Here is a 227,036-nt window from a genome sequence, read left to right on the forward strand (position 1 = left end):
GGCTTCCGCTTCTGATTCTCCCCTTCCCTCTGGTTCAGGCTGGCAACAGGATGCACGACTCCGACATGAAACCCGTTCGCCGGGGATATTGGCTTGCCGGCATCGCCGCCGGGGCGTTCCTGCTGACCGCGACGCCGGCCGCCGCCGAGACGCTGCAGGGCGCGCTCGCCAAGGCCTATGAGAACAACCCGACGCTGACCGCCGCGCGCGCCGGACAGCGGGCGAACGACGAGAATGTCCCGATCCAGCGGAGCCAGGGCCTGCCGTCGCTTGGCGCGCAGGGCGATTATAGCGAAAATCTGGTGAAGCCCGGCAACAGCTTTTCCTCACCGACGCGGCTGATCGACGCCGGCGGCCGGCTTTCTGTCCCCATCTATCAGGGCGGCGCGGTGCGCAACGCGGTGCGCGCCGCACAATATCGCGTCGAGGCCGGGCAGGCGGACCTGCGCGCGACCGAGGCGAGCGTCTTCGCGCAGGTCGTCGGCGCCTATATGGACGTGATCCGCGACACCGCGATCGTCCAGCTCAATCAAAAGAATGTGTCGGTGCTCCGCACCAATTTGCAGGCGACCAGCGACCGGTTCGAGATCGGCGACCTGACGCGCACCGACGTCGCCCAGTCGCAGGCGCGACTCGCGCTCGCCGAGGGCGACCTGCGCAGCGCCGAGGCGAATCTGATCGCCAGCCGCGAAACCTATATCCGCCTCGTCGGCGAGGCGCCGGTCGACCTCCAGCCGCCGCCGCCGCTGCCCGGCCTGCCCGCCAGCGCCGAGGACGCGGTCACGATCGCGCTGCGGGACAATCCCGACATCGACGCGGCGGACCAGCTCGTCCACGCCGCGCGCGCCGACATCGGCGTCGCGCGCGCCTCGCGCATGCCCAAGCTCGACGGCACCGTCAGCGGCAATTACACCAATTTCCTCGGCTCGGCGTCGAGCGGCGTTCCCGGCGTCGGCGTGTCGCAGAGCCAGACCAGCGCCGCCGCCGGCGTCACGCTGACGCTGCCGCTGTTCCAGGGCGGGCGGCCGTCGGCGCAGGTCCGTCAGGCGCAGGCGCGCACGAGCCAGGCGATCGAGACCTATGTCGCGACCGAGCGCGACGTGATCGCGCAGACGCGCGGCGCCTATGCCGCATGGCAGGCGAACGAGCGCGTCATCGCCGCGACCGAGCAGGCGGTCGGTGCCAACGCGCTGTCGCTGGAAGGGGTTCGCGCCGAGAACAGCGTCGGCACCCGCTCGATCCTCGACATATTGAATGCCGAGCAGGAATATCTGAACGCGCAGGTCCAGCTCGTCTCGGCGCGGCGCAACAGCTATGTCGCGGCCTTCTCGGTCCTCGCGGCGATGGGCAAGGCCGAGGCGCGCGACCTGGGGATCGAGGGCGGCCCGCTCTACGATCCGGCGGTCAATTACGAGCGCGTGCGCGGCCAGATCTGGGATTGGGCCGACGATCCCGCGCCGCAGCAGCAGGCGACCGATACGCGCGCGGTGCCCGCCGCCGATGCCGGCGTCCCGGCCGACGCCAGCAACCTGCCGCACCAATAGGGCGTCCCAGCAGGGCGAAAACGGCCGACGACCCCGAAAACGCGGCAAAACGCAAATCCGGGGCGCCGGGCGTGAAATCCGCAATCTGGGGCTTGGCAAGCCCTGCCCCGGACCTTTATGATCGTGGTTAACGCCCGCCGCGCGGGTTCACCGAAGGGGGCAAGGATGGGCGATCTGTCGCGAGAGCCGTCGATGGAAGATATCTTGTCGTCGATCCGGCGCGTCATCGCCCGTGACGAGGCGCCGGGCGCCGCGCGCGCCGCGCGCACCCCGGCCGACGACATCCTCGACCTGCAGGAGGAAGAGGCAGCGGTGGACGCGCCTCAGGATGCCGCACCAGCGGCGCCGGGCGGCGAGGAACTCGTGTCAGCCGCCAGCGCCGATGCCGCGCGCCAGTCGCTCGACGCGCTGACCGCCGCCGTCGCGCCCGGCACGGCCACATCGCCCGCACCGCCGACCGGCGGCCGCACGATGGAAGAGGTGGTGATCGACACGCTCCGCCCGATGCTGAAGGACTGGCTCGACGCCAACCTGCCGGTGATCGTCGAGACGATGGTCGCAAAGGAGATCAGCCGGATCACCGGCCGCCGGCTCTAGGCCGTCTTCTCCGGGCGCTGGGACAGCGAAGGCGGACGCGACCTCGTCCGCCCGCTCTCAGGAGCGTTTGGCTGCGATATACCGCTCCACTTGATCTTCCAGCAGGTCAAGCGGCAATGCGCCTTCGCCCAGCACCGCCTCGTGAAATTCGCGGATATCGAAGCGGGGACCGAGTTCGCGTTCAGCGCGCGCGCGCAGTTCGGCGATCTTGAGCTGGCCGACCATGTAGCTCGTCGCCTGTCCCGGCCAGTTGAAATAGCGGTCGACCTCGCGCGCGATGTCGGTATCCGACACCGAGCTGTTCGACCGGAAATATTCGATGGCCTGCTCGCGGGTCCAGCGCTTGGAATGGATACCGGTATCGAGCACCAGCCGGATCGCGCGCCATACCTGCAACGACAGCATCCCGAAGCGGTCATAGGGGTCCTTGTACAGCCCCATCTCGTTCGCCAGCCGCTCCGAATAGAGACCCCAGCCCTCGACATAGGCGCCATAGCCGCCGAACCGGCGGAATTTGGGCAGCCCCGCCAATTCCTGCTGGCGCGCGATCTGGAAATGATGTCCCGGCGCGCCTTCGTGCGCGGCGATGGCGGCAACCTGCACCTTCTGCGTCTGGTTCATGTCAATCAGGTTGACGTAATAGATGCCGGGACGCGAACCGTCGGCGGACGGCGAATTGTAGAAAGCGGTCGACGCGGTCGCCTCGCGCCACTTCTCCACCGCGCGCACCTCCAGCGCCGCCTTGGGCAGGACGGAGAAATAGCGCGGTGCCGCCGCCATCGCCGCGGCGATCACCGCGCGCGCATCGTGCAGATACGCTTCGCGGCCGGCCTCGCTGTTCGGATATTTGAACTGGGGGTCGGTGCGGATGTGGTCGAAGAACTGCTCGAGCGTGCCGTCGAAGCCGACCTCGCGCTTGATCGCCTCCATCTCCTGCCGGATCGCCGCCACCTGCGCGAGGCCCAGCCCGTGAATCTGGTCGGCGGTGAGGTCGGTGGTCGTCGAACGCTTCAGTCGGTCGGCGTAATAGGCCTCGCCATCGGGCAGGCTCCACACGCCGAAATTGCCCTTCGATTGCGGCTCGATCTCGTCGAGCGCCGCGATCAGCGCGTCGTAGCCGCGTTGGAACGGCCCGGTCAGCGCGGCGCCGGCTTCCTGCAACAGCTTTTCCTTCACCGCGGCCGGTGCGTCGAGCGCGGTCACCTTCTTGCGGAAATCCGCCATCAGCGTCGAATCGGCGCCGCCATCGAAGGGCGCGCCGGTGATGACCTTGCGCGCATCGGCGCGCGCGGGCGCGAAATTGACCTTGTTCGGCACGATTCCCGCCGCGGCCTGTTCGCGCATCGACGCCGCGACCTCGCGCATCACGCGCTCTGTATCGCGCAGGCGGGCGATATAGGCTTCGGCGTCCGCGACGCTGTCGATCTTGTGGTTGTTGATGAGCAGCACGGGAATCTGGCCCGCCGGGCTGCCATTCGTCGTGACCGGGAACCGCAGTTTGCGGAACCGGGCCGATTCGCGGCCGCGTTCGACCTCATATTCGAACAGCCGGTAGCTGACCCGGGCGCGCTCGCCGAGCTGCTCGGGCCGGAAGCGGGCGTGCAGGTCCTGAAGCTGTCGCTCGGCCAGTGCCTGTTCGCGCACCGCGGCGGCATCGGTATAATCGTCGAGCCGCTCATAGTCGGTCTTGAACCCTAGCCGTGTCTGCTCCTCGGGACTCAGCTTCACCCGCTCGTCATAGGCGCGGTCGAGAAATTCGAGCAGCGCTTCGTCCTGGGTGCCCGCCGGCGCCACCTGCGCCAGCGCGGGGGCGATCGCGGGGCCGAACGGCAGCGCGGGGAACAGCAACAGAGCAAGGGCCAGACGCATCATATTCTCCTGATCGAATGGTATCGCTTGTAACCGCGCTTCGGCCCGGCGCAATTGCCGCTCGTCGAATTTGGCGGCAGTTCCGTCGCGTGCGCTGGCTTCGTCGTTTATCATGATGGTGTAAGCGTGTAGGTCGTTCCTTCACTCTTCAACCTGACGGGAGCCGATATTGAGCGCGAGCATGGACGACCCCGGCCTGAGTTCGAGGCCGCTTCGGATCGGTGAGGTCGCGCCCGATTTTCAGGCGCGCACGACGATGGGCGAACTGCGCCTGTCCGACTATCGCGGCCGCTGGGTGCTGCTGTTCTCGCATCCGGGCGACTTCACGCCGGTGTGCACCAGCGAATTCGTCGCACTCTCGCGCGCCGCCGATCGGTTCGAGGCGCTGAACTGCGCGCTCGTCGCGATATCGGTCGACAGCCTTTATGCGCATCTGGGCTGGATTCGCGCGATCCGCGACCATTTCGGCGTGACGGTCGGCTTTCCGATCGTCGAGGACCCGTCGATGGTGATCGGCCGCGCCTATGGGATGATCGCGGCGGACGCGACCGACGCGGCGACGCTGCGCGCGACCTTCTTCATCGACCCGGACGGCGTCGTCCGCGCCCGCATCTGCTATCCCGCCACCGTCGGACGGTCGGTCGAGGAACTGCTGCGCGTCGTCGCCGCGCTGCAACGGGTCGACCGCGACAATGTCGTGACGCCCGAAGGCTGGCGCCCGGGCGACGACGTGCTGCTGCCGCCCTGCCACGATCAGGCGTCGGCGTTTGATGCGGCGGAAGGGCCCTGCTGGTTCCACCAGACGCGGACCGACAGCGATGGAAAGACGGGCCGGTGACGCGCTTCACGGAGACCGAACTCGGCACGATCGCGGCGCTCCTGAAGGCGCTTGCGCATGACGTGCGGCTCAAGCTGGTGTACACGCTGCTCGAAAGAGGCGAAACGTCGGTGGGCGAGCTCGAAAGCCTGACCGGCATCGGCCAGCCGGGCCTGTCGCAGCAGCTTGCGATCCTGCGAAAGGCGGAGCTGGTCAAGACCCGCCGCGACGCGAAGCTCGTTTTCTACAGCCTCGTCCCCGAAACGCTGCAAGGCACGGCAAAATTGCTCCGCGCCCTGTCGGCTTCTTCGCCCGAAGCGCCCGGGCCGGAGCAGGCGCACGCGCGATCGCGCGTGCTGGGATCGGCGGCCAGCTTCGCCAAGATGGTTTGAGGTTTGTGGGGATTCGGATAGCGGCGGATCTTCTCGTCACCCTGAACCTGTTTCGCAATTATCCCCTTCCGACGGGTGAGCGTTCCCCGGCGAAAGCCGGGGTCCAGATGGCACAGCGCGGCCTCGCATGGACCCCGGTTTTCGCCGGGGATCACCAGCTTCCCTGTCTCAGGGGTATAAACGCCAACCTGTTTCAGGGTCCATGGCCCGCCCTCGACTGAAAGGCGGCGCAAAAGGGAAGGTCCGGCCAGGGATGCTGAAACGCGTTCAGCATGACGAACGGATGAGGCCGCGTGCCGAAGCCCGAAGCCACAAAGGACGCAGAATCACCATGCGCATGCGGGGCTTTTGTGGCTTTAAGCGATGGCGACGGAATCGAAGCCTGCTTCAACGGCCTCAGTCGGGCGGCCCAAAGCGGTCGCACAGCATGTCGATCAGCTTGCGGACGCTGTCATCGGCGAGGCTGTAGTAGATGGTCGTGCCACCGCGGCGGGTCTTGACCAGCCCGCCCTCGCGCAGCCGCCCCAGATGCTGCGACATGCTGGCCTGCGATTGTCCGCACAACTCGACCAGCTGCCCGACCGCATATTCCCCCTCCATCAGCCGGCACAGGATCAGCAGGCGCTGTTCGTGAGCGAGCAGCTTCAGCACGCTCGCGGCATGCGCAGCGTGCTGGGCGAGTTGGGCCAGGGGCGTGTCGAGCGGCATCATCTGGTCGCGGGCTTCCCGTCGTCTCGAAGAAGGATGTAGATCGCGGGAATAACCAGCACTGTCAGCAACGTCGAGGAGGTAAGGCCGAACAGCAGCGAAATCGCGAGACCCTGAAAGATCGGGTCGGTCAGGATCACCGCCGCGCCGATCATCGCCGCGAGCGCGGTGAGCAGGATCGGCTTGAACCGGATCGCCCCCGCTTCGAGCAGGACGTCGCGCAAGCCTTTGTCGGGCGTCGCGGCGTGGCGGATGAAATCGACCAGCAGGATCGAATTGCGCACGATGATGCCGGCCAGCGCGATGAAGCCGATCATCGACGTCGCCGTGAACGGCGCGCGGAACAGCATGTGGCCGATGACGATGCCGACCAGCGTCAGCGGCACCGGGGTCAGGATGACGAGCGGCAGGCGGAAGCTGCGGAACTGCGCGACGACGAGGATATAGATGCCCAGCAAGGCCACCATGAAGGCGCCGCCCATGTCGCGGAACGTGACCCAGGTGATCTCCCACTCGCCGTCCCACAGCAGCGCCGGGGCGCTTTCGTCGGCGGGCTGGCCGTTGAGGCGGATGGCGGGCTTCGTCAGCCCCTTCGCGGCCCAGTCATGGGCCTCCACCGCCCGATCGACCGCCAGCATGCCATAGATCGGCGCTTCATAGGTCCCCGCCAGTTCCGCCATCACCATGTCGGCATAGCGGCCGTCGCGCCGGAAGATGGCGGGGCTTCCCGCCTCGGCTCGCGCTTCGACCACGGCGCCCAGGTCGATGAGCTGGCCCCCCGGGGCCTGCGCGACGGGGGTGCTCGACAGCGCCTGCGTCCAGCTCCGGTCCTTCTGTTCGAGCGCGATAGTGATCGGAAGCGGCGTGCGCCCGTCGCCGCGCGGGGCATAGCCCACCGTCTGGCTGCCCATCAGCATGGCGATGCTATCGGTGACCTGCCGCTGCGACAGCCCGTAATAATCGACGCGGTCGCGCTGGATGTCGAGGCGGAGCCGGGGCCGCGGCGCGCCGAAGCTGTTGTCGACGTCGACGATGAAGGGGATGGATCGAAAGATCGCCTCCAGTTCGGTCGCCGTCTTTCGGCGCGTGGCGGCGTCCGGGCCGTAAACTTCGGCAAGCAGAGTCGCGAGCACGGGCGGCCCCGGCGGCGTTTCCACCACCTTGATCGAGGCGCTGTCCGGCAGCTTCAGCGCCTTCAACCGCTGACGCAGGTCCAGCGCGATTTCATGGCTCGACCGGCTGCGGTCGCCCTTTGGAAGCAGCGTCACCATCACGTCGCCCTGTTCGGGCTGCGCGCGCAGGAAATAATGGCGGACGAGGCCGTTGAAGTTGAACGGCGCCGATGTGCCCGCGTAAAGCTCCATCGCCATCGCCTCGGGCAGCGTGCGCGCGATCCCCGCGACGTCCTCCAGAACCCGGCCGGTGTTTTCGAGCGCCGTCCCCTCGGGCATGTCGACCACGACCTGAACCTCCGACTTGTTGTCGAAGGGGAGCAGTTTCACCGTAACCGCCTTGAAATAGAACATCGAGCAGGCGACGAGCGTCGCGACGCCGACCGCGATCAGGAAATTGCGCGCCGACCGCCGCGTGTCGATCACGCGATGCGCGACGCGGGCGTAAAGCTGCCCCAGCCTGCCGCCGCTTTCGTCATGGCCGTGGACCAGCGCCTTGCGGGCGAAGCGGATCATCAACCACGGCGCGATGACGACGGCGACGAAAAAGGAGAAGATCATCGCCGCCGAGGCGTTGACCGGGATCGGCGCCATATAGGGGCCCATCAGGCCGGAAACGAACAGCATGGGAAGCAGCGCCGCAACGACCGTCAGCGTCGCGACCACCGTCGGGTTGCCGACCTCCGCCACCGCCTCGATCGCTGCCTGGGCGCGGCTGCGACCATCATCCATCGCCCAGTGGCGCGCGATATTCTCGATCATCACGATCGCGTCGTCGACGAGGATGCCGATCGAGAAGATCAGCGCGAACAGGCTGACGCGGTTGATCGTATAGCCCATCAGGTTCGACGCGAACATGGTGAGCAGGATCGTCGTCGGAATGACCACGGCCGTCACCGCCGCCTCGCGCCAGCCGATGGCGAAGCCGATCAGCGCGACGATCGAAACGGTCGCCAGCGCCAGATGGAACAGCAGTTCGTTCGCCTTTTCGTTCGCCGTCTCGCCATAGTTGCGGGTGACGGCGACCTCGACGCCGTCGGGGATCAGCTTGCCTTTCAGGCCTTCGACGCGTTCGAGGATGGCGTCGGAGACGACAACGGCGTTGGCCCCCGCCCGCTTGGCGAAAGCGATGCTGACAGCGGGCGCGCTGTCCCACTTGCCGTCCCCGGTTCCATCGTCCGACTTCGCCCAGCGCCACGCCCGCGCCTGATCCTCACGCGGCCCCTGTGTGACGCTCGCGACGTCGCGAAGATAGACAGGAGCGCCGCCGGCGGACCGCACCGTCAGCAGCCCCACCTCTTGCGCCGACGCCAGCGTGCGGCCCGCAGTCACGCCGACCGCCTTGCCGTCCTCGCGGACGGTGCCGAGCGGAACGCTGCGGTTGGCCTGCGACGCCGCCTCGACCACGCTACCCAGCGGCACGCCATATTGGCGCAGCTTCGCGGGGTCGGGGGCGATGCGGATTTCCTCCGGACGGCCGCCGACGAGGAAGGTCAGCCCGACGTCGTCGACCTTGGCGACCTCGGTGCGCAGCTTCGCCGCCAGTTCGTAAAGGCTGCCGTTGTTCCATTGCCCCGCGGCGCCCGGCCTCGGCGACAGCGTCAGGACGACCGCGGGCACGTCGTTGATGCCGCGCACCGTCACCTTGGGATCGGGAACGCCGACGGGTTTCCGATCCCAATTGGCGCGCAGCTTCTCCTCGATGCGGATCGCGGCATCCTCGGGGTTCGACCCGACGAGGAAGCGCGCCGTCACCATCACTCCGTCGTCCTGCGCCTGCGTATAGACATGCTCGACACCGTCGACGCTCTTGACGATCGTCTCGAGCGGAATGCCGACCAGTTCGGTCGCATCGGCGGCGGAGAAGCCGGGGGCCATCACCTGGATGTCGACCATCGGTACGCTGATCTGCGGTTCCTCCTCGCGCGGGATGGAGAAGAGGGCGAGCAGGCCGACGGCGATCGCAGCGAGAAGGAACAGCGGCGTCAAAGGCGACGCGATCGTCGCCCTTGTCAGGCGGCCCGAGATGCCGAGGTTCATGGGCGCACGGCCTTGACGGGCTTTCCGGGAGCGAACAGCGTGTCGCCCGCCGCCACGCCGCTCAATATCTCGACCCGATCCGGATCGGTGGTGGGGGCGATCTGGACCGGGACCATGCTCAGCCGCTTGCCGCCGGTAACGAGCTGGACCTGATCCATGCCATAGCGCGTGGTGACGAAAGCACGCGGCACCACCAGCGCCCGACGCGTCCCGACCTCGACCGAGGCGCTCACGCGGCGGCCGATGAACCGGGTGTCGAGGCCGGGCAGCGTCGCATCGACGCGGACCCGCCCGCCGGTGATCGCGGGATAGACCTGCGTCACGCTGCCCTCGCGCGGCCCGGAAGGCGCGCCCGCATCGTTCGACCCCATATCGCCGACGATCACCCGAGCGCCGGGACGAACCTGCCCGGCGGCCGATTCGGGCAACATCAGGCGCAGCACCGGGGGGCCCGCGGTGACGGTCGCGATCGACATGCCCGGCGCGACGACCGAGCCCGCCGGAATATCGGCGCGAAGCACGCGACCGCTCGCGGGTGCGAGCACCGCGCCCTGCCCCGCGACGCTGGCGCTCGCGCCCTGCTGCGCGCGCGCCGCCGCGACCTGCGCATCGGCGGCGCGCGCCGCAGCCACCGCCTGATCGAGCCGCGCCTTTGCATAAACTCCGTGCCCGTAAAGGTCGCGGATGCGGGCAATATCGGCATTGGCGCGCGCGGCCTCGGCCTGGGCGGCGGCGACCTGCGCGCCATAAGCACTCGTTTCGTAACCGAGCCGCGAATCGACGATCATACCGATGCGCTGGCCCTTTTCGACCGTGTCGCCTTCGCGGACGGATAGGGTGACGAGCGTGCCGGCTATGCGCGCCAACGCCTCGGCCTGATCGCGCGTAGCAATCTCCGCGCCCACCGCCTTCATGTCGGCGATCTGGGCGTCCGCAAGGCGTAGGGTGGTACCGGCGGGAAGCGCCGCGGCCGCCGCGCCGCGCTCCGGTTCGCCGCCGCAGGCCGATAGCGCCAGAACGGCGCCCGCCAACCAATAGCCCTTGCCCATCCCGCTATATCCCTTCTCGCGGCGACATTCAGCCGCCGACCACCGGAAACCCGGCATTCCTCCACGCGGCGATGCCGCCTGCGAGATGCGTATCGATCGCGCTGCGCGCCCGCGCGCATTGATCGAGCGCCTGCCCGGAGCGCCGCCCGCCCGCGCATTGCAGCACGACCGTCCGCCCTTCGGGATCAGGGATATTACGAGGTGAAAAGCTCGACAGCGGCATGTTTACTGCGCCCGCGATATGGCCGGTCGCGAACTCGCCCGCCTCGCGCACGTCGATCAGGAGCGCCCGGCCGGCCTCCAGCATCGCGCGCAGCTCGGCGGGTCCGACCTCGCGGTGAGCGTCGCGCTTTCGCAACCCGAACATGGATTTTCCCCCTTTTGACTTGATAGTTGCATATAATATGTAAATCTTATATAGTCAACATATGGGACGGAGGGATTGCAGATGGACAAGCCGCTGATCGTGATATTGGGCGCCGGACTTGGCGGCACGCTCGCCGCATACGAGATCAGGGCGGCAGTCGGAAATCGCGCCGACGTGATGACGGTGTCCGACACGGATACATATAGTTTCGTGCCTTCCAACCCCTGGGTCGCGGTGCGCTGGCGCGAACCGGAGGCAATCCAGATCCATCTCCCGCCCGTGTTCGAAAGGAAGAAGATCGGCTTTTCCGCGGTGGGTGCCCGGCGGCTTCATGCCGAAGAGAAGCGACTCGAACTCAAGGACGGAACATCGGTCAATTACGACTATCTTGTAATCGCAACGGGTCCCGATCTCGCCTTCGACGAAATCGAGGGGCTGGGGCCGCAGGGCCATACCGCCTCGATCTGCCAGACCGCCCATGCCGCCGACGCGGCCGATGCGTTCGACGCCTTTGTCGCAAACCCCGGGCCGATCGTCGTCGGCGCGGTCCAGGGGGCTTCCTGCTACGGCCCGGCCTACGAATTCGCGCTGATCCTCGATACCGAACTCCGCCGCCGCAAGATTCGCGACAAGGTGCCGATGACCTTCGTCACCGCCGAACCCAATATCGGGCACCTCGGCCTCGACGGCGTGGGCGACACCAAGTCGCTGCTCGAAAGCGAACTGCGCGAGCGCCACATCAAATGGATCACCAATGCGCGCGTGACCGGGGTCGAGCCCGATGTCATGCATGTCGAAGAAGTGGGTGAGGACGGCGCGGTCAGGAAAACGCACGACCTGCCCTTTGGCTATTCGATGCTGCTCCCTGCCTTCCGTGGCGTCCCCGCCATCCGCGACATCGCGGGGCTGACCAATCCGCGCGGCTTCGTCATCGTCGACAGTTGCCAGCGCAACCCCGCCTTTCCCGAAATCTTCGCGCTCGGCGTCTGCGTCGCCATTCCGCCGACGGGTCCGACCCCGGTGCCGGTCGGCGTTCCCAAGACCGGCTTCATGATCGAATCGATGGTGACGGCGATCGCCGCCAACATCGCGGCAATCCTCGACGGCAAGGAACCGGCGGCCGAGGCGACGTGGAACGCCGTGTGCCTCGCCGACTTCGGCGACGGCGGCGTCGCCTTCGTCGCCCAGCCGCAGATTCCGCCGCGCAACGTCAACTGGTCGGCAAGCGGCAAATGGGTCCATCTCGCCAAGATCGGCTTCGAAAAATATTTCCTGCGCAAGATCCGCCGGGGCGAGAGCGAACCCTTCTACGAGAAGCTGGCGCTTCACGTCATGGGTATCCGCAAGTTGCGTTTCTGACTGTCCGCAAAAGAAGGAGTGCAAAGATGACCCTCGACCGTGCCGTGATGGCGTTCGCCGGATGCGTCGTGCTGATCGGCGTCGCCCTGTCGCTCACCGTGCATCCGTGGTGGATCGCGCTGACGGCCTTCGCCGGCCTCAACATGCTCCAGGCGAGCCTTACCGGCTTCTGCCCTGCCGCCCGGCTGTTCAAGGCGTTCGGCGTGCGTCCGGGGGCCGCCTTCCGGTGATGTCCGTGCGGTCGATCGCCCTCCCCACGCTGGCCGGCCTGCTCGCGAGCGTCGCCATGCCTGCGCAGGCGACGACGCTGCAAGAAGCGATCGCGGCCGCCATGACCCACGCGCCCGAGATCGAGGCTGCGCGCGCCGATGCCGACGCCGCCGACGCGCGCATTGCCGAGGCCAAGGGTCACGGCCTGCCCAGCGCGGTGCTGAGCGGGACGATCGGCCAGGGGCGGCTCGACCCACAGGGCTATTTCGGCCTTCCGGCGGCGACCGTCACTCCGCGCGCCGCGCAGCTCGTCATCGAGCAGCCGCTGTTCACGGGCGGCCGGGTCGGCGCGGGGATCGCGCAGGCGAAGGCGGGCAGCGAGGCCGCGCGCGCCGGCGAGGCGATGACCCGCAGCCGGATCGTCGTCGATACGGTCCGCGCCTATGGCGACGTACTGACGGCGCGGCACATGATCGCGCTCTACGAACAGATGGTCGGGCAGATGGAGGAAATCCAGCGTCACGCCCGGCTTCGTTTCGCTGCCGGCGAAAGCCCCAACACCGACGTCGCCCAGGCCGCCGCGCGCCTCGCCGAGGCGCAGGCGGCGCTCGAACGCGCGCGCGGCCTTGCCGTCTCGGCGGACGCGCGCTTCGCCAACCTGACCGGTCTTGCGCCGCAGAACCTGCGGCCGCTTCCGGCGAATCCGGCGATGCCCGCGTCGCTCGACGAGACCCTCGACAGTGCGCGCGCGAACAACCCCGCCCTTATTCAGGCCGAGGCGGCGCTGGAGGCCGCGCGCGCGGCGGCGCGGGGTGCACGCGCCGAACGCTTGCCCACGGTCGGAGCCTTCGCCGAAGGATCGACGCTGCGCGACCAGTTCTTCCCCGACTACCGCGCCGACGGCGCCACGGTCGGCGTGCGCGCGCGCTGGCAATTGTTCGCCGGCGGGCGCGTCGCGGCGAAGATCGCCGAATCGGACGGCGCCGTCCGGGCGGCCGACGCCCGGGTCCGCGCGGCGCGGTCCGCCGTCGACGAACAGACGATCGGCGCGTTTCAGGATGTTCGGACCGCCGAACTGGTCGAAGCCGCCGCCGCCCGGCAGCGGCTCGCCGCCGACCAGGCGCGCGAAAGCGTCCGCCACGAGGTTCGGGTGGGCATGAAACCCCAGCTCGACTGGCTCGACGCCGAGCGCGAGGCAACCGCGGCGGCGGTTGGCGAGGTCGTGACACAGGCCGACCGTATCGTCGCCGCCTACCGCCTCCTCGCGCTGATCGGACGCTGAGACGGGTCCGGGTCGATATTCCCGACCGCAATTGACGGATATCAATTCCTAAAGCGCGCGAAGGTGCAAGAGCGCCGCCATGATACAGAACCGATCCGCATCCTCATCCCTGATCTGGCGCCATGGACTGGCGATGGTCCTGATCGGATCGGTCACGCCATGGTCGAGCGCCGCGGCACAGGGCACGTCCGCGCCATCGGCGCCCGCGGTATCGCCCGCCTCGCCCGACCCGATCACCCCCTATCTGCACGCCCGCTATCGCCTCGAAACGGTCGATCAGGCGGACATCGCCCAGTCGGCCACAGCATCCACGCTGCGGCTGCGCGCCGGGCTGCGCACCGCGGTCTGGAACGGGCTGAGCGCGTTGGTCGAGGGCGAGGCGGTCGTGCGACTCGGCCCCAGGGATTATAACGACACGGTCAACGGCCGCACCGCCTATCCGGCCGTGCCCGACCCGACCGACGTCCTGCTCAACCAGGCCTATGTGCGCTGGCAGCCGGCGCGGGAACTCGACGTCGTCGCCGGACGGCAGACCGTCAATCTCGACAACCAGCGCTGGGTCGGCAGCGTCGACTGGCGCCAGAACGACCAGACGCTCGACGCGGTGCGGGTCGGGATCGCACCCGCGGCGGGCGCGCGGATCGACTATGTGCACAGCTGGCGGGTCAACCGCGTGTTCGGGCCCGATTCGCCGCAGGGAATCTGGCGCGATTCGAACATCCACCTGTTGCGCGGCTCGGCGACGGTGCCGACCGCCGGCACGTTGACCGCCTATGGCTATTGGCTCGACCTGCCCGCCGCGCCCGCCCTGTCGTCACGCACGCTGGGCGTCCGCTTCGCGGGCGATCATGCCATGGACGGCGGCGTCAAGCTGTATATGGCCGGCGAATATGCGCATCAGCGAAGCCATGGCGCCAATCCGCGCCGCATCGGCCACGACTATTGGCTGATCGAGCCGGGCCTCGGGGTCGGGCCGGTCGTCGCGCGCGTCGGCTATGAACGGCTGGAGGGCGACGGCACGACGGCGCTTCAGACCCCGCTCGCCACGCTGCATGCGTTCAACGGCTGGACCGACCGCTTCCTGACGACGCCCGCCGACGGTCTGCGCGACCTGTATGGCGATCTGCAATGGCGTCTGGGTCCGGTGTTCACCGATGCGCCGGCGACGCTGCGTTTGCAGTGGCACGATTTCAACGCGACGCACGGCGGCCGAAACTACGGTCGCGAAGCCGGGGCGTGGCTGACCGTGCCGGTGACGCGGCGGATCACGACCTCTTTCAAGCTGTCGCATTACGATGCGCAGCGATTCGCCAGCGACACCACCAAGGCGTGGCTGTCGATCGAGGCGCGTTATTAGAGACAGGCCCAGCCGGCACGATATTCCCCTTCCCCTTCAGGGGAGCGGGCGGGGTGGGGTCCTTCGGCCTATTGCGATCCCACCCCAATTCCTTCGCACCTTGCGCGACCCGATAGTCACTGGTCGTCGATGACCATGTCGGGCCGCGCAAGGGCGGTGAGCTTCGCGCGATCGACGATCCGCACCGTCGGTCCGTTGATCAGCGCCCCATGATCGGCCAGCGCGCCGCAGGCGCGCGACAGATTTTCCGGCGCCATGCCGAGCAGCGAGGCAATCACGCGCTTTTCGGCCGGCAGGGTGAATTGGGCCGCACCGCCCTGCGCCTTGCTTTCCAGCAACAGGAAATTGGCGAGGCGTTCGAGCGTCTGCCGGACCTTCATGTCGGTGAGGGCGCGAATCACGGTGCGATAGCGCAATGCGATTTCGGTCAGCGCGCTCTGCGCGAATGCGCTGTCGCGGACGATGGCGTCGCGCAGCAGCGAGGACGGGATCATCAATATGCGCGACGCCGACAACGTCCGCGCGGACATCAGATAGCGCTGATCGGTATAGGCCGCGGCCAGGATGAAGCTCGAAACCGGCCGCACCAGCTGAACCGTGACCTCGCGTCCCGCGCTCGCGGTATAGAGTTCCACCAGCCCGTCGACGAGGATATGCAGGAAATCGGCGCGCGCGCCAACCTCGAACAGACGAAGGGCGGGCGGAAACACCTGAAGGAAGGCGGCGGCAAAGACCGAATCGCGTAATTCGGGCTGCATCGCCGCAAACATCGGCAGGGTCGCGATTTCAGGGATTTCTTCGCTGCGCATCACCCTCGGCTACGTAGATGATTGCGCAATGTCAATCATTCGATTGACTATTATCACCCTATTTTCAGCTTTCGACGAAGTCTGGATTGCGCCGCATCAGGCGGGGGCGATTTTACCGCTGATGCCGACGAAGTTTGACGCAGGTCAACGGCGCTTTTCGGCCCCGTCGGCATGGGTACGGCCACCATATGCCCGAAGGGGAAAATAAAGTGGCATCGACAGCACAGGTGCAACCGACCCGAAGCCAGCAGAACGGCGCGCTGACGCTCAGCACCGTCGCCTTCACTGTGTGTTTCGCGGTGTGGACGATCTTCGCGATCGTCGGCATCGAGATCAAGAGGGAGCTCGGCCTCAGCGAGACCCAGTTCGGCCTGCTCATCGGCACGCCGATCCTGACCGGGTCGCTGGTGCGCGTCTTTCTGGGCGTGTGGACCGACCAGTTCGGCGGCCGGATCGTCTTTCCGCTGACCATGCTGGCATCGGCGGGGGCGACCTTCCTGTTGTCGCACGCCGCAACCTATCCGCTGATGCTGCTCGCCGCGCTGGGGATGGGTGTCGCGGGCGGCGGCTTCTCGGTCGGCGTCGCCTATGTGTCCAAATGGTATCCGCCCGAAAAACAGGGGTCGGCGCTCGGTATCTTCGGAATGGGGAACGTCGGGGCGGCAGTCACCAAATTCTTCGCGCCCTGGGTGATGGTCGCGCTCGGCTGGCAGGCTGTGGCGCAGTTCTGGGCGGCGGGGCTCGCCGCGGTCGCGGTGCTGTTCTTCCTGTTCGCGAAGGACGACCCGGCGCTCGCGGCCCGGCGACGCAGCGGCACTCCGCCGCGTTCGTTCCGGGAACAGCTCGCCCCGCTCAAGAATGAGCAGATCTGGCGCTTCTCGCTCTATTACTTCTTCGTCTTCGGCGCGTTCGTCGCGCTGGCGCTGTGGCTGCCCGAATATCTGATGGGAGTCTACGGCGTCGACGTGAAGGTCGCCGGCATGCTGGCGGCCGCCTTCTCGCTGTCCGCTTCGGTCTTCCGGGCCTATGGCGGCATGCTGTCCGATCGCTTCGGCGCCCGGCGCGTCATGTACATGACCTTCGGCATGTCGCTGGTGCTGCTGTTCATGCTCTCCTATCCGGCGACCGACTATACGGTTCACGGCATCCACGGCGACATCCGCTTCTCGACTTCGATGGGGCTCGTCCCCTTCGTGGTCGTGATCTTCATCCTCGGCTTCTTCATGTCGCTCGGCAAGGCGGCGGTCTACAAGCATATCCCCGTCTATTATCCCGACCATGTCGGCTCGGTCGGCGGTCTCGTCGGCATGATCGGCGGGCTGGGCGGGTTCGTGCTGCCGATCGTCTTCGGCGCCGTCAGCGACCTGACCGGCATCTGGACGAGCTGCTTCGTCGTGCTGTTCCTGCTGGTGGCGGTCGCCTTCATCTGGATGCACACGGCGGTCCGCCAGATGGAGCGCGAAGCCGCCGAAGCGACCACCCTGCCGCCTTTCCCCGAACTGGCGAAGGTCCATGCCGAGCGCGTCAAGGCGCAGCAGGCCGTTCACGCCGCGACCGGCTCGCCGCGTGTGCTCAAGGAGTGGCAGCCCGAAGACCCCGCCTTCTGGAAGGAGGTCGGCCAGAAAGTGGCGCACCGCAACCTATGGCTTTCCGTGCCCGCGCTGCTGCTGGCGTTCGCGGTGTGGATGGTCTGGTCGGTGGTCGTGGCAAAGCTGCCGCTGATCGGTTTCAACTACACCACCGACCAGCTCTTCTGGCTCGCGGCGCTTCCCGGCCTGTCGGGCGCGACCTTCCGCATCTTCTACAGCTTCATGGTGCCGATCTTCGGCGGCCGGCTGTGGACGACGCTGAGCACGGCATCGCTGCTGATCCCCGCGTTCGGGATCGGCTATGCGGTGCAGAATCCCGCGACGCCCTATTTCATCTTCCTGGTGCTGGCGCTGCTGTGCGGCTTCGGCGGGGGCAATTTCGCTTCTTCGATGGCGAATATCGGTTTCTTCTTTCCCAAGGCGCAGAAGGGCAGCGCGCTGGCCGTCAACGCGGGCCTCGGCAATCTGGGCGTGTCGGTGATGCAGTTCGGCGTCCCGCTCGTCATTACCGCGGGGGTGTTCGGCGCGCTCGGCGGCACGCCGCAGATCGCCACGGACGGCAGCCAGCTCTGGCTCCAGAACGCGGGCTTCATCTGGGTGCCCTTCATCATCGCCTCGACGATCCTCACCTGGCTGGGGATGAACGACATCGCCGACGCGAAGGCGAGCTTCGCCGAGCAGGCGGTGATCTTCCAGCGCAAGCACAACTGGCTGATGAGCTGGCTCTATACCGGCACGTTCGGGTCGTTCATCGGCTTTTCCGCAGGCCTTCCCCTGCTCGCCAAGCATCAGTTCCCCGATATCGACGTCCTGAAGTTCGTCTTCCTCGGCCCACTCGTCGGTGCGATCAGTCGTGCGGCGACCGGCTGGATTTCCGACCGCTGGGGCGGCGCACGGGTCACCTTGTGGGTGTTCCTGCTGATGATGGCCGGCGTCGTCGGCGTGATCTATGCGCTCGAAGCCGAAAGCTGGTGGGGTTTCCTCGGCATGTTCGTGTTCATGTTCGCTGTCACCGGGGTGGGCAACGCCTCCACCTTCCAGATGATCCCCAACATCATGCGGCTGGAGGTGCCGCGCCTGATGCCGCATCTGTCCGCAGCCGACCAACTGCGGCAGGCGGAGAAGGAATCGGCGGCGATCGTCGGCTTTACCTCCGCCATCGCGGCCTATGGCGCCTTCTTCATCCCCAAGAGCTTCGGCTCCTCCATTTCGGCGACGGGGTCGCCGCTGGCGGCGCTGATCGGCTTCCTCGCCTTCTATGCGAGTTGCGCCGCGCTGACCTGGTTCGTCTACACGCGGCGCGGCGGACTGCTGTATGATATCGAGCGGGGACGCGTTCCCGCCCCCGTCGCCCCATCCACCCTCACCCAGGGAGTTTCCGCATGAGCCAGCTGCTCGACCGCCTGACCTTCTTCCGCAAGACGAAGCAAAGCTTTGCCGACGGGCACGGCGTCACCACCAATCAGAGCCGCGACTGGGAGGACGGCTATCGCAAGCGCTGGCAGCACGACAAGATCGTGCGCTCGACGCACGGCGTGAACTGCACCGGCTCCTGTTCGTGGAAGATCTACGTCAAGGGCGGGATCATCACCTGGGAAACGCAGCAGACCGACTATCCGCGCACGCGGCCCGACCTGCCCAACCACGAACCGCGCGGCTGCCCGCGCGGGGCAAGTTACAGCTGGTACATCTATTCGGCGCAGCGCCTGAAATATCCGATGGTGCGCTCGCGCCTGCTCAAGCTGTGGCGCACGGCGCGCGCGATCCGCACGCCGGTCGCCGCCTGGGCGTCGATCGTCGAGGATCCGGCGAAGCGCAAGAGCTACACCGCGATCCGCGGCCATGGCGGCTTCGTCCGGTCGACCTGGGACGAGGTGAACGAGATCATCGCCGCCGCCAACGCCTATACGGTCAAGGCCCACGGTCCCGACCGCGTCGTCGGCTTTTCGCCGATCCCGGCGATGTCGATGGTCTCCTATGCCGCGGGCGCGCGCTATCTGTCGCTGCTCGGCGGCACCTGCCTCAGCTTCTACGACTGGTACTGCGACCTGCCGCCGTCCAGCCCACAGACCTGGGGCGAGCAGACTGACGTCCCCGAAAGCGCCGACTGGTACAACGCCGGTTTCCTGATGATGTGGGGCTCCAACGTGCCGCAGACACGCACGCCCGACGCCCATTTCATGACCGAGGCGCGCTACCGCGGCACCAAGGTCGCCGTCGTCTCCCCCGATTATGCCGAGGCGACCAAGTTCGCCGACCTCTGGCTCAATCCCAAGCAGGGCACCGACGCCGCGCTGGCGATGGCGATGGGGCATGTCATCCTGCGCGAATTCCACCTCGACCGGCAGGCCGAATATTTCGAGGACTACTGCCGCAAATATTCGGACATGCCGATGCTGGTCCGGCTTGTGCCCGGCAAGGGCGGGCTGGTCCCCGAACGGCTGGTGCGCGCATCCGATTTCGCCGATGCGCTCGGCGAGGCCAACAACCCCGAATGGAAGACGGTGGCGATCGACGCCAACACCGGCCGACCGGTGGCACCGCTCGGCTCGGCGGGCTTCCGCTGGGGTGAGCAGGGCAAGTGGAACCTCGAGGAAAAGGACGGACGGGGCGCGGACACGAACCTGCGCATGACCGCGATCCTCGATAGCGATCACGACGATGTCGTCGATGTCGCCTTTCCCTATTTCGGCAACCGCGAGCATGACCATTTCAAGGGCACCGAGCATTCAGACGTGCTGCCCCGCCGCGTGCCGGTGCGCGAAATGGCGCTGAAGGACGGCAAGGCCTATGTCGCCACGGTGTTCGACCTGTTTTGCGCGAATTATGGCCTCGACCGGGGGCTGGGCGGCGCGAATGTCGCGCGCGATTATGCGGAAAACATGCCCTACACGCCCGCGTGGGCGGAGCGGATCACCGGCGTGCCCGCCGACCAGATCATCACCATCGCGCGCGAATTCGCGCACAATGCGGAGATCACCAGGGGCAAGTCGATGGTGATCCTGGGGGCCGGCCTGAACCACTGGTACCACATGGACATGAACTATCGCGGCATCATCAACATGCTGGTGATGTGCGGGTGCGTCGGCCAGTCCGGCGGCGGCTGGTCGCACTATGTCGGGCAGGAGAAGCTGCGGCCGCAGACGGGCTGGACCGCGCTCGCCTTCGCGCTCGACTGGAACCGGCCGCCGCGCCACATGAACGGCACCAGCTTCTTCTATGCCCACACCGACCAGTGGCGCTACGAGACGCTGGACGTCGGGGAGATATTGTCCCCCACCGCGCCGGAGGGCGACTGGGACGCGAGCCTGATCGACTACAACGTCCGCGCCGAGCGCATGGGCTGGCTCCCGTCCGCGCCGCAGCTCAAGACCAATTCGCTGGACGTGGGCAAGGCGGTCAGGGCGTCGGGCAAGGAGGCGAAGGATTATGTCGCCGCGGCGCTGAAATCGGGCGAGCTGGAACTGTCCTGCCTCGACCCCGACAATCCGGCCAACTGGCCGCGCAACATGTTCGTCTGGCGCTCGAACCTGCTCGGCTCGTCGGGCAAGGGGCACGAATATTTCCTGAAGCACCTGCTGGGCACCGCGCACGGCGTCCAGGGCAAGGACCTGGGCGAGGCCGGCCGGCAGAAGCCCAAGGAAGTCGTGTGGCGCGACGAGGCGCCGCAGGGCAAGCTGGACCTGCTGGTCACGCTGGATTTCCGCATGTCGACGACCTGCGTCTATTCGGACATCGTGCTGCCGACCGCGAGCTGGTATGAAAAGGACGACCTCAACACGTCCGACATGCACCCGTTCATCCACCCGCTGTCCGCCGCGGTCGATCCGGTGTGGGAATCGCGCAGCGACTGGGAAATCTACAAGGGCATCGCCAAGCGATTCTCCGAGGTCGCGCCGGAGGTGCTGGGGGTCGAGCACGACGTGGTGCTGACCCCCATCCAGCACGACAGCCCCAACGAGATCGCGCAGCCCTTCGACGTCGCCGACTGGGGCAAGGGCGAAATCGAGCCCATCCCCGGCAAGACGATGGCGACCGTCGCGCTGGTCGAGCGCGACTATCCCAATCTCCACAAGCGCTTCACGTCGCTCGGCCCGCTGATGGAGAAGCTGGGCAACGGCGGCAAAGGCATCGGCTGGAACACCGACCACGAGGTCGAGAATCTGCGGGCGCTGAACGGCGCGGTGCTCGACGAAGGCGTGTCGAAGGGCCTGCCGCGGATCGACACCGCGATCGACGCGGCCGAGGTGATCCTGATGCTCGCGCCCGAAACCAACGGCGAGGTCGCGGTGAAGGCCTGGGGCGCGCTGTCGCAGAACACCGGGCGCGACCACACCCATCTGGCGCTGCCCAAGGAAGAGGAGAAGATCCGGTTCCGCGACATCCAGGCGCAACCGCGCAAGATCATCTCCTCCCCCACATGGTCGGGGCTGGAGAGCGAGCATGTCTGCTACAACGCCGGCTATACAAACGTCCACGAACTGATTCCGTGGCGGACGCTGACCGGGCGGCAGCAGCTGTATCAGGATCACAAGTGGATGCGCGCCTTCGGCGAAGGCTTCTGCGTCTATCGCCCGCCCATCGACACCAAGGCGGTGAAGCCGATGATCGACGAGGCGAAGGATGCGCCGCACGTCATCCTCAACTTCATCACCCCGCACCAGAAATGGGGCATCCATTCGACCTACACCGACAATCTGCTGATGCTGACGCTGTCGCGCGGCGGGCCGATCGTGTGGATGAGCGAGGTCGACGCCGCCAAGGCGGGGCTGGTCGACAACGACTGGGTGGAGGTTTTCAACAGCAACGGGGCGCTCGTCGCGCGCGTCGTCGTCTCGCAGCGCATGAAGGAGGGCACGCTGTTCATGTATCACGCGCAGGAGAAGATCGTGAACGTCCCCGGATCGCCGCTGACCGGACAGCGCGGCGGCATCCATAATTCGGTGACGCGCGCGGTCCTGAAGCCCACGCACATGATCGGCGGCTATGCCCATCTGGCCTATGGCTTCAACTATTATGGAACGGTCGGGTCCAACCGCGACGAATATGTGATCGTCCGCAAATTGCAGAAGGTCGACTGGCTCGAAGGGGCCCTCGCCGAAGGGGAGACGGTAGCATGAAGATTCGCGCCCAGATCGGCAAGGTGCTCAACCTCGACAAGTGCATCGGCTGCCACACCTGTTCGGTGACGTGCAAGAATGTGTGGACCAGCCGCGAAGGCATGGAATATGCCTGGTTCAACAACGTCGAGACCAAGCCCGGCATCGGCTATCCCAAGGACTGGGAGAATCAGAAGCGCTGGAACGGCGGCTGGGTCCGCACCGCGGGCGGTTCGATCCGCCCGCGCATGGGCGGCAAGTGGCGGTTGCTGGCCAAGATTTTCGCCAACCCAGACCTGCCCGAGATCGACGATTATTACGAGCCCTTCACCTTCGACTATGCCCACCTCCAGCAGGCGGGCGAAAGCAAGGCCTTCCCCACCGCGCGGCCGCGCAGCCTGATTTCGGGCGAGCGGATGGAAAAGGTGAAATGGGGCCCAAACTGGGAAGAGATATTGGGCGGCGAATTCGCGAAGCGGTCGGAGGATTACAACTTCGAGGGCGTCCAGAAGGAAATCTACGGCCAGTTCGAGAACACCTTCATGATGTATCTGCCGCGATTGTGCGAGCACTGTCTCAACCCGACGTGCGTCGCGGCCTGCCCGTCGGGCGCGATCTACAAGCGCGAGGAGGACGGCATCGTCCTGATCGACCAGGAGGCATGCCGCGGCTGGCGCATGTGCGTGTCGGGCTGTCCCTACAAGAAGATCTATTACAACTGGAAAACCGGCAAGTCGGAGAAGTGCATCTTCTGCTATCCGCGCATCGAGGCGGGACAGCCGACGGTCTGTTCCGAAACCTGCGTCGGGCGCATCCGCTATCTGGGCGTGATGCTCTATGACGCCGACCGCATCGAAGAAGCGGCGAGCGTCGAGGACGTCGAGGACCTCTATCAGGCGCAGCTCGACATCTTCCTCGATCCCCACGATCCGGCGGTGATCGAACAGGCGCGCAAGGACGGCGTCCCCGAAGCGTGGCTGGAGGCGGCGCGCCATTCGCCCGTCTACAAGATGGCGATGGAATGGAAGGTCGCCTTTCCGCTCCATCCCGAATATCGCACGCTGCCGATGGTCTGGTACGTGCCGCCGCTGTCGCCGATCAACTCGGCGGCGACCGCGGGGCAGATTTCGGTCAACAACGGCATGCCCGACGTCCGGTCGCTGCGCATCCCGCTCAAATATCTCGCCAACCTGCTGACCGCGGGCGACGAGGAGCCGATCGCGCGTTGCCTCGAACGGATGCTCGCCATGCGCGGCTACATGCGCGCGAAGACCGTCGAGGGCGTGCGGAACGAGGGCATCGCCTCGGCCGTCGGCCTGACCGGCGCGCAGATCGAGGAGATGTACAAGGTGATGGCGCTGGCGGACTATGAGGACCGTTTCGTCATTCCGACGGGCCACCGCGAGGATGCCGAGGACATGTTCGACGAGCGCGGATCGTGCGGTTTTTCGTTCGGCAATGGCTGTTCGAGCGGGACCAGCGAGACGAACCTGTTCGGCGCCCCGGCGCGCAAGAAGCTGCAAACGCCGACGGAGGTGTTCTGATGCGCGCGCTGCACCTCTTGTCGCTGCTGCTGCAATATCCGACGCCCGAACTGCAGGCCGTCTGCGGCGAGATCCGCGAGCGGCTGGCGGCCGACGCGGACCTGCCGCCGGACACCGTCCGCCAGCTCCATCCGCTGCTGACCCGGCTGGCCGCGAGCGACATCTATGCCGCGCAGGAAGCCTATGTCGAGCTGTTCGACCGCGGCCGGGCGCACAGCCTGCACCTGTTCGAGCATGTCCACGGCGAAAGCCGCGACCGCGGCCAAGCGATGGTCGACCTGCGCGAACGCTATCTGAGCGCGGGGCTGGAGCCGACGGGGAACGAGCTGCCCGACTATCTGCCGCTCTTCCTCGATTATTGCTCGACGCTGCCGCCCGAGGCGGCGCGCGAGGCGCTGGCCGAACCGGGGGTTGTCCTGGTCGCGCTGGCGGCACGGCTGGCCGAGCGCGAGTCGGACTATGCGCCGCTGCTCGCGCTGCTCTGCGACATCGCCGGCGTCGAGCAGGACGAGGACGCGCAGAAGGCGCTGTCGCCCGTCGACGACCCCGCCGACCTGGAGGCGCTCGACCGGCAATGGGCCGAAGAGGAAATCCGCTTCACCGCCGACGCCGCGCCCGACCCCAATGCCCCCTGCCCGCAGGTGGGCGGCATGCTGGACCGCATGCTTTCGTCCGCCCCGACGCCAGCAAGGAATTGAGCCATGGAAGCCTTTCTCAACAATCTGTTTTACGGCATCTATCCCTATATCGCGCTGGCGGTGCTGGCGATCGGCTCGATCATCCGGTTCGACCGCGAGCCCTATAGCTGGCGGTCGGGGTCGAGCCAGCTGCTGCGGCGCCGGCAGCTGATGTGGGGATCGGTGCTGTTCCATGTCGGGGTGCTGTTCATCTTCTTCGGCCATCTGATCGGCCTGCTCACGCCGATCGCGCTGTTCGATGCGCTCGGTATCAGCCACGGCGCGAAGCAGTTGCTGGCGATCGTCGCCGGCGGTGTCGCCGGGGTGATGGCGATCGTCGGCGCGACGATGCTGATCCACCGCCGCTTCTTCGATCCGCGCGTGCGCAAGGCATCGAATTTCAGCGACAATATGGTCATCCTGCTGCTGTGGATCCAGCTGGCGCTCGGCCTCGCCACCATCCCGCTGTCGGCGGGGCACCTCGACGGCAGCGAGATGGTCAAGTTCATGAACTGGGCGCAGGGCATCTTCACCTTCCGCGCGGGCGCCGCCGACTACATCGCCGACGTGCACCCGATCTTCAAGGCGCACCTGTTCCTGGGGCTGACGATCCTGCTGATCTTCCCCTTCACCCGCCTCGTCCACATGCTGTCCGCGCCGGTGCGCTATCTGTGGCGCGGCGGCTATCAGATCGTCCGGTCGCGGCGGAGCATGAGCCATGGCTGACACACTAGAACGCGCCGCGGTGCGGGTCGGCGGGGTGGAAATCCCGGTCGCCGCGATCGCCGCCGAAGCGCAGAACCACCCGGCGCAGGACGCCGACAGCGCGTGGACGGCGGCCGCCGAAGCGCTCGTCATCCGCCAGCTGCTGCTCGACGAGGCCGACCGCCAGGGCATCGTGGCCGACGAGCGCACCGACGCCGACGGCCGCACGCTGGCCGAGGAGGACGCCCGCATCGACGCGCTGCTGGCCGGCGCGGTGCGCGTCCCCCAGGCGACCAGCGTGGAGGCGCGCCGCTATTACGACCGCCACCGCGACCGCTTCGCCAGCGAGACGTTGATCGAGGCGGAGCATATCCTGCTGTCGGCCGACCCCGCCGATTCCTTCGCCTATGGGCTGGCGGTCGGCGACGCCCGGATGCTGATCCGCAAGATCGAGGCCGATCCCGCCTGCTTCGCCGCGTTGGCGCGCGAGCATTCCGCCTGCCCGTCGAAGGCGCAGGGCGGCAACCTCGGCCAGATCGGGCGCGGCCAGACGGTGCCCGCGTTCGAGCAGGCATTGTTCGGCCTTGGCGAAGGCGAATTGTGCCGCGAGCCCGTGCGCTCCCCCTATGGCGTGCATGTGGTGCGGGCCGGGCGGCGGATCGACGGGCAGCAGCTTCCCTTCGATGCGGTCGAGGCGACGATCCGCGACTATCTGGAGGAAGCGAGCACGCGCCGCGCCATGGCGCAATATCTGTCCATCATCGCCAGCGAAACGACGGTCGAGGGCGTCGCGCTGCCGATGGCCGACGGGCCGCTGGTGCAGTGACGATCGAGCGCATCCGCGACCGGCTGACCACGGCGCCGGACGGCGACCGCGGCCTGACCGACGCCATCGGGCGCCGGTTCGAATATCTGCGCCTGTCGCTGACCGACGTCTGCAACTTTCGCTGCACCTATTGCCTGCCCGACGGCTATCGCAAGCGGCACGGGCGCCCGGCCGACCTGTCGGTGACGGAGATGCGGCGCGCGGTCGACGCCTTCGCCCGGCTCGGGCTGTGGAAGGTGCGGCTGACCGGCGGCGAGCCGACGCTGCGCCCCGATTTCGAGGATGCGGCGCGCGCGATCGCGGCGGTGCCCGGCATCCGCCGGATCGCGATGACCACCAACGGCTATCGGCTCGCGGACCGCGCCGCCGCGTGGCGCGACGCGGGGGTGAGCGCGATCAACATCAGCGTCGACTCGCTCGATCCGGCCCGCTTCGCCGCGATCACCGGGCACGACCGGCTGGCCGAGGTGCTGCGCGGCATCGAGGCCGCGCGCGCGGCGGGGTTCGACAGCATCAAGATCAACGCGGTGCTGATGCGCGGGGTCAACGACGACGAACTGGCGGCGATGACCGACTTCATCGCCGAGCGCGACCTGTCGCTGCGCTTCATCGAGGTGATGCGCACCAACGACAACACCGCTTTCTTCAAGGCGCGCCACCTCGCCGGCCAGACGGTGATCGACCGGCTGGAGCAGGCCGGCTGGCGGCGGCTGCCGCGCGCGGCGGGCGCCGGGCCGGCGGTCGAATATGCGCACCCCGCCTCGCGCGGCCGGATCGGCATCATCGCGCCCTATGCCCGGGACTTCTGCGCCAGCTGCAACCGCCTGCGCATTGCGTCCGACGGCAAGCTGCATCTGTGCCTGTTCGGCGACGGGGGGCTCGACCTGCGGCCGCTTTTGCAGCAGGATGCCGACGCGGAGGCGCTGATCGAACGCATCCGCGCGCTCACCGCCACCAAGGCGCCGGCGCACCGGCTGCACCAGAACAACAGCGGCGCGACGCCGCACCTCGCATCCATCGGGGGCTGACATGACGGACGGAAAGGAAGCCCGGTTGCAGATCGAACTGTGCGGACGGCTGGCCGACCCCTGCGGGCGGGTCGTCGAGATCGCCGTTCCCGATGCGGGCCTGTCGGTGACGGCGATGCTCGCCGCGCTTGAGCAAACACATCCCGCGCTGCGGCAGCCGCTGGCGCGCGGCCGCATCCGCGCCTGCATCAACGAGGTCGTGGCGCCGCGCGACGCATGGGTCGCGCCCGGCGACCTCGTGGCGCTCTTCCCGCCGGTATCGGGCGGATGACCGGCGCGGTCGAACTGACGCCGGACGCGATCGACCCGGCGGCGCGGCTGGCGGCATTCACGGCCTCGCTCTCCGGCGAGGGCGCGGTCGTCAGCTTCACCGGCCACGCGCGCGCCGCGGCAAAGGACGGCGCGCCGCTCGCCTCGCTGGTGCTGGAAAGCTATCGCGGCGTGACGCTCGCCTCGATGCGGGCGATCGCGGCCGACGCGCGGGCGCGCTTTCGCATCACTCGCAGCCTCGTCGTGCACCGGGCGGGGCGCATCCTGCCCGGCGAGGCGATCGTCTTCGTCGCCACCGCCGCCGCGCACCGCCGCGCCGCCTTCGAGGCGGCGGACTATCTGATGGACCGGCTGAAGACCGAGGCGGTGTTCTGGAAGCGCGAGGAGGCGCCCGAGGGAAGCCGCTGGATCGAACCCACCGACGCCGACCTTTCGGCCGTCGCGCGCTGGGAAGCCGCAACATGGGAATGACGCATGCCCGGAATTGACGACAGCCTGACCTTCCACCCGCTGCATATCGCGGTGCTGACCGTGTCGGATACGCGCACGATGGAGACCGACACCTCCGGCGCGCTGCTCGCCGAGCGGCTGACGGCGGCCGGCCACAAGCTCGCCGCGCGCGCCATCGTCACCGACGAGGTGCAGGCGATCCGCGACCGGATGGCGGCGTGGATCGCCGACCCCGGCATCGACATCATCGTCAGCACCGGCGGCACCGGCTTCACGCCGCGCGACGTGACGCCCGAGGCGGTGATGCCGCTGCTGCGCCGGGTGATGGACGGGTTCAGCGTCGTCTTCCACCAGGCGAGCATGACAACCATCGGCGTATCGACGCTGCAATCGCGCGCCTTCGCGGGCCAGGCGGACGATACCTTCATCTTCTGCGTGCCCGGTTCGACCGGCGCCTGCCGCGATGCGTGGGACCTCGTGCTCGCCGCGGAGTTCGACAGCCGCCACCGTCCCTGTTCGATCGCCGGACAGGTGCCGCGCCTCGCCGGACTGTGCGCATGAACGACCTGTCGCACATCGATGCCGCCGGGCGCGCGCGCATGGTCGACGTCGGCGACAAGCCGGTGACGACGCGCCGGGCCGAGAGCCGGGGCGAACTCCTCTGCGCGCCGGCGACGCTCGACAAGGTGCGCGCCGGCGAAACGCCCAAGGGCAGCGTCATCGCCACCGCCGAACTGGCCGGGGTCATGGCCGCCAAGCGCACCGCCGAGCTGATCCCGCTGTGCCATCCGCTCGCGCTGTCGCAGGTGCTGGTGGAGATTGCCATCGACGACAGCCTGCCCGGCTTCAGCATCCGGGCGGAGGTGCGCACCAGCGGGCAGACCGGGGTGGAGATGGAAGCGCTGACCGCCGTTTCGGTCGCCGCGCTGACCCTGTTCGACATGCTGAAGGCGGTCGACAAGACGATGACGATCGAGGCGATCCGGGTGACGGCGAAGGATGGCGGGCGATCGGGCGCGATGCGCAAGCCATGACGGGTTTCGACGACGCGGTGGCGCGCATCGCGCGCGAGGTCCGGCCGCTCGCCGCCGAGCGGGTCGATCTGGCCGAAGCGGCGGGTCGCACGCTGGCCAAGCCGCTGCACGCGCGCGCCGCCGCGCCGCGCCGGGCGGTCGCCGCGATGGACGGCTATGCGATCGTCGACGCGGGCATGCAGCCGGGGGCGCCGCTGCGCGTGATCGGCGAATCGCGTGCCGGGGCGGGGTTCGCGGGGCGCGTCGCGCCGGGCGAGGCGGTGCGCATCTTCACCGGCGCGCCGATGCCCGACGGCGCCGACCGCTGCATCATGCAGGAATATGCCGGGCGCGAAGGCGACAGCGTCATCTTCGCCGAAGGATACGGCCCCGGCTGGCACGTGCGCGCGGCGGGAAGCGATTTCGCGGCGGGGGTGCTGCTGCTCGACGCCGGCACGGAACTGACGCCGCGCGCGATGATCGCCGCCGCCGCGGCCGACACCGCGCAGGTGGCGGTGATCCGGCAGCCGCGCGTCGCGATCGTCGGCACCGGCGACGAACTGGCGCCGCCGGGCAGCGCGCTGGAGCGCGAGGATGCGATTCCCGAAAGCGTGACCTTCGGCGTCATGGCGATGGCGCAGGCACAGGGCGCGCTGGTCGTGAGCCGCGCGACGGGCGTCGACGACCTGCCGACGCTCGAGGCGCTGGCCGACCGCGCGCTCGATCAGGCCGACGTGGTGATCGTCACGGGCGGCGCATCGGTGGGCGAACGCGATTTCGCCAAACCGATGTTCGCGCCGCACGGGCTGGACCTGTTGTTCGCCAAGGTCGCGATCAAGCCCGGCAAGCCCGTGTGGCTGGGCCGGGCGCGCGGCCGATGGGTGCTGGGCCTGCCGGGCAATCCGACGTCGGCGATGGTCACGGCGCGGCTGTTCCTGGTGCCGCTGCTCGCGCAGTTGCAGGCGCGCGGCGTCGAGCGGGCGCTACGCTGGCGGACGCTTCCGCTCGCCGCCCCGCTCCCCGCGACGGGCTCGCGCGAAACCTTCGCGCGCGCGCGATGGGACGAGGCGGGCCTGACGCCGCTCGGCAATCAGGACAGCGGCGCGCAGGCGGCGCTCGCCGTCGCCGACTGCCTGATCCGCTGCCCGCCGGACCAGGCGGCGCTGGAGCCCGGCGCACCGGTCAGCGCGCTGGCGTTATGATCCGCGCTTCGGCCGCCGCCAGTGCCGCCGCATCGTTGATGTTCGCGAAGGGATCGGGCCCGGCGGCGTCCCACGCCACTTCGGCCATCCCGACCTCTCCGGCAAAGCGCCGCAACGACTGGCCGCCGCGCGCGACATAGGCGTCGAGCGCGCCGCTGTCGGGTCGCCACAGCGCGGCGGTGGGATGCAGGCGCCCGCGGCTGACGGGAAGCGCGGCGCCGTGGCCGTCCAGCGCCGACGACAGGCGTTCAACCAGATCGTCGGGCAGGAAGGGCATGTCGCAGCCGATCATCAGCACGGCGGGGCGGCGCTGCGCGCGCGCATGATCGAACGCGCTCGCCAGCGCGCTGATCGGCCCGATATCGCGGTGACCGTCGAACAGGAGCGGACAGCCGGTGCCCCAATCGCCGTCGCCGGGCCGCACCGCCAGCGCGACCGCATCGCCGTGGCGGCGCGCCCACGCCACCGCATGGTCGATCAGCCGCAGCCCGCCGAGCATCCGCGCAGGCTTGCCGCCGCCGATGCGCGCGCCATCCCCGCCCGCCGCGATCACGATGGCGGGACGCTCAAAGGCCAAGGGACGGGACGGCGGCAAGAGGCATGGGAGCGGCGATCACCCTGCGATCCTTCCACGCCCGGTCGGAGCGGTCAACGGCGCGTGGGCCACGGTGGTGGGTTCAGTGGAATCCGTCGTCATTCCCCCATCCGTCACGCTGAACTTGTTTCAGCATCCACGGTCCGCCTTTTCGGTTTACGCGGTGCTTGTCGCGGGGTCAGATCAGGGATTCCGTCAGGCAAGTAAGGAGCTGTTCCCCGGCGAAAGCCGGGGTCCAGATGGCATAGTGCTGCGCCGCGTGGACCCCGGCTTTCGCCGGGGAACGGTTGCCTGTCGAAAAGGGATAATTGCCAAACAGGTTCAGCATGACGAGGGATAGCGGTGGCCCGCGCAAACCCGCTTCGCCGCCCGCCATATGCGAGCCGCTTGATCCATGTCACTCCGGGTGTCGCGCGGCGTGATAGGCGTGCCGCATGTTGATCGCGCCCACCCTTCCCCCGCGCCGGCGGTTCGAGCCGCTTCGGTCGCCTCCGCCCTCGCCGATACGGGTGATGATCCAGCCGATCCTGAACCGGATCGTCCGCGACGTCACGCGCACGCTTCCCGAACTGTTCGAGCGGCTCGGCCCGCATCGGCACAGCCGATTCCTGATCGACGCCCGCGACCTGCCCTTCGTGCTGCTGCTGCGGCCGGACCCCGACCGGCCGGAACTGGTCGCCTGGCCGCGCCGCGCCGAGCCGCCGCACGACACGCGCATATCGGGCCGCCTCCGCGACCTGTTGGGTCTGATCGACGCCCAGCGCGACGGCGACGCGCTCTTCTTCTCGCGCGACCTCGACATCGGCGGCGATCTGGAGGCGGTGGTGTGCCTGCGCAACGCGATCGACGATGTCGAGGGGTCGATCGCGGACCGGGTGGCCGACGCGCTGGGACCGGCCAGCCGGATCGCCTGGGCGTTGCTGCGCCGGCGCCACGCCCGGCCGAACCGCGGGGGCGGCCGATGACCGGCAGCCCGGAGCTCATCTGTCCGGCGGGAACCCCCGCGACGCTGCGCGCGGCGGTCGATGCCGGGGCGGACGCCGTCTATTGCGGCTTCCAGAATGCGACCAACGCGCGCAACTTCTCCGGCCTCAACTTCACGCCCGATGAGATGCAGGCGGCGGTCGGCTATGCCCATGCCAGGGGCGCGAAAGTGCTGCTCGCGCTCAACACCTTTCCCCCGGCGGGCCGGTTCGACCTGTGGAAGCAGGCGGCCGACGACGGGGCGGCGATGGGCATCGACGCCTTCATCGTCGCCGACATCGGGGTGGCGGCCTATCTGGCCGATCATCATCCCGGCTGCCGATTGCACCTGTCTGTGCAGGCGGCCGCCTCCAGCCCCGAGGCGATCCGTTATTATTGCGAGCGGTTCGGCGTCCGGCGCGTCGTGCTGCCCCGCATCCTGACGGTGCCCGAAATCCGCCAGCTCAAGTCCGAGATTCCGTGCGAGATAGAGACGTTCGTGTTCGGCAATCACGGCCTGATGGTCGAGGGCCGGTGCAGCCTCACCAACTATGCCGTCGGCCGCTCGACCAACATGGACGGGGTGTGTTCCCCGGCTTCGGAAGTCCACTATCAGCGGGCGGAGAACGGCGCCCTCACCGCGCAGCTGGGCTGTCACGTCATCGACCGCTTCGAGGCCGGGCAGCAGGCGGGTTATCCGACGATCTGCAAGGGGCGGTATCGCGCGCCGGTGCGCGACGATCCCTATTACGCCTTCGAGGAGCCCGTCAGCCTGAATCTGATGGACATGCTGCCCAGCCTGATCGGCGCGGGCGTCGATGCCTTCAAGATCGAGGGGCGGCAGCGGTCGCGCGCCTATGTCGGCGCGGTGGTCGGCGCCTTTCGCGCCGCGATCGACGCGGTGATGGCCGGGCAGACGCCGCCATCCGCCGACCTGATCGCGCTGACCGAGGGGCAGAAGCAGACCCACGGCGCCTTTGCGACCAAGAAATGGCGGTGACGGCGATGTCCACGGCGAAACTGACCCTCGGCCCGATCCTGTTCCACTGGGATGCGGACCGGAAGCGCGATTTCTATGCCCGGATCGCGGACGAGGCCCCGATCGACACCGTCTATCTGGGCGAGGTCGTCTGTTCGAAGCGCAGCCCCTTTTTCGACCGCCACTATCCCGAGGTGATCGAGCGGCTCGAACGCGCGGGCAAGCAGGTCGTGCTGTCGACGCTGGCGGAGGTGGTGCTGCCGCGCGAACGCCGGGCGATCACCGAATTGTGCGCGCAGACCGATTATCCGGTCGAGGTCAACAACGCCGCCGGCCTGTCCGCGGCGAGTGGTCGGCCGCACCGCATCGGGCCGATGATGAACGTCTACAACGAACGCTCGATGGCGTATCTCGCGCGCGCCGGGGCGGCGCATTTCACCCTGCCCGCGGAACTGCCGCGCGGCGCGGCCGAGGGGCTGGCGCGGACCGCCGCCGACCTCGGCGCAGCGACCGAGGTGCAGGTGTTCGGGCGCGCGTCGCTGGCGGTTTCGGCCCGCTGCTACCACGCGCGCGCGCACCGGCGCACCAAGGACGATTGCCAGTTCGTCTGCGGCGAAGACCCCGACGGCATGCCGCTGCGCACCCTCGACGGCCAGGCCATGCTGGCGATCAACGGCATCCAGACCCTGTCGCACAGCTATGTCAACCTGATCGCCGAGCTGGACGAGATGCGGGCGATGGGCATCGACCATTACCGCCTGATGCCGCACGGCGTCGACATGGTGGCGGTGGCGACGATCTTCGCCGACCGCGCCGCCGGGCGCACCGATGCCGCGCAGGCGGCCGAGCGGATCGAGGCCCTCGATATCGGGGCGCCCTTTTCCAACGGATTCTGGCACGGAATCGCCGGGCATCGCTATTGGCCGGCCCGGCTGCACGCCGCCTCGACCTGACGAAAAGGCGGCGACGGGAAAGAGCGAAAACGACCGGCGCGGAGCGTCCGGGCGGCCGCGCATCCTGCACTTGATTCATATCAATCGGACAGCGATTTGCGATTGCGAAAGCCGGCCCGTTGGGCGAGCGGCAGGGAGAAACATGCCGCGGGAAAGCCGATCATGACGAAGCGCGCGATGCTGTCGAAGGACCACCCCTGCCGCAGTTGCGACGTCAGCGCCGAGGCCCTGTGCCGCGCGCTGGATGTCGAGACGCTGGCCGATTTCCGCAACCAGGGGGGCCGGCTGCACCTGACCGCCGGGCAGACGCTGTTCCACCAGGGCGACCCCGCCGACTGCGTGTTCAGCCTGACCAGCGGCGTCGTCAAGCTTTACGCGATCCTGTCGGACGGACGCAGGCAGATCGTCGCCTTTCTGTTCCCCGGCGATTTCGTCGGCTTCGAGACGCAGCAAAGCCACGGCTTCGCGGCCGAGGCGATCGGCGACACGACCCTGTGCCGCGTCCTGAAGCGGCGGTTCGAATGGTTCGTCGATCACTATCCGGCGCTGGCCGAGGCGCGCTATCGGCGCGCGACCGCCGAACTGGCCATCGCGCAGGAAAGGATGGTGACGCTCGGCCGCCAGACCGCGGCGGAACGGCTGGCGGGCTTTCTGTCGGATATTCAGCGCCGCGCCGGATTCCGCGGCCGCGACGGGGCGAATCTGGTTCCGCTGCCGATGAGCCGGGGCGACATCGCCGACTATCTGGGGCTGACCAAGGAAACGGTGAGCCGCGAACTCACTAACCTGCGCAAGGCGCGGGTCATCCGCTCGCATTCGCTGACGCTGATCGAGATTCTCGACCCACGCGGGATCGGCGCGCTGGCCTGCGGCATCGCCGCCTGACCCCGACCGCAGGCCCCGCGTGACGCTCCGCGCGGGGCGTCAGGCCCGGCCGGTCAGCCGCATCGCGAATAGCCGCACTCGAGGCATTTGTCGCAGCCTTCGGTGCGCTGCACCGCCGCCGCGCTGCATTGCGGACAGATCGCGGGAACCGCGACCCGCGCTTTGGCCGGGGCGCCGTCGACCGGGTCGGGGCGCGGCCCCTCGCGGCCGCTCAGCGCCTCCAGATGCCGCTCGAACAGGTCGCCGATCGCCGCGAGGAGGGACGGAACGTAACGGCCCCCCATCCACGCTCCGCCCCGCGGATCGAACACCGCCTTCAGTTCCTCTGCGACGAAGGCGATGTCGCCGCCGCGGCGCAGCACCGCGGATATCATCCGGGTGAGCCCCAGCGTCCATGCATAATGCTCCATATTCTTGGAATTGATGAAGATCTCGAACGGGCGCCGCGTCCCGCCGCTGTCGATGTCGTTGATCGTGACATAGACGGCATGGGCGCTGTCGGGCCATTTGATCTTGTAGGTCGTACCATGGAGCGATTCGGGGCGCGGCTGCAATTCGGCCTCGGCCGCGGGCGCGGCGGGCGCCGCCGGGGCGACGCTCAGCACCGATCCGGTCGTGTCGTTCGGGCGATAGGTCGTCAGCCCCTTGCAGCCGAGCAGATAGCCCTCCGAATAGATGTCGACGAAGGCCTCGAAATCGATGTCCTCGGGGCAGTTGACGGTCTTGGAGATCGAACTGTCGATGAAGGGCTGCGCCGCCGCCTGCATCGCCAGATGATCCGACGGGTCGAGCGACTGCGCGCTGACGAACAGCGCGTCGGGCGGCGCCTCGTCGCCCTTCACCTGCTTCCACACGCGATAGCCGTGGTCCTCCACCGCCTCCTCGCGCGTCGAGCCATCGGCCTGACGGACCTTGCGGCTGTAGCTGTAGGCGAAGACCGGTTCGATGCCCGAAGAGACGTTGCCCGCGAGCAGCGACGTGGTGCCGGTGGGCGCGATCGAGGTGAGGCAGCCGTTGCGCAGGCCGTTTTCCGCGACCAGCGTGCGGGTCGCCTCGTCGAGCGAGCGCAGGTTCGGCCGGTCGAGGATCGCCGGATCGTAGAGCGGGAACCGCCCCTTTTCCGCCGCCAGATGCGCGCTCGCGCGATAGGCGGCCTGCTTGATGGTGCCCAGCCAACGCTGCGTCAGCGCGATCGCGTCGGCCGAGCCATAAACGGTGTTGCAGAACAGCAGCGCGTCGGCGAGCCCGGTGACGCCGAGGCCGATGCGACGCTTCGCCTTCGCCTCGGCCTCCTGCTGCGGCAGCGGATAGCGCGAGATGTCGATCACATTGTCGAGGAAGCGGACCGCGGTCGCGGTCAGCGCCGACAATTCCTCCTCGTCGAGCGCGGCATGCGCCGAAAAGGGCTGCGGGACCAGCCGGGCGAGGTTGATCGAGCCGAGCAGGCAGGCGCCATAGGCGGGCAGCATCTGTTCGCCGCACGGGTTGCTCGCCAGGATATCCTCGCAATAGGCGAGATTGTTCTGCTGGTTCACTCGGTCGATGAAGATGACCCCCGGTTCGGCGACGTCGTAGGTCGCCTGCATCAGCCGCCGCCACAGGTCGCGCGCGCCGACCGTGCGATGCACCGCGCCGCCGAAGGCGAGCGGCCATTCGCCGTCGCAGGCGAGCGCCTTCATGAAGGCGTCGCTGACCAGCACCGACAGGTTGAAATTGCGGAAGCGCGCGGGGTCGCGCTTGGCGTCGATGAACGCCTCTATGTCGGGATGGTCGATGCGCAGGCACCCCATCATCGCGCCGCGCCGCTGGCCCGCGGCCATGATGGTGCCGCACATCGCGTTCCAGCTGTCCATGAAGCTGAGCGGCCCCGAAGCCTGCGCGCCGACGCCGCGAACCGCCGCGCCGGCGGGGCGGATGGACGAGAAGTCCATGCCGACCCCCCCGCCCTGCTGCATCGTCACCGCCGCCTCGCGCAGATGCGCGAAGATACCGTCGAGGTCGTCGGGAATCGCCCCCATCACGAAACAGTTGAACAGCGTCACGTTGCGCGCCGTCCCCGCCCCGGCCAGGATACGGCCGGCGGGAATGAAACGGAAATCGGTCAGCGCCTCCAGAAACTCCCGCTCGCGGCGCGCCTGTTCGGCCGGCACCTCGTTCGCGGCGATGGCGCGGGCGACGCGCGTCCATGTCGCCTGCACGCTGTCGTCGCCGCCACCCTCGGTCGGCTGGAAGCGATATTTCTTGGTCCAGATCTGCTCTGCCAGTGATGTGTCGAACATGCCGCATTCGCCCCTTGGCTGTTGGAAGCGAAGAGTAGGATGTTTCGCTCCGGCCGAAATTGATCCAGCGCACTTCCGACATAAAAAGCGGCGAGCGCGCCGCCGGCGTACCGTTTCTTATTGCGAATCGTTCGCAAATATTATATCGGGAACGGACACCCCAGCAAAGGAAGGCAAGGCCATGGCTGCGCTTCGTCCGGTTTCCCCGATCGCCGACCTGTCCGATCCCCAAGCGTCGCTCGTCCCGGCGGCGCTGCGATGCTGGCGCGCGGCGCGCGATGCCGGCGCGCCGGTGCAGCAGCGCCTGCACAAGCTGTTGGCGCCGGCGCGCGGCGCGATGCTTGCCCCGGCATTCGACAGCCTGCTGATGCTGTACGAACTGGCGCTCGGCCGCCGCCTCTTCGCGGGCCAGTCGGCGGCCTTGTCCGCGGACGAGCGAATGCTGCTCGGCCTGCTCGACGGGGCAGGCGATCGCGGCGCGCGGTTCGCCGATACGGGGGCCGTGGCCGCGATGCTCGACAGTGCGGTGCGTTCGACCCGCGTGCTGCTGGCGCGGGCGCGCCGGGGTATCGGCGGAGCCGCCCTTCCCTGCTGATCCCGATTTGCGCACGGCGACGCCGGGATCGAAACCCGGCGCATGGCAACGCCGATTGCGATGGGCGCCATTTCGGGCCTATCATGCGGTATGTCCGGAAAACCTCCCTTCAAGATCAAGATCCAGTTCCTGTGCGGCGACGAAATCGCGATGGGCCCCGGCAAGGCCGATCTGCTCGAAGCGATTCAGGACCATGGTTCGATTTCAGCGGCCGGCCGCGCGCTGGGCATGAGCTATCGGCGCACCTGGCTGCTGGTCGACGTCATGAATCGCTGCTGGAACGAGCGGCTGGTCCAGACGGTGGCGGGAGGGAGCCATAACCGGGGTGCCCGGCTGACCGACACTGGACAGCAGGTGCTTGCCGCCTATCGGGCCATACAGGCTTCGGCACGCGCCAGCATCACAGGGCCGTCGTGCGATCGCCTGGCCGGGATGATACGGTCCGAACCGCTTCCCGCGGCACATCAGACCGAAAGTTCATAATCGCTGGCCGCAAGCCGTATCGGGCCGCGCAAGCCGCGGATCGGTGCGGAAGCGTTCGTCGGTGAGGCCATACAGGAAAGCGACGAGCGCCGCGATGTCCCGATCGGCCAGGGAGACCGGATGGCGGCGGATGGCGTCCTCCAGGCTGGTCGCCGTGCCGTCGTGCCACCACGGGCCGGTGATCGCGACGTTGCGCAGCGACGGCGTGCGAAAGCGCCCGCGATCCTCCTCCAGTCCCGTTTGCTCGACCAGCCCCGCGTCGGACGGGGCCGGATCGCCAAGCCGATGATAGGCGGCGTCGGTCAGGTGCGGACCCGCGTGGCACGAACTGCACCCGCTGGTCCGAAACAGGCGTTCGCCTTCGCGCTGCGGCCCGGTCAGCGCAGCGGCGTCGCCGCGGCGGAAGCGGTCGTAAGGCGCATCGGACGAAATCATCGTCCGCTGGAACGCAGCCAGCGCGGCGACGATGTTCGGAAGGGTGATTCGGGAATCGGGGAAGGCTTTGGCGAACGACTGGCGATAGCAGGCATCCGCCTTCAGCCGCCGGGCAAGCTCCGCCTCCCGTCCCTTCATCCCCATCTCGACGGGATTTTCGCCGAGCAGCGGGGTCAGCGCCTGGATTTCGAGGCTGGTCGCGCCGGGATCGGCATAGGTCAGCCGCGGCAGCCAGGCGACATTGGCGAGGCCCGGCGCGTTGCGCTTGCCCGCATGGTCGCCGACGCCGGGCCGCGTCGCGACGCTGTCCGCGAAGCCGTGCCGCTGCTCGTGACAGCTCGAACAGGCCAGCGTCCCGTCGCTCGACAGGTCCGCGTCATAAAAGAGCCGCCGGCCGAGTTCGACCTTGGCGGCGCTCATCGCATTGTCCGCGGGCACCGGTGGCGGATCGAACCCGGTGTCCTGCGGCCATTGCCAGCCGGGCGCGACGGCCGCGACGAGCAGCAGCGTCGCCGCGGCCCACAGCCGTCTCACGGTTGCGGCGTGACCAGCAGGGTCAGGCTGTCCGAACCGTTCGCCGCGACCTGAAGCGTATAGGTGCCGGGGGTCAGGCGATAGTCGACCATCTTGCGGACCCCCGAACAGGCCGGGCCGTGGCCGTGCGCGACCGACCGCATCGCCTTGCCGTCCCGGACCACATCGACCCAGGCCGCCGACCCGAGCGCGACGCGCCAGACGCCTTCGCGGGCGACCGTGAAGCGGAACAGCCCGCCATAGCTGACCGTTCCCCCCGGCTTTTCGGGGCGGACCGGATAGGCGACCTTCGGCGTCGGCAGCAGCGTCGCGCGGACCGCAGCCCCCGGCTTCAGCGCAGCCTTTGCCGCGGTCTTCGCATTCCCCGCCGCCTTCATCGCGTCGGGCGTCCGCCAATCGGCGAGCGAGGCGGGCAGCGCCGCCGGCGGCTTTCCGGCACAGGCCGGATCGGCGCCGGCCGGAGCCTGCGCCAGCGCGGTGCCGGCGGCCAGTGGGAGAGCCAGCGGGAGAACGAGGGAAAATAAAAGCAGAGAAGGGCGCATCACATCTTTCCTCCGTGCGATATCACTATATATGGCCGTATATAGTGATTCGGTGAGAAAAAAAGGGGTAAATCATGCGGACCATACTCTCCCTCCTGCTGTCGGCAGGCTGCCTCGCGACGTCGCAGGCGCAGGCGCAGGACCGGAATGCGCCGGACACCGGCGACGATCGCTTCGCCCTCGGGCAGATCGTCGTCACCGCGCCGCGAAGCGAAGGGATCGGCATCGACGGCGAAAGCCTGTCGCGCGAGGCGATCTACAAGTTCAACCGCACCGCGCTCGACGACGCGATCAATCTGATGCCCGGCGTCGTCGCGGGCAACAGCGGCGGCACGCGCAACGAACGCCTCGTCTTCGTCCGCGGTTTCGACCGGTTCCAGGTGCCGCTCTCGATCGACGGCATCCGCGTGTATCTGCCCGCCGACAACCGGCTCGACTATGGCCGCTTCCTGACCACCGACATCTCGGAGGTGCAGGTGGCGAAGGGCTATGCGTCGGTGCTCGACGGGCCGGGCGCGATGGGCGGCGCGATCAACCTCGTCACGCGGCGCCCGACCAAGGCGCTCGATATCGACGTGCGCGGCATGGTCACGTTCGACAACGACGCCGATTATGCCGGCTATTCGGCGTCGGCACTGATCGGGACGCGGCACGAGCGCTGGTATGCGCAGGCCAGCTATGCGCGCAGCTTCACCGACCATTGGGATCTGCCGGACAGCTTCACGCCGATCGTCCCGACGCTCGAGGACGGCGGCGAGCGCGATTTTTCGCGGACCCGCGACTGGCGCGCCAATGTGAAGCTGGGCTTCACGCCGAACGAAAGCGACGAATATGCGATCAGCTACACGCGGCAGGACGGATCGAAGAACGCGCCGCTGCACGTCAGTGATCTCGTCAACACGCCGCGTTTCTGGACCTGGCCGAAGTGGGAAATCGAATCCATCTATTTCCTGTCGACCACCGCGCTCGGCGACCGCGCGACGCTCAAGACGCGCGCCTATTACAACCGCTTCGATTCGATGCTGCGCTCGTTCAACGACCGGACCCAATCCACGCAGAGCCGCCCCTTCGCGTTCGACAGCCCCTATTTCGACAAGGCCTGGGGCGGGTCGGCGCAGCTCGATTTCCGGATGAGCGACGCCGACACGCTGCGGCTCGCCTTCCATTACCGTCACGACAAGCATGTCGAGGCGCAGACGAGCTTCTCGACGGCGGGCGTGCCGTCGACCGAGCCGCGGCAGACGCAGACCGAAAACACCTTCTCCATCGCGCTCGAAAACGAGCTTGCCCTGACGACGGCGCTTCGCTTCACGGTCGGAGGCAGCTTCGACTGGCGCGACCTCAAGCGTGCCGAGGAGTTCGGTTCACCACTCGGAACCTCGGGCACCCCGGCGGTCCTCTATCAATATCCGCGCCGCGACGCCGACGCCCGGAACCTGCAGGGCCGGTTCGACTGGGACGCGGGCGACGCGTTGACGCTGCACGCCAGCCTGTCGTCGCGTGCGCGCTTCCCGACGATCTTCGAGCGCTTCAGCCAGCGGTTCAACACCGCCATCCCCAACCCCGAACTGAAGGCCGAACGCGCGACCAACGCCGAAATCGGCGGAAGCTGGACGGCCGGCGGCGTGCGGGTCGACGGTGCGATCTTCTACAGCTGGGTCGACGAAGCGATCTTCGGCGTCCTGACGCCGGGCTACCCCTGCACCGCGTCGACCACGCCGCCCGCGACGCCGACTCCCGGCTGCGTGCTCACCAACCTCAACCAGAGCCGGAACGTCGGCAGCGGCGAATATTACGGCGCCGAAGCGTCGCTGTCGGCAACGCTCGCGCCCGGACTCGACCTCGGGGCCAATTACACGGTCATCAAGCGCGACCTGTCCTATGCCGCCAATCCGGGGTTCCGGCCCACCGGGGTGCCGACGCACAAGGGCCTGATCTATGCCGACTGGGCACCGCTGGCGGGCCTGCACGTCCAGCCGAGCGTCGAGATCGCATCGAGCCGTTGGACGCTGTTCACCGCAACGCCCGCATCGCAGCCGGCGCGCTATTACCGCACGGGTTCCTATGTGAACACGGCGCTGCGCATCGACTATGCCGTCACCGAGAAGATCGAGATCGGCGTCGGCGCGCGCAACCTGTTCGACGAGGAATACAGCCTGACCGACGGTTTTCCCGAGCCGGGGCGTTCGCTCTATCTGACGCTGCGCGCCCGCTATTGATCGGGGGCGATGAAGAAGAGGGCGCCGAAGGAGCGGTCTGGCTTGACGTCGGCGGCCGACCATTCGAATGTCGTCGCGGCGGTCTTTCGAGCCGCCGCGGGACAGAAGGCGACCATGTTGGCGGCGGCGCCCTTGTCGACGACCAGGCGATAGTGGGCGGCCCGGCCGTGCCGTCCGGCCGGTGCGGCCCAGCCGTGGGCGATCGTAAAGAGGTCGTAGGCCGGATGGCGGAAATAGGCCCGGCGCAGCGCGTCGTCGATGCAATAGGTCCGCGTCGCCGGGCCGCCGGGGGCTATCTCGGGAAATTCGGCGGAATTGATGTCGCTCCAGTAATCGGCGACCGGGACATAGCGGATCTCGACCCGCGTATCCCCCGGCTCGAAGCGCTGATCCCATTCGAAATCCGCCTGATAGCTCCAGTCCGCGGTGTCGAGCACGAGCAGGCCGTCGGCGTCGAGCATTGCCTGGGTGCGGGCCGGAAGGCGGCGCCACGGCGCTTCTTCGTCCAAATGGTAGAGCAGGGGCACGGCGGCATCGAGCAATTGCCGCGTCACGTCCCTGCCCCGATGCAGCGCACGCCCGCGGCCGGAGAGCGCCAGCGGCGCGCCGTTCACGCGCACCGACAGGTCCAGATAGTTGAGCGGACGCCGGTCGGCGGCAAGCCCGGCGACCTCGCCCTGCCCGTCGAGCCCGATGGCGTCGGGGCTGGCATCGACCGGCATGGCGGGCAGGACGAAGCGGAAATGGACGGTCCGGCGCGTCGATGCATGAAAGACGTAGACGAGCCGGATCGAATCGAGCGCGACATGCATCTCCTGCCGTTCGACACGCATGTCGGCCGGCAGGTCGAAGGCGGGCCCTTCGGCGGCATAGCCGGCACCGCGTCCGCCATCCTCCGCCCCGGCCGGCGCAGCGACCGCCGCCAGCGCGATCGCACCGCCGACCGCTATCCATCGGGCATGGGGCATTCGCTTTCCTCCGCATCGATCGGCGCCACGGGCTCATCGTAGCGCCTTCGCGATCCGCCGTCGCGGACGGGGCGGAACCCGATGCGGACGCACCGGCACGGCCGCTCCCCCCCTGAGGCGGAGGCCGCGAGTGCCGTAAAATCCCATGCCGGTTCCGCATGGTCCATGACAGCCGACGATCCCGCGCCCATGGTCGGCCAACGCGAGGACAGAGTTTAGCGGGGGAATCGAGATGCATGGCAAGCCGCACCGAACGACGACGTGGTACAGCGCGGCGCTGGGAATCACGGCCTGCGCGGGCCTGACCCTCTCCGGCTGCGGCGGCGCGCCCGCCGTCCAGCTGCCCGCCGACCGGACGGAAAGCGCCTCGCTCTGCTATGGCGCCACCATGGCGCTGGCGCAGGAAAAGGTCGGCAAGGGGTCCGTCCCGCTCGACACCGCGAGCCAGGCGCTGCATTTCGCGCTGCTCGCCGGGACGGACGGCGACCTCGACGACCCGGCCAAGGTCGTCGCCAGGATCGAGCGCATCGGCACGCGCGACAAGGGATTGCAGGACAGGTTCGTCGCCGACAAGAATGCCGCAAGCTACACCGGCCCCTGCGCCACGGCGTTCCCGGAAACGCAGGCGAACGCGTTCAAGGGCCTGCCGCCCGATACCCGCGACACGCGCATCCAATGCTATGTGCTGTCGACCGTGGTGCTTCAAATCTTCGCGCAAAGCGACATCGCGCCCGATCCCCGCACCGCGACCTGGGTCAAGCTCAACGGCCAGCTCGAGCAATTGTCGAACAGCGAAGTCTATCCGGCGGAGGATGACGATCATATCGGCGAGATCGCGATGCGCGCGCTGGCCAAGGCGGTGCGGTGGGGGCCGCCGGTTGACGCGATGGCCGCATGCGGCGACCGCTATCTGAAGGATTGAGACGCGCGAACGGGGCGCGGCCATGACCTATACGACCGTCTATGACATTGCGAGCGACAGCGTCGGCTTGCAGTTCCCGCTGATCGGGCTGGCATTCATCATTGCCGGCGCGGTGATGAAATGGGGTTTCGGCAAAGCGGGCTGGACAAGCTATCCGCTTATGGCGATCGGCGTCTTCACAGTCCTCGCGTCGGGCGCGGTGCCGTGGTGGGACCAGCGCCGCGTCACGCAGGCGGTGGCGAATGGAGAGGCCCGGCAGGTCGAAGGGCCGATCCATGATTGGCGCCTGGAACGCGTGAGCAGGAAGCGCAAGAGTTCGGACGCCCATGCTTACAGCCATTACGAATATTTTTCCGTCGGCCCCGTCGCGTTCCGCATCAATTGGGGCGCGTTGGAAGCGGGCTTCGCCAATCGCGGCAGCACCGAGGAGAAACCGGCGGTCCGGCTGACGAACGGGATGGCCGCGCGCATCCGGTATGTGCCGATCGACGGCCCCGACAAGCCGCCGCGCATCGTCCGTATCGACCTGGGCACCAGCAGCCCCGCCGATGCCGTGCGGCAAGGCGAAGGCGGCGTCGCCTTCCGCATCGTGCAGGGGCGCATCGCCGACGAAGCGAACATCCTGTCCGCCGACAGCAAGGCGCGGCTCGATGCCGTATTGACGGCCTTCGACCAGCGAAGCGGACATCCGCTGGTCATCGTCACCACGCCCTCGCTCGGCGGGATCGACATTGCCCGCTTTGCCGCGACGGTCGCCGACCGCCGCGGCATCGCGGACAGCGGCATCCTGTTGCTCGTCGCGCCGAACGAACGGCAGGCGCGGATCATGGTCGGGCGCGAGCTGTCGGACCGCCTGCCCGACGCCGCCGCGCAGCAGATCATGGACGGCGTGATCCTGCCCCGTTTCCGGCGCGGCGACATCCCCGGCGGAATCGAGGCAGGCGCGGTTGCCATCACCGGCCGGGTGACGGGCGGCGAGACGCGATGAGCCGGCTGTCGAGCCCGCCGGTGATCGTCGCCGCGCTGCTGCTGCTACTCGCGGGCGCGGGCGCGCTGGGCTGGCTGTGGCTGCGCGACGGCCGGATGACGCCCACCGCGATCGTCATCCTGTTCCTGCCGGTCGCGCTGCTGATCGGCGGCGTGACCGCGTGGGGGACCGACCGTTCGCAGATCGGCATCACGGCCTGGGCGCTCACCATGTTCGGGGCGCTCGTCCCCGCTGTTTACGTGATGCAAAGCGGCCCCGACAACTGGTTCGCGCAATGGCGGTTCATGGTGGCCTTCGGCGTCGCCTATTTCGCGATCATGGCCGTTTTCATGCTGTGGCTCGCCGCCTGGACGGCGTGGGTGCCGCCCGCGCCCGGCGCCATGCCGCTGCCCGAGCAGCGCCTGAAGCGGCGGATCGAATCGCTGGCGAATGCCGGGCTGAACCTTCACGTCGAGCGCCCGGCGGACCGGCCCGAACAATTGCTGGTGACGCGCGACTTTCGCGGCGGCAAGCGGACGATCGGGGTGCGGCTGACCTTCGTTTCCGCCGGTCATTGCGTGCGGGCGCGCGAGGTGTCGCTGGTCCGCGGCGACAAGCCGATGAACGCCGGCGAGGCGCGGATGAGCAGCAGCCTGCGCCCGCGCGACGGCACGCACCCCGACGCCGACATCATCTACGACGCCAGCCTGACGCTGACCCCGCCGAACGAAGCGATCCGGCGCCAGATTGCCCCGCGCATCGCCGACGATCGCGTCGAGATCGTGGGCGACAGCGAAGCCGCGGCGAACCCCGCCAATTTGGCGCATGTGCTGACCGAGGTGGTCCACCAGTCGGGGTGGGGATGGCAGGGCGTGTTCTTCGACTGGCAGCGGGGCTGCCGTTAGGGCGTCGGGCCGTAAATCCGCCTATCGTTCCGTTCGTGTCGAGCGAAGTCGAGACACCCATCAGCGTGGCGCAAGGCCGACAAGTGTCTCGACTTCGCTCGACACGAACGGGAAATGGATGGCATTCAACCCGCGCCGCGCAGATCCGACGGGGTCATGCCGAAGCGGCGGCGGAAGGTGCGGTTGAAGTAGGACAGGTCGCCGAAACCGCAGGCATAGGCGACCGCCGCGATCGTCCGTGGCGCCTGCCCCGGATGCAGCAGCAGGCGATGGGCGCGGTCGAGCCGTTCGCCCAGCACATGCGCCGAAAAGCTGCTTCCCTCATCCTGGAACAGGCGGCGGACATAGCGCGGGCTGATCCCGGCGCGCGTGGCCACACCTACGATGTCGAGACGCGGATCGCACGAGCGCACCGCGATGTCGGCCTTGATCGCCCGCAGTCGTGCGGCCTTGACGCCGGGCCGTTCCGGCGCGCCATCTTCGGCTGCCGTGGCGGCGACCGCGCCGATGAGGTCGCGGATATGCCCGGCCGTGAGCGCCGCCGCCACGCCCGACGCCGCGTCGGCGCGCAGGCGCAGCATGTCGACATAGGCGTGGAGCAGCCCCAGCAGATCGCTTTGCCGCGGGACGACCCGCATCGCCAGATCGTCCGCCCCCGACAGAAGCGCGCGCAGGTCGTCCTGCGCCACCGCGATGTTGGTGAAACGGCATCGCTTCCGACACTGGATGGTACTGACCTCTCCGCCGCGCACGAAGATCGAGTCGCCGACCGCCAGCACATGCTCGCGCCCGCGCTGGCGCAGTTCCAGCGGCGCATCGGCGGTGATCAGATAGAGCATCTCGACCGGATCGGCGGCAATCAGGCGGTGCGTCCGCGAGACCTGCACCGGCGATGCGGAAACCGAGGCATAGGCGGCTCCCGGCAGCGCGCACAATGTCCCTTCGGCGTGAAACGGCACGTTCCGGGCCGGTTCTATGTCGAGCCGGACCATCGCCTGCCCGAATAGCTCGCGCCACATCGGCAGCCGCTCGCGCTCCGGCACCGAGGCGGTGGACAGTATCTGGGAAAAACCGGCCGCGTCCATGTCCCCCTCCCGTCCGGCGCACCGTATCGCCGAAGTGCCGTCTGGTCCACCTCGCGTTCCTTCTGGTCCGAGACAGGCTTTCGCTGTCCATGGCATCACGGTGGGACAGGGAGACTCCGATGCACGAACATCCATTGCCCGATCCGACGCCCGCCGCCCCCTCGCGGGCGCCCGGACGCTGATGCGGGAACGGGTGCGTCGACAGCGACCCGTCGGCGTATCTGCTGGCCGGACAGGGGGACACTGCCGATCGGCTTCCCTCCACCCCGGTTCGGCCGCTCCCGTCGGGCCTGTCCGTGCCTTGTGCGGCACGGGCAGGCCCCTGATCCGAACAGGCTGGAGACAGATGCCATGACCCGCAAAGGGCGAACAAAGGCCGGATTTCCCAGATCGCCGACGCGGCGGTATCGGCGTATCCTGCTCGCCTCCGTGCTGGCTCTCGCGGCCACGCCCGCCGCGGCGCAGGACGGGCGGCCGCGCTGGTATGGCGTCGATCATGGCGCCCAGCAGGCGCGGCTCGTCTTTGGCGTGCCCGACGGCGGCATGACGTTGCTGAACTTCATCTGCGACAAGGGCGTTCCGGAGGTGTCGGCCTACATCACCCACCCGCCGGTGCGCCTCGCGGCCGGGACGAGCGTGCCGGTCCGCCTGAGCGACGGCAGCGCGACGCTGACCTTTCCCGCCACGGTTCAGCCGCCGGAGGCGGACGGCCTGCTGCGCCTGCGGGGGCAGGTGCCGCTCGACGCATCGTTCGAAGCGATACTGGCGGCGGACGACCGGATGTCGGTCAGCGTCGCCGGATCGTCGGCGCGCTATCCGCTGGACGGCGTCGCGGCGGCGGCGCGGCCGCTGATCGCACTGTGCGGCACCGCCGCGCGGGCGGCACCCGCCGCCGACCTGAAGGTCGCGGTCACGAACAGGAGCCGGCGCCGCCTCGAACAACTCGCGCTGCGCGCACCCGACGGCATCGAAAGCGATTCGGACGCCTTCGGCTATGACGGGCTGGCCCCGGGGCGCACGCGGACCTTCACCATCCCCGGCGGCGCGGGCGTCTGCACCTATGAAATCTCCGTCCTGTTCGAGGAAAAGGAAGAGGATTGCTGCAGCGACCCCATGCCCATCGCCCAGCAGAATCTGTGCGACGACCCGCGAATCATCGTCCATGACTGAGCGCGAGGCATCGTCATTGCGAGGAGCCGAAGGCGACGAAGCAATCTCCAGCTATCGTTCTGCCTCACCGATAGCTGGAGATTGCTTCGCTCCGCTCGCAATGACGTGGGAAAGCGGCCCCAAGCCTTTCCTCCGCCTCGGCGGCCTGTTTCTTTGCGCGCTGGCGCTGGGCGGCGTGGCCCCCTCGACCGCACAGCCGGCGCCGTCCGCCACCGTTCCAGCGAGCTTCGATTGCGGCAAGGCGACGCGCGCGGTCGATCGCTTCATCTGCGCCAACGCCGCGCTGCGCTGGCAGGACCTGGCGCTGTCGCGCAGCTATCGCGCCGTGCTGGCGAAACTGGCCGGCCCGGCGCGCGCGGCGCTGGTGGCGGAGCAGCGCGACTGGGTGGGCGAGCGCGACCGCCGCTGCGCCGCCGACCGCAGCTTCGCCGAGTTGAACGATGCCGCGTCGTGGGTCCACGACCAGGCCTATGACTGCATGACGGTCGTTTATCTCGGCCGCCGCCAGGAACTGGGCGACCGCGCCGCCGCGCCGATCGCGACGCGCGTGATCGGCGAGATCGACCTTGCTCCCCTCGCCCGCGCGCGGCCCGAACTGGCCGAGAACGGGCGCGTGCCGATCGCGGGGATGCGGCTGTCGCCCGACGGCAGCCATGTCGCGATCCTGCTGCCCAGTCAGGAACTCGACGGCCCCGACCAGTTGTGGCTCTATCGCGTGGCCGACCGCAAGCTGGTGCCCGTGACGCCGCCTCCCGACACGCGCGCGAAACATCCCGCCGACGCCGTGGCCCTGCTCACCGGCTTCGCCTGGCGCGGCGGGACGCTGTTCGCCATCGCCTCGCTGTGGGGTGACGGCAGCGACGGCCTCGACGGCCCACAGGCTTATTACGCCGCGACGGTCGCGGGCGGCCGACGCCTGCGCGACAAGCCGGCCGAAGCGGACAATCTGTGGGAATCGGTGACGGGCGGCCTCGTGTACCGCGAGGACGAATTTTCCGACGACCTCGACGCCGTGGACTCGCTGCGCGGCAATGCCGGCTGGCTGGTCTGGACGGCGGATCGCGGTCACGGCACCGTCGACCTCCATATCCGCACGCGCAAGCCGCCTGGCGCGCCTTATCTCGTCGCGTGGGGCGGTTGGGAACTGGCGTCCTTCCTGTTCGACGATGCACGCTCGCGCCTGATCTATCCCGCCGATATCGGGATCGCGCGGTTCGACATGGCGACGCGCACCGAGCGCCGCATCACGGGCACCTGGCGCGGCGACCTGCCCTATGCCGTGTCCGCCGATCAGGGCACGCTGCTGTGGGCAACGCGCAACGCCTGCGGCGACGAACATGAGGCCGACCCGAACGCGCCCGAACGCTTCTGCCTCGCCGCGATGACGGGCGGGGCTATATGAGCGATTCGGCCATATTCACCATCGGTATGTTCCTGCTGGGACCGGCGATCATCGTGATATTTTCGCTGTCGGCGAAGCTCGCGCTCCGGCGCCGCCCCGGTCCGGCGGCGAAGCTGGGGTGCGCCCTGCTGGTGCTGCTGGGCGTGGCGGCTTTTTGCGGGATCATGGTGGCGAGCGCGGGCGGCGCGATCCACCCGCCGCTGGTCGAGCGCGCCGCGCCCTATGCCTGCGACGGAACGGTCGAGCGGCTTTCGCAAAACTATTCCTACAAGCCGGGGCAGCAGGGCGTATCGCACACCATCTATTGCATCGCGCCCGACGGCACCCGGCGCGACATCACGCTACGCGCGATTGGCGCAGCCAGCATCTATTACGGCCTTTATGCCTTTGGCGGCCTGATCCTGCTCGGACTGCTGCTCGCGCTGTTCAGACCCCGCCGGACCGACAGCGAGATTGCCGACGCCAACGCCTTGGCGAGCGCCCTGCGCGACAAGATGGCCGAGCGACTGCGCACCGACGCCGATATCATGCGCCGCCCCGCCGCACCGTCCGACGCGGGCGGGGGCAGCGTCGAGGACCGGTTGCGGCACCTGCAATCGCTGCGCGACGGCGGCCTGATCAGCGAAGAGGAGTATCAAGCCAAGCGCGCCGAGATATTGGGGGGCCTGTGATACGCCGCCGGGTCCTCCTGTGTCTTGCGGTCCTGCTCCCGGCCGCCGTCGCGGGCTGCGCGAGCCGCGAGCGGGAGGCGCGCGAGACCTTCGCCGAACGCTTCACCTGCCCGATCGAACGGGTGACGGCGACGAAAGTCGATGGCGCACGCCGCAGCGAGGTGCACCAGCGTGCCACCCCCATTCCGGATCCGCCCGCCGAAATCCGCGCCGACCCCGCGCGGCTCGCCCAGTGGACCGAAAGCCACCGGGTCTCGCCCGGCTTCGACTGGTATTATGAGGGGTATCGCGCCGCCGGATGCGGGCACAGGGCCGAATATCTCTGCACCTGTCCCATCGAGGCCCCGATCGCGAAACAGGCCGCCTGCACGTGCGAGGCGCCGTCCGTCCCGCTGTTGCCGGATGGAATGCAAGGAGAGCGGGAATGATGCGCGCGCTGATCGGACCGGGGATCGTCGCCGCGATCTTCGGCCTGATCTTCCTGCTCGCCGGGCTGGAGGATTTTCGCAAGACGCATCGCTCGCGCCTGTTCCGGCCGCTCGACATCCTCCCCGCCGCGGCGGGCTGGGGCTTCCTCGCCATGATGTTCGCGGTCGCGGGCGGCGCCGTCTATCCGCCGATCGTGTCGACGGTCGCCGAACCCATCGTCTGCCCGGGCGGCCTCGACACGCTGTCGCGCGAATACAGCTACAAGCCGGGGCAGCAGGGCGTCACGCGCAACCTGCTGTGCGCGGGAGCGGATGGCGAGCCGCGCGACGTCACCATCCCCGCGATCGCCGTGGCGACATTGATCTATACCGCCGCCGGACTGCTGTTTTCGGCGTTGCGGTCGATGCTGCGCCGGCGCCGCCGCATATCCGGTGCCGATCCTGAAAGGCGAGACCATGATGTCGTTGAAAATTAATCCGCTCCCCGGCGTTCTGGCCGGCATCCTGCTCGCCTCGTCCGTTCCGGCGTCGGCGGAGGAGGAGCCTGTTGCATCCGCGGCCGTGCAGCAGGAATTCGACGCCTTTATCGCCCGATTCCGCGCCGCGCTCGCGGCCGACGATGCGACCGCGGTCGCGGGAATGACGCAGTTCCCGTTCATGCCCTATCTCGATGAGGGCGGCAGCAGCGACGCCGCCGCGTTTCGCGCCGAAAGCTATCCGCGCTTCCTGGCCGCGAAGGCGCGCCGATGCCTTGCGCGCCGGAACGCCATTCACGATCGCGAGCCCGATGGCGGCGAGACCTTCGTGATCTTCTGCGGCGATCTGGGATATTATTTCCACATGACGCAGGACGGATTCCGGTTCACCGAGGTCGGACCGAACGATTGAGGCGAGCGCGCGCCCTCGTCCGGTTCAATCGACCGCCGCGCTTCGGGGCGCGAGCAGGGCCGCAAGGAACCGCCGGTCGGACCAGTCGCTCTTGCGGCCGGCGAGCAGCGCGGCGACGTCGAGGCGGGCCTGGCGGACGATGGTCAATCCCAGCGAGGGGATGACGTACAGCCGCTGGTCGCCGGCACCCGCGGCAACGACGAGGTCGGCGGGAAGCCCGGCGGCGGGATCGGTGATGTCGGTCGAGCGGGTGACCGGGTCGTCGGACGGCGTCGCGCGCGGGAGCCACCAGGTGAGGCCATAGGCCGGATTGGCCTCGCTCCCCTCGAACAGCTCGGCAAAAGCCGCCGCGTCGACGAGCGGCTTGCCGTCGACCTTGCCGCCCATGCGGACGAACTCGCCGATTTTCGCCCACTCGGCGGCGGCAAGGACGAGGCCCTGCGGCATCAGCGGATGTCCGTCGGGCCCGTTTCTCCACTCGCCGACCGTCACGCCGAGCGGCGCCAGCAGCCGCCGCTCGACATAGCGCCGCGGATCGGCGTCGCGCCCCGCGGCCGCCAGCTTGCGCCGCATCACCTCGCCAAAGATCTGCAACGGCGTCGGGCCATATTGGAAGCGGGTGCCGGGCGCCGCGGTCAGCGCGACCCGCAGCGAATCGGCATAGCCCTGCGGGCGGCCGATCGCCGACGGCTGGCCGCTGGTCATGGCGAGCAGCTGGCGCAGCGTGATCGCCGCCTTGCCGGGATCGTCCCGCCATTCGGCGATCGTGTCGGACGCCCGTTCGTCGAGCGCGAGCAGCCCGTCTTGCACCGCCGCCGCCGCCATCAGGCCGACGAGGCTCTTGGTGCCGGACCAGAGTTCGTGGGGCCGGGCGGTGTCCTGCGACGCGCAGACGACCTCGCCATGCCGCAGGACGAGGACGGCGAGCCCCTTGTGCCCATCCGAATAGGCGATCGCCGCGGCGCAGCCGGGCCGCGCGTCTTCGGCCGCAGGCACGGGAGCGGCGGGCGCGCTTCCGGCCGCCACGGGAGTCGCCGTCGCGGCGACGGTCAGAAGAAGAAGACGCCCGATCATGGCCTGCCCTTTCCACATGCGCTGGGTTGTGTTCGCGTTTATTATCGATAATAAGTGCGACTGCAATCGAAGATTGTCCTGTCGGGCGCGCAAGCTAGGATGGGGCGTTCAACAGAAACGATCAGGGATCATGGCCGTCACGACGAGCGACGAGGACAATGCACCGACGCAGGACCGCGTCATCGCGCGGCTGCTGATCGACGACATCGTCGCGTGGCGCATTCCGCCGGGCTCATGGCTCCGCGAGCGCGAGATCGCGGCCCGCTTCGGGGTCAGCCATGCCCCCGTCCGCGAGGCGTTCCGCCATGTCGCGAGCATCGGCCTGATCAAGGTCGTGCCCTGGCGCGGCGCGTTCGCGATCGACGTCGACGATCATGGCGCGGACGAGATTTACGAGTTGTGGAAGGCGCTGTTCGGCGTCGTCTGCCGTCTCGCCTGCACGGCGATGAGCGACCGCGACGGGCGCGAGCTCATGCACCGGCTCGTCGAATATAAGGACGTGACCGAGCGGACGACGAACTCGGCCGAGCATCTGCGGGTGTCGAACCGGATCGGCCGTTTCATCGCCAAGCGCTCCAACGCGCCGCTGGCGCTCGAACTGCTCGACCGACTGGCGCTGCTCGCCCGGTGGCAGCACAATGTCTACACCGACGAGTTCGTCGCGGCGCATGGCGAGGGAGAGGTCGGCCGGCGCTCGGCGGTGCTCTACGAACAGCTCTGCCGCCATATCGTCGCCCGCGAGCCCGACGATGCCGACCGGGTGGCGCGCGACCTGATCGCGACGTCGCAGCAGAATTTCGCCGAGGCGCTCGCGGAATACAAGGCGCGGCGCGGCAAGCCGAAAACGGGCCGCCGCCGGGCGCGATCGTGAAGCGCGACGGGACCGACCGCCGCACGCTGCTGAAGGCGGGGTTCGCGGCGCCGATCGCATGGCAGGCGCCGCCCGCCATGGCGGCTTCGCCCGATGGCGCGCTGTTCGACCCCGACACCTTGTTCGCGGACGTTCGGATCTATGCCGAAGCGGGCAACAAGCAGTCGGGCGGCGCGGGCGATCGCTGGACCGCGGACTGGACCGCGAACCGGCTTGGCGCGGCGGGCTTCGCGGTCGAGCGGCAGGCGTTCGAGGTGCCGTGGTTCGAGGCATCGCTCTGCACGCTGACGATCGGCGACCTTGCGATTACGTCGACCGCGCAGCCGCTCGCGGTCCCCACGCCGCCGGACGGCCTGTCCGCGCCGTTGCGGCTGGCTGAGACGGCGGGGCGCCTCGACGGCGCGATCGCGCTCGTCCGGCTGCCGCACCGTCGCTGGTCCAGCCTCCTCGAACCGGCGGCCCGGGCGCCGATCGCCGACGCGATCGCGCGCGGAGCCGCCGCCGTCATCCTCGTCACGACCGGCCCGACGGGCGAGGCGCTGCTGCTCAATGCACCCGCCGACAAGCCGCTCGCGGACAGGCCGATCGTCCTGCTGGCGCCGAAGCGCGCGGCACCCGCGATCGAGGCCGCGCGGCACGGGGGCCAGGCGACGCTGCGGTTGACCGGGCACGGCGGCCGCCGGATCGCCGAGAATATCGTCGGACGGCGCCGGGTATCGGCGGGGCGCTGGATCATCGTGTCGACGCCGCGATCGGGCTGGACCGACTGCGCCGGCGAGCGCGGGCCGGGAATCGCGATCTGGCTCGCACTCGCCCGGTGGGCGCCGCGCGCCTTCCCGCGGCACAATCTGCTCTTCGTCTGCAACAGCGGCCATGAATATGAGAATCTGGGGGCCGCGCACCTGGTCGAGGCGATCGCGCCGCCACCGGGCGAGAGCGATTTCTGGCTGCATCTGGGCGCCAACGCCGCGACGCGCGACTGGCAGGAAATCCCGGGCCGCCTGCTGCCGCTGCCGAGTGCGGACAGCCATCGCTTCCTGATGACGTCGCCCGATCTGGTCGAACCCGCGCGGCGGATCTTCAAGGGGCAGCCGGGGATCGAAATGGCCTATCCCTCCGGCGAGGGCGCGGCGGGGGAACTGGCCGAGGTCGTCCGGGCGGGCTACCCCCGCCACGCCGGAATCTTCGGCGCCCACCGCCACCACCATGCCGCGACCGACGATTTGTCGACCGTCGCGGCCGAACCGCTTGCCGCTACGGCGCGCGGCTTTCGCGATCTTCTGACCGCAGCCATTCCCGCCGACCGCTGACCGCCGCCGCCGGCATCGCGATGTTTCCGGCTTGACTCGCGCTTGCCGATTGCACAAAATTATCGATAATAATTGCACAACGCCTTTGGGAGGGATTCATGAAACGCAAGACGCATCTTCTTTTCTGCGCGACCGCGGCCTGGACCGCGATGGCCGGCCCATCCTTCGCGCAGGACGTCGCGCCCCCGGCCGACGCGGCGTCCGAGGCGGGCGACGACGGCGCCATCGTCGTCACCGCGCGGCGCCGCGAAGAACGATTGTCGGACGTTCCGACCGCGGCTTCGGTGATCGACGCCGCCGCGCTGACCGATCGCGGCGGCGCGCAGACGAGCGGCGAACTGCTCGCCGATCAGCCGAGCATCCGCTTCAACAACCTCAGTTCGTCGGTGACCTCGGAAATATCGATCCGCGCCTCCTCGACCGCGCGCGCGACCAACGGCGACCCCAGCGTCGGCCTCTATCGCAACGGGTCCTATATTGGCGGCGGCGCCGTCGGCGGGCGCAATTTCAGCCGCCTCGACATGCTCGACATCGGCCGGGTCGAGGTGCTGCGCGGCACGCAGGGGGCGCTCTATGGCCGCAACGCCGTCGGCGGCGCGATCAACATCATCTCGGCCGAGCCCGGATTCGACCTCTCCGGCTGGGCGAGTGCCCGCTACGGCTTCGAGACCAACAGCTTCCAGATGCAGGGCGCGGTCAACGTCCCGCTCGGCGAGGGCGCAGCGGTGCGCATCAGCGGCGACCTGGTCCAGCAGGACAAGGGCTTCTTCTACAACCCCGACAATGATGTCTATTTCGACCGGCAGAAGGGGCACGGCCTGCGCGGCCAGCTTCGCCTCGCGCGCGGCCCCGTCGACATCGTCCTGCTCGCCGAAACGCAGCGGCTGACGACCCCCGCGATCCATTATCAGATCTTCATTCCGGCCGGCACGCCGGGCTTTCCCGGCGGCTATATCCAGGATCGCTTCCGCTATCCCTGGAGCACCGCGCCGCGCGCCAGCCAGGACGTCGACGGGCTGCAGGCGATCGTGCGCGTCGACCTTGGCGGCGCCCGGCTCAACGCGACGACCTTCTTCCGCAAGCGGCACAGCGAATATGATCTCGACAACGACGGCGTCAGCGCCGCGGAACTGGCGCGCGCCCGCGCTGCCGGGCAGGTCGGGCCGGCGACGCCGATCGATCCGGGCAGCGCCTCCTATGTCGTCGACACGACCGACATGCTGTCGCAGGATCTGCACGTCACCGGCGGCAGCGATCGCCTGACCTGGCTGTTCGGTGTCGAGGCGATGCTGCTCGACAGCGACTTCTCGGTGACGACGACCCGCACGCCGACGCTCGCCAATCCGTCGCCCGGCAACGTCGCACCCGCGCGGCTCCATTTCGAAAGCTATGCCGCCTATGGCTCGCTCGGCCTCGATCTCACCGACAGGCTCAACCTGACCGGCGAGCTGCGCTATACCCGCGACAGCCGCAGCATCAGTGCCCGGCTCTACGATCTGGGAACCGGGCTTCCGACCGGCGGACCGACCCGCGTCATCGACGACAGCATCGAAGCCGACAACCTCTCCTACAATGCGACGCTGTCCTACAAGCTCGCGCCCCGCATCCTCGCCTATGCCAAGGTCGGGAGCAGCTATCGCGCCGGCGGGTTCAACACCCGCCTGTCCGACCCGCGCGCGCCGAGCCCGGTCGAAGTGCTGTTCGGCAACGAGAACAGCACGAGCTATGAGGTCGGGATCAAGGGCCAGCCCGCCCGCCGCGGCTATTTCGCGATCGCGGGCTATTACACCGATCTTCGCGACCTGATCGCGCAGGTCGACGACGGCTGCGCCCTGACCAATCCGACCTGCCCGGTGGCCGCGGTCAGCTATCTGACCAATGCCGGCAATGCGAAGAGCTGGGGCATCGAGGCCGAATACAGCCAGGGATTCGACATCGGCGCGGGAAGCGGGCGCCTCGCGCTCAGCGGGTCGCGTCAGGGCGGCGAGGTCAAGAGCGGACGCTACGCGGGTCTCGACCTGGCGCAGGTGCCCGACTGGCTGGCGTCGGCGAACCTCAATCTGCGCTACCCGGTCGCGCGCGACGTGACCCTCACCGGCAACATCCTGGTGAGCGCGCAGTGGGGCGGCAAACAGGAACTGACGCCGACCTCGGTCGACCTCGACGACTATCGGCTCGTCAACCTGCGCTTCGGCGTCGAATTCGGCGGGTTCGGCATCGCCGCCTTCGCCAACAACGTCTTCGACAAGGTCTATTATGTCGCGCAGGCGCCGACGATCAACCGCTACAGCCAGCCGCGCGTCGTCGGTCTCGAAGCCCGGTACAGCTTCTGAAAAGCGGGCCGATGCCGGCCTGCACGGGCAGGCGCGGCATCGGCCCAAGGTTTCCCCAGTGGTGGGGCGGAGAAGACCGGGACGCGATCGGTGGCGGCTATTCGAGCAACGGGAGCAATTCGTCGGTCAGATAGCCGAAGCGGCGCATCTGCTGATGATGGGCGGTCACGACCGCGCGAACCTGACGCGGGGTCAGCCTGTCCCGCCACTGATCCGCCCGCCCCTCGCGAAAGAAGCGTTCGGCGCTGTCGGGCTTTTCGCTGAACCCCGCCTCATCCTCCTGCTGCTTCAGCGCGGCGAAGGACGACCGCTCCATGGCGGTGGCGAGTTGTTCGGGCGAGGGCGAAAGCAGCAGGTGGCGGGCGAGCGCCCCGAACGCCGCAGCCGGATCGGCCAGCATGTCCTCGTAGCGCATGACATGGATCGCACGATGCGGCGCGCGCGTCCAGCTTTCGACATGCTGGCTCCACGACCCGTAGATCTCATAGACACTCTTGTCCGAAACGCCGGTTTCCTTGTTGCGCAGCGCCATCTCCCCGATCGCATAGTCGATGTCGCTGCCCAGGTGATGCGCATAGGATATGGCGACGTCGAGCGGGTTGCGCACGATATAGATAGCGCCCGACGTCACCGCGAAGTTGATCGCGGGCACGCCGCGGTCGGACACCAGCGCATGATGGGTCTTGACCATCGCCAGCCCCTCGGTGCGTTCGGCGATCTCGGCCTGAACCGCCGGGCGGATGCGCGCGATCTCGGCGCGGTCGGCTTCGGTGACCGGCTTGCCCAGATGGCGCTCGTAGGGTTTGGCCGCGATGTCCCACAGCGTATATTCGGTCATCCGGTTGATGCTCTGCGGCGCGCCCGCGTCGTCGTCCTGCATGATCTTCAGCAGGTTGTTGAGGAACGCCCGCGTCCAGGTGTTGCCCGACTTGGGGTAGGAGGCGATCCACAGGATGCCGCTGGGCGCCGCCGCCGTCCCGGGCGCCTCCTCGCGGTCGCGGCGCTCGCCCCGCTCAATCGAGGCGGGCATGACGGAACCAGCCGACGCGGACCTGTTCGCCGCGCGGCGTATAGCCGATCAGCGTCAGGTCGATGCCATAGATCGGCCAGATCGGCTCGCGCTGCTTCTCGCGCAACTCCCCCGATTGCAGGATCGCGACCATGCCCAGCAGATTTTCCTGCACATGGTCGGCCGCCCAGGCTTCGAGCACCGTGCGGGTGTGCCCGATGATCCGCGCCGCGACATCCTTGCGCCGCGCGGCGGGCGACACGGCGCACCGCAGATGGGCGAACCGCCCCTTGAGCGGCGGAAAATCACCCAGCCGCGCCGTCGAGACCCCCGCCAGCCGCCCACCGAGATAGGCGACGACGCACAGTTCGGCGGCGCGTTCCTCCGCGACATCGTCGGGCATGCCGATCTCGCGCCAGAAGCTCTTGGCGTCGGCGACGCAACGGGGATCGTCGCGCCGCCATGCCCGGACTATTTCCAACGGTTCCATATCGGCCACCTTATGTCCCGGTCGACGTGCACGACAAGGGAAAGGATTGGCGGCACAGCACGATCAGAAACCGATGCCGAACTTCACATAGGCGCCCCGGATCGTCCGGTCGAAGGATTGCGCCTTGTCGATCCCGCCGTCGATGGCGTCGAAGAAGCGTTCCCAGCGATAGCCCGCGGCGACCTTCACCCCGCCGACGCGATAGGACAGGCCCATGCTGGCGCCGAGGTTCGGCACGGTGACCCGGCGCGACCGGCTGCGGTCGATCGTTTCGTCGTAGAGCAAATCCTCCAGTTGCGGCGGATATACGATGTTCGGTTCAAAGTGATAATAGGTGGCGTCGCGTTCCTCGCGGCTGGCCATGGCCTGCTTCCCGAACAGCAGGCCGCCGTTGATCCGCCAGTCGAGGGCGAGACTGCCGTCCTGTTCGTTGCCCACCAGCCGCTTCGACGCTTCCCATGACAGCGAGGGGCCAAAGCCTTCGAATTTGCGCGTCGAGGCGAGCGAGGCATTGTACAGTTCGTGATGGGTCGTCGGATATTTGATTTCCGAATAAGCGGCGCGATAGCGGTCGGGGATGCCGACCATGTCGATGTCGGTGGCGGATCGGAACTGGGCGTAGGTCATACCCAGGCCAATAACCGACGTGCCGCCCTCTCCCATCAGGCCCAGGCCGACATCCTTGCCCACCATGAAATCGACGATGCTGTGATCTTCATATTGCCCGACCTCGATGGTGCCGAAATTCTCGCCGCCGCTGAAATAGCGCGGAGGGTCAGTGGGCAGGATGCCTTCAACATAACCTCCCTTCGCCTGTTCGGAACTGATGCCTTTATGTTGCGCGTCGAACCTCCTGCCGCGATACGCTCCCCAGACGCGCCAGCCGTCGGGCATGTTGAAGGTGATCCTGGCATCGCGGACATGGCTGATACCCAGGCCCGCCCGCTGCGTCGCCGTCGCGGTATCGGCAAAGGGCAAGCTGTCGAGATAGTCGTCGAAAAAATCCTGCTTATACAGTGCGTTTTTGGCCGTCATGCTGTTCGCACCCATGCCGAATTCAAGTTCGACCGGATAGGGCTCGCCCGGCTTCCGGCGGCGCCAGCCGCTTCCCCAAGGCAGCGAGCCTTCGCCGAAGCTCTTGGATACTCGCAAGCCGTAAAGGCGCGGCTCGGTCAGGAAGACGTTGGTGGTCAGGCCCGAATCGTCACTGTTCAGGAACGATCCGGTCAGCGCCGTCTTGTTGAACACATTCTTGACGTAAGCCATGATCCGCCAGCTATCGGCGATGTCGAGGATCGCCGCGACATTGACCGTCGAATAGCCGCGCAGACGGTCATAGGGATTGCTGTTGAACACCCGCGCCCAGCTTTTCGACTGATAGTGATAGTCGCCATGCAGCGTCAGGGCCCAGTCGGTGGCGAGCGGGATCGTGTAATCCACCGTCACCGTCGCCGTATAATGGGGTGCGTTAGGCAGTTCGTTGCCACTTAGATCCTTGGAAAACCCCTTGCCGCCGTTGGGCGCGGACGCGGGATCGAAACCAATATAGCCGACATATGCCGGATCGACCGGCACCGGGCCATTGCTGCCCTTCTTCACGGTCGGATTGGCGACATAGGGAAGACCCGTCATCGGGTCGACTCCGCCATAATAAGCGTCGATGCACATGCCGTTAAAGCTGCCCCCCTGACCTTGCGGCAGGTTGATCTTGCCTCCTGCGGCAACGACATAGGTCGGCAGGATGCAGTTGGACGGAATGGTCGGGAACGGACGAACGACCACCCAGTCGGGATTGCCGGCGGTCCGATCCATCAGGTCGACGGCGCTCGATCCATTGGCGAGTCGGGTGTTTTGATACCCGCCTTTGAAACCCAATCGCAGACGGTCGGTCGGCCGCAAGTCCGCCTCGATCTCCAGACCCCATATTTTCGAATCGAAATTGGAATTCACGGCCGCCCGGTTGACGATCTCCGACGTCTGGTAATCCTTATAATCGTAATAGAATGCTCCCAGATTCAGTGTCAGCGCCCCGTTGAACAACGTATTCTTGGTGCCTATTTCAAAGGCGTTGACATATTCTGCCTTGAAGGTTTCGGGCGCGCCCTGAAGTTCCGCGATGATCGACGGGTCGAACTGGCCGTATGTGGCAAGAGCTATCGGCGGCGGATTGGCGCCGCCTGCCTTGTAGCCGCGCGCGAAGGACGCATAGAGCAAGGTGTGATCTGTGAAGCCCGTTTCCGGCTGCCAGTCGATCGCGATACGCCCCGTCGGTTCGCTCCATTTCTGGGAAACGACCTTCGCCGTCGGATATTCGCCAGTCGCGAAACCTGCGAGCAGCCAGCTTGGAATCTGAGGCGCATCCTTTTTATCGACCGTAAAGCGCAGGCCGCCGGTCAATTTCAGATTGTCCGTAATATTGTAATAGGCCTCACCGAATGCGGCATAGGAATGCAACGTGTAAGGATTGCGGCTGAGGAAATAATTTCGGCCTTCACCATTCAGGCTGCCGATCGGATTGGGATCGATATAGATACAGTTGGTGATAGTATATTGCCCCCCCGGATCGGGCGGGGCCCCGGTGGGACTTTGACACTCGCTGTTGTCCGAGACGCCCGGGATATAGACGTTGCCCTCGGCATATTGGTCCCATTGCAGGGCAGCGAACATGCTGAGGCTGTTGACGAAGACATAATAGCGATCTTCGGTCTTGTAGCGCAGATAGTTGGCGCCGAGGCTGAAATTGAACGGTCCGTCGAAATCCGACGACAGGCGAAGCTCCTGGCTGAACTGCTTGGACTCAGCGGTCGACAGATCGCCCAGCAGCAGCCGATCCGAGCAGCCGAGTTGCGGATCGCAGAACACGCCGTTCGCATCGAGCACGCCGGGACGCTTTGGCCTGACAATTCTTGCCGTGGGATCAAATGCCCCGGATTTGGTGGTGAAACGGTTATAATCCTGCGTCGAGAACAGCGAATCGGTGCTGTAGGCAGTTTCCGAACTCAGGGTCAGCGTATCGCTGAGGTCCACATTGAGTTGCAGCTCGAAGATATCGGTTTTCGCCCGATATTCGGGCTCGATCGACGATTCGATGACACGCAGATCCCGCGACTGGAATGCACTGGCATAGGGATCGACGTCCTTGAATACCGGATTTCCGAGATTGCCGGTGGGTCCATAAAATGGCAGCGCGAAACCGTTCGGCGTCTGGAACGCCTCGTCCGAATAGAGCGACACCGGCAGGCAGCCCTGGCTGAGATAGGTGCGGGCCCCGAAATAACCGCCCAAATCCTGGTTGACTGAAACGCCGCCAACTTCGCTCAGCCCCGGATCCTTCTTGCACAATTGCTTGCCGCTGCGCAGCCGGTCGTCATGTTCCTGAAAATGCTCATAGACGAAATCGGCGCGCAGCCACGACGTCGGCTCGAGGCGCAGCGAGGCACGCAGCGACCACAGGTCACGCCCGTCAATCTGCTTCCCCGTCATCTGGTTCGTCGTGTAGCCGTCGCGCTTGGTCAGCGCGCCCGCGAGGCGGAAGGCGACCTTGTCGTCGACCAGCGGGACGTTGATCATCCCCTCGACCCGGCGGTTCTTGTAATTGCCGACATCGACCGACGCGAAGGCGTCGGGGTGATATTCCGGCTTGGCGGAGATCAGGTTGACGACACCCGCCGTGGCGTTGCGGCCATAGAGCGTGCCCTGCGGGCCGCGCAAAATCTCGATCCGCTCGACGTCATAGAATTCCTGCTCGAAGAAGCGGTTGCGGACGAACGGCGTGTTGTTGAACGCGATCGCCACCGCCGGATCGGTCGTCGCCGACACCGCCTGCGTGCCGATGCCGCGAATCTGGATCGTGTAGCCGGTGAAATTGGTCTTGCTGAAGGTGATGTTCGGCGCCTGGCTGATCAGGTCGGGGCCGCCCGCGACCTGCCGCGTCGTCAGATCCTCCTGGCTGAGCGCCGTCATCGCGATCGGCACCTCCTGGATCGATTCCTGGCGCTTTTGCGCCGTGACCACGATGATGTCGTCGCGATAGGTGCCGGCGTCGGTCTCCGACGTTTCGGCGGGCGCCGCCTTCGGGACGACCGAATAGGTCTGCGGCCCCGTGCGCTGCGCGACCAGCCCGGTCCCGTCCAGCAGGACGGCCAGCGCGCGGTCGGCGGTCATGTCGCCCCGCACCGCGTTGGTCTTCTTGTTCTGCGTATAGCGCCGGGCGGCGACGATCTGGATATCCGCCTGCCGGCCCAGCTCCGCGATCCCCGTTGCCGCCGCCTGCGCCGGAACGTCGAAAGTCTTGCTCTGCGCCTGCGCCGGGCTCGCCGTCGCGACGCAGACGATCGCGGTCGAAGCCATCAGCGCGGCGCGGCCGATTCCAATCCCCATCATGTCCCTCCCTTGTCGGGCGCTTCCCTGCGCCCCTGCCCCACAAGAGACCCCGGCCCGGATTTTCCTTTTCCGGCGCGCCGATTCTTCAAAGACCGGGCCGGCCGATGCGGATCTGCGCGGGATCGGACAGGTCGACGGGCACCCCCAGGCTGACCTCGACCGCCTGCGCGAACCCTTCGGGATCGTCGGTGCGGAACACGCCGTCGAACCGCTCCGCCGCGACGACGGGATCGGCGACGACCAGCTGGCGGCGGTTGTAACGGTTGAACTCGGCCACCGCGCTGTCGAGCCGGTCGCCGGCGAGATCGACCTTGCCGTTGCGCCATGCAAGCGCACGGTCGATCGCGGACGGTGCGGCCGGGGCCTGCTCGATCGCGGCATCGTCCGCGACGAAACCGCGCGACCCGGCCTTCAATCGGACGCGATGGCCCTCCGCGCCCTCGGCCCAGACCTCGACCACGCCTTCGGTGACGAGCACGTCGGCGCCGCCCGCGCGGCGGCGCACCGAAAAGGCCGTGCCGACCGCGCGGATGCGCGCGCGGCCCGCCGCGACGACGAAGGGGCGCCGCTTGTCGCGCGCGACCTGGAACCAGGCTTCGCCCCGCTCGATCCGCACGTTGCGCGCCGCGTCATCGAGACTGACGTCGATGGCGCTGGCGGTGTTGATCGCGGCGATCGATCCGTCGGCCAGCGGCACGCGCCGGATTTCGCCCACCGCGGTCGCATAGCTGGTGCCGCCGAACAGCAGCACGCCCCCGCCGACCGCCGCGGCGACCGCCGCGCCGCCGCCCGCCAGCACGCGCCGCCGGCTCCATCCCGCCCGGACGCCCGCATCCTCGCGCACCGCCGATTGCGCCGGGAACGGCCGGTCGAGCGTCATCCAGGCGGCCTGAGCGCGCAGCAACGCGCCGGCATGCCTGGGATCGCGCGCCAGCCAGCGTTCGAGGTCCCGCTCCTGCGCATCGGACCAGTCGTCGCCGTCCATCCGCGCGACATAGCGCGCGGCATCGGCATCGATGTCGCTGGCTCGCCGCCCGGTCATCGCGGCCGCTCCCCGCCCTCGAAAGCGGCGAGGCGCGCCGCGCTCAGCGCTTCGCCGTCGCGCCACGCGCGCTGGACCGCCCGCACGCCCTGATAAATCTCATTCTCGACGATGCTTTCGCTGACGCCGAGCGCGGCCGCGATCTCGCGCTGCGACCAGCCTTCCAGCTTGCGCATCCGGACGATCCGGCGGCGGCGTTCGGGCAAGGCGTCGATCAGCGCCAGCAGGCGCCGATAGTCGATCCGGCTTCCCGCCTCGCGCTCGGGCGACGGGCGCATGTCGTCCTGAAAGGCGTCGATCTCGGCGATCGCCTCGATCGGCACGACCCGGGCGCGCCGCAGACGGCGGACGAGAAGATTGCGGGCGATCGAGAAGAAATAGGCATCGGGGCGATCGATATGATCGACGCTCTCCAAGGCCGCCAGCCGCGAATAGGATTCCTGGATCAATTCGTCGATATCCTCCTGGGACGCGCGCGTGCGGGCCAGCCACGCGCGCACGGCCGCTTCGTGGGGAATGACGTGCTCGGTCACCCACGCGGCCATGCGGCGTCGCCGCTCGAACTTCACGCCCTTGGTCGTGGGCTTTTCTCCCTCTCCCCGGGATTCTATCGTCTTGAGACCATAAGAGCCACGAGCGCGAATTTTCCTTTCGCGACCGGCGAAAATTGTCGGCGCGGACCTTCACGAAGGTGCGACGGCCACAGCAGCAGGGGCCGTGACGATCGCATACCACAGCGCGCAGCACGGCGCCGCATCGGGCGCCGGTTCGATTCTGATCTGTCGGAAAACTGGAGCGGGCGAAGGGATTCGAACCCTCGACCCCAACCTTGGCAACTTGATCGTGACACTTTTCGATTTCTTCCTTTTCTACGCTACCGCCCCATAATTGCTTACTTTCTTGAGATTATCTCTACGACGCCCTATCCTCGACTAGCCGCTGGAGTACCGTTCAGCGCTGACAATTTGTTGACAATTGCGTGATCTGAGATTTTGTCAGCAAGAGGAGTGGCAACATGCCGACGAGCAAGCTGACAAAGCGTACGATCGACGCGGTGGTATCGCCCGCCTCGAAACAACTCATCTATTGGGACACCGAGATTAAGGGATTCGGACTTCGCGTTCTCCCATCGGGCCTGAAGACCTTCATCGTTCAATACCGCAATGCCGAGGGCATTCAGCGGCGCATGAACCTGGGCCGCTTTGGCGTGCTCACCGTCGAGCAAGCGCGTGATCTCGCGCGGCTGAAGTTGGCGGAGGTCATCGTCGGCGGAGATCCAGCGGACAAGGTCCGGCAGTCGCGCAACGGCATGACGGTGGCCGAGATGTGCGATTGGTATCTCACTGAAGCACGGGCCGGGAACATCCTCGGACGAAAAAGCCTTCCGATAAAGTCATCATCGCTCGACATGGACGAGAGTCGCATAAAGACGCACATCGTCCCGCTGCTCGGAAAACGTGTCGTGAAGCATCTGAAAATTGCCGATGTCGAACAGATGCAGACCGATGTGAAGAACGGAAAGACTGCCAAGCCGCGCACCGGAGGCCGCGGTGGCAGGGCGACCGGCGGTCCCGGCGTCGCGGGTCGCTGCGTCGGAACGCTCCAGGCAATCATTGGTCATGCGAAGCACAAAGGCCTGCTCGAGGTCCATCCGACGCTGGGAGCAAAGAAGCTCGCGGGAAAGAAAAGGACTCGTCGTTTGAGCGTGGCCGAGATCATGATGATGGGAAAGGCGATCGCCTACGCTGAAGCCAATGGGGAGAACCCGATCGCCCTCGGTGTGTTGCGAGGACTATTGCTCACCGGCTATCGGCGGCAAGAAGCGCAAGCAATGCAGCGAGCCTGGCTCCATGCCGATCGCGGATACGTTGTCTTTCCGGATACCAAGGGCGGAGCGCAAGTAAGAGCGATCGGACCGGCCGCCATCCGCATTCTGGAAGCTCAGGTGGAGATAGTCGGCAATTCCCACTTCTTTCCGTCCGCAGCGGGCGATGGCCCATTCACGGCTGTTAGCGACTGCCTGAAACGGGTTTGCGGCTTGGCGGGTATCACGGGAGTTACACCGCATACGCTTCGCCATACCTTCGGAAGCGTTGCCGGAGATTTGGGATTCTCCGAGCTTACGATCCGGGCAATGCTGGGTCATGCCTCGCAGAATGTAACTCAAGACTATGTCCACATCGACGAGGCGCTAAAGCTTGCCGTGCAGCGAACGTCCGACGAGATTGCACGATTGCTTGACATCGGCACTGACGCAAAAATGGAAATGGCGCGACAGTGAGTGCTCAAACGCGGCTGGCCGGCTGCGCCAGTCAGCTTTCGGGCGCGGATGGAGAAATAGCCGATGGCCCAAAAGGCTCGCCGAACAGGGTGCTTGCGATTGCGGTTGCCGCGATCGCCCCGGCGAATTGCGCAACAACAAACATTGGAACGTCATGCGGCGCGATACCCGCAAATGTGTTCGACAGGCCGCGCACCACGGTGATCGCCGGATTTGCAAAGCTCGTCAATGACGTGAACCAGTAAGCAGCGGTGATATAGAGCCCGACCGACGCCGCCACGGCCTGTGGCTTGTATCTCGCGGTACCGAGGATCGTCAGTACGAGGCCGAAGGTCGCAACGAACTCGGCGGTCCACTGCCCCAATCCGGTTCTCGCCTTTGTCGAAAACTGTAAGATCGGAAGGTCGAACATCAGATGCCCGGCCCACGCGCCGAAAATGCCGAAGGCAAGCTGAGCAACGACATATGCACCGGCGTCGAGCTAATGCGTGCAAGTCCTCACGGTCGGACGCAGCGACCTCATGAAGCTGTGGTGCGCCGGGGAGGAATGACGAGGACGCGAAATCTATATTGGATTCGATTGCTTGATTGAGCGTTTCCCGAAATGCGACACCGATTGTGCGCTTCTGGAGCGAGATAAATGCGTTCACCTCGGCTTCGACTTTTTCAATCGACAGTTTCAGGCTTTGGAGATCGCGGAACAGGGTGGATGCAGGCGAAAGCGTGTCTGCACTCGGGGCGGGCGTTTCGGTTATTTTGGTCATGTCATCCAGTTGGCGGCGGGCCTGGACAATGACCAGAAGCTGAGATCGTCCGACATGGTCCGAGATTCTACTTTCTGTCGCGAAGCGTCTCAAAGGTGCTGGCCCGCGGTGCGCGCAGCTTCTCGCGCCGGAAGGGACGTATGCGGCCTATCTGTCTGTACGTGCGCACATCCGAGTGTCAAACGGCGTTCAAAAGGGATCCCCGATCGGCGTCGAAGAGGGACCCCCTTTTCGGATAATATGATGCTGGTTTGTTGAAGATGGCCTTGCGCTGCGTGCGGCGGAGGGCGGGCGTAGCCCGACCGGAGGCGCGCGCAGCGCAAGATAGATTTTTGAAGGCGCCGAAGGTGGCTGTCAGCTGCGGTTTTTGAAGCGCCAGCTGTCGTTGCCCGTCTCGACGATATCGCAGTGGTGGGTGACGCGGTCGAGCAGCGCCGTGGTCATCTTGGGATCGCCGAACACGGTCGGCCATTCGCCGAAGGCGAGGTTCGTGGTGATGATGACGCTGGTCCGCTCATAAAGCTTGCTGATGAGGTGGAACAGCAACTGCCCTCCCGAGCGGGCGAACGGCAGATAACCGAGCTCGTCGAGCACGAGCAGGTCGAGCCGCGACAGCTGCGCCGCCAGGGTCCCGCCTTTGCCGATCCGGGTCTCCTCTTCGAGGCGTGTCACCAAGCGTGTCGTCATCCAGTATATCCGTCGTCAGCCGTTTCACACTGGGATCGTTCGACGCCTCGGGCCGCCTGCTTCCTGCATAGACGCGGTCAAATCGACCCGATACGACAAGTTGATCGACAAGCGCGGCGCCGATGCCGCCACCGCTTCCAATCACCAATGCGCGCTTACCGCTCAAATGCTGCCCTTCCCGGCTATGAAATTGCTTCGGCTATCGGATGCTTAATCGGCGGCGGCGCGATCTCCCATATGCCTCAAAGGGAAGGTAGATCGGTGCCTAGAAGCCGGCCTCGACCGCGAGCCGGATCGCATCGGCCGTCGTTTCGACGCCGAGCGCGCGCAGCAGCGCAGCGCGGTGCATCTTGATCGTGCGCTCCGACAGCGACAGCGTGAACGCGATCTGCTTGTTGAGCTGGCCGCTCGCCATCAGCTTCAGCACCTCGCGCTGCCGCGGCGAGAGCGCCTCGATCTGCGCCCGCGCCCGCGCGCTCCGTCCTCCCACCGCCTCGCCCGCCTCGTCGATCTCGATTTGCGAGCCGAGAAAATACTCAAGAGTTCCGTCGGGGCCGAAAATCGGCGCTACCAGCACGGCATTGCGAAACGGCGTTCCGTCTTTCCGGTAGTTGAGGATCTCCACGAGAGCCGGCCTCTGCTCCCGGATGGCGATCCTTAAAGTTTCGGTCAGTTCGGCTTCGGTAGCGGGGCCGGCGAGGAAGCGGCAATTGCGCCCGACGATTTCCTCCGGTCCATAGCCGGTGAGCGCCGAAAAAGCCGCATTGCACTCGACGATCGGGTTATCGGGGAGGCGCGGATCGCTGATCACCGCGGCGATCGGGCTAGCCGCGATCATTGTCTTCAATGACATAATATCCGCCCGCTCACCCCTGGATGCCCCAAGGGACATGTTGCGACACTTCCCCTTGCTCATGCAAGCCTGCGCCGATGACAAATGCGACGAACCGGAAAAAATTGCGCATGACGCCCCGCATGTCGACGGCACGGGCAGGCTCACCGGCGGCGGCTGGCCATCGTGCGTGCCATCGCGGCGACCGCGAGACCAAGGTCTGATGCGGGTCGCGATCATTGGAGCCGGCATTGCCGGGCTCGCCTGTGCGCGGCGGCTGCGCGATGCCGGGCTGGAGGCAACGCTTTTCGACAAATCCCGCGGCATCGGCGGCCGCCTCGCGACCCGCCGCGCGGAGCCGGGCGATCCCGGGGTCGCATTCGATCATGGCGCAACGCATTTCACGGCGCGCTCCGAAGGTTTTACGAGGCTGGTCGCCGCGTGGGAGAAGGCGGGTCTCGCGGCGCGCTGGCCAGTCGCGGGCGCGGACAGCTGGGTCGGCACGCCGACCATGACCGCGCCGCTCAAAACCCTCGCGGACGATCTCGATGTCCGCCTGTCACGACCGGTCACGGCCCTGACCAGATCCCGCACCGGCTGGACGCTCCACAGCGAAGCCAGGCGGCTCGGCAAATTCGATACGGCGGTGATCGCCATTCCGGCCGAGCAGGCCGCCCCGCTTCTGTCGCTCCATGATTTCGAGATGGCGCGCGCGGCCATGGCGGTGCGCTATAATCCTTGCTGGACCGCGATGTTCGCCTTCGAGGAACGGATCGAGGAGCTCCCCGATTTCCTTCGCGGCGCGGGCTCACTCGTGACCGCGGCACGCGACAGCGCCAAGCCCGGACGCGCGCCGGGCGAACGGTGGGTGGTGCAAGCCGACTGGACCTGGTCGGAAGCGCATCTGGCCAGCGAAAGCGCGAGCGTCGCACGTCTGCTGCTTGCCGAACTCGGAAAGGTCGCCGGCCGCGAATTGCCCGCCCCAAGCCATATCGCGGCCCATCGTTGGCTATTCTCTCAGCCATCGGGACAGGATCCGAAGCTGCTGTGGAACCCTGCCATCGGCCTCGGCGCCTGCGGCGACTGGCTCTACCATGGCTTTGCCGAATATACCTGGCTGTCGGGCCATGTTCTCGGCGCCGCGATCGCAGCGGAGGCGCCGCGATGACGCGCGCAATCGTGATCGGAGCGGGCATCGGCGGCCTTGCGCTCGCCATCCGCCTCCAGTCGGCGGGCCTCGATACGCTGCTCGTCGAAGCGCGCGACCGACCGGGCGGCCGTGCCTATGTCTTCGAGAAGGATGGTTTCACCTTCGACGCCGGGCCGACGGTCATCACCGACCCGGCCTGTCTTGACGAGCTCTGGGCGCTGAGCGGTCAGCGGCTCGAGCGCGATGTCGACCTCGTCCCGGTCTCGCCCTTTTACCGGCTGAGCTGGCCCGACGGATCGATCTTCGACTATGGCAATGACAAGGAGGCGCTCGCCCGCCAGATCGCCGCGCTCTATCCCGCCGATGTCGCGGGATATGAGCGGTTTCTCGGCTTTTCCGCGTCGGTTTACGAGGAAGGCTATGTGAAGCTCGGCGCGGTCCCCTTTCTCGACTTCCGCTCGATGCTGAAGGCGGCGCCGGCGCTTGTGCGGCACCGGGCCTGGCGCTCGGTCTATCAAACCGTCGCAGGCTATGTGCGGAGCGAAAAGCTGCGCGAGGCGCTGTCCTTTCACACCCTGCTCGTCGGCGGAAACCCGATGGCGACGAGCAGCATCTATGCGCTCATCCACAAGCTCGAGCAGGATGGCGGCGTCTGGTATGCGCGCGGCGGCACCAACCGGCTCGTCGCCGGCATGGCCACGCTGTTCGAGCGTCTCGGGGGCACGCTGAGGCTCGGCGATCCCGTTGCCCGCATCGAAACCGAAGGGGACCGGGTAACCGGCATCATGACGCGGAGCGGCTTCACAGCGCGCGCCGATCTCGTCGCCTCGAACGCCGACCTCATGCACAGCTACCGCGACCTGCTTGCGCATCCGCGAGGCAAGCGCGAGGCCGGACGCCTCGCGCGCAAGAACTGGTCGCCGAGCCTCTTCGTCCTCCATCTGGGTGTGCGCGGCACCTTCCCCGAGATCCCCCACCATATGATCCTCTTCGGTCCGCGCTATCGCGGGCTTCTCGACGATATCTACCGGAATGGCGGGCTCGCCGAAGATTTTTCGCTCTACCTTCATCATCCGAGCGCAAGCGATCCGGGCGTTGCGCCGGCGGGCCACAGCAGCTTCTATGCGCTTGCGCCGGTTCCGCATCGCGGCCATGCGCCGCTCGACTGGGAGGTCGAAGGCCCCAACCTCGCGAAGCGCATCATCGCCGAGATCGAGCGGCGCCTGATCCCGGACCTTGGCGCGCGGATCGTCACGCAAATCCAGTATGCGCCGCCGGACTTCGAACAGGATCTCGCCGCGCATCTCGGGAGCGCCTTCAGCCTTACGCCAACTCTGCTGCAGAGCGCCTATTTTCGGGGACACAACCGCGACGCGCGCATCGAAAATCTCTATTTTACGGGCGCGGGGACCCATCCCGGCGCAGGCATTCCGGGTGTCGTCGCGAGCGCGAAGGCGACGGCGCGCCTCATTCTCGGCGACATCGGGGTCAGGATGGACGACCGCCGCTACGAGAGCGGGGGACGCCCGAAATTTTCCGGGCTTGATGGCGCCACGGAAGATGCCATGTCAGGCTGAGCGGATCGACATTCCGGTTCTGCCGGCGGCCAGCGCCTTGCGACCTACGCCTGGCCGCGGCGGGGGGCGGTGATTGTTCATCGCCGGGCGGTGCGACACCATGTCGCACCGCCCAATCCTCCGCATGGACATCCCCGCCGATGCGAGTGCGCACCGTCCGGGCTTCCCGAAAGGTCATCTTTTGCGGAGGGGGGAGCGTGCCCGATGGCAGAACCAGCGACTGCCCGCACCACGGCCCGCCAAAAAGGGAAACCGCCGCCATGCCCCCCGCCATCTTGTGGCTTCGCCAGGACCTCCGCACCACCGACCATCCGGCGCTCCTCGCAGCGATTGCCGAAGGCCCGGTCATTCCGCTCTATATATTGGATGACGAGAGCCCCGAAACGCGCGCCATCGGGGGCGCGCAGCGCTGGTGGCTGCATCACAGTCTCGCTGCACTCGATGCGAGCCTTCGCAAACGCGGCAGCCGCCTCGTCCTGCGCCGCGGCGCTGTCGCCGAAATAGTCGAAAGCGTCGCGGCAGAAGCCGGCAGCACAAGGGTGCACGCGACCCGCTGCTACGAGCCCTGGTGGCGGCACTGCGAGGAAGCGATAGACGCCAGGCTCGAACTGCGACTCCACGACGGCAATTATCTTGCGCCGCCCGAGAGCATCACCAATGCGCAAGGCGCGCGCTACCGCGTCTTCACGCCATGGTATCGCGCGCTGCTGGAGCGCATGCCGCCCGCCCTTCCCCATGCGGCGCCCGACCATATTCCGCCGCCTCGGGCCTGGCCGGCGTCGGACAATCTCGCCGATTGGGGCCTGACCCCGATAAGCCCCGACTGGGCCTCGGGATTTGGCGACTGGCGCCCGGGCGAGAAAGGTGCTTGGCGGGCGCTACGCGACTGGCTGCCGCTTGCCGGCGCCTATAAGGCCCGCCGCGACTATCCCTCGCTCCCCGCGACATCGCGGCTGTCGCCGCATCTTCATTTCGGCGAAATCAGCCCCCGGTCGATCTGGCATGCGCTCGGCGAGCGCGACGATGCTGGCGCCGAGACCTTTCGATCGGAGCTCGGCTGGCGCGAACATGGCATCAATCTCGTCGACCAGATGCCCGATTATGGCGATCGGAACGGGCGCCCCACCTTCGATGATTTCGGCTGGCGGAGCGGCCCCGAAGCCGACCGGGACTTCACCGCCTGGACCCGGGGACGGACCGGCTACCCAATCGTCGACGCGGGTATGCGTCAGCTCTGGAATATGGGATGGATGCACAACCGGGTCCGGATGGTCACCGCCTCCTTCCTCGTCAAACATCTGCTGATCGACTGGCGCCGGGGAGAGCGCTGGTTCTGGGATACGCTGCTCGACGCCGATCTCGCCTCGAACGCGATGAACTGGCAATATGTCGCGGGCACCGGCGTCGACGCGCCAGTCTTCTCGCGCATCATGTCGCCGCTACTCCAGAGCGAACGGTTCGCGATGGGCGACTATGTCCGCGCTTATGTTCCCGAACTTGCGCATCTGTCGGACACCGAGATCGTCGCGGCCCATGGTCAGGATGCGCGGGTACCAAAGTATCCGCCACCGCTTGTCGGTCACGAGGCGGCGCGGGCGCGGGCGCTGGCTGCCTGGGAAGCACTGCGCGGCTAGCGAAGGAAGGTCATGCGGCTAGTCGAAGCCGGCGCTTGCCACGCCTTGGCTGTTGTAAACCGGGCCTTCGCGCGACACCGCGAATTTGCGGCTCGACGACGCGCGCACGCCAAATGCGCCGATATGCCCCAGCATTCCCCTGTACTGCGGCCCGGCCAGATGCGCGGCGAGCGCAGCTTCGCCGTGCCATTCCTCGAACACGTGGATGCGCGTCGCCACATGCGGATCGGCGGTCCAGTCGTAAGCGAGACAGCCTGGCTGTACGAGCGCGCCTTCGATCCAGCCGCGTGCGCCGGCCAGCGCCTCTCCGCGCGCCTCGGGATCGATATCGATGACCGCCTAGATCAGGATCTTCATGCCTGCACCTCGGTTCTTGAAAGCTGCGGCAACGGCCGGAACCGCCGCTCTGCAAACAGCCACCTGCCATCGACCCGGCGGCAGACGTCGTCATAGATGCCGAGGGTCCGGTGAAGCGCGCCGTCTCGCAGGAAGATTTCCTCGGTGTAGGACCGCATGGCCGCCTTTTCTTCACGGACCTCGATCAAACCCGGCCAAGCGCGAAAGACGATGTCGGGAAAGGCGCGCATCGCCGCGCGCCAGGTGTCGACGATTGTCGCCTTGCCCTCGAAAATCCCGAAACCGGGAAGCGACCACAGGCTGCCTTCGTCCCAGGTCGCGGCCCAGGCTTCGCTGTCTGCCCGGTTGACCGCGTCGGCATAGGTGTCGAGCAGGTCGCGTAGCGCCAGCCGGTCTTCGAACGATCCCTCGAATGGCATGCAAGCCCCCTTCTCGCCCGGCTGCGTCGATGGTTCAGCCTGCCGCCGGTTTGCCTCCAGCGGTTCGGAAGGAAAACTGCCGATATCGCTAGCGGCGAAGGCCGCCTCTGCCGGACCGGAGAACCCGCCCCAAAGGACAGGTCGCCCCGGCAGGGCGGGGCGCCTAAATTCACGCCTGTCCTATCCCCCCGGGACGAACATTCGAAAAGGAATGACCAATGGCTATTTCCCGTATCTCGCTTTCGCTTGCTACAGCAGCGCTCGCGCTTGCCGGCGGCATCGCGGCCGCCAAGAACCCGATGGTCGGCGGCGCCGCGATGTATGAGACCAAGACCATCGTCGAAAATGCCGCCAATTCCAAAGATCACACGACACTGGTCGCGGCGGTCAAGGCCGCCGGCCTCGCCGAGACGCTCTCGGGCGCCGGCCCGTTCACGGTCTTTGCACCGACCAACGCCGCCTTCGCCAAGCTTCCCGCCGGCACAGTCGATACGCTGCTCAAGCCCGAGAACAAGGCGATGCTGACGGGCATATTGACCTACCATGTCGTGCCGGGCCGCCTGACCGCGACCGATATTGCGGCGCAGGCCAAGGCCAATGGCGGCAAGGCGGTGCTCACGACGGTGCAGGGCGCCAAGCTCGCCGTCTGGGAGAAGGATGGCAGCTGGTATGTGAACGACGCCAAGGGCGGCACGGCGAAGATTGGCCCCGCCGACGTTCTCCAGTCGAACGGCGTGATCCACGTCATCGACGGCGTGCTGCTTCCCGCCTGATACATCACCGGGGCCGCGCGACGTCTGTTGGCGCAGCGCGGCCCCGCTTATCGAAAGCCCTCAAAGCCAGCCCGAAAGATCGCTCCTGACCAGGGCGGTGAGCATGTCCATCCCGACATCGCTGTCGTTGAGACAGGGTATATAAGCGAAGTGGCGGCCGCCGGCGGCAAGGAACTGCTCGCGGCCGCGGATAGCGATTTCCTCAAGGGTCTCGAGGCAATCGGCGGCGAACCCCGGCGCGATCACAGCCACCGACCGGCCTTCGCGGCCGAGCGCCTCGAGCATCATGTCGGTTGCCGGTGTCAGCCATTTGGCCTTGCCGAAGCGCGACTGAAAGCTCGGCACGACAGTCTTCCCCAGAACCTCGCCCAACCGGCGCGCGGTCTTGAGGCACATGCAATGATAGGGATCGCCGAGATGCAAGGTGCGCTCGGGCATGCCGTGGAAGCTTGCAACGATCGTGTCGGGCACGAAGTCGAGGCCACCGATCGCACGTCCGAGCGACGACGCCAGCGCCTCGAGATGGCGATCGTCATCATGATAGGGTGGAAGGATGCGCAGCGCCGGCTGCCAGCGCAGGCGCGCCATATGCGCCTGGACCGCATCGCTCACGCTCGCGGTCGTCGCGGCGCAATATTGCGGGTATAAAGGCGCGACGAGAATTCGGCGACATCCTGCCGCAAGAAGCGCGTCGATGCCGTCCGCGATCGGGCTGCTGCCATAGCGCATCGCATGCGCAACCACCGCATCACCTCCAAGCGATGCCTGGAGCGCTTTTGCCTGGCGGCGGGTGATCGCCGCGAGCGGCGAGCCCTCCGATGTCCAGATTTCGCGATAGGCCTTGGCGGACTTTCGCGGCCGAACCGCAAGAACGACCCCGCGCAGGATCGGCTGCCAGATCAGCGAGGGCAGTTCGACCACGCGCCGGTCGGAGAGAAATTCCGCGAGATAGCGCCGTACCGCGCGGCTCGTCGGCGCGTCGGGCGTGCCAAGATTGACGAGCAGCACGCCGATCCGGTCGGCCGTCACGGCGGGGTGCGCCGCCGGAAGACGGGCGAGCTCCGCCTCTCCGTAACAGTTCCCGATTTCAGGCGTTGCCAGAGGCCCTTCGACAGTCATTGCAATCTCCGCGGTCAGGATGCCTCGCGGCAACCATGCCGCGCGGCGTCGATCGCATGTCTTCGACTTGCCCTTCGCCGCCAAGCTGCACCAAGGGGCAGACTGGATACCGTTTCCCGCCTCCCGGCAGCCCCCCGGGATGCGGAAACTTCGCTTGCTGCCGCGACCCATCGCCGACATTCCGAGCGGCGCCCACACTCTTGAAACGGTAAAACGGCTTTCCTAACTTTTCCCCGGACGCGGGATTTTCCGTGTCCTCAGGACATAGAGAGCGCCGGCTCTGAGTCCCGGCGCATCTCATGCCCGAATTGCTTCAATCAGGAGGATTTGGAAATGAGAACCGATTTTTGACCGGCCCCCACCGAGTGGTCCGATCGGATTGTTAGTGCATTGACGCCTCCATCGCCAGTGTTGGCCGTAGGTGGAGCGAAGCGGAACCGGAGGGCGACACTGGCGATGGAACAGCCTCTGGCGCCGGTGGTCGATATCCCAGCGAGCTGTGCGGCCGGACGGTGTTGTAATGACGCCTCCACGCCTCGATCAGGATACGAGCCTCGGCGAGCGAGTAGAAGATTTCGCCGTTGAGCAGTTCATCGCGCAGCGACCCGTTGAAGCTTTCGCAATAGCCATTCTCCCATGGCGATCCGGGCGTGATGTAGAGCGTCTTCACGCCGATCTGGGCGAGCCATTGCTGCACCGCCGTCGCGATAAACTCCGGACCATAGCACATTGGGAAGCAGCCTTTCGAAGGGCCGCGATGCCTTGATGGAGACAAGGGCGCGTAGCGCCCGCCGGCTTCATCAAGGCAGTCATGACCGGCCAGCAGGTCTCTAAAGAGATGTTGTCGACACAACTCTTTGGAGGCTGACCGATCATGACCAAGCTGTATTCTACGCCACCCGACGCCGTCCTGGTAGCCATCGATATGTCGAAGCACCGCCAGGAGGTTCTCCTCGAACGACCGGAGGGCGGCCGCCGACGCCGTATGACCGTCATGGCGACGAAGGCGGACTATGACCGGCTGGCGGACGATCTGACGGCCATCGGTAGGCCCGTGATCGTCGGCTTTGAAGCAACCGGCAACTATCACCGCACGTTGGCGCATCGATTGCTGTCCGCCGGGTGCGAACTGCGCCTGATTTCGTCGGTCGCCTTGGCCCGGACACGCGAAGCGCTGCACAATGGCTGGGACAAGAATGATTCCAAGGACGCGCAAGTCATCCTGCACATGCTGAAGATCGGCGCGACCCAGCGCTATGTCGATCCGCTGGCGGCAGGGATCAACGATCTGCAGGAGATGTCGAAGACGCATGAAGCCATATCGAAGGCGAAGACCCAGACCTGGCATCGGATCCTCACGCATTATCTGCCACTGTATTTTCCGGAGATCGAGCGTTTCGCCGGCAACAGCCGGTCCGACTGGTTCCTGGCGTTGATCGAACGCTTCCCGACGCCGGGCAGCATCACCTCGATCGGACGCGAGGCGTTCACCGAACAGGCTTGGCCGCTGATCGGTCGCAAGGTCTCCAAGGCCCGGGTGGTCAACGATATTTACGAGACCGCCTGTGCATCGATCGCGCTGCCGATCGACGAAGATTCCACGGCGGTCGCCATGTTCCGCATGGTCATCGCCCAGGCGCGCACCCTGATTCAGCAGCGTAACGAGATCGAACGGATCGCCCATGACGCGCTGGCGACGAACAGCGATTATCAGCTCCTGCGCATGATCCCCGGTATCGGTCCGATCAACGCCCTGACGATCCTGGCCGAGGCCGGCGATCTGCGCCGGTTCAGCCACCATCGCCAGTTCCTCAAGTTCTGCGGCCTCGACCTCGCTACCTACCAGTCAGGGATATTTCGGGGGCGGACGAAGCTATCAAAGTACGGCAATGCCCGGCTGCGACGCACCTTCTGGATGGCCACGCAGGTCGCGATCCGACAACCCAACAACAGCTTCCGTGACAAGCTCTCCCGCTATGTCGATGGCCATGCCGACGACCCCGATCGCCGCCGCAAGGCGATGACCGCTCTCACCGCCAAGATGGCGCGCGTCGTGCACGCCGTCATCAAGACGGGAACCGAGTACCGCCCGTTCGTCGAACGGGCGGACACCAGATGGAAGGACCCCTCTCTGCTGTGCCGTGAGGGCGCTACGGCGACCCTGTAGATAATGTTCGGGCCTTCCATCTGGCATGCGTATCTCATCTTAAGGACGGTGAGGACCACGATCCCGATGATCGATGGATCCTGTGTTTGCTATGGCCGAGAGCGCCTTCCTTGACGATGGAAGCCATCTGGATCATAAAATCATCAGCGCCGATCACACTCGGCGCAACGAGACCTGCTGGCATTTTCCCGCTGCGCCTTCCCAACATAGGACGTTGTCCGACCTGATATGCGCCGGCGGCCCACGCGTGACGAACAGCTCGGAGAGTGCCGCCAGCACGTCATCGCTCCTGAGCTTGCGCGCGACCGGCAGCGCCGGCACTCCCGGCTCGCCTCGTCGATGATCGACAGGATCCGATATTTGCGACCATCGTGGGTCCGCCCTTCGACGAAGTCGTAGGACCAGACATGCCCGGGATATTCCGGCCGGAGCCGGATGCACGATCCGTCGTTCAGCCACAGCCGCCCGCGCTTCGGCTGCCTTTGCGGCACCTTGAGCCCCTCGCGCCGCCAGATGCGCTCGACCCGCTTGCGGTTCACATGCCACCCCGCATCGCGCAGCAACGCCGTCACCCGGCGATAGCCATAGCGACCATATTGCCGGGCCAGCGCGATGATATCCTCGGTGAGAGCGGCTTCGTCATCCGCCCCGCGAGGCGCCTTGCGCTGTGTCGATCGGTATTGCCCGAGCACGCGGCAGAGCCGCCGCTCGGACACCGGCATCATCCTTCTGATGTGGTCGATACAGCGCCTTCGGCGCGCGGGGCTCAGAAGTTTCCCCGGGCAGCTTCCTGCAATATCAGCTTGTCGAGTGTCAGATCCGAGATCGCACGACGAAGCCGCGCATTCTCCTTCTCCAGATCCTTCATTCGACGCGCCTGATCGGTCTTCAGGCCACCATATTCCTTACGCCACCGATAATAGGTCTGCTCACTGATCGCGATCCGCCGACATGCTTCAGCCGTCGTCGCCCCCTGCGCCAGCACAACCTCCGCTTCACGCAGCTTGCCGATAATCTCTTCCGGGCGATGCTTCTTGCTCGGCATTCCGTATCTCCTTCGTCGTCCAAAATATCATCAATTTTGGACCACTCAGAAGGGGGCAGATCACTTCCGTTACAAGGATTATCGCAAGTCCGGTGCGGGACGGCAGCAGGTCATGACGCTCGCCGCCGACGAGTTCATCCGCCGCTTTCTCCTCCACGCCCTGCCGCGCGGGTTCCACCGCATCCGCCACTATGGCCTGCTCGCCAGCGCCAGGCGCAAGGATCATCTCGAACGCGCCCGCCGCCTCCTCGATGTCGCGCCTTCCCCGACCGAGGAACCGACCGACGAGCCCCAGCCCCAGCCAACCTGCCCGTGCTGCGGCGGCACGATGATCATCATCGAGGTCTTCGAGCGCCGATATCAGCCCCGCGCGCCGCCGCCCACAGCGCTCCCATCCGGGAGACACGCACCGTGACCCGGCACGGCCCATCGCCTTCTTTATTCAGGGCACACCCGCGCCTGGAAGCAGACCCGCTCGCGCAGGTGCTGCCCATAAGCGGACATCGCACGCCCAAAATCCGCCCGTCCGCTTTTCAGCGTCCGCTTTCGCGGCCCATATCCAGACGGTCCCTTCTCAGATGCGCCTGCTTTTCGGCAACCGTCAGCCGCACCGGGCCGCGCGCAAAACCGCTTTCCCCATAGCTCAGCCCAGGAACCCCGCGGTTCGGGCATCGAAGACTTTCTGACGCCTCGCGGCGTCTGAAACTCTCAACGGTAGCGGATCGTCCGCTTGTCGCACAATGCTCCAGAAAAAGGCCGTTCGCGCTGCTTTCGCCGGGCGATCAATCAAGGTCCGTAAACGATCCGTAGTCTTGCCATTTGGTCGAAGGTAGCGAAAATGAATCGTTAGCGTGAGGGGGATCAATGCAGGACGGACTCGTCGATCGGATTTACGAATGCTCGGTGGTGCCCGAGGCTTGGCCAGGGGTTCTCGACGAGGTGGCGGCGCTCGCGGGATCGGCAGGTGGCCTTCTCTTTTCGGCGCGCAAGGCGCTGAATTGGACCGCCTCCGACCGTGTTGCCGACATCTTTGCCGCTTATGTCGAGGAAGGATGGTTCGGTAAATGCAGCCGGCGCGTCTGCCTGATGGGCCGCGAGGAGCCGTCCTTTTTCGTCGAGCATGATTTCTGGAGCGACGAGGAAATCGATGCAGATCCGGTCTATCGCGATTTCTTTCGACCGCGCGGGCTGGGATGGTCGGCGGGGACCGGGGTTCAGGTGTCGACCGGCGACAATATCGTTTTCAGCGTCGAGCGCGCCTTTTCGGACGGCCCGGTGGCGGCGGACAGCGTGGCACGACTCAACATGCTGCGCCCGCATCTGGCGCGCAGCGCGCTCGTCAGCGCGCGGATGCAGCACAAGCGCGCGCAGGGCGCCGCCGAGGCGCTGGCCGCGCTGCAACTGCCGGCCTTTCTGCTGCGCGCCGGGGGCGAAATGGTCGAGGTCAGCCCGCTCGGCACCGATGTGTCCTCGCTTGTCATTTGGGGCGCCCACGGCCGCCTGCGTTTGGCGGATCGGCAGGCCGATGCCCTGCTCGACGACGCGCTCGCATCCCTGACCGCGGCGCCCGAAGCCAGCGCACGCTCGTTTCCGGTGCGCGACGCGGCGGGAGACCCGCAACAGGTTGCGCATCTGATCCCGATCCGGCGCGGCGCACACGATGTTTTCGGCGATTCCTATGCCTTGCTGCTGCTGGTGCCGGTCGTGTCGGATCGTGTGCCGTCGGCAACGCTGATGAAATCGCTTTTCGACCTGACCCCTTCGGAAGCGCGCGTGGCCAGCGGCATCGCGCGCGGCGACACGCCCGAAGCAATCGCCGCGTCGGGCAGCGTCGCCATCAGTACAGTGCGCAGCCAGATCCGCAGCGTGCTCGAAAAGACGGGTGCATCGCGGCAATCCGACCTGGCCGGGCTGCTCGCCCGGATCGGCGCAACCACCCCGAACTGATCGAAAAATCGCTCCCTTTCCTCCATCTGGAGGATGAAGCGCACGCGGGTTTCGGCTCTAACGGCAATCGCTGACGGCGATCTGCGACCCACGGTCGTCAGCCGGCGGTGTTTCGGTCCCTTCGGGGCAGGGGCACCGCCGCCAGACATCAAGGCGATCGCCACCCAGCGGCTGCACTGTCGGGTTTCGCCAAGCGTTCGGAAGCCGAGCGCAGCTATCGATGGCTTTGAAACGGTGGGAAATTTCAGGGGGAAGCCCAATCATTTTTGATCGGCACAAGCGGACAGCCACGGGCGCGGGGTTTCATTGGCGGAAGGCATTATCGGATCGACGCGATATCAGCGTATGGCTGGTCGCGGCGGTTACGCTGCTCATATCAGGCGTCATGATGGCCCCGGCGGCAGCCGAAGAGGTGGCCGATCCGTTCGCGTTGCACCAATTCTCCTTGGCGGCGGAACGGCGGGGCGACATGACGCTGGCCATCGACGGTTTCGCGCGTGCTTGCGAAATGGGGCTGGCGCCGTCGTGCACCATGGCGGGGCTCGCCAAGCTGGACCGCGCGGAAGGTGCCGAGGCGCTGATGGACACGGCGCGCGATCTGGCGGCGGGGTGCCTCGCGGGAAGCGATTTTGCCTGCGCAAAAATGGGAGCGGCATTGGCGAAGACCTCCGCCCGCGCGACGGGCAAGGAAGGCTTTGTCGCGATCGCGCTGTCGCAGATGGGCGAAGATTGCCGCGCCGCGCCGGACCGTGGCGCGTGCCACGACGGTGCAGCCTTGTTGCGCGCCGAGGAGCGCGGTGGCGCGGACATGGACGCCGTCCATCGCTATGCTGCCAAGGTCTGCGCGCGTGAAGCCCGACCTGGCTGCCTGCCGACGACGGCGCCCACGGACGATGGTATCCAGCCCGCCGATCAAGCGTCCGCCCATTGCCGTTCCGCCCGCGCCGACGGCTGCGCCGCACTGCTCGACGTCCTGCTGAGCGGCGGCGACCCAAAGCAGGCGACCGGCGCGCTGGCAACGCTCGAACAGGCGTGCGCCGATCGCGTCGGCATCGCTTGCGCCAATTTGGGGCTGTTTTACTCGAACGGCCCGATTGCCGCGCGCGACGATAGCGCGGCGCGCCGCTTCCTGCGCGCGGGCTGCGACGGCGCGGTAGCGCAGGCCTGTTTCGCCTTCGCCGTGATGCACAAAAAAGGTGTCGGCGGCCCCGTCAATCAGAAGCGCGCGGTCGAACTGGTCGCTCATGCCTGTGATCTTGGCTGGGCCAAGGCTTGCGAAACGCTGGCGACCATCGTCGAAGGCGGCGAGGCGCCGATGCGCCCCGACCAAAGCCCCGGCGCGCTGCGCCAGCGTGCCTGCCGACTGGGCAGCGCCGGCGCCTGCAGCGCGGGCGCTTCTACCCCCACTTCACCGGTTTGAAAGGCGGACAGCCAGTTCCATGAAAATTCGCAAACTCCTGTCGCGCATTCCGGTCGTTCTCGCTGCTGCCGCCACGCTGGTGGCATCCACGGGCGCACAGGCGCAGAACAATGAGGAAAAACTGCGCTCGATGGCGCAATATTATGGCTTCGCCACCTATGCACTGGGAGCCAACGAACGCTGCGACCTGCTCGATGCCGGTGAGTATCGCGCCCTGATCGTGCTGCGCGACGCCTTGTCCGGCGACCTGTCGCGCGCAACCAAGAAAGAGGTGTTCACCTCGCTCAACCACGCACCGAAAGCAGAGAAGGAATGGGCAAAGGGATGCCTGTCGCAGCAGGCGCACGGCCAGCAATGGAACCTCATCAACACCGCCCGGTTGATCGTTCATGCCATAGAGGCGGCGCCGGCGGCAATGAGCGGCGATCCGGGCGAATGCCGTGTCGGGCTGGCCGATAAGCTTCCCCGCGCCGATTGGACCATCGTCGCCGAAATGGCGGCGCGCCATCACCTCGTCACGGACCGCGCGTCGTTCGAGTCGATGCAAAAGATGTTTGCGGGGCTCGTCGATGCGGATTGCGCGCGCGACGCAAAGGAATCGCGCTTCCTGCAGGCTGGCTTCGACTTTCTGTGGCATGTGGAGGATCATGCGCGGGTGACGGGCGGCAATGCCACGGTGAAAAGCCCCGGTTCGTCGCTCGCCGCCAAGTATCGGTCCATTGTCGTCGCGAAGGAAATGGGGCCGTGGCGTCTGCGGCGGGGCATCTTCACGGGGTCATTCGGGCGCGACGGGATCAACGTCTATCGGTTGGTCGAACGCGGCGATGCCGATACGGCCTTCATCAGCCTGACCAATCCGGGGCTGTTCCGCGATCCGCAGGGCGACCTTCGGTTCAGCCAGAAGGGGCGCTGGACCATCAAGCTGAAAGGCAATGCCCCTGCCGTCCAGTTGCGGCTGGACGATGGCGCCGTCATCCCCTTTTCGAAACTGGCGGGTGACGGGTCGCAAGGCATGGGTTCGTCGCGTTTCCAATTCGAAAAGACGTCGCTCGCCACGCTGAACGGCAAGCCGGATACGGCGGCTGTCCAGATTGCCTGGCAGAATGACGAAGGAAAATGGCTGCTTTTCCAAGGTGGCGGAGTGTCCCCAAAGGCAGTGAAGTTCACGCTGGGTCACCTCCGCGAGGCGATCGCCTGGGCCACGGTCCCGCGCCCGATCGATTGAAGATGACAAGGGACATCGAACGATGACGATCCGATCATGCATTTTGCTCGCGCTGGCCTGCGCGATGGCGCCCTTGCCCTTGCTTGCGGCAGACACACCCCCGCCCGCCGAGGTCGTTGATCTGGTTGAGGCCTGCGAGGTCGACCGTGATGCCGCGTCGTGCCTGAAGCAGGCGATCAGGCTGTATGAGGGCAAGAAACTGATCAAGGATGACCTGACCGCCCGCCGTTTCGCGGCCAAAGCCTGCGCGGAGCGAAGCGACGAAGGCTGCAACTTCCTGGCCGCGATGCTGGAAAAGGGCATCGGGGGACCGGCCGACAGGGAATCGGCGGTACGCAATTACCGGCGCGCCTGCGATGGCGGATATGCCAATGCCTGCTATAATCTGGGCCTGCTCTTCTATTACGAGGCGGCGGACATGGGGGAGGTCGCCGAAGCGCGCACCCTGTTCGCGAAGGGGTGCGACGGCAACATCGCCGTTTCCTGCAACAACCACGCGGTGATGCTGAAATTTGGCGAAGGCGGCCCCCGTGACCTGCCCTCGGCGCGCGGAATCTTTGACGCCGCCTGCACCGCCGGCAGCGTCGATGGCTGCACCAACTTTGGCTATATGCTGATGGTGGGCGAAGCGGGACCAAGCGACCTTCGGCGCGCGGCCACGCTGCTCGACGCCGCCTGCACCGTCGGCGCCGGAAATGCGTGCGACAATATGGGCGTCATGCTGATGAACGGCATGAACGGCCCGGCGGATTTCGCGCAAGCGGGGACATTGCTGCGCAAAGCCTGCGCGCTCGACAGCCACAGCGGCTGTTTCAATCTGGGCGAACTGCTGACCAAGGGGCCGGACCATATCCGCGATCCCGATGCGGCCGCGACCGCGCATCGCAAGGCTTGCCAGCTTGGCCACAAGCAAGCCTGTACCCTCACCAACACTCCAGCCCAATCCGGAGCATGAGCATGTCCTTTCCTTCCACCTCCCCGGCCCTCGGCCTGCTTCTGGCGCTGACGACGCTCGCTGGACCGGCCCATGCCCAAAGCGGCGGTCTCGACGATCTGGCGGGCGGCCTCGCCGCGGAATCCAAGGAAGCGCTCGCCGCATCCGAGGCGCGGGTGAAAGCCTGGTTCGCCAATCCCGAAGTCCAGGCACTCAAAGCGCGCGCCGACGGTGGCAGTGCCTCGGCGCAGGTTGCGTTCGGCGACAAGATGCGCGCCGATCTGCTCGGCGAATCCTGGTCGCGCGAAAAGATCCAGCAGCAGATGCTGAAATATTACTCGCTCGCGATGGAACAGAATGAAGGCCTCGCCTTCGCGCGCGTGGGGGAAATCGCGGAATCGCCCGATGACAGCTGGAAGATGTTCCGCGCGCGCGATCGCGGCGAGGCGCTATCCTATTATGAAAAGGGCGCCGCACTCCGCAATCGCGAAGCCGTGGTCGGCTATCTGCGGATCGCGCTCGACCCGAATTATTGCAGTTTCTGCGAGGACAAGGGCGAACTGAAATTTGATTTCCCGAAACTTAAGGCCGCCGGACTGTTCGACAAGGGTCCGGGCGAAGTTTCGATCGCCTATCGGACGGAAAAGACCGGAGTTTTGGCCAAGGCCATCGAATATGCCACACCCGTCCGGCTGCGACCGGGCGATGCCGCAGCCCATATGCTGGCCGCGAACTATCTGACCGGGGTGCAATATCCGTGGAAAGCCGGGATCGGCATAACCAAGGAACAAGAACCCCAGTGGCGATCGCTTGCGGGCGACTATCTGCTCCCCCGTAACACCGCAAAGGCGATCGCGATCTTGACCGAATTGTCGGGACGCGGCGACAATCTGGCCAGCCGCAAGCTCGCCTCGCTCTATTTCACCGGCAGGAATGACGGCGGCGGCGCAGTGCTACGCGATTATGACAAATATATCTTCTACATGGACCGCGCGGTGACCAACGGCAGCGTGCTCGCCGCCAACGATCTGGGCTTTGAACTGTTGTCCGGCCGCAAGCTCCCCGCCGATCACGCGCGCGGTTTCGAATATATCGCGAAGGCCGCGCTCAAGGGATACGGCCCCGCCGAACTGTCGGCGGGCTATGCGCTGCGCGACGGCCGCGGCGTGACGAAGAATGAGGCGCTGGCGCTGGAAATGTTCAAGCGCGCCGCCGACCATGGCGAACTCGACGGGGCGGTGCAGGCCGCGGCAATGTACCGCGCCGGCCGCGGGACCACGAACGGGCGTGTCGAAGTGCCCAGCGCCTATGCTTATGAAAAGAAAGCCGAGGCGATGCGAAAGCTAACGCCGGAAATGGCGGATCTGATCAAGCGCGGGCATCGCGACAAGTTCGAATGATCGACAAGGCCTGCAACGCTCAGGCTCACGACGGCCCCGGTAAAGATGGAGAACGAAATGCGATTGACCAGCCCATTTTCCTTTCTGGCTCTTCTGGCTTGCCTGCCCCAGCCGACCCAAGCTCAGGACATCGGCCAGGCGCAGACCCTTTTCGAGCGCAGCGATTATGTCGGATCGCTTCGGATCGCCGAGCCGTTGTGCCGCGGCGGCGACAAAGACAGTTGCATGCTGGTGACAAAGCTGTTGGTGGAGAAAGCCAAGCCGACGTTCAACTTGCCCCGATTTGTCGAAATTTCGACCGCAGCATGCCAAACGCCGACCGGAGCCCCCATGTGCGGCGATGTCGCGCTCGTCGCGAGCGGCCTGGCGGAAGGCTTGCCGCCTTATACCGATTGGGCAGCGGTGGCGATCCCCGGCAAACGCGGTTGCGCCTTGGGCGACGCGCGGTCGTGCCACGCGATGTCGCAACTGCTGACGCACAAGGCCTCGCCCGCGCGCAACCTCGTCGCGTCCATCCCGTTCGGCCACAAGGCGTGCGAGGGCGATATGCTGGCCGGATGCTTCAACCTGATGATCGCCGTGCAGGAACTGCCCGACCCGGCGCTCGGCCAATATGCCGACGACTATCTGCTTGCCTTCGACCGGGCCTGCCGGCTGGGGACGACCAAGGCGTGCAGTGAAGTCCCGCGCGCGCGGAAGATGAAGGAGCGGGCCGTGCGCTATGGCGCGGCGAGCGCCGTTCACATGCTCTATGTCGACAATGGCATCGACCAGGGGAATTGGGGCGGAGCGGTGATCCACGCACTCGAAGAATCGCGGGCGCCCGCCGTCATCGAATATGCGGTCGGCCGGGTCGCGGCGGCAGGCAAGATGACCTACGTGCGCCAACAGGATCTGCCGGCCATCGCGCGAATGCTCGGCAACAGTTCCGCGGCGCAGTCGGCGCGCAATGAAATGACGCGGCGGTCCGGGCTGGCGGCCACTCCTTCACCGGCGCGCCCGGCAGCCGATAATAGTAGTAGTTCCTATACCAATCCGGGAGCGACCGGCGCCCGTTCAGGCTACAGCCGCTGCACGGCGAGCAACGGCAAACAGGGCAAGCGATACTGGTATTATGGCTTCGACAACAAGGTGACCTATGGCGCCTGCATCTGAGAAGAGGTCAACGCAGCAATGAGCATGCGGAGATCCCGATCTGCCCTTCGTCGAATGGTCGCTTAGACGGTTGGGGAGATCGTCGCCGGAACGACCTGCATCGGGCGCAGAGTAGCTGTAGTCTGAGTGTCAGTCGAATGACCGCTTCCGGGCATTGGCACATCGCGGCAGGAATGGCCGACAACAGGCGCAAAGCCGACCAGTCGTCTTGCCCATCAAACTTGCCAAAGTGGCCGCTGCAGCCAGTTCGCGGGAAAACCCATCGATCGTATATCGCCCTCGGGATGGGTCGCGATGTGCGCCGCCACATCGGCAAGCCAGGTCGAGTCCGGCGCCACGGTATTGATGACGTGGCCGATCATGCAGATGCCGTTGTAAAGCTTCGCCGGTGCCTGAGTGGCATTCTGGTCGATGGTCGCCTGTAGGGATTTGGGCTTTTGCGCGAGCTTCGGAGGCGTAAGGAAGCCCCGGTTCCACAGCCGGCCGTGATGCGCGCAGATATTACGGATGTCGGTCACATGGCGGACCAAGGGCACGAGAACGGTCTCCGGAAGACCAAGGGGCGCGGCGATGCGCGTTCGAAGAGCGCGGTCTGCGAGGCTCGAATACCAGCGCGAAAGGTGACCGAAGGACATCATTTCTGCGACCATCCAGACCGGCGGCAATGCTGGCAGATCGTAGTTTTGCCGATAATGCTTGATATAGGTCTCGTTCGAACGCCCCACTTCGCCAGCCAGTTTCGAGAGGCGAAGGTGATAGTCGGTGCGGTCGCTATAAAGACTGGCGTCGAGATAGCTGTGTCCATCGCCAAGCCCAGCCAGATGATAAGCCCAGCTTCCGCGCAATGCCACTTCGACATGCTCGGTGCCGCGCATCAAGAGGCGCCGGAGTAGCCGATCGAAATCATAGAGGGCGGTGACGCGTTCGAATGTCGTGCCCGGAAGGAAGCGCGGCCCCACCTGTCCCTTCGGATGTTCGAAATAGAGCCAGTAGGCGCTCAGCCGGTAGTAGCTCACATGGCGGAGCCACGCCTCGGCCGCCGGCTCGTCGGCAACGATCATGCCATTTGCCCGGAGGTGAGCGATTTGCTGCGTGTAGGTGAGAGTCGGTTTGGAATAGGCGCGTGACATTGACCGTCGTCATGCGTCAATGGCGCCCAAAATAAAAGACCCGCCCAGTGTGCATATCCTTGCGGACAGAGGCCGGGCGGGTGCGATTGATGCCCACATAGGATAGACAAGCGAACAAATCAATAACAAGCGTTGCAGCGCAACACGAAATAGGACCCTTCCACCCCGGCGTCACGCGAACGAAGGAAGGAGCGTCCCCAAGGCCCTGCCAAGGGTAGCCACTCCACATCAGGCCGTCGGAATACGGGCCTCCAGTTCGGCGATGCGCTCGGAACAGATCGCATGCACCGCGCGGCCGAGCTCCTCGACATGCGCAGCGAGCCACAGCAGGTCCGCCTCGCTGATGCGATAATGTTTCGAGTAGCGGGCCTTCACATAAGCCTCCTTCAGCTTCTCGAAGCGCGCACGGTCAGCCTTTAACGTGCGGGGCCACGCATCCACGAGCCGCATGTCGATCCGCTCTGCTTGCGTCCGCAAAAAGCCGAGATTGTGAACGTGCGGTGTGTAGAAGGTGCAGACCAGCAAGACACAATGATACAGGCGCTCGACGGCTTGATGGGTGTCAAAGGCAGCATCCTTGAAGTGGCCTTGTTCGCGATAATATTTCGCTCCGCCGAAGCGCTTCATCGCTGCCGGAAACCACTCCTCAAAATATTCCTTCGCCATCGCCAACGCCTGCTCAGGCGTCTTCGGCTTCGGCGTGTGCAATTCCTTATCGTCAAATTCGTAGAGCGCGATCCCGTCGCGCGCGACGTCCATGAAGAAATAGCGCCCGTGCGCCAGCCCGTCGTTCACCTCCTGCAGGGTGTGAACGATGAAATTCACCGGTGTGTGCAGTGTCTTGTCGATCGCAAGTTCGCGGGTCAGGCGGTCCTCGAGTTTCGACCAGAAGTCGATCTTGTCGGTCAGGCGCTTGTCGTTGACGATGATCAGCAAATCGAAGTCCGAGCGATAGCCCTTCGCCGTGTGCGGCTCGTCGACCCAGCCGCCGCGGGCATAGCTGCCGTAGAGGATGATCTTGTCGATCCGGCCCTTTTTCTTCCAGCCCATCGTCGAAAGCGCGACGGCATCTTCGAATTCTTCGAAGATGATCGCCTTTACGCGCTCGAGCTCGCGCTGCTTGTTGGCCGGAAGATGATCGAGATCGGTACGCATCGTTCCTTCCTTCTGTGGTCACAAGCTCGCCCGATGGCAAGCATGGTCGGGTCCAGATCGAAACCTCATGGCGCTTCGCGGATGCGGAAATCCCACACGGGGATGCCGAACGCCCGCGCCTTGCCGACGATATTGTCCTGGATGCCGGTGCCCGAGAAGACGATGAGCCCGGCGGGCATGGCGTCGATCATGCGCTCGTTGCGCTTGAAGGGAGCCGCCTTTCTGCTTCACCAGCAGTTCGAGCGCGCGGAAGCGCCGGCCTCCGGCCGGAATTTCGAACTGCCCCGTTTCCTGCCCTTCGCCATCGAGCAGCGGCCGCACGTTGAGGCTCTGGAGCAATCCGCGGCGGGCGATGTCCGCCGCCAGCGTATCGAGCGATACGCCTGCCTTCACGCGCCGCACATTGGACTGCGACAGGCGCAAGCGGTCGAGAGGAATGTCGCGCGACGGTATGCCCATGAACACCGAGGTTCATAGCGCCGGCTATACGCTCAAGGGCGACATTATGCTGTCCAATCGCGACACGCTGCGTCTCGGGAGCGAATTCCACCACCAATGGCTCAATGACTACTGGCCGGCGGTCGCGGGCCACATGATGATGGGGCCGAATACCTATATCAATGTGAACGGTGCGAAGCGTGACCGGCTTGGCACCTTTGCCGAATGGGAGGCCAAGTGGACGCCGCAACTGACCACCTTGGTCGGCCTCCGCAACGATCAGGTCTGGATGAACACCGGCGAGGTCCAACCCTATTCCACCTCGATGATGAATATGGCTGACGCGATGGCGGCCACCGCGTTCAACGCCGCGGATCGCAAGCGGGATGACAGCAACTGGAGCGCCACGGCCCTTGTCCGCTATGCGCCGAGCGATCAGGCGACGCTCGAACTGGGCTATGCGCGCAAGAGCCGCTCACCCAACGTCTATGAACGCTACAGCTGGGGACGCGGTTCGATGTCGAGCCGGATGATCGGCTGGTTCGGTGATGGCAACGGCTATGTCGGCAATCCCGCCCTGAAGCCCGAAAGGGCCGATACGATAAGTGCCGCAGTCAGTCTGAAAGGCGCCGGCGCCAATGGCTGGACGCTCAGGATCGCGCCCTATTACACGCGCGTCCATGATTATATCGATGTCGTGAAACTGGCCGATTTCACCAATATGATGGGCACGCCGACGGGGTTCGTGCAGCTTCGGTTCGCCAACCGCGAAGCCGAGCTATATGGCGTCGATGTCTCGGGATCGCTTGCGCTATGGCAGTCGTCATCGGCTGGCACGGCGAAACTGACCGCAACGGCAAGCTGGCTGCGCGGGCGTAATCTGGACGACGGCGGGTCGCTCTATCATCAGATGCCGTTCAACGCGACGTTTGCGCTGGAGCATAGGCTCGGGGGCTGGGAGAGCGCGGTCGAACTGGCGGTCGTGGCGGACAAGAACCGGGTCGACGCCACGCGCAAAGAGCCCCGAACGGACGACTATGCGCTCGTCAATCTTCGGACCGGCTATTCTTGGGGTAAGTACCGGCTGGGCCTGGACGTTCAGAACCTGTTCGACAAGGGGTATGATCTGCCACTGGGCGGCATGTCGCTCGGCGATTACAAGGCGACCGGCGACTTGCGGCCGGTGCCTGGTCGAGGCCGCTCCTTCAACATCGGCCTTACTTCGAAATTCTGAGGCATGGCCGCTAGTCCGGCATATCGGCTGACCCAGGCGAGCGATACGAGGGCTTTCGGGTTCCTCGTGTCGCTTGTGCTACATGCGAGTGTTCTTGCGGTCTATAGCCTATGGAGTCACAGTCCGCGTCTTGTCCCCGAAAGGCGGGAGGAACTCCTCACGGTCACGGTCATGGCGCTGCCTTCGCTCGAAACCGAACAACCGCCTGTCCGCCGACCGAATGCCGCCCCCAGACCGGCAAATCAGCTGACGCCCCCCAATACAACTCCAGCGACACGCGCGGGGCAAGGGCCGCAGGCGTCGCCCGATCGGCCCGCCTCCGATCAGGCTGCCTTGACGCTACCTGTCGCACCGTCGCCTTTGCCTGCCCGCATGAACGTCGACATGCCGCTTCCCCAACCTGCTTCGCCGCAGACTGCGTCATCAACGCTCAGCGCCGCGCGTGCGGCCTATCTTCGACGGTTGTGGGAATGGATTGCCGCCCGACGCCCGGCGGGCCTCCATCTTGAAGGCGAGGCGCTGATTAATTTTTCCATCGGTCCTGATGGCGCCTTGCGCGGACTCTCGCTCGCGCAATCCAGCGGCAATACACAACTTGACCGGCTCGCCCTTCGCACGGTTCGCCTGGCGGCGCCCTTTCCGCGCCCGCCAGAAAGCCTCGATGCGGAAAAGCTCGATTTCGTCCTGCCTTTCCATTTCAATTAGCGCCGGAAACAGCATTGCGTCAGGAACTGGTCAGCAAATGCGGTCATGGTCTTGTGCCGACCCTTGGCTGGAGAACCCATGACCCGCTTGCACATCCATCCCGAACGACATGCGGTATCGCGTATCGGCTGGCTCCGCGCGGCCGTCCTTGGCGCCAATGACGGTATCGTTTCCACTGGAAGCCTGATCGTCGGTGTTGCTGCTTCGGGAACGGATCGATCAGGCATCCTCGTTGCCGGCATCGCGGCGCTTGTCGCCGGCGCCATGTCGATGGCCGCCGGCGAATATGTCTCGGTCAGTTCGCAGGCCGATACCGAGAAGGCGGACCTCGCCCGCGAAACGGCGGAACTAACCACGCAGCCCGGATTCGAACGGCAGGAACTGGCGGATATCTATATGGCGCGCGGCCTGGACCCCGATCTTGCGTTCAAGGTAGCCGACCAGCTCATGGCGGACGATGCGCTTGGGGCGCATGCCCGCGACGAACTGGGGATTTCCGACATATCCACGGCGCGGCCGTTGCAGGCGGCACTTACATCCGCCGCGACGTTCAGCGCCGGGGCGATCATGCCGCTGGCGGTGGTCACCGCCGCGCCGGGACAGCAACTGATACCGCTCGTCGTCGCCGTTTCGCTTCTGTGCCTCGTCTTGCTCGGGGCGCTTGGCGCGAAGGCGGGCGGCGCCCCGGTCATGCGGTCGATCGTCCGCGTCACGTTCTGGGGCGCTCTAGCGATGGCGTTGACGGCAGGCGTGGGCGGCCTGTTCGGAGCGGCTGTCTGACGTGATCGCTGCCCCGCGTTCGTCAGCGCGCCGTCAGCAATCGCTCTTATGGCAAAGGCCAAGGAGACAAATGATGTTCATGGCAAAAACGAGCCGCAGCGACAGTTTCAGGGTCTGGGATGCCCCGCTCAGGCTTTTCCACTGGCTGCTGGTCGCAGCCATCACGATTGCCTTTTTGTCCTCGGAAGGGGACAGCCCCATCGCGGACTGGCACATGGCCGCAGGGTGGACCGCCGCCATGCTGCTTGCCTTTCGCCTTGTCTGGGGGTTTATCGGCGGCGAACATGCGCGCTTCGCCAATTTCGTGCGGCCGTCCCGCCTCCTGTCGCACATCCGGGAACTCGCGGCGGGTCATCCACAACGGACGATTGGGCACAATCCGATGGGCGCGCTCGCCGTTCTGGCGTTGCTTATCGTAACCGGCGCGGTGCTGTGGACCGGCATCCAGGTCGACGCGGGGCAGACCGACGAGGATCTTCACGAGGCGATTGCCTATGGCCTGCTCGCACTCATCGGCGTTCATGTCGCAGCGGTGGTACTGATGTCCGTCTTCACCCGCGAAAATCTCGCGCGCGCCATGGTCACCGGCCGCAAGAGCGCCGCTCTGCACCCTGGTGCCCACGATGCCCGCCGACCGGCCGTCGTCGCGGTGCTGCTTGCCGCCATGGTGATGGGGATGACGGTGTTTGGCATCCTGCGCTACGATTCCGCAGCGTTCAGTGCGCAATCGCACGGTGAGGCGAAGCAAGGGCATGAAATCGAAGGTGGAACAGCCGTTCAAGGCGAGGATAATGACCGGGATTGAGACGGCCTCTTTCGATCCCGTCGCGGGACTGATCAGATCGCAGGACGGGAATTGAGGCGGGATCGTGCTAGGAAAGCCGACATAGATGCGCATTCTTGTCATAGAGGATAACGACCGGCTGGCGAAGCTGGTTGCGGACGGCCTTCAGCGCCGGGGCTTTTCGTGCGACATCGCCACCAGCCTGTCCGATGCGGACAGCGCACTGGGCGGCGCGGTCTATGACGCGATCGTGCTCGATCTCGGCTTGCCGGACGGCGATGGCGTCACTTGGCTGGCGAACCGCCGCCAGTATCGGCAAATGCCGCCCGCGATTATCCAGACCGCGCGTGGCGCGCTGGAGGACCGGGTCACGGGGCTTGACGCCGGCGCCGACGATTATGTCGTCAAGCCCGTCGAGATCGACGAACTGGCCGCGCGCATTCGCGCGTTGCTCCGCCGCCCCGGCCCGCGCGTGCAACCTGTGCTGGAAGCAGGCTGCCTGCGGTTCGACACGGCGGCGCGCACGGCGCACCGCGGAGACTGCGCCATAGATCTGTCCCGCAGGGAGGCCGACCTCTTGGAACTGCTGCTGCGGCGGGCGGGCACGGTCGTCCGCCGCGAGACGATCGAGGACGCGCTCTACAATTTCAACGAGCCGGTGACGCCCAATGCCGTGGAAGCGGCGGTCTCCCGCTTGCGCCGGAAGTTGGACGAGGCTGGCGCCACCGGCGCGCTCCACACCATTCGCGGAGTCGGCTATATGCTGAAGGATGTCGCGGCGTGACCTATCGGCGCTCCGTGTCGCGCAAACTTGCGCGAGGGCTTGCTCTCGTCGGCCTTGTCGGCACCATCTTGTTGCTTGCAGCGGTCGTCTTTTTCTACAGTTTGACATTCGACGATCTGACGGCGCAGGATGCGCTGATCAATGCCGTGCGCGAGATGCTGGAGCATGTCGCGCTTCCACTGGTCGTGCTGATGGTGCCCGTCGCCTTCGTCGTGCGGCGCGTGATCCGACAGGCTTTTGACTCCCTTGAGGAAGCCGCAACCGCGATCGAAGCAGCGCGTGGGCACGAACGCGGCTTTCGCATAGACACGTCCCATCTGCCAGCCGAAGCGCTGCCGTTCACGGATGCCGTCAATGATCTGCTCGGCCGCCTCGACGACGCTGCCATGCGCCAGGAAGCCTTTGCCGCCGATGTCGCCCATGAACTGCGCACGCCGCTCGCGGTGCTGTCGCTCGAATTCGACCGGCTCGATCATGACGACGCCGCGCGCCTCAAGCATGACGTTGCCGCGATGCGCCGCCTGGTCGACCAGCTCATGCTGCTCGCCCAGGTCGATGCCGCCGCCGCCGCGCAATTCCCGCTGGAATCCGTGTCCCTTGTCGAGATCGCGCGCGATGTCGTCAGCTTCCTGGCCCCGGACATCATCGCGGAAGGGAAAGCCATCACGCTCGATGCAGGCACCGCGCATCCAGTGGCGCGGGGCCGGCGCGAAGCGATCGCCGCCGCCTTGCGGAATCTCATCGAGAATGCTGTCCGTGTGACGCCACCGGGGGGCACGGTGAATATACGGGTTGGCCCGGATCCGGTGATCGCGGTGGGCGATGGCGGCGAGGGCCTCTCACCCGATCGGCTTCGCGAGCTCGTGCGTCGGCACAGCCGGGCGGACCATGCCAGCACCAGCGGCGCCGGGCTTGGCCTGGCGATCGTCGACCGGATCATGGCGGCGCACGGCGCACGGCTGACCACAGATCCTGCCGCGCGGGAATTGTCTCTGCATTTCCCCGACACCTGAAGCGCCAAGCATTGCGACCCGTCAGGGTTTCGTCAGTTTCGCGCTCTAGGCGAAGCCTATGTCGAAGCGGAACTATGTCCTTGCCGGCCTTGCCGTCATCGCGCTGGCGCTGGGGATCTGGTGGCTTGCCGGGTCCGGCACGGTGCCTGAACCCACCCCTTCATCTTCCGAAGCCGGGCAAGCGGCGCCGGGCGTTCTGCCCGTTGATCGCAAGCAGGCCGCTCAGCTTGGTATCCGCCTGGCGCCCGCCGTCACCGCGAGCGAAGCCCCCATCGCCGTCATTCCGGCGGTGATTCAGCCGCCCGCCAATGCGCGCGTGGCCGTGGCCGCGACCTTTCCCGGCGTGGTCATGCGGACGCTGGTGGTTGAAGGCGATACCGTCCGGCAGGGCCAGCCGCTTGCGGTTATTTCCAGCCGCGACGTGCTGACGATGGGGGCTGACCTGACGCGTGCCAATGCGCGGGCGAGCGTTGCGCGGTCGAACGCGGCCCGGCTCTCGCAGCTTGCCCGCGAAGGTATCATCGCGGGCGCGCGGGCCGATGAAGCCAATGCGCTGGCGGCCGAAGCGGGCGCGGATGTTGGCGAAAAGGCGCGCATCCTTAAAATGGTCAATGGCTCGGGCACAAGGGGCACCTATACGCTGACCGCGCCGATCGCCGGGCGCATCACCACCGCCGGCATCCAGGCGGGCTCTCCGGTGGACGGAACTACCGCGCCTTATGTGATCGACGCCGCCAATCGCTATGAGGCTGTCGGCCAGTTGCCCGAGCGGCTCGTCGGTACGGTACGGCCGGGCATGAGCATATTGATCGAACCCGGCATCGCCGGGCGCGTCACCGCCGTCGGCTCGACGGTAGACCCCGCCACCCGTTCCGCCATGCTCAAGGCCGAGATTCCCGCCGGGCCGGGCATCATCGCTGGGCGCGCGACGAGCCTGTCGCTGTCCGGGCCGGCTCCGGCCGGCGCCGTCAGCGTGCCCAGCGAGGCGATCGCCATGATCGGGGACAAGGCTATCGTCTTCGTTTCCACTGGTGACGGATACGCGGTCCGCGACGTGAAGATGGGCGGTTCCGCTGGGGGACAGACCGTGCTGCTTTCGGGCGTCAGGCCGGGCGAGCAGGTGGTCATTTCCGGCACGAGCGCGCTCAAGGCGCTCGCTTTGTCGCGATAGGTCCGGGCCATGTTGCGTTCGCTGGTCGCCGCCTCGCTCTCCTGGCGTCTGCTCGTCATCGCGCTGGCGCTGGCCGTTGCCGGGCTGGGCACCTGGGCCTTCATGACGCTGCCCGTCGATGCTTATCCGAACATCGCCCAGACGCAGGTGAAGGTCATACTGAAGGCTCCGGGCATGACACCCGAGGAGGTGGAAAGCCGCGTCATCACACCGATCGAGATGGAAATGCTCGGCATTCCCGATCAGGCAATCCTGCGCTCCACCGCCAAATACGCCATCGCCGACATCACCATCGATTTTGTCGACGGCACCGACATCTATTGGGCGCGCCAGCAGGTGGCGGAGCGGCTGTCGAATGTGATGCCCGATCTGCCCGCGTCGATCAGCGGCGGCCTTGCGCCGATCTCCACACCGCTTTCGGACATCTACATGTTCACGATCGAGGGGCCGCTCTCGCTGCAGGAGAAGCGCGAACTGCTCGACTGGACCATCCGTCCGGCGCTGCGCACCGTTCCCGGCGTCGCTGACGTGAACGCGCTGGGCGGCTTTGTCCGGACCTTCGAGGTCAGGCCCGATCCCGTTGCGCTTGCGGCGGCAGGGCTCTCCATCGCCGATATCCAGGCGGCGATCGAAAGCGGCAATCGCAACGATGGCGCCGGGCGCCTGAAAAGCGGCGAGGAAGCCCTGATCGTGCGTGCGGTGGGGGCGATCCGGTCGGTCGAGGATCTTCAGCAACTGGTCATTGTCAGCCGCGGCGACCGCATCGTTCGGCTCGGCGAGCTGGCGACGGTCGGCATTGGCAGCCTCACACGTTATGGCGCGGTCAGCAAGAATGGCCAGGCGGAGGCTGTTCAAGGACTGGTGATCGCCTTGCGCGGCGCCGATGCGCGGCAGGTGGTCGATGGTGTCCGCGCCCGCCTCGCGGAAATCGAAAGCACATTGCCCGCCGGCACCCATGTCGATGTTTTCTACGATCGGTCCGATCTGATCGCGCGCGCCGTCGGCACGGTCGAGAAAGCTCTGCTCGAAGCCGCCGTGCTTGTCGTCGTGCTGCTCATCCTGTTCCTGGGTGACTGGCGGGCGGCGGCGATTGTCGCTGCTACCCTCCCGATGGCGGCGCTCATCACCTTCCTCTTCATGCAGGGTATGGGCCTGTCCGCCAATCTCATGAGCCTTGGGGGCCTGGCTATCGCCATCGGCCTGCTGGTCGACGGGTCGATCGTGGTGGTGGAAAATATCGTCGAACGGCTCGGCCGGGCGCACGAGGAGGGAACCCCGCGCCTCAACCTCGTCTATCAGGCGGCAAGCGAAGTCATCGTGCCGGTCTCGGCCGGGATCGCCATCATTGCGCTGGTCTTCCTGCCGCTGCTGTCATTGCAGGGGCTTGAAGGCAAATTGTTCGCGCCGGTTGCGCTTACCATCGTCTTCGCGCTCGCCGGTTCGCTGCTGCTCGCGCTCACCCTGGTCCCCGTGCTTGCATCCTTCGGTCTCAAAAGCGGCCATCATGGCGAGCCGTGGCTGATGCGCCAGCTCGGCCCTCGCTATTGGGGGCTTCTCGACGGCGCCTTCGCGCGCAAGCGGGTGGTCTACGGGCTGTCGGCGGCGGGGCTTGTCATCGCCGGCATCGCTTATGGCGCGGTCGGCAAGACCTTCATGCCGACGATGGATGAAGGGTCGATCATCGTCCAGCTCACCAAGCTGCCCTCCATCGATCTCGACCAGTCGGTCAAGGGCGACATGGCCGCGCAGCGCGCGCTGATGCGCGTTCCGGAAGTGCAGGACGTGATCGCGCGCGTCGGATCGGACGAAATCGGCCTCGATCCGATGAGCCCCAATGAAACCGACAGCTTCGTTCGTCTGAAGCCGCGCTCCGAATGGCGCGGCGACAAGGATCTCATCGTCGAGGACATGCGCAAGGCGATGGCGGGCCTGCCCGGCATCGAGCCGAGCTTCACTCAGCCGATCGAGATGCGCGTTTCCGAAATGCTGACCGGCGCGCGCGGCGATCTTGCCGTCAAGATCTTCGGGCCGGATCTGGCGATGCTCGGCGAACTGGCGGATCAGGTGCAGCAGATATTGTCGAACGTCGATGGCGCCTCCGAAGTGCTGACCGTCGCCAATGACCGCGTCGATTATCTCCAGCTCGACATCGACCGCGCCGCCGCCGGGCGCTTCGGGATGCCGGTCGACCGCATACAGGATGCGCTGCGCGCGCAGGTCGAAGGCGCCCATGTCGGTATCGTCGCCGATGGCCAGAAGCGCGTGCCGATCGTCATCCGCGGCGACGAGGCGCTGCGCACCGATCCCGCCCGTTTTGCCGATCTGCAATTGCATACGCCGACCGGCATTATCGCGCGGGTCAGCGACATGGCGCGGATCGAGCGGACCGAGGGGCCGGTCAAGCTCGACCATGAGAACGGGTCGCGCTTCGCGCTGGTGCAGGCGTTCGTCTCCGGGCGCGATCTGGTCGGCTATGTCGACGAAGCGAAAGCCGAGGTCGGCGCGAAGGTCAAACTGCCCGCCGGCTACAGCATCGTCTGGGGTGGGCAGTTCGAGAACCAGCAGCGCGCCTCGGCCCGGCTGGCGGTCGTGATTCCGATTGCGCTGCTGCTGATCTTCTTCGTTCTGCTGGCAACGCTGCGCTCGATGCGCGCCTCCGTGCTCATCCTTGTCAACATTCCCTTCGCCATGGTGGGCGGGATCGTCTCGCTCTGGGCTAGCGGCGAATATCTGTCAGTCCCCGCCTCGGTGGGCTTTATCGCGCTGCTTGGCATCGCGGTGCTCAACGGGCTGGTCATGGTCACCTATTTCCGCCAGCTCCGGGCCGATGGGCGGAGCATGGCCGAAACGGTGCGCATCGGCGCCGAGCGCCGCCTGCGCCCCGTCCTGATGACCGCCAGCATCACGGCCTTCGGCCTTGTGCCGCTGCTGTTTGCGACCGGCCCCGGATCGGAGATTCAGCGCCCCCTCGCCATCGTCGTGATCGGCGGCCTCATCACCTCCACCCTGCTGACGCTCATCCTGCTGCCGATCCTGTTCGAGCGTTTCGGCGAAAGCGCGGGAGAAACCGACAATGGCTGACATCCTGCTGACCTTCCATTGCGCCTCGCATGACGCCGATAGCGTGACCGACGCACTCCGCGCCGCCTGCAACGCGCCGATCCATATCGCCGAGCAGGCCGTGCGCGGCTGGGACTTCGGCGACGCCAGCACGGCGGAACGGGTGTCGGGTCTGCTACGCCGCAGCGCGCTGGAACTGATTGTCGATGAGGACGTCCTGGGGACACTGGTTGACGCGGTCACGCAATCGAAGCGGTCGCTGCCAGTGCGCTGGCACGTAGTCCCGGTGTCAGCCCAGGGGAGGATCGCATGAGATCGCCGCTTTTCCTAGGGGCGCTTGTCGCGTTGCTCACGCCCGCCGCGGTTCTGGCCCAGCGCGCCGATTTGCCGCCGAGCGAAAAGGTTGCCGAAGCGCTGGACAATCATCCGGCCGTAGCGGCCGCGCGGGCACGGGTGGACGCAGCCCGTGCCGACCGCGACATGCTGGCGAAGGGAACCCATGAAATTGCCGTTACCGGCAGCTATGTTCGCCGCAGCGTGGACAGGGAAGGCGGCTACGACGAGTTCGACGCCACGATCGCCCGTCCGTTCCGTCTGCCGGGCAAGGCGGCGCTCGATCGCGAGGCCGGCGCTCTGGGCATAGAGGTCGCGGAAAACCGGATGGAGGATGCCCGGCATCAGACGGCTTTGCTGCTCTCCGGCTATTGGAACGATTGGCTGGTTGCCGGTGCGCTGTATCGCAACGACCTCGATACGGTGCGCTGGCTGGAAAAGGAGCTGTCCGCGCTGCGCCGGCGCGTGGCGTTGCGCGATGCGGCGGCGATCGATGTCGATCAGGCCATGGCGGCGCTGGCCCAGGCCCAGGCCCAGGCCGCGAACTCGCTCGCGGCGCGCGAACAGGCGCGTGTGGCGCTTGCCGCGAATTTTCCAGAGATACCGCTTCCCACCGAGCCGCCGGAAACCTCCGTTGCGATGGTGCCGCCGCAGAGGCTTGCGGCGATGCGGGATCTGGTGATCGAACGCAGCCATGAAATCCGCGCCGCCGAGCGTGAGGCACAGCGGCTGGCGGTCGTCGCGCGGCGTGTTCGCGCGGACCGGATTGCCGATCCGTCCTTCGGCGTCCGGCTGTTCAGTGAGCGGAGCGGCATGGAGCAGGGCGCGGGGGTCGTCATGTCGATGCCGCTGGGCGGCGGCCACAGGCGCGCGGCGGCGGACCGGGCTTTTGCGGAAGGCAATGCCGCGCAGCTTGAGCATATGTCCGTCCAGCGGACCGTGAGGGCCATCGCGGACGCCGATCTGTCCAGCGCCACCTTGCGGCTGGAGGCGTGGAAAAACACGGATCTGTCAGCGCAAAGCGCCGCCAACGCGCTGGTCCGAACCGAACGTGGCTACCAGCTCGGCCAGATCGACCTTGGCGACCTGCTCTATGCCCGCCGTCAGGCGGGAGAAGCGCGCCGGTCGGAGATCATGGCGCGATCGGAAGCGGCCCGCGCCCTGCTCAAGCTGGAGATCGACTCACATAGCCTGTGGGTGGTTCACGATGAGGATGGCGGTTGACGCCAGGTCACGCGCGGGCGCTCACCAGCCAGGCTTTCGCGCCCATGCGAACACCTTCATCATCGCAATTGCGCTCGAACAGTTGGACGAGGCTGCGGTGAACGGCCACGCGCGTGTCGTTCCCGCTCGCCCGGACGAGATCGCCGACCTGCATGCCGTCGAGCACGAAGCGGGTGGCGCTCTCGGGATCGCTGCCGGGTCCGCCGACGCGCTGATCCCCGGTCCAGGCGTCGAACGATATGTTGGAGAAACCGGCGCTTCGCAGAAGATCGGTCACATAGTCCTGCTCACCCAGCGCGAACGGACCAGGCTCGCGCGGCTGCGGCGTGGGCAGGTCGATATGCCGACGGATTGCGGCCATGACATTGCGCTGCCACGGATTGTCGGCGATCGGCGCCCACACCGCGATGTCGAGCCTTCCACTAGCACGCAGCATTCGGCGCAGATTGGCGAAGGCGGCATAGGGATCGGGAAAGAACATCGTGCCGAAGCGGGAATGCAGCCGGTCGAAGGGGGCTTCTTCAGGCATGGCCGTCGCGGCGTCGCCTTGTTCGAAGCGGATGTTGGCAAGACCGGCGCGCTGCGCCCGATCCGTTGCCGCCGCCACCAGTTCGGGCGATATGTCGAGGCCGAGCGCCAATCCCGTGTTGCCCGTCCTTTCGGCGATCCGCCTCGTCGTCCAGCCGCCGCCGCAGCCGATATCGACCACCTTCTCCCCGGCAACATAGGCTGCTCGCGCGAGCAGCGCTTCGCCGATCGGTTCGATCATGCTCTCGAAACGATCGAGCTGGGCAAGCCAGCGTGTGCCCGCTTCACCCGCCCAGTCGTGCGCGGCAGGTTCCTTGCTGTTCCCGTCAGCGTCATTCATTGCCCTTCTCCCACTGTGGCACCAATTGAAACGTGTTTGGAAGTCGGCGCATCGGGCAAGTCCCAGCCCCCACCGATCGCCTTGTACAACGCCACCAGTTGCACCGCCGTTGTGGCATGCGCGCGGGCACAGGCGGTTTCAGCTTCGTGCAGGAGGCGCTCGGCCGCAAGCAGTTCAATCCGCGCGATATCGCCGGCGGCAAAACGAGCCTCGGCGTGGCTGAAACTCCGGCGTGAAGCCTCGAGCGCCGTTTGACGACGCGCGAGCGCATCGCGTCCGGCGTCATAGTCGCTCAAGGCGCGCTCCGCGTCGCCCAATGCGGCCAGGACGGCCTGTTCATAGCCCAGCGCGGCCTGCCGCTGAACGGCCTCCCGCGCGCGTATCTCCGCACGTACGCGGCCGCCGTCGAACAAGCGCCAGGAAATGAGCGGCAGGATCGAGTAGCGGGTGCTGGAGGCGTCGAACCAGTCGCCCGTGCTAAGCGCCTGAAATCCGCCGCCCGCTGCGATAGAGAGCCTGGGAAACAGTTCGGCGGTCGCCACGCCGATCTCGGCGGTGCTGGAGGCGAGGCGCCGTTCGGCAGCCAGAACATCGGGGCGACGCCGCAATATATCGGCACGTTCCCCCACGGGCAGCGCCGGCAGTATGAGAGACGACGCGGTGGCATCGAGCAGCTTGAGTTCACGTTCCGGCGGTGAGCCGAGCAGGACACCAAGGCCGAGCACCGCCCCGCGCTGCCGTGCCTCTATGCCCGGCAGCAGGGCGTTGGCGGCGGCCCAGCGTTCATGGGCTGCGTCCACGTCGGCACCGGCAACATCGCCGAGCGCAGCGCGTCCGCGCATGAGTTCCAGCGTTTGGTGCAGCGTCGCCACCGTCGCCCGCTGCGCGCGTAATTCTTCTCTGGCGCCGGTCGCCTCGAACCATGCGCGTGCGACTTCGGCCGCGATCCGCATACGCACGCCCTGCGCCTCCGCTTCGGTCGCCTGCAAGCGGGCGTTCGCGCCTTCCAGCGCCCGCCGGTTGGCGCCGAACAGGTCGAGTTCCCAGGCCGCGTCGAAGCCGGCTTCGTAGATCGTCTGAGACGCATCGAGGCTGGGAATGGACCCAACGGGCAGCGGGCCGTTCTCGCTTTGCCGACGCTGGTTCACACTGGCGCCAGCAGAAACCGTGGGCAGTTGCCGGCCAGCGGCGCGGTCTCGCAGCGCGCGCGCCTCGTCGATCCGCGCGGCAGCTTGACGGATATCCAGATTTTGCGCCAGTGCGGTATCGACCAGCCTCTCCAGTTCGGGATCGCCCAGGGCCCTCCACCAGCGGGTAAGGCCGGTTGGCGCGGAGTCTGCCGCGACCGGCCGGGTCCAGCCGCTGCCGGTATCAACGGACGGTGGCGCGCGATAGTCGGGGCCGACGACACAGGCCGTCAACGAGGTGCAGCCGACTATCACCGCCGCAAGGTGCGGCCACCGATGGGGGATGCGTATCATTGCAGGCGTCCTCGAACGAAGATGGTGGCCATGGTGAGCGACACCAGGGCGATCAGCGCCAATGGCCAGAGGCTGGCAAATATGTCGCCGGGCGCCATGGCTTTCAGAAAGCTGCCTTCGACGATGATCAGGAAATGGGTGAGCGGAATCGCCTGCGCCAGCCATTGCAGCAGCATGGGCATGTTCTCGACCGGCGTGGCAAAGCCCGACATCAGGACGGATGGCACGCCGATCGCGAAGGCGCCAAGGATGGCTTGCTGCTGGGTCGCGCTGATCGCCGAAATCATCAGGCCGATGCCCACCACCGACAGGATGAACAGGACCAGGCTGACAAACAGCAGCGCGAACGACCCGTTGAACGGAATCCGGAACGGTCCCGCAGCAGCCGCCATCATCAGAAGTCCGAGCATGGTGCCGATAACTAGCGCCGGCAAGGATTTGGACAGGATGATTTCCAGCGTGGAGGTTGGCGACACCAGCAACTGGTCGAAGGTTCCCAGTTCGCGTTCACGGGCGATCGACAGCGAGGTTATGAGCAGCGCGCTGAAGAACGCCAGGATGCCCGAGAGGCCGGGCACGATGAACCAGCGATAGGTCAGATTGGGATTGAACCAGTTGCGCACCGCCACCGGCGTCGCAGGACCTGTGCCGGGGTTGGCCTCCGCGCCGACTTCGGCGGCGATGGCGGAGAGATAACTGGCGGTGATCTGTCCTGAATTGCTGCGCCGGCCGTCGATCAGCATCTGAACGCGACCGCTGTCTCCGGCAGCGATTGCGCGCGAAAAGTCCGGTTGGATATCGATCGCCGCGATCACCTTGCCCTGGTCGATCAGGCGTCCCAGTTCCTGACTGTCGGTCACGCGATAGACTTGGGTAATGAAGTCGGCCCGATCGAGCCGCGTGATCAGTTCATGCGACCAGCGGCCCGCATCCTGATTGTGCACGGCAATATCGACATTGCGCACTTCGAGCGTTGCGGCGAAGGCGAACACCAGCAGTTGCAGCAGCGGCGGCATGAACACCACCATGCGGCTGCGCGGATCGCGCAGGATGCTCAGCACTTCCTTGACGAACTGGGCTCGCAGCCGGGTGAAACTGAAATAGCTATCGGGTCGCGCCATCGCCGCTCACTCCAGGTTCTTGCGCGTGGCGCGCTTTGCCAGAAGGAAAAACAGGATGCCGATTGCGCCCATCGCCAACAGGTTCGGCACGAAGACGGCCCAGATGTCTCCGGTCAGAAAGACGGTTTTCAGCGAAGACACGAAATAACGCGCCGGTATCGCCCAGGTGATGGCCCGGATCGGCGCGGGCATCGCGTCGATCTCATAGAGAAAGCCCGACAGCATGAAGGCCGGCAGAAAGCCGGAGAACAAGGCGATCTGCGCGGCCAGGAACTGGTTGCGGGTGACAGACGAAATCAGCAGTCCCTGACCCAGCGCCGGCACCATGAAGGTGGCCGAAAGCAGCAGGAGCGCCGCCAGCGATCCGCGCAGCGGCACGCCGAACACGAAGACCGCCAGCGCGGTCGCACCGAGCGTGGCCAGCATGCCGAGCGCAAAATAGGGCAGGAGCTTGCCGATCAGGATTTCCGCGACCGATGCGGGGGTGGAGAGCACCGCTTCCATCGTGCCGCGTTCCCATTCGCGCGCCACCACCAGCGCGGTCAGCATGGTGCCGATGATGGTCATGACAATGGCGATGGCGCCGGGCACCAGCGCGCGGCGGCTTTCCAGTTCGGCGTTGAACCAGTAGCGCGGCTCCATCGTGACGACCGAGCGTGGCGTCTCGCCATCAAGCCCGCCCCGCCAGGTCTGCACCACGCCCTGCGCATAGTTGGTGACATAGTTGGCGGTATTGGGCTGCGAACCGTCGGCGATGATCTGCACCAGAGGTCGCGTGCCGCGATCAGCCAGGCGCTGCTCGAAATCCTGCGGGATCACCACCAATCCGCGCAAGTCGCCCGAGACAACCCGGTCGGCGACCTCGCGCCGGTCATGGGCGAAGGTGACGTCCAGATAACGGGTGCCGGCGAAGGCGGCGGCCAGCGATTGCGCCGAAGCAGACTGCGATTCCTGCACGACACCGATGCGCACCGCGCGCACGTCGAGCGACACCGCATAGGAAAACAGCAGCAGCAACACGACCGGAAGGGCGAAGGCGATCAGCAGCGTGGACGGATCGCGCATCGCCTGCAGGCTTTCCTTGAACACCAGCGCCCAAAGGCGCTTCGGATCGAAGCGGCGCATGGCTTGAAGGTCCGTTCGCAATCCGCCCGCGCCGTTCATGCGGCAACTCCGCTGCGGGCTTCGTCAGCGCGGTCCTCGGCTTCGACCAGATGAATGAAGGCGTCTTCCATGGTCGGGTCCGGCCGGAGATCGCTGACCGCGCCGCGTTTGAGGGCGTCCGGCGTGTCGAGCGCGATCAGCCGGGCGCGATAGAGCATCGCCACCCGATCACAATATTCCGCCTCGTCCATGAAGTGGGTGGTGACCATCACCGTCACCCCCTTGCGGGCAAGGCCGTTGATATGGGTCCAGAATTCGCGGCGCGTGATGGGATCGACGCCCGAAGTCGGTTCATCCAGGAACAGCACGGGCGGGCGGTGCATCACCGCGCAGGCCAGCGCCAGACGTTGCCTGACCCCGAGCGGCAGGGACTCCGGCGCCGCCGACAGCCAGGGTTGCAGCCCGAAGATGTCGATCATCTCGTCGATCCGCGCCTGCCGCGCGGCGCCTTTCAGGCCATAGACGCCCGCGGAGAACTCCAGGTTCTGCCGCACGGACAGCAGGCCATAGAGCGAGAATTTCTGCGCCATATAGCCAAGCTGGCCTTTGGCAGCACCGGTCGCCCGGCGCAGGTCCAGCCCCACCACCTGCGCTTCGCCGCTGGTGGGTTTGAGCAGGCCGCACAGCATCTTGAAGGTAGTCGATTTGCCGGCGCCGTTCGGCCCGAGCAGACCGAATATCTCGCCCTTGCGGACCTCGAAGCTCACCATGTCGGTGGCGGTGAAATCGCCGAAACGCTTGGTCAGATCGCGGCAGGAGACGGCAACGTCTGAAGCCAGTTCGACCGGCGGCATCCCTTCGGCAAGCGCCGATGTGCCGCCCGGACCGCCGCCCAGAAGATCAATGAAGGCATCCTCGAAGCGGGCAGGCACCGCTTTCAGTTGCGCGCCGACCCGATCGGCGAGCGCGCTAATTTGCTCGGTTCCCGCATCGGCGCGCAGCACCACGCGGACGCCGGCGCCCTGGATCACCCCGTCGCCGACACTGTCCAGGCTGAGCACTTCGGCTAGCACGGCCCGCCGCCGCTCGCCGACCTGTTCCAGCCGAAAGCTCCGGCTTGTAAGGCGCGCGGTCAGCTCTCCGGGCGGTCCGTCATAAGCGAGCTGCCCTTCGTTGAGCAGCAGCACATTGTCGCAGCGTTCGGCTTCGTCGAGATAGGCAGTCGACCAGACCACGGCCATCCCTTCGTCGGTCAGCGCCTGCACCATGCGCCACAGGTCCTGACGGCTGACCGGATCGACGCCGACGCCCGGTTCGTCGAGCAGCAGGACGGCAGGCCGGGCCATCAACGCGCAGGCGAGGCCCAGCTTCTGCTTCATGCCGCCGGAGAGCTTGCCCGCCAGGCGTCCGGTAAAAGGGGCAAGGCGCGTGAAGTCGAGCAATTGGGCAAACAGGTCGGTGTGCCCATCGGCATCCATGCCGCGCAGCTGTGCATAGAGGCGCATATTCTCCATGACCGACAGGTCTTCGTAGAGCCCGAAGCGTTGCGGCATGTAGCCTGTCGCAACATGGATGGCGTCATTGTCGTCCGCCACATCGAAGCCCGCTACCGTGGCGTGGCCGCTGTTCGGCACCAGCAGTCCTGTCAGGATACGCATCAGGGTGGTCTTGCCCGCGCCGTCCGGCCCGACCAGCCCGGTCAGTCGGCCATAGCTTATCTGCGCGCTGAGATCCTGTAACGCAGGCGCACTGCCGAAATGCTTGCTCAACCTGTCGATGACGACCGCGACATCGCCATTTTGCTCCTGTGGCGCGGTGGCGGGCGGCACGTCAGCGGCCTTTGGCGCGCGCGCCGGTGGCTTGTCCGGCTTCGACCTCGATCGTTACCGGCATGCCCTGACGCAGCGCAGCATCGGCATTGGTGACCACGATCCGCAGGCGATAGACCAGATCCGTGCGCAGATCGGTGGTTTCTACCGTTTTTGGCGTGAACTCCGCCCGCGGTGATATGAACCCGATCTGGCCTTGATAGGTCTTGTCGGACGAGTCGCTGCGAACGCGCACCCGCATTCCGGGCGCGATGCGCCCCAGATCCGGTTCGCCGACATAGGCGCGGACATAAACCGGTGCATCAAGGCTGAGGCTATAGACCGGGCTTTGGCTGACAACCATGCTGCCGGGTTCGCGCACCCGTGCGATGATTGTGCCGGTGCCGGGTGCAAGCAGAACCGTGTCGGCAAGAGCGGTGGCGGCTTGAGCCCGTGCTGCCTGTGCGGCGGCGAGGCGGGCTTGCCCGGCCGCGATGTCTTCCTTGCGAAACCCTTCGGTGGCTTGCGAATGCGCGGCCCGGGCCGCTTTGACACTGGCGGCGGCCTGATCGCGCGCAGTGCGCGCGGCATCGACCGTCTTTTGACTGGCGGCTCCCGACGCGAGCAACTGGCTCTGCCGATCAAAATTACGCTCCGTGTCCCTGGCGACGGCCAGGGCCTGATTGAGGGCCTCCTGCGCCTGCGCAATCTCCTGCGGCCGCAGCCCGCGGCGCAGTTTGTCGAGGTCTGCCTGTGCGACCGCTACGGCGGCGTCGGCGGCCGCGAGCGCTTCCTCGAACGGCTGCGCGTCGAGAGTCGCCATATGTGCGCCCGGCTCGACATGATCGCCTTCATCGAACAGCATCTGCGCGACGCGGCCGGACTGGCGGAAGGCCAATTGCACCTCCCGAATATCGACATTGCCGTACAGATTGAGGGCGTCGCCGTCGCGGCTGCCCCGCTGCATCCACAGCCATCCAGCACCGATGATCGCGATGACGGCCGCAATGATCAGGATCCGCTTTGTCGTGCCGGACAGGCGGATGTTCTTCATGATGATGCTCCGACGCCGCGCAGATAGATGGCGAACACGCCGGGCGCATCGCTGCGGATGCGGGTCACATCGCCCGCCAGCATGGATTGCATGACCAGGCCCTGGACCGTGCCGATGAACAGGGTGGCCGCGGCTTCCGGATCGAGGTCCGCATGCAGTTCGCCCCGTGCCTTTCCGGCGTCGAGCAGGGTATGCAGCCGTTCGCCATAATGGCGGATCAGGGTCTGGGCCATGCGCTTGGGAAGCGTCTCGCCCGGTCGCTGCAACTCCCCGAACAGCATTCGCGGCACACCGGGGTGGTCAGACACGAAATCGATATGCGTCATGAAAACCGCCTCAAGCGCGGCAGCCGGAGAGGCGGCTTCTTCGATCGCCTTGTCCACGCGGGCGAGCAACCGCTCGGTCACCCAGGACATGACCGCCTGCAGGATGGCGTCCTTGGTCGGGAAGTGGCGGAAGAGAGCGCCCTGGGTCAGACCCATCCGCTGGGCGATGGCCGTCGTTGTGATGTCGCTCGGGTTCTGTTCCGCGGCCAGGTCGACCACCGCCTCCACGGTCGCCGCCCGTCGCTCGTCAGCGGGAAGATGTTTGGAACGCCCATTCATTGTTCGCGCCTTCAAAAGAAAGTAATTTATTACTTTCTATCTTTTTCGTATACCAACCGCAAGAGGGAACCGCCGAGGGGCAAACTTCATGAACGTCAAGAGCGGGAGAGGAGAAGGCCTGAAGGTCGGTCACAGCGTGCCCGAGCGGCCTTTCGCGGTAAACTAAGGCTTCGAACCAATCGCGTTGCCAGCTTGATCCATTTGCGCGGACTGGATGTGAACGAAGTGAGTTGAGGTATGATCGAACTACGCCAGCTACGCTACCTGCTTGCGGCGGCCGAAGCGGGCAGTTTCAGCCGGGCGGCGCGGAACATGAATATCAAACAAGCTACGCTCAGCCGACACATCCTCGAAATCGAGAAGGCTTCGCGGCGCTCCTGCCAGTATTGGGCGCTGCCACCGTCGCCGTGCCTGATATTGTCCATGACTGCTTTCCTTTCTTCAAATCGCCAGCAGGGCGATGGCTGGGCCATCGCTCCTGCCTTCGCGTCGAGCAGCCGGGGGTGTGGGGGGCAGCAAGAATCTGCCGGAGTGGTGCGGACGGGCGCCCTGGCGCCAACCCGGTCCGGCCGATTGTTGTTGCTGGGGAGCGGGGGCGGAGCGCCCTGATTCCCACTCAAGAAAATGATCGCCGGGATACCGGCTCGGCCACCGGGCCGACACGACGGTCGATGGCGCACGCTGCTTTATGAAAGAAGAAAGCGCCCCGCCATCGCTGGCGAGACGCTCTTGCAGTCTGCCGGTTATTCCTCGATCTCGATCTCAAAGACAGTGTTCCATGGAAGGCAAATGGCTACATGCCTGTGCTTGACCGCAAGGACGATCCCGAAGCGATCGACGGCGACAAGGGTGGCCGCCTCATACATATCGTCCAGCGTTGTGACGTTGACGGTGGTAATCGCAAATTCGGCCAGCACCGTGCGGAGATATTCGAGCATCTTGTTCGTCCTTTCCTGCTTCGGGACCGCTCCATGCGGTCTCGTGGCGGTTCAGGGACCGGGAACATTCGGCGGCGCACCGCTGGCTCGGGGTTCCTGTCGCGCTCGCGCGGCGGGGTGGGCTTGCGGCCATCGGACGGCCGAAGGGCCGCTTTTTTGCTTCGCGATGCAAAGCGCGCCAGCACGGCGGAAAAAAGCGGCCCGGCGCCGTTGCGCCGACAGGTGGCCCCGGTCAGAACAGCCACGAGAGAGGCCGCGAGGGGCGGTCACGCAGGCAGGACGGGAGAGATGACGCTCCCGGCAAAGCCCGAAAAATCTGCCATCCGGTCTACAGTGCGCAAGACCACATGGAGGCTGTCCCTGGCGACGATCACGCCGTCATGGCGACGCACAGGAAGCTGCCGCATGGCGCCGGCGCGGCCCCAAGGCCGATCTCGCTTTCGATCGGTCCCGCCAGATCACGACGGCCGATACGGTTTCACCCGGCGCAGATCCTTTGTCGAAAATTGAGAGCGCCCCGCCTTACTGACGGGACGCTCTCGCGATCAGTCGACTTTCAACTCGAACTTGCCGGTTACCTTGGTCGAGACAAGCCGAAGATGAACGTCCGGCGCTAGGACCGGATTGAGATTGAATGAAGCGTAAGGCTTTCCGTCCCTGGCGGACTTGAGCCAGCCGACACCGAACTCGATGCTCTCATCGTCGGCGGCAACGATGCGATAGTCGGGCGACTTGTCGCTCGCCTTGTCGTCGACCCGGAGGATTTCCACCTTTTCGCTGGTGCCGAAAAACCGGATTTCACCGTGGAAGCCGCGATCGGTTGCCTTGAAGTTTCCGCAGATCATGTCGTTAGAGCGGTTTTCGATCAGTCTGGATCATAGCCGCACGAGCTGAAGTAGTTGGCACATTCGGCGGGCTGGAAGATGTCGACGAGCCTGCCGATGAGGCCCCACAGGCCGCTAACGGTGCGCTCGCCTGCTTTTCGGAGCATGGCCTTGAGGCGGGAAAAGGCCTTCTCGATCGGGTTGAAGTCGGGACTATAGGGCGGCAGGAAGCGCAACGTTGCCCCTGCCGCCTCGATCCGCTCACGGACCGCAGGTCGCTTGTGGCTCGAGAGATTGTCCATGATGACGATGTCCCCAGGCCGCAGTTCCGGCACGAGAACCTGCGCAACATAGGCTTCGAACCAGTCCCCGTTGATCGGGCCGTCCAGCACCATCGGCGCGACCATGCCGCTCATGCGGAGGCCCGCGACGAGCGTGGTGGTCTTGCGATGGCCATGCGGGTATCCCATCCGCAACCGCTCGCCTCTAGCGCAACGGCCGTGGCTGCGGGTCATGTTGGTGGCGGTCCACGTCTCGTCGATGAACACTAGGCGTTCCGGCTCCAGATCGACCTGGTTCTCGAACCAGTCGTGGCGCTGCCTCAGGACGTCGGGGCGGTCTTGCTCGATGGCATGCCCAGTCTTTTTGCGCGTCATGCCCCGCCGCGCGAAGAAGCGGTGCAGTCCGGCAACTGACACTGTCAGGCCCGCTTCGGACAAGGCAATGCGCAGCTCTTCGAGCGAGATGTCCTTGCGCGCCTCCCACAAGGCCAGAATGTCGACCGCCCGCTCCTCCACTCGGCGGGATCGCATGTCGCCGCCTTGCGGCTTGGGAGCGAAGCTGCCGGTTTCCAGACGCTGCGCCTGCCAGCGAATGGCTGTCGATGGCGCAACCCCAAAGCGCGCCGCCGCTCCTCGGCAACTCAGCCCGCCATCAATCGCCGCCAGAAGCCGCGTGCGCAAATCCATCGACAGAGCGTGACCCATCCATGCCGGCCTCCTTCACCAGCACAGATTCTGAATCACAAATCAGACCAGAGGGAAATCCCTCAGCGATTCAAAACGGTCGAAAACCGCTCTAGTCCTTTCTTGCTTCGGGACCGCGCCCATCGCGGCCTCGATGGCTGTCACCCGGACGAGGGACGACCGGCCCGCACCCGAAGGGCGGAACGAAGTGGCAGACGGCGGCGGACGGCTTTTTTGTTTCGCGATGCAAAGTCGGCTTGTCCGGCGGCGGAAAAATCCGTTCGATGCCGTTGCGGGAAGATGGGTGGACCTCGACCAGACAAGCCATTGGAGAGGCCCCGTGGGCGGCGATCCCGCGCAAGATCAGGGGTATGGTGAGATAATCGGAGGCGCTTTACGGTCACTGGTCGAAGCAATGTCAACGACGGTTCGGTATCACGAAGGAGCGTGAAAGCCGGGGCTTAACCAGCCCTTCGCCGATGCTACCGCACTGCTCCGATGAACGACTTTGGGGACTCCGGCTCGCTCATACCTTGGAATGCGTTGTAGCCCGGTTGTAGCCCAGCCCAAAAATGAAAGAAGGCCGCTTTCGCGACCTTGTATAACCCACTGATTTTCTTGAAGTTTTTGGAGCGGGCGAAGGGATTCGAACCCTCGACCCCAACCTTGGCAACTTCGATAAGCGGCTTTTCCATGCTTTCCAAGGCTACGCCATACTACGATTTCTTCAACAGTTCTTGATACTTAACCTCTCCTATCGTATCCTGCTGCTGGACGCAATTGGGCGCCGCATGGAGACAATTTGGAGACAATGCCCCTTCCGTCGGGCTTTGTCTCCAACTGGAGGATCACGATGCCAACCAGCAAGCTGACCAAGCGCGCGGTCGATGCGCTCGTGCCGCCGTCGAAAAAGCAGACCGTGCTTTGGGATACCGAGCTGAAAGGCTTCGGCGTGCGCGTGCTGCCGTCCGGCCTCAAGACGTTCATCGTCCAGTATCGCAACGCCGAGGGCATCAAGCGCCGCATCAATATCGCGCGCTATGGCGTGCTGACGGTCGATCAGGCACGCGACCAGGCCAAGCTCAAGCTGGCGGCCGTGATCGGCGGCGAAGACCCCGCCGATGAGGTTCGCCAGGCGCGCAAGGGAATGACGGTCGAGGAGATGTGCGACTGGTATCTGACCGAGGCTCGGGCGGGCAATATCCTCGGCCGCAAGAACCTGCCGATCAAGAAATCGTCGCTCGACATGGATGAGAGCCGCATCAAGACGCATATCAAGCCGCTCCTGGGCAAGCGGATCGTCAAGCATCTGACGATCGCTGATGTCGAGCAGATGCAGACCGATGTGAAGGACGGGAAGACGGCGAAGCCGCGCAGCGGCGGCCGGGGCGGCATGGCGACCGGCGGCGCCGGTGTGGCGGCGCGCTGCGTCGGCACGCTCCAGGCCATCATCGGGCATGCGAAGCATAAGGGCCTGCTGGACGCTCACCCGACGCAGGGAGCGAAGAAGCTGGCCGGTAAGAAGAAGACCCGGCGCCTGAACGTCGCCGAGATAGTGTTGATGGGCAAGGCGATGGCCTATGCGGAGCGCAATGGCGAGAACCCTGTCGCCCTCGGCGTGCTGCGCACGCTCTTGCTGACCGGATACCGCCGTGAGGAAGGCCAAGCGATGCACCGAGCCTGGGTCAATGGAGCCGGCGGCTATGTGGCATTCCCCGACACCAAGGGCGGCGCGCAGATTCGTGCGATCGGCCCTGCGGCCGTCAAGGCCGTCGAGAGCCAGCCGGTGATCGTGGGCAATCCGCACGCTTTCCCCTCGGAAGTCGGGCGGGGGCCATTCACCGCAGTCAGCGCCTGCCTCCAGCGCGTTGCCAAGCTGGCGGGGATAGAGGGCATTACGCCGCACACGCTGCGCCACACCTTCGGCAGCGTGGCGGGCGATCTCGGTTTCTCGGAGCTGACGATCCGCGCCATGCTTGGCCATGCCTCGCAGAACGTCACCCAAGACTACATCCACATCGACGAGGCGCTCAAGCTCGCCGTGCGGCGAACGTCCGACGAGATCGAACGGCTGCTTGCGGAGGGCGCGGCTAAATCGACACAACTCCAGCTTGCGGCATGAACTTCGGTGAGCCGCTCGACCCGGGCAAAGGGCATGTGTCGATGCCATCAAATGACAGCCGCTGCAATCCGACGAACATGGCCGTTAAACTTTTCAGCGTGTCGTATTCTCGACATAGTGGCAATATCAGCATAGACGACGCGACGTGACTGAGACCCGCAAATTCCTTGGCCGGCATCATTGGCTGTGCGCGTTGCTTCTGGGCGCCACGCTGATCGTAAAAGCCCTGGTGCCCGCGGGTTTCATGCCGGTCGCCTCGAATGGTGTGATCCTCGTCCAGCTCTGCTCGGGTCAAGGGCCGCAGACGATCGTCTTGGAGCTGCCGGGCAAGACCGGCGAACATGACCATGGGGAGCACAAAAAGGCGGAAGCGCCCTGCGCCTTCTCCGGACTGTCCTCGCCCACACTCGCGGCGACCGACGCGCTTCTGCTGGCGATCGCGATCGCTTTCATCATCGCGACGGGTTTCCGCCTTCCGCCGCGTATAGTCCTCTGGCGCGGTATCTATCTTCGCCCGCCCGCGATTGGGCCACCCTCCGCCTGATTCACTCAACATTTCCGCGTTGAACGGCGCCCAATCGGGCGTCCCATGTGAATCAGGATTCCGACATGACGAATTTGCATTTTGCCGCGCGGCGCGCGGCACCTGTGGCGCGTGCTTCTGCCGGCGCTACCGCTTTCAAGACCCGCCTGGCACGCGATATTGCTGCCCCCGCCTTCGTCGCAGCGCTGGCCTGCTGCCCGCTCTCGCCGGCCTTTGCACAGGATGGCATTGTGCTGCCGGAGGTCGATGTGGACTCGGCCAGCGAAGCGCCGTCGACGGGATCGGGCGAAAGGATCTCCTCATCTCGCCTCCGCAACCTTCAGGCCGGCTCGAGTGATACTGCCGCCATTCTTCAAAGCGTGCCAGGTGTCAGCGGCTTCGGCGCCGGGGGCTTTTCGACCCTGCCGGTGATCCGCGGCTTGGAGGCGCAGCGCCTGACCGTGCTCGTCGACGGCGTGGCGATCGCCTCGGCCTGCCCGAACGATATGAATCCGCCCCTGTCCTATACCGATCCGCAGACCGTGGGTGCGATCGACGTCATTACGGGCGTCTCGCCGGTCAGCTATGGCGGCGACAGCATCGGCGGGATCATCCGCGTCGAGAGCGCTCCGCCCCGCTTCGCGAAACAGGGCGATACGCTGCTGACAGGTGAAATCTCGGCCTTCTATCGCAGCAATGGCGATGGCTTCGGCGGTTCGCTTTCAATGACGGCCGCGAGCGACAAGAGCAGCCTGACCTATAACGGCTCCTATACCCAGGCCGACAATTTCAAGGGCGGTGGATCGCTGGGCATCGTGCGATCGAGCGAATATGCAAAGACCGATCACAGCCTGAGCCTGGCCGCGCAGGTCGGCAGCGGCTTGGTCGAGCTGAAGGGCGGCTATCATTTCGCGCCCTACGAGGGGTTTCCCAACCAATATATGGACATGACGTCCAACAAGTCCTGGTTCCTGAACGGGCACTATGCAGGCGTCTTCGATTGGGGCAATCTCGATGTGCGGGCGAGTTGGCGCGACACCGACCATGCCATGAACTTTCTCGCCGATAAGGGTGGGACGGCTACTGGCGGAATGCCGATGAACACCGAAGTCCATAGCGCCGGATACGCGGTCCAGGCCGAAATCCTGCTGGGCGGTGCCGGAACGCTGCGTCTCGGCAATGAATTCCAACACCAGTGGCTCAACGATTTCTGGCCGCCCGTCGCGGGAAACATGATGATGGGGCCGAATGCTTTCATGAACGTCAACGGGGGGAAGCGCGATCGTCTCGGCACATTCCTCGAATGGGAAAAGAGCTGGGATCGCGGGTTCACGCTGGTCGCCGGCATCCGCAACGATCAGGTCTGGATGAATACGGGGACGGTCGCGCCCTACGGCACCGGAATGATGCAGATGGCCGACGTGATGGCGGCCGCCGCGTTCAATGCAGCCGACCGCAAGCGGCACGATAGCAATTGGAGCGGCACGTTGCTTGCTCGATATGCGCTGTCGCCTCATGCGGAAATCGAGTTCGGCTATGCCCGGAAGGTGCGTTCGCCGAATATCTACGAACGGTATAGCTGGGGCCGCGGCGGCATGGCGAGCCGGATGATCGGGTGGTTCGGGGACGGGAATGGCTATGTCGGCAACCTCGCGCTTCGCCCGGAAAAGGCGGATACGCTGAGCGCCGCTCTGTCGGTTCATGGCGGCGGCAAGGATGGCTGGTCGCTGAAGATCGCGCCTTATTTCACTCATGTTGACGACTATATCGACGCCGTGAAGCTGGCGGACTTTACCGACACGGCGGGCAGACCGACCGCTTTCGATCAATTGCAATTCGCCAACCAGAAGGCGGAGATTTATGGCATCGACCTGTCGGCCGCCGTCCCGCTCTGGTCGTCCTCATCGGCAGGGAGCGCACGACTGACCGCGCGCGCGAGTTGGTTGCATGGCGAGAACCTGGCGGACCATGGACCGCTCTATCACCAGATGCCGTTCAACGCGGCGCTGGGGCTGGAACATAGGATCGGCGGACTGGAAACCCGGATTGACCTGACCGTCGTCGGCGAGAAGGATCGTGTCGATCCGACCCGCAATGAGCCGCGAACGGGAAGCTATGCGCTGCTTGACGTCCAGTTGGCCTATCGCATCGACAATGTGCGATTGACGCTCGGCGCGGACAATCTGTTCGACGCGGCCTATTATGCTCCGCTCGGCGGGATGTCGCTCGGGGATCTGAAGGCGACCGGCGTTCTTCGCCCGGTCCCGGGCCGGGGGCGGTCGGTCAACGCAGGCGTCACGATCTCGTTCTGACGACAATGCGTTCGGAACGAAAATCCTTGATGCAGGGGCGGGGGACAGGCGATGGCCTGTCCCCCGCCTTGTCGCAGCGTTTGGGCGCGGGTCTGGCTGCTGCAACGTGCTGCCTGGCTTTGCTGGTAGCTCTGGACGCCAATCTTTCAGGCTTGGTGTCGTCGGTGTCGCGCCGGGAAGTGAGCAGCTTCACACTGTTCACGCCAACGCCGCCGCCTCCCACTGTGCCGCCTTCTCGGCCGCGTGAGATCAAGCGGCCGCCCGATCCGCAATCTGGAATGGCAATCGCTTCAGCGCAAACGAGGAAGCAGGCGGCCGCCCCAGCGCCTTCGCCGGTGGGTGCCCCGCTGTCATCGACGTCGCCACCGACGCCCTTGATGCCTTCAATCGACGGGCCTTCGCGGACCAATTTTGCCGTCGATCCTGCGCCGGCCCCTGACAGCAAAGCCGAAAGCGTGCTCGCGTCCTATCAGGGTCAGCTCTGGGCACGAATTTCAGCGCGCAAGCCCAGGGGGCTAAACCTGTCCGGCGTCGCCATGGTGCGCTTTGCCGTCGGTCGTGCCGGCGAACTGATTTCCGTCGAGCTTGCGGCATCCAGCGGAAACGCGGCGCTGGATCGTTTAGCGCTCCGGACGGTCCGCAATGCTGGTCCCTTTCCACCGCCTCCCGCGACGGTGGAAGGGGACCAGCTCGTCTTCACGATCCCCTTCAGCTTTCATTGAGGGCGCTGAGCGGGCGGCACGTCCTCGATCGTCAACATGGCGACACGCACCCTTTCCAGATAGGATACGCGGCTGTCGTCCCCGGCCTTGATGGCGGCCTGTGCTTCGTCGACAAGCACTTGTCCGGCTCGCGGCCCATGTTCTTCGAGAAGCGCCTGCGCGGTCATGATTTCATCGGTCAGGATTGCCTCATTGCCCGCGTCGCCCGCTTTCAGTCGCAGCGACAGTTTCTTTCTATCCATTATGTCGTCCTCCCCCAGATATGCCGATCACGCGCTGGCGCTTACCAGCCAGGCCTTGGCGCCCATGCGAACGCCGTCATCGTCGCGGTTGCGCTCGAACAGCGCGGCAAGATCCCGCTGAATGGCCTCACGCACCTCTGCGCCGCTCGGCCGAACGAGATCGCCGATGTGCATTCCGTCCAGCACGAAACGCGCGGCGCTCTCGGCATCGCTGCCGGGTCCGCCAATGCGCTGATCGCCGGTCCAGACATCGAACTTGATGTCGGAGAATCCCGCGCTTTGCAGAAGGTCGATCACATAGTCCTGTTCGGCCAGCGCGAATGGCCCCGGCGCACGCGGCTGAGGCGTCGGCAAGTCGATTTGCTCGCTGATGACTCCCATGATGCTGCGCTGCCAGGGATTCTCGGCGACCGGCGCCCAGACCGCAATGTCGAGCCGCCCGCCTTCGCGGAGCATCCGGCGCAGATTGGCGAAGGCAGGGTATGGCTGGGCGAAGAACATCGAGCCGAAGCGCGAGAACAGCCGATCGAACGGCGCTTCCTCCGGCATGGCTATCGCCGCATCGCCTTGCTCGAAGCGGATATTGGCGAGGCCTGCGCGCGTTGCCCGTTCGCTCGCGGCCGCCACGAGATCGGCCGATATGTCGAGGCCCAGCGCAAATCCGGTATTCCCGACGGCCGCGGCGATCTGCCGGGTCGTCCAGCCTCCGCCGCACCCAACGTCGACCACCGTTTCGCTGGCGGTATAGGCGGCCTGGGCGAGCAGCGCCTTGCCGATCGGCTCGATCATGCCCTCGAAACGGTCGAGCTGGGCGAGCCAGCGCGTGCCTGCCTGGCCTGCCCAATCATGCGCGGCAAGGCTGTCCAGATTCTCGCCAGCATCGTCCATCAAAGTCCTCCCATCATAGTTGCGAAAAATCAGTTCCAGATTGCGGCCGCGCTGCGCCACAGCATGTAGGCGGCGACCACGAAGATCAGCAGGGCGAAGATCGTATTGAGCGCGCCCTTGTGACCCGACAGCCGGTGCGAAAGTGCTGCGCCGGCGATACCGCCGACGATGCCGCCGCCGATGAACACCGCGGCAAGTCCCCAATCGACCAGCCCGGAAAAGGCATAGTTGAGCGCGGCCGTAAGACCGAAGGCCGTTACCGCGACCAACGACGATCCGACGGCATTGCGCATCGGCATCCCCGTCGAAGCCATCAGCCCCGGAACGATCAGGAAGCCCCCGCCGATGCCGAAGAAACCGGAGAACAGGCCGGTGGCGCTGCCATAGCCAATCACCTTGGGCGCGTTCTCACGGCGGCACTGGACATCGGGATTGCCGGGATCGCCGCGCTTCTTCAGCATGAGTGCGCCGACCAGGATCATCAACAGCGCGAACAGGAACAGCAGCTTCTGGCCGTCGAAGGCCTTGCCGAGCGTCGATCCGGCATAGGCCCCCGCGACGCCGGCGGCGGCGAACATGCCCGCGCAGCGCCACTTGATCGTGCGCTGACGGGCATGGGGAACGAGATTGGCGCCGGCATTGGCGGCAACCGCGAGCGCGCTGGTGCCGATCGCGACATGGGGCGAGGCGACGCCGACGAGATAGACCATGAGGGGGACGGCGAGGATCGACCCGCCGCCCCCCACGAGGCCGAGCGTGAAGCCGACGAGCGAACCCGATCCGGCTCCGAGCAGATATTGGACAGGTTCGAGCGTCATGGCCTTACAGCGTGTTGACCGGGAGCTTCAGATAGCTGGTGCCGTTGTCTTCCGGCTCCGGCATGTGACCGCCGCGCATGTTGACCTGAATGGACGGCAGGATCAGCCGGGGCATTCCGAGCGTCGCGTCCCGCGTCTCGCGCATGGCCACGAACTGGTCCTCGCTCACTCCATCGCGGACATGGACATTATGTTCGCGCTCCTCTCCCACCGACGTCTCCCAGGCATAGGTGTCGCGCCCAGGGGCCTTGTAGTCGTGGCAGAGATGCAAGCCCGTCTGATCGGGCAGCGAGAGCAGGCGCCGGATGGACCGGAAAAGCGTGCGGGCGTCTCCACCGGGGAAGTCCGCGCGGGCCGTGCCATAGTCGGGCATGAACAGCGTGTCGCCGATGAACGCCGCATCGCCGATCACATAGGTCATGTCGGCGGGGGTGTGGCCGGGAACATGCAACGCGATCGCCTCGATCGACCCGACCTTGAAGCGGTCGCCGTCATCGAACAGGCGGTCGAACTGCGAGCCGTCGCGGGCGAAACGCGTGCCCTCGTTGAAGATCTTGCCGAACACCTCCTGCACCGTGAGGATATGACGGCCGATCGCGAGCGTGCCTCCCAACTTCTCCTGAAGATAGGGCGCGGCTGAGAGATGGTCGGCATGAGCGTGCGTCTCGAGCAGCCATTCGACCTCAAGACCTTCGCTATGGATATAGTCGATCACCTTGTCAGCCGACGCGAAGGACGTGCGCCCCGAAGCCGGCTCGAAATCGAGCACGCTGTCGATGATCGCAGCCTTGGCGGTCGCGGGATCGGAGATGACGTGGGTCACGGTGAACGTGTCCTCGTCGAAGAAGCTGCGGATGACCGCGGGCCGCGCATTGCTCGCGGCCTCGACAATGCGGGCGGCTTCACGGATTTGCGGATCGGTCATGGCCTTGTCCTTTCATTCGATAAGCGGGTGTGCCGGCTTCGCGCTAAGGGGGAGGGGCGCGCGAAGCCGGCCCGACCGGCTCAGAGTGTCTTCTTGCTGAAATACCAGTCGGTGTAGTCGTAGCCCTCGTCCTTGCGCGCCTTGGCGGCCTCGGCGGTCGCGGGCGGCGGCACGATCACGGGTTCACCGGGCTGCCAGTTTTCGGGCGTCGCGACCTTGTTCGCGTCGGACGTCTGAAGCGCGGTCAGCAGGCGGACGAACTCGTCGACCGAGCGGCCGTTCGACATCGGGTAATAGACCATTGCCCGGATGACGCCTTCGGGGTCGATCAGGAAGGTCGCCCGCACGGCGGAGGTGTCCGACGCGCCGGGATGGATCATGCCGAAGGCCCTGGCGACGTTCATCGACAGGTCGTCGATGATCGGGAAGGTGATCTCGACGCCGAACTTCTCCTCGATGCTGCGCATCCAGGCGATGTGCGAATGCACGGAGTCGATGGAGAGGCCCAGCAGCTCGCAATTGAGCGCCTTGAAGCGATCGGCCGCCTTCGCGAAGCCCATGAACTCGGTCGTGCAGACCGGGGTGAAGTCCGCGGGGTGGGAGAAGAGGACCAGCCACTTGCCCTTGTAATCGTCGAGCGAGCGTTCGCCGTGGGTGGTCTTTGCCTTGAAGGCCGGCGCCGGTTCGTTGATCCGGGGCATGGAGGGGGCGGCCACGTCTGTCATTTTATCGTCTCCTGTGAGTGAGTGGGCGACAGACATTAGATACACATTTCTATTAATCGTGAGAACACGATAAACCTAATTCCTCTGATCGGATTTTTCAATCTTTTCCGAAAGCGGCGGCAAAGGCCGGATTCGCGGCGCGCAAAAGCGGGCGCGCAAACGCTTCAAAGCATCATTTAATCTAATTTATAGGGTGATCGCGGCCCGAATCAGGCGGCGGCGAGAGCCTGTCTTACCCATGCGACGAGTCGGGCGCGGTCCATCGCCCCGGCCTGACGTGCGATCTCGCGGCCGCCCTTGAAGAGTATCAGCGTCGGGATCGACTGGATGCGGTAGCGCCCCGATATGCCCTGCTCGGCCTCGGTATCGACCTTCAGCAGACGGACATGCGGTTCCAGTTCGGCGGCGGCCGCCTTGAACGCCGGGGCCATCGCGCGGCACGGCCCGCACCAGCTCGCCCAGAAATCCACGAGAACAGGCAGACTTCCGCGCCCCACATGGCGGTCGAAGGCGGTGGCATCGACATCGACAGGCTGGCCCTGGAACAGCGGCATCGAGCATCGCCCGCAATTGGGCGCAGCGCCGATCTTCGCAGCCGGAACCCGGTTGATGCTCGCACAGACCGGGCAAACCACAAGCTGGGACTCGGACATGCGGACATCTCCTATGGAACGCTATCGCTGCTTAATCGTTTACCCGCATGATGTAACCGTGTAAGAAAGGGGGTTCAAGACTTGCCTCCCTTCAGGAGTAGGAAATTTGAATCCCAGCGCAAATGAGAGTGGCGTCTGTTCGCCGGTCCAGATCGGCGATGCCGCGCCCAATTTTCAGGCGCGCACGACCCTGGGCGAAATGAGCCTGTCCGACTATCGCGGCCGCTGGGTGTTGCTGTTCTCCCACCCTGCGGACTTCACGCCCGTCTGCACCAGTGAATTCGTCGCGCTCTCGCGCGCCGGGGAGCGGTTCAAAGCGCTCAACTGCGCGCTTGTCGCGATCTCGGTCGACAGCCTCTATTCGCACCTCGGATGGATACGGGCGATCCATGAGCATTTCGGTGTCACGGTTGGTTTTCCGATAGTCGAAGATCCCTCGATGGTCATCGGCCGTGCTTACGGAATGATCGCCGACGATGCGCCCGACGCGGCGACGCTCCGTGCGACCTTCTTCATCGACCCCGACGGCATCGTTCGCGCCAAGCTCTGCTATCCCGCCACTATTGGCCGCTCGGTAGAGGAGCTGCTGCGCGTCGTCGCCGCGCTACAAATGGTCGACAGCGACAATGTGGTCACGCCCGAAGGCTGGCGCCCTGGCGATGACGTGCTGCTCCCGCCCTATCAGGATCAGGATTCCGCGCTCGATGCGGCAGGCGATGCCTGCTGGTTCCACCGGACGCGGCCCGACAAGCACAAAAAGGCAGGCAAGTGACGACATTCACCGATAGCGAACTCGATGCGATCACCGACATTCTGAAGGCGCTCGGGCATGACGTGCGGCTAAAGCTCATGCGGACGCTGCTCGAGAATGGCGAGAAGTCAGTCGGTGAACTCGAAACCATGACCGGCATCGGCCAACCGGGCCTGTCGCAACAGCTTGCCATCCTGCGCAAAGCGGAGCTGGTGCAGACGCGCCGCGATGCTAAGCTGGTCTTCTACAGCCTCGCGCCGGATGCGCTGGAAAGCACGGCAAAGCTGCTCTGCGCCTTGTCGGGCATTTCCGCGAAGGACGTGCAGCCCGGCGTGAAAGGCGCGGGGTCGCGCGCACGGGGATCGGCTGCAACCTTCGCCCGGATCTTGTGATCGCGCGTCATTGATAGGCTGGGGACATCGGATCGGCCGCTTCGTCCCCGGACACCGGCCATCATAGGAGACGCAGGATGACGCAGGATTCCGGCAAGGGCGCAAAGCCTGACGATCCAAAAGAGAAACCGCCCAAAGCGGGCCGCAAGAAGCCCGGTGCGGGCAACACCGGGAAGAGCGGCAAGCCCAAGGAAGCCGCACCGCTCGATCCGGTCGAGGAAGCGGGCATAGAGTCTTTCCCGGCGAGCGACGCTCCAAGCTGGACGCCCTGATCCGTGGCTGGTCTGATACGGGCGACCGCCCTCGTATCGGCGGCGCGGCGGCTGTTCCGGTCCAGCGAAGCCAGCCTGATCCTGCTTTCGGTCGGCGTCGGTATCCTTGCCGGCTTGTTGGCCTCGCTTCTGGGCAAAGCCGCCTGGATCATGCAATCGCTGCTCTACGGCCTCGGCACGGACCTCCGGTTGAGCGGCCTCGTCTCGATTTCGCCCGCTCGCTTGCTGGCGCTGCCGATCGGCGGCCTGGTGCTGGGTGCGCTGGTGCTGTTCACACGCCGCAAGAAACGCACCTCGATCGACGTCGTGGAAGCCAACGCGCTTCATGGCGGGCGGATTCCCCTGCGCGATACCACGATGGTCTGCGGACAAACGCTGATCTCGAACAGCTTTGGTGCATCGGTCGGCCTCGAAGCCGCCTATGCGCAGGCCGGGGGCGGCATCGCCTCGCTGATCGGACAATGGCTCAATCTGAGGCGCGGCGATCTGCGTGTGCTGGTCGGCGCCGGATCGGGCGCAGCGATCGGGGCCGCCTTCGGCGCGCCGCTGACCGGCGCCTTCTATGCTTTCGAGATCGTTATCGGCGCCTATACCCCGGCAAGCATCGCCCCTGTCGTGGCTGCGACGATTTCCGCGGTCATCACCGCCAGGACGCTGGGCGCAACCCCCTATCTGATCGCGGCGCAAAGCAGCCAGCATCTCTCGGCCGCGAACTATATCCTCTACGCAGGGCTGGGGCTGATCGCGGCCCTGCTCGGCATCGCCATCATGCGGCTCGTCTCGCTCGCGGAAGCGGGGGTTCGGCGCACCGCGATTCCCGAATGGCTGCGGCCCGCTCTGGGCGGCGCTATCCTGATCCCGCTCGCGCTCACGACACCGCATGTCTTGTCGGCAGGTCACGGCGCGTTGCACCTGACCATCGCCGGCAATATCGCGCTGGGCGCCTTGATCCTGATCTTCGCGCTCAAGTCGCTCGCGTCGATCGTCTCCCTCGGCTTCGGCTTTAGGGGCGGTCTGTTCTTCGCCTCGCTATTTCTCGGCGCGGTGCTGGGACAGATATTCGCGCGCCTGTGGGCGTTCGTCCCCGATGGCATTCCCCTGTCGCCGATGGATGCTTCGCTGGTCGGCATGGCCGCGCTGGCGGCCGCGGTCGTCGGTGGCCCGATGACCATGTCCTTCCTCGTTCTCGAAGCCACGCATGATTTCGAGATCACGGCGGTCGTGCTGACGGCCGCGCTCTGTTCGAGCACGCTAGTCCGCGAGCGGTTCGGCTATTCCTTCTCCACCTGGCGCCTGCATCTGCGTGGCGAGGTGGTTCGCAGCGCGCGCGATATTGGCTGGATGCGAACGCTCACCGCGCGGCGCATGATGCGGACCGCGCCCGCCACCGCGTCGCCGGCGATGCCGGTCAAGGCATTTCGCGAGCATTTCCCGCTCGGTTCGACAAGCCGCGTGCTGCTTCAGGACGAACAGGGTCACTATGCGGGCCTCGTTCCCACGGCGGCGGCCTTCGCCGATCCGGCGCAGACCGAAAGGCCGGTGTCCGACTTCGCAATCCTCAAGGATGTCACGCTTTCGCCGGATATGTCGATCGTGCCGATCATGGAGCTGTTCGACAGCAGCGCGGCCGACGATCTTGCCGTGGTCGATGCTCAGGGCCGGATCGTGGGAATGCTGACTGAACGCTATGTCCGCAAACGCTATGCCGACGAGCTGGATCGGGCGCAGCGCGAACTCTACGGCGAGGATTGACTTGAGCCGCCGATCTCAAGGATCGACCCGTCATCCTTGCCGGCAAGCGCCAGCAACGCTCCCCTGTGGCTCACGACGACAAGGCCGGTTCCGGTATCGCGAAGCCAGGTGTCGAGCCGGCGTGCAAGCCGCGCTTCCGTCACCATGTCGAGGCCTTCGCTCGGCTCGTCGAGCAACAGCCACGGCTTCGCCGCGAGGACCGCGCGCGCGATCGACAATCGTTTGAGTTGCCCGCCCGACAGGCGCGCGCCGCCATCTCCGACCCATTGGTCAAGCCCGTGCGGCATGGTGCGGACGTCAACCGCGAGGCAGGCCACTTCCAGCGCTGCCCAAAGCTGTTTATCGCTGAGGCCAGAGCGGGCGACACGCAGATTGTCACGCACTGTTCCCGACAGGAGCTGCGCATCCTGCGGCGAGAGCGCGAAGGCCGCTCGCACCGTCTCAGGCGGCAGCGCCTCGATAGGCTGACCATCAAGGCAAATGCCTGAATTCCGATCCGGCGGACGAATGCCTGCCAGCGTTTCGAGCAGGCTGGTCTTGCCGCTGCCGGATTGTCCAGCAATCCCCAGGCGCTCGCCAGATTCGAGCCGCACATGCACACCACCTCGATCCAGGGCGATGCTCCGCCCGATCGGCCCGGATGCACTCTTCGCCGGGATGGGAGCACTATGCGGCCCCGCCATGTCCTCCAATCGCGCGAGGGCGGCCGTCACCAGCGCGCCCCGCGACACACCCCGAATATAGCCTGACAAGGTCTCGATCGCGCCCGCCGATGCCAGCACGGCGAGCACCGTCATGGGCAAAGGGGCGTTGGAGATCGCGAGGACCGCGCCCATCGCGATACCCCCGCCAAGGGTCAGCCCGGCGTCGATGACCGCTTCGCCGCGCGCGAAACGGCGCCGTGCCCGGTCCAGTTCGGCCGTCTCGACGGCAAGGCTCCGCTCGATCGCCGGGGCCAGGTCATAGGCCAGGATTTCGGGCGAGGCCGACGCATAATCGACCATGCCAACCTTCAATCGCGCCAGCGCCGCCGCAATGTCAGTGGCGGCGATCGTGAGCAAACGGGGCGTCGCCAGATTCGCCCACAAGGCGAGGCCGGCGATCAGCGCCAGCAAGGCAAGGCTGGCCCAGGGACTGGCAAGCCATGCGAGGACGAGGCCGATCACCGCGCCGGCAAGGGCGGCGGGAAGCGCGGGCCTGCGGACAAGGCTGTCTTCGAGCGCGCCGATGTCCTGCACGAGCCGGGTCACGGTATCGCCCGCTGATACGGCCCGCACGTCGCGCACCGACAGGATGCGGTCGAACAGGCGCGCGCGGACCGTGGCGAGCGCCATCAAGGCTGCGCGATGGCCATAAAGGCGTTCGCCATAGCGCGCCGTCGTCCGGACGATCGCGAGCAGCCGGATCATCGCGCTCGGCACGAGATAGTTGAAGCCCTGCGCAGCCAGCACCCCGCCAAGGCCGGCAAGCGCGGCGCCGGTGATGAACCATCCCGACAGGCCCAGCAGCAGGACCGCGGCGATCGTCGCGGCGGCGGCGAGCGCGCCGGCGATGCGGAAAGCGCGGCGCTCGGGGGCGATGGCTTCGGCCAGTAGCCGGTCCATATCCGCGCGGCTCATGCCAGCACCATTTCGCTATCGGCGATCGCGGCCAGCTCGGCGCTGTGCGTCACCATGAGGACCGTGCGGCCCGTGGCGGCCGAAGCCAATATCCCGGCAATGTCAGCCGCCGACCTCGCATCGAGATCCGCCGTCGGTTCGTCGAGCAGCCAGAGCGGCGCGTCTTTCAGAAGCACTCTTGCGACGCCGACGCGGCGGCGCTCGCCTCCCGACAGACCCGATCCACGGTGGTCGAGCGGCAGGGACATGCCTTGCCCGCGCGCCTCGATCATCGGTCCAAGCCCGGCAGAACGGGCAGCAGCTTCAACTTCGGAGTCGTCGGCCTCCGGGCGCGCAAGGCGGATGTTGTCGGCGAGCGTTCCGGGGATGAACGCGACCGATTGTCCCGCCCAGCCTATATGGCCGGGAAGCGCGACGGTTGCCGCGTCTCGGCCGTCGATGAGAATCCGTCCCCTGCCGATGGGCGCAAGCCCTAGCAGCGCGTGCAGCAGGCTGGACTTGCCGATGCCGGTAGCTCCGCGCAGCGCGAAAGTGGTGCCTGCCGCGACGTCCAGCGTGAACGGACCGATAGCCGTCTCGCCATAGTCGATGACCACGCCGTCGAAGCGCAGCGCGGGCGGAGCCTCGATCGCGCGAGGGGAGGAAGCCGGGGACGGGGGAGCGATCTTTTCCAGGCGTTCGACCGCGGCCTCTCCGACCTGCTTGTCATGATAGGCGGCTGCGAGGCGGCGCATGGGGAGGTAGAATTCGGGCGCGAGGACGAGGACGAACAGGGCTTGTCCAAGGGTCAGCGTCTCAGGTGCGGGGAAAGGCAGGATGCCCAGCAGGTTGAAGCCGCAATAGAGCGCGACCAGCGCCACCGACAGCGCGGCAAAGAATTCGATGATGGCGCTCGAGACGAAAGCGATCTTCAGCACGTCGACCGTGCGGGTCGCCACCTCGCGGGTGGCGTCGGCAAGATGGCGGCCGATGCGGTCCTGCGCGCCGAACCCGACGATCACCGGGAGCGCACGCACGCGGTCGACGAACAGACCGGACAGGCGGCTCAATGCGTCGAGCTGGCGGGCAGCGGCGCGGGCGGCCGCGCTACCGGCGAGCGCCATGCCAAGCGCGAACGGCATGAGCGTCGCAAGCATGATCGCACCGGCTACCCAGCTTCCGAACGCGGCGGCAACCGCAATGACGAGGGGCGACAGGACCGCCGCGCGGCGGAGAGGCTGGAAGCGGGCATGGAAGCCGCCCAGGTCTTCGATCCGGTCGACAGCATCGGCTACCGCCTCGCCCAGCATCCGGCGATCTCCCGGCGCCGCGACAAGGATTCGGGGATAGACCCGGTTCCTCCAGCTCGTCTTGGCGCAGACTGCCCCGATCTCGCCGGCGTCGGTTGCACCGATCTGTATCGCGGCGCGAAGCAAGCTGGCTGCGATCAATCCGGCGACGGCGACCAGCACATTGCCATGATCGCCGCGCGCGGCCGCCGCCACACCGGCAGCAAGCGCGCCCGCCATAAGGATTGCCGCGCCGCTATCGGCGGTCCAGAAAAGGGCCGCGCCCTGTCGATCAAATTGGTTGCTCATATACTCAGTTACGAGTAATGGCTAATCATAATCTTTTCAACCGACTCAAGGCAACCATGGAAGCCGGGCCGGAATGCAAGGAGTCTTGCCATGGACATGGCCGTGATCGAACTCTCCCGGCTGCAATTCGCGCTGACGGCACTCTACCACTTTCTATTCGTCCCGTTGACCCTTGGCCTCTCCTTCATGCTGGTCATCATGGAGAGCATCTATGTGATGACGGGCCGGGAGATCTGGCGCACCGTCACGCGCTTCTGGGGCAAGCTGTTCGGCATCAATTTCGTGCTCGGCGTCGCCACCGGCATCACGATGGAATTCCAGTTCGGCACCAACTGGTCCTATTATTCCCACTATGTCGGCGACATCTTCGGCGCGCCGCTCGCTATCGAAGGGCTGATGGCCTTCTTCCTCGAAGCGACCTTCGTCGGCCTCATGTTCTTCGGGTGGGACAAATTGTCCAAACAGGCCCACCTCTTCACCACCTTCATGGTCGCCCTGGGATCGAACCTCTCGGCGCTGTGGATTCTGATCGCCAATGGCTGGATGCAACATCCGACCGGCGCCCGCTTCAATCCCGCGACGATGCGGATGGAAGTCTCCGACTTCATGGCGGTGCTGTTCAACCCCGTCGCACAGGCCAAATTCGTGCATACGGTCAGCGCCGGCTACGTCTGCGCCTCGATCTTCGTGCTCGGCATTTCGGCCTGGTATCTGCTCAAGGGCAAGTGGGTCGCCGTCGCAAAGCGCAGCTTCACCGTGGCGGCCGCCTTCGGCCTTGCCTCCTCGCTGTCGGTCGTCGTGCTGGGTGACGAGAGCGGCTATGCCCTCACCGACAACCAGAAGATGAAACTCGCTTCGCTCGAAGCCATGTGGCACACTGAGCCGGCTCCTGCGGGTATCGCGATCTTCGGCATCCCAAGCCTGGAAGGGCGCGAAACCCGCTATGAAGTGAAGATCCCCTATGTATTGGGCCTGATCTCCACGCGCAGCCTGACGGGCGAAGTCTCCGGCATTTTCGAGCTGGTCGCCAAGGCGCAAGGTCGCATCGAACATGGCATCAAGGCCTATGACGCGGTGGAGCGGCTGAAGGTCAATCAGAACGACATGGCCGCGCGAGCGCAGTTCGAGGAAGCCAAGGCCGATCTCGGCTATGCCCTGCTGCTCAAGCGCTTCGTTGCCGATCCGCGACAGGCGACGCCTGAGCAAATCGAGAAGGCCGCATGGTCGACCGTGCCCAATGTCCCGGTCATGTTCTGGGTCTTCCGCGTGATGGCTGGCATCGGCTTCTTCTTCATCGCCTTCTTCGCTGCCGCCTTCTGGATGGCGTCGGTGCGGCGCTTCGGCTGCGACAACGGGTTCTGCCGCACCTTCATGCGCGCGGCGGTCTGGATCATGCCCTTGCCGTGGATCGCGATCGAATTTGGCTGGATTTTGGCCGAAATCGGCCGCCAGCCCTGGGCGATCGACGGCGTGCTGCCGACCTTCCTCGCCGCCTCGAGCCTGACCGTCGCGCAGCTCTGGACGACGATCGTCGGCTTCACGCTGCTCTATGGCGCCCTCGCCGTGATCGAAGTCCGCCTGATGATCGCGGCGATCCGCAAGGGGCCTGACGAGCATCGCGCGCCTGCGCCGGCACCAGCGTCGCCGAACGGCTACGCGCCCATTCCTGCCGAATAAGGAGAACAGGTCATGGCACCTCCCATCGACTATGAAACGCTCCGAGTGATCTGGTGGCTCCTGATGGGTGTCCTCCTGATCGGCTTCACCCTGACGGACGGCTTCGATCTCGGCACCGCCGCCCTCCTGCCGTTCGTCGCCAAGACCGATGCCGAACGCCGCATGGTCATCAACTCGATCGGCGCGACGTGGGAGGGGAACCAGGTGTGGTTCATCCTCGGCGGCGGTGCGATCTTCGCGGCCTGGCCATTCGTCTATGCGGTCAGCTTCTCCGGCTTCTACCTCGCCATGTTCCTCGTCCTCGCCGCGCTCATCCTGCGGCCCGTGGGGTTCAAATATCGCTCGAAGAAACCCGATGCGGCCTGGCGCTCGCGCTGGGATTGGGCGCTGTTCGTGGGCGGGTTCGTTCCCGCGCTGGTGTTCGGGGTCGCGGTCGGCAACGTGCTGACCGGCATCCCCTTCCGCCTCGATACCGATCTGCGCTCTTTCTATGAGGGGAGCCTGCTCGGCCTGTTCCATCCGTTCTCGCTGGTCGCCGGGCTGCTCTCGGTAGCGATGATCGTGCTGCACGGCGCGAGCTGGCTCGCGATCAAGATCGAACGCGGCGCAGTCCACGATCGCGCCCGCACCTTTGGACAGGTCGCGGCGGGTGCCTCGATCCTGCTGTTCGCGCTCGGCGGAGTGATGATCGCCACCATGGGCTATGGCTTCCGCCTGACGCATGGGGCCAATCCGCTCGGTCCCTCCAACCCGCTGCTGTCGGGAACGGTTGCGGCGCCGGGGGCGTGGCTCGATAATTACCGGGCATATCCGTGGATGCTGATCGCACCGATCCTCGGTTTCGTGGGGCCGCTGCTGGCATGGATCGGCATCCGCAAGGGCCGCGAGGCGCTGGCGTTCGGCGGCTCGTCGCTCGGTGCCGTGGGCATCATCGCGACGGTGGGCCTGTCGATGTTTCCGTTCATCCTGCCCAGCTCGATCGACCCGGCCTCGAGCCTAACGGTGTGGAACGCCTCGTCCAGCCATGTGACGCTGTTCATCATGCTGGCGGTGACGGTCGTGTTCCTGCCGATCGTGCTCATCTATACGGCTTGGGTCTATAAGGTGCTGTTCGGCCGCATCACGCTGCGCGACGTCGACACCAACCCCGACTTCTACTGATAGGGATGACTCCGATGTGGTATTTCAGTTGGGTATTGGGTGTCGGCCTCGCCGTCGGCTTCGGCATCCTCAACGGCATGTGGCACGAATTTCATTCCGACCCCGATGACGACGCGGCCGCCTGAAGGTCGATCTGATGATTAGCGTCGGCCCTCTCGCGCTGGCGTTGGAGCGGCTGTTCGCGGTCCTCGGAATTGTTGCCTTCATGGCGGCGGCGAGCTGGATCGGCCGTCGCCATGGCAAGGACAGCGATAAGGCCGCATGGCGCGCCCTGCTCGTCGGCCTCGTCGCCGCCCGCGCGGGGTTTGTGGGCCAGAACTGGTCCGCCTTTGCGGTCGAGCCTCTGAGCATATTCTATGTCTGGCAAGGCGGTTTCTTCCCTCTCGCGGGTCTGGCGGCCGCCGCGATTTCGCTGGTGCTGTCGCTGCGCCGATCGCCCGCGCTGTTCCCTACGGGCATGGCCTTCGTTGGCAGCGCCGCGGCCGCGCTCATCGCCACGTCGCTGTTCCTCGCCTCTTCGCAGAGGCCATTGCCGCAAGGCTTGGTCCTCCACTCGCTTGCAGGCGAAGCAAGCGCGCTCGACGATCGGAAGGGCAAGCCGTTCGTCATCAATCTCTGGGCGAGCTGGTGCCCGCCCTGCCGGCGCGAGATGCCTATGCTGATCGAAGAGGCCGCGCGCTCGCCTGTGCCGATCCTGCTCGCCAACCAGGGCGAGGACGCGACGAAGGTGCGGACCTGGCTGGACGGCCAACGCCTGACCTCGGCGCATATCCTCTTGGATAGCGATCAAAGCGCCGCCGCCGCGATCGGGTCCGCGGGTCTTCCCGCGACGCTGTTCGTCGACAGCAAGGGCGTCATTCGTGAGCTGCATGTTGGCGAAATCTCCCGCGCCGCCCTGCTCGCGGGATTGCGGGAACTGGATTAATTTTGACCAAGGAGAAACCCATGACCAGACAAGTGAATATCGGGATCGGCGAGGAAGATCGGATTGCGATCTCCGAAGGCCTGAGCCGCCTGCTGGCGGACACCTACACCCTCTATCTGACGTCCCACAACTTCCACTGGAACGTGACGGGGACGATGTTCAACAGCCTCCATACCATGTTCATGACGCAATATACCGAGCTGTGGAACGCGATCGACCCGATCGCCGAACGTATCCGCTCGCTGGGTCAGCCCGCACCGGGTTCCTATGCGCAGTTCGCCAAGCTCAGCTCCCTGCCTGACGCGCCGGAATCTCCGCCCAAGGCGCTCGACATGGTGGATATTCTCGCCAAGGGCCACGAAGCGGCGGCCCGCACGGCGCGCGCCCTGTTCCCGCTGGTCGAAAAGGCGAGCGACGAGCCGACCGCGGATCTGCTTACCCAGAGAATCGCGCAGCATGAGCAAACCGCCTGGATGCTCCGCGCCCTGCTCGAAGACTGAGGCGGAATGGGCGACAGGGCGTGACCGCGCGCACGATCGCGGCCGCACCCGATCTCCCGCAATGAGAAGGAGGAATTGGAATGTCCCGAAATGAAGGCACCATAGACCGACTGTTGAGGGTGATCGTCGGCCTTGTTCTGATCGCGCTGGTATTCGTCGGGCCACGCTCTGCGTGGGGGTGGATCGGCGTCGTTCCGTTGCTGACCGGGCTTGTGGGCATGTGCCCGATCTATTCGTTGCTCGGCATCAACACTTGCCCGAGAGGCTGACAAAAACGGTCCTCATCGCATGAAATGAAACCCTGGCCGCCACGATACGAGCGGCCAGGGCTTTCGCTGGATCAGGACACCGGGGCGGCGTGTTGCTCGGAGCCCTCGCCCATTCCTTGCGCGGGCGCAGGAGCTGCGCCAGCGCGCACGCATTCCTCGATGCGGCGGCCCACATCGGCATCGACGCTTTTCCAATAGTCGATGGCGCGTTCGAGCACCGGCGAGCGGACACCGCCCAGCAAGCTGCCGGCGACCGTCTCCACGAGCCGATCGCGTTGCGCGTCATTGAAGACTTCACGCACCAAGATGCCGGGCTGCGTGAAATCGTCATCGTCGGGCCGAAGCGTGTAGGCCTGCCGCACCATGTCGCCATCGGTTTCCCAGCCATCGGCAGCAGGGCCGGTTTCGTCGGCCCAGCTCCGTCCGCCGCTGTTGGGCGCATAGACAGGGGCATTGCCGCTGTGCTGATAGGCCATCTGCCCATCGAACATATAGGTATTCACCGGCACCTTGGGCTGGTTGACGGGGAGCTGGTGGAAGTTCGTCCCGATCCGGTTACGCTGCGCGTCATTGTAAGCGAACGCGCGGCCCAGCAGCATCTTGTCCGGCGAAAGGCCGATGCCCGGCACCGTGTTCCCCGGCGAGAAGGCCGCCTGCTCGATCTGCGCGAAGAAATTATCGGGATTCCGATTCAAGGTCATCGTGCCGACCTTGATGAGCGGATAATCCTTGTGCGACCAGGTTTTGGTGAGATCGAACGGGTTGATCCGGTAGGTCTTTGCTTCGGCATAGGGCATCGCCTGCACGAACAGCGTCCAGCTCGGATGATCGCCGCGCGCGATCGCCTCGAATAGATCGCGGCGGTGATAGTCGGCATCGGCGCCGGCCATCGTCGCGGCTTCGGCATTGGTGAACTCGGCCGTGCCCTGATTGCTGATGAAGTGATACTTGACCCAGAATTTCTCGCCCTGGGCGTTGATCCACATATAGGTATGCGAGCCGTATCCGTTCATGTTGCGCCAGGTGCGCGGCAGACCGCGGTCGCCCATGAGATAGGTGACTTGGTGGGCCGATTCCGGGTTCAGCGTCCAGAAGTCCCATTGCATATGGTTGTCGCGCAGCCCACAATCGGGAAGGCGCTTCTGGCTGCGGATGAAGTGCGGAAACTTCATAGTGTCGCGGATGAAGAAGACCGGCGTGTTATTGCCGACGAGATCGTAATTGCCCTCGCTGGTGTAGAATTTAAGGCTGAAACCGCGCACGTCGCGCCAGGTGTCGGGACTGCCCGCCTCGCCCGCGACGGTCGAGAAGCGCGCGAGCATTTCAGTCGAAGCGCCCTTCTGGAACAGAGCCGCGTGCGTATAGGCGGATACGTCCTCGGTCGTCTCGAGCACACCGAAGGCGCCCGATCCCTTGGCGTGGGGCTGGCGCTCAGGAACCTTCTCGCGGTTGAAGTGCGCCATCTGCTCAAGGAAATGGACGTCGTGCAAGAGGATCGGGCCATCGGCCCCGATGGTCAGGGAATTGCGGTCGCTTGGCGCCGGCGCGCCGGTGCTCATCGTCGATCCGGTAGCATTCTTGGTATCTGGCATGGCTGCTCTCCCTCTCCGGCAGGGCCGCCGTCCGCCGACTCCCTGCGAACAATCAATCATACGCTGAATCGGCCAAGCCTCAATACAAATATAGAATAATTGTGTAAGCATGATAGACTGACGCCCGAATCTCCAACGGCAGAAAGGACAAGGCGATGGCTTCGATAGAGCTGGCGAAGATCCTGCTCGATGCGCTCGATGATGAGCGGAAGGCAGAGGCGAGCTATGCGGCCGTAATCGACAAGTTCGGCCCGGTGCGGCCCTTCTCCAACATCATTGAGGCCGAACAACGCCACGCTTCGGCGCTCGAACGCCAGCTCCGGCGCCTTGGGCTGACCGTTCCGCCAAATCCGTGGACCGGAAAGGTATCGGCGCCGGCGACGTTGAAAGAGGCTTGCGAAAGCGCCGTCGAAGGCGAGATCGAAAATATAGCGCTCTACGATCGGCTGATTCCAATGATCGACGATCCTGCCGCGCGACAGGTCATGGAAAATCTGCAAGCCGCCTCGCGCGAGCGCCACCTTCCGGCGTTCAAGCGATGCCTGGAACGCGAACAAGATCGAGGCCGCGTGTGATACAAGGAAGCTCCTCGTAGCGTCGAGAGCGAGGGCCTGAAGGAATGAAGTGTGACCAAGTTTGTTTTTGATGCGTCGATCTTTGTGCGGCCCGGGCATGAAACAGACCCCGGCGAGTATTCCGACGAAACCCGCGCCGAAATCGCGAAGCTCCGTGTCCTATATCCGGAACTGGCGCATTGGGGCGACCTGGCCCTTGGCGGTGCGTTTGGCGAAATGTCAGAAGACGTTCTGAGTATCAGTTGGGCACATTTTCTATTCGAGACGCGCGAAGAGTTTTTCCTTGGATACTGCTGCTGGCGTCAGACCCGAGGGGACTGGCATGGCGGGATCGACTTTGACAGGCTCGAAGCACTTACCGACTGGAAGTGAGCCTCGCTGGCCGGTGGTGGCGTCGGATCGGCGGGATCAGGGAACGAGGATACTGCTCGCGTCGACGCCGGTCGCGCCGGTCTTGGTGTCGATGGCCGTCACGGTAACGGCATAGGCGCCAGCCATGTTAGCAGGGAATGCGCCGGTGAAATAGCCGGTTCGGCCGCCATAGGACAGGCGGACCTCGCCGGCGGGCCGACCGTCGTGCCGGATAGTGGCCCGCACGTCATAGCGCGCCGCATCCCAGATACCGCCAGGCTCGATCGGACAACCGCACATCAAGGCGACGTTGGCCGCGAGCCGCACGCTCGCGCCTACGCCGCCGCGCTGGTGCGCAGCCGGTTCGACAAGATCGACCACGAGGCCGGGCAGTTCGAGAACCCAACCATCGCCCTGCGTCGCGGGTCGTCCCGGCACGATCCAGCGCTGGGCGGTGACGCGCACCGCTGCCTGTGGCTGTGCGAGCGGGCCATAAGCCACGACTTCGACCAACCTCGGTTCGTCGATGTCGATCCGCGTCCTGAAGGCGGCCGATGCCTCGTCGGCAAGCGGCGTGCCGCGCGGGCCTCCCGTCATGATCCGGGCCGTGTCGCCGGTCGATCCCGCCGTGCGGCCGTGTGCGAGCACTTCGCCGCTTCGCACGTCGCGGAGGATGATCTCGGCCCCGCCCATCGACGTGCCGACGAATTTGCCGCCTTCGCTGATGACGCGAATGACAAGATCGGTCGGTTCGGCCGCGGCCGTCACGGGAAGGCCGGCAAGGATAAGCGCCGACAGACGGACAAGAGCGCCTGACCTCATTGGCCTCCACCCCCGTTCCTGATCGCGCGCGCCAGGGCGGCATCCTCCCACCGAATCGAAAAGGCTCCGCGAAGCTGGCCCGGTGCAAAGCCCGTTGCCTGATCTTCGGGATAATGCGCGCGGATCGCCGCCGTCACTTCGGGCGCGATGTTTTCGCCATGACAGGCAAGGCACATCGGCATGGTGGGTATGGCGCGCATATAACGATATTCGCCGCCCTCCCGTGCCGTCCAGCGCTTGGGTCGACCTTCATCGTCGATCGGCGCGGCGGCCCAGCTCGCCATGACGCGCTGCTCCGCCGCATCGGCCTTGGCGGCGGGGTTGCGGGTCTTGAGCGCGGTGCGTCGCACACTCGCTCCACTTTCCTCCGAGAGCTGCGCCGCAAGTGCCGGGGCGATGCTCGAACAGACGCCGATAGCACCTTGCGGCCCCTCGGCCGCCATCGCGGCCGTAAGCGCGCTCAGCAATTCCTTCTGGAAACGATCGGCCAGGATCTCGGATCGTGCTTGCGCTTCCTCGGCCATCCTTGCCCGATCGTCACCCAGCTCGTGCGGCGCACAGGCCGATAACGCCAGACCAGAGAGCAACGGAAGGACCACGCGGCGCATCGGGATTTCTCAGGACTGCCCAGCAGCCGGCCCGAAGCGGTCGCACAGCATGTCGATCAGCTTGCGAACGTCCTCGTCGGCAAGGCTGTAGTAGATGGTCGTGCCGTCTCGGCGGGTCTTGACTAGGCCACCTTCACGCAGCTTTCCAAGGTGCTGCGAAACGCTGGACTGCGATTGCTCGCACAGCTCCACCATCTGCCCAACGGCAAATTCACCCTGCGTCAACCGGCACAGAATCAGCAAGCGCTGTTCATTGGCGAGCAGCTTCAGCACGCTCGCCGCTTGGGCGGCGTGCTGAGCGAGGAGCGCGAAGGGCGTATCGAGCGGCATCATCTGGTTGCAGGCTTCCCATCATCTCGGAGCACAATGTAAATGGCCGGAATAACCAGCACGGTCAGCAGCGTCGAGGACGCAAGGCCGAACAGCAGCGAAATAGCGAGCCCCTGAAAGATCGGGTCGGTCAGGATGACGGCCGCGCCGATCATTGCCGCGGCGGCGGTGAGGACGATCGGCTTGAACCGGATCGTTCCCGCTTCGAGCAGGACATCGCGCAGGGATTTGTCGGGCGTTGCCGAATGCCTGATGAAGTCGACCAGCAGGATAGAGTTTCGCACGATGATGCCGGCGAGCGCGATGAAGCCGATCATCGACGTCGCGGTGAACGGCGCGCGGAACAGCATATGCCCGATGACGATGCCGACAAGGGTCAGCGGCACCGGAGTCAAGATGACCAGCGGCAGGCGGAAGCTCCTGAACTGCGCGACGACGAGTATGTAGATCCCCAGCAAGGCGACCATGAAGGCCCCGCCCATGTCGCGGAATGTGACCCAGGTGATCTCCCATTCGCCGTCCCAGAGCATCGACGGCACGCTTTCATCCTCGGGTTGCCCATTGAGGCGGATTTGCGGCTTCACCAGCCCCTGGGCCGCCCAATCATGGTCGTCCACGGCGCGATCGACGGCCAACATGCCGTAGATCGGCGCTTCATAGGCCCCGGCAAGCTCGGCCGTCACCATGTCGGCATAGCGACCATCGCGGCGGAAGATGGCGGGGCTTCCCGTCTCGGTGCGAGCATCGACGACCGCGCCCAGGTCGATGAGCTGGCCGCCCGGCGTTTGCGCGACGGGTGTGCTCGACAAGGCCTGCGTCCAGCTCCGGTCCTTCTGTTCGAGCGCGATGGTGATCGGAAGCGGCGTGCGGCCATCGCCGCGCGGCGCATAGCCGACCGTCTGGCTCCCCATGAGCATTCCGATGCTGTCGGCGATCTGGCGCTGCGAGAGGCCATAATAGTCGATGCGGTCGCGCTGGATGTCGAGACGCAACTTGGGCCGCGGCGTTCCAAAACTGTTGTCGACGTCGACGATGAAGGGGACGGATTTGAAAATTTTCTCAAGCTCCGTCGCCGTTTTTTCGCGCGTGGCCGCATCGGGGCCATAGACCTCGGCGAGCAAGGTCGCGAGCACGGGCGGCCCCGGAGGCGTCTCGACCACCTTGATCGACGCGGTTTCAGGGAGCTTCAGCGCCTTCAACCGCTGGCGCAGGTCAAGCGCGATCTGGTGGCTCGACCGGCTGCGCTCGCCCTTGGGCAGCAGCGTCACCATGACGTCGCCCTGTTCGGGCTGCGAACGCAGGAAATAGTGCCGGACAAGGCCGTTGAAGTTGAACGGCGCCGATGTGCCGACATAGGCCTCCATAGACGTTGCTTCGGGCAGGCCGCGCACGATGCCGGCAACGTCTTCCAGCACGCGGCCCGTATTTTCGAGCGCGGTGCCTTCCGGCATGTCGACCACCACCTGAACCTCCGACTTGTTGTCGAAGGGAAGTAGCTTCACGGTCACAGCCTTGAAGTAGAACATCGAACAGGCGACCAGCGTCGCCACACCGACGCCGATCAGGAAGTTGCGCGCGGACGTGCGTGTGTCGATCACGCGATGCGCGACGCGGGCATAGAGCTGCCCCAGCTTGCCGCCGCTTTCATCGTGGCCGTGGCCCGCTGCCAGCGTCTTGCGGGCAAAGCGGATCATCAGCCACGGCGCGATCACGACCGCGACGAAGAACGAGAAGATCATCGCGGCCGAAGCGTTGACCGGGATCGGCGCCATATACGGCCCCATCAATCCCGACACGAACAGCATCGGAAGCAGCGCCGCGACCACGGTCAAGGTGGCGACCACGGTCGGATTGCCGACTTCGGCCACCGCCTCGATCGCCGCCTGGGCGCGGCTGCGGTCATCGTCCATCGCCCAATGGCGGGCGATATTCTCGATCATGACGATCGCGTCGTCCACGAGGATGCCGATGGAGAAGATGAGCGCGAACAGGCTGACGCGGTTGATCGTGTAGCCCATCAAGTTCGACGCGAACATGGTGAGCAGGATCGTCGTCGGGATGACCACGGCGGTCACACCGGCCTCGCGCCACCCGATCGCGAAGCCGATCAGCACCACGATCGAAACGGTCGCCAGCGCCAGATGGAACAGCAGCTCGTTTGCCTTCTCGTTCGCCGTCTCGCCATAGTTGCGCGTGACCGCGACCGTGACGTCATCGGGGATCAGCTTGCCTTTCAGGCTGTCGACGCGCTCAAGGATGGCGTCGGAAACGACAACGGCATTGGCCCCGGCCCGCTTGGCGAAAGCGATGCTGACGGCAGGCGCGGAATGCCATTTGCCGTTCTCGGCCCCATTGTCCGACTTCGACCAGCGCCACGCGCGGGCCTGATCCTCGCGCGGCCCCTGCGTGACGCTGGCAACGTCGCGCAGATAGACAGGGGCGCCAGCGCCGGACCGCACGGTAAGCAATCCCACTTCCTGCGCCGACGACAGCGTGCGGCCCGCGGTCACGCCGACCGCCTTGCCATCCTCGCGGATATTGCCCAGCGGGAAGCTGCGATTGGCCTGGCTCGCGGCCTCGATCACGCTGCCCAGCGGCACGCCATATTGGCGCAGCTTCGTCGGATCGGGCGCGATGCGGATTTCCTCGGGGCGTCCGCCGACAAGGAAGCTGATGCCGACATTATCGACCTTGGCGATCTCGGTGCGCAGCTTGAAGGCCAGCTCGTAGAGGCTCGCGTCGTTCCACTGGCCTGCGGCTCCGGGCTTGGGTGTAAGGGTCAGGACGACAGCCGGCACATCATTGATGCCGCGCACCGTCACCTTGGGATCGGGGATGCCGACGGGCTTCCTGTCCCAATTGGCGCGCAGCTTTTCCTCGATCCGGATCGCCGCGTCCTCGGGGTTCGATCCGACGAGGAAGCGGGCCGTCACCATCACCCCGTCGTCTTGCGCCTGCGTATAGACATGCTCCACGCCATCTACGCTCTTGACGATCGTCTCCAATGGGATGCCGACCAGTTCGGTCGCGTCGGCGGCGGAGAGGCCTGGGGCCATCACCTGAATGTCCACCATCGGCACGCTGATCTGCGGCTCCTCCTCCCGGGGGATGGAAAGAAGAGCCAGCAGACCAACGGCGATCGCCGCGAGGAGAAACAGCGGCGTCAAGGGCGAGGCAATGGTGGCCCTGGTGAGGCGACCGGAAATGCCGAGATTCATGGGCGCGTAGCCTTGGGCTTGCCGGGGGAGAACAACGTGTCGCCGGCAGACACACCGCTCAAGATCTCGACCATGGCGGGGTCGGCCGTCGGCGCGATCTGGACCGGCACCATGCTAAGCCGCTTGCCTTCGCTCACAACCTGAACCTGATCTATCCCGTAGCGCGTGGTGACGAATGTGCGCGGCACCACCAGTGCCTTGCGCGTGCCGATCTCGACCGATGCGCTCACGCGGCGGCCGACGAATTGCGTTGAGAGGCCAGGCAGCGTCGCATCGACACGAACCTGGCCTCCGGTGATCGCAGGATAGACCTGCGTCACGCTGCCCTGGCGCGACCCAGAAGGCACCCCTGCATTATTTTGTCCGCCATCATTCAATGCTGGATCGTCAACGATCACGCGCGCGCCGGGTCGGATCTGTCCGGCAACGGATTCTGGCAGCATCAAGCGTAGGACGGGCGGGCCTGCGGTGACGGTCGCGATCGACATGCCCGGCGCGACCGGCGCGCCTGCGGGAATATCGGCGCGCAGCACACGCCCGCTTGCCGGGGCGATCACCGCCCCCTGCCCCGCGACGCTGGCACTGGCGCCCTGCTGCGCCCGCGCTGCGGCAACCTGCGCGTCGGCCGCGCGGGCGGCGGCGACGGCCTGATCCAGACGCGCCTTCGCATAGACGCCGTTGTTGTAGAGGTCGCGGATGCGCGCGAGGTCCGCATTGGCACGCGCCGCTTCCGCCTGAGCGGCGGCCGCCTGCGCACCGTAGGCGCTCGTCTCGTAGCCAAGCCGCGAGTCGACGATCATGCCGATGCGCTGGCCCTTCTGCACCGTATCCCCGGCGCGCACCGAAAGGGAGGTCAATATGCCGGGGATGCGGGCGAGGACTTCGGCCTGGTCGCGGGTGGCGATCTCCGCACCAACTGCCTTCATATCCGCGATCTCCTTGGGGACGAGTCGCACCATGTCGCCTGCGGGCAATGTCGCCGACGCCTCGTCCTGCTCCGGCTGACTGCCGCACGCCGATAACGCCAACGCGGCGCTTGCCAACCAGAGCCACTTGCCCCTGCCGCTCATCATGCCGCTCATTCCCCTCTTTCGCCCTTAGCCGCCGAGCACCGGCAAACCGGCGTCTTTCCATGCGCCGATGCCGCCGGCGAGATGCGTGTCGATCGCGCTCTGGGCCTGCGCGCACTGGTCGAGCGCCTGCCCGGAACGCCGCCCGCCCGCGCATTGCAGCACGACCGTCCGTCCTTCGGGATCAGGGATGTTACGAGGTGAAAAGCCCGACAGCGGCATGTTTACTGCGCCTGCGATGTGGCCGGTCGCAAACTCGCCGGCCTCGCGCACGTCGATCAGCAGCGCTTTGCCGTCCTTCAGCATGGCGTCCAGCTCGGCGGGGCCGATCTCGCGGTGAGCATCACGTTTCTTGAATCCGAACATGGTTGCCTCTTTCAATTTGTGGATTGCATATAACGTGTAATGATTATATTAGTCAATGTCATTGAATGAGGAAGGATCGCAGATGGGCAAGCCGTTGATCGTGGTATTGGGCGCAGGTCTGGGAGGCACGATCGCCTCCTATGAGATCAAGGCCGCCGTCAAAGGCCGCGCCGACGTGATGACCGTATCCGACACGGATACCTATAGCTTCATCCCCTCCAATCCGTGGGTCGCCGTGCGCTGGCGCGAGCCGGAGGCGATTCAGGTCCATCTCCCCCCGGTGTTCGCGAAAAAGAAGATCGGCTTTACCTCGGTCGGCGCCAAGCGACTCCATGCGAGCGAAAAGCGACTCGAACTCAATGACGGAACATCAATCACTTACGATTATCTTGTAATCGCGACCGGCCCCGATCTGGCCTTTAACGAGATCGAAGGGCTGGGGCCGCAAGGCCATACCGTCTCCGTCTGTCAGACCGCACATGCCGCCGACGCGGCCGATGCCTTCGACGCCTTCGTGGAAAATCCCGGCCCGATCGTCGTCGGCGCGGTCCAGGGCGCGTCCTGCTACGGCCCGGCCTATGAATTTGCGCTGATCCTCGACACCGAGCTGCGCCGGCGCAAGATCCGTGACAAGGTGCCGATGACCTTCGTCACCGCCGAACCCTATATCGGACATCTCGGCCTCGATGGCGTCGGCGACACCAAGAGCCTGCTCGAAAGCGAGCTGCGCGACCGTCATATCAAATGGATCACCAATGCGCGCGTCGCCAAGGTCGACGCCGGCCTCATGCACGTCGAGGAAGTGAACGATGATGGCTCGGTCAAGAAGGCGCATGATCTGCCCTTCGGCTATTCGATGATGCTCCCGGCCTTCCGCGGCGTTCCCGCGGTCAGCAATATCGAGGGGCTGACTAATCCCCGCGGCTTCATCATCATCGACAAGCACCAGCGCAATCCGGCGTTTCCGGAAATATTCGCGCTCGGTGTTTGCGTCGCCATTCCGCCGACCGGACCGACCCCGGTGCCGGTGGGCGTGCCCAAGACCGGCTTCATGATCGAATCCATGGTGACGGCGATCGCCGCCAACCTCGCTTTGATCCTCGAGGGCAGGGAGCCGACCGCCGAAGCGACATGGAACGCCGTCTGCCTTGCCGACTTCGGCGATGGCGGCGTGGCTTTCGTCGCCCAGCCCCAGATTCCGCCGCGCAACGTCAATTGGGCATCCAGCGGCAAGTGGGTCCATTTGGCCAAGATCGGCTTCGAGAAATATTTCCTGCGCAAAGTCCGCAAGGGCGAGAGCGAGCCTTTCTACGAAAAGCTGGCGATGCACGTCATGGGCATCCGCAAGCTGCGTTTCTGATCGTCATTTAGCGAAGGAGTGCAAAGATGACTCTCGATCGTGCCGTGATGGCGTTCGCCGGATGTGTCGTGTTGCTGGGTGTCGTCCTGTCGCTGACCGTGCATCCGTGGTGGATCGCGCTCACCGCTTTCGCCGGCCTCAACATGATACAGGCCAGCTTCACCGGCTTCTGCCCCGCCGCGATGGTATTCAAGGCGCTGGGCGTCCGTCCGGGGACCGCCTTCAAATGATCCGCAAGAGGGCGCTCCCCCGCCCCCTCTTGGCCTGCCTGCTCGCGAGCGTCGCCATGCCGGCCCAGGCGACGACGCTGGAAGAGGCGATCGCGGCCGCCATGAACCATGCGCCCGAAATAGAAGCGGCCCGTGCTGACGCGGATGCCGCCGATGCCCGGATCAAGGAAGCCAGAGGCCAGGGCCTTCCCAGCGCGACGCTGAGCGGGACGATCGGCTATGGCCGCCTCGATCCGCAGGGCTATTTCGGGCTTCCGGCTGCGAACGTCACCCCCCGCGCTGCGCAGCTCACCATCGAGCAACCTTTGTTCATGGGCGGCAGGGTCAGCGCCGGGATCGCGCAGGCGAAAGCCGGGAGCGAGGCCGCGCACGCGGGCGAAAGCATGACGCGAAGCCAAATCGTCGTCGCGACGGTCCAGGCCTATGGGGACGTGCTGACCACGCACCGCATGGTCGTGCTCTACGAACAGATGGTCGGCCAGATGGAGGAGATCCAGCGCCAGGCTCGACTTCGCTTCAAGGCCGGGGAAAGCCCCAGCACCGATGTCGCCCAGGCCGCGGCCCGTCTTGCCGAAGCCCAGGCCGCGCTTGAAGCTGCGCGCGGCGTTGCCGTCTCGGCCGATGCGCGGTTCACCAATCTGACCGGCCTGGCGCCGCAGGATTTGCAGCCCCTTCCGGCAAACCCGGCCATGCCGGGATCGCTCGATGAAGCGCTCGACATTGCGCGGGCGAACAACCCTGCTCTCGCCCAGGCCGAAGCCGCATTGGAGGCCGCGCGCGCTGGCGCGAGAGGCGCGCGAGCGGAACGCTTGCCCACGGTCGGGGCATTCGCGGAAGGCTCCACGATCCGCGACCAGTTCTTCCCCGACTATCGTGCCGACGGCGCCACGGTCGGCGTGCGGGCGCGCTGGCAATTATTCTCCGGTGGGCGCGTCTCGGCGAAGATCACCGAAACCGACAGCGCGGTTAGAGCTGCCGATGCGCGCGAGCGTGCGGCGCGGTCCGCCGTCGATGAACAGACGATCAGCGCCTTTCAGGGCGTTCGATCCGCCGTGCTGGTCGAAACCGCCGCTGGTCAACAAGCCCTTGCCGCTGCGCAGGCACGGGACAGCGTTCGCCATGAGGTCCGCGTCGGCATGAAGCCGCAGCTCGATCTGCTTGATGCCGAACGCGAAGCCATCGCGGCCGCCGTGAGCGAGGCCCGGGCGCAAGGCGATCGCATCGTTGCAGCCTACCGGCTGCTCGCCCTCCTCGGGCGCTGAATTTTCGCACGGGAGACACTTTGCACAAGGATTGGTCCAAAAGGAGCTCATCGCCCTCGCAATCTCCGTGGCAATACGCTGCAATGGCTGTGTAGCTTTTCCATGCCAAGACGGCAGTCAAATAGGGCGCCACTCGCGACGAGGTAATGGAGACGATGGGGATGGCACTCTACATGGGCGCCGGTCCCAGCCTCATGTATGCCGCACAGGCCGCCGAAGCCTTCGATCAATTTGAGAAAGATCGAATCTGAGTTTCGTGGGCAGAACCTACGTCCTCGTGCAACGAACGGCGAGCATTGTTCAATTCTATGTTTTCGACGTAGCCTGATCAGCAGTCCTGGGCAGGAACCGGCTCCAATCAATTTGCATGAACCGTATCAGAAGGAGAATCATCCCGATTTGCAGAGCGATACCACATGAGCTTTTCAACGTGCTCGCAAAAGCGTCGCCGAGGCTCGTTCCGCGCAACCCCTCCTTGGCGCTTGCTGCGTAGAGGGAATAGGAAACGAGACCTCCCGCAAAGAACGCTGCGGTAAAATTCAGCAGGCGCACACGCGCCAGCCCCGCCGCGGCAAACAATTGCGCGAAAGGCAGCGACGAAAGAGCAAACAGCCCCAGACCAAGAATTATGTTGCTCTGCCGCGCCACCGGAGCCTCACCCGCAGCGGCAAGATTGCGCTTCTGTTTCTGCGGCAACCACCCCCCAAGACAGCCAGAAAAAGGGTGAGGCAGGACGTCATAATCATCCTGAAATAACAAATAGATGAGCGATAAGCCAAGATGGGTGAGAGAGATGCAATATACTCGTCGTCAGGGTTTTGTCAGCAAAGGTTGACGAGGTTGCTGCTTTCCATGAGGGGCATATGAGCCGATTGAGAGCCCATCCTGAGCGCCATGCGGTGTCCCGCATCGGCTGGCTGCGCGCGGCAGTGCTGGGCGCCAATGACGGCATCGTCTCTACCGCGAGCCTGATCGTCGGCGTCGCGGCTTCTGGAGCCGACAAGACCAGCATTTATGTGGCGGGCACCGCCGCGCTGGTGGCGGGCGCCATGTCGATGGCCGCCGGCGAATATGTTTCTGTCAGCTCTCAGGCTGATACGGAGAAGGCCGATCTCGCACGCGAGACGGGTGAACTTGTCGATCAGCCTGATTTCGAACGCCAGGAGTTGACAGACATCTATGTCGCGCGCGGGTTAGACGAGAATCTGGCCCTGCAGGTCGCTGATCAGCTTATGGCCCACGATGCGCTAAGCGCCCACGCGCGCGATGAGCTGGGGATTTCCGAGGTGGTGAGCGCGCGCCCGCTCCAGGCCGCTTTGACTTCGGCGCTGACCTTCAGCGCTGGCGCGCTCATGCCGCTGCTTCTCGTCTCCATCGCGCCGCAAGCCAACCTTGTGCCGATCGAGGTGGTCGCAACTCTGTTGTTTCTGGCCATTCTCGGTGCGCTTGGGGCCTGGACCGGAGGCGCGCCGCCCACGCGATCGGTGCTGCGGGTCACCTTCTGGGGGGCGCTGGCGCTGGCGGCGACCGCCGGTATCGGACGGCTGTTCGGAACGGTCGTGTAGATATCCCGCCAAATGTCGTCAGGATTCGGTCAGCCTATGCTCCTAGCTCATCGCCTGGAAAGGTGATCATCATGGCACATTCTGATCGCGCAGAGACATTCAAGGTTTGGGATGCCCCGCTGCGGCTGTTCCACTGGCTGCTGGTTGCGGCAATCACGATCGCCTTCCTGTCGTCCGAAAGCGATAGCCCGATCGCGGCCTGGCACATGGTGGCAGGATGGAGCGCGGCGGTGTTGATCGCTTTCCGACTGATCTGGGGCTTGGTCGGCGGCGAGCACGCCCGCTTTGTGGATTTCATCAGACCCTCAGCGATCGCCGGGCACATCCGCGAACTACTGGCGGGCCGACCCGAGCGCGCCATCGGGCACAATCCCTTGGGCGCGATCGCAGTGATCGCTCTTATCGGCCTCACAGGGGTCGTTCTATGGAGCGGGATTGCCGTCGCGGCAGGTGGTATGGACGAGGATCTCCACGAAGCCCTTGCCTATGGCCTGCTCGCCCTCATCGGCATCCATGTCGGTGCTGTGTTGCTGATGTCGGCGGTTACCCGCGAGAATCTGGTTCGCGCCATGATCGGCGGCCGCAAGAAACGCGCCCTCCATCCCGGAGCGCAGGACGCGCGGGCACCGGGCATCTTTGCGATGCTGCTGGGAGTCGTGGCGATCGTCCTGACAAGTATCGCGATTCTCAAGATGGAGCCGATGGCCTTCTCGCCTCAGCACCGCGAGGCGCATCATGGCGTCCCTGGCGAACGCGACTAACGACTTGCGGGGATGACCTGATAGAAGACGCTATGGCCCACCTTCATCACCCACATGGGAAAGCCCTCAAAAGACATGCGCCTGCTCGTCGTCGAAGATAATGACCGGATGGCGGCACTGATCGCCGACGGCCTCCGACGCCGAGGCTTCGTGTGCGACATCGCGCTGGATCTTGCCCAAGCCGACGACGCAATGGCCGGCGCGCAATATGACGCGATCGTGCTCGATCTTGGCCTCCCCGATGGCGACGGCATCGACTGGCTCGCCGGTCGTCGCAAATATCAGCAGATGCCGCCCGCGATCATCCAGACCGCTCGCGGCGCGCTCGAGGATCGCGTCACCGGCCTCGATGCAGGTGCGGACGACTATGTCGTCAAGCCGGTCGAGGTCGATGAACTCGCCGCGCGCATCCGCGCCCTCCTGCGCCGCCCTGGCGTTAGGACGCAACCCGTCATTGAAGTCGGCACGCTTTGCTTCGACACTGCAAGCCGCTCAGCAAGCATCGCGGATCGCAATGTCGATCTCTCCCGCCGCGAGGCCGATTTGCTGGAACTGCTGATGCGCCGGGCGGGAACAGTGGTGCATCGCGATGTCATTGAAAACGCCCTCTACAGCTTCAACGATCCGGTAACTCCCAATGCAGTGGAAGCCGCTGTCTCGCGTCTGCGCCGCAAGCTGGACGAGGCGGCGATGCCGGGCACGCTCCATACCGTTCGGGGTGTTGGCTATATGCTGAAGGACGGCCCGGCATGACGCGGCGCCGATCGGTTTCCCGGCGTTTGCGGCGCGGACTGGGTCTGATCGGTCTAATCGGCACCGTGCTGCTGCTGGCAGCGGTCGCGTTCTTTTACAGCTTCACCTTCACCCATCTCGATCCGCAAGCAGCGATACTACGCGCGATCAAGGAGATGCTGGAGCATGTCGCGCTGCCGCTGGTCGTGCTGCTGGTGCCGGTCACCATCATGGTGCAACGAGTGATCCGCCAGGCATTCCTGCCTCTGGAGGAAGCCGCCGCCGAGATCGAAGCGGCGCGCGGGCATGAACGGGGTTTTCGGATTGACGCCTCGCATATGCCTGCCGAGGCCTTGCCCTTCACCGATGCCGTCAATGATCTGCTCGTGCGCCTCGATGACGCCGTAATGCGGCAGGAGGCGTTCGCGGCCGATGTCGCACACGAACTGCGCACACCGCTGGCGCTCTTGTCGCTCGAACTCGACCGGCTCGATCATGAGGACGCCGCACGCCTCAAGAACGATGTCGCCTCGATGCGCCGGCTGATCGACCAGCTCATGCTGCTGGCGCAGATCGATGCTGCTGCGGCGGCCCAGACGCCGCTGGAGCCGGTGCCTCTCACCGAGATCGCGACTCAGGTCGTTGGAGCCGTTGCCCCTGGCATCATCGCCGACGCCAAGACAATTGAGCTGGATACCGGCGATCATCCGCCGATCGTGAATATCCGCCGCGAGGCGGTCGCCGCGGCCCTACGCAACCTGATCGAAAATGCCGCGCGCGTTACCCCTGTCGGCGGGACGATCCAGGTCCGGGTTGGCCCTGGCGCCATATTGGCGGTACGCGATGAGGGGCCGGGACTGACGCCGGATCGGCTCAGCGACCTCGTGCAACGCCACCGCCGCGCCGATCATGCGAGCAAGACCGGCGCAGGCCTCGGCCTTGCCATTGTCGAGCGGATCATGGCTGCCCACGGCGGTACGCTCACGACCGATCCTACCTTGCACGAATTGGCTCTGCGCTTTCCCGAACCCTGACCATTCCCGTCAGCATCGTGTCAGGATTCGGTCAGGGACGTTCCTTAGCCGGGCGTCATGTCCAGACGAACGATCCTGCTTTCCGGCGGCGCCACGCTTGCCTTGATCCTGACTGGCTTGTGGTGGCTTGCCGCACGACCCAACGGATCGAACCTCCCGGCGACGGAGAGCGCTGCCCGGTCTGAAAGCGGGGTTCTGGCCGTGGATGCCCGTCGCGCGACGCAAATGGGAATCCGCATTGCTCCAGCGACAGCGGCCGAGGAAGCGCCGCTCGCTACCATACCCGCGATGATTCAGCCCCCCGCCAATGCCCGTGTGGCGGTGGCGGCAACCTTTCCTGGTACGGTGGTGCGAACCCTCGTGGTCGAAGGTGACAGCGTGAAACGCGGGCAGCCGCTCGCCATCATCGCGAGCCGCGACGTGCTGACGATCGGCGCTGATCTCAGCCGGGCCCATGCGCGCAGCGGCGTGGCACAGGCCAATGCGGCGCGATTGTCGCAGCTCAGCCGCGAAGGCATCATCGCCGGCGCTCGCGCGGATGAAGCCAATGCCGTCGCTGCCGAGGCACGCGCCGACGTTTCGGAGAAATCGCGCATCCTGGCGCTGGTGAATGGCCATGGCGGCAACGGTTCTTATACGCTCACCGCCCCCATCGCGGGGCGCGTTACCAGTGCCGCGATCCAGGCGGGCAATCCGGTCGACGGCACCACCGCGCCCTATGTGATCGACGCGGCGGATCGCTATGAGGTGGTCGGGCAATTGCCGGAGCGGCTGATTGGACAAGTCCGCCCCGGCATGAGCGTGCGGCTGCTTCCCGATCTTGTGGGCCGGATCATTGCGGTGGGATCGACGATCGATCCGACCACCCGCTCGGCGAGCCTCAAGGCGGAGATCCCCGGTGGCCCCGGCATGGTCGCGGGCCGGGCCACCAGCATCGTGATCGCTGGCCCCGCGCCAGCGGACGCGGCGAGCGTGCCCGATGCCGCCGTCACCATGATTGGCGGCAAAGCGGCGGTGTTCGTCGCCGTGCGCGGCGGCTTCGTGGCCCGGTCCGTCACAAGCGGGGGGAGCAGTAACGGCCGCACCGTGCTGCTCTCCGGAGTCAGCCCAGGTGAGCCGGTGGTGATCTCTGGTACGAGCGCGCTGAAGGCGCTCGCCTCGGCGCAGTAGGTCCACCATGCTGCGTTCGCTCGTCGCCACGGCGCTTTCTTACCGCCTGCTTGTTCTTGTGCTCGCCACAATCACAGCGGGGCTTGGCGTCTGGGCCTTCACCACCTTGCCCGTCGATGCTTACCCGAACATCGCGCAGACGCAGGTGAAGCTGATCCTCAAGGCCCCCGGCATGACGCCGGAGGAGGTCGAAAGCCGCGTCATCACACCGATCGAGACGGAGATGCTCGGCATCCCCCATCAGGCAATCCTGCGCTCGACCGCCAAATATGCCATTGCCGACATCACGATCGACTTCACCGACGGCACCGACATCTATTGGGCGCGCCAGCAGGTCACCGAACGCCTCTCGGGCGTCATGGGCGATCTGCCGGCATCGGTGAGCGGCGGCCTCGCCCCGATCTCGACTCCGCTCTCCGACGTCTACATGTTCACCATCGAAGGGCCGCTGTCGCTCCAGCAGAAGCGCGAACTGCTCGACTGGACGATCCGGCCCGCGCTGCGCACGGTGCCCGGCGTCGCCGATGTCAACGCGCTGGGCGGTTATGTCCGCACGTTCGAGGTCAGGCCCGATCCCGTCGCGCTGGCGAGCGCGAAACTCTCCGTGGCCGACCTGCGCACCGCAATCGAAAGCGGCAACCGCAATGACGGCGCGGGCCGCCTCGCGAGCGGCGAGGAAGCACTGATCGTCCGCGCGGTGGGCGCGATCCGCACCGTCGAGGATCTGGGGTCGCTCGTCATCGCCAGCCGCGACGGACGGATCGTCCGGCTCGGCGATGTCGCCACCGTCGGCATTGGCAGTCTCACTCGTTATGGCGCGGTCGCGCGCGGCGGCAAAGCCGAAGCCGTGCAGGGTCTCGTCATCGCGCTGCGCGGCGCGGACGCCCGCCAGGTGGTCGATGGCGTGCGGACACGGCTCGCCGAGATGCAGAGTGGCCTGCCCGAAGGCACGCAAATCCATGTCTTCTACGACCGCTCCGATCTGATCGAGCGCGCGGTCGGCACGGTCGAGAAGGCGTTGCTGGAGGCGACCGTGCTGGTCGTCGTGCTGCTGATTCTGTTTCTCGGCGACTGGCGCGCCGCCGCGATCGTCGCGGTGACCCTGCCGATGGCGGCGCTCATCACCTTCCTGTTCATGCGCGGCATGGGGCTGTCCGCCAATCTGATGAGCCTGGGCGGCCTCGCCATCGCGATCGGGCTGCTGGTCGATGGCGCGGTGGTCGTGGTCGAAAATGTCGTCGAGCGGCTGGGGCACGCGCATGGCGAGGATACGCCCCGGCTGAACCTTGTGTTCCGCGCGACCAGCGAGGTGATCGTGCCGGTGTCGGCGGGGATCGTCATCATCGCGCTGGTGTTCCTTCCGCTGCTGTCGTTGCAGGGGCTGGAGGGCAAGCTGTTCGCGCCGGTCGCGCTCACTATCGTCTTTGCACTGCTCGGCTCCTTGCTGCTCGCACTGACGCTTGTGCCGGTACTCGCCTCCTTCGGTCTCAAGAGCGGCCATCATGGCGATCCGTGGATCATGCGCCAGCTTGGCCCGCGCTATCGCGCGCTGCTGGACGGCGCGTTCGCGCGCAAGCGTCTGGTCTATGGCCTGTCCGCCGCCGGGCTGGTGCTGGCGGGTCTGGCTTATGGCGCCGTCGGCAAGACCTTCATGCCGACGATGGACGAGGGCTCGGTGATCGTCCAGCTCACCAAGATGCCGTCGATCAACCTCAGCCAGTCGGTCGCCGGCGACATGGCCGTGCAGCGCGCACTCCTCACCGTGCCGGAGGTCGAGGATGTGATCGCCCGCGTTGGTTCCGACGAGATCGGCCTCGACCCCATGGGCCTCAATGAAACCGACAGCTTCGTCCAGTTGAAGCCGCGATCTGAGTGGCGGGGTGACAAGGACTTCGTGGTCGAGGAAATCCGCAAGGCGCTAGAGGGATTGCCCGGCATCGAAGCCAGCTTCACCCAACCGATCGAAATGCGTGTCTCGGAAATGCTGACCGGCGCGCGCGGCGATCTCGCGGTGAAGATATTCGGTCCCGATTCGCAGATGCTCGCCGATCTGGCGGGCCAGGTCCAGCACATGCTGTCCGGCATTGACGGCGCCTCGGAAGTGCTGACGGTCGCCAATGACAGCGTGGATTATCTCCAGCTCGATATCGATCGCGCGGCGGCGGGACGGTTCGGAATGCCGATCGACCAGATGCAGGATGCCCTGCGCGCGCAGGTCGAGGGCGTCCACGCAGGGATCGTCGCCGATGGGCAGAAGCGCGTGCCTATCGTGATCCGCGGCGATGACAGCATCCGCAATGATCCGGCCCGCTTCGCCGATCTGCAACTGCGCACACCCGATGGCACGCTGGCGCGCGTCAGCGACATGGCGCGGGTGGAGCGGACGCAGGGTCCGGTGAAACTCGACCATGAGAACGGCTCGCGCTTCGCACTTGTGCAGGCGTTCGTCTCGGGACGCGACCTGGTCGGCTATGTCGATGAGGCCAAGGCGGCCGTCGCTGCCAGGGTCAGGCTGCCTGCGGGTTACAGCATCGTCTGGGGCGGCCAGTTCGAAAACCAGCAGCGCGCGTCGGCGCGGCTGATGCTGGTGATCCCGATCGCATTGGCGCTGATCTTTCTCGTCCAGCTGGCAACGCTCCGCTCACTCAGGGCATCGTTGCTCATCCTCGCGAATATCCCGTTCGCGATGGTCGGCGGGCTGCTCTCGCTCTGGCTGTCGGGTGAATATCTCTCCGTTCCCGCATCGGTGGGGTTCATCGCGCTGCTCGGCATCGCCGTGCTCAACGGACTGGTTCTAGTCGCCCATTTTCGCCAGCTCCGCGCCGAGGGGCTGAGCATGGCCGAGACGGTACGGCTGGGCGCGCAGCGGCGGCTGCGTCCCGTGCTGATGACCGCGAGCATCACGGCTTTCGGCCTCGTGCCCTTGCTGTTCGCCAGCGGGCCCGGGTCCGAAATTCAGCGGCCGCTGGCGATCGTGGTGATCGGCGGCCTCATCACCTCCACTTTGTTGACGCTGATCCTGCTGCCGATCCTGTTCGAGCGCTTCGGCGAAAGCGCTGAGGAAATCGCAAATGTCTGACCTTCTGTTCACCCTCCATTGCGCCGTCCGCGACACCGAAGCGTTGCTGGTCGCAATCCGCACCGTGTCCCCGGCACCTATCCACATCTGCGCGGAATCCGTCCGCGGCCAGGATTATGACGATGCCGGAACGGCGGAGAAAGTGTCCGGCGAGCTCAAGCGGGCCACGCTCGAACTGATCGTCGGCGCGGACAGGATGCCCGACCTGCTTCATGCCGTGGAGGAGGCTCGGCGCGACCTGCCGGTCCGCTGGCGAACCACCTGCCTGCTCGATCATGGAAGGATCGCCTGATGCGGGCCATGCTCCTCGCCTGCGGCCTGCTGCTGGCCGCATCGCCAGCCCTGGCACAGCGCACCGATTTGCCGCCCGCCGACAGGGTGAATGAGGCGTTGGACAATCATCCCAGCGTTGCCGCAGCCGCTGCCCGCGTCGAGGCGGCGCGGGCACGGGGCGATATGCTGCGAAAAGGTCCGCATGAGGTGACCGTCAGCGGCAGCTATATACGCCGCACCGTCGATCGCGAAGGCGGATTCAATGAGTTCGACACGACGATCAGCCGTCCCTTCCGCCTGCCCGGCAAGGCAGCGCTTGATCGCGAGGCGGGGGCGCTGGGCGTTGAGGTTGCCCGGAACCAGATGGAGGATGTCCGGCACCAGACGGCGCTCGTCTTCTCCGGCCTGTGGCATGACTGGCTGGCCGCCGGGAGCCATTATCGCAACGATCTCGACACCGTCCGGGGGCTGGAGGCATCGATGGCGGCCGTAGCGCGGCGCGTGGCGCTGCGGGATGCCGCGCAGCTTGACCTCGATCAGGCTGCCGCCGCGCTGGCACAGGCACGCGCGCAGGCGGCCTCGTCGCTCGCCTCACGCGAACAGGCGCGCGTTACGCTTGTGGCGACCTTTCCGGACATTCCACTTCCGCCCGAGCCGCCGGAGCTGGCGATACCCGTGCTGCCTGCCGATGGGCTGGAAGCCATGCGCGATCTGGTGATCGAACGCAGCCACGAAATCGGTGCCGCCGATAAGGAGGCGCAACGGCTGGACGTCACCGCACGCCGGGTTCGCGCCGACCGCGTCGCCGATCCTTCCTTCGGGGTCCGCCTGTTCAGCGAGCGCGGCGGTACGGAAACAGGGGCGGGTGTCGTCGCCTCGATCTCGCTGGGCGGCGGTTATCGCCGTGCTGCGGCCGACCAGGCCTCGGCCGAGGCCAATGCCGCGCGCATGGAACTGGCGGCCGTGACACGCACCGTCGAGGCGATGGCCAATGCTGGTCTTTCCAACGCCCGTACCCGGTTCAATGCCTGGTCCAACGCCGAAGCGTCCGCCCGCAGCGCCGGCGATGCCGCCGCAAGGACGGCTCGCGGCTATCAACTTGGCCAGATCGACCTGGCCGATCTCCTTTATGCGCAGCGGCAGACCAATGACGCGCGCCGCATGGAGATCGATGCCCGCTCCGAAGCAAACCGGGCGCTACTCAGGCTCGAAATCGACTCGCACAGCATCTGGGCGGCGGTCGACAGGGAGTGATCGAACCACGGTGGCTTCACCCTCTGTTGTCGGACGTCCGAGGATCACGAACCGGGAGCAGCGAAAGCTGTATCGGCCAGGTTCCAACCCCCTCCGATCGCCTTGTATAATGCGACCATCTGCACAGCGGCTGTCGTCCGCGCGCGCAGATTTGCGGTTTCGGCCTCATGAAGGAGGCGCTGGGCCGCAAGCAGCTCAATTCGCGTGATATCGCCTGCGGCAAAGCGCGCTTCAGCATGATCAAAGCTGCGGCGCGAGGCATCCAGCGCCGCTTGATGACGTGTCAATGTATCCAAGCTTGCATTATAATCGCCCAAGGTGCGCTCGGCATCTCCCAGTGCCGCCAGCACGGCCTGCTCATAACCCAGCGCGGCCTGCCGCTGGGCAGCCTCCCGGACACTTATCTCCGCGCGCACACGGCCGCCGTCGAACAATCGCCAAGAGATGAGCGGCAGGATGGAGTAGCGGGTGCTGGACGAATCGAACCAGTCGCCCGGACTGAGCGCCTGGAAGCCGCCGCCGGCACCAATGGACAGCTTGGGGAAAAGCTCCGCGGTGGCGACGCCGATATCAGCGGTGCTGGCAGCAAGCCGCCGTTCAGCAGCCAGAACATCGGGGCGGCGACGCAATATGTCGGCGCGTTCCCCTACGGGCAGTGCCGGCAGGACGCGCGCCGGCGCGGCGGTATCGAGCAGCTTCAGTTCCCGTTCCGGGGGTGCGCCGAGCAGGACGCCAAGACCGAGCACGGCTCCGCGCTGACGCGCCGCAATGCCCGGTAGCATGGCATTGGCGGCAGCCCACCGCTCATAGGCTGCGTCCACATCGGCGCGGGAAACATCGCCGAGAGCGGCACGGCTGCGCATGAGGTCCAGCGTCTGTTGCAACGTTGCGACCGTCGCCTGCTGCGTAAGCAATTCTTCCCCGGCGCCAGTCGCCTCGAACCATGTGCGAGCGACCTCCGCCGCGATCCGCATACGTACACCCTGCGCTTCGGCTTGGGTCGCCTGCAACCGCGCGCTGGCGCCTTCCAGCGCCCGGCGATTGGCGCCAAACAGGTCGACTTCCCACGCAGCATCGAAGCCGGCATCATAGATTGTCTGCGACGCATCTAGTCCCGGAATGGAACCAACCGGCAGTGGGCCATTCTCGCTTTGTCGGCGGCGGTTCACGCTGGCGCCTGCGGAAACAGCGGGCAGTTGCTGACCAGCGGCCCGATCGCGCAGAGCGCGCGCTTCATCGATCCGCGCCGCTGCCTGACGGATATCGAGATTTTGCGCCAGTGCAGTGTCGACCAGTCTCTCCAGTTCAGGGTCGCCCAGCGTTGACCACCAGCGGACAAGGTCGGCAGGGGCGGACGCCCCCGCCGCTGCCTGGGTCCAGCCGCTGCCCGTGTCCACGGAAGGCGGCGCGTGATAGTCGGGGCCGACGACACAGGCGGTCAACGAAATGCAGCTGAATAGCACCACCGCAAGACGCAACTGTCGATGAGGGGGAAATATCATTGCAGACGTCCTCGAACGAAGATGGTGGCCGTGGTGAGCGACACCAGGGCGATCAGCGCCAATGGCCAAAGGCTCGCAAGAATATCGCCGGGCGACATTGCTTTCAGAAAGCTGCCTTCCACGATGATCAGAAAATGGGTGAGGGGGATCGCCTGAGCCAGCCATTGCAGCAGCGTGGGCATATTCTCGACCGGGGTAGCGAAGCCCGACATCAGAACGGATGGCACGCCGATGGCGAAGGCGCCAAGGATGGCCTGCTGCTGGGTCGCGCTGATCGCGGATATCATCAGGCCGATGCCCACCACCGACAGGATGAACAGAACCAGGCTGACGAACAGCAGCCCAAACGAGCCGTTGAACGGAATCTGGAACGGACCCGCAGCGGCCGCCATCATCAGAAGACCGAGCATGGTGCCGATGACCAGAGCGGGCAGGGATTTGGATATAATGATTTCCGGCGTGGAGGTTGGTGACACCAGCAACTGGTCGAATGTTCCCAGTTCGCGCTCCCGCGCGATCGACAGCGAGGTGATGAGCAGCGCGCTGAAGAACGCCAGGATACCGGAGAGGCCGGGCACGATGAACCAGCGGTAGGTCAGGTTGGGATTGAACCAGTTGCGCACCGCCACCGCCGATGCGGGCGCACTGCCGGCGTTTGCTTCCGCGCCAACCTCGGCAGCGATGGCGGAGAGATAAGAAGCGGTGATCTGCCCTGAATTGCTGCGCCGGCCATCGATCAGCATCTGAACGCGACCATTGTCGCCGGTGGCGATTGCGCGCGAAAAGTCCGGCTGGATATCGAGCGCCGCGATCACCTTGCCCTGGTCGATAAGATCGCGCAGCTCTTGGCTGTCGTTCACGCGATAGACCTGCGTAATGAAGTCGGCCCGGTCGAGCCGCGTGATCAGTTCATAGGACCAGCGCCCCGAATCCTGATTGTGAACGGCGATATCGACATTGCGCACTTCCAGCGTCGCGGCGAAGGCGAACACCAGCAGTTGCAACAGCGGCGGCACAAGCACCACCATGCGGCTGCGCGGGTCGCGCAGGATGCTCAGCACTTCCTTGATGAACTGCGCCCGCAGCCGGGTGAAAGCGAAATGGCTATTGTGTTGCGCCATGGCTCCTCACTCCAGATTCTTGCGCGTGGCGCGTTTTGCCAGGACGAAAAACAGAAAGCCGATGGCAGCCATCGCCAGCAGGTTCGGCACAAAGACCACCCAGATGTCCCCGGCCAGAAACACGGTCTTCAAGGAAGAAACGAAATAGCGCGCCGGGATAAACCAGGTGATAGCCCGGATCGGCGCCGGCATGGCGTCGATCTCATACAGAAAGCCCGACAGCATGAATGCGGGCAGAAAGCCCGAGAACAAGGCAATCTGCGCGGCCAGAAACTGATTGCGGGTGATGGAGGAGATCAGCAGTCCCTGGCCCAGCGCAGGCACCATGAATGTCGCCGAAAGCAAAAGGAGTGCGGCCAGTGACCCGCGCAGCGGCACGCCGAACGCAAAGACCGCCAGCGCCGTGGCCCCAAGCGTGGCGAGCATCCCGAGCGCGAAATAAGGCAGGAGCTTACCGATCAGGATTTCCGCGACCGATGCGGGCGTGGAGAGTACCGCCTCCATCGTGCCGCGCTCCCACTCGCGCGCTACCACCAGTGCGGTCAACATGGTGCCGATGATGGTCATGACGATGGCGATGGCGCCGGGCACGAGCGAACGGCGGCTCTCCAGTTCGGCGTTGAACCAGTATCGCGGCTCCAGTGTTACGCTCGCCTGAGATGCCTCGATACCGAGGCCGCCCCGCCAAGTCTGGACGACGCCCTGTGCGTAGTTGGTGACATAGTTGGCGGTATTGGGCTGCGAGCCATCGGCGATGATCTGTACGAGGGGCCGCGCGCCGCGATCGGCCAGGCGCTGCTCGAAATCCTGCGGAATGACTACAAATCCGCGCAATTCGCCCGAAACGACCCGGTCGGACACCTCGCGCCGATCATGGGCGAAAGTCACGTCCAGATAACGGGTTCCGGCGAATGCGGCGGCCAGTGACTGCGCCGAGGCAGATTCGGATTCCTGCACGACGCCGATACGCACTGCCCGCACGTCCAGTGACACCGCATAGGAAAACAGAAGCAGCAGGACCACCGGAAGGACAAAGGCGATCAGCAGCGTGGACGGATCGCGGACCGCCTGCAGGCTCTCCTTGACCACCAGCGCCCAAAGGCGTTTCGGGTCGAAGCGGCGCATGGCCTCCGGCGGCATTCGGCGATCCCGGCGCGATCCATCCGCGTCGTTCATGCGGCGACCTCGCTACGGGCGACATCGGCGAGATCTTCGGCTTCGACCAGATGAATGAACGCGTCTTCCATGGTCGGGTCCGGCCGGGCATCGCTGGCGGCACCGCGTTTGAGAGCGTCCGGCGTGTCCAGCGCGATCAGCCGGGCGCGATAGAGCATCGCTACCCGGTCGCAATATTCCGCCTCGTCCATGAAATGGGTGGTGACCATCACAGTCACGCCCTTGCGGGCAAAACCGTTGATGTGGGTCCAGAACTCCCGCCGCGTAATCGGATCGACGCCCGAAGTCGGCTCATCCAGAAACAGCACCGGCGGGCGATGCATCACCGCGCAGGCCAGCGCCAGGCGCTGCTTGTATCCGAGCGGCAGAGAGTCCGGCGCTGACGACAGCCAGGGCTGCAAGCCGAAGATTTCGATCATTTCCTCGATCCGCGCCCGCTGCGTCGCGCCGTCCAGACCATAGACGCCAGCGGAGAACTCCAGATTCTGTCGCACGGACAGCAAGCCATAGAGCGAGAACTTCTGCGCCATATAGCCAAGCTGACCTTTGACCGCCCCGGTCGCGCGGCGCAGATCAAGCCCCGCCACATGCGCCTCACCGCTGGTGGGTTTGAGCAGGCCGCACAGCATCTTGAAGGTGGTCGATTTGCCAGCGCCATTCGGCCCGAGCAGGCCGAAGATTTCGCCCTTGCCCACCTCGAAGCTGATATTGTCGGTGGCCGTGAAATCGCCGAAGCGTTTGGTCAGGTTCCGGCAGGAAACGGCGATATCCGATTCAAGCCGGATAGGCGGCAGCCCCTCGGCAAGGGCCGATGTGCCGCCGGGGCCGCCGCCAAGCAGATCGATGAAGGAATCCTCGAAGCGGGCGGGCACGGGTTTGAGTTGCGCCGCGATCCGATCGGCAAGAGCACTTATCTGGCCGGTTCCCGCACCGGGGCGCAACACGATGCGAACACCGCTGCCCTGAATCACGCCATCGCCCACGCTGCTCAGGTCCAGCGCCTCGGCCAGCACGGCCCGGCGCTGATCGCCAACCTGTTCCAGACGGAAGCTGCGGCCGGCAAGGCGCCCGGTCAGTTCTCCCGGCGGTCCATCATAGGCAAGCCGCCCCTCGTTCAATAGCAGCACGCTGTCACAGCGTTCGGCCTCGTCGAGATAGGCGGTCGACCAGACCACAGCCATGCCCTCGTCGGTCAGCGCCTGCACCATGCGCCACAATTCCTGACGGCTGACGGGATCGACGCCGACGCTCGGTTCATCCAGAAGCAGAACGGCAGGCCGTGCCATCAGTGCGCAGGCCAGGCCGAGTTTCTGTTTCATGCCGCCGGACAGCTTGCCCGCCAGACGCCCGGTAAAGGGGGCAAGACGCGTGAAGTCGAGCAATTCGGAAAACAACTCGCCGTTTCGGTCGGCATCCATGCCGCGCAACTGCGCATAGAGCCGCATATTCTCCATGACCGACAAGTCTTCGTAGAGACCAAAGCGCTGCGGCATGTAACCGGTTGCGGCATGGATGGCGTCATTGTCGTCCACCACATCAAAGCCCGCCACCGTGGCGCGGCCGCTATTCGGCGCCAGCAGACCCGTCAGGATACGCATCAGGGTTGTCTTGCCCGCACCGTCCGGTCCAACCAGCCCGGTCAGGCGGCCAAACCGGATCTGTGCGTTCAGATCCTGCAATGCCTGCACGCCGCCGAAATGCTTGCTCACCCCATCGATGACGACCGCGACCTCATCCAGCGGGGCAGGTGGCGGGTCCGATGCTGCGCTACCGGACGCCATGTCAGCGGCCTTTGGCCTGCGCGCTGGATGCTGGCCCGGCATCGACGTCGATGGTCACCGGCATGCCCTGGCGCAGCGCGGCATCCGCATTGGTGACCACGATCCGCAGGCGATAGACCAAATCCGTGCGCAGATCCGTGGTCTCTACCGTTTTTGGCGTGAACTCGGCGCGCGGTGAAATAAACCCGATCTGGCCTTGATAAACCTTGTCGGACGAGTCGCTATGGACGCGAACCCGCATCCCGGGCGCGATGCGCCCCAGATCCGGTTCTCCGATATAGGCACGCACATAAACCGGCGCATCAAGGCTCACGCTGTAGATCGGGGTCTGGCTAACAACCATGCTGCCGGGTTCGCGCACGCGGGCAATCACGGTGCCGGTGCGCGGCGCAAGCAGCACTGTATCGGCAAGCGCAGTGGCGGCTTGCGCCCGTGCCGCTTGTGCGGCGGCGAGGCGGGCCTGCCCCGCTGCGACATCTTCCTTGCGGAAGCCTTCTGTGGCTTGTGAATAGGCGGCCCGGGCCGCATTGGCGCCGGCGACGGCTTGGTCGCGCGCGGTGCGGGCGGCATCGACCGTCTTTTGACTGGCGGCGCCTGAGGCGAGCAATTGGCTCTGACGATTGAAATTGCGCTCCGCATCTCTGGCGACAGCCGAAGCCTGATTGAGTGCCTCGCGCGCCTGGACGATCTCCTGAGGGCGCAGGCCGCGGAGCAATTTGTCGAGGTCCGCCTGAGCAACACCCACGGACGCATCGGCCGCAGCCACACCTTCCTCGAACGGCTGCGCGTCGAGGACAGCCATGCGCGCACCCGCTTCGACGTGATCTCCTTCATCGAAGTGCATCTGCGCAACACGACCGGGTTGCCGGAAGGCGAGTTGAACCTCGCGAATGTCGACATTGCCATAGAGGCGCAGAGCCTCGTCGTCATGGCTGCCACGCTGCATCCAGACCCATCCGATCCCGATTATTGCGACGACAGCGACAATAATAAAGACCCGCTTGGGAATGCCGGGCAGGCGGATGCGCTTCATTGCACTGCTCCGATTCCGCGCAGATATATAGCGAACACGCCGGGAGCATCGCGACGAATATGGGTTACATCGCCCGCCAGCATCGATTGCATGACGAGCCCCTGGATCGTGCCGATAAACAGGGTGGTGGCGGCATCCGGATCGAGGTCGGCACGCAACTCGCCTCGCACCTTTCCCGCCTCGAGCAAGCCACGAAGCCGCTCTCCATAGTGCCGGATCAGCGTCTGGGCCATGCGCTTGGGAAGAGTCTCACCCGGCCGCTGCAACTCCCCGAAAAGCATTCGTGGCACGCCCGGGTGGTCAGACACGAAATCGATATGTGTCATGAAGACCGCTTCAAGGGCGGCCTTCGGAGACGCGGCCCCTTCCGCGGCCTTGTCGACGCGGGCGAGTAAACGGTCGGTCACCCAGGACATCACCGCCTCCAGGATGGCGTCTTTGGTCGGGAAATGACGGAACAGCGCCCCCTGGGTCAGCCCCATTCGCTGCGCGATGGCCGTCGTTGTGATGTCACTTGGGTTTTGTTCTGCAGCCAGGTCGACCACCGCCTCCACGGTTGCCGCTCGACGTTCGTCCGCTGGAAGATACTTGGAGCGGTCACTCATTGCTTGCGCTTTCTAAAGAGAGTAATCTATTACTATCTATCTGCGATGTGTAGCGGTTGCAAGATGGGAAGTGCCGGAATGGAGACAGTCATTGTTCGCAATGTATGGAAGATGACCCGTGGTTGGTTGAGCTGCGTTGTTGGCCCGGCTCCTGATTCATATTGTGAGCGTGGCCGAGCCTGAATCACAGTAATGTTCCCACCTCGATCAACGCCTAGAATGCAATATGCACCAGCGGGCAGTGCGGCGGTGATTTGAGCTCTGCCATTGGCCTCGAATCGATCCATTGATCAGGAACCAGCGTAAACTGAAGCGTGTCAAACGGCGTTCAAAAGGGACCCCCGATCGGCGTCGAAGAGGGACCCCCTTTTCGGATAATATGATGCTGGTTTGTTGAAGATGGCCTTGCGCTGCGTGCGGCGGAGGGCGGGCGTAGCCCGACCGGAGGCGCGCGCAGCGCAAGATAGATTTTTGAAGGCGCCGAAGGTGGCTGTCAGCTGCGGTTTTTGAAGCGCCAGCTGTCGTTGCCCGTCTCGACGATATCGCAGTGGTGGGTGACGCGGTCGAGCAGCGCCGTGGTCATTTTGGGGTCGCCGAACACGGTAGGCCATTCGCCGAAGGCGAGGTTCGTGGTGATGATGACGCTGGTCCGCTCATAAAGCTTGCTGATGAGGTGGAACAGCAACTGCCCTCCCGAGCGGGCGAACGGCAGATAACCGAGCTCGTCGAGCACGATCAGGTCGAGCCGCGACAGCTGCGCCGCCAGGGTCCCGCCTTTGCCGATCCGGGTCTCCTCTTCGAGGCGTGTCACCAGATCGACGGTGTTGAAGTAGCGGGCGCGAGCGCCCCTTCGCACGACATTGGCGGTGATCGCGATGGCGAGGTGGGTCTTGCCTGTCCCCGTGCCGCCGACCAGCACGATATTGCGGCGAGGCGGGAGGAAGGAGCCGTCATGAAGGGACCGGATCATCTCCTCATTGATCGGCGTGCCCTCGAAGCTGAACCGCTCCAGGTCCTTCACCACGGGCAGCCTCGCAGCCGTCATCCGATAGCGGATGGAGGCTGCATCCCGGTGGGTCGCCTCGGCGCGGAGCAGATCGGTCAGTATCTCCATGGTGGTGCGCTTGCGCTGGAGGCCGGTGGTCACGGCCTCGTCGAACGCCGCCGCCTGTCAGAGGGCGTGTAATTCTCCGCAAAAGTGGGCTTTGAAAATTCCCTGATTGTTGGACGAGGTTCCCCAATGAGCCGGGGTTAACCCCGGCTCATTGGGGAACGCCAAAATCGGCGCGATGACCTCCCGGAGGAGGCGGCGCTGATGATCCGACTTGGAGAAGCCATGATGATATTGGAGCTACACCGGCAGGGGCTGTCGGTAACGGCGATTGCGCGCCGGACGGGGCGCGACCCCAAGACCGTTCGCAAATATATCGAGCGCGGCGTGGAGGTGCCGGCGTATGGCCCGCGCAAGGTGGGGCGGCCGTGCAAGATCGCGCCCTATATGGAGTTCCTGCGTGAGCGTGTGACGGCGTTCCCCGAGTTGACGGCATCGCGGCTGACCCGCGAGATCAGGGAGATGGGCTATGCTGGTGCCTATACGGCGGTGAAGCGCTATCTGGCGGCGATCCGTCCCGAGCATGATCCCAAGCCCTATGAGGTCCGCTTCGAGACGAAGGCGGGCGTGCAGGGCCGGTCGACTTCGCGCGGTTCGTTGTCGAATTTACCGACGAGCCGGGAGCGGTGCGCATCGTCTGGCTGTTCAGCCTGGTTCTCGGCTACTCGCGGTTCCTCTTCGCCCGCTATGTGCTGCACCAGGATCTGCAGACGCTGCTGCGTTGCCATATGCAGGCCTTCGAGTTGCTGGACGGCGTGCCGATCGAAATCCTCTACGACCGGATGAAGACGGCGGTGACCGGCGAGGACGATCAGGGCCATATCATCTACAATCCCTCGCTGCTGGCGCTGGCGAAGCACTACCGCTTCCAGCCCGGGCGTGCCGCCCCTATCGTGCTAAAACGAAAGGAAAAGTCGAGCGGCCGTTCCGCTATATCCGCGAGGACTTCTTCCTGGGCCGATCCTTCCGCAATATGGAGGACCTCAACGCCCAGCTCATCGCCTGGCTCGACACCGTCGCCAACGTTCGGGTGCACGGCACGACGCAGCGCGTGGTCGCGGAGGCCTTCGCCGAGGAGCAGGGGGAACTGCAACGCCTGCCCGATCACCGCTTCAACGCTGTTCTGAAGCTTGAGCGGCGGGTTACCCATGACGGCTTCGTATCGGTTGGCGGCAATTTTTACAGCGTGCCCGACCGGACCCGCCGGATCGTGGAGGTCGAACAGCTGCCGGACCTGGTCCGCATCATCGATCGCGGCATCGTTGTTGCCGAGCACCCTGTGCTCGAAGGGCGCCGGCAATATCGTATCGACCGGCGCCATCGCACCGGACGGCCGCATCCGCGCACGCCGGATCGGCCGACCATGATGATCGGCCGGATCGGCGATCATGTGCCGCTGCGATCGCTGGCGGTGTACGAAGCCATCGGCGCGAGCCTTGCGATGGAGGGACGGCCATGAACGGGACGGCTCCATCCTCGCGCGTGGACTCGATCCGCCGGAGCCGGTGAACCTCAAGATGCCGCGCGCGCTCGAGATCCTCGACGCGACCCTGCGGCGCATCGAGCAGGGCCAGATCGACGGCATCGAGGCGCTCGACGAGCTCTTGGGCGAAGAACTGTCGCTGCGCGAGAACCGGCGGATCAAGGCTGCCCTGCGCATGGCCCGGCTGCCCGTGGTCAAGACGCTCGCCGGCTACGACTTCTCGTTCCAGCCCTCGCTCGACAAGAACCGCATCCTGGCGCTGGCCGGCCTCGACTTCATCGAACGCGCCGAGGTCGTCCATCTGCTGGGGCCGCCCGGCACCGGAAAGAGCCACATTGCCACGGCGCTTGCGGTCGAGGCTGTCCGTGCTGGCAAAGCGGTCTATTTTATCCCGCTCGCCGATCTGATCGCCCAGCTTGCCAAGGCCGAACGTGAAGGCACGCTCAGGGAGAAGATCCGCTTCCTCACCGGGCGTCGCTGCTGGTCGTCGACGAGATCGGATACCTGCCCGTCACGCCGGGCGGCGCGAACCTGTTCTTCCAGCTCGTCAACGCCCGCTACGAAAAGGGTGCCATGATCCTGACATCCAATCGCGGCTTCGCCGAATGGGGCGAGGTCTTCGGAGATCCCGTCGTCGCGACCGCGCTGCTCGACAGGCTCCTCCACCATGCCGTCGTCATCCAGATCGAGGGCTCAAGCTACCGCATGCGGGAGCACGCTGCGCTCATCCCCGAAAACCTGCGCAGCGCCGCCTCGTTCAATCCGCCCACGCCGAAGCGTCGAGGCCGCCCGCCAATGAAGGGAAATCAAGATCCAGCTCACGGCTGATCACCGAAACATCGCAACCACCAACATAGGGAATTTTAACCGCCCACATCTGCGGAAACTTCGGTGCCCATTGACATGCGATCGAAGCTGATGAGGCAGGTGCCGGTGACGGCATGCTCGCTCTCATGGAAGCCGTCGAACGGTGCCAGGATCGGCTGCAGGGCCGGTCGCTCCATATCCAGCGCCTCGGCGACGGTAATATCCCCGCGTTCGGGATGGGCATGATGCTCGGCCCAGCGCCGGCACTCGGCCTCCAGCCACCCGTTGAGCTCGGCCAGGCTGGCGAACCGGAGTCGCGGCTGGAAGAAGCGGCCTCGGATCGTCTGGACCTGCTGCTCGACCTGGCCCTTCTCCCATCCCGCCGCCGGCGAGCAGGCGGTCGGCTCGACCATGTAATGATCGGTCATGATCAGGAAGCGGCGGTTGAACACACGCTCCTTGCCGGTGAACACGGCCGTCACCGCCGTCTTCATATTATCGTAGATACCGCGTCGCGGCACACCGCCGAAGAACGCGAACGCCCGGGCATGGGCATCGAACAGCATCTCCTGGCCCTCGCGCGGATAGGCCCGGACATAGGGTGCGCGCGAGTCGCAGAGACGCATATGCGCCACCTTCACCCGCATCGGCTTGCCGGCGATCTCCACATCCTCGTGGCTCCAGTCGAACTGGTAGGCCTCACCCGGCTGGAAGGTCATCGGGATGAACGCCGGTGCGCCTTCGCCAGCATCCTTCCGCCGCGCAGCACGCCAGCGCGCCGCATAGCGGCGCACCGCATCATAGGATCCATCGAACCCCTCGCGCACCAGCAGGTCATGGATACGCGTCATCCGTAGCCGATCGCGGCGGCCGCGACCTTCGTTCTCCTCAAGCAGCGCATCGAGACGATCCTGATAAGGACCGATCCGCGGCAGCGGCTGGACTTTGCGCTGATAGTTGAACGCCGCCTCCGGCGACCGGATCGCTTTGCGGACGACCTTCCGCGACAAACGAAGGTCACGAGCGATCGCCTTGATCGCCTTACCCGCTGCATGCTCACGCCGAATCCGAACCACTGTCTCCACGATCAACATCCCGTTCTCGCCAACTGATCAAAACCAGTCGGCCGACTAAATCCCCGGGATGAAGGGGTCCTTTTTGCACGCCGATCACCCCACGAAGGGGGTGCCTATTGCACGCTGATCCTCAGCCTGTGGGCCAGCCGTCGCCGTGCCCTCCGGCCAGAGCGAGAGTGCTGCGCTGGGGAAAATGACGCGCGACCCCTGCGCGGCGCCAGCCGCCAGAGTGCGCTCCCTAGATCCCCGCGCTCACTATCGGGGCGTTGCGGGGTGTCCCCGCTCGAAGGGGTCTGGCGAGACCCGCAGGGGCTTGTCAGCAGGGGAAGGCTTTCCCCCTCAAACCGTATAGGATGAGGACAACAACAGCATATTCCGCACGCTGGAAGCGCGTTAAGAAGACTATCGGCTGTGGCTAGAATTAAGTGCCCCGGCGGTATGCGAGGCAGGGACCACCGGGGGATACCGGCTCCATATGGATGATCGGGGAGGAAAAGCCAAGGATCACCGCTGCGCGCCTACGTTCATCTGCCAGGCGGTTCTACAGCGTCCCGTCTCCACCGGCGCTTTGCGAGCCCATGCTACCAGTTCGCTCAATATCGCGGCCTGAGCTGAACAAATTTCTCCCGGATATTCGGTGACTTGTTACACTATGAGAGCGCCGCACCGTTTGCGCGGTTGTCATGACGGCTCGGTGCCTATACCCGTCAGTTTGCAGGAAAGGAGGAGCGCTGATGTCAACCAAGCAGATCGTCGCGCTGCTCAATTCGCACGTTGCTGGGGACGAAGAGCAATTTCTGTCGATAGCGCTCCAGGTTGCGGCACAGCAAGCGCGCCAAGGCAATGCCGAAGAGGCGAACCAGTTGAAGCGCCTCGTCCAAAAGGCGCGCGAACGGCTTGGCAACGCGCCTACCGGCCAAGCGCCAATCCCTCTGGCGCGGCCGCGCGGCGAGTTGCAAGGGCTGGTCGAGAGCAGCTATCCGAAGACCAAGCTCGACAACATGGTGCTTGGCGAGGCCATTCGCTCGCGGTTGCAGCGCGTTGTCCGGCAGCAAAGCGAGCGGGCGACCTTGCGCGATCATGGGCAGGTTCCGGCGACGCACCTGCTGCTTGTCGGGCCTCCGGGCACGGGCAAGACCATGACGGCCTCGGCACTCGCGGGAGAGCTGCGCTTGCCGCTGTTCACGGCACGGCTGGACTCGTTGTTCAGCCGCTTCTTTGGGGAGACGGCCGGCAAGCTGCGCTTGCTGTTTGATCAGATTGCGCAGACCCGCGGCGTCTATTTGCTCGACGAGTTCGACGCGATCGGTTCGCGTCGTGGCGATCCCAATGACGTCGGCGAGATTCGACGGGTTCTTAACTCGGTGCTCTCCTTCATGGAGGAGCCTAACTCAACCGACAGTATCGTCATCGCGGCGACCAACCATGTCGAGATACTCGACAAGGCGCTGGCACGCAGGTTTGATGAAGTCATCGAATATCGGCTGCCCGATCCCGAGTCCGCGCGCGCGATCCTCTCACGCCGGCTGGGACGCTACCGCCTGACCGCCAAGGCTTGGGCGTCGATCGCTCCCATCACGGAAGGCTTGAGCCAGGGGGAGCTGGTGCGCGCGGCCGATGCCGTCGTGAAGGACGCTATCCTCGAAGGGGCGAAGTCGATCTCGGCCGACCATTTGCGCATCGCGCTCCAAGACCGCCAAATCTTTCGACAGAGCTTTGGACATTGAAGCGCCGGCATCGTCCGTCGGCGAGAAGAGACCGCGTGGGGAAGCGGTGGGAATGACTTGAGGGGGGTATGCCCGAAAATGAAGCCGGTGCGGCGCCACGCCAGCCGCATATCTCGATCACGCGATGGCGCGAGGCAGCGCAGTATGTCTATCCCCGACTTCGGCGCGAACGACGCGAGCGGCGTGAAGACTACCATGCCCATGCCGCAGCCCTGCTCGGACAGCTGGGGGAAGCTCTAGGCAACCTCCCGCCGCCCCAAGAGGACGTCCGCATCCCGGTCGACGGGCTGAAACGCGGCGTTCTCGTCGAGGTCGAGACGATGGTGCCGAGCGAGCGCGCCAAGGCCACGAAGATACCGGCGCTGGATTTCCCGGCGCAGGAGATCGTCGTCCTCCGTTCCGAGCGTAGCGAGGATCGCACAGAGCGGGCGGTAGTGTTCGTTCCCGATGACGCTCGCGCATTCCTGACCGGCCGGATCGCGGCCTATGGCTCCGAAGATCTCGGCAATCACGAGCGTCCCGACATCGACAAATTCGAGGTGATCGAGGCGATCCGCGCCGGTGCGGCGCGCACGCTCGTCGTCGGCACGCCGGACTTGGCATCGCCAGCGCCGCAGTGGTGGGAGCTTTGGCTGCGTCGCCCCGATGCGATCGTGGAGGCGGTGGTGGCGGCCGCGCAGCAGGCGGGGCTCGACGTGTATCCCGACCGGCTGCAATTTCCTGAAACCTCGGTCATATTCGTGCTCGGAACAGCCGAGGCGACCCTTGGGCTCGTCGGCCGCCTCAACGGCGCGATCAGCGAAGTGCGGCGCGCCAGCCAGAGCATCGAGCCGTTCCTTGACCAAGGCGACAAGAGCTTGGGGCAGCACGCGCTTGTGGCCGAATATTGCGGGCGGGTGACGCCTCCGCCAGCGGATGCGCCGGTGGTTTGCGTGATCGACACGGGCGTTGCGGCAGCGCACCCGCTGATCGCTCCCGCGCTGGCCGGTGCGTGGACTGTGAACGATGCCTGGGGCACCGACGATCACGCCGGCGCCGGCGGGCATGGAACGGGCATGGCGAGCCTTGTCCTGCATGGCGACCTGCTTGGGCCTATGAGCGACCAACGCCAGGTCGTGCTCGGCCATGCCGTCGAATCCGTGAAGTTCCTTCCGCCCGGCGGCTTTCCGGCGACCGAGCCGGCGCGCTATGGCATTATCACGCAAGCAGCCGTGGCCGTGGCCGAAATCGAACGGGCCAATATCCCGCGCAGCTTCTGCATCGCCACCTCCTCGCCCGATCTTTCTTCGGAGGCGCCATCAAGCTGGAGCGGCGCGGTCGATCAGATTTGCGCCGGCTCAATGCCGGGTGAGCAGCAGGCGGGGCTCGCCGCCAAGGATCACCCCAAGCGTCTCGTGCTGATCGCCACCGGCAATATGGACGGCGGGCTCAAGGCCGTGGTCGAGCAGCATCATGCACTCGAAGACCCCGCGCAGAGCTGGAATGCGCTCACTATCGGCGGATACACGGCGAAGGCTGACCAGGCGCAAGACGAACCCGAGTTGATTCCGCTGGTCGCGCCGAACGAGCGCAGCCCATTCAGCCGGGGATCGCAGACCCTTCCGGCTGACCTGACGCCGATCAAGCCCGACGTGCTGTTCGAGGCCGGCAACATGATGATGGACAATGCCCAGTTTTGCGGCTGGCACCCGGCGGTCTCGCTGCTCTCGGCAGGCAGGGATGTGGCTACGGAGCCGCTGGTGCCCTTCTGGGCGACCAGCGCCGCGACGGGCGTGGCCGGCAATTTCATTGGGCGACTCAAGGCCGATCTACCCGGCCGGTGGCCGGAAACCTACCGCGCTCTCACCGTCCATTCCGCCGAATGGCCTGGGCCAATTCGTAAGCTGCTGATCGGCACCGGCCGTAGCTGGAAGACGGGCAGCAAGGGCACGAAGCAGCAAATCCTACGCAGCATGGGCTTTGGCGTGCCCAACCTGGTTCGCGCGGCCGCGTCGGCGCGCAATGATGTGACCTTGCTCGCCGAGGCCGAGATTCAACCTTATGCCGCTTCAGCCGACGGGCGCTCGGCCGTATTCAACGAGGTGCATTTCTACGCCCTCCCTTGGCCGAAGGCAGCGCTAGAAGCGCTGGAAAACGCTTCGGTGATGATGAAGGTGACGCTCTCCTATTTCATCGAGCCCAACCTTTCAGGCCGGGCCAGCACCCGACCCGACACCTATCGCTCCTACGGCCTGCGCTTCGCCTTGAAGAAACGGCGCGAGACGGCCAATGATTTTCGGACACGATTGAGCAAGACCGAGGAGAAGGCGGAAAAGGCCGGTCAGGAGACCGACTATTGGTTGCTCGGGCCGCAGGCCGTTCAGGCTGGGTCGCTTCATTGCGACCTGTGGCGAGGTCCGGCAATCGACCTTGCCGCGCACGACCAGATCGCGATCTATCCGGTTGGCGGCTGGTGGAAATCGCACATCGGACAGAACCGCATGAACGACAAGGGCCGCTATGCGCTCGCGATCTCCATCTCGGCGCCGGATCAGGACGTCGACCTTTATGCCGAGATCGCGGCGGCGATCGAGGCGCGGATTGCCGCCGAAGTGGCGGTGGCAGCCGGGCCGGATCAAGGGTGATGAGCCTCGCTCGGAGCCAGGTCGATTTGCTGCACCTCGTGCTGAGCCCGTCGGGCCTCCAGCCAGTCCAGGCCAGCGCTCGTCAACTCCCAGCGCTTCGCTGCGTGATCGCCCGACCCAATGCAGCGAACCCATCCGCGCTTCTGTAAATCGGAAGCCGCGAGACCAACGGATCGGTAGAATTTGAACGGATTGCTGAGCTGATCCTGAATCTCGCGACTGGTAAGCGGGCCGGATTCGAGGAGCGCGAGGATTTCCGGCGTGCGCCCCTGGCCCGGCGATGAATAGTGCCTGGACGCAGCCTGCTGGGCGCGATCCGCAGCATCGCGTTCGACTGCACGGCGCGCTTTGTTGGGACTCATCGCCTTGCCGGCGAGCTTCGCGGCCGCGATTGCGGTCGTGCCTTGTTTGGTGAGCCGGTAGATCGGCGCGCGTCCCGGCATCGGCCTTTCCTGAACGATGTAACCCGACATCCGCAATCGCTGGAGATACTGACCCGCGCTTGGAGCCCGCTTTGACCGGACACCCGCTGCGGCGCTGATGTCGAGTGCGCGGGCTGGTCCGAGCGCATCGAGAGCGAGTAGGAGACGCACCTGTTCGGGTTTCAGCGCTGCGGAGACGTCGTTGCCTGGTAGGTGCTCACCTTCGAGATCATAGGCGCTGTGCGTCAATCCCTTCTGAGTGAGCCGGATAAGCTGGCGTTTGGGAGTCCCAGCCTTCTCGACAAGCCCCTTGGCGACAAGACGCTTGAGTGCGCTGTGGGTCGACTGGCCGAGCCGCTCGACGAGTGCTGCTCGGCGCGCGCCGCCGACTGGCGGAATGAGCCTCAACGTCGCCTTTTCGAGCGAGCCGATCTTAGGTTCGCGATCCACCAGGACGTCGAGCGTCCTTTTCCCGCTTTGTGCATAGACCCATTCGGAGGACTCACCGGGTGTAGGCAGACGGCGGATAAGGCCGGATTTCATCAGCTTCTTGAGAATCTGGTCCACCGCTTGACGGCTGACACCCTCTCGCTGGCGAAGTTCTGCGGCCGTGGCTGGCTTTGCTAGAGCATCATAAATGGTTTGTTGCCGCGTCCCGAGCTGTCCCCGAAAATAGGGTTCGCGTTGCTTCACCGCGATCTCCGCATCGAGCGGTCGGCTCCCATCTCGAAACAGGCCGTGACTGACGCGCACAAGGTGCCCGTCCATCAGCAGCAGTTCGAGCGCGGCGCGCGAATTGCGCACATGCTTGATGTCACGCCAGCGCACCACGCCGCGCTCCCGGACGATTTCAAGCATGGTGTGCGCCCCAGTCCCTGGATTGGGTTCCCATCGGGGCGGCCCGGAAAGTAATTTGTCGGACGTTACCGCACGCACGGCAACCCGCACTTCAGTGGCCCCAAAATGATGCCGTAGAACCTGCTCCAGCCGAGTTGCATCCACTACAGGACAGTCAAACTCCACATCGACTCGATATCCTTTCGACTTCCGCACAACTTCCCCCGGAGTGGCATCACCGCAATAGCCGCAATGGAGGCAAGCGTCACGTTATGCCAGCATCACAACGCTGACCGGCTGGCTGTTGCCGAGCGCAGCGGCGTGGATCATCAGCTATTCGACTTGGCCCGCGCTCTATCCGGCCGTGCTGATCCTCATGCTCAATGCGGCGAGCGGCAAACTCACGGTGCGCCAGTGGTCGTTCCGTTTCTGCCGGATTGAGCGCCCCGCCCGCGCGGGCGGGGCACATGAGCAGTCGCTAGGTGATGACGACGCCGGCCGCGATAGCCATGCGGGCGTATCGACTCAGCGGATACTTCGCCTCGAAATAGAGGTCGCGTTCGACCGGGAGCCCCAGCGGGCCGCGCAGCGCCTCGATCTCCGCAAGGCTGACCGTGCCCAGTTCGGGTTCGCCGAGGCCGGGATCGCAGAGGCCGTAAAGGATGTCGGGCTCCTGGGGATCGCACTCGCTGATGAGCCAGGTGGCGCCAGCGTCGGGTGTGAACAGCTTGACGACGGGCTTGGGATCGAACTCGGGATGCTCGATGCTCAAGCGGCCGTTGGCGATGAGCTGCGCGCGGATGGTGTCGGTGATGAGCTGCATGACTGTCTCCATTCGGGAAGCCCTCCGATCGAGGGCGTGGAGGCGTTCGACCGGCGCAAGCGAGCGGCGGGGTCAGGCCCTACTCGGTCTGGTGCGGGCCGGGCTTGACCCCGACGCGGCGCCGGTCAGGCGTCCGTAACTGCCTCGCCGGGGAGGCCGAATGGGAGCGTCGATCGGCTTGGTCCGAGGTGCGCGTGAAGCGGCGGCGACAACAGCCGCGAGGCTTCCTGGGTCCGAGCGCATGATCGCGGATAAGCGCGCTGTCTCCAGCTTCGGCCCGATTGTCTCCAGCCGGCGGAGCCATTGTCTCCAGCCACCGGGTCGCGTGGAAGGGGCGAAATGGCCGCGCGGGGGCGCAAAAGATCGGGCGCAACCTGCGCCAGCCAACGCCAGGGGCGGCCCATTCTTGGCGATTTTCTGGAGACATTATGGAGACAACGGGCTTTACAGAGGGCGCTGTCTCCAACGAAAAAGCGGCCCGAAGGCCGCTAATCCGCTGATTTCTATATAGAAAACTGGAGCGGGCGAAGGGATTCGAACCCTCGACCCCAACCTTGGCAAGGTAAGGGATTGGCTCCATTGAGCGCCTTGCCCGTTATTGCCGTTCCCAGATTCCGGGGAAAACCAAAAATCGAGCGTTATGCCTGTTTTATGGCGTTTCCTACAATTTCAGAGGTTCCCCGTGGGGATATAGTGGGGATGGAAATTCATTCTCTGACTTCCTAGATAGAGGACAATCCCCACTGCAAATCCCCACTAACAGGAGTCAGCAAATGGAACAACCGCGCCGCCCCCGTGGTCGCCCCAGCCGCTACGCCGCGTATGAAGAGTTGGAAGCCTCGCTACCCAAGGTGATGACGAAGCGGCCAGCTTATCATGACAGGATCGGGCTTTTCCGAGGGCAGAAGGCATTCACTGTTTGGGTGAAAGTCCGCATGACACGCGGAGGCGACTATAAGGGCCGGACATACAAACCCGGCGAGTCCGTTGAGATCAAGCTAGGGGAGCGAGCATCATGGTCGTGGCCAGAGTTGGAACAGGAACGCGACCGGCTGCAAGGGCTGGCCGACAAGGGCGAACCGCTTGTTGCCAAGATACCGTCATCCTTTGACGAGTATGCAGACGCATGGCTCAAGCGGAAGAAGGCGACGGCGAAAGGATATGTCACCCTCAAAAGCCATGTGGAGAAATATCTGAAAACTGCCTTCGGACGAAAATCGCTAGACGCAATCTCGGTAGCAGACGTCAATAAATGGATTGCCACCCAACGGGCGACCCTGAAACCCGCGACTGTCCAGCGCCAGTTGGCCACTTTCAACGCGATCATGAACGACGCCGTGCGGACAGGGGAACTTGACCGCAATCCTTCCGAGCGCGCTGACCGCATCCGCGACATTGAGGGGCGTCAGCGATTTGTCACTGACAAGGAATGGAAAGCCATTCTCGCTGCTGCCGAGAAAATCGAGAATGAGAAGGCGAAGCGAGCCGAGCAGATGCCGTTCGAGAAGCGGGGATGGCTGACAGACTTTGTGACCTGGGCCTATCATTCAGGCATGAGGCGAGCCGAAATCCTCGGCCTTACCTTTGCCTCGATCCGGGAATTGGAGCCGGGACATACTGTCGTGGAAGTCACCGGCACAAAGAGCGGCAAGTCCCGATTTGTCACTTGCACACCGGAAATGCTCGCCATCGTAGGACGATCAAAAGATGCAGAACGCGCGAAAGATGATGATCGGATTTTTCCGTTGTCGATGACAACCGCCAAACGCGCCCTAACCAAATTGTGGAAGGCCACCGGCTTAGATGATGTCCGGCTGCACGATCTGCGCCGGACGCACGCAACCCAGCTCATCTTGAACGGCATCGACGTGCGAACAGTGGCCGGACGATTGGGCCACACCGGCACGGGAATGCTCGCCAAGCATTATGCCGTCGATCTCGGCGATAAGCAGGCTGCGGAGGCTTTCCATGCGTTCAGCAAAGGCGATGCAAGGGCTATGGGAGGGAAGGCAGCGCCAGAGGAGTAATCTGGGTTGCTAAATGAGATAAAAGCGCCCGTGGACTAATAGGCCCCATTTTTGGCCTAACCTCGACGATGGACGAGGGGGTCATATTGCGCGAGCTTGGCAGCCGAATCAGAGCCCAGCGGAAGCGCGTCGGTCTGACACAGGAACAATTGGCGCTGGTGGCTGGCGTTGACCGCTCCTATTTCGGTGCTGTCGAACGGGGCGAGCGCAACATCACCTTCATTGTCCTGTATAGGCTCTCTATCGCCCTGAAATGCGACATTGCCGCGTTGACCGGAAATCTTCCGCCCACCGCCTAGCCTTTCCCAGATCGCAGCCAAAAATGCCGGCCTTGACCATCGAAACAATGATCCCCTATGTCGAATCTTCTTGACATTTAATAACCAATCTGGTAAAATATAGGTATGGATGGGGATTTCGCTCCATCTCTATCAGGATCTATAAACACGCTAGAGTGTGGAGTCCCAGCTCCACGCTCTGCAACTGCATGGAGAAAATGCAGATGATTGAAGCCGCCTTTCTTACCGACAAAGATGTTGCCAGCTACCTCAACCTCTCCCCTTCGTGGGTGAGAGGGCAACGACACAAGCGAAGGCATGGACTACCTCACATCCTTGACGTGGACGCCCGCTACATCGGTTCGTGCGCCCGCTATTTGCGGAGCGAGATAGACGCCTTCGTCGCCGGTCTAATCGAATAATCCAATGGACTTTGACAATTGTGTGTCTTGGCTGGAGGCAGCATCGCCTGCCTCCCCGGCCTCCCATGATGAAATCCCCGACAATCGGGGGCAAGCCAACCGCTATGCCGCAGCGCCAACCAGTGCCATCGCCGCACAGCCATCTCAAATCCTGCCACCGGACCCGCTTGCCGCCGGCCCCGCCAGCGGAAAGGCTGCGACGGGCCTCGAACTGCTTAAAGGCACATGGCTCGATCCGGCTCTGGATTTCCGCGACCCGGAAGGCGACGCCTTGGCTACGGCGGCCTTGTCGCTCATTACCGCAATCGAATCGCGGCGGCGCAAACCAAAGCAAGCCGACGCACGAAACCGCTACGCTCTTGTCCGGGCAATCCTCGCCAATGGCTTCCGGTGCCACTATCATCGGCGCTCAAATCGGATTGCCTATTCGCGTAGAGCCGAGGGTTATCCCGATGGCCCCGGCTGGCTGAATGGCAGGGCGATGGCTCACACCATCGATCTTCTAGAAGCCGCCCGACTTATCAAGGCCTATCCCGGCAAGAGGGGACAGGCTTCCACATACCATATCATGCCGAGGCTCTACGGCATGGCCCAAGACTGCGGCGTTACCCAGCACAGCCTGACCTTGTGCCTGCCCCCGGAACGGCTGGTAAGGCTCCGCGAGGGAAATTCCGACACTTCCTATCTAACCTTCGAGCCGACCGACGACACCCGCCGCTGGGCAGAGCAGCTACAGGCATACAATGCCTTTGTCCGGCAACAGAATATTGCTCTGGCTCTGACGGAGGAAGAGGAAGCCGAATGGGTGGAGAATTGGAACGCCGAGAGATGCGCGCGGAAGAGCGGGGATTGCCCGGTCCTCATCCACCCCGAATTGCTCCAGACCGATCTATACCGGCAGTTCAACAACGGCTCGTTCGATCAGGGCGGCAGGCTCTATGGAGGCTGGTGGATCAACGTGCCGGGACGGTTGCGGAAACGGATAACGATCAACGGCAGACCGACCGTGGAACTGGATTTTTCCGGCTGCCATATTCGGATGCTCTACCACCAACGAGGCATCGACTATCAGGGCGATCCCTACCGGCTGGACGAGCTGGTCGCCTGCGAGAAGGAAAATGGCCTGTCGCCTGACTATTTCAGGGAAGGAATGAAAAGCCTGACCCAAGCTCTCATCAACGGCAATCCGGGGGGCCAGCCCGAACTGGCGAGGATCAAAGGATTTTCCTTCCTTCCTTATTTCCAGCGACCACAATTACGCCGAATGATCGAGGAGAAACACGCCCCTATCGCCAATGCTTTCGGCACCGGGGCGGGACTACGCCTGCAAAGGCTGGATTCCGACATTGCCTTGTCGATTATCACCCACTTGCGGAAGGAAGAAATTGTTTCTCTTCCCATCCATGACAGCTTCCTCGTGGCAAAGGATAGAGAGGACGAGTTACGTCGGCTGATGGAAGAAGAGTATATGTTTATATTTCATCATCTACCTAAGATTAAGATAAGTATAAAATAGAAAAAATCCCAGCTACCAGAACGCCTTCATATAAGGGAAGGCATAAAAAATATCGTGACATACCTGTTCAACTTGGAACGTATACTTAACATCACCTCCCCCTATGCCCCTAAATTGCCCTACAAAGCCCACACAGAGCCATTGGGGGTTGGGAGGTGGTTGGGTAGCGGAACGCTCCCGAAGGACCTGAGCTAGCGTTTATGTTGTTATTGCTCCCCGGCACCCCTCAATGAAGCTCCAACTCCTCCCGCCACATTGATCGGGGTCCGTGTTTCCTTTCCATTCGTTTCCCCGGAACGCGGCCTGCAATTCCGTCAGATCTAATGAACTGGAAGTTCGACCAATTCACTATGCTCGTTGCGTGCCAGTTCGCACAGAATGTCCGACCATTGAGCAGGAATCGTCTCTTCGGCCCGGTATATTGAGATTGCCATATCGAAGCGACAAAGGCGGCGCTGAATATCGCCGCGTACAAGGCCATAACCATCGACGGATTCCAACAGTCGGAGCAAACGCTCCATGTTTTCTTCGGATTCCCGCGACAAAGCATGGGGAGGAGGCGGCAAGGCGGAAACTGCCGCGTCGGCTAGCGGCGACAGCATTCGTTCGCCTTCTTCAATGCCCCACAGACATTGAAGCCGGACTAGCCGCTCTGCTCCTTCACTTCCCCAGCGGCGAAAACGGATTGCAAGCCACGCATCGCCTGACCGGCACTCTGTAATCCCTCCAGCTTGGGGAGACGATGGCCAATGCCTGCCATCATATTCAGGATTGGCTTCCTCTGCGGTGAAAACCGCGCCGCAGCGACACACCAGTAAACCCGTCTCGGTCTGCCAATAGTCCCCTCGTCCCCATCCGTCCGACCATTGCCGCCAACCAAGATTATTCGTCGAGGCCATCCGCGGACAAGTGTCCGTCCGTCCGCAATCCGGGCAGGTCAGCTTTGAATATATGAAGCTGGTCATGCGCTACACCTCCTCAACCGGTGCTTCTCCCATCGGCAACCACCCTTCTTCCGAACCATAGAGGAGACCAATTCCAAATCCGATCAGACACCACACCATTCCGGAAAGGTGAACGCCCCACAACTGGAAATGCCAGCCGACAGAATGCACCCAATACAGGGATACCGCCAGAAAGATCATTCCAACTACGATAGAAGCTCGAACGGGATGATCTGTGTAACGAAAGGCCAATGTTATGCCTCCCCCGGCAGTCAGCGCGAACAACGGCGCAATCATTCCCGCTAATCCGAGCCAAACCCCTTCTTGAAATATGGCCACGACCCCTGTCATGAGTGTCGCGATCCCGTATAGATATCTGATACTGCCCATAATGACTCTACGCCTCCGTGCTCAGTTTGCTCCCGCGCCGCCGTTCCCGAAAGCTACGGAAAGCCGAGAATATTGCCGTTGCCAATGTCGTGGCGAGGCTAACGTAAAGGATGTCTCGTCCCCATCGGCTCGACGCCCCCAGAGCAAAATGGATCACCACACAGACCACAATCGCAGCGAGTAGCAGAAACCAAAATATCGGCTGATCGGGGGGCTTGCGAGCCACCAGATAACCCGCAATCAGCACCTGCGGATGCCCCAACGTAGCGAGCGTCCCGCCCAGCAATCCCGCAATTTGGTTCATTAACCGCCTCCTGCTATCAATGCCCTCGCGAAGCTCGATAGCATTGAGGTGGTTAAAAATGAGATACGATAGGCCGTGGACCTATAGTCACCATTCCAGATTTGCCCAATTCCGCTGGAACAGAGTTCGCGCCACAATCCATTTTCGATTTCTTTTTGGTAGTCTGGAAGACCGCCAGACTAACGCAAACATTGGGCAGGGTTTCACCCCCTCCCCCTTCGGCCGAGAAGAGGACTTGCAGAAAAAACAGGAATTGGACGCGCGAATGGAGATCAGCGCGATCTTTAAGGTTCCATATGATGGGGATACAGTGGGGCGCTCCTTGCGCTGATCGCGCGGCAGCAACCTAAGTCTTTGAAAAATCTGGAGCGGGCGAAGGGATTCGAACCCTCGACCCCAACCTTGGCAAGGTTGTGCTCTACCCCTGAGCTACGCCCGCTCTGGCGGCTGGCGACCGGGTGGTGCCAGCGGGTGAGGCGCGCGATTAGCATCGGCTCGGAGAGTCGGCAAGCCCTGTTTGCGCTTTTTCGCGCAAGGGTTGGCAAGCCGCCTTCAATTCCCACATAAGCGGATCGACACAGTCCGGCCCGGCGCTGCAACAGCCGCGCCGGGCCCGGCAGAACGACACAAGCAGGAGCAATCATCCGTGGCCACGCTCGGTCTCAATGCGCAGGACAAGGAAGCCGTCGAAGCCTTCCGCCGCGACGTCGTCGATCCCTCGATGAGCAAGCTCGTCATCCTCGATTTCTGGGCCGAATGGTGCGGGCCGTGCAAGCAGCTCGCCCCCGTGCTCGAAAAGGTCGCCGCCGACTATGCCGACAAGGGCGTCGTGCTGGCGAAGGTCGACGTCGACGCGAACCGCTTCATCGCCAGCCAGTTCCAGGTCCAGTCGATCCCCACCGTCTATGCGATCTTCCAGGGCCAGCCGGTCGCCAACCTGACCAATGCGCGCAGCGAGAGCCAGCTCAAGGCGATGCTCGACCAGCTTCTCGCACAGCTTCCGATCGAGAGCGAGGCGGGCGCCCGCGCGGTCGAGATCGCGCCGCTGCTCGAAATGGGCGAAGCCGTGCTTGCCGAGGGCGACGGCCAGCGCGCGGTCGGCATCTTCGGCCAGATCGTCGAGATCGCGCCCGACAACGCCGCCGCGCACGGCGGGCTGATCCGCGCGATGCTGCTCGCGGGCGACCGCGAGGGTGCGCAGGGCGTGCTCGACGCGCTGCCCGCCGAAATCGCCGGCGACCCCGCGATCGCGCAGGCGCGCAGCGCGCTGGCGCTCGCCGCCGACGCGCCCGACGCGGGCGAGCTCGGCGCGCGCGAAGCCGCGGTCGCCGCCGACCCCGCCGACCATCAGGCGCGCTTCGACCTCGCGGTGGCACAGATCGGCGCCGGACAGCGCGACGCGGCCGCCGACAATCTGCTCCACATCATCGCCGCCGACCGCGAATGGAACGACGGCGCGGCGCGCGCGAAGCTGCTGTCGCTGTTCGAGGCGGTGGGGCTCGAAGACGCCTGGGTCGCGGCACAGCGCCGCCGCCTGTCGCTGATCCTCTTCGGTTAGGCCAGGCATGGACGAAACCGCGCCCCTCACCATCCAGCGGATCGCGATCTTTCCGCTGCCCGGTGCGGTGCTGTTCCCGGGGCTGCACCTGCCGCTCCACATCTTCGAGCCGCGCTACAAGGCGATGGTGCAGGAGGTGCTGGCGCGCGACCGGCAGATCGGGATGATCCAGCCGCGCCAGATCCCGGGCGAGGAGGATCGCGAGCCCCCCGCGCTCTACGACATCGGCTGCGTCGGCCGCATCGTCGATGTCGAGGCACTCGACGAAGGGCGCTTCAACCTCGTCCTCGAGGGCGTCGCGCGCTTCCGCATCCGCCGTGAGCTCGACGTCACCACCCCCTTTCGTCAGGTCGAAGCCGAGATCGAGGCCGAAGGCGAGGAGGAGGCGGTGCTGTCCAGCGTCGAGCGCGCCAGCCTCGAGCGCGAGGCGAAGCGCTTCGCGCAGCGCCAGGGCTATGTCGTCGACTGGGATTCGGTCGGCCAGCTCGACGATGCGACGCTGGTCAACGGCATCGCGCAGGTCGCCCCCTTCGACGCCGCGGCGAAGCAGGCGCTGCTCGAGGTGACGCCGGTCGGCGCGCGCGCCGAACTGGTCATCCAGTTCATGCAATTCTTCGGCCGCTTCGACAGCGACGACGGCCGCGCGACGCTGCAATAGAGTGTTTTCAAGTCAGGCGGAACCGCCTGACGACTCGGAAAACGCGGTAAAAAACAATCTAGAGTACCGGTTTTGAATCAATCAAAACCGGTACTCTAGCGGCTCAGCCCGCCGCCGCGTGGCGCGCGATGTCGGCGAGCGCGCGGCGCACGATGTGGCGGTCGCTTTCGCAAAGCCGCGGCCCCGCCTCGACAGGCAGGAGATGACGGCGGACGAGCGCCTCCTCGGCGGCGAGGCGGGCGTCGGTCCGGTGCGAGCCCCGCGCACCGGGCGCCAGCCGCCGCCGCGCGGACCACGCCGCGACGAGGCGGTCGGCGGCGGCATTGGCGAGGCGGTCGGCTGCCGCCCGTTCGGTCGCCGCCTCGGCCTGCGGGTCGGCGAGCCAGCCGTCGGCCCCCTCCCCCGCCAGTGCATCGAGCGAGAGCGGGACGCCCGCTCGTGCCGACCCGCCGCGCTGGCCTCCGCGCAGTCGCTGGCGCAGCGCCTGCAACTCGGCGCGGATCGGCCATGCCATATAGGTGGCGAAGCGCGCGCGCCGCGGATCGTAGCGCCCGATGGCGCAGTGCAGCGCGATCGCGCACGCCTGTTCGGCATCCTCGGCGACGTCGGAAAGGCCATGGGCGCGGATGAAATAGCGGATGCGCGGCGCCGCGAGCGCCATCAGCCGGGCGAAGGCGCGGTCGACCCCGGCGCGGGTCCGCGGTCCGGGCGCGGCCTCCCCCTCGGTGCGCGCCGCGATCAGCGCCTCCGCCGCCCGTTCGATCGCCTCGCTCTTCGCCGACATGCGCCCCTCCCGGTAACGACTGCGTTACCGGCGGGATAGGACATCATGCTGAATCACGGCCTGCCGCGCGGCTAGGGGACAATACGTAGAACCGGGTGACCCGGTCATGTCGAGCGAAGTCATCCTGTCCGGCTTCCGCCCGGACTAGGGTCAGGACCCTAGATCTCCGCCCCCGCGAGCAGGCGCGGCAGGTCGCCCGCCTCGCCGCGCGCCTCGTCCATGAAGAAGCGCTTGAGCAGCGGCATGCGCTGCACCGCGCCCAGCCCCGCGCGGCGGACGAGCGAGGCGGGGCGGCCGGGGATACCGAACAGACGGGTCAGCCCGTCGGTCGCGAGGCTGACCATCAGATTGTCGAGACCGCGCCAGCGCTGGTAGCGCGCGAGCAGCGCCGCATCGCCGAGGTCGAGCCCGATCCGCGCACCCTCGACCAGCACCTCGGTCAGCGCCGCAACGTCGCGCAGCCCCAGGTTGAGCCCCTGTCCCGCGATCGGGTGGATGCCGTGCGCGGCGTCGCCGACCAGCGCGATGCGGTCGGCGACGATCCGCGCGCTGTGGTGGAAGCCGAGCGGATAGGTCATGCGCGGCGCGACCAGTTCCATGTCGCCGAGGATGCCGCCGGCGCGCTTGCCCAGCTCGGCGAGGAAGCCGCGATCACCCAGTTTCGCGAAGGCGGGGCCGTCCTTTTCGGACACGGTCCACACGAAGGCCGAGCGATGGCGGCCCTGCTCGTCGTCGACGAGCGGCAGAAGCGCGAACGGACCCGAGGGAAAGAATATCTCGTGCGCGACCCGGTCGTGCGGTTTCGAGTGCGCGACCGCGCCGATCATCGCGTGATGATGATAGGACCAATTGGCGATGGTGAAGCCCGCCGCGTCGCGCGTCGGCGAGCGGCGTCCCTCGGCGACGATCAGCAGCGGCGCCGTCAGCCGCGTGCCGTCGGCGAGCGTCAGCGTCACGCCGTGCGCGTCGACCGCGCGGTCGACGACCTTCGCCGGCATGAACAGCCGCACCAGCGGCGCATCGGCGAGCGCCGCCGCGAGCGCGAGGCGAAGCTGGCGATTCTCGACCATCGTGCCGAGCGCGGGGGCGTCCTCGGCGGCGACGAAATCGAGTTCGCCCGCCTGCCCGCCGTCGCTGACCTTGATCGCGCGGATCGGGCAGCCGTGCGCCGCCAGCCGGTCGGCGACGCCGATCACCCCGAACATCTGCCACACCGCGCTCGCGATCGCCGAGGCGCGCCCGTCGAAGCCCGGCGCGATCGTCGCGACCGGGTCGGCGGGATCGACGATCTGCGACGACAGGCCGTGATGGGCGAGGGCGAGGGCGAGGGCCTGGCCGACGAGGCCGCCGCCCGAGATCAGGACATCGCTGCGCAGGGGTTCGCTCATGTCTTTGCCCTAGACCGCAACGGCGCGATTGGGAAGCGGGCGCACACGAAGATCGCCTTTCGCGCCCCGAAGGCCGACGATGGGTTCGGTCTGAACAGCACAAACTCTGGGTAGCAGGGGACACATTCGATAAGCTGGTGCCGACCGAAGGCGTCATCTGATCTTTCGTCACCCGGAACTTGTCTGGCAATCATTCCTTTTCGACAAGTCACTGTTCCCCGGCGAAAGCCGGGGTCCATGCGGGGCGGCGCCATGCCATCTGGACCCCGGCTTTCGCCGGGGAACGGCTCCTTACTTGCCTGAAGGACATATGTGCCAACTCGTTTCAGGGAGGTGAAGGACAAGTCCCCACCCCAAAGCAGCCGGTTCGAAGATCGCGGGATTTGTCCATCCAGAGCCCGCAGATATCCGCCGCGCGCCCGGCGACAGTCCCCGATTCCGCGCCACGCCGCACCGCGCGCCGATTTTTCGCTGTCCTGCATGATCCGCGCGGCATAGCGTTCCCGATGCGGTCCGCCATTCGCTCGATCCGTGCCGCGACCCCGCGCACCTCGCCGTGGGCTGCTTGACGGCGAGTCCGGCGCATGCGCATATCGCCGGAATTCACTCTGATGGGGACCGAAACCAGCATGGCCAGCCGCAAGCCCGTCGCCGCAAAGGCCGATTGGCGCACCCTTTTCAAGCAGAGCATCGCGCGATCGCTGGTGATCGCCGCCGCCGCGGCGCTCGCGCTGTTCACCCTGTTCCTCGCGCTCGCCCTCCTCACCTACGACAGCACCGATGCGGCGCTCAACACCGCCGCGGGTGGCCACGCCGCCAACTGGATGGGCAGCACCGGCGCCTGGTTCGCCGACCTCGGCCTGTCGGTCGGCGGCGCGCCGATCGCGCTGCTCGTCCCGCTGTTCGGGCTGATCGCGTGGCGGCTGTGGATCGGCGAGCCGCAGCCCTATTGGCCGCGCCAGCTCGCCTATGGCTTCGCGGGCGTGCTGCTCGTCGGGCTGGGGATCGAGCTGTGGGCGCCCGCTTCGGGCGCGGCGCTTCCCGCCGGCTGGGGCGGGCTGCTCGCACTGATCGTCGGCGGCGCCGTCGCGCCGCTGTTCGATCAGGCGGGCGAGCCGGCGGCGGCGCTGATCCGCTTCGGCACCATCCTGCTGCTCGTCCTGCTCGGCCTGTGGCTCGCGTGGCGTGCGCTGCGGCTCGAAAAGGGTTGGCACCAGCGCTTCCGCCTGCCCGCGCCTGAGGGCGCCCGCGTCCTCGAACCTGCGCGGCTGAAGGAGCCCGAGGCGAAGGCACCGAACCTCGTCGAGCGCGTCATCCGCCCGCGTCCGCGCGCCGAACCGAGCGACCGCGCGCCGCCCGAGATCGCCGATCCCGCGCAGCGCTCGGCGCCGTCGAAGCCCAAGCCCAAGCCGCAGACCGAGCTGTTCACCCATTACCAGCTCCCCTCGCTCGACCTGCTCGCCCCGGCGCCCGAAGGCCCGACCGGCCAGGTCGACAAGGCGGGGCTCGAACGCAATGCGCGCCTGCTCGAATCGGTGCTCGAGGATTTTCAGGTCAAGGGCGTGATCACCGCGGTCCGCCCCGGCCCCGTCGTCACCATGTACGAGCTGGAGCCGGCGCCGGGCACCAAGGCGAGCCGCGTGTCGAACCTTGCCGACGACATCGCGCGCAACATGTCGGCGCTGTCGGCGCGCATCGCGCCGATCCCCGGGCGAACCGTGATCGGCATCGAACTGCCCAACGCGCACCGCGAATCGGTCGTGCTGTCGGAGATGATCGGCAGCGCGCTGTTTCAGGAGCAGACGGGATCGCTGCCGATCATCCTCGGCAAGAACATCAGCGGCGACCCGGTGATCGCCGACCTCGCGCCGATGCCGCACCTGCTGATCGCCGGCACCACCGGCTCGGGCAAGTCGGTCGGGCTGAACGCGATGATCCTGTCGCTGCTCTATCGGCTCGGCCCCGATCAGGTGAAGCTGATCATGATCGACCCGAAGATGCTGGAACTCAGCGTCTATGACGGCATCCCGCACCTGCTCGCGCCCGTCGTCACCGAGCCCAAGAAGGCGATCCGCGCGCTCAAATGGGCGGTCGAGCAGATGGAGGACCGCTATCGGATGATGTCGTCGCTGTCGGTCCGCAACCTCGCGGGCTACAACGACAAGGTCCGCGCCGCGCTCGCCAAGGGCAAGTCGCTCGGGCGCCGCGTCCAGACCGGCTACGATCCCGACACCGGCCAGCCGGTCTATGAGGAGGAGACGCTCGACTATCAGCCGCTGCCGCAGATCGTCGTGGTGGTGGACGAACTCGCCGACCTGATGATGACCGCGGGCAAGGAGGTCGAGTTCCTGATCCAGCGCCTCGCGCAAAAGGCGCGCGCGGCGGGCATCCACCTGATCCTCGCGACGCAGCGTCCGTCGGTCGACGTCATCACCGGCGTCATCAAGGCGAACCTGCCGACGCGCATCAGCTTCAACGTCACCTCGAAGATCGACAGCCGCACCATCCTGGGCGAGGGCGGCGCCGAGCAATTGCTTGGCAAGGGCGACATGCTCTACGTCCCCGGCGGCAAGCAGATCACCCGCATCCACGGCCCCTTCGTCTCCGACGACGAGGTGCGCGCGGTCGCCGATCACTGGCGCGGCCAGGGTGCGCCCGACTATGTCGAGAGCGTCACCGAGGAGCCCGAGGACGGCGGCTTCGCGATGGAGGGCGCCCCGGCGGGCGGCGACAGCGCCGAGGACCGCATGTATGCGAAGGCGTGCCAGATCGTCGCCGAGAGCCAGAAGGCCTCGACGAGCTGGCTGCAACGGCAATTGCGCATCGGCTACAACAGCGCGGCGCGGCTGATCGAGCGGATGGAGGAGGAAGGGCTGGTGAGCCCGCCCAACCATGTCGGGCGGCGCGACGTGCTGACCGATCAATATGGCCAGCCGCGATAGCGGAACACGGAACCGAAGCGCCCGCCCGCGATTTGAACGAATACCCCCGCGTCATTGCGAGGAGCCGCAGGCGACGAAGCAATCTCCAGCGATCGGCAAGGCCGGACGACGGCAGGAGATTGCTTCGTCGCTACGCTCCTCGCAATGACGGCTGGAAGGCTGGACGCGGGGTTCAGGGCCGGTTCAAGGCCTTGCGTCCAGATAACGACCCGATTCACAGACCGATTCCACAATGACGAGAGCCCGATGACCGAACAGACCTTCCGCCGCCGCCTGACCCGCCTTGCCGCCTGGACGCTCGCGCCCGCGGCGGTCGTCGGCCTTGCCGCCGGCGCCCCGGCGATTGCGCAGGCGTCGAGCACGCTGGCGGCGGTGCAGGCGCACCTCAAGTCGACCAGCTCGATGACCGCCGATTTCGTGCAGACCGACCGCAACGGCCAGCGGCTGTCCGGCGCGCTGACCCTCAAGCGCCCCGGCAAGATCCGCTTCCAGTATCAGAAGGGCGTGCCGATGCTGATCGTCGGCGACGGCAGCGCGCTGACGATGATCGATTACGAGGTGAAGCAGGTACAGCGCTGGCCGGTGAAGAATTCGCCGCTCGGCGCGCTGCTCGACCCCGACCGCGACCTGTCGAAGTATGCGAAGGTGCTGCCGACCGACAGCAGCGACGTGCTGAGCGTCGAGGTCCACGATCCGAAGCGCCCCGAATATGGCACGATCACGATGGTGTTCATCCGTGACGCGGCGGCGCCGGCGGGGCTGCGCCTGCGCGGCTGGGTCGCGCTCGATTCGCAGAACAACCGCACGCGCATCGACCTCAGCAACCAGAAGTTCAACGTCGCGGTGGCCGATTCGGCTTTCCGCTGGACCGACCCGCGCCCGAAGAAGCGCGGCGGCCGCTGACGCGCACTCTTTCCGGTCCATCCCGCCCCTATCTGCCCATCGTCGCGCGGCGCCAGCCCGCTTTCCCCACGGGAAGGCGGGCCGATGTTCGACGAGCGGCGTTCTGGCGCCGACGAACGGAAGGCACAGGCTGGCAGGGCGCCGTTTCGTTCAGCTTGGCGACAGGGAAAAGCGGCTATTCCAACCCTCGAAGGCGCCAACACGGCTCCCGGTTTTGGGTTTCCCCCTGTTGCCCCATCCGGATGGCCCGGCACCTTCTTTCAAGAGCGTGACGAACGCTGACCTTGAGCCCCCGTCCCACCGCCCCTGGGACGGGGGTTTATGTTTTTCCGGGCCATGGCTCTCGCTCTTCTTCGGGCTGCCCGGCATTGCGAACCGCATCCGCCCCCGATAGAGCCGCCGCATGACAAGCATCGCCTCCTGGAACATCAACAGCGTCCGCGCCCGCATCGGCATCGTCGAGAAGCTGCTGCACGAAGAGGCGCCCGATGTCCTCTGCCTTCAGGAAACCAAGGTCGAATGCGGCCTCTTCCCCGCCGACATGTTCCGCCGGCTCGGCTACACCCACATCGTCACCAACGGCCAGCGCATGCACCACGGCGTCGCGATCGTCAGCCGCCTGCCGCTGACCGACGTGCGCAAATATGACTGGCAGGCGAATGGCGAGGCGCGCCACGTCGGCGTGACGCTGCCGTCGGGCGTGCGGGTCGACAATGTCTACATTCCCGCGGGCGGCGACATTCCCGACCGGACGCTCAACCCCAAGTTCGGGCAAAAACTCGACTTCTTCGGCCGCATGACCGACTGGGCGGCCACGCTCGACCAGCCGACCGTGCTCACCGGCGATTTCAACGTCGCGCCGCTCGAAAGCGACGTGTGGAACCACAAGGCGCTGCTCGACGTGGTCAGCCACACCCCGATCGAGGTCGAGACGCTGGCGCGGCTGCAGGCGGCGTCGGATTGGGTCGATCTCGGCCGCCGCTTCATCGCCGCACCGACCCCGCTCTACACCTGGTGGAGCTACCGCGCGAAGGACTGGGCGGCGTCGAACCGCGGCCGCCGGCTCGACCATATGTGGGTGACGCCCGACCTCGGCGACCGTGCGCAGGCGCACCGCGTCGTCCAGCCGGCGCGAAGCTGGGAGCGGCCGTCGGACCATATTCCGCTGATCACGGAGTTCGCCTTTTGAGCGACGCCGCCGCCGCGGGCGCGCGCCGCGCCGCGCGCGCGATCGACGCGCTGCGCCGCGGCTGGCCGCTGCGCGTCGGCGCCGCCGACGGGGCGCTCGACCTGCTCGCGGTCGAAAGCGCTTCCGATGCGGCGCTCGCCGAATTCGGCGGTGCCGACATGCTGCTGTCGGGCGAGCGCGCGGTGACGCTCAAGCTCACCAACCAGCGCGCGGCCGCGACGCCGGGGCCGGTGCGGCTCGCCGGCGCGGGCAACAGCGTCGCCGCCGCGCTCGCCGTCGCCGATCCCGCGCTCGACCTCGCGCACCCGCTCAAGGGGCCGTTCCGCACCGTCGCCACCGGCGGCGAAGCGGCCGCCGCCGCGGCGATGACGATGGCACGCCACGCGGGCCTGCTTCCCGCCTTCTTCGTGCGTCCGGCCGCCGGCGGCGTCGAGGCCGAATGCACCGACGGCGACGTCGCCGCGCTGCTCGACCCCGCGCGTCTCGCGATCGCGGCGCGCGCGCGCCTGCCCGTCGCGGCGAGCGAGACCGCCGAGATCGTCGCCTTCCGCAGCCCGGAGGAGGCGTCGGACCATGTCGCGCTCGTCATCGGCAAGCGCGACGCCAACCCGCCGGTCGTCCGCCTGCACAGCGAATGCCTGACCGGCGACGTGCTCGGCAGCCTCAAATGCGATTGCGGGCCGCAGCTTCACGCCGCACTCCACGCGATGGCCGACGCCCCGTGGGGGGTGCTGCTCTACCTCAGGCAGGAAGGGCGCGGCATCGGCCTCGTCAACAAGCTGCGCGCCTATGCGTTGCAGGATCAGGGCTACGACACGGTCGACGCCAACCTGCGGCTCGGCTTCCCGGTCGAGGCGCGCGACTTCGCGATCGCCGGACGGATGCTCGACCTGTTGGGAATCGCGCGCATCCGGCTGATGACCAACAACCCCGAAAAGGTCGCGCGGCTGGAGAAGGAAGGCGTCGAGGTGGTCGAACGCATCCCGCTCGCGCTGCCGACCAATCCGCACAACGAACACTATCTCGCGACCAAGCGCGACCGGACGGGGCATCAGCTTTAACGCGGCCCCTCGTGCGGCCCCTCGTGCCACATGGGTCGCGCGAAGACACGAAGGGATTTCCCTCGCCCCGTTTGTGCTGAGCTTGTCGAAGCACCGTCCTTCTTGCGGCGCCCAAAAGAAAGAACGGCCCTTCGACAAGCTCAGGGCGATCGGTGTCCAGTCTTTGTGTCTTCGTGCGAGCCGATTCAGTGCACGAACCGCGCCACGACGTCGCGATAGCTGCGGCTGACCTTCACCTGCGCGCCCGACCCCAGGATCAGGAAGCATTCGCCGTTGGTGTGCGGCCTGACCTGCTTGACCTGGCTGAGATTGACGATCGTCGAGCGATGCACGCGCTGGAAATTGCGCGGGTCGAGCCGCTTTTCCAGATCCTTCATCGTCTCGCGCAGGATCAGGCTGTTGTCGGCGGTATAGATGCACATGTAATCGCCCGCGGCGTCGATCCGCTCGATGCTGTCGACGTCGACGCGGAAGATCTGGCCGCGGTCCTTGATGTTGATCATCTTTTCATAGCGGTCGGCGGCGGGCGCCTCGGCCGCCGTCTCGCCCTCGAATTCCTCCACCGCTTCGGGCGCGACCTCGGCGAGCACGGTCTTCAGCCGTTCGACCTCGGCGGCGCCGCGCTTTTCGGTCAGCCGCTGACGGACGCGGTCGAGCGCGTCGGCGAGCCGTTCGGGTTCGACCGGCTTGACCAGATAGTCGACCGCCTGCGCCTCGAAGGCGCGGATCGCATGGTCCGAATAGGCGGTGACGAACACCACCAGCGGCGGTTCGACCTCCATCAGCCCCTGGATCACCGAAAAGCCGTCGAACCCCGGCATCTGGATGTCGAGGAAGACGAGGTCGGGCTTGTGGGTCTTGATCTTTCGGATGGCCTCGCGGCCGTTCAGGGCGGTGTCGACAACCTCGACATCCGGGTGCGCTTCGAGCCTGAGCTGCAGGCCCTGGGTCGCCAGTTTTTCATCATCCACCAGGATGGTTCTGATCGTCATGTCGCTTCGGTTCCAATCCTTGCCTGTCCGTCGGGCTGAAACGGAAACTCGATCGTCACCGTGAAACCGCCGTCATCGCCCGACTGCGCATCGAACCTGTGCTGGTCGCCGAACGCCTGGGCCAGCCGGTCCCTGATGTTCGCTAAACCCACGCCCGTCGATTCCGTTGCAATGCCCGTCGTGGGGTCCGCGCCGTCGGCTGACAATCCCGCGCCGGTGTCGGACACGGTAATCCGAACCTTTTGACCGGCAAGCTGTGCGGAAATGGTGATATCGGCGCCCTCTTCCTGCGGCGTCACCGCATATTTGATCGCATTCTCGATCAGCGGCTGGAGCAGCAGCGAGGGCAATCGCGCCCGCGCGACGCCGGGATCGATGTGGAAATGCGGGCGCAGCCGTTCCTCGAAGCGCATCTTCTCGATATCGAGATAGAGCTTCAGCGTCTCGATCTCCTGCGCCAGCGTCACCTGCGCCGTCGGTTCGTTGGCGAGCGTGTAGCGCAGGAAGGCCGACAGGCGCGACAGCATCGCATTCGCCGGTTCGGACTGCTTGAGCAGCACCAGCGTCGAAATGCTGTTCAGCGTGTTGAACAGGAAATGCGGATTGAGCTGATAGCGCAGCATCGCGAGCTGCGCCGACGCCGCCTGCGCCTCCAGCCGCAGCACGCGGTCGCTCTGTTCCTCGAGCTGGAGGAAATAGTTGATCGCGAAATAAAGCGCCGACCAGGCGGCCAGCGTCGTCGCGTCGATATAGATGGCGACCAGCAGCAGGCCGGTGAAGCTCGTGTCGCTGTCGGGTTTCAGTATCTGGAGGAACCAGGCGTCGATGAAAGCCCAGATCGCGGTCGCGATCGCCAGCACCCCGAAGCACGCCCCCCACATCAGGATGGTGCGGCGGTTGATCAGCGCGCGATAGCAGACCGACAGCAGCAGCGTCAGCGAAAAGCCCGTGACCGCCGAAACGACGACGAGGACGAGGAAATCGAAGGTCTGCCCGCCCGCGAACCCCGACATCGCGCGCAGCCCGAACCAGGCGAGCCAGCCCAGGATCTGGAGGTTCCAGAAGGCGCGAATCTTGTTGCCGAAAAAGGGCCCCGGCGAGGTCAGTCCGAACAGCGGCATGAGAGAGGCGGAGTCCGGACGATCAGCGGGCGGCGCGTGCGCGGCTCATTCGGCCGCGACCGGATCGACGCGCGCGTCGGCCCGCACCCGCGCCTGGCCGAGCGGCTGCAGTTCGGACCGATGCTTCCACAACAGCTCCTTGTACCCCAGCGGCCTGCCGTCGTGCGCGGTGATCGTCACCGGGCCGATCGGCTGTTCGTCGCGCACGTCGACGAGCACCGGGGTCGAAGGCACGCCCGCGCCCCATTTCTCGCCCCATTGCCGCAGCGCGATCATCGCGGGCAGCAGCTCCAGCCCCTTTTCGGTAAGCTCGTAGCGGACCTTGCGGCGATCCTCGGCCATCACCTCGCGCGCCATGATGCCATGGTCGACCAGCCGCGACAGCCGGTTCGACAATATGTTGCGCGCGATGTTCAGCTCGTGCTGGAATTCCTCGAAATGATGCACGCCGTTGAAGGCGGCGCGCAGGATCATGAACGACCATCTCTCGCCCATCGCTTCGAGCGCCAGCGGCAACGCGCACTGCCCCCCGACCAGATCGTTCAACGGTTCGCGCAGCTTTTCCATGGACCCAGCACTTTTTCCCATGACTCGGCACTAACGCATTATCCGTGCCAACGCCAAAAGTTTATGGCGCGCGCCGCCGCCCGGCCGATACCCCGTTCGAACGCCGCGACGCATTTTCGCATTGCAATTGACGGCGCTTGCACGACATTGACGGCAATGCTCAGGCAATATGAACTTGTCGAACGCGTGCGCGCCTACGATCCCGACGTCGACGAGGCGCTGCTCAACCGCGCCTATGTCTTCACCGTCCAGAAGCACGGCAGTCAGAAGCGCGCGTCGGGCGACCCCTATTTCAGCCATCCGGTCGAGGTCGCGGGCATATTGACCGACCTGCATCTCGACAGCGAGACGATCGTCACCGCGCTGCTCCACGACACGCTCGAAGACACGCTGACCACCCCCGAAGAGATCGAGCGGCTGTTCGGTCCCGACGTGACGCGCCTGGTCGACGGCGTCACCAAGCTCAGCAAGATCGAGGCGCAGACCGAGAATGAGCGCGCGGCCGAGAATCTGCGCAAGTTCCTGCTCGCCATGTCGGACGACATCCGCGTGCTGCTGGTCAAGCTGGCCGACCGGCTGCACAACATGCGCACGCTGCATTTCATCCAGAAGCCCGAAAAGCGCCGCCGCATCGCCCGGGAGACGATGGACATCTATGCCCCGCTCGCCGAGCGGATCGGCATGTACGAGTATATGCGCGAGATGCAGCTGCTCGCCTTCCGCGAGCTGGAGCCGGAGGCCTATGCGACGATCACCGGCCGCCTCGCCAAGCTGACCGCCGGCGGCAAGGACAAGGTCACCGCGATCAGCCGCGAATTCAAGGACCTGCTGGCAAAGAACGGCATAGAGGCCGACGTGTCGGGGCGCGAGAAGCATCCCTATTCGATCTGGCGCAAGATGCAGGAACGCCACGTCAGCTTCGAACAGGTGACCGACATCATCGCCTTTCGCGTCATCACCCCGACCGACGCCGACTGCTATGCCGCGCTCGGCCTCTTCCACCGCAAGTGGAAAATGGTCCCCGGCCGCTTCAAGGACTATATCTCGACGCCGAAGCGCAACGGCTACAAGTCGCTGCACACGACGATCATGCACCAGCAGAACATGCGGATCGAAATCCAGATCCGCAGCCGCGAAATGCACCAGCAGTCCGAATATGGCCTCGCGGCGCACTGGGCCTACAAGCAGGGCGGCAGCGGCCCCGACGGGCAGGCGGGCTGGATTCGCGACCTGCTCGAAATCCTCGAACAGACGCACGATCCGGACGAGTTCCTCGAGAACACCCGCATCGCCATGTATCAGGACCGCATCTTCGCCTTCACGCCGAAGGGCAGCCTGTTCCAGCTTCCCAAGGGCGCGACGCCGGTCGACTTCGCCTATGCGGTGCACACCGGGCTCGGCGACCGGACGGTGGGGGCCAAGGTCAACGGCCGCCTCGTCCCGCTGCGCACCCAGCTCGTCAACGGCGACACGGTCGAAATCCTGACGTCGGACAAGCAGACGCCGCAGCCCGCGTGGCTGGGCTTCGCCGTCACCGGCAAGGCGCGTGCGGCGATCCGCCGCCATGTGCGGTCGAAAGAGCGCGTCGAGCTCGCGGCGCTGGGGCGCAAGATCTACGAGGAGATCGTCCAGCGCCTGCCCGGCCGCATCGGCGACAAGGCGCGCGCCGCCGCGGTCGAGCGGCTGAAGCTTGACGACGACACCGCGCTCTATGTCGCGATCGGCAAGCGCCAGCTTTCGGACAATGCCGTCATGGAGGCGCTGGTGCCCGGCATCACCGCCGAGATGAAGACCAAGCCCGGCAAGCTGCGGCAGGGCGCCGCCGTGTCGATCGCGGGGCTGACGCCGGGGGTCGCCTACAAGCTCGCCGCCTGCTGCCATCCGGTTCCCGGCGACCGCATCGTCGGCCTCGCGCGGCCCGGCGAGGGGATCGAGGTGCATGTCATCGACTGCCCCAGCCTCGCCGACGGGATCGACGCCGACTGGATCGACCTGCGCTGGCAGGAGAATAGCGAGGGCGGCAACGCGCGGCTGTGCGTCGTCATCATGAACGAGCCGGGGACGCTCGCCGAAATGTCGGGCATTCTCGCCGCCAATTCGGCGAACATCACCAATCTGCGGCTGTCGAACCGCGAGGGCGGTTTCCACACCTATGACGTCGTCGTCGAGGTGCGCGACGTCCACCACGTGATGCGCATCCTGTCGGCGCTGCGCGCCTCGGACACGGTGGTGCAGGCGGAGCGGCTTTAGCAGCGCGATCATGTTGGATGAACCACGCCGTGTCCCCGCGCAGGCGGGGACCCAGAGCGATGTGGCGCCGACCTTGGCTCTTCGAAGCTCCGGGCTCCCGCCTTCGCGGGAGCACGTGGCCTTGCAAGCCAAGACGATCAGACTCTAACGGGGCCGCCCTCAGCCCGAATCGTCATTGCGGGCGAAGCAAAGCAATCTCCAGCCGTCCTCCGGCCCCGCCGGAACCGGAGATCGCCGCGCTCGCACCACGAAGAAGAGGGGCGCCCCCCGGGCTCAATAACCCTCGGTCGCCTTGAGGAACCAGATGCGCTGCTGCGTCTCGTCGGCCCAGCCGTCGACAAGCCCGCTGGTCGCGATGTCGCCTTCGGCCTCGGCCGCGTCCTTGGCTTCGTGGAGCCGTTCGAGCAGCGTCTCATTGTCCTTGGCGAGGGTGCGGACCATCGTGTCGGCGTCGACCCCGGCCTTGTCGTCGTCCTTGATCGACTGGTGCCGCCCGATATCGCCGATCGAACGAAGCGTCGTGGCGCCATTCTTGCGCACCCGCTCCGCGATCAGGTCGGTGGTCGCCAGGATCTGGGCCGCCTGTTCGTCGAACAGCAGGTGCAGGCTGCGGAAATGCGGGCCCTGAACGTGCCAGTGATAATTCTTGGTCTTGAGATAGAGGGCAAAGCTGTCGGCGAGCAGCGCATTGAGCGCATCGGCGATCGCGGGCTGGTTCTTCTGGGGCATATATCGTCCTTTCGTCTGCTTTTCCTTCATATAGCCGAAGCCGGTCAAAAGTTCCCATGGAACCTCTCGGCCGCTGTCATCGAAAAATTCGATGACCGACGGAAAAACGGGCGAAACCTACAAGCCGAAGGCGGTCATCGCCGCGCGCGCGCCCCACAGCAGCAGGATCGCGGCGGCGCCCCATCGGATGACCGATGCGGGGCGATGCGCGGTGAGCCCGGGACCGAAAGCCAGCACGGGCAGCAGCGCCAGCACCCAGCCGATGAAGCCGCCCGCAGCGGCCCAGACGCCCGCGCCGCTCGTCGCCGCGAGCGCGCCGATCAGGACGTGGCTGCGATCGCCGAACTGGACCAGCAACAGCCGCGCCGCCAGCAGCGGCGCCGGCAGTTCCGCCTCGCGCTCCGCCGGAGATGCCGCCGCGCCGCGCCAGACGAGCGCGCCCGCTGCGGTCAGCAGGGCAAGGGCCAGCAGCAGCGCGACGACGCCCTGTCCGATCATGCGGTTGGCGATGCTGCCCGCGACCGCGGCGATCAGCGCGTTGGCGCCGAAGGTTCCGAAAGCGATGGCGACGGTGCGGCGCCGGTCGGCGCGCCGGGCCAGCAGCTCCGACAGGAAACGCCCCGCGCGCCCGTCGGCATTGGCGAGCGCCACCGCGACGAGGGCGAGCATGATGGCATCCATGACAGGCGATGTGCGGCGTCAGCGGCGCGGCGTCAATGCCCGAGCCGGGTCGCCACCGAGGCGAGCCACGCCTCCTGCGCCGCGGCGGGAAGCGGTCCCGGCGGCGCGCCGGCGGCGTCGCTCATCGCGTCGAGATAGGTGCGGATCGCGGCCTGGAAGCCGCCCGCCGCCACCGCCGATTCGAGCCGGCTCGCCAGCGTTTCGACCATCGCGAAACCATGGTCGCGCGCGAGGCGCCGGATATCGTCGACGCCTTCGACGAACTGCGACAGCGCGCAATGCGGCAGCGCGTCGGCGAGCGCGCCGATCTGGCCGGTGATCCGGCGCTGGATGTGATGAACCGGGTCGCTATGGCCGTGCATGACGCATCCCCTCCCCCTCGGGCGGATCATGCGCGCTTTTGGTTAACAGGCGGTTGAGGCCGCCGCTCCGCGAGACGGTTCAGCGGTGTCCCATGGCGCTGCCGAGCGCCAGCTTGCAGCTGTACATGTCGCGGTCAGCGGCGGCCAGTATGTCCGATTCGGTCATCCCGGTCCGCAGCATCGCGACCCCGAAGCAGGCCGACAGGGTGATCGCATGCCCATCGTAGACGGCGGGCGTCGCCGCCAGCACATGCTGCAGCCGTTCGACCTGCGCGCGCGCGCCGGCCTCGCTCGACTGGTCGAGGATCAGCCCGAACTCGTCGCCGCCGATCCGCGCCGCGACGTCGGTCGATCGGATCGATTCCTGCATCCGCTTCGCCACCTCGAGCAGCGCGAAATCGCCTGCGGCGTGGCCGAGACTGTCGTTGATCCGCTTGAGCTGGTTGAGGTCGGCGAAGACGATTGCCGCGCTCTCCGCATGGCGCTCGAAACGGGCGATGCGCTGGTGGATCGCGGTCAGGAAATAGCGGCGGTTGAATAGCGGGGTCAGCGTGTCGCGTTCCGACACGCGTTCGAGCTCGGCGACGGCAATCTTCAATATGCGGTTCTCGCGGCGCAGCGCGTCGCGTTCGCGACGCATGTCGCGGAGCTGATCTTCGATGGAGTCGACGGATATGACGCCGGTCCGGTCGACCGCGATCCGTGCCCCCCCCATGCTGTCCATCCATCGTCCCCGAAGCGAACCCCCGCCCCCGGCCGGGTGCCGGCGAGCTGCGTGGAACGACGATAGCCGCCACTTGATACCAATCGGTAAACGGGGTCCCAAGCCGGCGTTGCTCCCGCCTTCCCGACCCGCTAGGGGGACCGGATGGCGGTGAATCGCCGCGGCAGGGAGATTGGGGTGATGGGCGAAGCGGCGCCGGACACCGGCATCAGCGTCGGCGTGATCATGGGCAGCCAGTCGGACTGGCCGACCATGGCGCATGCCGTGCAGGTCCTCGAGGAACTGGGGATCGCGCACGAGGTGCGGATCGTCTCCGCGCACCGCACCCCCGACCGGCTCGTCGCCTATGCCCGCGAAGCCGCGGATCGCGGGTTGAAGGCAATCATCGCCGGCGCGGGCGGCGCCGCGCACCTGCCCGGCATGATCGCATCGATGACGCGCGTCCCGGTGCTGGGCGTCCCCGTCCAGTCGGCGGCGCTGAACGGCATGGACAGCCTGCTGTCGATCGTCCAGATGCCCGGCGGGGTGCCGGTGGCGACCTTCGCGATCGGCAAGGCGGGCGCGACCAACGCCGGCCTGTTCGCCGCCGCGCTGCTTGCGAACGCCGACGCCGGCCTTGCGCAAAGGCTCGACGCCTGGCGCGCCGCGCAGACCGAGGGCGTCGCCCCGATTCCGGTGCGCGAGGGCTGATCGCGGATGCTGCCGCCCGGATCGACCATCGGCATATTGGGCGGCGGCCAGCTCGGCCGCATGCTCGCCGCCGCCGCCGCCCGGCTCGGCTATCGCACCCATGTCTATGCCCCCGACCGCGAAAGCGTCGCAGCGGAAGTCGCGGCGATGCACACGCGCGCGGCGTGGGACGACGAGCAGCGGCTGGCCGCCTTCGCCGCCGCCTGCGACGTCGTGACCTTCGAGTTCGAGAATGTCCCCGTCGACACGGTGCGCTTCCTGTCGGGACATGTCGCGGTGCGCCCCGGCGCGAAAAGCCTGGAGGTCGCGCAGGACCGGCTCGCCGAAAAGGCGTTCGTCGCCGGCCTCGGCGGCCGCACCGCGCCCTTCGCCGCGGTGCCCGACCGCGCCGCGCTCGACGCCGCGCTCGCGGCGATCGGCGCGCCCGCGATCCTCAAGACGGTGCGCATGGGCTATGACGGCAAGGGCCAGGCGCGGATCGCCTCGCCCGACCCGGCCGATGCCGATGCCGCGTGGCAGGCGATCGGCGCGCGCGCCGCGATCCTCGAAGGCTTCGTCGCCTTCGCGCACGAATTTTCGGTGATCCTGGTGCGCGGCCTCGACGGCGAGACGCGCGTCTGGGACAGCCCGCTCAACGTCCACGAAGCGGGCATCCTGCGCGCCTCGACGCTGCCGCCGCCGCCGATCGTCCTCGACCAGCAGGCGGAGGCGCGCGCGTTGCTGGCGCAGGTCGCCGACGCGCTCGATTATGTCGGGGTGCTCGCCGGCGAATTCTTCGCGACCGACGCCGGGCCGCTGTTCAACGAGATGGCGCCGCGCGTCCACAACAGCGGCCACTGGACGATCGAGGGCGCGGTGGCGAGCCAGTTCGAAAATCATGTCCGCGCCGTCGCCGGCCTGCCGCTCGGCAGCACCGCCGTGCCGCGGCTGCCGGTGACGATGCACAATCTGATCGGCGCCGACATCGACCGCGTCCCCGACCTGCTGGCCGACGGCGCCGCGCACGTCCACCATTATGGCAAGACCGAGGTGCGCCCGGGGCGCAAGCTCGGTCACGTCACGTGGGTCGGCCCGGGGGTCGGTCCGGAGGCCGCGCCCCGATGAAGCGTCCCGACATCACGCTGATCCTCGCCCGCGCCGCCAACGGCGTCATCGGCGCGGACGGAAAGATGCCGTGGCACCTGCCCGCCGACCTGCGCCGCTTCAAGCAGCTCACCATGGGCCGTCCGATGATCATGGGACGCAAGACCTTCGACAGCCTGCCCGCGGTGCTCGACGGACGGCGCCATATCGTCCTCACCCGCGATCCCGACTGGCACGAGGAGGGCGCCGAGCCCGCCGGGTCGGTCGAAGAGGCGCTGCGCCTCGCCAACGCGCCGCAGGCGATGGTGATCGGCGGCGCCGACATCTATCGCCTGTTCCTGCCGCTCGCGACGCGCATCGAACTGACCGAGGTGGCGCTGGAACCCGCGGGCGACGCGACCATCGCCTATCCCGACGCCCGCGAATGGCAGGAAATCGCGCGCGAGGGTCACCCGGGCGAAGCCGGACGGCCGGCCTACAGCTTCGTCACCTTAACCCGCAGGACCGGATAGGGGAGAAGAAGAATGCGCCGCTGGCTGATCGGACTTCTCGCGCTGCTGCTCGTCGCGGCGGCGGCCTTCTTCCTCTTCGCGCCGGGCATGATCGAGCGCGGCACGAACAAGATCGACGGCAAGCCGCTGCTTCAGGTCGGCGAGCATGCGAAGGCGCTGCACAAGACGCTGACGATCGTCGACCTGCACAGCGACAGCCTGCTGTGGAGCCGCGATTTCCTGAAGCGGGCGGATCGCGGCCACATGGACCTGCCGCGCCTCGCAGAGGGGAATGTCGCGCTCCAGATCCTGTCGAGCACGACCAAGGCGCCCAAGGGGCAGAATTACGACGCCAACGGCGACGACACCGACATCGTCACCAGTCTCGTCATCGCGCAGCTTCAACCGGTGCGGACGTGGAACTCGCTGCTCGAACGCTCGCTGTGGCATGCCGAGAAACTGCACCGTGCCGTCGCCGCGTCGCAGGGCCGGCTGATGGCGGTCGCGACGCAGCCGCAGCTCGACGCGCTGCTCGCGGCGCGGCGCACCAAGGCGCCGCCGCCGGTCGGCGCGATGCTCAGCGTCGAGGGGCTGCACGATCTCGAAGGCGATATCGACAATCTGGACAAGCTCTACGCCGCCGGCATCCGCATGGCGGGGATCACCCATTTCTTCGACAATATCTTCGCCGGGTCGATGCACGGCCTGAAAAAGGGCGGGCTGACCCCGCTCGGCCGACAGGTCGTGCAGCGGATGGAGGCGAAGGGGATGATCGTCGACATCGCGCATTGCAGCCACGCCTGCGTCGCCGACATATTGACGATGGCGCGCCGCCCCGTCGTCTCCAGCCACGGCGGGGTGCAGGCGACGTGCGGGGTCAACCGCAACCTTTCCGACGACGAGATTCGCGGGGTCGCCGCGACCGGCGGCGTGATCGGCATCGGCTATTGGGATGCCGCGGTCTGCGACACCTCGCCCGCGAGCGTGGCGAAGGCGATGAAGCACGTCCGCGACCTCGTCGGCATCGACCATGTCGCGCTCGGCAGCGACTATGACGGCGCGACGACGGTGCGCTTCGACACGTCGAAGCTGGTGCAGGTGACGCAGGCGCTGATCGACGCGGGCTTCACCGACGACGAAGTCCGCGCCGCGATGGGCGGTAACGCGATCCGCGTCATTCGCGCGGGGCTCGCGCCGATGGCCGCCGCGAAATGACCCCGCCTTCTCAGTCCGTTCGTGCTGAGCGTGTCGAAGCACTGTTCTTTCCTTCACCGTGGCAAGAAAGAGCGGCCCTTCGACACGCTCAGGGCAAACGGAGAGGGGAAAGCGCGTGATCCGCCTCGACGGCCACGACCGCATCGCCGAAGCCCTGCGCGGCGGCGTCATCGCGCTCGGCAATTTCGACGGCTTCCACGCCGGGCACCAGGCGGTCGTCGGCCGCGCCGTCCATCATGCGAAGGACGACGGCCGCCCGGCGATCGTCGCGACCTTCGATCCGCACCCGGTGCGCTTCTTCAAGCCCGACGCGCCGCCCTTCCGCCTGACCACGCTCGACCAGCGGCAGGAACTGTTCGCCGCCGCGGGCGCCGACGCGATGCTCGTCCTCCCTTTCGATGCCGGGCTGGCGAACACCAGCGCACAGGATTTCATCACCGAACTGCTGCTCGATCGCTACGGCGCGGCGGGGGTGGTGACCGGGGCCGATTTCGTCTTCGGCAAGGGGCGCGGCGGCAATGTCGTGACGCTCGCCGACCACGCCCGCCGCCTCGGCTTCTTCACCGAGATGGTGGCGCCGGTCGACGACGCCGCCGAAGCCGTCTCGTCGAGCCGCATCCGCGATGCGCTGCGCGCCGGCGACTGCGCCACCGCCGCGCGGCTGCTCACCCGCCCCTTCACCGTGCGCGGTATCGTCCAGCACGGCGACAAGAACGGCCGCCTGCTGGGTTTCCCGACCGCGAATATCGACATGGGCAGCTATCTGCGCCCGCGCTACGGCATCTATGCCGTCACCGGTACGTTGCCCGATGATCGCGTGCTGAAAGGCGCCGCCAACCTCGGCATCCGCCCCAGCTTCGACCCGCCCAGGGAACTGCTCGAACCGCATTTCTTCGATTTTTCGGGCGACCTCTACGGCCAGCCGATCGACGTTGCCTTCCACGCCTTCCTCCGCCCGGAGGCGAAATTCGACACGATGGACGCGCTGATGGCCCAGATCGCGGCGGACTGCGATCAGGCGAAGGCGCTGCTGGCCCATGTCTGAAACCTGTTCCCCGACGAAAGTCGGGGTCCAGTAGCGACACCGCGTCCATGAAATCCGGCTGGGTCAATATCCTGACCAACAAGCGGAACGGCACGCTTTATATCGGCGTCACCAGCAACCTTGGCCAGCGCATCTGGCAACATCGCGAAGGTCTGATCGAAGGCTTTACAAAGCGATACGGCCTCAAGACGCTCGTCTGGTATCACCATTTCGACGATCTCCAAGATGCGAGGCGCCGCGAGGTGCAGATGAAGGAATGGAAGCGCGCCTGGAAGGTCGAGGCGATCGAAGCCCTGAATCCCACATGGCGCGATCTTTATCCGGACGTGATGCGTTAGAGCTCTGGACCCCGACTTTCGCCGGGGAACAGCTCACGCTTAAAGGATTACGTTCCCCGGCGAAAGCCGGGGTCCAGCGTCCGAAAGCGAAGTTCGGCAGGATAGCACTGACAAGAGATCGGGGCTCCGCCGCCTTCATTCTCCCTTTTCTCTGCGCCTCTGCGCGAATCTTTTCCAAAAGTAGCCGCTCGCCCTTCTTTGCGCGCCCGCAAAACTGCGCTAAGCGCCCGGGCCATGACCGACGCTCCTGACTATCGCGACACCGTCTTCCTGCCCAAGACCGACTTCCCGATGAAGGCCGGCCTGCCGCAGAAGGAGCCGGCAATTCTCGCCAAATGGCTCGAAGGCAATCTCGAGGGGCAGATTCGCGAAAGCCGCAAGGGTCGCGACCAGTTCATCCTCCACGACGGCCCGCCCTATGCCAATGGCGACATGCACATCGGCCATGCGCTCAACCATATCCTGAAGGACATGGTCGTCCGCACCCAGACGCTGAAGGGCAAGGACGCGCCCTACGTCCCCGGCTGGGACTGCCACGGCCTGCCGATCGAGTGGAAGGTCGAGGAGCAGTATCGCAAGAAGAAGCTGAACAAGGACGAGGTTCCGGTCGAGGAATTCCGCGCCGAATGCCGCGCCTATGCCCAGCACTGGGTAGACACCCAGCGCGAGCAGCTCAAGCGCCTCGGCATCGGCGGCGACTGGGACCACCCCTATCTGACGATGGATTATGAGGCCGAAGCGACCATCGTCCGCGAGCTGCTCAAATTCGCCGCCAACGACATGCTCTATCGCGGCGCCAAGCCGGTGATGTGGTCCCCGGTCGAAAAGACCGCCCTCGCCGAGGCCGAGATCGAATATGAGGACATCGTCTCGACCCAGATCGACGTGGCGTTCGAGATCGTCGAAAGCCCGATCCCCGAACTGGTCGGCGCCCATGCGGTGATCTGGACGACGACCCCGTGGACGATCCCGGTCAATCAGGCTTTGGCCTATGGGCCGGAGGTCGAATACGACCTCTTCAAGCTGAACCTCGCCGAGGGCGAGAATGTTCGAGAGATGCGTGTACTTGTTGCTCGCCCGCTCGTCGGCGCCTTCATGAGCCGCCTCACGGCCGATCTTAAGGCGAAGTTTGGCGACAAAGGCTATCCGGCTGGCTTCGACTTCAAGACCATAAAGGGCGCCGACCTAGCCGGCACCATCGCCCGCCACCCGATGCATCATCTCGGCGGCTTCTTCGCGCGCCCTCGCCCCTTCCTGCCGGGTGATTTCGTCACAACCGACAGCGGCACGGGCCTCGTCCACATGGCGCCCGACCATGGCGAGGACGATTTCGACCTGTGCAAGGCGAACGGCATCGAACCGCAATTCGCGGTGACGAACGACGGCAAATATCGCGAGGACTGGGCGTGGCTCAGCGGTCAGGGCAGCGTCATCAACCCGAAGTTCAACGCCCCCGACGGCCCGATCTGCTCCGACCTGCGCGAAGCCGGCGCGCTGCTCGCAGCCAGCGCCGACTACAAACACAGCTATCCGCACAGCTGGCGCTCGAAGGCGAAGGTCATCTATCGCTGCACCCCGCAATGGTTCGTGCCGATGGACAAGGTGATGGCCCACATCTCGCCCAAGTCCCCCGGCGAAAAGCGCTGGGAAAATGAGGGCGGCGCGATCAACCCGGCCGAGGAAGGGCGGTGCGACGCGCCGACGCTGCGGCAGGCGGCGATGCAGGCGATCGAGGATACGCGCTTCGTCCCCGCCAAGGGCCGCAACCGCATCGGCAGCATGGTCGAAACGCGCCCCGACTGGGTGCTGTCGCGCCAGCGCGCGTGGGGCGTGCCGATCACTTTGTTCGTCGACCGCAAGACGGGCCAGTATCTGAACGATCCGCTGGTGAACGACCGCATCGTCGCGGCGATCCGCGAATCGGGGGTCGATGCGTGGAGCGACGCGCGCGCGCAGGAGTATCTCGGCCCCGATCGCGCCGCCGCCGATTACGAGCGCATCACCGACATCCTCGACGTCTGGTTCGATTCGGGATCGACCCACGCCTTCGTGCTCGAAAGCGGCCGCTGGCCCGCGCTCGTCCGCCACGACGGCTCGCCCTTCCCCGCCGACCTCTATCTGGAAGGCAGCGATCAGCATCGCGGCTGGTTCCAGTCGTCGCTGCTCGAAAGCTGCGGCACGCGCGGCCACGCCCCCTATCGCGCGGTGCTGACCCACGGCTTCACCATGGATGCCAAGGGCATGAAGATGTCCAAGTCGCTCGGCAACACGATCAGCCCGATCGACCTGATGCGCGACTATGGCGCCGACATTCTGCGCCTGTGGGCGCTGTCGGTCGATTTCACCGAGGATCACCGCATCGGCAAGGAAATCCTCACCGGTGTCGCCGACCAGTATCGCAAGCTGCGCAACAGCTTCCGCTACCTGCTCGGCGCGCTCGACGGCTTCACCGAAGAGGAGCGCGTCACCGACGTTGCAGCGATGCCCGAGCTCGAACGCTACATGCTGTCGCTGCTCGCCGAGCTCGACGCGAAGCTGGCGCAGGCGGTCGATGATTTCGACTTCAACAGCTACACGCGCAGCCTCGCCGATTTCTGCAACGAGGATCTGTCGGCCTTCTATTTCGACATCCGCAAGGACGTCCTCTACTGCGACCTCGGCCCCGCCGCGCCGCTCGGCACCGACACCCGCCGCGCCTATCGCAGCGTGCTCGACACGCTGTTCCACGCGCTCGTCCGCTATGCCGCGCCGGTGCTGGTGTTCACCAGCGAAGAGGTGTGGAGCACGCGCTATCCCGACGCGGGCAGCGTGCATCTGCTCGAATGGCCCGCGCTTCCCGCCCTGCCGCAGAGCCACGCGATGCGCGCGAAATGGGCGGCGATCCGCGAGACCCGGGCGCTCGTCACCGAGCGGATCGAGCCGCTGCGCCGCGACAAGGTCGTCCGGTCCAGCCTCGAAGCCGAGCTGTGGCTGCCCGACGATCCGGGCGACGTCGATTATGAGGAAATCTTCATCACCTCGACCGTCCACCGGGGCGAATGGGATGTGAAGCGCACCGAAAACCACAAATGCGGCCGCTGCTGGCGCCACCTGCCGGAGGTCGCGCAGGACGGCGGCTTGTGCAATCGCTGCGAGACGGTATTGGACGGGGGATGACCGGAAAACGCTCCCCCTATCTGCGCTTCGGCCTGCTCGTCGCCGCGACGGCCTTCCTGCTCGACCAGGTCAGCAAGTGGGTCGTCATCGGCCCGCTGTCGCTCGAGGCGAAGCGCGTCATCGGCGTGCTGCCGATCTTCAACCTGACCTGGGCGGAGAATTGCGGCATCTCGCTGTCGATGTTCTCCGACTGCAACGACACGACGCGCTGGACATTGGTCGCCGTCACTGCGTTCGTCGCCGCCGCGGTCGCCTTCTGGATGACGCGCGAGCAGGCGAAGGGCGACGTCGTCGCGCTCGCGCTGATCCTCGGCGGCGCGCTCGGCAACATCGTCGACCGGGTCCGCCACGGCTTCGTGGTCGATTTCGCCGATCTGCATTTCGGGGATTTCCGGCCGTTCCTGATCTTCAACGTCGCCGATGCCTGCATCACCATCGGCGTGCTTTTGCTGGTTGCGCGCGCGCTGCTCTTGCGCGAAAAGGCGCCTTCGGCCGCCGACCGTTCGGCGAACGGCACGGCCGCGGATTAAACGGGGCGCATCAGGAGAGTTTTTCACGTGAACCGGACCACCGTCATCCTCGCCGCCTCGCTCCTCGCGACGACGCTTTCGGCCTGCGGGTCGAACAGCCTGTTCAGCCGCGACCGGCCCGACGAATTCGCGGTGTCGCGCCAGGCGCCGCTCGTCGTGCCGCCCGATTTCGCGCTGACCCCGCCCGCCCCCGGCGCCGCGCGCCCCGGCAACGAAACCACCGCGGAGCAGACGCTGCGCGCGCTGTTCGGCGGCGATTCGCCGCGCAGCGCGACCGAATCGGCGATCATCGGCAGCGCCGACGGCCCGCGCGCCGACGCCGGCATCCGCAGCCAGATCGGCAGCCCCGACACGCAGGTCGTCGACAAGGGCCTCGTCACCCGCGACATCATCGCCGCCCCCGAAGGCGACGGCCGCGACGCCAGCGCCGCGATCCCAGGGGCGTAGCCGCGGTTTTCACGCCGTCGGATTGCAGAATTGGCAACTTTGCTATACATGTATAGCAAAGGAGCTTTGCCATGCTGGCCATCCGCCTCGACAAGGAATTGGAAGAACGGCTCGCCGCCGCCGCCAGGCGGTCGGGCCGGACCAAGACCGCCCTCGCGCGCAAGGCGATCGAGGAATATATCGAGGACCTCGAAGATATCGCGCTTCTCGAAGAAGCGTTGAATCAGCCCGACGCAGGCAAGACCGTTTCGATCGAACAGATGCGACGCGAGCTTGGCCTGGACGCTTGAGTTCGACGCGGCGGCCCGGCGGCAACTCCGCAAGCTGCCGCGCAGCGCCGGCGAGCGCATCCTTGCCGGGCTGGAGCAGGTCGCCGCACTCGAAAACCCGCGCCAGCGCGGCAAGGCGCTGGTCGGCGAACGCACCGGCTATTGGCGCTATCGCATCGGCGATTATCGCGTGATCGCAAAGATAGAGGACGGCCGAATGGTGATCCTCGTCGTCGCGATCGGCCATCGGCGCGAGATCTATCGACGCGCTTGAGATGGAAAGCGGTCCGGACTAAGCCCGCGCGCCCGCTTCCTCCACGCCCGCGCTGTTGTGGCGCAGCGCCTTCAGCACCGTGTCGACGATCTGCGGCGCGTTGAGCCCCGCCGCGTCATATTGCGCCTGCGGGGCGTCCTGGTCCTGGAACGTGTCGGGCAGCCGCATCGTGCGCAGCTTCAGCCCCGCGTCGATCAGCCCGGCGTCGCTCGCCAGCGTCAGCACGTGCGCGCCCAGCCCGCCGATGCTGCCTTCCTCGATCGTCACGCACACCTCGTGGCTCGCCAGCGTGCGGCGGATCAGCTCCTCGTCGAGCGGCTTGGCGAAGCGCAGGTCGATCACGCTGGTCGACAGCCCGCGCGCCTCCAGCGTGTCGGCGGCCTTCAGCGCCTCGGCAAGCCGGGTGCCGAGCGACAGGATCGCGACCGTCTTGCCGCTGCGCACGACGCGCCCCTTGCCAATCGCCAGTCTCTCCGGCACCGCGGGCAGCGGCACCCCGATGCCGTTGCCGCGCGGATAGCGGAAAGCGATCGGGCCGTCGTCATATTCGGCCGCCGTATAGGTCATGTGGACGAGTTCGGCCTCGTCGGCCGCCGCCATCACCACCATGTTGGGCAGCGTCGCCAGATAGGTGACGTCGAAGCTGCCCGCGTGCGTCGATCCGTCGGCGCCGACCAGCCCGGCGCGGTCGATCGCGAAGCGCACCGGCAGGTTCTGGATCGCGACGTCGTGCACGACCTGGTCATAGGCGCGCTGGAGGAAGGTCGAATAGATCGCCGCGAACGGCCGCATCCCCTGCGCCGCGAGGCCCGCCGCAAAGGTCACCGCATGCTGTTCGGCGATCCCGACGTCGAAGGCGCGGTCCGGATGCGCCCTCGCGAACTTGTCGACCCCGGTGCCCGACGGCATCGCGGCGGTGATCGCGACGATGCGCGGGTCGCTGTCGGCCAGCTTCGCCAGCGTCTCGCCGAACACATTCTGATAGGCGGGCGGCCCCGGCGGCGCCTTCGCCTGCTCGCCGGTGATGACGTCGAATTTCTGCACGCCGTGATATTTGTCGGCCGCCGCCTCGGCGGGGGCATAGCCCTTGCCCTTCTGCGTCACCGCGTGGATCAGCACCGGGCCATGGTCGCTGTCGCGGACATTCTCCAGCACCGGGATCAGATGCTCCAGATTATGCCCGTCGATCGGACCGACATAGTAGAAGCCCAGTTCCTCGAACAGCGTCCCGCCCATCGCCAGCCCGCGCGCGAACTCGTCGGTCTTGCGCGCCGCCTTGTGCAGCGGCTGCGGCAGCCGGCGCGCGAAGCGCCGCGCGACCTCGCGCAGCTCCAGAAACGGCCGCGACGACACCAGCCGCGCCAGATAGGCCGACAGCCCGCCGACCGGCGGCGCGATCGACATGTCGTTGTCGTTGAGGATGACGATCAGCCGGTTGCCCGCCTGCTTGGCATTGTTCATCGCCTCATAGGCCATGCCCGCCGACATCGACCCGTCGCCGATCACCGCGATCGCGCGGCCGGGCTCGTCCTTCAGCTTGTTCGCGATCGCAAAGCCCAGTGCGGCGCTGATCGAGGTCGAGCTGTGCGCGGCGCCGAACGGATCATATTCGCTCTCGCTGCGCTTGGTGAAGCCCGAAAGCCCGCCGCCCTGGCGCAGTGTGCGGATGCGATCGCGGCGACCGGTGACGATCTTGTGCGGATAGCATTGATGCCCGACGTCCCACACGATCTTGTCGCGCGGCGTGTCGAACACATAGTGGAGCGCGACGGTCAGTTCGACGACGCCCAGCCCCGAGCCGAGATGCCCCCCGGTCGCGCCGACGGCGCTGATCGTCTCGGCGCGCAGTTCGTCGGCGAACTGGCGGAGTTGTTCGGGCTTCAGCTTGCGGAGGTCGGCGGGGACATCCACCGTGTCGAGCAGCGGCGTATGCGGACGGTCGGTCATTTGCCGCCTCATACCGCCAAGCACCGAAACTGTCGAACGAAAAGCCGGTCCCGCCCTCCTCTAAAGAGGCGGCACCTTTTCGTCGGCCTCCACGTCCGCGCCGCGCTTGCCCGCGTCGATCTGCGCATAGAGGCCGCGTACCATCAGGTCGGTGAACACCAGCATCACGCCGATCATTCCGGCGAACAGCGCGACCGCGACGGCGGGAAACGGCCCGACCGCCTCCAGCCCCGCGCGTCGCATCGCCAGCGCGAGCAGCGCCGCCGCCGCCATCAGCGCATAGCCGGCAAGGCGCGGCGCCCGGCTCATGCCGAACCGGCGCCGCGGACGCGGCATGGAAAAGCGAAGGCGCGACGATCGGACATGCCGCCATGGTGAAACGAAAAGCCCGCCATCGCAAGGCGAAGCCTTGGCAGCCGGCGGGGCGGCTTGCACCTGCTCTGGACTGACGCGCGGCTTCGCCTCTCGCAATGACGTCCGATGCACGCGGATGCGGAGATCGGCGGCCCGATTCCAGTCACCGCTACCCCATTGCATTGCGGCGTCAATGACTTACACATTGCGCCGAGAGGGGCACCACGACAGGAAGATAAACCGTCCATGGTCGCGCCCGCCCTTCGCTTGCTTTGCCTGCCGTTCCTCGCCCTCCTCGCCGCCGCGATCGGCACGGTGTCGCCGGCCGCCGCGGACGAAGCCGCGCTGCCCTATGACCTGCCGCCCGCCGACCGCGGCCTGAGCGGCGGGCGCGAACCCGGGCCCTTCGTCCAGCCCGCCCCCGTCCGCTATGCGCAGGATCGCGGCGACATCGACGACTCGATCCTGCTGCCCGCCGCGCGCGACCGCGACGAGGACGGCGATCGCCGATGGGCGCGCGACCATTTCGCGGTCGCCGCCGGAGTGATCAGCGTGCCGAGCTACAACGGCTCCGACGAGCGCACCGTCCTGCCCGCCTTCTATCTGCGCGGGCGCGTCAGCGGCTTCGCCTTTTCGACCCGCGGCACCAATTTCCAGGTCGACCTGATCCGGCAGAAGCGTGGCCAGCGCACCGACTTCAAGTTCGGCCCCATCATCGGTCTGCGCAGCGACCGCACCGGCCGCATCAAGGATGCGCAGGTCGAGGCGCTCGGCGAACGCAAGCTGGCGGTCGAGGCGGGATTGGCGATGGGCGTCACCCACCAGGGCGTCTTCACCAGCCGCTACGACCAGCTCGGCGTCCGCGTCGTCGGGCTCGCCGATGTTTCGGGACGGCACGGAAGCTGGTTCGTCTCGCCGACGATCGACTATGGCACCCCGCTGTCGAAGCGCGTCTATGTCGGCGTCTCGGCGTCGCTGAACATCTATGGCAAGGGCTTCGGCCGCTATTATTACGACGTCGATCCGCTCGGCAGCGCCGCGAGCGGCCTGCCCGTCTACGACCGCGCCGGGCGCAAGGCGACCGCGGGCAAATATACGATCGGCCTCGCCGGCGCCTGGGCGCTGTCGGGCGACCTGCGAAAGGGATTCGTGCTGCTCGGCGGCGCGCAATACGGCCGCATGACCGGCCGTTTCGCCGCTTCGCCGATCGTCCGCGACGCCGGCAGCGCCGACCAGTGGGTCGGCGGCGTCGGCATCGCCTATCAATTCTAGGACGGATCGACATTCAGAAGATGGCGAGCCGGAGTCGAAGACGACCACAGGTCAAAATGGTGGATTTTTCGGGACCCGAAGCGCAGCGTGCTGACGGCACGTGAGCACCGGAAGCGCGAAAAGCCGCCATTTGCAGGCCGCCAGAGCTGAATGTCGATCCGTCCTAGGGGAAAGGCCCGACCCGAACCCGTTCGTGTCGAGCGAAGTCGAGACACCCATCAGTGTGGCGCCAGGCTGTGATGACTCTTTTCCGTCACCCTGAACTTGTTTGGCAATTATCCCCTTCCGACAGGTGAGCGTTCCCCGGCGAAAGCCGGGGTCCAGCTGCGTGCGCCTGCCTCGCACGGACCCCGGCTTTCGCCGGGGATCACCAGCGTCCCTGTCTCAAGGGTATAAACGCCAACTTGTTTCAGAGCCTGCCCCGGACCCTATCCGGGGGTCCATGGTCTGCCCTCCAATAAAAAGGCGACGCAAAAAGGAAGGCCCGGCCATGGATGCTGAAACGAGTTCAGCATGACGAAGGAACAGGTCAGCCTACGGAAGGCTGAACCTCACCCCGGCTTTGACCTCGATCAATGCAGAGACGTGACTCGCGCGACAGATTAGGGCATAAACCCTAGTCAGATAATATGGGAGCGGAACATACCATGACGACAGCGATCGGGGCGGCGTCGGCCGCCGCCACCTCCACCCCCGGCACGGCCGCCGAACCAACCCACGTCGACGTGCTGATCGTCGGCGCGGGCATTTCGGGCATCGGATCGGCCTGGCACCTGCAACAGCAATGCCCGGGCAAAAGCTATGCGATCCTCGAGATGAAGGACAGTTTCGGCGGCACGTGGGAAACGCATAAATATCCGGGCGTGCGGTCCGATTCGGACCTTTACACCTTCGGCTACCGCTTCAAGCCGTGGGTCGGCGCACCGATCGCCAGCGGCGCGGAGATCCTCAAATATCTGGGCGAGGTGATCGAGGAGAACGGCATCGGCGACCATATCCGCTACGGCCACCGCATCACCGCCTGCCGCTGGTCGAGCGACGAGAATCGCTGGACGGTCGAGGCGGTGCGCAAGGCGGACGGCGCCGCCGTCACCTTCACCGCCGATTTCCTGTGGATGTGCCAGGGCTATTACGACCATGAAAAGCCCTATGTCCCCGACTGGCCGGGCCTGTCGGACTACAAGGGGCAGTTCGTCCACGCCCAGCTGTGGGACCCGAACACCGATTATGCGGGCAAGCGCATCCTCGTCATCGGGTCGGGCGCGACCGCCGCGACCGTCGTCCCCGCCTTCGCCGAAAAGGCCGCGCATGTGACGATGCTCCAGCGCTCGCCGACCTATTTCTTCTGTTCCGAGAACAAGAACGAGCTCGCCGACCGGCTGCGCGAGGTCGGGATCGACGAACCGACGATCCACCGCGTCGTGCGCGCGCAGATCATGTACGATCAGGACCAGCTCACCCGCCGCGCCCAGACCGAACCCGATGCCGTGTTCGAGGATTTGAAGGAGCTGATCCGCCTTTTTTCGGGCAACCCGGACTTCCAGTTCGAACCACATTTCACCCCGCGCTACCGCGTGTGGCAGCAGCGGCTGGCCTTCTGCCCCGAAGGCGACATCTTCCGCGCCACGACCGAGGGCAAGCTGACCGTCGTCACCGACACCATCGACCGCTTCACCGAAACCGGTGTCCGCACGTCGAACGGGACCGAGATCGAGGCCGACATCATCGTCGCCGCGACCGGATTCAACCTGTCGGTGATGGGCGGCATTCCCTTCAGCGTCGACGGGCGGACGGTCGATTGGGGGGAGACCGTGACCTATCGCGGCATGATGATGACCGGGGTGCCCAATCTGGCGTGGGTGATGGGCTATTTCCGCGCGAGCTGGACGCTGCGCGTCGACATGATGGGCGACTTCGTCTGCAACCTGCTCAACCACATGGATGACATCGGCGCAAAGAAGGTCGAGGTCGCGCTGCGTCCCGAGGATCAGGGCATGGACATCCTGCCGTGGATCGAGGAGGATAATTTCAACCCCGGCTATCTGATGCGCGGCCTGTCGAAAATGCCGAAGCGCGGCGACAAGTCCGAATGGCGCCACAACCAGGATTATTGGGCCGAAAAGGACGCCTTCCCGCACATCGACCTGACGGACCCCGCCTTCGTCTACGACGGCCAGCGGGCGACGAAGCGCGAGGCGGTGGCGGCGGAGTAACCCGGAACCACCCGATGGACAGCGCGCGCCCGCGCGGCTAAGGTGATGCCATCCCCGGGGAGCCTGGCGCGCAAACGCAGGTTGAGAGCGGAATAGACCGCGACCCGTCGAACCTGATCCCGGTAACTCGGGCGGAGGGAGGGTTGGCGTTCCGCGCGGAATCCCAGGCCTTGCTCCGTAGCAATGGAGCGACTGCCATGGCCGACATCGATTCCCGCCTCGACAAGACGACCGCCGCCAGCATCGGCGTCACCACCGGCCCGATCCGCGGCAGCCGCAAGGTCCATGTCGCGTGTCCCACCGGCAGCGGCATCCGCGTCGCGATGCGCGAGATCGACCTCGACCCGCACAGCGGCGAGCCCAGCGTCCGCGTCTACGACACCAGCGGCCCCTACACCGACCCGAACGCCCGCATCGACATCGCGCAGGGCCTTCCCGAACTGCGCAGCGCCTGGATTCGCGCCCGCGGCGACGTCGAGGAGGTGGCGCAGCGCGAGGTACGGCCGGAGGACAACGGCCAGCTCGGCCCCGACCGCAGCGGCGGCGTCCCCGCCTTCCCCAACGTCCGCAAGACCGTGCTGCGCGCCAGGCCGGGCGCGAACGTCAGCCAGATGCACTACGCCCGCCGCGGCATCGTCACGCCCGAGATGGAATATGTCGCGACGCGGGAGAATCTCGGTCGCGAGCGCCTCGCCGAATATGTCCGCGACGGGCAGGACTGGGGCGCGGCGATCCCCGATTACGTCACCCCCGAATTCGTCCGCGACGAGGTCGCGCGCGGCCGCGCGATCATCCCCAGCAACATCAACCACCCCGAAAGCGAGCCGATGGCGATCGGCCGCAACTTCCTGGTCAAGATCAACGCCAATATCGGCAACAGCGCGGTCGCGAGCGACGTCGCGACCGAGGTCGACAAGATGGTCTGGTCGATCCGCTGGGGCGCCGACACCGTCATGGACCTGTCGACGGGGCGCAACATCCACGACACGCGCGAATGGATCATCCGTAACTCGCCCGTGCCGATCGGCACCGTCCCCATCTATCAGGCGCTGGAGAAGGTCGGCGGCATCGCCGAGGAACTGACGTGGGAGATTTTCCGCGACACGCTGATCGAGCAGGCCGAGCAGGGCGTCGATTATTTCACCATCCACGCCGGCGTCCGCCTGCCCTACGTCCCGCTCGCCGCGAAGCGCGTCACCGGCATCGTCAGCCGCGGCGGCAGCATCATGGCGAAATGGTGCCTCGCGCATCACAGGGAAAGCTTCCTCTACGACCATTTCGACGAGATCACCGAGATCATGAAGGCCTATGACATCGCCTACAGCCTCGGCGACGGCCTGCGCCCCGGCAGCATCGCCGACGCGAACGACGAGGCGCAGTTCGCCGAACTCTACACGCTCGGCGAACTGACGAAGCGCGCGTGGGACCAGGATGTGCAGGTGATGATCGAGGGCCCGGGCCACGTCCCGATGCACAAGATCAAGGAGAATATGGACAAGCAACTCGAAGCGTGCGGCGAGGCGCCCTTCTACACGCTCGGGCCGCTGACCACCGACATCGCGCCGGGCTACGACCATATCACCAGCGGCATCGGCGCCGCGATGATCGGCTGGTACGGCACCGCGATGCTCTGTTACGTCACGCCCAAGGAACATCTCGGCCTGCCCGACCGCGACGATGTGAAGGTCGGCGTCGTCACCTACAAGCTCGCCGCCCACGCCGCCGACCTCGCCAAGGGCCACCCCGCCGCCAAGGTCCGCGACGACGCGCTGTCGAAGGCGCGCTTCGAATTCCGCTGGCGCGACCAGTTCAACCTGAGCCTCGACCCCGACACCGCCGAGCAATACCACGACCAGACCCTCCCCGCCGAAGGCGCCAAGTCGGCGCATTTCTGCAGCATGTGCGGGCCGAAGTTCTGTTCGATGAAGATCAGCCAGGAAGTGCGCGAGTTCGCGAAGCTGCAAAATCAGGACAGCGCGGGCTTTATCGCCGCCGAAGAGGCCGAAAAGGGCATGGCGCAGATGAGCCAAGTCTATGAGAACACGGGGCGCGAGCTGTATATGGGCGCGGGTGGAAGGGAGCATGATTGAGCTTATAAGTAACCAGCAAACAGATTATTGACCTGCCGTCCGCGATTTGGGTTTCAAGCATGCTCGACCCACTGGAACTTCTTGACCTCATTGAGGAGGGAATACGCCATCGCTCCGGTGCGGTATTTTATTCCGGCAGGGCAGCTTTTTCGCGCCCGTCATCTTTGTTTGTGCTTGGGCTGAATCCCGGCGGCTCTCCAACCAAACAGGCCAACGAGACAATTCAACGTGACATCGATGCCTATCGCGATCCGTCAAAGGAATATTGGTCACGATATGCCGATGAAAGCTGGCGGGGACGGGCGCCCGGTACATATGGAATGCAGCCGCGCGTGCTGCATCTTCTTTCAAGTCTGGGCTTCGATCCGCGGGAGGTTCCCGCGAGCAATGTGGTGTTTGTCCGCACCCCTAGAGAATCTTCCCTCGCAGAGGAAAAGCTAGCACTATTGGAGGCCTGCTGGCCCGTCCATCAGGCCGTAATCGAACAGCTTCGCATCAGCACGTTACTTTGCTTCGGCAGCACGTCCGGGCGCTGGGTGCGCGACGCTCTTAGTGCGCACGAACTGGTAGACACTTTCACCGAAGAAAACTCCCGTCGCTGGACGTCTTCCGCACACATGAATAGCGTGGGCCTTTGCGTCATAACAGCAACGCATCCCAGCATTGCAAACTGGCGAAATCCAACCGCCGACCCAACTCCGCTTGTCAGGCGTATGCTCATACGAAGGTAGTGAGGCTGGTTATTGCGGTCCTAGGTGCCCTTCCGCTCCGGATCGGAAAACGGCCGTACACGGGGTGCATATTGGTGCGCTCGATGCCTCCCCTGCTCGGTGATCTCGACCAATAGTCAGGGGATTTTGGTGAAATGCGCAACATCTCCGATTGGATTTGGGGATTGCTCCACCTATCAGAGCAATCGGTACTTCTCCGATATCAGGAGCGGCCGAACTTTCGAGGAATTGGAGTGTCTACAGGCCAGTATCCCTTTTTCTCAATATGCTGGAATTGTCCGGATCGCCAAAGGTTTGTGCCCAGGACCTTTGACTTATCGCCACCGTCTATGACGTATCCCTCTGCCTCCAAGCGCTGAAGAAGCTCACTTCGCGTCAGCGGTCGTCCGTCTGACAAAATTTGGCGCCTCGCTGCTGCCATCATCTCGGCGACATAGGCAGACCGCGCGCGCCTCGAGCGACTCCCTTTCCACAAATCGAGCTGCGGTAATTCCTGCTCCTTTTCTAGCATGGAAAGCTGTCGGTATGTCTCGATCAATTTTTCGAGTGCCTCGGACTCCAAACGTAACTCTTCACGCCTTTTCAGTAGTTTGCTTAAAAGCTCCCGGATCGATTCATCTGCCATTTCCGCCTCCGAGTCATCGTTTTGCGCAAAATAACACACGAAAGCCACTCGGAGAACCAAAAAGGGGTTGCGCTCCGATTTAAGAGTTCATATGCAGGATTCGCGAAGCCGTATCTGCGAGTCTCGCAGCAGGCGGAGCAACAAGCGAAGGGCGAATCAAATGGGGGCCACCCCAAAGGATGACCCCCTAGCAAGCTGAGTGACGATGCACTCGGGCCTACCTAGCAGTTGCCTGCTCGCATGCATCGCCACTTGGGTCAACCTGAAGTCTGACGGTTTCGGGGGAAGGACCGGTGGGTAAGATGTTTGCAAGCTGTGGAAAAACGCACCCAGCGACCACGCTTATTCCCCGTGCCCAACCTGACTTCGTTCGGCTTCATCGATCACAACGATGAATGTTCGAAAGGTAAAACTACATGTCTAAGGTTGCTTCATTTCACTCGATCAAGCCCGGCACGCGTGTCCATCACAACGACAACAAGTGTACCGAGGGCAACAATATCGAAAGCTACAATCGCCGCAGCGGCACGGGCGGTCATCCGCTCTGTGACCGCTGCAAGCAGCTGTAAAATAACGGGGGTGCGGCGCCGATGGCGTCGCACCAACACCATGCTACACTCCCACCCATGCGCGCCCGGAACCCCCTCTACATCATGGCCAAGCCGCCGCCGGAGGTTCAGGCGCAGATCGCTGCGCTGCCCCGCAACGATTCTTCACGCGGCCCCCACCTCCTCCACGTCACGCTCATCTCGCTCTACGACCTGCATTATGCGCCGCCCGAGTGGCTGCCCGCGACGATCGCCGCGCTCGACGGCTTCGCCGCGGCGCCTTTCCCGCTCCGCTTCGACCGGATCGAGAACCGCAAGGCGGTGACGCTGCGCACGCGCGAGCCTCTGGCCCAGGCGCGGGCGTTCCAGAAGGCGCTGGTCCATCATCTGCTGCGGGAAAAGGCGCCGATCATGGACGGCACCACGCCCGAACCGCACGTCACGATCAACTATCGCGGCGACCGGCTGGGCGCGCAGACGATCGCGCCGATCGGCTGGACGGTGGACGAGATCATCCTGACCGAAAGCATCGTCGGCAAGACCACCCATGTCGAACGCGGCCGCTGGCCGCTCCGCTCCGACGCGGGCTGACGCGCGGCGGTTCGGCGGAGGCGCAGGCCCTGCCCTGCACCATCGTCGTCCCGGGACAGTCGGTGCCCCCGCGTTCCTTCGTTCGCCGGCGCGGGCCGGACCCCTACCCCTCGACCTCCGCGGTCGCGGCGCGCTCGATCGCCGCGCGCCAGTGCGGCCGCACCGCCAGGCCGAACAGCTCGGCGAGCGCCGTCTCGATCGCATCGGCGGTCAGATAGCGCCGTTCGCTCGACCCGTCGGCGTGGCGGATCGTCAGCCGGTTGTCGCGCAGCGCATAGCGCGCGCGGGCGGTGGTGCGCGCGGCGATCAGCTGGTGGCGGAAATGCGAATCGGGATGGGTCGATGTGTACCAGTTAGCGACCTCGTAATCGATCGCGGGCGCGGGCGCGTCGTCGATGTCGTAGAGCGGCGCCCAGTCGTCGCCGATCGCGATCGACACCGCCCATATGCCGCTGCCCGCGTCACCGCGCGCGACGCGATAGCTTTCGTGCGCGGTCGGCTGCGGCGCCGCGCCGTCCATCGCCAGCGGCGCGGGCGGCACCGCCGACCCGAAACCGACATCGGCCAGCCAGGCGCGCCCGTCGACGCGAACGCGCACCACCATATGGCTGCGCGGGGCGGGCGGCGCGGCCGGGTCGCGCAGCCAGCGTACGCGGCCGAGCAGGCCCTCGGCCTCGAAGCCGATCGCGCGCAGCACGCGCAGGAACAGGCCGTTCTGCTCGAAGCAATAGCCGCCGCGCCCGCCTTCGATCAGCTTCGCGGCCACCGCTTCGGCGCCGATGTCGACATTGCCCTCGACCAGCGCGTCGATCGCTTCGAACGGAATCGCCGCGATATGCGCGGCGTGCAGCGCGCGCAGCACCGCCAGCGTCGGCTCGGCCGGCCCGTCGTAACCGATGCGGGCGAAATAGCGCGGCAACAGGTCGCCGCCCGGCGCCGGGCGCGCGGCGGCGGGACCGTCGGAGGCTTCGAATGTCGGGCGGTACAGCATGGCAGATCTCCGTCTCGCGAATCGTCTGCCCCCCTGATGCAAGCTCAACCGCGCTTGAGGTCAAGCGATAAGGGCGCGGGGCGAAAAGCGGCCGCCGCCGGAACTTCGGGCCGCCCCCGCGTGTCTATCAGGCAGAAAGTCCGCCGTCCCGCGGCCCACCTGCAAAGGAATGTCCCATGAACAAGCTCCTGCTCGCCCCGCTCGTCGCCGCGACCGCGCTCGCCGGCGGCTGCGCCTCGACCGGCTATGGCTATGACGACGGACCGCGCCGCGGCGGCGGCTGGTATGCCGACGACCATTATCGCGACGGCGATTACCGCGAGCGCCGTCTGGGCAAGGGCGACCGCATCTATCGCGGGCGCGACGGGCGCTATTATTGCAAGCGCTCCGACGGCACGACCGGGCTGATCATCGGCGGTATCGCCGGCGGCGCGCTGGGCAACGTCATCGCGCCGGGCGATTCGAAGACGCTCGGCACCGTGCTCGGCGCGATCGGCGGCGCGGTCGCGGGCCGCGCGATCGACAAGGGCGGCAACGACGACGTGCGCTGCCGCTAGGACGGATCGACATTCAGCTCTGGCGGCCTGCAAATGGCGGCTTTGCGAGCTTCCGGTGCTCACGTGCCATCAGCACGCTGCGCTCCGGGTCTCGCAAATCCACCATTTTCGGCTCGCCATCCTCTGAATGTCGATCCGTCCTAGGGCGCTGCGGCCGGCGGAAAAGAGTATCGGCGGCGGCCGGGCCGTGGCATGATCGCCCGCGAAAGGGGACCTGCCATGACGCTGTCTCGCCGCCTGCCAGTCTTTCCCGCGCTCGCCGGCGCCGCCTTGCTCGCGCTCGCCGCCTGCGGCTCGGGCGACGATGCCGCGCCGCCGCCGCCCGCCGACGCGCAAGGCGTTGACGCGCAGGCCGCTGCCGATCAGCCGGCGGCGCCGTCGGATACTGCGGCGGCGTCCACGCCCACCGACGCCGCGCCCGCTGCAGCGAAAGCCGGCGATGCGAAGGGCCTCGCCGCCTATGTCGGCAAATATCCGTTCGACAAGGTCGATGGCGTCGCATGGGACGACCATCCCGCGGTCAAGGCGGGGCTCGCCGCGACCGTAAAGGACGCAAAGGTGCTGAAGGCCATCCAGACGCTGGAGGGTCCGGCGGCGCCGATCGAGATGCACGACGGCAAGATCATGGCCTGGGCCTGCCAGCAGCATAATTGCGGACCGCACCAATGGGCGGTGCTGGTCGATCCCGCGACCGGCGCGACCGATGTCTGCTATTATGACGAAGCGGCGTCGGCGACCGATGCGCGCTGGTTCCTCGCCGGCGGCAAGGAGGAAAGGCGCAAGGGCAACTGCCAGTTCGGCGCCGGCTGAACCGCGGCGCTCACCCGCCTTCGAGGCTGTGCTCGAGCGTGATCTCGCAGTTCAGCAGCTTCGAGATCGGGCAATTGGCCTTGGCATCGGCCGCGATCGCGGCAAAGGCGTCGGCGTCGATCCCGGGCACCTTCGCGGTCAGGGTCAGCGCCGATTTCGTCACCGCGAAGCCATCGCCGTCCTTGCCCAGCGTGACGTCGGCGCGCGTGTCGAGCTGGCCGTCGCTATGGCCGGCGCGCGCCAGCGCAAAGGACAGCGCCATGGTGAAGCAGGCGGCATGCGCCGCGGCGATCAGTTCCTCGGGGTTGGTGCCCGGCCCGTCCTCGAAGCGCGAGACGAAACCGTAGGGCGCGCCGTCGAGCGTGCCGCGCTTGGTCCAGATATGGCCCTTGCCGTCCTTGCCCAGCCCTTCGTAGCGGGCGCTTGCGCTGTTCACCGTCATGCTTCTTCTCCTTCATCGACACAGCAGTGCAACGGCGCCGGGGCGGCCGGGGTTCCCGCGCGGCCGGGCGGGCACGGCGATTCGTATCGCATCGGCGCGGCGCCACGCCTTTTCATGGAAGAAGAAGGCGACGGCGTTGATGCACGGCTCGATCAGTGCGATCCCGCCCGCCACCCGGACCGATCCCGTCAGCGCATAGGCAACGCCGAAGCCGATCGCGAGGTGCAGCGACAGATAGGTCAGCGTCTTCATCAGGTCGGTCGGCATCGGCGCGTCTCCAGCGGGGCAAGGGCATGGGATAGACCCGTTGCACGGCGCCGCGCCAACACACGCTTTCGCTCACTCTGATCGATTCGTCCGCGCGATGCGACGGTCAGCCGACGGCGACCTCCGCCGTCTCGGGCAGGCGCCAGTCGATGGTACCGCGGCCGTGCTCCGCCAGAAAGGCGTTCGCCTGGCTGAACGGCCGCGATCCGAAAAAGCCGTTCGACGCCGACAGCGGCGACGGGTGCGGCGCGCGCAGGATCAGGTGCGGGGTGCCGGGTCCCAGCCCCGGCACGTTCGCGGCCTTGCGCTGCGCGTGGCTGCCCCACAGGATGAAGACCTTGGGCGCCGGATCGGCGGCGACCGCGGCGACCGCGGCGTCGGTGAAACGCTCCCACCCCTTGCCCTGGTGCGAGGCGGCTTGCCCCGCCTCGACGGTCAGGCAATTGTTGAGCAGCAGCACACCCTGTTCGGCCCAGTGCTTCAGATAGCCGTGGCGCGCCGGCGGGATGCCGAGGTCGCTCTGCATCTCCTTGTAGATGTTGACGAGGCTCGGCGGCACGCGGACCCCCGGCTGGACCGAGAAGCACAGGCCATGCGCCTGCCCGGGGCCGTGATAGGGGTCCTGCCCCAGGATGACGACGCGCACGTCCTGCGGCGGCGTCGCGTCGAGCGCCGCGAACCAGTCGCGCGGCCTTGGATAGACGCGCTTGCCCTTCGCCCGCTGGTCGGCGAGGAACTGCTTGAGCGCGCCCATATAGGGCTGATCGAACTCGCCGCCGATCCGTGCGAGCCAGTCGGGATGAAGCTTGACGTCCGCCATGCGCGCCGTTCGACCAGAGCCGGCGCCGCTTGTCCAGCGTGCTTCGCCCGTGGCGGGCATAAAAAGGGCGGCGGGATCGCTCTCCCGCCGCCCGATGCTTCCGTGGCGGCGCGTGTCAGAAGCGGCCGCTGGCGCGCAGGAACACCCGGCGGCCGAGATAATCATATTGCGAACCGAACACCGGCGCCTGGCCGAGGGCCGAAACGCTGGTGTAGATCGTCGACGCCCGCGGCGGGGCGGTGTCGAAGATGTTCGCCACGCCGACCGTGATCTCGAAACGGTCCGCGACATCGCGCGTCACCGACATCGAATGATAGAAGGTCGGCGCCAGCCGCGTGTCGGGGCAGAAGGTGCCGCCGGGGCGGAAGATCGAGGTGCGGCATGCGCTGCCCTGCTCGTCGAGCAGGTCCTGCTGGTTCGAGGTGCCGCCGATCACGTCGAGACCGTAGAAGAGCGTCCACGGCCCCTTCTCCCACGCGAGGTTGAAATCGCCGACCCATTTCGGATCGCCGGCCTCGCCATTGTCGTCGATCACGAAGCCGTCGAACAGCGCGACCTTGTCCTCGATCTGCCACGTCATCTGGGCGCGGAACGCCAGCGAGCCGAGGTTGCCGAGGTCCTGATCGAGCAGCAGCGTCACGTCGATGCCGCGGTTGCGCTGGCGGTTGATGTTCACATAGGTGTCGCGCACATCGGTGATATTATGCTCCTCGGGACCCGACGGCGCGCGGGTGATCAGGTCGCAGAGCGGATCGTCTAGCCCGAACTCGGAATTGTAGCAGCCGCTGATGATGCTCGCGGCGCCAAGCGTCGTGATCTCGTCCTTCACCTTGATGTCGAAATAATCGACCGCGAGGCTGGTCTTGAGGCCGCTCCACAGCACGCCCGACAGGTCGGGCGTCAGGACGACGCTCGCCGTCTTGGCGGTCGAGGTTTCGGGCTTGAGCTGCCCGATGCCACCGCCCGACACCACGGTCGCCGATCCCGTCGCGCCGGTGAAATTGGCTGGAACGCCCGCCGCGATGCAATTGTCGTAGACTCGCTGGCTCATCGTACCCGCGGCAAGCTTGGTCGCGGCGTTGAGGCAGATGTCGATATCCTGCTGATCGCGGAAGCCCGTCTGGTTCTCGAGGAACAGTTCGAACAGCGCGGGCGCGCGGAACGAGGTGCCCCAGGTGCCGCGGAAGCGCAGCCAGTCGGTGACCTCCCAGTCGAGCCCGGCTTTCCACGTCGCGTCGCTGAAGCTGTCCTTCACCCCGTCGCGGCGCGTGGCGTCGACGCTGGTATAGCGGCCGGCGCCCGACAGCGTCAGGCGCTGGATCAGCGGCGTGTCGTGGATCAGCGGAATCTGGAGTTCGCCGAAGACTTCCTTGCTGACCGTCTTGCCGGCGGTGATCCCCGACGAGGTGCGCAGCGCGGCATTGCCTGCCAGCGTCACCTCGCCCGGCGTATCGTTGATCTTGTCCTGCCGGATCTGCGCGCCGAACGCCGCGCCGACCTTGCCCGCGGGCAGTTCGAACAGATCGCCCGCCAAGGTGGCTTCGGCCGATGTCTGGGTGAACAGCGTGCGGCCGGTTTCCTTGCCGAACAGGAAGGCGCGTTCCTGCGGCGTGAAATCGCCGTTCAGGACCCTGGGATCGGTGAAGTCGATGTCGATGCACGGCACGCCGCGGATCGCCGTCGTCAGCCCGACGCACGACCGGGTGCGGAAGGTCTGCGAATCGAGCGAATCCTGATAGACGACGTCCTGCGTATATTTGGCGTCCGACCGGCTGTACTGGCCGTAGACGTCCCAGTTCCAGCCCGACAGCAAGCCGCCGAAGTCGCCGCGCAGGCCCAGCACGCCGCGATAATAGTCGACGTCGGTGCTGAAGTCCGATTTGGCGAGAACCAGCGGGCGGAGCAGGAAAGCCCCGGTAAATTCGGTGTTGAAAGGATCGCCGAGGTCGCCGGGCGTGCAGTTATACACCGACGGGTCGCAGAACAGCAGGGTGATGGGAACCGGCAGGGCCCCGGTTCGGGTCGAATCGCCCGTGAACTGGAACACACTGACCTGCTGAAAACTGTTGTTGTAGGACTTGCGGTTGTTGAACAGCAGTTCGGTGTAGATTTCGACATTATCGGTCAGTTCGTACGACGCATCGAGATAGCCGGTGAGACGCGTGACCTTCGAGAACACGTCCGACATCTGCTCGAGCGGCAGATACTGATTCGTCGCGCCGGTCGACGGACCGTCGAAGTTCAGCCCGAAGAAATCGGCCGGGGCGGATATACCGAACGCCCCGTAATCGTTGAACGAAATGCCGACCTGACCGAATTGCGATCCATATTGCCCGATGAACAATTGCTGGCCGTTGGGGGCCAGCAGCGTCGGCTGGAACCCCACAAGGTCGCCGTCATCGTTGACGATCGGGTCGCCGCTGAAATCATTGTTGGTCAGGATCAGGTTGCCGATGATGCCGTTGCACGCCGGCTTGCCGGTGCGGAAATCGACGATGTCGGCGCGCGTCCCGTCCTCGCGCGTCAGATATTCCTCCTGACAGCCCAGGAACTTGCGGTCGTTCCGGCGCAGATTCTGCTGCTGGTAATAATCGACCGTCGCCAGCACATGCCCGCGGTCGAAGCGCTTGCCCCAGGTGACGTTGAAATCATAGGTCTCGCCGCCGCCGTGCACCGGAACCGAGGTGAAGCCGCCGACCTCGAAGCCGTCGGTGTCGGTCTTGGTCAGGATGTTCACCACGCCCGCGACCGCGTCGGAGCCGTAGATGGAGGAGGCGCCGGTCTTCAGCACCTCGACCTGCTTGACGACCGACAGCGGCAGCACATTGAGGTCGAACGACGACACCGCGCCGCGGACGCCCGCGGGGCCGGCGCGGCGACCGTTGAGCAGCACCAGCGTGCGCTCGGCGCCGAGGCCGCGCAGCGAGACGGTCTGCGCGTCGGCACCGCCGTTGGTGACGAAGCTGTTCGAAATCGCCGAGGTGATCTGGATCGAGCCCGCCGCGACCGGCGACGACTGGAGGATGTCGGCAAGCTGGTTCTGGCCCTGCTTCTGCCCCAGGTCGGGATTGATGATCTGGATCGGGTCGGGGCTGTTGAACTCGCTCTTGCGGATGCGCGAGCCCGTGACGATGATGGCCCCGTCGTCGCTGCTGACGCTGTCCGGCCTCGCGACGGTCGTGTTGACGCGCTCGGCGCAGGCATCGCGCTCGGCCTGCGTGTCATAGGCCGAGCAATCCTCCGCCTGCTGCGCCTGTGCCGGCGCGGCCGACATGGTGATCGCGATCAGCGATGCCGTTGCGGTCAGGATCGCCGACGTCCTTGTTCCAATTTTCATGCTGCATCCCCGGTTGTCTGAATCGCATGCGCGATCCCGTGTTTTGCCCCACGACTTCGGTATAAATGCCTAACGCGAATTGACTATCCGTTTCGCCGGAAAAAAAGTGGCAGCTGTGGCAGAAATGCGACACCTGCTTCCCCATCGCCCGCCGGGCCGCCTTGCTGTGTCGCGACGGCGCCGCTAACGGTCGCATCATGAGCAGCGGAACGACAAGCCTGACAACCGACACGCCGCCGATCGGCGCCGCGCTGTCGCGTCTGGAGGCGACCGTGCGCGAGCGGCTCGATTCGGGCACCGCCGACACCTCCTATGTCGCCAGCCTCGCCGCCAAAGGTCCGGCGAAGATCGCGCAAAAGCTGGGGGAAGAGGCGGTCGAGACCGTCATCGCGGCGCTGACCGAAGACCGGACGGCGCTGGCCGGAGAGGCGACCGACCTCGTCTTTCACCTGACGGTCCTGCTCGCCGAGCGGGGCCTCGGCTGGGATGCGATCGCCGCCGAGCTCGACCGGCGCGACGGCGTCTCGGGCCACGCCGAAAAAGCCGCCCGACAATCATAGGAGCCCCCGACATGGCGATCGACGCGACGCTGCCCTACGACGACGGTAACATCTTCGCCCGCATCCTGCGCGGCGAACTGCCCGCGAAGACCGTCTACGAGGACGAGCATGCACTCGCCTTTCACGACATCAACCCGCAGGCGCCGACGCATATCCTGGTGATTCCCAAGGGCGCCTATGTCAGCTGGGACGATTTCTCGGCGCGCGCGAGCGACGCCGAAATCGCGGGCTTCGTTCGCGCGGTGGGAAAGATCGCGCGCGACCTCGGCCTCGTCGAACCCGGCTATCGCCTGCTCGCCAATGTCGGTCCCGACAGCGGGCAGGAGGTGCCGCACCTGCACGTCCACCTGTTCGGCGGACATGGGCTCGGCCCGATGCTCGTCCGCTAGGGCCTGTGGGGATTCGGGCGCTTGCGGACGCATAGGGGCGTGTCCCCGCGAAGGCGGGGACCCGGTGCGGTGGAACGCAAACCCTGATTTCATCCGCTCTGGGCTCCCGCCTTCGCGGGAGAACCTGGTTTTGTTTTGCGGAAAAACTGAATCTCCACAGGCCATAGCGCGGCGTGCCATAAACCTGCAACGACCCTTATCCGGCAGATTTAAGGCTCAATGCTCTAAACTCTGATGATTTTGGATTGACCCCCTTCGTCATTGCGAGCGGAGCGAAGCAATCCAGAGCGGTTTATGCCTGCTCTGGATTGCCGCGCGGCTTCGCCGCTCGCAATGACGATTCCATTCGATGTCATCTCCATTCGATGTCATCACGCTCCAGGACAGCACCCCCACCGCCTCGCAATGATCGCGATCACAGCGATGACGCCGCGCGTGGCGGATCCTGTGCACCGCGCGGCAGCGGGTGGACTCCTGCCCCTGTTTCCAGCAGGATAGATACGCCAGCCGGCGCAGGAGAGTTGAGGCGATGATGCAGCGATGGCAGGGCCTGGGCACACGCCTGGCCGGAAAGATGCGGCTGGCCCTGCTGGTTCCGCTCGGTCTCGCGCTCGCGGCGGCGGGCGGCGACACGGTGCCGCAGGTCACGCTCGCGACGCCGGGCAGCGCCAGCGGCGGCGACGGCGCGATCAGCCGCTTCACACTGCGTTTCTCCGAAGACATGGTGCCGCTCGGCGATCCGCGCGCGAAGGCGCCCGCCACCCATGACTGCAAGATACCCGGCACCGGACGCTGGGTCGATACGCGGACGTGGGTGCTCGAATTCGACGCGCCGCTGCCCGGCGGCAAGCGTTGCCACGTCGAACTGCGCCCCGACCTCGCCACCGCGCGCGGCGTGTCGGTGGTCGGCAACGGCCGCTTCGCGATCGACACCGGCGGCCCGTCGGCGCGCGCCGTGCTCGCCGGGGGGACCTATGACGGGATCGAGGAGGATCAGCTCTTCCTCGTCGCCACCAACGTCGCCGCCGACCGCGCCTCGGTCGGCCGCTTCGCCTATTGCGCGGTCGACGGGATCGGAGAGAAGATTCCGGTCGACGTGCTGCCGCGCGATACCGCAGAGCGGATTCTGACCGGGCTTGGCGATGGCGACTGGTCGCGCCAGTCCTTCGCCTATGACGCCGGCCTGCCGCTGCGCCTGCCCGCGGCCGGCACCGATCGTGACGCCGCGCTCGATCGCATCGTGCCGGTCAAGTGCCGCCGGCCGCTGCCGCCGGGCCGCGAGATGGCGCTCGTCTGGGATGCCCGCATCCAGCAGGCCGGCGTCCCCGGCCGTACCGCCGGTCGCGACCAGCGCTTCGACTATAATGTGCGCCCGGCCTTCACCGCCAAGATGGCGTGCAGCCGCGTCAATCCGCAGGCGGGCTGCAACCCGATCAAGGACGTCGTGGTCAAGTTCGCCTCGCCGGTGGCGCGCGAGACCGCACTCGCCGCGACGCTCGCCACCGCCGATGGCAAGCGCCTGACCGCGAAAGCCGACGCCGACGATGCCAATGATCGGTGGCTGACCCAGGTCCGCTTCGCCGGGCCGCTGCCGCAGAATGTCGACGCGACGCTGACCCTGCCCGCCGACGTCGTCGACCAGAGCGGCCGCAAGCTTGCCAACGCGTCGAACTTCCCGCTGAAATTCCACATCGACCGCGCCCCGCCGCTGGTCAAGTTCGCCGCGAGCTTCGGCATATTGGAGGCGAAGGAAGGCGGCGTGCTGCCCGTCACGGTGCGCGGGGTCGAATCGTCGCTCGTCCAGGCGAACCTCAGGATACCGGCGACCGCGCTGAAGGTCGGCGACGACGATGCGGCGGTCGCGCGCTGGCTGAAGCGCGTCGACGACGCCGACGACACCGATTATCGTGAGGAGAAGAACGCGCGCGGCGAAGAGGTCACCGTCAATTACACCGGCACGACATCGGTGTTCGACGGCGCGCCGGCGGGCGGCGAGCGCCGCGGCCTGACGCTGTCGCCCCCCGGCGGCGGCAAGGACTTCGAGGTCGTCGGCATCCCCCTGACCGAAAAGGGCTTTCACGTCGTCGAGATCGCGAGCCCCGAACTCGGCGCCGCGCTGCTCGGGCGCAAGGCGACGCGCTATGTCGCGACCGCCGCGCTCGTCACCAACATGGCGGTGCATTTCAAATGGGGCCGCGAAAGCTCGCTCGCCTGGGTGACGGCGCTCGACACCGGCCTGCCCGTCGCGGGTGCGGAGATACGCGTCAGCGACAGCTGCACCGGCCGCCTGCTCGCGCGCGGCACCGCCGACAAGGCGGGCCGCCTCGCCTTCCCGAAAGGCCTGCCGCAGCCCGAAACCTGGTCGAGCTGCGACACGGACGCCGACCCGTCGAACAGCGAAGGCCATGCGCTGATGGTCACCGCGCGCGCGGGCGACGATTTCAGCTTCACCCTCACCGACTGGGGCAGCGGCATCCGCCCCTATGATTTCGACCTGCCCTATGGCTGGTCCGAACGCGGCGACATCCTCCACACCCTGTTCGACCGTGCGCTCGTCAAGGCGGGCGAGACGGTCAACATGAAGCATATCCTGCGCCGCCCCGTGGGCACGGGCTTCGCGGTTCCGCAGCCGATGGCGGGCCGGCTCCGCCTCGTCCATCGCGGCTCCGACACCGAGTTCGAAATGCCCTTCGCCATCGACGCGAGCGGCAGCGGCGACACGATATGGGCCGTCCCGGCCTCGGCGCCGATGGGCGACTATGACCTCGTCTTCGTCACCAAGGACAAGGATGGCGAGGACAAGACGATCTGGAGCGACGCGTCGATCCGCGTCGACGAATATCGCCTGCCGACGATGAAGGCGACGGTCACCGGGCCCAAATCGGCGCTCGTCCGCCCGACCGCGGTCCCGCTCGCGCTGTTCGTCGGCTATCTGTCGGGCGGCCCCGCCGGGAACCTGCCCGTCGAGGTGCGCACCGCCTTCACCCCGCGCTGGTCGCCGCCGGAGGATTATCGCGACTGGGATTTCGACGGCCAGCCGGTCCGCGAAGGGGTGGTCCAGCTCGACGACAGCGGCGAGGAACCCGAAGCCGACATGCCGCTCGCGCGGTCGGTGCCGATCACCCTCGGCGCCGACGGCACCGCGTCGACGAGCGTGATCGTCGACCAGCCGATCGTCCGGCCGACCCAGATGGCGGTCGAGATGGATTATCAGGACGCGAACGGCGAGACGCTGACCAGCAGCCGGCGCATCACCCTCTATCCGTCGGCGGTGCGGCTGGGGGTCAGGACCGACGGCTGGCTGATGCGCGACAACGACCTGCGCCTGAAATTCATCGCGCTCGATCTGGACGGCAAGCCGATCCGCGGCCAGCGCGTCGCGGTGACCCTCTACAATCGCGAGATCATCACCGCGCGGCGGCGGCTGATCGGCGGTTTCTACGCCTATGACAACCAGATGCGCACGACGAAGCTCGATGCCGCGTGCAGCGCGGCGACCGACCGCCTCGGCCGCGCGAGCTGCGCGATGGCGCCCGGCGTCTCGGGCGAGGTCACGGTGGTCGCGACGACGACCGACGCCGACGGCAACGAGGCGCGCGCGGTTCGCTCGGTCTGGCTCGCGGGCGACGACGACTGGTGGTTCGGCGGCGACAATGGCGACCGCATGGACGTGATCGCCGAACAGCCGCGCTACGCCGCGGGCGACACCGCGACCTTCCAGGTCCGCATGCCCTTCCGC

Annotated in this window: 206 protein-coding genes, 1 tRNA gene, 11 pseudogenes and 1 riboswitch (2 of these 219 running past the window's edge); of the genes and pseudogenes, 128 read left to right on the forward strand and 90 right to left on the reverse strand. The window is 65.8% G+C overall.

All coding sequences use genetic code 11. The annotated features are described in order from the left end of the window. The 3 genes from AC2S9W_RS01485 to AC2S9W_RS01495 form a co-directional block, all read left to right on the forward strand. Positions 1–15, forward strand: the 3' portion of a protein-coding gene (locus tag AC2S9W_RS01485; RefSeq protein WP_067186235.1) for a protein-L-isoaspartate O-methyltransferase family protein. The gene continues 648 nt to the left of window position 1, outside the view; the window shows 15 of its 663 coding nt (coding positions 649–663); its start codon lies off the left edge, out of view; the stop codon is at positions 13–15. Positions 16–50: 35 nt separating this feature from the next. Next, on the forward strand, positions 51–1,544 hold the full coding sequence (locus tag AC2S9W_RS01490; protein WP_067186237.1) for a TolC family outer membrane protein: 1,494 nt from the start codon (positions 51–53) through the stop codon (positions 1,542–1,544). Between the two features lie 165 nt (positions 1,545–1,709). After that, positions 1,710–2,141, forward strand: coding sequence for a DUF2497 domain-containing protein (locus AC2S9W_RS01495; protein ID WP_486571539.1), 432 nt, complete (start codon positions 1,710–1,712; stop codon positions 2,139–2,141). Positions 2,142–2,198: 57 nt separating this feature from the next. Here the strand turns inward: AC2S9W_RS01495 and AC2S9W_RS01500 are convergent, their stop codons facing one another. Continuing rightward, positions 2,199–4,013, reverse strand: coding sequence for a DUF885 domain-containing protein (locus AC2S9W_RS01500; RefSeq protein ID WP_486572053.1), 1,815 nt, complete (start codon positions 4,011–4,013; stop codon positions 2,199–2,201). A gap of 178 nt (positions 4,014–4,191) precedes the next feature. Here AC2S9W_RS01500 and AC2S9W_RS01505 point away from each other — a divergent pair, with 178 nt between their 5' ends. Both AC2S9W_RS01505 and AC2S9W_RS01510 read left to right on the forward strand, forming a co-directional pair. After that, a complete protein-coding gene (locus AC2S9W_RS01505) occupies positions 4,192–4,848 on the forward strand; it encodes a peroxiredoxin (RefSeq protein ID WP_486571540.1) in 657 nt (218 codons plus the stop codon). Continuing rightward, positions 4,845–5,219 (forward strand): ArsR/SmtB family transcription factor, encoded by a 375-nt coding sequence (locus AC2S9W_RS01510; protein WP_486571541.1) that lies wholly within the window; start codon positions 4,845–4,847, stop codon positions 5,217–5,219. The genes AC2S9W_RS01505 and AC2S9W_RS01510 overlap by 4 nt, the downstream gene beginning before the upstream one ends. A gap of 396 nt (positions 5,220–5,615) precedes the next feature. Here the strand turns inward: AC2S9W_RS01510 and AC2S9W_RS01515 are convergent, their stop codons facing one another. From AC2S9W_RS01515 to AC2S9W_RS01530, 4 genes are read right to left on the reverse strand one after another with little or no spacing between them, the layout of a single operon-like run. Next, a complete protein-coding gene (locus tag AC2S9W_RS01515; RefSeq protein ID WP_067186244.1) occupies positions 5,616–5,930 on the reverse strand; it encodes an ArsR/SmtB family transcription factor in 315 nt (104 codons plus the stop codon). Further along, complete coding sequence (locus tag AC2S9W_RS01520; RefSeq protein WP_486571542.1) at positions 5,927–9,139, reverse strand: efflux RND transporter permease subunit; 3,213 nt, start codon at positions 9,137–9,139, stop codon at positions 5,927–5,929. Before AC2S9W_RS01520 ends, AC2S9W_RS01515 begins: the two co-directional genes overlap by 4 nt. Then, positions 9,136–10,188: an efflux RND transporter periplasmic adaptor subunit gene (locus AC2S9W_RS01525; RefSeq protein ID WP_067186246.1), complete on the reverse strand. Its 1,053-nt coding sequence runs from the start codon at positions 10,186–10,188 to the stop codon at positions 9,136–9,138. The genes AC2S9W_RS01520 and AC2S9W_RS01525 overlap by 4 nt, the downstream gene beginning before the upstream one ends. Positions 10,189–10,216: 28 nt before the next feature. Then, a complete protein-coding gene (locus tag AC2S9W_RS01530; RefSeq protein ID WP_067111338.1) occupies positions 10,217–10,555 on the reverse strand; it encodes a rhodanese-like domain-containing protein in 339 nt (112 codons plus the stop codon). An 81-nt stretch (positions 10,556–10,636) separates the two neighbouring features. On the opposite strand from AC2S9W_RS01530, the gene AC2S9W_RS01535 reads away from it, so the two are divergent. The 4 genes from AC2S9W_RS01535 to AC2S9W_RS01550 all read left to right on the forward strand — a co-directional run bounded on the left by AC2S9W_RS01535 (position 10,637) and on the right by AC2S9W_RS01550 (position 14,763). Next, positions 10,637–11,914, forward strand: coding sequence for an NAD(P)/FAD-dependent oxidoreductase (locus AC2S9W_RS01535; RefSeq protein WP_486571543.1), 1,278 nt, complete (start codon positions 10,637–10,639; stop codon positions 11,912–11,914). A 26-nt stretch (positions 11,915–11,940) separates the two neighbouring features. Next, positions 11,941–12,144, forward strand: coding sequence for a YgaP family membrane protein (locus AC2S9W_RS01540; protein ID WP_067111344.1), 204 nt, complete (start codon positions 11,941–11,943; stop codon positions 12,142–12,144). After that, on the forward strand, positions 12,144–13,406 hold the full coding sequence (locus AC2S9W_RS01545; RefSeq protein ID WP_486571544.1) for a TolC family protein: 1,263 nt from the start codon (positions 12,144–12,146) through the stop codon (positions 13,404–13,406). The genes AC2S9W_RS01540 and AC2S9W_RS01545 overlap by 1 nt, the downstream gene beginning before the upstream one ends. Positions 13,407–13,485: 79 nt before the next feature. Then, positions 13,486–14,763: an alginate export family protein gene (locus tag AC2S9W_RS01550; protein WP_148650927.1), complete on the forward strand. Its 1,278-nt coding sequence runs from the start codon at positions 13,486–13,488 to the stop codon at positions 14,761–14,763. Between the two features lie 116 nt (positions 14,764–14,879). Here AC2S9W_RS01550 and AC2S9W_RS01555 read toward each other — a convergent pair whose 3' ends face one another. Further along, on the reverse strand, positions 14,880–15,572 hold the full coding sequence (locus tag AC2S9W_RS01555) for a helix-turn-helix domain-containing protein (RefSeq protein WP_067111353.1): 693 nt from the start codon (positions 15,570–15,572) through the stop codon (positions 14,880–14,882). Between the two features lie 209 nt (positions 15,573–15,781). On the opposite strand from AC2S9W_RS01555, the gene AC2S9W_RS01560 reads away from it, so the two are divergent. The 12 genes from AC2S9W_RS01560 to AC2S9W_RS01615 are packed head-to-tail and all read left to right on the forward strand — an operon-like array spanning position 15,782 to position 29,975. Then, positions 15,782–18,547 carry a nitrate/nitrite transporter gene (locus AC2S9W_RS01560; RefSeq protein ID WP_199775019.1) on the forward strand — a complete coding sequence of 922 codons (2,766 nt, stop codon included), beginning with the start codon at positions 15,782–15,784 and terminating at the stop codon, positions 18,545–18,547. Beyond that, positions 18,544–22,281, forward strand: coding sequence for a nitrate reductase subunit alpha (locus AC2S9W_RS01565; protein ID WP_486571545.1), 3,738 nt, complete (start codon positions 18,544–18,546; stop codon positions 22,279–22,281). Before AC2S9W_RS01560 ends, AC2S9W_RS01565 begins: the two co-directional genes overlap by 4 nt. After that, entirely contained in the window at positions 22,278–23,804 is a 1,527-nt protein-coding gene (narH, locus tag AC2S9W_RS01570) for a nitrate reductase subunit beta (RefSeq protein WP_067111361.1), read from the forward strand. The genes AC2S9W_RS01565 and narH overlap by 4 nt, the downstream gene beginning before the upstream one ends. Next, positions 23,804–24,502 (forward strand): nitrate reductase molybdenum cofactor assembly chaperone, encoded by a 699-nt coding sequence (narJ, locus tag AC2S9W_RS01575; RefSeq protein WP_486571546.1) that lies wholly within the window; start codon positions 23,804–23,806, stop codon positions 24,500–24,502. Before narH ends, narJ begins: the two co-directional genes overlap by 1 nt. A gap of 3 nt (positions 24,503–24,505) precedes the next feature. Continuing rightward, on the forward strand, positions 24,506–25,207 hold the full coding sequence (gene narI / locus AC2S9W_RS01580; protein ID WP_486571547.1) for a respiratory nitrate reductase subunit gamma: 702 nt from the start codon (positions 24,506–24,508) through the stop codon (positions 25,205–25,207). Next, positions 25,200–26,012 carry a peptidylprolyl isomerase gene (locus tag AC2S9W_RS01585; protein WP_486571548.1) on the forward strand — a complete coding sequence of 271 codons (813 nt, stop codon included), beginning with the start codon at positions 25,200–25,202 and terminating at the stop codon, positions 26,010–26,012. The genes narI and AC2S9W_RS01585 overlap by 8 nt, the downstream gene beginning before the upstream one ends. Then, a complete protein-coding gene (gene moaA / locus AC2S9W_RS01590) occupies positions 26,009–27,040 on the forward strand; it encodes a GTP 3',8-cyclase MoaA (protein WP_486571549.1) in 1,032 nt (343 codons plus the stop codon). Before AC2S9W_RS01585 ends, moaA begins: the two co-directional genes overlap by 4 nt. A gap of 1 nt (position 27,041) precedes the next feature. Then, on the forward strand, positions 27,042–27,311 hold the full coding sequence (locus AC2S9W_RS01595; RefSeq protein ID WP_076077125.1) for a MoaD/ThiS family protein: 270 nt from the start codon (positions 27,042–27,044) through the stop codon (positions 27,309–27,311). After that, positions 27,308–27,781 (forward strand): molybdenum cofactor biosynthesis protein MoaE, encoded by a 474-nt coding sequence (locus tag AC2S9W_RS01600; RefSeq protein ID WP_486571550.1) that lies wholly within the window; start codon positions 27,308–27,310, stop codon positions 27,779–27,781. The genes AC2S9W_RS01595 and AC2S9W_RS01600 overlap by 4 nt, the downstream gene beginning before the upstream one ends. Positions 27,782–27,784: 3 nt before the next feature. After that, positions 27,785–28,321, forward strand: coding sequence for a molybdenum cofactor biosynthesis protein B (gene moaB / locus AC2S9W_RS01605; RefSeq protein ID WP_067113827.1), 537 nt, complete (start codon positions 27,785–27,787; stop codon positions 28,319–28,321). Then, a complete protein-coding gene (gene moaC / locus AC2S9W_RS01610; RefSeq protein ID WP_082797251.1) occupies positions 28,318–28,794 on the forward strand; it encodes a cyclic pyranopterin monophosphate synthase MoaC in 477 nt (158 codons plus the stop codon). Before moaB ends, moaC begins: the two co-directional genes overlap by 4 nt. Then, a complete protein-coding gene (locus AC2S9W_RS01615) occupies positions 28,791–29,975 on the forward strand; it encodes a molybdopterin molybdotransferase MoeA (protein ID WP_486571551.1) in 1,185 nt (394 codons plus the stop codon). Before moaC ends, AC2S9W_RS01615 begins: the two co-directional genes overlap by 4 nt. Here the strand turns inward: AC2S9W_RS01615 and mobA are convergent. Together mobA and AC2S9W_RS01625 are read right to left on the reverse strand one after the other, a co-directional pair. Beyond that, a complete protein-coding gene (mobA, locus tag AC2S9W_RS01620; protein ID WP_486571552.1) occupies positions 29,956–30,552 on the reverse strand; it encodes a molybdenum cofactor guanylyltransferase in 597 nt (198 codons plus the stop codon). The two genes, AC2S9W_RS01615 and mobA, sit on opposite strands and share 20 nt — an antisense overlap. Before the next feature lie 196 nt (positions 30,553–30,748). Then, positions 30,749–30,946, reverse strand: coding sequence for a hypothetical protein (locus AC2S9W_RS01625; protein ID WP_067186266.1), 198 nt, complete (start codon positions 30,944–30,946; stop codon positions 30,749–30,751). A gap of 58 nt (positions 30,947–31,004) precedes the next feature. On the opposite strand from AC2S9W_RS01625, the gene ubiT reads away from it, so the two are divergent. From ubiT to AC2S9W_RS01645, 4 genes are all read left to right on the forward strand, one after another. Further along, entirely contained in the window at positions 31,005–31,535 is a 531-nt protein-coding gene (gene ubiT / locus AC2S9W_RS01630; RefSeq protein WP_082737365.1) for a ubiquinone anaerobic biosynthesis accessory factor UbiT, read from the forward strand. Further along, positions 31,532–32,533, forward strand: coding sequence for a ubiquinone anaerobic biosynthesis protein UbiU (gene ubiU, locus AC2S9W_RS01635; RefSeq protein ID WP_067186268.1), 1,002 nt, complete (start codon positions 31,532–31,534; stop codon positions 32,531–32,533). Before ubiT ends, ubiU begins: the two co-directional genes overlap by 4 nt. A 5-nt stretch (positions 32,534–32,538) precedes the next feature. Next, positions 32,539–33,465: a ubiquinone anaerobic biosynthesis protein UbiV gene (gene ubiV / locus AC2S9W_RS01640; protein ID WP_237234036.1), complete on the forward strand. Its 927-nt coding sequence runs from the start codon at positions 32,539–32,541 to the stop codon at positions 33,463–33,465. Between the two features lie 162 nt (positions 33,466–33,627). Next, a complete protein-coding gene (locus tag AC2S9W_RS01645; protein WP_067186272.1) occupies positions 33,628–34,350 on the forward strand; it encodes a cyclic nucleotide-binding domain-containing protein in 723 nt (240 codons plus the stop codon). A 53-nt stretch (positions 34,351–34,403) separates the two neighbouring features. On the opposite strand, the gene AC2S9W_RS01650 is transcribed toward AC2S9W_RS01645, so the two are convergent. After that, positions 34,404–36,629: an adenosylcobalamin-dependent ribonucleoside-diphosphate reductase gene (locus tag AC2S9W_RS01650; protein ID WP_067108158.1), complete on the reverse strand. Its 2,226-nt coding sequence runs from the start codon at positions 36,627–36,629 to the stop codon at positions 34,404–34,406. A 181-nt stretch (positions 36,630–36,810) separates the two neighbouring features. On the opposite strand from AC2S9W_RS01650, the gene AC2S9W_RS01655 reads away from it, so the two are divergent. Beyond that, positions 36,811–37,224: a hypothetical protein gene (locus AC2S9W_RS01655; protein WP_486571553.1), complete on the forward strand. Its 414-nt coding sequence runs from the start codon at positions 36,811–36,813 to the stop codon at positions 37,222–37,224. A gap of 60 nt (positions 37,225–37,284) precedes the next feature. Further along, positions 37,285–37,707, forward strand: coding sequence for a winged helix-turn-helix domain-containing protein (locus AC2S9W_RS01660; protein WP_420877555.1), 423 nt, complete (start codon positions 37,285–37,287; stop codon positions 37,705–37,707). On the opposite strand, the gene AC2S9W_RS01665 is transcribed toward AC2S9W_RS01660, so the two are convergent. Then, positions 37,702–38,676, reverse strand: a complete 975-nt coding sequence (locus AC2S9W_RS01665; RefSeq protein ID WP_486571554.1) for a cytochrome-c peroxidase — start codon at positions 38,674–38,676, stop codon at positions 37,702–37,704. The two genes, AC2S9W_RS01660 and AC2S9W_RS01665, sit on opposite strands and share 6 nt — an antisense overlap. Then, a complete protein-coding gene (locus tag AC2S9W_RS01670) occupies positions 38,673–39,218 on the reverse strand; it encodes a hypothetical protein (RefSeq protein WP_244858136.1) in 546 nt (181 codons plus the stop codon). Before AC2S9W_RS01670 ends, AC2S9W_RS01665 begins: the two co-directional genes overlap by 4 nt. A gap of 74 nt (positions 39,219–39,292) precedes the next feature. On the opposite strand from AC2S9W_RS01670, the gene AC2S9W_RS01675 reads away from it, so the two are divergent. Continuing rightward, positions 39,293–41,437 (forward strand): TonB-dependent receptor plug domain-containing protein, encoded by a 2,145-nt coding sequence (locus tag AC2S9W_RS01675; RefSeq protein ID WP_486571555.1) that lies wholly within the window; start codon positions 39,293–39,295, stop codon positions 41,435–41,437. Here AC2S9W_RS01675 and AC2S9W_RS01680 read toward each other — a convergent pair. Further along, on the reverse strand, positions 41,431–42,405 hold the full coding sequence (locus tag AC2S9W_RS01680; RefSeq protein ID WP_067108153.1) for a DUF4424 family protein: 975 nt from the start codon (positions 42,403–42,405) through the stop codon (positions 41,431–41,433). The genes AC2S9W_RS01675 and AC2S9W_RS01680 overlap by 7 nt on opposite strands. A 232-nt stretch (positions 42,406–42,637) precedes the next feature. On the opposite strand from AC2S9W_RS01680, the gene AC2S9W_RS01685 reads away from it, so the two are divergent. Genes AC2S9W_RS01685 through AC2S9W_RS01695 form a run of 3 tightly spaced genes read left to right on the forward strand, consistent with a single transcriptional unit; the run spans position 42,638 to position 45,199 of the window. Further along, entirely contained in the window at positions 42,638–43,327 is a 690-nt protein-coding gene (locus AC2S9W_RS01685) for a hypothetical protein (protein ID WP_286749094.1), read from the forward strand. Between the two features lie 22 nt (positions 43,328–43,349). Beyond that, complete coding sequence (locus AC2S9W_RS01690) at positions 43,350–44,315, forward strand: TPM domain-containing protein (RefSeq protein ID WP_067186290.1); 966 nt, start codon at positions 43,350–43,352, stop codon at positions 44,313–44,315. After that, entirely contained in the window at positions 44,312–45,199 is an 888-nt protein-coding gene (locus AC2S9W_RS01695) for a hypothetical protein (RefSeq protein ID WP_486571556.1), read from the forward strand. The genes AC2S9W_RS01690 and AC2S9W_RS01695 overlap by 4 nt, the downstream gene beginning before the upstream one ends. Before the next feature lie 125 nt (positions 45,200–45,324). Here the strand turns inward: AC2S9W_RS01695 and AC2S9W_RS01700 are convergent, their stop codons facing one another. Next, positions 45,325–46,284: a helix-turn-helix transcriptional regulator gene (locus AC2S9W_RS01700; RefSeq protein ID WP_067186294.1), complete on the reverse strand. Its 960-nt coding sequence runs from the start codon at positions 46,282–46,284 to the stop codon at positions 45,325–45,327. Positions 46,285–46,713: 429 nt separating this feature from the next. On the opposite strand from AC2S9W_RS01700, the gene AC2S9W_RS01705 reads away from it, so the two are divergent. The 6 genes from AC2S9W_RS01705 to AC2S9W_RS01730 all read left to right on the forward strand — a co-directional run bounded on the left by AC2S9W_RS01705 (position 46,714) and on the right by AC2S9W_RS01730 (position 50,843). Continuing rightward, positions 46,714–47,454, forward strand: a complete 741-nt coding sequence (locus AC2S9W_RS01705) for a hypothetical protein (RefSeq protein ID WP_286748620.1) — start codon at positions 46,714–46,716, stop codon at positions 47,452–47,454. Positions 47,455–47,554: 100 nt separating this feature from the next. Further along, complete coding sequence (locus tag AC2S9W_RS01710; protein WP_067186297.1) at positions 47,555–48,856, forward strand: lysozyme inhibitor LprI family protein; 1,302 nt, start codon at positions 47,555–47,557, stop codon at positions 48,854–48,856. Beyond that, positions 48,853–49,527 (forward strand): SHOCT domain-containing protein, encoded by a 675-nt coding sequence (locus AC2S9W_RS01715; protein ID WP_067186299.1) that lies wholly within the window; start codon positions 48,853–48,855, stop codon positions 49,525–49,527. The genes AC2S9W_RS01710 and AC2S9W_RS01715 overlap by 4 nt, the downstream gene beginning before the upstream one ends. Next, positions 49,524–49,955 carry a hypothetical protein gene (locus AC2S9W_RS01720; RefSeq protein ID WP_067186301.1) on the forward strand — a complete coding sequence of 144 codons (432 nt, stop codon included), beginning with the start codon at positions 49,524–49,526 and terminating at the stop codon, positions 49,953–49,955. The genes AC2S9W_RS01715 and AC2S9W_RS01720 overlap by 4 nt, the downstream gene beginning before the upstream one ends. After that, on the forward strand, positions 49,952–50,431 hold the full coding sequence (locus tag AC2S9W_RS01725; RefSeq protein WP_067186303.1) for a hypothetical protein: 480 nt from the start codon (positions 49,952–49,954) through the stop codon (positions 50,429–50,431). Before AC2S9W_RS01720 ends, AC2S9W_RS01725 begins: the two co-directional genes overlap by 4 nt. Next, complete coding sequence (locus AC2S9W_RS01730) at positions 50,415–50,843, forward strand: hypothetical protein (protein WP_148650929.1); 429 nt, start codon at positions 50,415–50,417, stop codon at positions 50,841–50,843. Before AC2S9W_RS01725 ends, AC2S9W_RS01730 begins: the two co-directional genes overlap by 17 nt. A gap of 24 nt (positions 50,844–50,867) precedes the next feature. On the opposite strand, the gene AC2S9W_RS01735 is transcribed toward AC2S9W_RS01730, so the two are convergent. Continuing rightward, complete coding sequence (locus AC2S9W_RS01735) at positions 50,868–51,917, reverse strand: serine hydrolase domain-containing protein (protein ID WP_286748619.1); 1,050 nt, start codon at positions 51,915–51,917, stop codon at positions 50,868–50,870. A 130-nt stretch (positions 51,918–52,047) separates the two neighbouring features. Between AC2S9W_RS01735 and AC2S9W_RS01740 the strand changes: the two genes are divergently transcribed. The 3 genes from AC2S9W_RS01740 (at position 52,048) to AC2S9W_RS01750 (ending at position 56,431) form a co-directional block, all read left to right on the forward strand. Further along, on the forward strand, positions 52,048–52,788 hold the full coding sequence (locus AC2S9W_RS01740; protein WP_067108136.1) for a GntR family transcriptional regulator: 741 nt from the start codon (positions 52,048–52,050) through the stop codon (positions 52,786–52,788). Then, complete coding sequence (locus tag AC2S9W_RS01745) at positions 52,785–54,098, forward strand: hypothetical protein (protein ID WP_486571557.1); 1,314 nt, start codon at positions 52,785–52,787, stop codon at positions 54,096–54,098. The genes AC2S9W_RS01740 and AC2S9W_RS01745 overlap by 4 nt, the downstream gene beginning before the upstream one ends. A 98-nt stretch (positions 54,099–54,196) precedes the next feature. Next, complete coding sequence (locus tag AC2S9W_RS01750; protein WP_067186311.1) at positions 54,197–56,431, forward strand: TonB-dependent receptor; 2,235 nt, start codon at positions 54,197–54,199, stop codon at positions 56,429–56,431. Between the two features lie 97 nt (positions 56,432–56,528). On the opposite strand, the gene AC2S9W_RS01755 is transcribed toward AC2S9W_RS01750, so the two are convergent. From AC2S9W_RS01755 to AC2S9W_RS01775, 5 genes are all read right to left on the reverse strand, one after another. Next, on the reverse strand, positions 56,529–57,461 hold the full coding sequence (locus AC2S9W_RS01755) for a sulfotransferase domain-containing protein (RefSeq protein ID WP_067186313.1): 933 nt from the start codon (positions 57,459–57,461) through the stop codon (positions 56,529–56,531). Next, positions 57,445–57,930: a GNAT family N-acetyltransferase gene (locus tag AC2S9W_RS01760; RefSeq protein ID WP_148650930.1), complete on the reverse strand. Its 486-nt coding sequence runs from the start codon at positions 57,928–57,930 to the stop codon at positions 57,445–57,447. Before AC2S9W_RS01760 ends, AC2S9W_RS01755 begins: the two co-directional genes overlap by 17 nt. Positions 57,931–57,993: 63 nt before the next feature. Beyond that, positions 57,994–62,310, reverse strand: coding sequence for a TonB-dependent receptor (locus AC2S9W_RS01765; protein ID WP_486571558.1), 4,317 nt, complete (start codon positions 62,308–62,310; stop codon positions 57,994–57,996). 88 nt (positions 62,311–62,398) lie between these two features. Then, positions 62,399–63,355 (reverse strand): FecR family protein, encoded by a 957-nt coding sequence (locus tag AC2S9W_RS01770; protein ID WP_067186319.1) that lies wholly within the window; start codon positions 63,353–63,355, stop codon positions 62,399–62,401. Then, complete coding sequence (locus tag AC2S9W_RS01775) at positions 63,352–63,888, reverse strand: RNA polymerase sigma factor (protein WP_486571559.1); 537 nt, start codon at positions 63,886–63,888, stop codon at positions 63,352–63,354. Before AC2S9W_RS01775 ends, AC2S9W_RS01770 begins: the two co-directional genes overlap by 4 nt. A gap of 482 nt (positions 63,889–64,370) precedes the next feature. Here AC2S9W_RS01775 and AC2S9W_RS01780 point away from each other — a divergent pair, with 482 nt between their 5' ends. Continuing rightward, entirely contained in the window at positions 64,371–65,636 is a 1,266-nt protein-coding gene (locus AC2S9W_RS01780; RefSeq protein WP_062764468.1) for a tyrosine-type recombinase/integrase, read from the forward strand. A 31-nt stretch (positions 65,637–65,667) separates the two neighbouring features. Here the strand turns inward: AC2S9W_RS01780 and AC2S9W_RS01785 are convergent. The 3 genes and pseudogenes from AC2S9W_RS01785 to AC2S9W_RS01795 all read right to left on the reverse strand — a co-directional run. Beyond that, positions 65,668–66,111: pseudogene (locus AC2S9W_RS01785) on the reverse strand (aquaporin family protein); the annotation flags it as partial. Between the two features lie 643 nt (positions 66,112–66,754). Further along, positions 66,755–67,084: pseudogene (locus tag AC2S9W_RS01790) on the reverse strand (ATP-binding protein); the annotation flags it as partial. A gap of 268 nt (positions 67,085–67,352) precedes the next feature. Then, positions 67,353–67,940, reverse strand: a complete 588-nt coding sequence (locus AC2S9W_RS01795) for a PAS domain-containing protein (protein WP_067108114.1) — start codon at positions 67,938–67,940, stop codon at positions 67,353–67,355. A 202-nt stretch (positions 67,941–68,142) separates the two neighbouring features. Here AC2S9W_RS01795 and AC2S9W_RS01800 point away from each other — a divergent pair, with 202 nt between their 5' ends. From AC2S9W_RS01800 to AC2S9W_RS01810, 3 genes are all read left to right on the forward strand, one after another. Continuing rightward, complete coding sequence (locus AC2S9W_RS01800; RefSeq protein ID WP_067108171.1) at positions 68,143–69,087, forward strand: NAD(P)/FAD-dependent oxidoreductase; 945 nt, start codon at positions 68,143–68,145, stop codon at positions 69,085–69,087. Continuing rightward, positions 69,084–70,646: a phytoene desaturase gene (locus AC2S9W_RS01805; protein ID WP_082797045.1), complete on the forward strand. Its 1,563-nt coding sequence runs from the start codon at positions 69,084–69,086 to the stop codon at positions 70,644–70,646. Before AC2S9W_RS01800 ends, AC2S9W_RS01805 begins: the two co-directional genes overlap by 4 nt. 260 nt (positions 70,647–70,906) lie before the next feature. Further along, positions 70,907–72,280: a cryptochrome/photolyase family protein gene (locus AC2S9W_RS01810; RefSeq protein WP_067108111.1), complete on the forward strand. Its 1,374-nt coding sequence runs from the start codon at positions 70,907–70,909 to the stop codon at positions 72,278–72,280. 18 nt (positions 72,281–72,298) lie between these two features. Here the strand turns inward: AC2S9W_RS01810 and AC2S9W_RS01815 are convergent, their stop codons facing one another. Together AC2S9W_RS01815 and AC2S9W_RS01820 are read right to left on the reverse strand one after the other, a co-directional pair. After that, on the reverse strand, positions 72,299–72,613 hold the full coding sequence (locus tag AC2S9W_RS01815; protein WP_082797044.1) for a putative quinol monooxygenase: 315 nt from the start codon (positions 72,611–72,613) through the stop codon (positions 72,299–72,301). 20 nt (positions 72,614–72,633) lie between these two features. Beyond that, positions 72,634–73,056 carry a nuclear transport factor 2 family protein gene (locus tag AC2S9W_RS01820; protein ID WP_067108107.1) on the reverse strand — a complete coding sequence of 141 codons (423 nt, stop codon included), beginning with the start codon at positions 73,054–73,056 and terminating at the stop codon, positions 72,634–72,636. Between the two features lie 218 nt (positions 73,057–73,274). Here AC2S9W_RS01820 and AC2S9W_RS01825 point away from each other — a divergent pair, with 218 nt between their 5' ends. Continuing rightward, positions 73,275–73,829 (forward strand): fasciclin domain-containing protein, encoded by a 555-nt coding sequence (locus tag AC2S9W_RS01825; RefSeq protein ID WP_174521643.1) that lies wholly within the window; start codon positions 73,275–73,277, stop codon positions 73,827–73,829. A gap of 60 nt (positions 73,830–73,889) precedes the next feature. Here AC2S9W_RS01825 and hemH read toward each other — a convergent pair whose 3' ends face one another. Both hemH and AC2S9W_RS01835 read right to left on the reverse strand, forming a co-directional pair. Further along, on the reverse strand, positions 73,890–74,948 hold the full coding sequence (gene hemH, locus AC2S9W_RS01830; RefSeq protein WP_082797043.1) for a ferrochelatase: 1,059 nt from the start codon (positions 74,946–74,948) through the stop codon (positions 73,890–73,892). Between the two features lie 382 nt (positions 74,949–75,330). Beyond that, a pseudogene (locus AC2S9W_RS01835) lies at positions 75,331–75,669 on the reverse strand (integrase core domain-containing protein); the annotation flags it as partial. 153 nt (positions 75,670–75,822) lie between these two features. Between AC2S9W_RS01835 and AC2S9W_RS01840 the strand changes: the two are divergent. Further along, positions 75,823–77,119 (forward strand): annotated as a pseudogene (locus tag AC2S9W_RS01840) (IS110 family RNA-guided transposase). Between the two features lie 209 nt (positions 77,120–77,328). On the opposite strand, the pseudogene AC2S9W_RS01845 reads toward AC2S9W_RS01840, so the two are convergent. Next, a pseudogene (locus AC2S9W_RS01845) lies at positions 77,329–78,160 on the reverse strand (IS3 family transposase); the annotation flags it as partial. A 64-nt stretch (positions 78,161–78,224) separates the two neighbouring features. On the opposite strand from AC2S9W_RS01845, the pseudogene AC2S9W_RS01850 reads away from it, so the two are divergent. From AC2S9W_RS01850 to AC2S9W_RS01880, 7 genes and pseudogenes are all read left to right on the forward strand, one after another. Next, positions 78,225–78,575 (forward strand): annotated as a pseudogene (locus AC2S9W_RS01850) (transposase); the annotation flags it as partial. 449 nt (positions 78,576–79,024) lie between these two features. Beyond that, positions 79,025–80,107 carry a helix-turn-helix transcriptional regulator gene (locus tag AC2S9W_RS01855; protein WP_067111971.1) on the forward strand — a complete coding sequence of 361 codons (1,083 nt, stop codon included), beginning with the start codon at positions 79,025–79,027 and terminating at the stop codon, positions 80,105–80,107. 385 nt (positions 80,108–80,492) lie between these two features. Beyond that, positions 80,493–81,527, forward strand: a complete 1,035-nt coding sequence (locus AC2S9W_RS01860) for a tetratricopeptide repeat protein (RefSeq protein WP_067111974.1) — start codon at positions 80,493–80,495, stop codon at positions 81,525–81,527. Beyond that, entirely contained in the window at positions 81,460–82,752 is a 1,293-nt protein-coding gene (locus tag AC2S9W_RS01865; RefSeq protein ID WP_156483101.1) for a hypothetical protein, read from the forward strand. Before AC2S9W_RS01860 ends, AC2S9W_RS01865 begins: the two co-directional genes overlap by 68 nt. A 22-nt stretch (positions 82,753–82,774) precedes the next feature. After that, on the forward strand, positions 82,775–83,707 hold the full coding sequence (locus AC2S9W_RS01870; protein ID WP_067111980.1) for a tetratricopeptide repeat protein: 933 nt from the start codon (positions 82,775–82,777) through the stop codon (positions 83,705–83,707). A gap of 2 nt (positions 83,708–83,709) precedes the next feature. Continuing rightward, entirely contained in the window at positions 83,710–85,086 is a 1,377-nt protein-coding gene (locus AC2S9W_RS01875) for a tetratricopeptide repeat protein (RefSeq protein WP_067111983.1), read from the forward strand. 330 nt (positions 85,087–85,416) lie between these two features. Next, positions 85,417–86,241 carry a hypothetical protein gene (locus AC2S9W_RS01880; protein WP_156483102.1) on the forward strand — a complete coding sequence of 275 codons (825 nt, stop codon included), beginning with the start codon at positions 85,417–85,419 and terminating at the stop codon, positions 86,239–86,241. Positions 86,242–86,456: 215 nt separating this feature from the next. On the opposite strand, the gene AC2S9W_RS01885 is transcribed toward AC2S9W_RS01880, so the two are convergent. The 4 genes and pseudogenes from AC2S9W_RS01885 to AC2S9W_RS01900 form a co-directional block, all read right to left on the reverse strand. Next, a complete protein-coding gene (locus AC2S9W_RS01885; RefSeq protein ID WP_255211501.1) occupies positions 86,457–87,302 on the reverse strand; it encodes an Abi family protein in 846 nt (281 codons plus the stop codon). Positions 87,303–87,599: 297 nt separating this feature from the next. Next, entirely contained in the window at positions 87,600–88,526 is a 927-nt protein-coding gene (locus AC2S9W_RS01890; protein ID WP_067111991.1) for a nucleotidyltransferase and HEPN domain-containing protein, read from the reverse strand. Positions 88,527–88,591: 65 nt separating this feature from the next. Next, positions 88,592–88,717 (reverse strand): hypothetical protein, encoded by a 126-nt coding sequence (locus AC2S9W_RS01895; RefSeq protein ID WP_255211504.1) that lies wholly within the window; start codon positions 88,715–88,717, stop codon positions 88,592–88,594. 28 nt (positions 88,718–88,745) lie between these two features. Continuing rightward, positions 88,746–88,985, reverse strand: a pseudogene (locus AC2S9W_RS01900) (ParB/RepB/Spo0J family partition protein); the annotation flags it as partial. Between AC2S9W_RS01900 and AC2S9W_RS01905 the strand changes: the two are divergent. The 10 genes from AC2S9W_RS01905 to AC2S9W_RS01950 all read left to right on the forward strand — a co-directional run bounded on the left by AC2S9W_RS01905 (position 88,984) and on the right by AC2S9W_RS01950 (position 100,052). Beyond that, the gene (locus tag AC2S9W_RS01905) at positions 88,984–90,198 is read left to right on the forward strand and encodes a TonB-dependent receptor (RefSeq protein ID WP_255211502.1); all 1,215 of its coding nucleotides are present in this window, start codon (positions 88,984–88,986) and stop codon (positions 90,196–90,198) included. The pseudogene AC2S9W_RS01900 and the gene AC2S9W_RS01905 overlap by 2 nt on opposite strands. A 372-nt stretch (positions 90,199–90,570) precedes the next feature. Beyond that, complete coding sequence (locus AC2S9W_RS01910; protein ID WP_255211503.1) at positions 90,571–90,903, forward strand: energy transducer TonB family protein; 333 nt, start codon at positions 90,571–90,573, stop codon at positions 90,901–90,903. 78 nt (positions 90,904–90,981) lie between these two features. Next, the gene (locus AC2S9W_RS01915) at positions 90,982–91,683 is read left to right on the forward strand and encodes a VIT1/CCC1 transporter family protein (protein WP_067111996.1); all 702 of its coding nucleotides are present in this window, start codon (positions 90,982–90,984) and stop codon (positions 91,681–91,683) included. Between the two features lie 70 nt (positions 91,684–91,753). Next, complete coding sequence (locus AC2S9W_RS01920; protein ID WP_156483104.1) at positions 91,754–92,488, forward strand: cytochrome b/b6 domain-containing protein; 735 nt, start codon at positions 91,754–91,756, stop codon at positions 92,486–92,488. Between the two features lie 85 nt (positions 92,489–92,573). Then, positions 92,574–93,251 (forward strand): response regulator, encoded by a 678-nt coding sequence (locus AC2S9W_RS01925; protein WP_067112000.1) that lies wholly within the window; start codon positions 92,574–92,576, stop codon positions 93,249–93,251. Continuing rightward, positions 93,248–94,264 (forward strand): sensor histidine kinase, encoded by a 1,017-nt coding sequence (locus tag AC2S9W_RS01930; protein ID WP_067112003.1) that lies wholly within the window; start codon positions 93,248–93,250, stop codon positions 94,262–94,264. Before AC2S9W_RS01925 ends, AC2S9W_RS01930 begins: the two co-directional genes overlap by 4 nt. Before the next feature lie 58 nt (positions 94,265–94,322). Further along, a complete protein-coding gene (locus AC2S9W_RS01935) occupies positions 94,323–95,435 on the forward strand; it encodes an efflux RND transporter periplasmic adaptor subunit (RefSeq protein WP_067112005.1) in 1,113 nt (370 codons plus the stop codon). 9 nt (positions 95,436–95,444) lie between these two features. Continuing rightward, positions 95,445–98,516, forward strand: coding sequence for an efflux RND transporter permease subunit (locus tag AC2S9W_RS01940; protein WP_322309567.1), 3,072 nt, complete (start codon positions 95,445–95,447; stop codon positions 98,514–98,516). Then, positions 98,509–98,808, forward strand: a complete 300-nt coding sequence (locus tag AC2S9W_RS01945) for a DUF3240 family protein (RefSeq protein WP_067113265.1) — start codon at positions 98,509–98,511, stop codon at positions 98,806–98,808. The genes AC2S9W_RS01940 and AC2S9W_RS01945 overlap by 8 nt, the downstream gene beginning before the upstream one ends. Further along, complete coding sequence (locus tag AC2S9W_RS01950) at positions 98,805–100,052, forward strand: TolC family protein (RefSeq protein WP_067113263.1); 1,248 nt, start codon at positions 98,805–98,807, stop codon at positions 100,050–100,052. The genes AC2S9W_RS01945 and AC2S9W_RS01950 overlap by 4 nt, the downstream gene beginning before the upstream one ends. A gap of 7 nt (positions 100,053–100,059) precedes the next feature. On the opposite strand, the gene AC2S9W_RS01955 is transcribed toward AC2S9W_RS01950, so the two are convergent. The 7 genes from AC2S9W_RS01955 to AC2S9W_RS01985 are packed head-to-tail and all read right to left on the reverse strand — an operon-like array spanning position 100,060 to position 108,093. Next, on the reverse strand, positions 100,060–100,920 hold the full coding sequence (locus AC2S9W_RS01955) for a class I SAM-dependent methyltransferase (RefSeq protein ID WP_067113255.1): 861 nt from the start codon (positions 100,918–100,920) through the stop codon (positions 100,060–100,062). Further along, the gene (locus AC2S9W_RS01960) at positions 100,917–102,401 is read right to left on the reverse strand and encodes an efflux transporter outer membrane subunit (protein ID WP_067113254.1); all 1,485 of its coding nucleotides are present in this window, start codon (positions 102,399–102,401) and stop codon (positions 100,917–100,919) included. Before AC2S9W_RS01960 ends, AC2S9W_RS01955 begins: the two co-directional genes overlap by 4 nt. After that, positions 102,398–103,522: an ABC transporter permease gene (locus AC2S9W_RS01965; protein ID WP_067113252.1), complete on the reverse strand. Its 1,125-nt coding sequence runs from the start codon at positions 103,520–103,522 to the stop codon at positions 102,398–102,400. Before AC2S9W_RS01965 ends, AC2S9W_RS01960 begins: the two co-directional genes overlap by 4 nt. A 6-nt stretch (positions 103,523–103,528) precedes the next feature. Further along, positions 103,529–104,686, reverse strand: coding sequence for an ABC transporter permease (locus AC2S9W_RS01970; protein WP_322309568.1), 1,158 nt, complete (start codon positions 104,684–104,686; stop codon positions 103,529–103,531). After that, a complete protein-coding gene (locus AC2S9W_RS01975) occupies positions 104,683–106,455 on the reverse strand; it encodes an ATP-binding cassette domain-containing protein (protein ID WP_067113542.1) in 1,773 nt (590 codons plus the stop codon). The genes AC2S9W_RS01970 and AC2S9W_RS01975 overlap by 4 nt, the downstream gene beginning before the upstream one ends. 1 nt (position 106,456) lies before the next feature. Next, positions 106,457–107,488 carry a secretion protein HlyD gene (gene hlyD, locus AC2S9W_RS01980; protein ID WP_067113539.1) on the reverse strand — a complete coding sequence of 344 codons (1,032 nt, stop codon included), beginning with the start codon at positions 107,486–107,488 and terminating at the stop codon, positions 106,457–106,459. After that, the gene (locus AC2S9W_RS01985; protein ID WP_067113536.1) at positions 107,485–108,093 is read right to left on the reverse strand and encodes a TetR/AcrR family transcriptional regulator; all 609 of its coding nucleotides are present in this window, start codon (positions 108,091–108,093) and stop codon (positions 107,485–107,487) included. The genes hlyD (AC2S9W_RS01980) and AC2S9W_RS01985 overlap by 4 nt, the downstream gene beginning before the upstream one ends. Before the next feature lie 237 nt (positions 108,094–108,330). Here AC2S9W_RS01985 and AC2S9W_RS01990 point away from each other — a divergent pair, with 237 nt between their 5' ends. Next, positions 108,331–108,702 carry a LysR family transcriptional regulator gene (locus AC2S9W_RS01990; protein WP_293862207.1) on the forward strand — a complete coding sequence of 124 codons (372 nt, stop codon included), beginning with the start codon at positions 108,331–108,333 and terminating at the stop codon, positions 108,700–108,702. Between the two features lie 134 nt (positions 108,703–108,836). Here the strand turns inward: AC2S9W_RS01990 and AC2S9W_RS01995 are convergent, their stop codons facing one another. The 4 genes from AC2S9W_RS01995 to AC2S9W_RS02010 form a co-directional block, all read right to left on the reverse strand. After that, positions 108,837–109,031 (reverse strand): hypothetical protein, encoded by a 195-nt coding sequence (locus AC2S9W_RS01995; protein ID WP_067113527.1) that lies wholly within the window; start codon positions 109,029–109,031, stop codon positions 108,837–108,839. Between the two features lie 545 nt (positions 109,032–109,576). Further along, a complete protein-coding gene (locus AC2S9W_RS02000; protein WP_067113525.1) occupies positions 109,577–109,876 on the reverse strand; it encodes a DUF736 domain-containing protein in 300 nt (99 codons plus the stop codon). A gap of 20 nt (positions 109,877–109,896) precedes the next feature. Then, on the reverse strand, positions 109,897–110,841 hold the full coding sequence (locus AC2S9W_RS02005; protein ID WP_486570737.1) for an IS630 family transposase: 945 nt from the start codon (positions 110,839–110,841) through the stop codon (positions 109,897–109,899). A gap of 461 nt (positions 110,842–111,302) precedes the next feature. Beyond that, the gene (locus AC2S9W_RS02010; protein WP_486571560.1) at positions 111,303–111,515 is read right to left on the reverse strand and encodes a hypothetical protein; all 213 of its coding nucleotides are present in this window, start codon (positions 111,513–111,515) and stop codon (positions 111,303–111,305) included. Between the two features lie 158 nt (positions 111,516–111,673). Here AC2S9W_RS02010 and AC2S9W_RS02015 point away from each other — a divergent pair, with 158 nt between their 5' ends. The 4 genes from AC2S9W_RS02015 to AC2S9W_RS02030 all read left to right on the forward strand — a co-directional run bounded on the left by AC2S9W_RS02015 (position 111,674) and on the right by AC2S9W_RS02030 (position 116,499). Next, complete coding sequence (locus AC2S9W_RS02015; protein WP_012049936.1) at positions 111,674–112,942, forward strand: tyrosine-type recombinase/integrase; 1,269 nt, start codon at positions 111,674–111,676, stop codon at positions 112,940–112,942. A 145-nt stretch (positions 112,943–113,087) separates the two neighbouring features. Next, the gene (locus AC2S9W_RS02020) at positions 113,088–113,486 is read left to right on the forward strand and encodes a hypothetical protein (protein ID WP_226948734.1); all 399 of its coding nucleotides are present in this window, start codon (positions 113,088–113,090) and stop codon (positions 113,484–113,486) included. A 65-nt stretch (positions 113,487–113,551) separates the two neighbouring features. Then, on the forward strand, positions 113,552–115,777 hold the full coding sequence (locus AC2S9W_RS02025; RefSeq protein ID WP_029994077.1) for a TonB-dependent receptor: 2,226 nt from the start codon (positions 113,552–113,554) through the stop codon (positions 115,775–115,777). A 377-nt stretch (positions 115,778–116,154) separates the two neighbouring features. Continuing rightward, positions 116,155–116,499, forward strand: a complete 345-nt coding sequence (locus AC2S9W_RS02030) for an energy transducer TonB family protein (RefSeq protein ID WP_161628993.1) — start codon at positions 116,155–116,157, stop codon at positions 116,497–116,499. Here AC2S9W_RS02030 and AC2S9W_RS02035 read toward each other — a convergent pair. The 6 genes from AC2S9W_RS02035 to trxC all read right to left on the reverse strand — a co-directional run bounded on the left by AC2S9W_RS02035 (position 116,493) and on the right by trxC (position 120,750). Beyond that, positions 116,493–116,741 carry a hypothetical protein gene (locus tag AC2S9W_RS02035; protein WP_012049931.1) on the reverse strand — a complete coding sequence of 83 codons (249 nt, stop codon included), beginning with the start codon at positions 116,739–116,741 and terminating at the stop codon, positions 116,493–116,495. The genes AC2S9W_RS02030 and AC2S9W_RS02035 overlap by 7 nt on opposite strands. A 27-nt stretch (positions 116,742–116,768) precedes the next feature. Continuing rightward, positions 116,769–117,629: a class I SAM-dependent methyltransferase gene (locus tag AC2S9W_RS02040; protein ID WP_012049930.1), complete on the reverse strand. Its 861-nt coding sequence runs from the start codon at positions 117,627–117,629 to the stop codon at positions 116,769–116,771. Between the two features lie 29 nt (positions 117,630–117,658). Further along, positions 117,659–118,447, reverse strand: coding sequence for a sulfite exporter TauE/SafE family protein (locus AC2S9W_RS02045; protein ID WP_012049929.1), 789 nt, complete (start codon positions 118,445–118,447; stop codon positions 117,659–117,661). A gap of 4 nt (positions 118,448–118,451) precedes the next feature. Then, a complete protein-coding gene (locus tag AC2S9W_RS02050; RefSeq protein ID WP_012049928.1) occupies positions 118,452–119,372 on the reverse strand; it encodes an MBL fold metallo-hydrolase in 921 nt (306 codons plus the stop codon). Between the two features lie 80 nt (positions 119,373–119,452). Continuing rightward, positions 119,453–120,097 carry a peroxiredoxin gene (locus tag AC2S9W_RS02055; RefSeq protein ID WP_012049927.1) on the reverse strand — a complete coding sequence of 215 codons (645 nt, stop codon included), beginning with the start codon at positions 120,095–120,097 and terminating at the stop codon, positions 119,453–119,455. Positions 120,098–120,306: 209 nt separating this feature from the next. Beyond that, a complete protein-coding gene (gene trxC / locus AC2S9W_RS02060; RefSeq protein ID WP_012049926.1) occupies positions 120,307–120,750 on the reverse strand; it encodes a thioredoxin TrxC in 444 nt (147 codons plus the stop codon). A 106-nt stretch (positions 120,751–120,856) separates the two neighbouring features. Here trxC and AC2S9W_RS02065 point away from each other — a divergent pair, with 106 nt between their 5' ends. The 4 genes from AC2S9W_RS02065 to AC2S9W_RS02080 all read left to right on the forward strand — a co-directional run bounded on the left by AC2S9W_RS02065 (position 120,857) and on the right by AC2S9W_RS02080 (position 123,917). Continuing rightward, positions 120,857–121,522, forward strand: coding sequence for a peroxiredoxin (locus tag AC2S9W_RS02065; RefSeq protein WP_012049925.1), 666 nt, complete (start codon positions 120,857–120,859; stop codon positions 121,520–121,522). Then, a complete protein-coding gene (locus AC2S9W_RS02070; RefSeq protein ID WP_012049924.1) occupies positions 121,519–121,893 on the forward strand; it encodes an ArsR/SmtB family transcription factor in 375 nt (124 codons plus the stop codon). The genes AC2S9W_RS02065 and AC2S9W_RS02070 overlap by 4 nt, the downstream gene beginning before the upstream one ends. Before the next feature lie 77 nt (positions 121,894–121,970). Then, positions 121,971–122,165, forward strand: coding sequence for a hypothetical protein (locus AC2S9W_RS02075; RefSeq protein WP_053555252.1), 195 nt, complete (start codon positions 121,971–121,973; stop codon positions 122,163–122,165). A 3-nt stretch (positions 122,166–122,168) separates the two neighbouring features. Beyond that, positions 122,169–123,917 carry a chloride channel protein gene (locus tag AC2S9W_RS02080; RefSeq protein WP_012049923.1) on the forward strand — a complete coding sequence of 583 codons (1,749 nt, stop codon included), beginning with the start codon at positions 122,169–122,171 and terminating at the stop codon, positions 123,915–123,917. Here the strand turns inward: AC2S9W_RS02080 and AC2S9W_RS02085 are convergent. Continuing rightward, complete coding sequence (locus AC2S9W_RS02085; RefSeq protein WP_012049922.1) at positions 123,902–125,536, reverse strand: amino acid ABC transporter ATP-binding/permease protein; 1,635 nt, start codon at positions 125,534–125,536, stop codon at positions 123,902–123,904. The two genes, AC2S9W_RS02080 and AC2S9W_RS02085, sit on opposite strands and share 16 nt — an antisense overlap. Next, positions 125,533–127,113: a thiol reductant ABC exporter subunit CydD gene (cydD, locus tag AC2S9W_RS02090; protein WP_012049921.1), complete on the reverse strand. Its 1,581-nt coding sequence runs from the start codon at positions 127,111–127,113 to the stop codon at positions 125,533–125,535. Before cydD ends, AC2S9W_RS02085 begins: the two co-directional genes overlap by 4 nt. A gap of 90 nt (positions 127,114–127,203) precedes the next feature. Between cydD and AC2S9W_RS02095 the strand changes: the two genes are divergently transcribed. The 6 genes from AC2S9W_RS02095 (at position 127,204) to AC2S9W_RS02120 (ending at position 131,645) form a co-directional block, all read left to right on the forward strand. Continuing rightward, positions 127,204–128,790, forward strand: coding sequence for a cytochrome ubiquinol oxidase subunit I (locus AC2S9W_RS02095; RefSeq protein WP_012049920.1), 1,587 nt, complete (start codon positions 127,204–127,206; stop codon positions 128,788–128,790). A gap of 12 nt (positions 128,791–128,802) precedes the next feature. After that, positions 128,803–129,951 (forward strand): cytochrome d ubiquinol oxidase subunit II, encoded by a 1,149-nt coding sequence (cydB, locus tag AC2S9W_RS02100; RefSeq protein ID WP_012049919.1) that lies wholly within the window; start codon positions 128,803–128,805, stop codon positions 129,949–129,951. A gap of 14 nt (positions 129,952–129,965) precedes the next feature. Beyond that, positions 129,966–130,076, forward strand: a complete 111-nt coding sequence (gene cydX, locus AC2S9W_RS02105; RefSeq protein WP_012049918.1) for a cytochrome bd-I oxidase subunit CydX — start codon at positions 129,966–129,968, stop codon at positions 130,074–130,076. A gap of 41 nt (positions 130,077–130,117) precedes the next feature. Continuing rightward, entirely contained in the window at positions 130,118–130,876 is a 759-nt protein-coding gene (locus tag AC2S9W_RS02110) for a TlpA disulfide reductase family protein (protein ID WP_226948757.1), read from the forward strand. Between the two features lie 20 nt (positions 130,877–130,896). Next, the gene (locus AC2S9W_RS02115; RefSeq protein WP_012049916.1) at positions 130,897–131,376 is read left to right on the forward strand and encodes a Dps family protein; all 480 of its coding nucleotides are present in this window, start codon (positions 130,897–130,899) and stop codon (positions 131,374–131,376) included. 80 nt (positions 131,377–131,456) lie between these two features. After that, positions 131,457–131,645 (forward strand): YgaP family membrane protein, encoded by a 189-nt coding sequence (locus AC2S9W_RS02120; protein WP_486571561.1) that lies wholly within the window; start codon positions 131,457–131,459, stop codon positions 131,643–131,645. 71 nt (positions 131,646–131,716) lie between these two features. Here AC2S9W_RS02120 and AC2S9W_RS02125 read toward each other — a convergent pair whose 3' ends face one another. Further along, complete coding sequence (locus tag AC2S9W_RS02125) at positions 131,717–133,237, reverse strand: catalase (protein WP_012049914.1); 1,521 nt, start codon at positions 133,235–133,237, stop codon at positions 131,717–131,719. A gap of 155 nt (positions 133,238–133,392) precedes the next feature. Here AC2S9W_RS02125 and AC2S9W_RS02130 point away from each other — a divergent pair, with 155 nt between their 5' ends. Together AC2S9W_RS02130 and AC2S9W_RS02135 are read left to right on the forward strand one after the other, a co-directional pair. Next, positions 133,393–133,812, forward strand: a complete 420-nt coding sequence (locus tag AC2S9W_RS02130) for a ferritin-like domain-containing protein (protein ID WP_012049913.1) — start codon at positions 133,393–133,395, stop codon at positions 133,810–133,812. Positions 133,813–133,863: 51 nt separating this feature from the next. Next, the gene (locus AC2S9W_RS02135) at positions 133,864–134,184 is read left to right on the forward strand and encodes a hypothetical protein (RefSeq protein ID WP_016747690.1); all 321 of its coding nucleotides are present in this window, start codon (positions 133,864–133,866) and stop codon (positions 134,182–134,184) included. Positions 134,185–134,220: 36 nt separating this feature from the next. On the opposite strand, the gene AC2S9W_RS02140 is transcribed toward AC2S9W_RS02135, so the two are convergent. From AC2S9W_RS02140 to AC2S9W_RS02165, 6 genes are all read right to left on the reverse strand, one after another. After that, positions 134,221–134,931, reverse strand: a complete 711-nt coding sequence (locus AC2S9W_RS02140; protein ID WP_486571562.1) for a hypothetical protein — start codon at positions 134,929–134,931, stop codon at positions 134,221–134,223. A 50-nt stretch (positions 134,932–134,981) separates the two neighbouring features. Next, entirely contained in the window at positions 134,982–135,509 is a 528-nt protein-coding gene (locus tag AC2S9W_RS02145; protein WP_226948755.1) for a Tll0287-like domain-containing protein, read from the reverse strand. A 93-nt stretch (positions 135,510–135,602) separates the two neighbouring features. Continuing rightward, positions 135,603–135,926 (reverse strand): ArsR/SmtB family transcription factor, encoded by a 324-nt coding sequence (locus AC2S9W_RS02150; protein ID WP_012049910.1) that lies wholly within the window; start codon positions 135,924–135,926, stop codon positions 135,603–135,605. Then, a complete protein-coding gene (locus AC2S9W_RS02155; RefSeq protein WP_012049909.1) occupies positions 135,923–139,141 on the reverse strand; it encodes an efflux RND transporter permease subunit in 3,219 nt (1,072 codons plus the stop codon). The genes AC2S9W_RS02150 and AC2S9W_RS02155 overlap by 4 nt, the downstream gene beginning before the upstream one ends. Beyond that, positions 139,138–140,214, reverse strand: coding sequence for an efflux RND transporter periplasmic adaptor subunit (locus AC2S9W_RS02160; RefSeq protein WP_029549118.1), 1,077 nt, complete (start codon positions 140,212–140,214; stop codon positions 139,138–139,140). Before AC2S9W_RS02160 ends, AC2S9W_RS02155 begins: the two co-directional genes overlap by 4 nt. A 24-nt stretch (positions 140,215–140,238) precedes the next feature. Continuing rightward, positions 140,239–140,577 carry a rhodanese-like domain-containing protein gene (locus AC2S9W_RS02165; protein ID WP_012049907.1) on the reverse strand — a complete coding sequence of 113 codons (339 nt, stop codon included), beginning with the start codon at positions 140,575–140,577 and terminating at the stop codon, positions 140,239–140,241. A gap of 82 nt (positions 140,578–140,659) precedes the next feature. On the opposite strand from AC2S9W_RS02165, the gene AC2S9W_RS02170 reads away from it, so the two are divergent. From AC2S9W_RS02170 to AC2S9W_RS02180, 3 genes are read left to right on the forward strand one after another with little or no spacing between them, the layout of a single operon-like run. After that, positions 140,660–141,937: an NAD(P)/FAD-dependent oxidoreductase gene (locus AC2S9W_RS02170; RefSeq protein ID WP_029549117.1), complete on the forward strand. Its 1,278-nt coding sequence runs from the start codon at positions 140,660–140,662 to the stop codon at positions 141,935–141,937. A 26-nt stretch (positions 141,938–141,963) separates the two neighbouring features. After that, positions 141,964–142,167 carry a YgaP family membrane protein gene (locus AC2S9W_RS02175; RefSeq protein ID WP_012049905.1) on the forward strand — a complete coding sequence of 68 codons (204 nt, stop codon included), beginning with the start codon at positions 141,964–141,966 and terminating at the stop codon, positions 142,165–142,167. Then, on the forward strand, positions 142,164–143,429 hold the full coding sequence (locus AC2S9W_RS02180; protein WP_012049904.1) for a TolC family outer membrane protein: 1,266 nt from the start codon (positions 142,164–142,166) through the stop codon (positions 143,427–143,429). Before AC2S9W_RS02175 ends, AC2S9W_RS02180 begins: the two co-directional genes overlap by 4 nt. Positions 143,430–143,735: 306 nt before the next feature. Here the strand turns inward: AC2S9W_RS02180 and AC2S9W_RS02185 are convergent, their stop codons facing one another. Next, entirely contained in the window at positions 143,736–144,125 is a 390-nt protein-coding gene (locus AC2S9W_RS02185) for a hypothetical protein (RefSeq protein WP_146001582.1), read from the reverse strand. Positions 144,126–144,292: 167 nt separating this feature from the next. On the opposite strand from AC2S9W_RS02185, the gene AC2S9W_RS02190 reads away from it, so the two are divergent. The 8 genes from AC2S9W_RS02190 to AC2S9W_RS02225 all read left to right on the forward strand — a co-directional run bounded on the left by AC2S9W_RS02190 (position 144,293) and on the right by AC2S9W_RS02225 (position 153,297). After that, positions 144,293–144,994 carry a VIT1/CCC1 transporter family protein gene (locus AC2S9W_RS02190; protein WP_012049902.1) on the forward strand — a complete coding sequence of 234 codons (702 nt, stop codon included), beginning with the start codon at positions 144,293–144,295 and terminating at the stop codon, positions 144,992–144,994. Positions 144,995–145,065: 71 nt separating this feature from the next. Further along, positions 145,066–145,755, forward strand: a complete 690-nt coding sequence (locus AC2S9W_RS02195) for a cytochrome b/b6 domain-containing protein (RefSeq protein WP_012049901.1) — start codon at positions 145,066–145,068, stop codon at positions 145,753–145,755. A 75-nt stretch (positions 145,756–145,830) separates the two neighbouring features. Next, positions 145,831–146,508 (forward strand): winged helix-turn-helix domain-containing protein, encoded by a 678-nt coding sequence (locus AC2S9W_RS02200; RefSeq protein WP_029549116.1) that lies wholly within the window; start codon positions 145,831–145,833, stop codon positions 146,506–146,508. Continuing rightward, complete coding sequence (locus AC2S9W_RS02205) at positions 146,505–147,521, forward strand: sensor histidine kinase (RefSeq protein ID WP_012049899.1); 1,017 nt, start codon at positions 146,505–146,507, stop codon at positions 147,519–147,521. Before AC2S9W_RS02200 ends, AC2S9W_RS02205 begins: the two co-directional genes overlap by 4 nt. Before the next feature lie 57 nt (positions 147,522–147,578). Further along, the gene (locus AC2S9W_RS02210; RefSeq protein WP_016747686.1) at positions 147,579–148,691 is read left to right on the forward strand and encodes an efflux RND transporter periplasmic adaptor subunit; all 1,113 of its coding nucleotides are present in this window, start codon (positions 147,579–147,581) and stop codon (positions 148,689–148,691) included. A gap of 7 nt (positions 148,692–148,698) precedes the next feature. Next, positions 148,699–151,770 (forward strand): efflux RND transporter permease subunit, encoded by a 3,072-nt coding sequence (locus tag AC2S9W_RS02215; RefSeq protein ID WP_016747685.1) that lies wholly within the window; start codon positions 148,699–148,701, stop codon positions 151,768–151,770. Then, positions 151,763–152,062 carry a DUF3240 family protein gene (locus tag AC2S9W_RS02220; protein ID WP_016747684.1) on the forward strand — a complete coding sequence of 100 codons (300 nt, stop codon included), beginning with the start codon at positions 151,763–151,765 and terminating at the stop codon, positions 152,060–152,062. The genes AC2S9W_RS02215 and AC2S9W_RS02220 overlap by 8 nt, the downstream gene beginning before the upstream one ends. Beyond that, positions 152,062–153,297: a TolC family protein gene (locus AC2S9W_RS02225; RefSeq protein ID WP_016747683.1), complete on the forward strand. Its 1,236-nt coding sequence runs from the start codon at positions 152,062–152,064 to the stop codon at positions 153,295–153,297. Before AC2S9W_RS02220 ends, AC2S9W_RS02225 begins: the two co-directional genes overlap by 1 nt. Before the next feature lie 44 nt (positions 153,298–153,341). On the opposite strand, the gene AC2S9W_RS02230 is transcribed toward AC2S9W_RS02225, so the two are convergent. The 7 genes and pseudogenes from AC2S9W_RS02230 to istB (AC2S9W_RS02260) all read right to left on the reverse strand — a co-directional run. After that, positions 153,342–154,799, reverse strand: coding sequence for an efflux transporter outer membrane subunit (locus AC2S9W_RS02230; RefSeq protein WP_486571563.1), 1,458 nt, complete (start codon positions 154,797–154,799; stop codon positions 153,342–153,344). After that, positions 154,796–155,920: an ABC transporter permease gene (locus tag AC2S9W_RS02235; protein ID WP_012049893.1), complete on the reverse strand. Its 1,125-nt coding sequence runs from the start codon at positions 155,918–155,920 to the stop codon at positions 154,796–154,798. The genes AC2S9W_RS02230 and AC2S9W_RS02235 overlap by 4 nt, the downstream gene beginning before the upstream one ends. 6 nt (positions 155,921–155,926) lie before the next feature. Then, a complete protein-coding gene (locus AC2S9W_RS02240) occupies positions 155,927–157,096 on the reverse strand; it encodes an ABC transporter permease (RefSeq protein ID WP_486571564.1) in 1,170 nt (389 codons plus the stop codon). After that, positions 157,093–158,877 (reverse strand): ATP-binding cassette domain-containing protein, encoded by a 1,785-nt coding sequence (locus tag AC2S9W_RS02245; RefSeq protein ID WP_486571565.1) that lies wholly within the window; start codon positions 158,875–158,877, stop codon positions 157,093–157,095. The genes AC2S9W_RS02240 and AC2S9W_RS02245 overlap by 4 nt, the downstream gene beginning before the upstream one ends. Before the next feature lies 1 nt (position 158,878). Next, complete coding sequence (hlyD, locus tag AC2S9W_RS02250) at positions 158,879–159,910, reverse strand: secretion protein HlyD (RefSeq protein ID WP_012049890.1); 1,032 nt, start codon at positions 159,908–159,910, stop codon at positions 158,879–158,881. Further along, on the reverse strand, positions 159,907–160,515 hold the full coding sequence (locus AC2S9W_RS02255) for a TetR/AcrR family transcriptional regulator (protein WP_012049889.1): 609 nt from the start codon (positions 160,513–160,515) through the stop codon (positions 159,907–159,909). Before AC2S9W_RS02255 ends, hlyD (AC2S9W_RS02250) begins: the two co-directional genes overlap by 4 nt. Positions 160,516–161,008: 493 nt before the next feature. Then, positions 161,009–161,680: pseudogene (gene istB, locus AC2S9W_RS02260) on the reverse strand (IS21-like element helper ATPase IstB); the annotation flags it as partial. A gap of 150 nt (positions 161,681–161,830) precedes the next feature. On the opposite strand from istB (AC2S9W_RS02260), the pseudogene istA (AC2S9W_RS02265) reads away from it, so the two are divergent. Both istA (AC2S9W_RS02265) and istB (AC2S9W_RS02270) read left to right on the forward strand, forming a co-directional pair. Continuing rightward, positions 161,831–163,085 (forward strand): annotated as a pseudogene (istA, locus tag AC2S9W_RS02265) (IS21 family transposase). Next, positions 163,082–163,937 (forward strand): annotated as a pseudogene (gene istB / locus AC2S9W_RS02270) (IS21-like element helper ATPase IstB). Before istA (AC2S9W_RS02265) ends, istB (AC2S9W_RS02270) begins: the two co-directional pseudogenes overlap by 4 nt. Positions 163,938–164,014: 77 nt before the next feature. On the opposite strand, the pseudogene istA (AC2S9W_RS02275) reads toward istB (AC2S9W_RS02270), so the two are convergent. Continuing rightward, positions 164,015–165,010 (reverse strand): annotated as a pseudogene (gene istA, locus AC2S9W_RS02275) (IS21 family transposase); the annotation flags it as partial. Between the two features lie 716 nt (positions 165,011–165,726). On the opposite strand from istA (AC2S9W_RS02275), the gene AC2S9W_RS02280 reads away from it, so the two are divergent. Both AC2S9W_RS02280 and AC2S9W_RS02285 read left to right on the forward strand, forming a co-directional pair. Beyond that, on the forward strand, positions 165,727–166,719 hold the full coding sequence (locus AC2S9W_RS02280) for an AAA family ATPase (RefSeq protein WP_012049856.1): 993 nt from the start codon (positions 165,727–165,729) through the stop codon (positions 166,717–166,719). 68 nt (positions 166,720–166,787) lie between these two features. After that, positions 166,788–169,343: a S8 family peptidase gene (locus tag AC2S9W_RS02285; RefSeq protein ID WP_012049855.1), complete on the forward strand. Its 2,556-nt coding sequence runs from the start codon at positions 166,788–166,790 to the stop codon at positions 169,341–169,343. On the opposite strand, the gene AC2S9W_RS02290 is transcribed toward AC2S9W_RS02285, so the two are convergent. After that, positions 169,334–170,623, reverse strand: coding sequence for a hypothetical protein (locus AC2S9W_RS02290; RefSeq protein WP_016745823.1), 1,290 nt, complete (start codon positions 170,621–170,623; stop codon positions 169,334–169,336). The two genes, AC2S9W_RS02285 and AC2S9W_RS02290, sit on opposite strands and share 10 nt — an antisense overlap. A gap of 231 nt (positions 170,624–170,854) precedes the next feature. Between AC2S9W_RS02290 and AC2S9W_RS02295 the strand changes: the two genes are divergently transcribed. Continuing rightward, positions 170,855–171,043: a hypothetical protein gene (locus AC2S9W_RS02295; RefSeq protein WP_218042325.1), complete on the forward strand. Its 189-nt coding sequence runs from the start codon at positions 170,855–170,857 to the stop codon at positions 171,041–171,043. Between the two features lie 37 nt (positions 171,044–171,080). Here the strand turns inward: AC2S9W_RS02295 and AC2S9W_RS02300 are convergent, their stop codons facing one another. Further along, positions 171,081–171,425 (reverse strand): DUF2958 domain-containing protein, encoded by a 345-nt coding sequence (locus tag AC2S9W_RS02300; RefSeq protein WP_016745822.1) that lies wholly within the window; start codon positions 171,423–171,425, stop codon positions 171,081–171,083. Positions 171,426–172,198: 773 nt separating this feature from the next. On the opposite strand from AC2S9W_RS02300, the gene AC2S9W_RS02305 reads away from it, so the two are divergent. From AC2S9W_RS02305 to AC2S9W_RS02320, 4 genes are all read left to right on the forward strand, one after another. Further along, the gene (locus AC2S9W_RS02305; RefSeq protein ID WP_486571566.1) at positions 172,199–173,452 is read left to right on the forward strand and encodes a tyrosine-type recombinase/integrase; all 1,254 of its coding nucleotides are present in this window, start codon (positions 172,199–172,201) and stop codon (positions 173,450–173,452) included. 68 nt (positions 173,453–173,520) lie between these two features. After that, a complete protein-coding gene (locus AC2S9W_RS02310) occupies positions 173,521–173,751 on the forward strand; it encodes a helix-turn-helix domain-containing protein (protein ID WP_293862211.1) in 231 nt (76 codons plus the stop codon). Positions 173,752–173,954: 203 nt separating this feature from the next. Continuing rightward, complete coding sequence (locus AC2S9W_RS02315) at positions 173,955–174,152, forward strand: helix-turn-helix transcriptional regulator (RefSeq protein ID WP_293862213.1); 198 nt, start codon at positions 173,955–173,957, stop codon at positions 174,150–174,152. A gap of 4 nt (positions 174,153–174,156) precedes the next feature. Further along, complete coding sequence (locus tag AC2S9W_RS02320; RefSeq protein ID WP_323016102.1) at positions 174,157–175,668, forward strand: hypothetical protein; 1,512 nt, start codon at positions 174,157–174,159, stop codon at positions 175,666–175,668. 320 nt (positions 175,669–175,988) lie between these two features. On the opposite strand, the gene AC2S9W_RS02325 is transcribed toward AC2S9W_RS02320, so the two are convergent. The 4 genes from AC2S9W_RS02325 to AC2S9W_RS02340 all read right to left on the reverse strand — a co-directional run bounded on the left by AC2S9W_RS02325 (position 175,989) and on the right by AC2S9W_RS02340 (position 177,745). Continuing rightward, positions 175,989–176,633: a hypothetical protein gene (locus AC2S9W_RS02325; RefSeq protein WP_486571567.1), complete on the reverse strand. Its 645-nt coding sequence runs from the start codon at positions 176,631–176,633 to the stop codon at positions 175,989–175,991. 3 nt (positions 176,634–176,636) lie between these two features. Then, a complete protein-coding gene (locus tag AC2S9W_RS02330) occupies positions 176,637–176,963 on the reverse strand; it encodes a hypothetical protein (RefSeq protein ID WP_486571568.1) in 327 nt (108 codons plus the stop codon). Positions 176,964–177,009: 46 nt separating this feature from the next. After that, positions 177,010–177,306 carry a hypothetical protein gene (locus AC2S9W_RS02335; protein ID WP_486571569.1) on the reverse strand — a complete coding sequence of 99 codons (297 nt, stop codon included), beginning with the start codon at positions 177,304–177,306 and terminating at the stop codon, positions 177,010–177,012. Positions 177,307–177,670: 364 nt separating this feature from the next. Beyond that, positions 177,671–177,745, reverse strand: a tRNA-Gly gene (locus AC2S9W_RS02340). Positions 177,746–177,952: 207 nt separating this feature from the next. Here AC2S9W_RS02340 and AC2S9W_RS02345 point away from each other — a divergent pair. Both AC2S9W_RS02345 and AC2S9W_RS02350 read left to right on the forward strand, forming a co-directional pair. Continuing rightward, positions 177,953–178,864, forward strand: a complete 912-nt coding sequence (locus AC2S9W_RS02345; RefSeq protein WP_486571570.1) for a tetratricopeptide repeat protein — start codon at positions 177,953–177,955, stop codon at positions 178,862–178,864. A gap of 7 nt (positions 178,865–178,871) precedes the next feature. Then, positions 178,872–179,522 (forward strand): LON peptidase substrate-binding domain-containing protein, encoded by a 651-nt coding sequence (locus AC2S9W_RS02350; protein ID WP_076077196.1) that lies wholly within the window; start codon positions 178,872–178,874, stop codon positions 179,520–179,522. 103 nt (positions 179,523–179,625) lie between these two features. Here AC2S9W_RS02350 and AC2S9W_RS02355 read toward each other — a convergent pair whose 3' ends face one another. Together AC2S9W_RS02355 and AC2S9W_RS02360 are read right to left on the reverse strand one after the other, a co-directional pair. Continuing rightward, positions 179,626–180,306 carry a sigma factor gene (locus tag AC2S9W_RS02355; RefSeq protein WP_486571571.1) on the reverse strand — a complete coding sequence of 227 codons (681 nt, stop codon included), beginning with the start codon at positions 180,304–180,306 and terminating at the stop codon, positions 179,626–179,628. Between the two features lie 158 nt (positions 180,307–180,464). Further along, on the reverse strand, positions 180,465–181,694 hold the full coding sequence (locus AC2S9W_RS02360) for a UbiH/UbiF/VisC/COQ6 family ubiquinone biosynthesis hydroxylase (protein ID WP_067186324.1): 1,230 nt from the start codon (positions 181,692–181,694) through the stop codon (positions 180,465–180,467). Between the two features lie 629 nt (positions 181,695–182,323). Here AC2S9W_RS02360 and AC2S9W_RS02365 point away from each other — a divergent pair. From AC2S9W_RS02365 to ribA, 4 genes are all read left to right on the forward strand, one after another. Further along, complete coding sequence (locus tag AC2S9W_RS02365; protein WP_067113321.1) at positions 182,324–184,636, forward strand: FtsK/SpoIIIE family DNA translocase; 2,313 nt, start codon at positions 182,324–182,326, stop codon at positions 184,634–184,636. A 246-nt stretch (positions 184,637–184,882) separates the two neighbouring features. Continuing rightward, entirely contained in the window at positions 184,883–185,539 is a 657-nt protein-coding gene (locus tag AC2S9W_RS02370) for a LolA family protein (protein ID WP_067186326.1), read from the forward strand. Between the two features lie 403 nt (positions 185,540–185,942). Then, positions 185,943–186,728: an exodeoxyribonuclease III gene (locus AC2S9W_RS02375; protein WP_212598265.1), complete on the forward strand. Its 786-nt coding sequence runs from the start codon at positions 185,943–185,945 to the stop codon at positions 186,726–186,728. Continuing rightward, the gene (gene ribA, locus AC2S9W_RS02380) at positions 186,725–187,789 is read left to right on the forward strand and encodes a GTP cyclohydrolase II (RefSeq protein ID WP_486571572.1); all 1,065 of its coding nucleotides are present in this window, start codon (positions 186,725–186,727) and stop codon (positions 187,787–187,789) included. Before AC2S9W_RS02375 ends, ribA begins: the two co-directional genes overlap by 4 nt. A gap of 185 nt (positions 187,790–187,974) precedes the next feature. Here the strand turns inward: ribA and AC2S9W_RS02385 are convergent, their stop codons facing one another. From AC2S9W_RS02385 to AC2S9W_RS02395, 3 genes are read right to left on the reverse strand one after another with little or no spacing between them, the layout of a single operon-like run. Next, positions 187,975–188,781: a LytR/AlgR family response regulator transcription factor gene (locus AC2S9W_RS02385; RefSeq protein WP_067111386.1), complete on the reverse strand. Its 807-nt coding sequence runs from the start codon at positions 188,779–188,781 to the stop codon at positions 187,975–187,977. Continuing rightward, positions 188,778–189,902, reverse strand: a complete 1,125-nt coding sequence (locus tag AC2S9W_RS02390; RefSeq protein ID WP_424539566.1) for a sensor histidine kinase — start codon at positions 189,900–189,902, stop codon at positions 188,778–188,780. The genes AC2S9W_RS02385 and AC2S9W_RS02390 overlap by 4 nt, the downstream gene beginning before the upstream one ends. 45 nt (positions 189,903–189,947) lie before the next feature. Beyond that, positions 189,948–190,469 (reverse strand): winged helix-turn-helix transcriptional regulator, encoded by a 522-nt coding sequence (locus tag AC2S9W_RS02395; protein WP_067111391.1) that lies wholly within the window; start codon positions 190,467–190,469, stop codon positions 189,948–189,950. Between the two features lie 156 nt (positions 190,470–190,625). Between AC2S9W_RS02395 and AC2S9W_RS02400 the strand changes: the two genes are divergently transcribed. Then, positions 190,626–192,719, forward strand: a complete 2,094-nt coding sequence (locus AC2S9W_RS02400; protein WP_067111393.1) for a RelA/SpoT family protein — start codon at positions 190,626–190,628, stop codon at positions 192,717–192,719. Positions 192,720–192,992: 273 nt separating this feature from the next. On the opposite strand, the gene AC2S9W_RS02405 is transcribed toward AC2S9W_RS02400, so the two are convergent. The 4 genes from AC2S9W_RS02405 to AC2S9W_RS02420 all read right to left on the reverse strand — a co-directional run bounded on the left by AC2S9W_RS02405 (position 192,993) and on the right by AC2S9W_RS02420 (position 195,215). Further along, positions 192,993–193,448 carry a Dps family protein gene (locus AC2S9W_RS02405; protein ID WP_082797171.1) on the reverse strand — a complete coding sequence of 152 codons (456 nt, stop codon included), beginning with the start codon at positions 193,446–193,448 and terminating at the stop codon, positions 192,993–192,995. Positions 193,449–193,565: 117 nt separating this feature from the next. Further along, positions 193,566–194,129, reverse strand: coding sequence for a hypothetical protein (locus AC2S9W_RS02410; protein ID WP_486571573.1), 564 nt, complete (start codon positions 194,127–194,129; stop codon positions 193,566–193,568). A gap of 32 nt (positions 194,130–194,161) precedes the next feature. After that, the gene (locus AC2S9W_RS02415) at positions 194,162–194,491 is read right to left on the reverse strand and encodes a hypothetical protein (RefSeq protein WP_067186337.1); all 330 of its coding nucleotides are present in this window, start codon (positions 194,489–194,491) and stop codon (positions 194,162–194,164) included. 79 nt (positions 194,492–194,570) lie between these two features. After that, positions 194,571–195,215 carry a GGDEF domain-containing protein gene (locus tag AC2S9W_RS02420; protein ID WP_067111400.1) on the reverse strand — a complete coding sequence of 215 codons (645 nt, stop codon included), beginning with the start codon at positions 195,213–195,215 and terminating at the stop codon, positions 194,571–194,573. A 180-nt stretch (positions 195,216–195,395) separates the two neighbouring features. Between AC2S9W_RS02420 and purE the strand changes: the two genes are divergently transcribed. From purE to AC2S9W_RS02475, 11 genes are all read left to right on the forward strand, one after another. Continuing rightward, positions 195,396–195,905 carry a 5-(carboxyamino)imidazole ribonucleotide mutase gene (gene purE, locus AC2S9W_RS02425; protein WP_486572054.1) on the forward strand — a complete coding sequence of 170 codons (510 nt, stop codon included), beginning with the start codon at positions 195,396–195,398 and terminating at the stop codon, positions 195,903–195,905. 6 nt (positions 195,906–195,911) lie between these two features. Next, entirely contained in the window at positions 195,912–197,009 is a 1,098-nt protein-coding gene (locus tag AC2S9W_RS02430; RefSeq protein WP_486571574.1) for a 5-(carboxyamino)imidazole ribonucleotide synthase, read from the forward strand. Continuing rightward, positions 197,006–197,500, forward strand: a complete 495-nt coding sequence (locus AC2S9W_RS02435; RefSeq protein ID WP_486571575.1) for a dihydrofolate reductase — start codon at positions 197,006–197,008, stop codon at positions 197,498–197,500. The genes AC2S9W_RS02430 and AC2S9W_RS02435 overlap by 4 nt, the downstream gene beginning before the upstream one ends. A 12-nt stretch (positions 197,501–197,512) precedes the next feature. Next, entirely contained in the window at positions 197,513–198,694 is a 1,182-nt protein-coding gene (locus AC2S9W_RS02440) for a dipeptidase (protein WP_486571576.1), read from the forward strand. A 115-nt stretch (positions 198,695–198,809) separates the two neighbouring features. After that, complete coding sequence (locus AC2S9W_RS02445) at positions 198,810–199,739, forward strand: bifunctional riboflavin kinase/FAD synthetase (protein ID WP_486571577.1); 930 nt, start codon at positions 198,810–198,812, stop codon at positions 199,737–199,739. A gap of 47 nt (positions 199,740–199,786) precedes the next feature. Then, complete coding sequence (locus AC2S9W_RS02450; RefSeq protein WP_486571578.1) at positions 199,787–200,077, forward strand: GIY-YIG nuclease family protein; 291 nt, start codon at positions 199,787–199,789, stop codon at positions 200,075–200,077. A 234-nt stretch (positions 200,078–200,311) separates the two neighbouring features. Further along, a complete protein-coding gene (ileS, locus tag AC2S9W_RS02455) occupies positions 200,312–203,233 on the forward strand; it encodes an isoleucine--tRNA ligase (RefSeq protein WP_486571579.1) in 2,922 nt (973 codons plus the stop codon). Further along, a complete protein-coding gene (lspA, locus tag AC2S9W_RS02460) occupies positions 203,230–203,763 on the forward strand; it encodes a signal peptidase II (RefSeq protein WP_067186350.1) in 534 nt (177 codons plus the stop codon). Before ileS ends, lspA begins: the two co-directional genes overlap by 4 nt. A gap of 27 nt (positions 203,764–203,790) precedes the next feature. Then, positions 203,791–204,210, forward strand: a complete 420-nt coding sequence (locus AC2S9W_RS02465) for a DUF3035 domain-containing protein (protein ID WP_067111427.1) — start codon at positions 203,791–203,793, stop codon at positions 204,208–204,210. 71 nt (positions 204,211–204,281) lie between these two features. After that, a complete protein-coding gene (gene relB / locus AC2S9W_RS02470) occupies positions 204,282–204,500 on the forward strand; it encodes a type II toxin-antitoxin system RelB family antitoxin (RefSeq protein WP_067111430.1) in 219 nt (72 codons plus the stop codon). After that, complete coding sequence (locus AC2S9W_RS02475; RefSeq protein ID WP_076077237.1) at positions 204,484–204,753, forward strand: type II toxin-antitoxin system RelE family toxin; 270 nt, start codon at positions 204,484–204,486, stop codon at positions 204,751–204,753. The genes relB and AC2S9W_RS02475 overlap by 17 nt, the downstream gene beginning before the upstream one ends. 18 nt (positions 204,754–204,771) lie before the next feature. Here the strand turns inward: AC2S9W_RS02475 and dxs are convergent, their stop codons facing one another. Together dxs and AC2S9W_RS02485 are read right to left on the reverse strand one after the other, a co-directional pair. Beyond that, positions 204,772–206,700: a 1-deoxy-D-xylulose-5-phosphate synthase gene (dxs, locus tag AC2S9W_RS02480; RefSeq protein ID WP_486571580.1), complete on the reverse strand. Its 1,929-nt coding sequence runs from the start codon at positions 206,698–206,700 to the stop codon at positions 204,772–204,774. A gap of 60 nt (positions 206,701–206,760) precedes the next feature. Further along, positions 206,761–207,036, reverse strand: a complete 276-nt coding sequence (locus AC2S9W_RS02485) for a hypothetical protein (protein ID WP_067111438.1) — start codon at positions 207,034–207,036, stop codon at positions 206,761–206,763. A gap of 264 nt (positions 207,037–207,300) precedes the next feature. Between AC2S9W_RS02485 and AC2S9W_RS02490 the strand changes: the two genes are divergently transcribed. From AC2S9W_RS02490 to AC2S9W_RS02505, 4 genes are all read left to right on the forward strand, one after another. Then, complete coding sequence (locus AC2S9W_RS02490; RefSeq protein ID WP_486571581.1) at positions 207,301–208,326, forward strand: MipA/OmpV family protein; 1,026 nt, start codon at positions 207,301–207,303, stop codon at positions 208,324–208,326. Between the two features lie 647 nt (positions 208,327–208,973). Continuing rightward, positions 208,974–210,539 (forward strand): flavin-containing monooxygenase, encoded by a 1,566-nt coding sequence (locus AC2S9W_RS02495; protein ID WP_486571582.1) that lies wholly within the window; start codon positions 208,974–208,976, stop codon positions 210,537–210,539. Positions 210,540–210,584: 45 nt separating this feature from the next. Beyond that, positions 210,585–210,696: riboswitch (TPP riboswitch) on the forward strand. A gap of 40 nt (positions 210,697–210,736) precedes the next feature. Next, positions 210,737–212,629 (forward strand): phosphomethylpyrimidine synthase ThiC, encoded by a 1,893-nt coding sequence (gene thiC / locus AC2S9W_RS02500; RefSeq protein WP_486571583.1) that lies wholly within the window; start codon positions 210,737–210,739, stop codon positions 212,627–212,629. 59 nt (positions 212,630–212,688) lie between these two features. Further along, positions 212,689–213,360 (forward strand): uracil-DNA glycosylase family protein, encoded by a 672-nt coding sequence (locus tag AC2S9W_RS02505; RefSeq protein WP_486571584.1) that lies wholly within the window; start codon positions 212,689–212,691, stop codon positions 213,358–213,360. Positions 213,361–213,562: 202 nt separating this feature from the next. Here the strand turns inward: AC2S9W_RS02505 and AC2S9W_RS02510 are convergent, their stop codons facing one another. Both AC2S9W_RS02510 and AC2S9W_RS02515 read right to left on the reverse strand, forming a co-directional pair. Then, positions 213,563–213,985, reverse strand: a complete 423-nt coding sequence (locus AC2S9W_RS02510; RefSeq protein ID WP_295322024.1) for a hypothetical protein — start codon at positions 213,983–213,985, stop codon at positions 213,563–213,565. A 431-nt stretch (positions 213,986–214,416) separates the two neighbouring features. After that, positions 214,417–214,596 (reverse strand): hypothetical protein, encoded by a 180-nt coding sequence (locus AC2S9W_RS02515; RefSeq protein WP_486571585.1) that lies wholly within the window; start codon positions 214,594–214,596, stop codon positions 214,417–214,419. 15 nt (positions 214,597–214,611) lie between these two features. Here AC2S9W_RS02515 and AC2S9W_RS02520 point away from each other — a divergent pair, with 15 nt between their 5' ends. Beyond that, a complete protein-coding gene (locus tag AC2S9W_RS02520) occupies positions 214,612–215,124 on the forward strand; it encodes a 2'-5' RNA ligase family protein (RefSeq protein WP_486571586.1) in 513 nt (170 codons plus the stop codon). Between the two features lie 103 nt (positions 215,125–215,227). Here the strand turns inward: AC2S9W_RS02520 and AC2S9W_RS02525 are convergent, their stop codons facing one another. Next, positions 215,228–216,115 (reverse strand): arylamine N-acetyltransferase family protein, encoded by an 888-nt coding sequence (locus tag AC2S9W_RS02525; RefSeq protein ID WP_486571587.1) that lies wholly within the window; start codon positions 216,113–216,115, stop codon positions 215,228–215,230. A 176-nt stretch (positions 216,116–216,291) separates the two neighbouring features. On the opposite strand from AC2S9W_RS02525, the gene AC2S9W_RS02530 reads away from it, so the two are divergent. Together AC2S9W_RS02530 and AC2S9W_RS02535 are read left to right on the forward strand one after the other, a co-directional pair. Continuing rightward, a complete protein-coding gene (locus tag AC2S9W_RS02530) occupies positions 216,292–216,672 on the forward strand; it encodes a glycine zipper 2TM domain-containing protein (RefSeq protein ID WP_067107313.1) in 381 nt (126 codons plus the stop codon). 219 nt (positions 216,673–216,891) lie between these two features. Beyond that, positions 216,892–217,482 carry a hypothetical protein gene (locus AC2S9W_RS02535; protein WP_486571588.1) on the forward strand — a complete coding sequence of 197 codons (591 nt, stop codon included), beginning with the start codon at positions 216,892–216,894 and terminating at the stop codon, positions 217,480–217,482. Between the two features lie 10 nt (positions 217,483–217,492). Here the strand turns inward: AC2S9W_RS02535 and AC2S9W_RS02540 are convergent, their stop codons facing one another. The 4 genes from AC2S9W_RS02540 to AC2S9W_RS02555 form a co-directional block, all read right to left on the reverse strand. After that, on the reverse strand, positions 217,493–217,924 hold the full coding sequence (locus tag AC2S9W_RS02540) for an OsmC family protein (protein WP_076077257.1): 432 nt from the start codon (positions 217,922–217,924) through the stop codon (positions 217,493–217,495). A 12-nt stretch (positions 217,925–217,936) separates the two neighbouring features. Further along, positions 217,937–218,191 (reverse strand): DUF2061 domain-containing protein, encoded by a 255-nt coding sequence (locus AC2S9W_RS02545; RefSeq protein ID WP_486571589.1) that lies wholly within the window; start codon positions 218,189–218,191, stop codon positions 217,937–217,939. A 106-nt stretch (positions 218,192–218,297) separates the two neighbouring features. Next, positions 218,298–219,011, reverse strand: a complete 714-nt coding sequence (gene ung, locus AC2S9W_RS02550) for a uracil-DNA glycosylase (protein ID WP_286749504.1) — start codon at positions 219,009–219,011, stop codon at positions 218,298–218,300. A 115-nt stretch (positions 219,012–219,126) separates the two neighbouring features. Further along, positions 219,127–222,348 (reverse strand): TonB-dependent receptor domain-containing protein, encoded by a 3,222-nt coding sequence (locus AC2S9W_RS02555; RefSeq protein ID WP_486571590.1) that lies wholly within the window; start codon positions 222,346–222,348, stop codon positions 219,127–219,129. A gap of 197 nt (positions 222,349–222,545) precedes the next feature. Between AC2S9W_RS02555 and AC2S9W_RS02560 the strand changes: the two genes are divergently transcribed. The 3 genes from AC2S9W_RS02560 to AC2S9W_RS02570 all read left to right on the forward strand — a co-directional run. Further along, complete coding sequence (locus tag AC2S9W_RS02560) at positions 222,546–222,908, forward strand: phosphoribosyl-ATP diphosphatase (RefSeq protein WP_486571591.1); 363 nt, start codon at positions 222,546–222,548, stop codon at positions 222,906–222,908. 11 nt (positions 222,909–222,919) lie between these two features. Continuing rightward, the gene (locus tag AC2S9W_RS02565; protein WP_067107293.1) at positions 222,920–223,297 is read left to right on the forward strand and encodes a histidine triad nucleotide-binding protein; all 378 of its coding nucleotides are present in this window, start codon (positions 222,920–222,922) and stop codon (positions 223,295–223,297) included. A gap of 529 nt (positions 223,298–223,826) precedes the next feature. Further along, on the forward strand, positions 223,827–227,036 hold the 5' portion of the coding sequence (locus tag AC2S9W_RS02570; protein WP_486571592.1) for an alpha-2-macroglobulin family protein. It continues 2,622 nt past the right edge of the window; only the first 3,210 of its 5,832 coding nucleotides appear in the window; it begins with the start codon at positions 223,827–223,829; the stop codon falls past the right edge of the window.

Source organism: Sphingopyxis sp. 550B (assembly GCF_057401805.1).

Coding starts and splice junctions, on each gene's coding strand:
- AC2S9W_RS01870 (WP_067111980.1), top strand. CDS start 82,775: ATGACGATCCGATCATGCATTTTGCTCGCGCTGGCCTGCGCGATGGCG.
- AC2S9W_RS01935 (WP_067112005.1), top strand. CDS start 94,323: ATGTCGAAGCGGAACTATGTCCTTGCCGGCCTTGCCGTCATCGCGCTG.
- AC2S9W_RS02530 (WP_067107313.1), top strand. CDS start 216,292: ATGAACAAGCTCCTGCTCGCCCCGCTCGTCGCCGCGACCGCGCTCGCC.
- AC2S9W_RS02325 (WP_486571567.1), bottom strand. CDS start 176,633: ATGACCAGCTTCATATATTCAAAGCTGACCTGCCCGGATTGCGGACGG.
- AC2S9W_RS01680 (WP_067108153.1), bottom strand. CDS start 42,405: ATGCCCCATGCCCGATGGATAGCGGTCGGCGGTGCGATCGCGCTGGCG.
- hlyD (WP_067113539.1), bottom strand. CDS start 107,488: ATGAAGAACATCCGCCTGTCCGGCACGACAAAGCGGATCCTGATCATT.
- AC2S9W_RS01795 (WP_067108114.1), bottom strand. CDS start 67,940: ATGTCATTGAAGACAATGATCGCGGCTAGCCCGATCGCCGCGGTGATC.
- AC2S9W_RS02285 (WP_012049855.1), top strand. CDS start 166,788: ATGCCCGAAAATGAAGCCGGTGCGGCGCCACGCCAGCCGCATATCTCG.
- AC2S9W_RS02360 (WP_067186324.1), bottom strand. CDS start 181,694: ATGAGCGAACCCCTGCGCAGCGATGTCCTGATCTCGGGCGGCGGCCTC.
- AC2S9W_RS02230 (WP_486571563.1), bottom strand. CDS start 154,799: ATGATATTTCCCCCTCATCGACAGTTGCGTCTTGCGGTGGTGCTATTC.
- AC2S9W_RS01520 (WP_486571542.1), bottom strand. CDS start 9,139: ATGAACCTCGGCATCTCGGGCCGCCTGACAAGGGCGACGATCGCGTCG.
- AC2S9W_RS02000 (WP_067113525.1), bottom strand. CDS start 109,876: ATGATCTGCGGAAACTTCAAGGCAACCGATCGCGGCTTCCACGGTGAA.
- AC2S9W_RS02420 (WP_067111400.1), bottom strand. CDS start 195,215: ATGGACAGCATGGGGGGGGCACGGATCGCGGTCGACCGGACCGGCGTC.
- AC2S9W_RS01875 (WP_067111983.1), top strand. CDS start 83,710: ATGTCCTTTCCTTCCACCTCCCCGGCCCTCGGCCTGCTTCTGGCGCTG.
- AC2S9W_RS02410 (WP_486571573.1), bottom strand. CDS start 194,129: ATGGATGCCATCATGCTCGCCCTCGTCGCGGTGGCGCTCGCCAATGCC.
- AC2S9W_RS01595 (WP_076077125.1), top strand. CDS start 27,042: ATGACGGACGGAAAGGAAGCCCGGTTGCAGATCGAACTGTGCGGACGG.
- AC2S9W_RS02095 (WP_012049920.1), top strand. CDS start 127,204: ATGGACATGGCCGTGATCGAACTCTCCCGGCTGCAATTCGCGCTGACG.
- AC2S9W_RS02405 (WP_082797171.1), bottom strand. CDS start 193,448: ATGCCCCAGAAGAACCAGCCCGCGATCGCCGATGCGCTCAATGCGCTG.
- AC2S9W_RS02430 (WP_486571574.1), top strand. CDS start 195,912: ATGCTGCCGCCCGGATCGACCATCGGCATATTGGGCGGCGGCCAGCTC.
- relB (WP_067111430.1), top strand. CDS start 204,282: ATGCTGGCCATCCGCCTCGACAAGGAATTGGAAGAACGGCTCGCCGCC.
- AC2S9W_RS01545 (WP_486571544.1), top strand. CDS start 12,144: ATGTCCGTGCGGTCGATCGCCCTCCCCACGCTGGCCGGCCTGCTCGCG.
- AC2S9W_RS02120 (WP_486571561.1), top strand. CDS start 131,457: ATGTCCCGAAATGAAGGCACCATAGACCGACTGTTGAGGGTGATCGTC.
- AC2S9W_RS02225 (WP_016747683.1), top strand. CDS start 152,062: ATGCGGGCCATGCTCCTCGCCTGCGGCCTGCTGCTGGCCGCATCGCCA.
- AC2S9W_RS02520 (WP_486571586.1), top strand. CDS start 214,612: ATGCGCGCCCGGAACCCCCTCTACATCATGGCCAAGCCGCCGCCGGAG.
- hlyD (WP_012049890.1), bottom strand. CDS start 159,910: ATGAAGCGCATCCGCCTGCCCGGCATTCCCAAGCGGGTCTTTATTATT.
- AC2S9W_RS01940 (WP_322309567.1), top strand. CDS start 95,445: ATGTTGCGTTCGCTGGTCGCCGCCTCGCTCTCCTGGCGTCTGCTCGTC.
- AC2S9W_RS01805 (WP_082797045.1), top strand. CDS start 69,084: ATGACGCGCGCAATCGTGATCGGAGCGGGCATCGGCGGCCTTGCGCTC.
- cydD (WP_012049921.1), bottom strand. CDS start 127,113: ATGAGCAACCAATTTGATCGACAGGGCGCGGCCCTTTTCTGGACCGCC.
- ubiV (WP_237234036.1), top strand. CDS start 32,539: ATGTCCACGGCGAAACTGACCCTCGGCCCGATCCTGTTCCACTGGGAT.
- AC2S9W_RS02505 (WP_486571584.1), top strand. CDS start 212,689: ATGCTCGACCCACTGGAACTTCTTGACCTCATTGAGGAGGGAATACGC.
- AC2S9W_RS02440 (WP_486571576.1), top strand. CDS start 197,513: ATGCGCCGCTGGCTGATCGGACTTCTCGCGCTGCTGCTCGTCGCGGCG.
- thiC (WP_486571583.1), top strand. CDS start 210,737: ATGGCCGACATCGATTCCCGCCTCGACAAGACGACCGCCGCCAGCATC.
- AC2S9W_RS01735 (WP_286748619.1), bottom strand. CDS start 51,917: ATGATCGGGCGTCTTCTTCTTCTGACCGTCGCCGCGACGGCGACTCCC.
- AC2S9W_RS02245 (WP_486571565.1), bottom strand. CDS start 158,877: ATGGCGTCCGGTAGCGCAGCATCGGACCCGCCACCTGCCCCGCTGGAT.
- AC2S9W_RS01760 (WP_148650930.1), bottom strand. CDS start 57,930: ATGGAACCGTTGGAAATAGTCCGGGCATGGCGGCGCGACGATCCCCGT.
- AC2S9W_RS02315 (WP_293862213.1), top strand. CDS start 173,955: ATGATTGAAGCCGCCTTTCTTACCGACAAAGATGTTGCCAGCTACCTC.
- AC2S9W_RS01765 (WP_486571558.1), bottom strand. CDS start 62,310: ATGGGGATTGGAATCGGCCGCGCCGCGCTGATGGCTTCGACCGCGATC.
- AC2S9W_RS02350 (WP_076077196.1), top strand. CDS start 178,872: ATGGACGAAACCGCGCCCCTCACCATCCAGCGGATCGCGATCTTTCCG.
- AC2S9W_RS01880 (WP_156483102.1), top strand. CDS start 85,417: ATGTGCGGCGATGTCGCGCTCGTCGCGAGCGGCCTGGCGGAAGGCTTG.
- AC2S9W_RS02305 (WP_486571566.1), top strand. CDS start 172,199: ATGGAACAACCGCGCCGCCCCCGTGGTCGCCCCAGCCGCTACGCCGCG.
- AC2S9W_RS02310 (WP_293862211.1), top strand. CDS start 173,521: ATGGACGAGGGGGTCATATTGCGCGAGCTTGGCAGCCGAATCAGAGCC.
- AC2S9W_RS02030 (WP_161628993.1), top strand. CDS start 116,155: ATGCCTTCAATCGACGGGCCTTCGCGGACCAATTTTGCCGTCGATCCT.
- AC2S9W_RS01960 (WP_067113254.1), bottom strand. CDS start 102,401: ATGATACGCATCCCCCATCGGTGGCCGCACCTTGCGGCGGTGATAGTC.
- AC2S9W_RS01585 (WP_486571548.1), top strand. CDS start 25,200: ATGGCTGACACACTAGAACGCGCCGCGGTGCGGGTCGGCGGGGTGGAA.
- AC2S9W_RS02170 (WP_029549117.1), top strand. CDS start 140,660: ATGGGCAAGCCGTTGATCGTGGTATTGGGCGCAGGTCTGGGAGGCACG.
- AC2S9W_RS02320 (WP_323016102.1), top strand. CDS start 174,157: ATGGACTTTGACAATTGTGTGTCTTGGCTGGAGGCAGCATCGCCTGCC.
- hemH (WP_082797043.1), bottom strand. CDS start 74,948: ATGACTGTCGAAGGGCCTCTGGCAACGCCTGAAATCGGGAACTGTTAC.
- AC2S9W_RS01515 (WP_067186244.1), bottom strand. CDS start 5,930: ATGATGCCGCTCGACACGCCCCTGGCCCAACTCGCCCAGCACGCTGCG.
- moaB (WP_067113827.1), top strand. CDS start 27,785: ATGCCCGGAATTGACGACAGCCTGACCTTCCACCCGCTGCATATCGCG.
- AC2S9W_RS01625 (WP_067186266.1), bottom strand. CDS start 30,946: ATGGCGGGCGGCGAAGCGGGTTTGCGCGGGCCACCGCTATCCCTCGTC.
- AC2S9W_RS01555 (WP_067111353.1), bottom strand. CDS start 15,572: ATGCGCAGCGAAGAAATCCCTGAAATCGCGACCCTGCCGATGTTTGCG.
- AC2S9W_RS01955 (WP_067113255.1), bottom strand. CDS start 100,920: ATGAATGACGCTGACGGGAACAGCAAGGAACCTGCCGCGCACGACTGG.
- AC2S9W_RS01945 (WP_067113265.1), top strand. CDS start 98,509: ATGGCTGACATCCTGCTGACCTTCCATTGCGCCTCGCATGACGCCGAT.
- AC2S9W_RS01645 (WP_067186272.1), top strand. CDS start 33,628: ATGACGAAGCGCGCGATGCTGTCGAAGGACCACCCCTGCCGCAGTTGC.
- AC2S9W_RS02175 (WP_012049905.1), top strand. CDS start 141,964: ATGACTCTCGATCGTGCCGTGATGGCGTTCGCCGGATGTGTCGTGTTG.
- AC2S9W_RS02400 (WP_067111393.1), top strand. CDS start 190,626: ATGCTCAGGCAATATGAACTTGTCGAACGCGTGCGCGCCTACGATCCC.
- dxs (WP_486571580.1), bottom strand. CDS start 206,700: ATGACCGACCGTCCGCATACGCCGCTGCTCGACACGGTGGATGTCCCC.
- AC2S9W_RS01690 (WP_067186290.1), top strand. CDS start 43,350: ATGACCTATACGACCGTCTATGACATTGCGAGCGACAGCGTCGGCTTG.
- ubiT (WP_082737365.1), top strand. CDS start 31,005: ATGTTGATCGCGCCCACCCTTCCCCCGCGCCGGCGGTTCGAGCCGCTT.
- AC2S9W_RS02210 (WP_016747686.1), top strand. CDS start 147,579: ATGTCCAGACGAACGATCCTGCTTTCCGGCGGCGCCACGCTTGCCTTG.
- AC2S9W_RS01800 (WP_067108171.1), top strand. CDS start 68,143: ATGCGGGTCGCGATCATTGGAGCCGGCATTGCCGGGCTCGCCTGTGCG.
- AC2S9W_RS01505 (WP_486571540.1), top strand. CDS start 4,192: ATGGACGACCCCGGCCTGAGTTCGAGGCCGCTTCGGATCGGTGAGGTC.
- AC2S9W_RS01895 (WP_255211504.1), bottom strand. CDS start 88,717: ATGATCGACGCCATGCCCGCCGGGCTCATCGTCTTCTCGGGCACCGGC.
- AC2S9W_RS01660 (WP_420877555.1), top strand. CDS start 37,285: ATGGGCGCCATTTCGGGCCTATCATGCGGTATGTCCGGAAAACCTCCC.
- AC2S9W_RS01670 (WP_244858136.1), bottom strand. CDS start 39,218: ATGCGCCCTTCTCTGCTTTTATTTTCCCTCGTTCTCCCGCTGGCTCTC.
- AC2S9W_RS02280 (WP_012049856.1), top strand. CDS start 165,727: ATGTCAACCAAGCAGATCGTCGCGCTGCTCAATTCGCACGTTGCTGGG.
- AC2S9W_RS01500 (WP_486572053.1), bottom strand. CDS start 4,013: ATGATGCGTCTGGCCCTTGCTCTGTTGCTGTTCCCCGCGCTGCCGTTC.
- AC2S9W_RS02525 (WP_486571587.1), bottom strand. CDS start 216,115: ATGCTGTACCGCCCGACATTCGAAGCCTCCGACGGTCCCGCCGCCGCG.
- AC2S9W_RS02290 (WP_016745823.1), bottom strand. CDS start 170,623: ATGCTTGAAATCGTCCGGGAGCGCGGCGTGGTGCGCTGGCGTGACATC.
- AC2S9W_RS02510 (WP_295322024.1), bottom strand. CDS start 213,985: ATGGCAGATGAATCGATCCGGGAGCTTTTAAGCAAACTACTGAAAAGG.
- AC2S9W_RS02025 (WP_029994077.1), top strand. CDS start 113,552: ATGACGAATTTGCATTTTGCCGCGCGGCGCGCGGCACCTGTGGCGCGT.
- AC2S9W_RS02180 (WP_012049904.1), top strand. CDS start 142,164: ATGATCCGCAAGAGGGCGCTCCCCCGCCCCCTCTTGGCCTGCCTGCTC.
- AC2S9W_RS02390 (WP_424539566.1), bottom strand. CDS start 189,902: ATGCCGCTGTTCGGACTGACCTCGCCGGGGCCCTTTTTCGGCAACAAG.
- AC2S9W_RS02200 (WP_029549116.1), top strand. CDS start 145,831: ATGCGCCTGCTCGTCGTCGAAGATAATGACCGGATGGCGGCACTGATC.
- cydX (WP_012049918.1), top strand. CDS start 129,966: ATGTGGTATTTCAGTTGGGTATTGGGTGTCGGCCTCGCCGTCGGCTTC.
- AC2S9W_RS02055 (WP_012049927.1), bottom strand. CDS start 120,097: ATGACAGACGTGGCCGCCCCCTCCATGCCCCGGATCAACGAACCGGCG.
- AC2S9W_RS01825 (WP_174521643.1), top strand. CDS start 73,275: ATGGCTATTTCCCGTATCTCGCTTTCGCTTGCTACAGCAGCGCTCGCG.
- AC2S9W_RS02395 (WP_067111391.1), bottom strand. CDS start 190,469: ATGGAAAAGCTGCGCGAACCGTTGAACGATCTGGTCGGGGGGCAGTGC.
- AC2S9W_RS01535 (WP_486571543.1), top strand. CDS start 10,637: ATGGACAAGCCGCTGATCGTGATATTGGGCGCCGGACTTGGCGGCACG.
- AC2S9W_RS01525 (WP_067186246.1), bottom strand. CDS start 10,188: ATGGGCAAGGGCTATTGGTTGGCGGGCGCCGTTCTGGCGCTATCGGCC.
- AC2S9W_RS02495 (WP_486571582.1), top strand. CDS start 208,974: ATGACGACAGCGATCGGGGCGGCGTCGGCCGCCGCCACCTCCACCCCC.
- AC2S9W_RS02255 (WP_012049889.1), bottom strand. CDS start 160,515: ATGAGTGACCGCTCCAAGTATCTTCCAGCGGACGAACGTCGAGCGGCA.
- AC2S9W_RS01885 (WP_255211501.1), bottom strand. CDS start 87,302: ATGATCGTTGCCGACGAGCCGGCGGCCGAGGCGTGGCTCCGCCATGTG.
- AC2S9W_RS01910 (WP_255211503.1), top strand. CDS start 90,571: ATGAACGTCGACATGCCGCTTCCCCAACCTGCTTCGCCGCAGACTGCG.
- narJ (WP_486571546.1), top strand. CDS start 23,804: ATGCGCGCGCTGCACCTCTTGTCGCTGCTGCTGCAATATCCGACGCCC.
- AC2S9W_RS02565 (WP_067107293.1), top strand. CDS start 222,920: ATGGCGATCGACGCGACGCTGCCCTACGACGACGGTAACATCTTCGCC.
- AC2S9W_RS02130 (WP_012049913.1), top strand. CDS start 133,393: ATGGCTTCGATAGAGCTGGCGAAGATCCTGCTCGATGCGCTCGATGAT.
- AC2S9W_RS02115 (WP_012049916.1), top strand. CDS start 130,897: ATGACCAGACAAGTGAATATCGGGATCGGCGAGGAAGATCGGATTGCG.
- AC2S9W_RS01650 (WP_067108158.1), bottom strand. CDS start 36,629: ATGTTCGACACATCACTGGCAGAGCAGATCTGGACCAAGAAATATCGC.
- AC2S9W_RS01985 (WP_067113536.1), bottom strand. CDS start 108,093: ATGAATGGGCGTTCCAAACATCTTCCCGCTGACGAGCGACGGGCGGCG.
- AC2S9W_RS01855 (WP_067111971.1), top strand. CDS start 79,025: ATGCAGGACGGACTCGTCGATCGGATTTACGAATGCTCGGTGGTGCCC.
- AC2S9W_RS02205 (WP_012049899.1), top strand. CDS start 146,505: ATGACGCGGCGCCGATCGGTTTCCCGGCGTTTGCGGCGCGGACTGGGT.
- AC2S9W_RS02545 (WP_486571589.1), bottom strand. CDS start 218,191: ATGCCGACCGACCTGATGAAGACGCTGACCTATCTGTCGCTGCACCTC.
- AC2S9W_RS01750 (WP_067186311.1), top strand. CDS start 54,197: ATGAAACGCAAGACGCATCTTCTTTTCTGCGCGACCGCGGCCTGGACC.
- AC2S9W_RS02015 (WP_012049936.1), top strand. CDS start 111,674: ATGCCAACCAGCAAGCTGACCAAGCGCGCGGTCGATGCGCTCGTGCCG.
- AC2S9W_RS02215 (WP_016747685.1), top strand. CDS start 148,699: ATGCTGCGTTCGCTCGTCGCCACGGCGCTTTCTTACCGCCTGCTTGTT.
- AC2S9W_RS02220 (WP_016747684.1), top strand. CDS start 151,763: ATGTCTGACCTTCTGTTCACCCTCCATTGCGCCGTCCGCGACACCGAA.
- AC2S9W_RS01965 (WP_067113252.1), bottom strand. CDS start 103,522: ATGGCGCGACCCGATAGCTATTTCAGTTTCACCCGGCTGCGAGCCCAG.
- AC2S9W_RS01995 (WP_067113527.1), bottom strand. CDS start 109,031: ATGCTCGAATATCTCCGCACGGTGCTGGCCGAATTTGCGATTACCACC.
- AC2S9W_RS02375 (WP_212598265.1), top strand. CDS start 185,943: ATGACAAGCATCGCCTCCTGGAACATCAACAGCGTCCGCGCCCGCATC.
- AC2S9W_RS01490 (WP_067186237.1), top strand. CDS start 51: ATGCACGACTCCGACATGAAACCCGTTCGCCGGGGATATTGGCTTGCC.
- AC2S9W_RS01905 (WP_255211502.1), top strand. CDS start 88,984: ATGAACACCGAGGTTCATAGCGCCGGCTATACGCTCAAGGGCGACATT.
- AC2S9W_RS01755 (WP_067186313.1), bottom strand. CDS start 57,461: ATGCCCGCCTCGATTGAGCGGGGCGAGCGCCGCGACCGCGAGGAGGCG.
- AC2S9W_RS01740 (WP_067108136.1), top strand. CDS start 52,048: ATGGCCGTCACGACGAGCGACGAGGACAATGCACCGACGCAGGACCGC.
- AC2S9W_RS01780 (WP_062764468.1), top strand. CDS start 64,371: ATGCCGACGAGCAAGCTGACAAAGCGTACGATCGACGCGGTGGTATCG.
- AC2S9W_RS02085 (WP_012049922.1), bottom strand. CDS start 125,536: ATGAGCCGCGCGGATATGGACCGGCTACTGGCCGAAGCCATCGCCCCC.
- AC2S9W_RS02045 (WP_012049929.1), bottom strand. CDS start 118,447: ATGACGCTCGAACCTGTCCAATATCTGCTCGGAGCCGGATCGGGTTCG.
- AC2S9W_RS02300 (WP_016745822.1), bottom strand. CDS start 171,425: ATGCAGCTCATCACCGACACCATCCGCGCGCAGCTCATCGCCAACGGC.
- AC2S9W_RS02560 (WP_486571591.1), top strand. CDS start 222,546: ATGAGCAGCGGAACGACAAGCCTGACAACCGACACGCCGCCGATCGGC.
- ubiU (WP_067186268.1), top strand. CDS start 31,532: ATGACCGGCAGCCCGGAGCTCATCTGTCCGGCGGGAACCCCCGCGACG.
- AC2S9W_RS01710 (WP_067186297.1), top strand. CDS start 47,555: ATGACGTGGGAAAGCGGCCCCAAGCCTTTCCTCCGCCTCGGCGGCCTG.
- AC2S9W_RS01860 (WP_067111974.1), top strand. CDS start 80,493: ATGATGGCCCCGGCGGCAGCCGAAGAGGTGGCCGATCCGTTCGCGTTG.
- AC2S9W_RS02165 (WP_012049907.1), bottom strand. CDS start 140,577: ATGTTCGGATTCAAGAAACGTGATGCTCACCGCGAGATCGGCCCCGCC.
- AC2S9W_RS01655 (WP_486571553.1), top strand. CDS start 36,811: ATGGCTGCGCTTCGTCCGGTTTCCCCGATCGCCGACCTGTCCGATCCC.
- AC2S9W_RS02370 (WP_067186326.1), top strand. CDS start 184,883: ATGACCGAACAGACCTTCCGCCGCCGCCTGACCCGCCTTGCCGCCTGG.
- AC2S9W_RS02555 (WP_486571590.1), bottom strand. CDS start 222,348: ATGAAAATTGGAACAAGGACGTCGGCGATCCTGACCGCAACGGCATCG.
- AC2S9W_RS02160 (WP_029549118.1), bottom strand. CDS start 140,214: ATGATGAGCGGCAGGGGCAAGTGGCTCTGGTTGGCAAGCGCCGCGTTG.
- AC2S9W_RS02040 (WP_012049930.1), bottom strand. CDS start 117,629: ATGGACGATGCTGGCGAGAATCTGGACAGCCTTGCCGCGCATGATTGG.
- AC2S9W_RS02295 (WP_218042325.1), top strand. CDS start 170,855: ATGGAGGCAAGCGTCACGTTATGCCAGCATCACAACGCTGACCGGCTG.
- AC2S9W_RS01540 (WP_067111344.1), top strand. CDS start 11,941: ATGACCCTCGACCGTGCCGTGATGGCGTTCGCCGGATGCGTCGTGCTG.
- AC2S9W_RS02125 (WP_012049914.1), bottom strand. CDS start 133,237: ATGCCAGATACCAAGAATGCTACCGGATCGACGATGAGCACCGGCGCG.
- AC2S9W_RS02010 (WP_486571560.1), bottom strand. CDS start 111,515: ATGGAAAAGCCGCTTATCGAAGTTGCCAAGGTTGGGGTCGAGGGTTCG.
- ung (WP_286749504.1), bottom strand. CDS start 219,011: ATGGCGGACGTCAAGCTTCATCCCGACTGGCTCGCACGGATCGGCGGC.
- AC2S9W_RS02190 (WP_012049902.1), top strand. CDS start 144,293: ATGAGCCGATTGAGAGCCCATCCTGAGCGCCATGCGGTGTCCCGCATC.
- AC2S9W_RS01715 (WP_067186299.1), top strand. CDS start 48,853: ATGAGCGATTCGGCCATATTCACCATCGGTATGTTCCTGCTGGGACCG.
- trxC (WP_012049926.1), bottom strand. CDS start 120,750: ATGTCCGAGTCCCAGCTTGTGGTTTGCCCGGTCTGTGCGAGCATCAAC.
- AC2S9W_RS01495 (WP_486571539.1), top strand. CDS start 1,710: ATGGGCGATCTGTCGCGAGAGCCGTCGATGGAAGATATCTTGTCGTCG.
- AC2S9W_RS02490 (WP_486571581.1), top strand. CDS start 207,301: ATGGTCGCGCCCGCCCTTCGCTTGCTTTGCCTGCCGTTCCTCGCCCTC.
- AC2S9W_RS01615 (WP_486571551.1), top strand. CDS start 28,791: ATGACGGGTTTCGACGACGCGGTGGCGCGCATCGCGCGCGAGGTCCGG.
- AC2S9W_RS01820 (WP_067108107.1), bottom strand. CDS start 73,056: ATGCCATTCGAGGGATCGTTCGAAGACCGGCTGGCGCTACGCGACCTG.
- AC2S9W_RS02035 (WP_012049931.1), bottom strand. CDS start 116,741: ATGGATAGAAAGAAACTGTCGCTGCGACTGAAAGCGGGCGACGCGGGC.
- AC2S9W_RS01530 (WP_067111338.1), bottom strand. CDS start 10,555: ATGTTCGGGTTGCGAAAGCGCGACGCTCACCGCGAGGTCGGACCCGCC.
- AC2S9W_RS01685 (WP_286749094.1), top strand. CDS start 42,638: ATGCATGGCAAGCCGCACCGAACGACGACGTGGTACAGCGCGGCGCTG.
- AC2S9W_RS02155 (WP_012049909.1), bottom strand. CDS start 139,141: ATGAATCTCGGCATTTCCGGTCGCCTCACCAGGGCCACCATTGCCTCG.
- purE (WP_486572054.1), top strand. CDS start 195,396: ATGGGCGAAGCGGCGCCGGACACCGGCATCAGCGTCGGCGTGATCATG.
- narH (WP_067111361.1), top strand. CDS start 22,278: ATGAAGATTCGCGCCCAGATCGGCAAGGTGCTCAACCTCGACAAGTGC.
- narI (WP_486571547.1), top strand. CDS start 24,506: ATGGAAGCCTTTCTCAACAATCTGTTTTACGGCATCTATCCCTATATC.
- AC2S9W_RS02385 (WP_067111386.1), bottom strand. CDS start 188,781: ATGACGATCAGAACCATCCTGGTGGATGATGAAAAACTGGCGACCCAG.
- AC2S9W_RS01600 (WP_486571550.1), top strand. CDS start 27,308: ATGACCGGCGCGGTCGAACTGACGCCGGACGCGATCGACCCGGCGGCG.
- AC2S9W_RS02150 (WP_012049910.1), bottom strand. CDS start 135,926: ATGATGCCGCTCGATACGCCCTTCGCGCTCCTCGCTCAGCACGCCGCC.
- AC2S9W_RS02515 (WP_486571585.1), bottom strand. CDS start 214,596: ATGGTGTTGGTGCGACGCCATCGGCGCCGCACCCCCGTTATTTTACAG.
- AC2S9W_RS01695 (WP_486571556.1), top strand. CDS start 44,312: ATGAGCCGGCTGTCGAGCCCGCCGGTGATCGTCGCCGCGCTGCTGCTG.
- AC2S9W_RS02365 (WP_067113321.1), top strand. CDS start 182,324: ATGGCCAGCCGCAAGCCCGTCGCCGCAAAGGCCGATTGGCGCACCCTT.
- AC2S9W_RS02075 (WP_053555252.1), top strand. CDS start 121,971: ATGACGCAGGATTCCGGCAAGGGCGCAAAGCCTGACGATCCAAAAGAG.
- AC2S9W_RS01675 (WP_486571555.1), top strand. CDS start 39,293: ATGCGGACCATACTCTCCCTCCTGCTGTCGGCAGGCTGCCTCGCGACG.
- AC2S9W_RS02235 (WP_012049893.1), bottom strand. CDS start 155,920: ATGGCGCAACACAATAGCCATTTCGCTTTCACCCGGCTGCGGGCGCAG.
- moaC (WP_082797251.1), top strand. CDS start 28,318: ATGAACGACCTGTCGCACATCGATGCCGCCGGGCGCGCGCGCATGGTC.
- AC2S9W_RS02485 (WP_067111438.1), bottom strand. CDS start 207,036: ATGCCGCGTCCGCGGCGCCGGTTCGGCATGAGCCGGGCGCCGCGCCTT.
- AC2S9W_RS02435 (WP_486571575.1), top strand. CDS start 197,006: ATGAAGCGTCCCGACATCACGCTGATCCTCGCCCGCGCCGCCAACGGC.
- AC2S9W_RS02355 (WP_486571571.1), bottom strand. CDS start 180,306: ATGTCGGCGAAGAGCGAGGCGATCGAACGGGCGGCGGAGGCGCTGATC.
- AC2S9W_RS01920 (WP_156483104.1), top strand. CDS start 91,754: ATGATGTTCATGGCAAAAACGAGCCGCAGCGACAGTTTCAGGGTCTGG.
- AC2S9W_RS02540 (WP_076077257.1), bottom strand. CDS start 217,924: ATGACGGTGAACAGCGCAAGCGCCCGCTACGAAGGGCTGGGCAAGGAC.
- AC2S9W_RS01725 (WP_067186303.1), top strand. CDS start 49,952: ATGATGCGCGCGCTGATCGGACCGGGGATCGTCGCCGCGATCTTCGGC.
- AC2S9W_RS01565 (WP_486571545.1), top strand. CDS start 18,544: ATGAGCCAGCTGCTCGACCGCCTGACCTTCTTCCGCAAGACGAAGCAA.
- AC2S9W_RS01950 (WP_067113263.1), top strand. CDS start 98,805: ATGAGATCGCCGCTTTTCCTAGGGGCGCTTGTCGCGTTGCTCACGCCC.
- lspA (WP_067186350.1), top strand. CDS start 203,230: ATGACCGGAAAACGCTCCCCCTATCTGCGCTTCGGCCTGCTCGTCGCC.
- AC2S9W_RS02330 (WP_486571568.1), bottom strand. CDS start 176,963: ATGACAGGGGTCGTGGCCATATTTCAAGAAGGGGTTTGGCTCGGATTA.
- AC2S9W_RS02335 (WP_486571569.1), bottom strand. CDS start 177,306: ATGAACCAAATTGCGGGATTGCTGGGCGGGACGCTCGCTACGTTGGGG.
- AC2S9W_RS01915 (WP_067111996.1), top strand. CDS start 90,982: ATGACCCGCTTGCACATCCATCCCGAACGACATGCGGTATCGCGTATC.
- AC2S9W_RS01810 (WP_067108111.1), top strand. CDS start 70,907: ATGCCCCCCGCCATCTTGTGGCTTCGCCAGGACCTCCGCACCACCGAC.
- AC2S9W_RS02535 (WP_486571588.1), top strand. CDS start 216,892: ATGACGCTGTCTCGCCGCCTGCCAGTCTTTCCCGCGCTCGCCGGCGCC.
- cydB (WP_012049919.1), top strand. CDS start 128,803: ATGGCACCTCCCATCGACTATGAAACGCTCCGAGTGATCTGGTGGCTC.
- AC2S9W_RS02240 (WP_486571564.1), bottom strand. CDS start 157,096: ATGAACGACGCGGATGGATCGCGCCGGGATCGCCGAATGCCGCCGGAG.
- AC2S9W_RS01890 (WP_067111991.1), bottom strand. CDS start 88,526: ATGCGTACCGATCTCGATCATCTTCCGGCCAACAAGCAGCGCGAGCTC.
- AC2S9W_RS02195 (WP_012049901.1), top strand. CDS start 145,066: ATGGCACATTCTGATCGCGCAGAGACATTCAAGGTTTGGGATGCCCCG.
- AC2S9W_RS02005 (WP_486570737.1), bottom strand. CDS start 110,841: ATGGGTCACGCTCTGTCGATGGATTTGCGCACGCGGCTTCTGGCGGCG.
- AC2S9W_RS02450 (WP_486571578.1), top strand. CDS start 199,787: ATGAAATCCGGCTGGGTCAATATCCTGACCAACAAGCGGAACGGCACG.
- AC2S9W_RS01770 (WP_067186319.1), bottom strand. CDS start 63,355: ATGACCGGGCGGCGAGCCAGCGACATCGATGCCGATGCCGCGCGCTAT.
- AC2S9W_RS01925 (WP_067112000.1), top strand. CDS start 92,574: ATGCGCATTCTTGTCATAGAGGATAACGACCGGCTGGCGAAGCTGGTT.
- AC2S9W_RS01700 (WP_067186294.1), bottom strand. CDS start 46,284: ATGGACGCGGCCGGTTTTTCCCAGATACTGTCCACCGCCTCGGTGCCG.
- AC2S9W_RS01990 (WP_293862207.1), top strand. CDS start 108,331: ATGATCGAACTACGCCAGCTACGCTACCTGCTTGCGGCGGCCGAAGCG.
- AC2S9W_RS02050 (WP_012049928.1), bottom strand. CDS start 119,372: ATGACCGATCCGCAAATCCGTGAAGCCGCCCGCATTGTCGAGGCCGCG.
- AC2S9W_RS02145 (WP_226948755.1), bottom strand. CDS start 135,509: ATGGCCGAGGAAGCGCAAGCACGATCCGAGATCCTGGCCGATCGTTTC.
- AC2S9W_RS02415 (WP_067186337.1), bottom strand. CDS start 194,491: ATGCACGGCCATAGCGACCCGGTTCATCACATCCAGCGCCGGATCACC.
- AC2S9W_RS01550 (WP_148650927.1), top strand. CDS start 13,486: ATGATACAGAACCGATCCGCATCCTCATCCCTGATCTGGCGCCATGGA.
- AC2S9W_RS01970 (WP_322309568.1), bottom strand. CDS start 104,686: ATGAACGGCGCGGGCGGATTGCGAACGGACCTTCAAGCCATGCGCCGC.
- ileS (WP_486571579.1), top strand. CDS start 200,312: ATGACCGACGCTCCTGACTATCGCGACACCGTCTTCCTGCCCAAGACC.
- AC2S9W_RS01730 (WP_148650929.1), top strand. CDS start 50,415: ATGTCGTTGAAAATTAATCCGCTCCCCGGCGTTCTGGCCGGCATCCTG.